The following is a 230,686-nucleotide window of genomic DNA, read 5'->3' on the forward strand; positions in this document are numbered from 1 at the left end:
AGCTTTGATCCTGCACTCAAAGGATTGAGGAAACCAAACGATGGCAACCGCCCGTAAAAGACAAATCAGTTTAACCGACACCAAATACTATAAAAAGAAACCAAAGACACCCACCACAAATTTGCGCCTTACTAAAATGCCGCCTAAGCTTTGATCCTGCACTCAAAGGATTGAGGAAACCAAACGATGGCAACCGCCCGTAAAAGACAAATCAGTTTAACCGACACCAAATACTATCACTGTATCTCCCGTTGTGTAAGGCGCGCGTTTCTGTGCGGTGAAGATAGATTTACGGGCAAATCATACGAGCACCGCCGGGATTGGGTTGAAAAAAAGCTCCTGATGTTGGGGTCTGTGTTTTGTATTGAGATCTGTGCTTATGCCGTGATGAGTAATCATACTCACATTGTTTTATATGTTGATGATAAAAAGGCTAAGCGTCTGTCGGATAAAGCAATTGTGATACGGTGGCACAAGTTATTCAAAGGCAATTGGATAACACATAAGCTCGTTGAGGGAGCGTCACTCAAAGAGTCGGAGCAGTTGATACTCGATGAGCATGTCGCCAAGTACAGGGAAAGACTCGCGGATATTAGCTGGTTTATGCGGGTACTTAACGAAGACATCGCCCGCAAAGCAAATAAAGAAGATAATTGTACAGGTCGATTCTGGGAAGGACGATTTAAATCTCAAGCATTACTGGATGAAGCCGCACTGGCTGCTTGTCTCGCTTACGTAGATTTAAACCCCATTAGAGCGAAAATCGCCGCAACACCTGAAACCTCAGACTATACAAGCATCAAAAAGCGCATCGACCACGCTAAGCAGGGAAAACAGCCAAAAAGCCTACTACGCTTTGCTGGCAGCCCTCGAAAACAGATGCCAAAAGGACTGCCTTTTGAGCTCAAATCCTATATTGAATTAGTTGAACTAACAGGCCAATGTATTCGCGCTGACAAGCGTGGTTATATCAACGAAGCGCAGCCCATTCTTACTCGAATAAATATAGAACCTGAGAACTGGATAAGACTCACTACTCAATTTTCTCGGGTATTCCGCGGCGCGGTTGGTCGAGAGCGGACAATAACCGCTTACTGCCAAACACTTCAAAAACGACGGCGCACCAATCTAACAAACTGCGAGCGCTTGTTGTCTTAGTCAGACAAACACTATCAACTAGAAATCTATAACTGTTTTAATTACAGCGCGTTGTCGTACGCGATAATCCGGTTTTGGTGTAAAGATACACTTGGGCGCTAAAAATGGACCTATCGAAAAACGTGTTTGTAACCTGTGATTGGAGTATCTTTATACGTTTTTATTTCACTTCCTCAGCTTGAATATGAATAGTGGTGGGTGTCATTTATTTTTGTTTCTTATTTGACCAAAAGGAACGTTTTGGGGTACATATACTCTTCCTAACGGCTATCGGTACACTATAAGCGGGACTTTAAAGAAAGAACCAAGCCCAATACTTGGCTCTATTACAATTCACCCAAAAATAGGGCTGGTAGTGATTAATTTGGAGTTAGATGAATAGAGCAGATAATAACTATGAAAATCAAGAAAATGGTACGCAATAGACGGCGCCCCTTCTTAAAGAGTTAGATCCTTTTTACGGAGTAATTATACATGGATATTTGTTTGATAAAGAACACTACAGAGATACAACGGCTAAGAGAACTTTACACAAGTACTTATTTTAATAGGCGGTATATTGGCTGGTGTGATGAGTTTGATAGACAGTTTGACAAAAACTCAGATTGGTTTTGTTTACCGGATAAGAAAGTATTTTGTCGTGTTACATACAAAGGAACTCAGGCTATACCAATCGATAAAGGCAACGAATCAATTATTCCAATATCTGCTGAAGTTTGTGAAATTAATAATTTTCTTTATCAAGAAGTGACTGAAGCAATCACGCTTATCGATTTGGTGTTTAAGGAACTAGAAAAAAGAGGGATAACGCAAATTTTTTGCATAGTCGACCCAAAGTTTAAAAAATCATATAACTTTACCACTAATATCTATGGATTTCAGAAATTTGGGAGTGAGCTTTCTTTTCCTGATGTGCTTCATAAGAAAACTGAAAGCAAGGTCATTTGGGATGTATTAGTAAAAAAGCGAACTGAAAGTGGTTTTTCACGAGCATAACAAGAGGCTTCGGCGCCAATAACTAATTTTAAATTTGTGGCGCTATGCACGAACGCACACACTCAAGCTGCAAGTAAAGATTATTGCCCATTTCGACATATTTCCGATAAAAATACATGTAGCCACATACATCAAATTAGGTCGTTCTCACCATACTTAGCCTGTGCTTTTAAGCGAAACTTTTAAGCACACAGGACTCCATCAAGGAGGTTTATTTACAGGTATAAGGAGAATAACGTTATGAAAAATATATTAACTTTTTGCTTAGCGGCATGTGCACTCTCCGCATCTGCTGTTCAAGCTCAAATATACAAACCGACTTTAACCCAAGAAGGTAACCAATGGCTGATCACCTTTCATGATGATCGCGCGTCTAACCATGCCCGATGGGCAACGCAAGGCCTATGTTTCTACTACGTTGGGATGAATGGCACCCACGAAGTCTATCGCTGGGTATCGAATACCTATCCAAATTGGAATGGGGTTGCAGAAAAAGAAGGCGACCAAGTCTTCATGTACGGCGACTTTTGGAATGAAAGAGGACACGATGGCATGGAGTGGGAAATGGTGACTCAAGTTAGGGATAGCCGCTCTGAAATGGGCGCAGGCCATTGGCATGAATGGGTAGAAAACACCAAGTTTGGCAGTTTTTGGTATTTTGGTAATGCCCATTTTGAACGCAAAGGCTATTGCAGTATCAGCCGTCAAAGTGCCAAGTCTACGATACAGACAAACGGTGAGTCATATGACGATGACATCGGTTTGCAATTATCAGAACAAGCACTTGAGAAATACAGTAACTTAGAGCAGCCAACTGATCCTGAGGGAAATTTACTTTCACCAATGGGTCAAGTTGAAAAGTAAAGCCACACTTATAATGAGTATTTAGAATAAAACGAGGCAGCTCGCGCTGCCTTTTTTGTGTTTAATAAGTTAACTTGATTGCTTTTCAAGGGTATTGATACTGATATGTGGCCACTTGATCAAGCCTTGGCCGTCAGGTCGCTCAAAAAACTCCAACATCACGGTTTGCGAGTATTGCAACAGCATTTTTGGCTCACCATTAGGTAGCTTTTCATTTAACTCGTAGATCCAAAAAGTTGAGCTTACTTCAGTTGCATTAGCTTGTTTAGTCACAAATGGAATGTTGTTTACACCGCCACTTGCCAAGGCTGAATCGACTTTAAGCTGGGTGACATTGGCGATTTTACCTTGTTGATAAAATGGCATGATCGCCTGCTTTAAAAGGTCATTTGGTTTGGTTGGGTCAAATACATTTTGAAATAGGTGCTCATGAAAATGTAAATACGGATGTAAATAAGGGTTAGCAAGATCCTGATTAACACCAATTGGTAAACCGCTGATATTAGGAATATCGAACCCTGTTTTACTTTTGGCACTTTGGCCCAATGCCATTACAGAATCACCATGCGGAATGCTCGATAAACGGGCAATATCTAAGTCCCCTGTAATGTGATCTTTCATATGCAGCCACAAACCGGGCTCGTGGTGTATTGCTAGCCCCGCATCGCCAGCTAAACCAGACTCTGGCGCATCGGCTGCGGCAATTTGGTCAATCGCTTGTACGTAGTCAACCGTAAATACTTCTTGGTCGCCGTTTAAGCCTCGGTTTGGTACATTTTTATCAACCAATTGGAATGTTAACACTTCATTGTATTGGTTGTTTAAAAGACGGTAGTCGTGAGCGCCTGTTGGAAATGGTAAAGCTATCATATTCCAACCATGGCCTTTAAACTGTCCAGTATTTTCCCAAACTCCTGGTAACTGTGCCAAAGGACCCAATACTGGCTCAGTGGTCGATGTGATCTCAAAAGCACGTTTTGAAACTTTTTGCTCTATTTTACCTGCGTTAGACATGTTCCCTCCTAATAAAAGTGCGTCTTGCTACATAGGCTCTTTAGGTTTAGTCGAAAACTGACGGGTTGTGAATTTATGTGAGGCTACAAGTTAGATACTTCATCGATATGTCATATTTCAGGGCACAAGTAATCAATGAGTTACCCCTAAAAGAGGAACAAATATCCACCGCTTGAGTTAGGCTTAATATCATAGGTGTTGTTCGCAACCTTTTTAGTCTTTTTCTGAACGCTCTAGTAACCAAGCTTTTGCTTCGTTTATTTCAGTAAAAGTTTTAACTTCAGCATCCATAAACCATCCCGCAACCTTCATTAACAGCTCTTGCCAGCCTTTTGATCCAACAACAGCGACACGCTCAATATTTGAACCATATTTTACGCCCAGCTTTAAATCGTCCCAAGCGGCTTGCAGCTCCCAACCTTCTAATTTGGTTACGTCGGCCAACACCTTAATACGAGGGTGTTCAACATGCGCAAAAGTGGCATCTATGATGGGCATCATGGTTAGGTAGTCTTCATGTGTCAACTTACCAAACGCTTTTACATGCATTAAAAAATCACCGTATATGCGCTCTATACCTAACGAAATTCCGTGCTGCTGAGACATATAATTTCTCCAAATTAAATAACTTCAGCCACATATCAGCGAAATTGACCAATAAAACTATTTCGCTCACTCTGTTCGTTATTATCACTTGTAATGGCGTGGTTGAAGTTAAATACCATTTAACGAGTCTGCATATTAAGGTAGACACCAGTGCATATTTACTCAAGTTATAATCAGTGCTGCTTTGATATGGCACAAGCTTTAGGCATATTTGACGTTAAAAAGGAAAGTGAGATGAAGTGAATAAATAGCTCAAAAAGCCTCACAGTCATGCAAGGCTTTGAATTACATGTTACATGTTACCAAGCTCAATCATCATTGCCGTATACATGTGTAAGTTAAGCTGAAGTTGCTCAGGCGTTATGAACTCATGCTCAGAGTGGCCTGTATACTTTTTACCCGGCATTGATGGACCAAAACTAACTGCATTATCAAACAGCTTTGCATTTGTACCACCACCAATTGAAACAAATCCCGCCGTGTCATCTTGTGTATAATGCTTAAAGATGTCTAAGAGTTTTTGCGCGTGTGGTGCACTGTCTAATAGCATCGGCTCACCAAGCGCCACTTGGACATCCACTAAATTGATTTGATTATCGGCCTGCCAAGTTTTGATCGCTTCGTCAATTTGCATCTCTAGTAGTTGAGCCTCTTTACCGACAGGTCTGCGTAAATTCACTGATAACGTGATTGAGTCGTTATCCCGAGCAAGTAAAGTGGGAGCCACAGTCATTGGGCCCATAAAATCATGGCTATAGGCAATATCGCCAAACTGCTCACCATAAAGACCGGTACCAATGAGTTGGTTTATAAACTGTAGCGCTTGTCCATCGGCATTGTTTTCAAGCTTTACCCCTCTAAATAGCTCTGCTAGGTAAGCAATAGCATTGACGCCTGACTCGGGCTCTGACGAGTGTGCAGAAACCCCTTTCACGCTCACCTTTACAGCCCCATGCACAGGTGTAAACTCAACCTTAACTTGGCTAAGTTGCTGTGCACTTGTTTTGATTTTCGCAAGTAAGTTTGGCGAGGCGTTGTGCAGCACGACGCTAGCATCTTCAGGTATTTGGCTTTTAAATGCACCGCCTTTTAAATCACTCACATACACATCTGTGCGCGCAGCCTTACCTATAAATGTTGGTTCGATTAAACTCCACCCTTTTTCTGCCACCACAACGGGGTAGCTAGCATCAATGGTGATTGCGTACTTAGGCTGCTCATAAGTTTTCATAAATTCTTTGAGCGGCTCCCAGTCCGATTCCTCCGCTAAATAGATCATCAGCTCTATGCGGTTGTTCAGTACAACGCCCTGATCTTTAATTGCTTTCATCGCATACAGTGCGGTGGCAATGGGGCCCTTATCATCTTCAGTACCACGAGCTATCAGCTTACCTGGCTCAGAGCTGGCGTCTAACATAAACGGGCTTTTTTGCCATTTACTGGCATCAGCGGGCTGAACATCACCATGCGTTACTACCGTGACTTTATCGCGTTGTTCACCTAGGCCGATCAGCACAGTATGGCCCTTGTCTTGATAATCTAAGCCAAGTTGCGCCGCCTTAATGCGCAGAAGTTGTTTAAAACCAATAAACGCCGGATTTTCTCGTGTATCTAACCCTTCTTTATTCACGGTTGGAAACGACACTAAGTTTGCCAAGGTATGAATTTGTGCCTGTTGATAATTATCTAATGCATACTGGGCAACACGAACACTGGTTTGATCAAGATTGGCATGACTGCCCATCGTCATAAAAAGCGCACCAAGCATAGAGAGTTGTTTCATATTTGTTCCTGTCAATTTGAACATCTAGCCAACGGCGAATTCATCGCCATAAACAACAAAGGGGCTATTGCCCCAATGTAAAAACCAAAAAAACTTTGGAGCTAGGCTTTTTTCTGCTCACTCACCCAGTTTTTTACGTCTTGTTCCACAATCGCTAACGGACGCGCGCCTTTAAGTAAGACTAGGTCGTGGAATGCCTTAATATCAAACTTATCGCCCAACTCTTTTTGCGCCATAGAACGTAATTCAACCAGTTTAAGCATGCCTAGCTTGTAGCCAAGCGCCTGTCCAGGCCATGCAATGTAACGATCTATTGCGGCTGTTACATCGCTCATTGCCGTTCCTGTCGCCTCAGCAAAATATTCAATTGCTTGCTGGCGAGTCCATTTCTTATAGTGCAGGCCTGTATCTACCACTAAACGCGCAGCACGATATACTTCCGCTTGTAAACGCCCTAAATCACCGAATGGGTCGTTTTCATACATCCCCATTTCATAGGCAACCAGCTCAGAGTACAGCGCCCATCCTTCAATATAACCATTGAAAGAGGCGTTTTGACGCATAAGGCCAATATCGGTTTGTAATAAGTTAAGTGCAATTTGGAAGTGATGCCCTGGTACAGCTTCATGATAAGTCAGTGTTTTTAATCCAAAGCTTGGTACAGCCTTCATATCTTTTAGGTTGATAGCAAAAATACCCGGGCGACTACCATCTAGCGATGGGCCATTGTAATAACCACCTGGTGCGCCGGCTTCAACGGCTTTAGGAATACGTTTAACTTCCACTTTTTGCGGTGGCAATGTAGAAAACAACGAAGTCGCTTTCTTATTAATCGTTTCAATTTCACCACGTAAGAATGCCAGTAACTTTTCACGTCCTTCATCACTGTCTTCATATAAAAAACGTTCTTCTTCATTGAGTTGCTTCATTCTATCGCCAACGCTGCCTTTGCTGTAACCGTTCGCTTTTAGAATTTCATCCATACGTTTAGTGATTCGTTCCACTTCTTGCAAGCCAATATTGTGGATTTGCTCCGCACTCATATCTGAGTCTGCTAAGTAGGTGATCGAATGTTGATAAAATGCCTCACCATTTGGTTGTGCCCAAATGCCTACATCCGTTGGCGCTTTATCTTCAAGCGCTTGCATATCCGCAGTCACTTTTGCAAAAGCAGGATAAATTTTATCTGCAACTAAACTCGCCGCTTCACTCACCATTGTCGATTTTTGCTCATCTGACATCGCATCAACAGAGGCAAGTTTGTCAGCAAATGAACTTACCAACGGGTGCTCTTTTGCACTTGGCGCTGTGAATTTATTCAAATATCCCAACGTATTTGCAAACAGCGGCTTCGGTAAAATAACCCCTTTGCTCGCGTCAGCCGCTACTTTAGAGCGAACTTGTTCAACCATAGTGCTAAACGCAGCTAAACGTTTTAGGTAATTTTCAGCATCGTATTTAGACTCAACACCATGCTGGTCTTTCAATACATTTGGGATATCGACCAGCGGACCTGATAACTGATTGACAATATAAGGTAAGTGACCACCCCAAGTATCGATGTAACCCGCAGAAAACTTACTATCACCCGCATAGTAACGTGCTAAAACTTCATTCACTTCAACATGCAATCGCTGCTCGTCTGTTAATTGCGATTGTTGTAACTGCTTGAGCTGCTCCGCCGCTTTGCTCATCTCTATTTGCAAGGCCTGCATACCAGCTAATGAGTAGTTAGGTAACTTGGCTGCGTACTCTCCATATTGTTCAACGGGTAATTTTAATGAAGTCGCAAGCGCAGGCTCATGAGCAATAAATGCTTTTGTATAGCTATCCACAACAGCATCGACTGACTGCAACTTTGCATCTGCCATCACTTCTAGTGCTTCAGATCTCGAAGCGTTAGTAACGGATGTTGTGCTCTCAGATGAGCAACCAGTTAATGCAACAATAACAGCAATACTTGCTAGGCTAGGCTTAAGAAAACCTGCATTTTTCATAATGTGACTCCATAAGTAACGTGAAAGGCAACCGTCTTATTTTAATTGGTATTATGCGGTTGTGATGCTTGTAGCAAAGCAATAGCATTTTTTGCGTAAAATATACAGTAGGATGCGCTTAACGGCCCATATTATTTGGCGCATGAATAAAAAAGATTAATTGTTAAACATCCCCGTGTGAAACAAGCGTGTTTATGGCGCTTTAATCAACAAAATGGAGTCTGATATAGCAAGCGTGATCAAAAGCGTATCAGGTTGTATACCAAGCGCTAGTGAGCTAACACTTTTGATTTGCTTATTGGCAGTATTGAGCGTTTGCTTAAAGCTTAATTGTCCATCCTTGGCAATGTTAAACAGAATAATCCCCTCACCTTGTTCTCCAGCTGCAAACAACACGGTGTTATCATGCGATAATAACAGGCTACTTGCCCCCTTTAATGCTGCTTTGGCCACAGTCTGGACATGCTTATAGCGACCCGCTTGCTGACTAAACACACTAATTGATGCATTGGCAGAATTTGCCACATATAGGGTTTTTGCATCGCCAGACAACGTCATTTTTTGTGGATTTTCGAACATGGGTGTCGCAGCATTACTGTTGTCGATTTGCTGTAAAAAGTCGAATTCACCGAGTGTGTTTCGACGATAAATCGTTAATCGATTACCTTCAAATCCAAGCACGAATAAGTAATTGTTATCTTGCGATATAACAACATCGATTGGGTTACCCAGTGGCTGTTTGTGTACCGGTAACTTTGATGCAAATACCAGTTTATTATCTTGTAACTTAAACCTAGCAACCACATCACTCTTATAACTGGCGACAAAAATATCTTTTTCGTCAACTGATTTTACGATTTGCCAAGCCCCTAATAACCCGTATGTATCAGCGTTTTTGAAATCATTGTTTGATTTAAATACTTGTTCAACAGGCATGAAATTGCTTATCACTTGAACTTGCTGCAATACTTTAGCGTTATCATTGGCAAAAACGCTCAGCGCACCATCGTAAAAGCTCACCACCGCCAAACGTCGTGCTTGACTTAGTTCAACGAGGCTAGCCGCACCTTCAAGATATAAGCCCTCATCCCTATTACTTTTTATGACCTGCCTAAGTGTTAGATAGCCCTCCGAGTTCACATCAAAAACTGCCAGTGAATTGTCATCTCCACTAGCAACGTACGCTTTGTGACTATCATGAGAGAGCACAACCGCTCTTGGGTTATCTAAGCCATCAACGTCATTTACCCCATCAGTTAAGCTTTGTAACACCTCCAATGTGGGCGCTTCTATGCCATAGGCACTCGTAATAAGCACTGAAAAAGAAAGTATTAAATATGATATTGAGCTTTTAATATACATACCGCAATGAATCCAACCTGTATGGAGCAATAAAAGTTAAGTAATAAGTTAATAATTGAAAGGTGAGTATATTATAAAACATAAAGAGATGGAGCGGTCGCACATCCATATACCAACCGCTGGTATCTGAAATTAACTGTTTTAAGCGAAAAGTGAGATGCAAAATTAGATATCGAGCGTGCCTAAAAACACCCACAATGAGAAGCGTTAAAATACTTTTTCTGGCTTCAAGACGACCCACTTACAACCTAAAACAGGAACTAACATAACACCAGCATCACATGGTGGCAACAAAATAACCACAAAAAACACACCTTATCGTACCTCTTGTAACACAAAACTCATTTGCTCATGCATTCAGCCAAGATGTCTATCGTTCAAGTTAGTGCTAACAGCGTTTTTCAGTGTTGTTCTAACTTGTACTGAGGTAAACTAGCGCCTCATTAATAATGAGCTGTGAAAATGAACCGCAAAAAGAAAATCTACGAAACCTTAAAGAAAAAAGACAAACGCGCTAACGCCAAACTCCACAAAAGCAACAAACCTCGCTATATTTCCAAAGCTGAACGCGAGAAAATGGCAGCTCAGCAACCACTTTGTGAGGAATCAACGAGTGAAAACACCTGTGATTAATTGCCTGCGTTTTGTGTCAATTCAGCCAGCACATCGTCGTTAAAGGTATTATTTTTCAACAAATCTTTTAGCTTTTGGTCTGCGTTATTATAAACCGATAAAATTTGCTGAGCTAACTGCCTGTGCAGATCTGACTTCGCAGATTTTGACTGATAATACTGCAACATAAGTCCATCTGCTGCCATGCTACGCACATACTCATTTTGTTCCTTCTCCATGATTGAAACAAAACTATCGGCTATACGAGCATCCGCCAGCGGTGTGTTTGTTATCACTTCCAGCGCCTGCACTTTGATTTTTTCGTCGGAACTGTGCTGTGCAATTTTTAGTATCGCATCTACTGTATCATAGTTGTAATGGCTCATTTGCGTTTTATTCAACACATACATGTTCATTTGCAATTGTCCCATTGCCGATAATCGTTCCACTGCCGGCAAACCACTATTTAAGACCTTTGCACTCAAAGACTTATTCACTTGCTCTGCATACTCAGGGTCCGTTTTTAATTTAATTTCATAGTCTTGTGGTAAGCTTTCATAAAATGCGTAAGCAGGATCTTGGTTGCGCATTTCCTCACGTTCTTGCGCCTCTTTTTGCTCAATCACATTCAGTACAAGCTGCTTAAGGTCAGGGTGATTGCCACTACTCACAGCTGGACTTTCTAATGCTTGCTGCTCTAGTTCAAAAATACGTTGTTCCAAGCGTGCAATATGCTCATTCAGCTCTATCACCGTCGCAGCATTGTCACTGATACTTTTCTCATTAGAAGTAGACTGAAACACCTCAGCCTCGATAGGAACTGGTTTTTTTGAAGGGGCTTGTACGAAGTTATACACAGACAAAGTCAAAGCACTAACAGAAAAAAGTATTGTCGAGTAATAAGTTCGATTGGACATGTTCATTCCTATGAAAAGCCTGTTTTTAAAGGCGCAAGTATACCTGATCTGAAAATCAGGGTACACATCATAGAAGTGAAACAGCCAATGTGAACAACAATTTCGTAATGCACTTGCATGTAGTATGCAACCCGTTGGCTGGGATGCACTTATTCAACAACTTTTCAGTACACCAATTATTCGTATGGAAACAGCCCATCAATACGTGGAAGCAGCGACGGTGATGCTACAAACAGGCATTTTAGAAGTGAAGCATGTTAGTAGCATGCGCAACATGCCAGTGCTTGAATGCCCGCTCGTATTTAAGCTTTGGCAGCAATGGGAAGATATTTTGCTAACCAGCGAGCCTGCGTAAGCACGCTCGCCCACATGTAACCACATGATCCATATAATCAATCATTGACTCAGCAAAAGTCGGTTCTTGTCTTGCAATGTGATAAGCCACAACACTTATCAGCTTGATTTATAGACATGACAAATATGCGACTCAAGTCATGTACCTGAAATAGTTCTGCAAGCATTCGATCACACCACCACTCTAAGATGTCGTCTTCAACACGGAAGACATGACTTATCAGGATGAATTTTTTTGCTTGAACTTGGCGTTAACTGGCACGCGTGTATTAGTAATTTAAACCAGTAAACACTCAGCAGCTCAATTATTTATAACAAATAAGCAAAGCGGCTGCTAATCAAACAAGTTCGGGATTGTTACTATTTGGGAATAAACATGAAAAATCTTAGCGGTATGCTTTTAGCTATATTGCCAACACTGGCAGTAGCGCAAGTCGATGTGCATTATGAGCAATGTAAAACGAGCTTTAATTACTTAGGTGCTGATTATCAAGGTACAACCAATAAAAACAATGATGGCAGTCAATGGTGTTACCTGAAAAATGCGCAAGCTGGTAACTACTGGGGCAATGTTAAAGTCGAAACCATCCCTGAATTTAAAACTAAAAGCGGCAAAACCTGTCGTGCACCTTCAAGCTATCAAGGTGAGCAGTTTTATGGCTGTAGCTCTCGAAATCACACCACACCTTGGTGTTATACAAGCGAGAGCGAGTGGGAAGAATGTGATGTTGCTGAACCTGCTGAAATGCTTAGTCACACTCATCCAAATCCTAATAAGCGTCTAGATAGAGTGGCGCTCGGCTCGTGCTTTAAAACCAAAGGCGATATGCCTGAAGCACTCGCCCGCTTAATTGGTCAGCAACCGGATTTATTCTTGTGGCTAGGCGACAATATCTATGCAGACACCACAGACATGGGCATCATGCGTAGAAAGTACAATGAGAAAAAGCAAAATGAAGATTATCATGCTTTTCTCGAAGCCAAGATCCCAGTAATGGCAACGTGGGACGATCATGACTATGGTCGCAACAACGATGGAAAACATTACCCTGAACGCGAAAACGCACAAAAAGAGTATTTGCGTCACTTTGACGTGCCACAAAGTGACCCGCGTTTAAATGGTCAAACCGGTATTTACGAAGCCAAAATGCTGGGCCAAACTGGTGAACAAACCCATGTGATCACATTGGATGCCCGTTATTTCCGCTCACCCACCTTTGATAACTACGGTAAATGTGAAGGCGACCAAAGCACCATATTAGGTGAGGCACAATGGCAGTGGCTCGAGCAAGAGCTTGCAAAACCCTCTGAAATCAAGCTAATTGCAAGTGGTATCCAAGTATTACCCCCTCTTTACCAAGGCCGCAGCAAGTCAAGTTACTGCGCATATGGCAACGGTAAAACATTCAATCAAGCCATTGAGTCATTGGGTGAAGCCGATATGTCAGGCACCAGCTATGAGTCATGGGCGGAGATCCCAAGCGAAAGAGAACGCCTGCTGCGCATGGTGCAAAAGTCAATCAATGATGGCAAAACCAAAGCGGTGATCTTTTTATCAGGCGATCAACATTGGGGTGAGTTATTGCAAAAAGACATCCCTGCAAGTAGTGAGTTCGGTAATCAGGCCACGGTTTATGAAATCACGGCATCTGGCTTTGGTCAAAATTGGCCTTATCACATTGAAAACCCACTGCGTCTGCCTGTTTACGCCGATACCAAAGGCGATGGCAAATTCACCAAGCAATGTAAATTACCGTTCAGCTATGCAGGGGTCACTTATCAAGGTTGTATCACACGTGATCACAACAAGCCATGGTGTTACACCGAGGGGGATGACAATGGCAAAGGCGTTGCTGGTCAATGGGGTAACTGCGCGGCAGATGGTGATAAGATCCCAACAGGCTATGTTGGCAAAGTCAGCGCAGATATGAGCAATCTAACAACCAGTAACCGTCACTTAATCAATAAGTCGGGTAGCAACTATGGCATGTTAGATATTGATTGGAAAAACCGTACCATAAAAATGTCGATTGAAACGGCTGATGAAGAAGCGGTTTCAACCATCATCACGTTCTAAGTACATTCACTTTTGCGGAGCCTTTGTTGAGGCTCCTACTTCTCCATTTAAAGTAAGGTGCAAGTCTGTCATGGCTTTTCTGGAGTCCTCGCTGAGTTGTTCAATAGTCAGCAAGCCTTTTTGATAATCAATTTCTAGCTCTAACACTCCTTTTAGCGTAGACAAAGTTGCAACATAACCTGCCAACCTATCTGATGTTTTTGATAGCTGCTTCGCCACAATGTTCAAGTTGACAATGGTACTCAAACTGTTCGATGAAATATTTTTACTAACAATAGGTAACACAAGAATAGCATCGAGGTACGCAAGCGTTGGTGGCGGGTTATTTATGTAGGCTTTTTGTATTTGCGCTTGTTCCTCTATCGTCGCAATATAATCTAGCAACCCTTGTGAGTAGTCAAAGCTCGCATCAACCGTCTCCTCTGCTGCACTGAGTAATTTGATCATATCAGCCTTTTCAGCTTGCTGTGCGTGATAGTTACTAATGCTAATCGCAACGAGCACCCCGACTAACGTCGCCAGTAAGGTCAACACATAATTAACCCCCACATTGTGACGCTCAATGACTTTTGAAAAACGAGGCAAAAAAGCAAAACCACCACTTATCACCAACACCAACGTCAAAATCACATACAACATTAATTTATCCCTTTAAATAAAACGATTGGAATACTATCAAAATCGTTCATAAAACCGAATTTTTTTAAAACATGTCGTTTTTTTTCAAGAATTTTCATGAGCTGACACCCTAGACTGATGTGGTTAACAAAAAAGGAGAAATACCATGACCACACGCTTAAATTACTTTGAACTCGTACCCGGTGCGATGGATATTTTAATGACTCAAGAAAGCTATTTAAAAACACAATTTGAGAACAGTGATACTTTATCAGTGGCGTTACTTGAATTGATTAAATTGCGTGTATCACAAATCAATCAATGTGCATTTTGTATCAACATGCATAGTAAAGATGCCATGGCACAAGGTGAAAGTGCTGAGCGCATAATAGGGTTAAGTGCATGGCGAGGTATGCCGTTATACAGCGAAGTTGAGCGCAGCGCACTATTATGGGCGGAATTATTGACTGTTGAGCAACATGTCTCTGAAACAGATTTCGAAAGTGCGAGAAAATGGCTGCCCGAGAAAGATTTAGTGAATTTGACAATCGCAGTGAATGCGATCAATAGTTGGAATCGAATGAGTAGAGCGTTTAGCCCGAGTATTTCAAAATAAACGACGCTCGATAACAAGGACGACGCCGTGAGCTCAGAGTTTAATTTTCGTATATTCAAGCCAAAGAGAATATTAGCTGATTACATTCAAGCTATCTGGGTGGTAAGCACTCACGAAACTGAACCTGAGCCTGTGCTTCGCTACCTAAATAGTGACGGCTGTACAGGCATACTCTTTAATCTTGGTGGGCCTATCCAACTCAGTGAAAATAGCCTACCTTGTGGGGTCATCGCACAGCCTATTAGTACTAAAACTGAGTCAATTCGTTTGCCTGCCAATAGCTGTGTTGTTGGCGTACGATTTCATCCGGCAATCGGACATGCTATTGTCGGGGATAACTACCAACAAGCAACCCCAATTGACCCCACGCTAGAACACAATCAAGCTTTTAGAGCGATATACAACACACTTAAGCAAGTGACCCAACCATACGCAAAGATAGTCACCACTTACCGGTGGCTATCAGATAATTTATCACTCTTCCGCTCACTCCCGCGTTCGCTAAAACAAGCGATTGATGCGATGCAAACATCAATTCATGATGAAATACTCAGTGTAAATACCTCAATTAGCCAGCGACAACTCGAAAGGCAGTTTAAAAAGTGGTTAGGGATCACACCCAAACACTTTCAACGTGTTATGCGCGTCCATCACACGCTCAATTCATTACGCAAATTTCCCTCGCTGCCGCTAGCCCATATTGCCAACTTACATGGTTTTACTGACCAAGCTCACATGACCCGAGAGTTAAAACAAATTGCTCAAATAACACCGAAGCAATACAGGCTGCTAAGCAGAAATACATAACTTGGGCGTCACGGTGTAATACAACAAAACCAAGAGTGCAATTTACCAGCTTAATCGTTCCCACTGCCATGCGCATGGGAGTGTTGCACACCCTCACCGGCGATTTCATCCCAAGGTGCTTTTGAATCAACAAACAAATGATGAGCCACTTTTAGATTTTCACCACCTTTAACTATGGAGCCAACAGGAATGTACATACGCTGCTCGTCATTGTCTCCGGGCATTGGCGTGCCACATATTTGGCAAAAATAGCAATGCCAATCGTGTTTAGGCTTTCGCCAATGGCGAAGCGAATCCAGTCCCTTTTCCCAATTAAACAGCTCTTTTGCTACGATAACCACAGCAACCCCCGCACCGCCGCTGGCAGTTTGGCAAATTGAGCAATGACATAGGTACACATCTGTGACCTCACATTGTACCGTAAACGCAACAGCCCCACAGTTACAACGTCCCAAAACCATTTCCATTCTCCTTACTCAGTAAAGTTTTAGAGATCCTGACATCCGTCAGGATAACGAAAGCGTATGTTGAGGTAATTTTGCTTTTCTAAATCTAGCTACATCGTTGAACCTATTTCGCCATTTTGAATTTGTTTCTGAATCTCATTACCTTAAACGAGCTCATTACTTATTCTACTTAGTTTATTTAGTCCCTATAAAAGCGCATTTAACCTCAAATTGCTATTCATCTTCGCCACAACTTGGTATTTATTGAATGTCTTATTTTTGCGAGAAGTTAACGTGAACGTCCATTTAGTTGTAGCTCACCCAAATCCACATTCATTCAACGTTGCTCTGCATAAAACCGCATGTACAACTTTGGCACAAAATGGTATCTCAGTCATTGAGTCAAACTTGTACGAAGATAACTTCAACCCGGTTATTAGCCATCACGATATACCTAATTTACCTAAAGAAAACTTCAACGTAGCAAAAGCACAACGTTGGGCACTTGCGCACAATGGTTTTGAATCTTCCATAAAACGTGAGCAAGCCAAACTGGTCGCTTGCGACGTTTTGATATTGCAGTTTCCATTATGGTGGTGGTCATTCCCCGCCATTTTAAAAGGCTGGATTGACAGAGTCCTCACCTCTGGCTTTGCATATGGACAAGACGCAACACTACTCCCTAAAAAAGTAATGTATTCACTGACTACAGGTGGAGCGAGTAATGATGAAGAACGCGCATATTATCAAACCAAAATAGATGGATTATACCAAGATGTGTTTGGTTTTATGGGTTGGGAAGTGCTTACTCCTTTTATTGCCCATGGAGTACAACAAGAGTCTGCCGAAGAACGAGCTGAATTACTGAAAGAATACCAACAGCACCTGCTTGATTTAGTGGTGAGGTAAGTGTTTTTGGGTGGTTAACTCACTGCTAAAACGCACGACAGTACCAACCCACATATGAGCAATTAAAAAAAGCAGCCCCTAGTTAACCTGTTAGCGGCACAACTTTATGGTGTTTATCACTTGATAACTCATGGTAAATATCGTCAAGATACTGTGCAAATTCACTCGGCTCGAGTGATTGCGCAAGCACAACGTCATAAACTCGAACACGCATACCGGTTGCTGATTCTTTAAGCAACTGCCATTCGCCTGCTATTTTTATAACCGACATTTGCGTGCCAAACAGTGGGCGTTATTAGATCAGAAAAGAGGCGGGGGTTAAAGCCTTTTTACAAAGTGCGATCCCGCCGTGGGTTGAAATATTACCAGATGCCATACACCGAGTTTAACCCTGTATGCCCTCTACCCAGCCTGACAATTTGTGCCACCCAAACTGGTGCAATGTATTGAGTTTTTGGAGCGATGGTTTGATGATGATTCAATTTAGGCGTCAAAAAAGCATAAATTTGAAGTGAAAGGTGGAGGCAACACTCTGTCACCACCGTAAATAAAACCGAATTAAAATTTAAGCCCTTTCGCGTCTGTCTTTGATGTATTCTTTCAGTTCTTTAATTGGATAGACGGCAACCGCCGAAACAATGACGAAATTACAAATCCAACCAACAATAACATATGCAACATTTAGTTCATGATAGTCATAATACCCTCTTGCTATCAATTGCGTCAGCTGGAACATCATAAATACGATTGTCGCGTAAGAGCATTTTCTTGCTGCAGGTGAAAACGAACAGCCTCGAATAAGGTGCAAGCAAAATACTGTCGCGATAAAAGAAAAGTGCATAATCATTTTGCTAAGATAGAACAATCTTATTTTTGCAACCTTCTCCATCTCCAAAGACAATATGTACAAATCAATTTCAGTATTTGCGAAGTGAAATACCACAACACAAAATGCAGTTAAAAAGCATGAATGCAATTCATGATGCTGAATTGATTTTAGATCTTTTCTGCCACCAAAAAATAAAGACCATCTTAACTTAGTAAACTTTTTTACAAGAAAGAGAACAATAAATAATTCAATGGCTTTTAGAAACCAACCCATCACATATAGAGTTTCATTCATGCTTATTCCTTATTGAAACTATCCTCTAACACCTTTTCGAAAAGTAGAATAGGGGCTTAAAATAATGCATAGCCTGGGGCTGAAGAGTATCGTCTCCTCCACCTCTTACCTGCTGACTTGTTGTATCAGAAAGTTCTTTTAACTTTTTAGATTTTACTTTTAGTGAGGTTTTCATAGTCCAATTCCTTAATATGAAGCTGGTATACATCCCTTACCTCGAATCGCGCCAAATATTAATAAACAAAACTCAAAGTATCAACAATTAGTTTACTTTGAATCATCAAGCACTTCATCAGTAAAGTAAGGTATACATTGTTAGTGTCTTATACTCGCCGCTAGTTTATTTTACAGCAAGTGAGGCTATATTACTGTGTTGCTTTACTTTCAACAAATTCGTATGAATTTATTTGTAACCAATCCGTTATGAATAATTAAGCCGTGAGTTTTTGCTTGTACCTATTTGAAATATAAATAAATTTATACTCCAAATAGGTACAGTGAAATTTACGCATGACAGGTTTGTTTAATGAACTCTACACTTTCGGCGCTTATATTGAGAAGGGCAATAACCCCGAATCACACTAGGGTTCCGCAACTTTACATGCTTAGTTGCTCGGCTATTCACCCGCCTGCGCCACAATTTAGAGCTACTTGCCTTTAACTCTTGGCGCATAAAGCGGATCACTTGTGATTCGTTTAAACCAAACTGTTGCTCTATGGCTTCAAAGGGGGTTCTATCTTCCCATGCCATTTCAATCATTCGGCTTTTCTCTTCATCTAACCACATTCCCTAACCTCCAATGATACCTTTGACATACTAATACGATGTATAGCCATTAAAGGCTTGCTCCGCACCTCAATTTAGGTTGGTTATAGGAAACACAAAATACGACATAAAAATATTTATATCTAAAAGTACCCAAATAAAGCCCATTGCAATTATAGTTATGCTATTCACAAAAAAGTTACAATAAATGCAAAGGAATAAAATGCGACCGTCTTTTGATGATCTGGCTTACTTTAGTGAGGTATCAAACACCCTCAACTTGTCACGTGCCGCTCAGCGGCTTGGGATCACGCAACCAAGTATGAGCGCGGCCATAAAACGGCTTGAGCACATGTTTGATACACAACTGCTTGTAAGAAGCCGAAATGGTGTAAAGCTCACACATGCCGGTAAAGCACTGGCGCAACATAGCCGTAAGTTTATGACCGAGTGGGAACAGCTTCATTCTTGCGTGACTCGATCAAGCGCCGACATGGTAGGTACATTTAGCATTGGCTGCCATCCGTCCGTAGCACTCTATACGCTGCCAATTTTATTGCCTGCATTAAAACAAAAATATCCCGCTTTAAGGCTTAACCTAGTGCATGACCTTTCTCGCAAAATTACCGAACAAGTCGTCAGTGGTGACATCGACTTTGGGCTAGTCATTAACCCAACTCAACACCCAGATTTAGTGATCCACAAGCTCTTTATGGATGAAGTGACTCTTTGGCAAAGCCAAGTGACACCTTGCTTCCAAACACAAAACCGCTGTAGAGTTTTATACTGCGACCCTAACCTAAAGCAAAGTCAAACATTGTTAAAAATGCTCGACTTAAGTCAATTTCAAATTGAATATTCCAATAATTTGGAAGTGATTGCCAGCTTGGTCGCTAAGGGTCTTGGTGCAGGCATTTTACCCGAACGAGTTGCTAAAAAATGCGTGACGCCATTGCGTCGTCTTGAAGAAAACAACGCAATAGTGGTCGATGAGCTGTGTTTAATTCATCGTTTTGATATTCAAAATAACATGATTGGCCAAAGCCTTAAGTTCGAAATAAAAAATGCCTTGGCCGAATGATGCTATTGGGCGTCGTTCAAATGCTGACAGCTAACCGCTGTCGTGATGGCGTGCACATCATAATACGTCGACATGCGATCAAACACATCGCCAAAAGTAACGCCATCTTTTGTGCTGATGGTGACATACGTCATGTAATATTGGGTGAAATAATTAAATGCGTAGAGTACCCCATTGCGAGTAACCGAAACCGGCACAAGCTCGTAAACGCCTTGATCGGTGCGATATTCCGATTTAACCTCAATATGCTCTAACAACTCCTTGTAATACCGCTCAGAGCTGTTAAAACCATTGAGCGCAATACCAATACCGCAGTTACCACCACGTAACTGTGGATATTGTACGCTAAACCTGACTTGTGATTTACTGGAGTCCAATGTTGCAAAGTTGCTACTGGCGTCAAACCAATCTCCAGGCCCCGCTAAGGCGGGTAGCGTCAATAGACTCGCAACGAGCGGTAACGTCACTTTCTTTAGTGTGTGGCCAACCCTATGTGCCATAAAAATACTCCTTACATGTTGTGATTTATCACCATCATAAAAAGAGTCAGGCTCAAGATAAAATAGGAATTTGCAATGCGTAGCATAGTGATTATCTATGGCAGTAAAAAAGTCAAAATGAAGGGTAAAGCTACTTGAAATTTAAAGTATGGGGTTACGACGAAACATGTTCAACCCCACCGTATTGCATGCATTAAATATCCGCCATTAACAGCCTAAACCCCCAGCGTACGTTTTGACGTATGGGAAGTCGTTTTTAATGATGTTTTTCCTCTTGCTTCAGAGATAAACAAATCACTATCACCGCCTACTACAAGCAACGCATTATTGCGCGATAGTTCTTTTAATTTTAATGATCTTACTGTTGGCTTTTTTTTCATTATTTTGGTCCTCGTAAATCAGAAGGCATTCATATGAGGCAAATTGCAACCGCATACTGAACATTTTTCATTCAACCATCTGCATATTACTGAGTAAGAAACTATTACACAATCATCAAATTTAAGGAATTTCTCCCTAAAATACCGCTCTTGTAGTAAATTGTTATTGGTAAAGAATATATGAACATTGCACTGTAATAATACGACTATTGCCAGCCCCTGTGAGCAAACAATTAGAATTTACACTGATGGACGCTTACAGCACGCTGTTGTGTGCGTATTTCTATTATTCGATCCTCCAGATATACCAATCCCATTTTTTTGATCACGGCTCTTGAGCGCTCATTTTCAACAAAATGTGTTGCTTCTAAGCCCTTTAAATTAAACTCTCTACGGTACAATTCAACCAGCCCCCGGACAGCTTCAGACATAATGCCCTTACCCCAATAATCATACCCCAACCAGTATCCCAAAGTGCCAATGCCATCCTCAATCGTGACAAAACTAACAGCGCCAATCACTTCATTTTTATCAACTTGAGTGATGGCATAAACAACGCTTTCACCACTTTCAAACTTCGCCTGATGAGTGCTGATCCACTTTACTGCCATTGACTCTGAGTACGGATGGGGAATATTTTTGGTCATGCCACTGACGCGTTTATCTCCAGCCAACAGGGCAACACGTGCCGCATCGGTAGGTTGAAATGGGCGAAGTAACAAACGATCAGTAGAAATGTGTAATTGCATTAAATTCAGCTCCCTTAACAATGACTTTTTGACTTCAAGTGTTGCTTATCGAGCATACACCTTTAAGCAAAATAACAAGTTACTCTTTAAAATCAATAAGTAAATCATTAAAAACCACAGCAAGAAAAGCTTGAAATGAAAAGTAGGTACAAGTATGTTGACCTACACATTTGTTATGTTATAACATTTTAAAAATGATACATTATAACATTACGGAAAGTTCAAGTTGAAAACTCGCTTTTTACTTAGTTTTGTCTCTTTGCTTGTCTTAGCCGGTTGTGGCTCAGATAAACATACACTCACGCCAATAGCACAAGATAATAGCCATGATGAGCATACAACGCCTATCAGCAAACAACCTGATATCACGTTGCCATATGGTAGATTGGCAATAGCGCACACTAATACAATTTCAATCTACAATTTGGATGACGGCAGCCTAGTTGATTCATTAACCACAACTCATGAAGAACTCGCATTGGCAACGAGTGCCCAAGGACGCTATGTGTTAGCCATTTCTCGTCAAAACGACCTTGTGCAATTCATTGATTCAGGGCTGCACCTAGAAACAACTGATAATCAGCAAAGCCTGCACCAAGATACACCAAGTTTGCTTGGCTTTGAGCTATACGACAGCAAGGCAACTCACTACATACCTAACTCACAAAATGCTTTGCTGTTTTTCGATGGCAACAAAGACAGTGGCACAGATGCAAGCTTCGCGTTACTTTCCGATACGAGTATCGCAAACAATTCCGTACTAGCAAGTCACCATTACACAACATATATGCACGGTACAGGGCAAGTACGTGGCGACTGGGTGATAGCGACATTACGCGAACCTGAAAGTGAAAGCTCATTGCCAAGCTCGCTAGGCCTATTTGAATTACATGGTGACCATTTTCATCAAGAACAAACTTTTGAGCATGCCTGCCCTGCGCTACATGGTAGTATCCAAACCACATCATACATCGCTTTTGCGTGTGGTGATGGCATCGTAAAAATTACGCAACAAGAAAACACTTTTACATCGGAGCATATTGCCAATACAGCGGCATTACCTGAGGGGCATAGAATTGGCAAGCTCATAGGCAGTCACAGCAATGCCAATGTACTGGGTATTGCGAGGGGTAACTTTTACCATGTTGATTTAGAAAACAATGAGTTGAGTGCTTTCAACTGGCAACCAGAAGGCATTGAAACCTACTTGACGTATGGGATCAGTGCTGTTTCGCAAGACTTATTGATCCTTGATGAAAAAGGCTACATCAACATATTTGACAGTGAAAATAATTGGCAAGCAGCTGGCAGATTTAAAGCCATTGAGGCCCTTTCAGCTGATGTGCCCTCGCTGCTGATCAACAACCAAGCATATGATGTCACTTATCTTATCCATGGCAAAGAAGTCATCAGTTTAGACCTCAAATCACAGCAAGCGACACCTCTTTTTACACTAATGGAAAACACTGAGACCGCCGCTTGGGCTGGTATTCCAGTGAACGAATAAAGACGAGGACCCTCCCTTAACCTTTTGCGCTACCATTTGGTAGCGCTTTTTTTAAAGAAGTTACTATTAAACCTTATTAAATTTTTCCAAAAGCAATGGCTTTATCATGAAAATACACCCATCCAACGAGTCTTCGTCCAATATAGTTTCTTTCACAAAGCCACATTTTTCATAAGCTTTAATAGCTGTTTGGTTATGTTCGTACACAAATAAAGAGCAATCCCTTACCTTCAGTGACTGTAAACCCCATTTACACAGAGCTTCGATCAATACTTTAGCGACCCCTCTACCTCTTTGGTTCGGATTGACGACTAAGCGTGCAAGGTGACAACGCTCGAAACGCAAATAATACTGCCCAAATGCCAACACTTCACCGTCAACCGACTGCAAAACAATCGTATTGTCATCTGTAATATTTAAGTCCGTCCTCATTTGCTGGGTATGCAATGGGTAACTAATATTTGGCCCTGCCCATTGAGTCACTTCTTGTTGGTTTGAAAACCACGTTAGCAGTTGCTGCAAATGTGTATCAGTGGCAGTTGTGGTAAGCATGTAGTGCAAATTCCCTATAAATTTCTAATTATCGTACAAAAGTTATCACTAGACTAACAAGCAAAGCACCTGAAAATATTAATCTCAACCACTTGGCTTGCGCAGGTTTTGCAAATAATGGGCGCAGTTTTACTCCCATTGCCATCCATAGTCCATCCACTAGTACGGCAACTAAAAAGCAGCTAATGACGGTCAACAACACATTTGCCATGGGCGTAAACTGGTTGAGCATATTGTTGGCAAATATCGCTAAAAACGCGGCATAGGCTTTTGGATTAATGAGGTTTAATATAAAGCCATCTTTAAAGCTTGGTGCACTGCCTTGCACACTACCTATGCCGCCTTTAGCTGTAGCAATTTTATAGGCTATGTAACATAGATAGGCCGTTCCGAGCACTTGGCACACCTTCTGCACGAAAGGGTAAGTATTAAACAAAGTACCTAGCCCTGTTGCAACTAAAGCTATCACAACCAACAAACCCGCTAGGATCCCCCCTAAAAAACCTGCGCCTTGGCGAAAACCAAAGCTTGCTCCTACACCTGCCAATGCTAAAGGGGCAGGCCCCGGTGAGCCAAGTAACAAAGCCGTCGTCATCACTAACGAAAATATCGCGTCCATGAGTTTCCTTAAAAATGAAGATAAAAAGGCCCTCTTTTGGGCCTTGATAACATTACAAGTAGAAAAGAGTGAATACTTAGTCTTGTGGCACCCGCACATGACCTTCCATCAAGACACGTGCACTGCGGCTCATAATGGCCTTTTCAGCTAGCCATTGGCCATTGACCAATTTAGCTGCAGCACCAACTCGAAGTGTGCCCGACGGATGTCCAAAGGTAACGCTTTTGCGCTCGCCGCCACCGGCTGCTAAATTAACCAACGTGCCAGGTATTGCAGCAGCAGTTGCTATGGCAACAGCGGCGGTGCCCATCATGGCATGGTGCAATTTGCCCATAGAAAGTGCGCGTACACACACATCAATATCATCACAGTTAATGGGTTTACCACTTGACGCCACATAGCTCTGCGGGTCACTAACAAACGCAATTTTTGGTGTGTGTTGACGGCTTGCAGCTTCCTCAATCGAGCTGATCAACCCCATTTTTAGCGCACCATGGGCGCGAATGGTTTCAAAACGCGCGAGTGCTTGTTCATCGTTATTAATGGCGTCTTGTAACTCAGTGCCGGTATAACCTAATTCATCAGCATTAAAGAACAAAGTTGGGATACCCGCGTTGATCATAGTGACATCAAACTCGCCTATGCCTGGCACTTCTAGTTTGTCGACTAAATTTCCAGTTGGGAACATTGCGCCTTCACCGTCAGCAGGGTCCATAAATTCCACCACCACTTCAGCCGCTGGGAAGGTTACGCCATCCAGCTCAAAGTCGCCGGTTTCTTGCACTTCGCCATCCGTGATTGGTACATGAGCGATAATGGTTTTTTTAATATTGGCCTGCCAAATACGCACTACCGCAATGCCGTTTTCTGGAATACGACTTGAGTCCACAAGACCATTACTGATCGCAAATGAGCCAACCGCTGCGGTTAAGTTGCCACAGTTGCCGCTCCAATCAATAAATGGCTTGTCGATAGCCACTTGGCCAAACAAATAATCAACGTCATGATCTGGCTGTGTGCTTTTTGATAAAATCACCGTTTTGCTGGTGCTGGATGTCGCACCGCCCATGCCGTCGGTATGCTTACCGTAGGGATCGGGGCTGCCGATCACGCGCAGCAATAGCGCATCACGCTCAACGCCTTGAGTTTGTGCTTGCACTGGCAAATCGGTGAGGTTAAAAAACACCCCTTTACTGGTTCCGCCACGCATGTAAGTAGCCGGTACCTTTATTTGCGGTTTAAAAGACATGAAAAGTTCCTTTAAAAAGCCTAAAAAAGGCCCTGTATAGAGGGCCTAGTCATTTATTATGAGTTATGCGTTTGCTTCTAAAAAGTCTTTAGCAAAACGCTGTAGTACACCACCAGCTGAGTAAATAGACACTTCTTCAGCTGTATCCAAACGACACGTCATGGGTACTTCAATACGTTCACCATTGTTGCGATTAATCACTAATGTAAGCGTTGCACCTGGGCTTGGTTCACCTTCAACATCAAAGGTTTCGGTGCCATCAATGCCAAGTGTTTTGCGCGTTGTGCCTGCTTTAAACTCGAGCGGTAACACACCCATACCAATCAAGTTAGTACGGTGAATGCGCTCAAAGCCTTCTGCAGCGATCACTTCCACACCCGCTAAACGCACGCCTTTTGCAGCCCAATCACGAGATGAGCCTTGGCCGTAGTCAGCGCCCGCAACAATAATCAACGGTTGCTTACGTTCCATGTAAGTTTCAATGGCTTCCCACATACGAATTTCTTGACCTTCTGGTTCAAGGCGCGCCAATGAGCCCTGCTTCACTTCGCCGTTGTCATCACGCACCATCTCATTGAATAACTTCGGGTTTGCGAACGTAGCTCGCTGTGCCGTTAAGTGGTCGCCTCGGTGCGTTGCATACGAGTTGAAGTCTTCTTCCGGTAAGCCCATTTTTGCTAAATATTCGCCCGCCGCGCTGCTCGCTAAAATCGCATTTGACGGTGATAAATGGTCGGTGGTGATGTTATCACCAAGCACTGCAAGTGGGCGCATGCCCTTCATGGTTCGCTCGGCTGCCAATGCGCCTTCCCAATATGGCGGACGACGAATGTAAGTGCTCATTTCACGCCAGTCATACAACGGGTTATTATCTTCCCCGTAATCCACGCTTAAATCAAACATCGGCTCGTAAACTTGGCGGAATTGCTCCGGTTTCACGCTTTGTGCAATTACTGCATCAATTTCTTCATCCGTTGGCCACAAATCTTTTAGTGTAACTGGGTTACCTTGTTGATCGTGTCCAAGTACATCTTTTTCGATATCAAAACGGATGGTACCTGCAATTGCGTAAGCGACTACCAGCGGCGGCGAAGCTAAGAATGCTTGTTTTGCATAAGGATGAATACGACCGTCAAAGTTACGGTTGCCCGAAAGCACAGCCGTTGCATACAGGTCTCGATCAATGATCTCTTGCTGAATTTGTGGGTCAAGTGCGCCACTCATACCGTTACAAGTTGTACAGGCAAATGCTACTACACCAAAACCAAGCTGCTCAAGCTCTGGCAGTAAGTTGGCTTCTTCCAGATACATTTTTACCGCTTTTGAACCCGGTGCTAGCGATGTTTTCACCCAAGGTTTGCGTATCAAGCCTTTGGCATTGGCATTGCGCGCCAATAACCCTGCCGCAATCACGTTACGCGGGTTACTGGTGTTGGTACAGCTGGTGATAGCCGCGATGATCACCGCGCCATCAGGCATTTTACCCTCTTCATTTTCAACCACACCGGCGATACCGGCTTTGGCTAGATCTGCAGTCGCTACGCGTTTATGCGGATTGGATGGGCCAGCGATATTGCGCCCCACTGAAGAGAGATCAAACTTCAGCACGCGCTCATACTGTGCACTTTCAAGGCTGTCCGCCCAAAGACCGGTGTGTTTTGCGTAGTTTTCCACTAAACGCACTTGCTCGTCATCACGACCTGTAAGCTTTAAGTAATCGATGGTTTGCTGATCGATGTAGAACATCGCCGCCGTTGCGCCGTATTCAGGGGTCATGTTTGAAATGGTTGCGCGGTCACCCAATGTTAGGCTTGAAGCACCTTCACCGTAAAACTCTAAATATGCGCCAACCACTTTTTCAGCACGTAGGAATTCGGTGATGGCTAACACAATATCAGTTGCGGTAATGCCCGGCTGCGCTTTGCCCGTTAGCTCTACGCCCACAATATCAGGTAAGCGCATGTACGACGCGCGGCCTAACATCACACTTTCCGCTTCAAGACCACCTACACCCACGGCTATCACGCCAAGCGCGTCAACGTGTGGCGTATGGCTGTCGGTACCCACTAAGGTATCGGGGAACGCCACACCATCACGGGCATGAATAACCGGCGACATCTTTTCCAAATTAATTTGGTGCATGATGCCGTTACCCGGCTGGATCACATCCACATTTTTAAACGCGGTTTTAGTCCAGTTAATAAAGTGAAAACGGTCTTCATTGCGTCTATCTTCAATGGCACGGTTTTTCTCAAACGCATCTTTTTCAAAACCCGCGTGTTCCACTGCAAGCGAATGATCAACAATCAACTGCGTTGGCACCACAGGATTCACCTTTGATGGATCGCCCCCTTTGGCAGCTATCGCATCACGCAAACCTGCCAAGTCAACCAATGCGGTTTGACCTAGAATATCGTGACAAACAACACGCGCAGGGAACCAAGGGAAATCTAAATCGCGACGACGTTCAATAATTTGTGTTAGGCAATCATCAAGCGTTTCTGGCTCACAGCGGCGTACTAAATTTTCGGCCAGTACGCGAGAAGTGTAAGGCAAGGTGTCGTAGGCACCTGGTTTAAGGGCATCGACTGCTTCGCGCGTGTCATAAAAGCTCAATTGTGAATTCGGTAGGAGCTTACGGTATTTGGTATTCATAACTACATCCAGTGGAAATTGATGACGGTGTTTGGACGATGCGGCCAAACTAAGTTGGCCGCTACGCAATGATTAGCGTTGTGAGATTGGTGTTACTGGGCGTAACTCTTCACCCGTGTATTCGGCTGACGGGCGAATAATGCGGTTATCTGCACGTTGCTCCATCACGTGTGCAGCCCAACCTGTTAAGCGTGACATCACAAAAATCGGGGTAAACAACTTGGTTGGAATACCCATAAAGTTGTATGCTGAAGCGTGGAAGAAATCCGCATTACAGAACAACTTTTTCTCACGCCACATCACTTCTTCACAACGCACAGACACAGGGTAAAGCACAGTGTCACCTACATCGTTTGCAAGCTTTTCTGACCATAGTTTGATGATCTCGTTACGTGGGTCGCTTTCTGAGTAAATCGCGTGACCAAAGCCCATGATTTTCTCTTTACGCGCCAACATGCCCATCATTTTCTCTTCTGCGTCATCCGCAGAGGTGAAGCTTTCAATCATTTCCATTGCCGCTTCGTTTGCACCACCATGTAGTGGACCGCGCAGTGAACCAATGGCACCAGTAACACATGAGTGCATATCAGATAATGTTGACGCACAAACACGTGCCGTGAAAGTAGACGCATTAAACTCATGCTCAGCATAAAGAATAAGTGATACATGCATTACACGCTCATGTAATTCATTTGGCTTTTTGCCATGTAACATATGTAAGAAGTGTGCTCCAATTGAATCATCATCGGTTTCAACTTCAATACGTACACCATCGTGGCTAAAACGATACCAATAACAAATAATGCTTGGGAAACACGCTAACATGCGGTCGGTTACCTTGCCTTGTAAATCAAAGCTTGATTCACCTTCTAAGTTACCTAGCATTGAACAACCAGTACGTAGTACATCCATTGGGTGCGCATCAGCTGGAATACGCTCTAACACCTCTTTAAGCGCTAGTGGCAAACCACGCATTGAGCGAAGCTCGCTCTTGTAGCTGTCTAATTCGGCTTGTGTCGGCAAGTGTCCTTTCAAAATAAGGTGTGCGACTTCTTCAAACTCACAGTGCTCTGCTAAATCTTTCACATCGTAACCGCGATAAGTCAGACCTGAGCCTGATTTACCTACTGTTGAAAGTGCTGTTTTCCCTGCTACTTGACCACGAAGGCCCGCACCGCTTAGTACTTTTGCCATTTTTTGTCTCCTGATTCTTTTACCTGCTGGATAATTATTTTTTTGCGACAACACCCGCGTTATCGCCAATTTGTTCTTTATAAATTACTTGTTTTTGCCTTGCGCAAACAATGAGTCAAGCTTTTGCTCGTACTCGTGGTAACCAAGATAATCGTATAAATCCATACGAGTTTGCATGGAATCTATGACAGCTTTTTGGTCACCGTCATTTAAAATGGTTTGATATACCAGCTCCGCTGCCTTGTTCATGGCACGGAATGCACTGAGTGGGTACAACACCATGTCTACACCCCACTGACCCAATTCCTCTTTATTCCAAAGTTCGGTTTTGCCAAATTCAGTGATGTTGGCAAGAATTGGTACATTGAGCGCTTCACTGAACGCTCTATAGTGCTCTTCTGTTTGAACTGCTTCTGCAAAAATGCCATCCGCACCCGCAGCAACGTAAGCCTTTGCACGCTCAATGGCCGCTTCCAAACCCTCTTGCGCAAATGAGTCAGTACGCGCCATGATGAAAAAGTCTGGATCGGTACGCGCATCCACTGCCGCTTTGATACGATCGACCATTTCTTCAGTCGATACTATTTCTTTATTAGGACGGTGACCGCAACGTTTTTGCGCTACTTGATCTTCCATGTGCACCGCTGCTGCACCTGCTTTTTCCATATCGCGAATGGTTTTAGCAATGTTAAAAGCACCGCCCCAACCAGTATCTATGTCCACCATCAAAGGCAGATCACACGCCGCAGTGATGCGCTGCACATCAGCTATCACATCATTTAACGACGTCATACCCAAATCTGGCAAACCATATGATGCGTTTGCTACACCACCACCTGAAAGGTAAATTGCTTGATGGCCGATCTTTTTCGCCATAATGGCCGAGTACGCATTTATGGTACCGACGATTTGTAATGGCTGATTGGCTTTCAGTGCCTCGCGGAACTTTTTACCTGCGCTTGTAAATCCTGTCATGATGATCTCTCTTATAAACTGTGTTGAAGTTTGGCTTCGATATTATTTTTAGAATAAGTGATATGTCGACGCATCAGCATTTCGGCAAGCTCTGGGTCACGATTGCTAATGGCTTGCACAATATGCTTATGTTCATCAAATGCAGTCGTAACACGCGGCCCAGCCATGCCAAGTTGAACGCGATACATGCGCACCAAGTGATATAAGCCATTCACTAACATGGAAATTAAGTGCGCGTTTTTACTGCCTTGAATAATGCGATAGTGGAAGTCTAAGTCTCCCGCTTCTTGATAATACAATTTGGCGCTTTTGACTTTGTCTGATTGGCTATTCAATAAGGCATTGAGTTCAATGATCTCTTGCTCGCTCATATGCTGTGCGGCAAGACGTGCTGCCATGCCTTCTAATGCCTCTCGAACTTGATACAGTTCAATCAAACCTTCTGGTGAGAGTGATACTACTCGAGCACCCACATTTGCTTTGCGTTCAACGATATTACACGCTTCTAAACGGTTAATCGCTTCACGCACAACGGCACGACTGACTTCATATTTTGTCGACAATTCAGTTTCACTGAGTTTAGTACCCGATGGGATAACACCTTCAACAATTTCCTTCCTAAGGCGAAAAAACGCTTTATCTGAGGAAGTTACTGCTTGCTCTTGAAAAAACTCCATCTTGAACCAAACTCTGTGAATACAAATAAGTTGTAGACAATATAGTGTTGCTTTACGTTAACGTCAACCTGTTCGAGTCAAGATTGTCGACAATTTAATTTATAATGCTTATAAGTTTGCTGAATAGGGAAAGTGTTCGTGAAGCGACGAAAGATTTAGCGAAAAAATATAAAAATAATCGCCATCATCATGGCGCTTATTCAGTAGTATGGATCACGCGAGGTAGCAACGCCACTTTTCGAACCGACTTAGGGAAAAAATAGCCAATAAAAGACCCGCGCCTACCGTAAGAGGCTTTATTTGCTGTGTATATCGAAACAAACTGTTCATCAATTCTTGATCATTTGAATTTTTTCTTAAGTTAGCGAACGAAACTTAAAAAAAACTTAAGAACTGATAATTGCTAAAAACGCTCAATATTTACTTGCATCACAATACAATTTGCTAAACTTTAAAAATAAGAAGCCAACAGATTGTGCCGTGAGAAGACTAACTGCATTATTGTTATATCGAGTAAAAGCCAGCTTATTTGCAAGTACAGCACTGTTAATTAGTTGTTTTGCTAACGCTGAAAAAGACCCTTATTTTGCAATAGTCACGGAGTTATCACCTCCTAACCAGACACTTGAAAATGGCATTGTGGCTGGAACCAGTACCGAATTGGTAAAGCAAATTATTGCACAGGCAAAACTACAAGGTGATTATCAACTCTATCCGTGGGCAAGAGCATATAAACTCGCCAGCAGCCACAAGAACACCTTAATTTACAGCATGGCTAAAACCCCTGATAGGGCAAACCTGTTCCACTGGATTGGGCCCGTTGCGATGTTTCACTTGGGCTTTGTCACGAATGCCTATCGCAACGACGTTACAGTTAATTCATTGGAAGACGCTAAAAAGTATCGCTTAGCGGTGCAAAGGGGAGATATTGCGGCAGACAAACTAAAAAGTTATGGTTTTGATTATGTGCTAACAGCCGACATAAAGCGCTCATATCAGCTACTGATTGCCAATAAAGTCGATTTAGTCTTAGACGATCCTAGATATTTAAGCACTATGGCCGAGTCGCTCAACTTACCCAAAGAACATTTCAAGTTCTTGTATGCTGTTGATGGCCTATCCGTCAGTGGCTACTTGGCAGCAAGTATTAGCACACCTGAACCGCTGGTAGCGAGATTAAAAGAAGCATTTGCAGAAATACAAAAGAAGGCAAACTACCAACAAGTATTACTTTCTGTTCCAACTCAATAAATCGCTTTTTTCATCATTTAAAAACACCAGACATAAAAAAAGCAAGCTTTGAGCTTGCTTTTTCTCTTAAGCATTGATTGCTTAGATAACTGTGATGTTCTCAGCTTGAGGACCTTTTTGGCCGTTAGCTAAAGTAAACTCAACACGTTGGCCTTCAGCTAGTGTACGGAAACCGTCACCTTTGATTGCGCTGAAATGAGCAAATACGTCTGGGCCATTCTCTTGTGCGATGAAACCAAAACCTTTTGACTCGTTGAACCACTTAACTGTGCCAGTTACTGTATTAGACATATCGATATATCCTGATTTAAAAATTAAACTATGCCCATCTGGGCGCATAGAGCAAAAATTAGACGGTACTTAAAAACTTCAGGACGGTACTACAAGTATGACTTATACAACAACGTAATGGAGATTTATAAACACTGACATATTTTTTGTCTAAGTTCAGTCTATATACATCAGACCCCAAGTCAATCAATTTTGCGACCAAACAAATTAATTTTCTGTTACAACATCTTGTATACACTTTAACCAACAAAATAATTAATAACATGGGCTTAATAACCACATACTTGATACGAAAAACGAATTAATTCGTACTTTTATACTCCACTCTCGTGTCCCTTGTATTCATTTGTAATTCACCCAAAACCTATCGCTTTAAAGCGACTTCGGATCATAGATCTATTTAATATTGATCTAAATTGACTATTGGCATGTACAGATAAGTGTGTAAATAAATGGAATTTAGACTACTTTTAACAGTACTCAACGTCCACCCACACAGAGCCTATACCATGACAAATATGATCACAAATATGGAAGAGTCACTGTTCTTCAGCAAATTAATTGATCAGTGCTCAGTTTTGGATTTACTCAAACAGCTATTGATGCACTCCCACCATGCCATTGTAATCACCAATGCCGACCAAAACAATGGTTACCCAATCGTATATGCGAATGCCGTTTTTTGTCGTCATACTGGGTATGAACTCGCTGAATTGGTAGGGCAGTCTCCCTCAATTTTACAAGGCCCAGAAAGTAATAAAAGAGTAATAGCGAAAATAACGCCATCGCTAAAGGAACATGGCTACTTTTATGGCGCATCCATCAACTACCGTAAAGATGGCAGCATCTATCCGGTTGAATGGAACATATCTGAGATCAAAAATGCTAATGGGGAAGTAACACACTATATCTCGATGCAAAAAGATCTCACCAATATGAAACGGGTTGCGGAGCAAGTTAAGGAATCTAACGAAATATTCAAGCGTTTTTATCAAACATGCACAAGCAGTTCTTCTGACATTCCAATAGAAAGTGAGGTTGTAGAAACACTCAAAAGTAATGAAAAGCTATATAATGGAAACCTACGTTCTGACGACAAACTAGAGCTATTTGAAGAAGCCTTTTTTGATTTTTCACCGGGAGAAATGGGCGCTTTAGGCAACAAAATCAAAAAGTCACCGGTAAGCGCGGAGCTGTTTTGGCTAGAAAGTCCAATTGGTGATGAAGACATTGAAACAGTGACTGAGTCTATCAAAGAGTTAGAAGCTGAAATCGGCTTAGGCGAGGCATTAAGCAGAGCTCCTAACCTACAGCTCATCGCCAAATATATGAAAGAAGTGGCAAATAACCTCTACTTCTGCGTCGAATTCAATGATGGCGCACTCATGATAGATGAAGTCGCCAACGAGCTATGCAAAATCGAGGATGCGGACTCAGTCCCAATGGAAATATTAGCGACATTTTGCAAAGACATCGCGCAGTGGGTTGAAGAAGTATTTGTTGATAAAAACGCCGAAAACATTTTTAACGGTGAAGACAACACCATCGCCGCAGGCAATCAGTTATTGGCGTTTTTGAAGTAGTTAATGCGTTGAAACTTTACTTGACGGTGACCAAGCTCTTAAGACATGTATAAGAGCGTGGGTCGCTTTATTTTTGCTACTTTTTGAAAGATTAAAGATCACGGTTGAAAACAACCGTCAATTTCTCTTGGCAATAAAAGTACGACAAAATCGCTTGGTGTTAACATTAAAGGGGGAATTAGTTTAAGCAAGATCTGACATTGTTATCAATATCTTCTCAGCCTTGGCGAATTCAAAATCATTAATCGTGTCTCTGACTTGTTCCAGAATTTCTTGGGGAAATGCATTTTGCTCAAACATTTCATCAATGACTTCTAATGATTGCACGTCAAAATTTTGCACCAGCTCTAACAGCTCATCGAATAACTGCTTACGCTTGGTTTGGGACATGGTGCTCTGCAATTCATCCTCTGCCTGCTTAGGCTTTAGCTCTCTGTTTGTCAGCTTTTCATCCGCGTCTTTGAGATAACTTATCACTTCATGCAGTTGTTCTATATCAACACTCGCTTGCTGCGCTATTTGATCTTCAAATGCTTCGCCTTTTTCCATCAAATAATGAGCTGATAGGTTTGCCGCAGACCCCTTCAACGAATGTGCGATCCTCGCGGCATGCTCGGTATCGCCAATAATGACCGCTTGCTCTAAATTAATAAGTTCTTCAACCTGCTTATGTACAAACTTACCTAAAATATTCCAGTAGGCTTTTTCGTTTCCGCCAATCCTGTCAATTCCGTCTTTAAAGTCGAATCCATCTATTTTAAAACTGTCTGTTGCTGGCTTGTTTGTATCCGTATTTTTGCCTTTAACGACCGACGCCTCATCTGCTAATTTGGGTAAAATAGTGCGACCTTTTTGCTTAAGTTGCTCATCGATTGTGGCCACCATTTTGTCAAAATTAATCGGCTTGGCGATGTGTGCATTCATCCCCACAGCAAGGCATTGGTCAACGTCTTCTTTCATTGCGTTAGCTGTCATAGCAATGATAGGAGTTGTATCAAACGCTTCGTTTTCTCTTATTTTTCGAGCCGCTGTTAGCCCGTCCATAACCGGCATTTGCATATCCATAAAAATCAAAGAAAACGTGTCATTTTGTTCTAATTTATCTAACGCTTCCGCACCATGATTAGCAATGGTGACGTCAATATTAATTGACTGCAACATTTCCGTGGCCACTTCTTGGTTTGTTTCATTATCTTCAACAAGTAACGCCTTCGTACCAGCAAACGAATACTGCTTAGGCTTCTTCGTTTTGGGCTTAGGTATAGACTCACTTTGCAAGTCAAAGCAATCCATGACACAGTCAAACACGATTGACGCATTGATAGGTTTGGTGATAATGCCGCCCAAAACATTAATCAAGTTGTCTTCTAGGTTTAATTCTCGACTATGTGCTGTAACCAGTATCACTTTGGGAGAATGGGTAAGCTTAAGTTCTGCGATGCGCTGGGCCAATTCACAGCCATCCATATTGGGCATGTTCCAATCAGAAAAGACCAATTGAAACGTTTCACGCTCCATTATTTCCAGCGCTTCTTCTCCACAACTAGCCACTGACACTTTAAAGCCCAAATGAGCGATCAAATCTGACATAATGGCTCTTGCAGCGTCATTATCATCAACCACCAACACGGAGGTGTTTTTGATGATCGATTCAGGGCAAAGGAGCGGTTTTACTGCCACTTCTTGCAACCCGACTTTGATGGTAAAAAAGAATTCCGAGCCGACGCCTTCCTCACTTGTAACACCAATTTGCCCTCCCATCAATTCAACGAGTCGCTTCGATATACTCAAGCCTAATCCGGTTCCACCATACTTTCTGGTAATTGAGGTATCTGCTTGAGAAAAAGCCTTAAATAGTTGTTCTTGTTGCGCTTGTGTGAGCCCAATCCCTGAATCTTTAACTGAAAACTTCAATACCGCGCTTTCATCATTTTGTTCCACTACTCTAACGGTGATGATCACCTCTCCTTGTTCGGTAAATTTGATGGCGTTACCACATAGGTTGATCAACACCTGACCTAAACGCAACGGATCACCAACTAAGTTGGAAGGCACATCCGGCGGTATATCCAGTAAAAGTTCCAACCCTTTGTCTTCAGCCTTAATGGAGTTCACAATCGATACATTAGTGGTCACTTTATCCAAATCAAATGGCTCATGCTCAATACTCATTTTTCCAGACTCAATTTTAGAAAAATCGAGTACATCATTGATAATGCCCAGAAGATTATTGGCCGCCAAATCAATCTTTTTCATATAGTTCATTTGTTGCTTAGACAGCTGAGTATTCAATATAAGATGACTCATGCCGATGATAGCATTCATTGGAGTGCGAATTTCATGGCTCATATTCGCTAAAAATTCGCCTTTTGCTTTGCTTGAACTATCTGCTTGCATCTTGGCGTCACGCAACTGTCTTTCCATTTCTTTGCTTTGCGTTACATCTAATATAAGCCCGACGATGCCGGCCACTTGATTGTCTGCATCACTAAATGTGGCTTCATACACAACCACTTCCCGCTCTTCACCATTCACATTTTTAATGCGCATCTCATAGTTATGATGACCCGGATTGGCGAGTAGCTTTTTCTCTGATTCATTAAAACGAGTGGCAATGTCAAAAGGAAAAATATTATCCGGTTTCGCACCTATCACATCCGCTTCAAAAGTGCCTCTAAACTCGTGAAAGCGGCTATTTACCCCTAAATACATCCCTTCTTGGTTTCTGTAATACATGGGGTTGGGGATCGCATCGATGATTTTTTTGTTCAGCTCTAGCTGCTCATAGGCCATACGCTCAGTTTTTCTCTGGATCTCTTGATTTCGGGTTAGTTGCAACCCGACGGCCAAATCGCGAATGATGTAGCTCAGCCAATGAAACTCTTTTTCACTAAGTGGATAGAAGCTACCAAGCTCTAAAAGGCCAATACAGCTCTCTCCTACGGTTAAAGGAAAATAATGGAGTTCTCGCAAAAAGACCGCTTTGCCATGATGGTCAAACTTGAATTGTTCTGATAAATCAATGGAATATCTATTTTTAGTTTTCAGCGCATGAAAATACACCGATTCCGAGTCTTGATAGGTACTTTTTGCCTCGTTTTCATAGCCAATGCCAGAGACACGCTCCAATTCATCCTCTTCATACACGTATAACCCAACCACCGGAATGGATAGTCTTTGGCAAACAAATTCAATGATCTCATCACCCAGCTCGTGGGCACTGTTTTTGCCTCGCAACGCTAAGTTAAAATCTTTAATGATGGTACTAAAGTTAAGTTGCTGTGTGATGTTTTCCAACAGGCGGTTCATTGCCCTAGCAAAAGTGCCAAGCTCTCCTTGGTACGTTTCATTTAACTTGAAGTTAAAATCGTTTTTTTCTACCTGAGCCACGAGTACTTTTTGAATATTTGAAATAGGTGTGATGTAGTAACGCCACAACAAATAAAATGACAAGGCAATGGACAGCAAGAGCGTTAAAATGATGATGCTGTGGATCTTTTGAGCCACCAGTGAGCTTTGCTCACATTCAGCAATGCGCTCTTTTAATTTCGATAAAAGCTTAAGCTCCACATCCGCCAAAGCTTGATATGCCTGCTCCTTACGCACTAAATAGGCCGAGCCTAGTAATAAATTCTCTTGATTTGTGATCGAACCAACAGCACTTTGTACTAGTTCGGAGCCACGATATTCTTGCCGCGATGAGATCGCCTGCAGCTCCATATCGACCAGCTCTTCGTCCATCGCAAATGCTCTTTGCAGTTGGTTAAATTCATAGTCATTTGGCGCAAACCGCTCAAACCTTTCAAAGAATGAAGCTGAGACTTTTTTGTCGTCAGTTTTAGGCACAACACTATTGGGCAATGAAAGCGTATCCCAATAGCCAAGCTGATATTCTGACTCTTTGGCAAACGTACCATTATCAATTGCTAACGCTAATTGAAACAAATCTAACCAACGCAGCTCCCCCGTCATCACAAACGATCTCGCAAATTTGCTCCGCTGATTAGCCACTTGCTTTACTTCTTGCACAAGCTGCTTCAACTGTGCCAACTGATGCTGAGTTGACTGTTTGGCAGACTCACTCGCGTCGATATATTTAGACACGAAAAGTAACGCAATACTGGTAATAAACATAAACCCAAACAACGCGACGAACAGAGATCTAAGTTTGAACATAAAGTGCTTTTGGTTGCTGGCAGTTATACAAAGATAGACCTAAAATCAGACTTAATGCTAATTTTGGATGGAACTGAATATGTTCGAAAAGTTCACTGTGTTGATTGTCGATGATACCACGGAAAATCTGGCGCTCATGTCAGAGATATTGAAAGCCGAGTACAGAGTGATTGCAGCCAAAAGTGGGGAGAGCGCGCTAGAAATACTCAAAAGCAAAGACGTCGACATCGTACTGCTGGATATCATTATGCCGCATATGGATGGTTATGAGGTTATTCGTCGCATAAAAACATCTCCGGAACTAAGTGATATTCCCGTTATTTTTCTCACCGCCAAAAACAGTGTGCAAGACGAAGAGATTGGCTTTGCACTTGGTGCTAGTGACTATATAAATAAGCCCATCAGCCCACCCATTATTCTCTCTAGAGTGCGTACTCACATCCAAATTAAGCGCCATAGTGACTTCTTAAAAGACCAAAATGCGTATTTAGAAGCCGAAGTACAAAAACGAACCAGAGAGTTATCAACAGCACAAGACGCCACCATTGCAGCCTTAGCCAGTTTAGCTGAAACGCGCGACCAAGAAACAGGCAACCACATTAAGCGCACGCAACTCTACGTTAAAACGCTTGCTTCAACACTGAGCAAATTACCTCAGTATAAAAACGAGTTACCCAATGACGTGATAGAACTGTTTTATAAGTCAGCACCATTACACGATATTGGTAAAGTGGGCATTCCTGATGCCATTTTACTCAAAGCAGGCAAGCTCACTGATGCCGAGTTTGAGGTGATGAAAACACATGCTGAACTTGGCTGCTTAGCACTTGAGAACGCAGAAAAGGAAGCCGCTGGAAGTGTCCGTTTTTTAAAAATAGCCAAAGAAATCGCCTATGGTCACCATGAGAAATGGGACGGCAGCGGATATCCTCAAGGACTATCCGGTGAAAACATCCCGCTCAGCGCACGCTTGATGGCCATTGCCGACGTATATGATGCGCTGATAAGCAAACGGGTATACAAGGATGCAATGACGCATGAACAAGCTTTGGAAATCATGAAAAATGGCAGAGGCAGTCATTTTGACCCGCACATTCTCGATGTCTTTTTATCTATCGAAGACGTGTTTTATTCTACTGCTCGAAAATATGCAGATTAATTGACTATGGCTCGTGCAAATTTCAATGCGAGTCATTGCGATGGTAGTCATAACCCGCATTCGTTATTCTATACACACTTTAGCTGCTTACGAATACAGAAAAAACTAGCGTTTATTAAGCTCTGACAGGCCTTTTTTATATAAATCAATCACTGGCTCTGCACTGTTATGCTTAACAAAGTTGTTAAATTGCGGCGATGCATTCAATTCAATCAAATACAACTCGTCATGCTCATCAAGAATAATATCGTAACCAACTAAGCCCATTGACAATTGGCCATGCACTGGCGCAACAAACTCTGCCAACCTCTTGAATAAAGCGTTGTCCGTTACTAGATCAGCATGCTCCCCCTTTTCCCAATATTTCGCATTGAAACTCGCGGACGTGTGCCCACGACGGTATGCAAAAATAGGTTCACCATACACGCATAATAGGCGATACTCAGCTTTGCTCACAATGAATTCTTGAGTGAGTGCAATATAATCGTACGTGCGTGATTGATGATCAAATATCTCATTAAATGCTTTTTCTGTTTGAATATCATCTTCACACATAAACACATTCACACCCAGCGCACCTTTATTGCACTTTACAACGAGTGGATAAGTTAAGTTATCTTCAATGCGATGTAAGGCTGAAGCAACACTGTTGTAATGCTTATACTGCAAGTATTTTTTATCCACTTTAAAGTCCAAAAAATCGAGCGTTTTTGGCATTTTGATAGTGTCTTTTAACAGCTGATAGGTGTGGCTTTTATCTTTACAGATACAATAAGCAACTTCCGAGTTGAATGGCGTTTTGTTTAGCTCAAAATATTGCCAACCCGAATCGAGTCTAACGCGCACAAAGTTTTGGTCAACATCAATAAACTCATATTCAAGATCCAAAGCGTCACATGCTTCTACTAGATACTTTATGTTATTTTCCATATTATCAGGCTTACTCTTACATGCATCGAGCCATACTAGGCATCATTCCCTGTATAGCAATCGTCGTTTATAAAAAAGCAACGCACTAAAGCAGACCTGCTTATTCATAACGAGATTTAATGGTTTAGCGAACGCAGACACTGCGCCAACGCTCGCAATGAAAGTACTCGCTATTTATTCAGCACGGCCCATAAATTTCTTTTCATCTGTGTTAATACGGATTTTATCACCCGTAGAGATGTGCTCTGGCACTTGAACAACCAACCCCGTCGTTAATGTCGCAGGTTTTGTACGTGCACTCGCTGAAGCGCCTTTGATTGAGGGTGACGTTTCTTCAATAACTAGCTCAACACTGGAGGGTAAATCAATAGACACAGGACTGCCTTCAACAATCACAGCGAGTAAGCCTTTCGTATCTTCATTAACAAACAAAACTTGCTCTTCAATACTGCTCTTATTCAAGTTATAAGGCGTATAATCTTCTTCATCCATGAAAACATACTCGTCGCCATCAATGTATGAAAACATCACTGGACGGCGGACTAAATCAGCTAAGTTAAGCATCTCATCTGCTTTAAATGTTTCATCCACTTTGCCGCCATTAACGACATCATACATACGCATACGATACAAACTACCACCAGCGCGACCTTGTGGTACTGAACGCTCAATATCTCTTACTATCATTACGCGGTTGTTATACTCAATCGCAGCATGCTTTTTAATTTCACTGGCCTTAGGCATGGTTATTTCTCTTAAAATTACTGTAGCAAAAAATTATCTCGATATTGCCACATAATCAAGCTCCAAAGCCAGTCAAATTAGGTATTTGAATGGCTAATTTAACGAAGAATGAGCCAGACTGCGTGAATAATTCCAGGCACAAGGAATAAAATACTCAAGAGTATATTTATCACCAAGTCCTTACCCATCCCATTGTTTAACGCAACTGCAATTGGCGGAAACAAGATTGCCAAAATCACCAAAATAATCTTACTCATAACCTGCTCCTGTTCATTTATTATCATTGTGAGCTTAATGCTTTCTCCTTGAGATATGCACTGCCCACTTAAAGGCTAATGCAAAAACCACAGTTTGCAATTGAGTATGTAAAATTTGCTAGGCAAGAAAAAACCACCGAGTATCAAGCGGTGGCTTTTTGTTCACATTATGACAATTGTTTAGTTCAAGTTCTGGCCATTTGATATCAGCCTAAATTGAGATATGATCTTCGCCTAAAGAGTGGAATGTAATGTTAAAGGTCACATCCATATTTTGTGTATCGGCCTATAAAGAAAAAATACCACTTTTTTAATTGTTGCATGCTTTTTAAATTCCTTTTGCATCTTGTTTTATGGCATGAACAGAAGATAAGATTCACAAGTACAATAGAGCCCCACTTGCCAAAAAGTAACCTGTCCTTGTTACCCAACCTAACGATAGTAACACGTTTCCATTATGGCAATACCTTTCATGATAAACAGTAGTCAACGCTACTAAATCAACATGGCGAATAGGTTAAACGGACACTCACCTCATGCTAAGATGCAGAGACGTAATAAGGTAGGTTAGAAAGCCAACTAGAACAGTATATGTCTTACCATACACTGGCAGATGACTTCCTTGTCCGGCACTGGCTACTCATCAGTGCAGCTATTCTAAAATTCAAACTCCAAAGCAAGCCGAAAGCTATGATCTTTGCCTGATTGAGAAATCTCACTGACAAAACCAGCTTCCCACTTTAACTGTCGCTGCCCCTCAAAACGATATAAGCCAATTACAGCAGGCCCAATGCCAACAAAATCTTCACCACTATACAATTCAATAGCAGGTTGAAATGCCGCTACATACCGGTAACGTAGTTGAGCGCGAAACTCGCTTTCCCACTCATTTTCAATTGCACTGCCCCACTCTCGTATGACAAACGCATTCAAAGTCAGGCTAGTTTTGCCAAATTCTTTTTCAAACAACAAACCAATCGCGGCCTCATAAGCAGACTCTTTATGCTGTTTTTCAAGTTCAAATAGCATGCCCCAATCAGCCCAATAACGACCTTGTTCCACCATTTGCCAACGCGCTTCAAGTTCATAAGCGGCTAAATCAAAGTTATCAAGGGCATCACGTTCACCAATCATATACCCCTCAACGGTGACTGTTTCAGCAATCGCCCAGCCTAACCCTGCTCGCTGCGCTAACACGTTTCCTTCGTCTGTTTGCCGAGACAGCATTCGCCACTCAACTTCACGTTCAAAAGGTAAAACATAAGGGTGATAGACTTTATCTACCACCATGCCATCAGCATAACTAGGCAATGCTGCTGCACCTAACATAACCGTAACGACAATTAAAAAGGAGCGTTTAATTAATACCATCATGCCATTACTCCCTCTCGTGTAGTCGATGTTCGTTTTAAGCGCCACACAATCGTTACTCCCAATAAAAGAACAGCGCAGCAGAATGCCCATAAATTTGCGTAACTCGGGGTTGCTTCATAGCCCAACAAGGCTTTAAAAATTCGTCCAATAATGCCGTACTCATCTAACAGAAAACGTAAATCAAAAACCGTTTCGCTACTTGGTAATAAGTCAATTTGTGCAGCAAGATCAACGGCATTAGAAATTTTACTTGCGGTATGACACGTTAATAATATGAGCACAACCGCCAGTGCACGCTGTGCCCGTAACCAAGCCAAACTGAAGTAAAATAATGTACTAAAGCTCAGGCAAATGCCCAAACCAAGTATGCTGCCTATCAGTAACCCCTGTAAGGTATCTAAGTGCCAATAGCTGTTGAGATACATAATGAAGTGGCTTAAATACAACATACTTGCCAACACTATCGCTGCTTGTTTATAGCGTTCGTTGGAAGACAAAATTGAGCCCATAACGCAGCCAAATATGCTAACGAGCATTAAGATTTTACAGATCTCCAAGCCTCGATAGTCAAACCATTGACTTATTGTGCCTGCTGCCGCCAGAAAAACAGCACAAGATGTTGCGCAAAGCACTAACGTTTGCCATGTCGATAACAATGAAACAGGACGCTCAATATCACTGTGCAATAACAGCACCCATAACAATGCCAGCGGTAGAAACTGGTTTAAACTGATGATCACCGTATTAAGGAGCATTGGCAACCTCCTTAACTATCACAACACCCTGCGCCGTATTGGGAGAGAACTCACCAAAAAAGCGATACTCACCGACAGGAAGTGGGCCGATATAAATCACACTTTTACGATGAGGAAACAACACTTTTTCACGGTTCAAGTCGAAGCTATCAAATTCTTCAGCGGTATCATCTTGATTTTCAATAATAAGCCTTACTTTTTTCCCTGCGGGAACTTCAACTTCTGCAGGAATAAATAAATGATTTTTTAATACCAAATTCACAGTATCACTGGCGGTCGCCCATGAACTAACTAGAGAAGCTAATGCACAGCAGTACATGCTACTTGTTTTTAGTCGCATACTTTCTCCAATGGAAAACTCACTAGCACGCGTAATCCACCTAAACTCGCTCTTTCAAGTCGTATGTCTGCATTATAGATCTCAACAATTTGCTGCACGATGGCCATGCCAAGCCCAGCCCCTTTTTCGCCAGATGGGTGCCTATCTCCACCAACTCGATAGAATCTATCAAAAATACGAGCGAGTTGCTTATCGTCCATCCCAGGCCCAGAATCTTCAATACTCCAAGTGATGGTATTTACATCATGTTCAATGTTGATGTGGATCTGCCCCTCTTTTGGTGTGTACTTTACCGCATTACTCAGTAAGTTAATGAACAAGGTTTTGAGCGTAAAATCACAACCTTGTAGTAAGCATGACTCACCATCAAGACTGATGTGTATATGCTTTTTATCGATACGTTTATAAAGTTGAGCAACCACGTTCTGCGTGATTAACAACACATCGATTGTGGTGAAATTTGCTCGCCAACGATCGGGTTCTGTTCTAGCAAGTGTGAGCATTTGCTCAACAATATGCCCTAACTGCTCAATACCTTGTTGCATAGCTTGAACACTTGGGTGTTGACACTCCTCGCTTAAATTATGGAGGTTGATTTTTAAGCTGCTTATGGGTGTTTTTAATTCATGGGCGGCGTCTGAGGCGAAGTAACGTTCTCGTAAATAGGCTTTTTCAACTTTGCCAAATAGGCTGTTGAGTCGTTCAATAACGGGGGCCACTTCTGCATCTTCACTTGTAACCTGTAGCACCTTGAAATCGTTTGCTTTGCGCTCTTTTAGCTCGTTGGATAAAGCCGTCAAAGGCATTAAGGCACGACGAATATACCAAGCAATAAACAAAGCCAGCAAAGGCATCGCAGCAACCAGTGGTGTCATCGCTGATAAAATCAGACTCTCAGAAAGCAAAAAACGTTTTTGGATAGGCTCTGCGAGCAGCAAACGCTTATTATCTTGGTGTACGATAAGCGTTCTCAAGCGTATCCCTGAAATATTTTGCGTTGTATACCCCTCTTTTTGTAGTGCACTGTAGGGGAGTGATTCAAGCAACTTGGCAGAATAGACACGTTGGCGATTTTGCCACAATAAGCCATACAACTCGGATTGCTCAACCCAATTGTGCGCGGGCGCTGCCATAAGTATTTGCGCCATACCGTTTAAGTGTTGATCAAGCTGTAATTGGGCCTCTTGCATGCTACGCTGATAACCGTTTAGCAAAGCCATAAAAGCCGTCAACACGACACCTGACAGCAGTATCATGGTTAGTCTGCGGTTGATTGATAAACGCGTGCTCAGTGGTTTTTTGCGCATACTACTTTGCAACCACATACCCTATGCCACGCAGCGTTTTGATAAAATCTTTCGGTAGCTTTTTACGAAGGTTATGAATGTGTACCTCAATGGCATTAGAGCCTAGCTCTTCCCCCCATTGATAGAGCTTATTTTCTAGCTGTGTTTTCGACAGCACCCGGTCCGCATTTTCCATCAGCGCCTTGAGTAACATAAACTCTTTCCTCGGTAAGCTCAGTGCGCTGCCATCAACACTTGCCAAATGCGCAGCCACATCAAGTTGCACATTTTTACACGATAAAGTGCTAGATGTTTGGCTTCCCAAACGTCGGCTAATCACACGTAAACGAGCAAATAATTCTTTTGCTTCAAAAGGTTTAGCTAAGTAATCATCTGCGCCAAGGTCAAGGCCTGTGATTTTATCTTCAATGCTATCTCGGGCCGTCAAAATTAAAACCGCCATATTCTGGGCGCACTTTTTTGCCGCCTTGAGCACCTCAAGGCCATCACCATCGGGCAAGCCTAAATCAAGTACCAATAGCTCTATCTCATCATTACTGAGCATGGCCTTGGCGGTTTTTACACTCGGCGCATGTTCAACGCTATAGCCTTCTTTTTGCAGAGAGTGAACTAAGCCCTGTGCGAGCAGGGCATCATCTTCTACTAATAATAATCTCATCGTCTTTTTTTCAATTTTTTCTCTACTTTCGCTAATAACGTGTCCACTTCTTGCTGACGATACTGGTCGGCTTTTTCTCTGCCCTCACGAGCTGGCGCCTTTTTAGCTAACTGTAAGTGGTTTAACGCTTTTTCGTATTCTCTTTCATCATAGAGAAATTCAGCATAAAAGTAATTAGCATCTAACCCTGATGGATTAATTTTAAGCGCTTGACTAAAGAGTTGCTGCGCTTTTTTGTCACTGCCAAAGCCAATTGGCCAACCAGGCACTTTACTGTATAGCGTACCAAGGCTAGTCAATGCAGATCCGCTTAATGCCTCTTCATTGATCTCAATGGCTGTTTCCAACTCGGCTTTCGCCGCTTTAGCTAACCCCAACGCGCCAAGTCCTCCCTTTGCACCGGCATAACTTGACTGCACAATACCATGCCAAATATGACTTTCGGCCCTATCAGAGTAATTACTAACTAATGCGCCACTATCTTTAATCAATGCTTCAAACGCCTTTTCCTGAGCTTTGCCTTGCAGCTCATAATTAACATTTGCCCAACTTTTCTGAATACCAGCTAAGTCTTGTGCAAAGTCAGCATGTGCCGTAACACTGACCCCTGTCATGATAGTTGCAAACAACAAATTTTTAATCGTTTTCATGAGGATGACTCCTTAGTTTTAAACTGACAACGGATATACGTTTGGATTGCTTTTAATTCTTTGATGATGGCGTTATCTACCAACTCGGGTAGTAAGCCATTCAATCGTGCAAAGAGTTTTTCAGGGAAGCCGACTACCGCTCTGCGCTTTTTGCTCATCAATAAAGACATGAATACTAAAGCGACCTGTTCAGGGCTATCCATTTTGTGACCAAGCGCTTCATTAAGCGCGCGAACCTGTTCGTTATTTATGCTGGTATCTGTGGCTCTTGGTGCCAAATATTTCACCGAAACTTGGCCATCTAACTCTCGAGATAAAGCTTCACTAAATCCTCGTAGGCCAAACTTACTTGCGCAATAAACGCTTTGATATGGGTAGCCTATGTAGCCAAAAGCAGAGCCTACATTGACAACCGTGCCACGAGTTTTTATCAGTTGCGAAAGTAAGCGGTGAGTTAATTGCATTGGTGCAATGAGGTTCACCTCAATTTGCTGTGCCATTTGCTCCGTACAGGTTTGCTCGAAGGAACGCATTTCATTTTGTCCGGCACAATTAACCAGTAACGATGCCCCGCCCAAAGATTGGGCGCGTGAGGCGACCTCTGCAAAGCTGCAAGTAGCGCTTAAATCTGCCAAGTGATATGCATGTTGTAAGCCTAGATCATCACAAAGTTGTCTGAGCTTTTCTTCATTGCGTCCAAGGAGTAAACATCGCCACCCAGCATGACTCAATTGTTTAGCAATTGCTGCGCCTATGCCACCAGATGCACCGGTGATAACCGCAAGAGGTTGGCTTTCCATTAGCTTGCCTCCTGCAGTTGTACAAAGGCTGGGTTGGCTTCAACACTTCGAAACACATCACCGTAAAGTCGATAGAAGCATTGAGCACTGTGGATAATTAAATCTTGCTCTTGCTGATCAGTGATCTTGTTCATCAAGCCTTTGAAAAAATCTATATGTTCAATGTCTAATGCACCATGTGAGGTTAAATAACTAAATGCTTTTTTGGGTAAACCTAACTTTTCACCTATGCTTTGCGCGGCTTTGTCAGCAAGAGCAATAGATGTGCCTTCTAGCACATTGACCATCCCGAAAAAGCACAACGGGTTAACTCGATTGATGCTATCGTAGGCGTAGCTCACCATGAGTTCTGTGGCCAAGCTTGGTTTAGAGTGGCGCGCCGCTTCTTTATCAAAACCACACGCCGCAATATCATTTAAGATCCACTCTTGGTGGCCCATCTCTTCTTCAATGTAATGACCTATCGCTTCTCGCAACCATTCTTTTGAATCATCTAATTTGCTGCCGCACGCCATTAACAAAGGCACAGTGTGCTTCACATGATGAAACGCTTGCTGTAAGAATGAAGCATATTGACCAAGTGTAACTTGTCCTTCAAATACTTCTTTGATGATGGGCGCTGCAAGTAAATAATCTCGCTCTGATTGAGTTTCTGATTGTAATCTGTCAAAAAAATGGGTCATATTCTGCTCCTGCTCTTGGCAATAAAGACTGGAAATTTGTGTAGTGTAATGACTTGCTATGGCGTCTCTTTTTGGCCTTAAATTTGCGCTTAGTAAGCCCGCTTCAACACTCAATGGCTGTGCCAAACGATGCCAATGCTGCACCTGTGCATAGTCTGGTAAAGATGAATTAACTTTTTGAAAATGTTTTGCTAGTTGTGTGTCTGATATTGTTTCATCGGCCCATATCAGAGCCCCCAGATAAGGCTTTGCTTCTCCAAATACAACCACTTGCATTGGCCAAGGTGTATTTTGTAATAATGACTCTGGCCACTCGGGGCTAATATTGCGTCCAAAACTGCTGATGATTTGGTTCTTTTTTCTACCCACAATCGTCATACCCTTTGGCTGTTCTTTGCAATTAACTGATATGAGATCTCCTGTGGCAAACCAAGCGTCTTGGTCATGCGCAGGCCCGCCTAAGTATCCTAAAAACAGTGGACCTTTGAGAAACAGCTCGCCGTGCTCTTCTTTAACCTGTAAATGAGACAAAGGTGCGCCAACACTACCATCTTGAGAAATATGGGTATTAAGGCAAACCACAGAGCTCGCTTCCGATAATCCATACCCTTGAAAAACGGGTAAGCCATTCAACCTGGCTTGCACAAGCATCTGAGGGGCGACATGGCCACCACCAACAGCAATAAATTGCAGGCTCTTTGGTGCCTGCCAGCCTTGTTGGCAGGCCATGACTAAAAACTTCAGCAGCTCTGGTACTAAAATAAGGGTGTTTGGCTGATGTTCACTAATTGCGCTCAGCAAAGCCCGACCGTCTCGCAGTTGACTGCCTTGAAACCCAAGCGTGTCAGTAGGCAGTACCGTCACTTGACCACCACTGAGAATGGGGGCGTATATACCCGCGATGTTTTCTAATAAAACACCCAAAGGTAAAACACACAGGTGTTTAGGTGAAGCAATCGCGATCCGCTCACACAGGCTGTGACTCACCGCCAACTGACTTTCAAGAGACAAACACACACCTTTAGGCTGACCCGTTGACCCCGAAGTAAAGGTAATTTTTTGTGTCCCTGGAAACAAACTCACCTTGTTGGCTCGTTGTTTGAAATAAACCCAAAGCGGCTCACCAAATACCGTGATCGTATCCAAAGCAACTTTGCCTTCTAACTGACGATCACAAATGAGCAGTTCAGCTCCGGCACTGTTAAGCACATGCTCAATTTGCTGCTCACTGAAAAATGTCGGTAATGGCAGTACCGCACTTTTTGTTTGCATCAATGCCAAATCTAAAGCAACCCAGGCTAAGCTGTTAGGCAGCTGAAATGCCACGCAATTGACCGTTTGTTCCGTGAAATAGCCGGCAAGCTGTGAAGCTTGTTCATACAACTGCAACGCACTAATGGTTTGCTCTGTATCTTTAAGTACCGTGGCTGAACCTAATTCAAGCAATTGCTGTAATAGACTATTCATAAGCTAAGGCCTTGTGTTAATTCACTTATTTCTTCGAGATAGAAGCTTGCTAACCTATCGAACAACTTGGTCTGCGTTATAACTTGCTTGGCTATGTTTAAGTCCACAACACATACTTTCGGATCTGCCTCATAGTAACTGCCGTAATCTTTTGCGCTTGCTACACAGTCCGGCTCAGCGGCGCTCAGCTCACAAATAGGAACTTGACATAAAGCCATAAGACGGCGGACTTGTGCCGTACCAGTAAAAGTTAAAAAACGAATATTGAGGGCCAAAAGTGCATAAGCCACGATAATGAAGTGACCTAAAGTGGCGCTTCGATGTGTTGAATAGAGGTTGCCTAACTCCGCGATCTCACCTCGAGCATGGCACTCAGGTAAAAATGACTCAATCGGATTTTGCAAGTATTGTTCAACAAAAAGTGAGGCAAGCTTTGCTTTTCTAAGTCCAAGAACACAAGACCCTTGTGGCGTATTTAAGCGACTTAATACTGGATAAAACTCGTGAAGGTCTGCAGAAAAAGCGTTGGCAAATCCAACCTTAACTGTCTGTTCTAACAATGCTCTACCAGCGTGCTCAGGACCCGCCCAGCATAAAGAAGACAGCGGTGTATGGTAATTATGAAAAGTTACAGCGTTCATATTTCGCCCCTCTAAGTTGATATCTTCAATTTAGAAAGCCAAAATTAAGTGAACCTTAAGACTTTATAATTTTTGCAACTTTTTTAATAAAGGTGTGCCCCGCTAAAGAGAGTGAGATTTATCAATGCTGATCCCAGCCTCAATAATAGAGTCGATATCAGTCGCACTCTTGGGTTTTGAAAAGTAGTAGCCTTGGAGCTGCGAGCAACCCGACGAAGATAAAATATGCGCTTGCTGCGCGGTCTCAACGCCTTCAGCAACACAATTTACTCTGAGGCTTTTAGCCATTTGCACAATGACCACGGCCAATGCGCCCGAGCTATCTTCATTATTTAGATCAGAGACAAATTTTTGGTCGACTTTAATGGTGTCAAAACTCAGATGCTTGAGATAACTTAAACTTGAATAACCCGTGCCAAAGTCATCGATGGCAACTCGGATCCCCGTTTTTTGAATCTCTTGCAGTGTTTTTTTCATCAATTTTAAGTTTGAAACCAGCGATGACTCAGTGATCTCTATTTCAATATTGTGGGGCGGGATCTTATACGACTCCAACGACGCCAACAGACTATCAATAAACTGAGGCTCCCCTAATTGCGTCACTGATACATTAATACTCAGTGTTAAATCAGGCTTTTTAGTTATCCACTGAGAAAAATCCTGAAATGCCTTCGCAAACAACTGTTCAGATACTTTGTCAATCAAGTTGGCATCTTCAGCGATAGAAATGAAGCTTTCAGGGCTTCTCAGTTCACTGTTCGTTTGCCAACGAGCAAGCATTTCTAGCTTTTCCAATAAATAGCTATGAGCATTAACCACAGGTTGGTAATAAGGGATAAATTCGTCGTTTTTTATGGCGTTAGCAATTTCATTTTCTCGCGCTACTTTCTGCTCTGCTTCTTGATCTAACTTCATGCTATAAAATTGATAGTCGCTTTTTACAACTTTTTTAGCTCGATACATGGCCGTATCAGCATGCTTCATTAATTCTTCCGCTGTTACACCATCCACTGGATAAATGGCTATCCCCGCACTGACCGAAAGATCAATTTGTACCGTCGTTAACTCATAACTACCTGATACAGCATCTATCAACTTCTTGGCAACCATGCCAACATGCTTTTTATTGCGGATTGTATCCAATATGACCACAAACTCATCACCGCCCATACGCGATACCGTGTCACACTCTCTAACACTCTGAGATAACCTAACAGCTACCTGCTTAAGCAATTGATCGCCCACATCATGGCCAAGAGAATCATTGATTTTTTTAAATTTATCCAAATCGATAAATACCAACGCAAACTTATGACCCTCTCTGCACGCTCGCTTGCAAGATTGAGACAAGCGATCTTGCAATAGTAAACGATTGGGCAAACCCGTCAGTACATCGTGATGAGCGAGGTGACTCATTTTTCTAGACATCATACGTGATTCAGTGACATCCTGAAAAACCATCACAGCTCCCGCAATCTCACCATTTTTTAAATAAATCGGTGAAATTGAATCTTGAATAGCAAACTCAAGATTCAAATGGTTTTTAACACAGGTCAGTTCAGGAAGCCCCATTAGCATGTTGTTTTTTATACTGTAGTCAGTTAGCCCCTTAATTGGTTCTTTGGTATCTTCGTTGTAAAGCGGCATCACTTCATCGAAGGGCAACCCTTTCACCTCTGAGGTTAACCTCGCCAATATGGCTTCCGCCACCGGGTTCATGTAGGTCACGTTGCTGTTAACATCCGTACAAATCACACCATCCCCTATCGAACTAAGCGTAACTTCTAACAACTCCTTGTCTTGCTCTAAATCCCGAGATAGCTTAGTAAGCTCGGAAATGTCTTGCATATAACATAACGCTCTTGGACCATCGCCCGATTTGAACACCTGCGCTTTGAGGTTAACAATTATATCTTGGCTCGCACCTAAGCGAACATGACACAAAGAAAACTTATCAGAAGTGGATAGCTGCGCCAGCAATTCGCGCCTTTTCACGTCGTCTAAAACAAAATCCGTGAACAGGCTACCTATTAACTCTTTTCTGCTCCTGTTAAGGGCAGCAACAAACCCGTCACTCACCTCAATAATGCTCGCTGCACTATTGAGAGTCACCAACATCGATGGGCTTAACTCAAATGTATGCCGATAACTTTCATGCAAAGAAGACAGCTGGCTATGAGAGCTCTGTGCTATTTTTTTATACCGCCAAATATACATGGCGCTAAGAAAGCTCACAACAGTGACAATGAACAGTGACACCTCAGGGTAAACCGGTAAGTTGGATTCATGAATTGAGCTTACCGCAGTGACCATAATCGCAGCCAATCCGCCCACTATAAGCCCAAAAGTACTCAATAATTGAAACCCTTTAAGCAAAGCGGACAGGAAAAATATGGCAATCAAAGTGCTTACAAACACCACCCATGAGTCTTGTATCGCTAATGCAAGAAACAACACAGCTAAACCACAACAGGCCATTTCTAAGGGCTTATAGAGAGATTCTGAATAGGCCGCCGTTCCCCGTGTTAAACAAGCCAAAATGAAAGGCATCCCGAGTATCATCCCTAGAATGTTGCCCACCAAATATTTTGAAAAAACGGCTGATAACGAGTAAGGCATGCTCTGAACTAATATAAAACAGCCAATCGCACAAAAGAGCAAAGACGGTAAGAAAATATAGCCAAACACTTTCCACAGCGTATAAGAGAGTTCTTTTGTGGTTATACCAAAATATAAAAAGCGCGCCACAATCTCACTCAGAAGCAGTACTTGCACCACGCTAATTAAAAGGAGTGATAAAGAAACTGAATTAAACAACGATAACTTGGCTAACGTCGCAACAACAACACTCGACACCAATGCACAGCTCAACAGTCTTGTTCGCAAGTTTTGTTGAACTATACCAGCTAACAGCCACACACTCATGCCACTGAGTGAAACCAGTGTCAACTCATTGGGTAAATGCAACAAATGCATAATGACAACGGCTAGGTACCCCAAACCCCAAAAAAACAGGTGTGTCATGTATAACCTTACCTTGGTATTTAACAGTACAGGTACTGTGGCTTCTAAAAATATGAGTGATGCATGCAAATTTATCAAGGTAAACAAAACATAAAACAGAATTGCTTGTATTTATTGGGCTAATTTTAAAAAGTTATCTATGCTCATAAAAATGCAATAACTGAGTGTCTATGATGAAAGGTAAAAATGATGCAGCTCAGGCTGTTAGAAACTTTGTTCGAGTAGCTAACATTATTGCTAACTTAGACACAATATTGCTCGAGGCTAAAAATCTATCTTTAACTGCAAAAAATGCTAGGGTCGTCGCACTGCGGGCAGGTGACTCAGCATTTGGCTTTAAGCCAATTACTAACTTTATTGATGAGTTTTCTGAACTCACCATAAAAACCACAAAGGAAATCTCGTTACTTTCTAGTGAGCTGTTTGCCATGGCACTGGCTGTAGTACGCCATAGTGAATACCAAGACCATATTAACCGTTGTTCACAGCTATCTGACTCAAAAGCAATTAATGAGCTACGTATTCAAGGTAATCGCTCTCTTGTAGCAACGATTTCAGAGTTAGAAACTGCTATTTTTAACCTTGAAGGGTACTTTGAGGATATACAAAAACAAATGCGTAGCGCCGAATATATTGCCGTCACTAGCCGTGTGGAAGCATCAAATGCTGGGGAGTTTAGTGGCAGTTTACAATCCGTTTCCGACTTTATCGCGGGAGCAGCCATGAAAATCAAAACAGCAATAAATAACAATCTAAGACAGATCAACGAACTAAGAGGAGCTTTACGTTGAAAACAACCGAAATATTCAGTTGCGCAACGCATTCTTGGTTAGTCATGGGCAGAGACCCAAACAAACAAGATAGCATCATTGATACTAACCAATACATGATCAAAAGTTTTGAAGAGGCTATCTTACTCGACCCTGGAGGCATCGAATTATTTTCGCCAATGTTGGCAAGCATTTTAAAACATGTGAAGCTTGAACATGTCACAACCTTGTTTGCATCTCACCAAGACCCTGACATCATCTCTTCTCTTGGTTTGTGGGACAAAACATTGCCAAACGCGACGTTACACGCTCCGTGGCTTTGGGAAGGCTTTATTCGTCACTTTGGCATGGAGAACATTAGCTACCAACCTATAAAAGACGAAGGCGGTGAAGTTAAAATTGGCAAAGCTGTTTTAAAATTCATACCGGCTCACTATTTGCACTCTTCTGGTAACTTCAACGTTTATGACGCTAAAGCCAAAATACTCATGAGCGGTGACATTGGCGCCGCACTAGAGAAAGGCGAACCGCCTATGTTTGTTGAAGATTTTACCAGTCATGTAAAGCATATGGAGTTTTTTCATCGTCGATGGATGCCATCCAACAGAGCAAAAGAAAACTGGATTGCACGTGTGAAAGAACTAGACATTCAAATGATGGCGCCACAACACGGGCGTATTTTCAAAGGCGAAGCCGTGCAAGAGTTTTTAGAATGGTTTGCAAAATTAAACGTAGGCAGTGCAACAACCTAGTTTGCACTGCTTTAAACCCAATTAAGATTTACTCCAAACCGCTAGTTCATTACCGCTTGGTTCAATAAAGTGAAAACGACGTCCGCCTGGGAAGCTAAAAACATCTTTGCAAATAATACCCCCTGCTTGCTGAACTTGCTGTAAAGATTCTTCTAAAGAATCACTGTAAATCACCACAAGTGCACCGCCAGTTTCAACCGTTGAAGTGGCCTGTGCGCGATAAAAACCACCATCAAGTCCAGAAGCATTAAAAGCAATATAATCAGGTCCATACCCCTCAAATTGCCAAGAAAAGGCCTGTTCAAAAAATAATTGAGTCGCTTCTAAATCTCTTGCTGCAAGCTCAACATAATTAATGTGATGATGCATGTTATTCCCTTCCTCTTCTTTCGTTGTGGGCTCAAATTAGCATATTGGAGATAAACATCAATAGACTCAATATAAGCCCACTATAGACCAAAGTATATTGGTTAAATTTAGCTGAGCTAATAAGTTAAAGGAGGTACAACATGTAATTAAAGGAGATCTCTATGATCAATCGAATATCTATATACAAAATATTGCTGTTTTTTGGTTTTTCTATCACTAGTTTTATGAGCTATGCCAATAACTGCGCTGGTATTAATGAATACCCAAACTGGACGCAAAGTAACTGGGCAGGGCAATACGACCATGCAACAACGGGTGATAAAATGCATTACCAGGGCGTTTTATATCAGGCTAAATGGTGGACCAATGCCGTACCTGGAACCACCTCAGCTTGGGAGAAATTAGGGAGCTGCGAGCAAGCACCTCCTTCTGAAGGGCCATTTACCCGATATGGTAAGCTTCACGTGTGTGGCACCCAGTTGTGCGACCAAAATAACACCCCAGTGCAATTACGAGGCATGAGTAGCCATGGCTTACAATGGTTCGGACTTGATAAATGCCTAACAGAAAAATCAATCTCTGTATTAGCCAAAGACTGGCAATCAGACATCATTCGCTTAAGTTTATACGTTCAAGAAAATGGGTATGTAGATGATCCTCAGGGCTTTACACAACAAGTAAATGAGCTCATCGACATCGCAAGTCAATTAGACATGTACGTGCTCGTTGACTGGCACCAACTGTCGCCTGGCAATCCAAACTATAACTTAGAGCATGCTAAACGATTTTTTTCAGATATTGTGCAGATGAACAGACACCGAGAAAACATCATTTACGACATAGCCAATGAGCCAAATGGTGTTAGTTGGAGCCAAATCAGAGAATACGCAGTCAAAGTCATTCCCATTATCCGAGATATAGATGAAGATGCCGTCGTATTGGTAGGCACCCATGGCTGGTCTACATTTGGTCTTTCAGATGGGCAAAGCGATGAGGATATACTTGGCTCACCAATTCCATTTGCGAATATCATGTATACATTTCACTTTTATGCCACCTCACACCGTGAGGCTTATTTAGAGTTACTCGATAAGGTATCTGATCTCTTGCCTGTGTTCGTCACTGAATGGGGCGCACAAAACTACAAAGGAGAAGGCCCCAATGATTATGAAATGGCACAAAAGTACATTGACTTAATGACTAGGAAAAAAATCAGTTGGACTAATTGGAACTATTCAGATGACTGGCGTTCAGGCGCAGCTTTTAAAGTGGGTGCATGTCAAACACAAGACTTTGGAGACAACCAATTAAAGCCTAAAGGCATTTGGATAAAACAACAGATCAAGGGCAACCGATAAACGGGCCTGGAGTTACTCAAAATAAAAGTGAGTAACTCCACACTAATGGATTAAAATTTACCTACGACTTTAACCGCCCCGGTTACTTTACTGCTATCAACATACCCTATTGCGTCTGCATTCGCTGCTACAAAGTCTATAACGGCTTGTTCACTATCGAGTGCTTCAGGTGGCGTGCCTTTACCTGTAAAAATCAATTTAGACCAATAAGCCTTGTATTGGCTGCTCGATTTACCAACCACACCACTGGTGAAAGCATCAACGGTCCCACCTGAACTCAGCCCGACAGCCTTAACCTTACTACCATCACTAAATGACTTACTTTTCCCTAAGTAGATTTTAGCTATTTCATCTTTATCTAAAGTCGCCCCATTAGCAGGGTTAACGATCACGGCTACTTCAGAATACGAAAAAGCACTGACTGACAGAAGGACACAACCCAAAATATAGTTTTTCATGTCAACCTCCTAAAATACCAAATCAATTGCCATGGCAATCACATCATTGTCCTGATTGCTAATGTCGTTATCTAAACGACTCCAATCAATTTTAAATGCAGCAGAAGGATGAAAGTCGTAACGGGCACCGATAGTAACCGTATTGGTATCATTGTGCGTGGCTCGAAGCGCATTATTCAGCAAATCCTTGATCAGTGGCGCGTTGGGGTTACTGGGATCTGTAGATACCCTTATTGGTAAGCCATTTGCAGCCGTTATCGTGTCAGGCACTTGGTTAAAACGACTTGCAGGATGTTCGTCGTCATTCCCTTCATAGGTTAGGTGCACGGTCCAATCATTAAAGCGATACCCCACAGAAATGTAATACTGAGACTGCTCTGCCAATAAGCTGTCGTCTACTTCAATTTCGGTATATTCACCGTCTAATAAGAAATTATTGTAGTCAATTGCAAATCCAACACCAATAAAGCTGCCATCGTCTTCATTAATGATCAATTTATTGTACTCATTTTGAATACCAAATTGCTGCAATGCATTCGCCAAGCCTGTTAACTGAGCTGAGTTACCAATGCTAATGGTTGTTTCAGCCATAACATATGAGGCACGTAATGTGAGCCAATCACGTGTCATGGTCCAATTAAAACCAAGAATATCGTTTAACTTGCCGGGATCCTTGCCAGTAACCGCAATAAAATCGCCCTCAAAGCGCCCATATACTGCTTGCACCGTAGAATCCCAATCTCCTAATTGTGAGGTATATAGCAAACTCAACCCTGTGGGGGTCGAAAATGCGAAGTTATATACCGATTGTGGTGGGCGTATCCATCTATACGCATAACCTACCTCAATAAAATCGGAATAACGAAAGAGCGGCAAACGCATTTTACCCGCGCTCAGCCGCAAGGAGTCATTAATATCGTAGGAAATATAGGCCCATTCGAACTTAGCATCATAATCTTCAACACCGCGAGAAACTATCTGAGCGGTTGCACTTAAGCCATCGCCAAGATCTGACGAAACTTGAACTGCAAACATACTTTCATTACTAAAAGATAATTCATCGTCATAGCCAAATACAGCCATATTGTTGTCGGATGCTGTGCCTGCCACGATTGATGCGAACCCATTGATCCGCAGATCGGCAGCATTCGCGGCGCTACATAACGCACCACACACAGCAATAGCGAGTAATCTTTTTTTCATAGTGTCATCCCAAGTGATTATCAATAAAACATCAATATCCTCTTGAGTATAGAAGTGAATTTTTCTTTTACCGTATTTATAAGAAAAGATTCATATGGAAAAAGATAATATAATCAACACGTTTCTTTAATAGGTAATTGAGAGATTCGCCACGGCGGGAACGCGATAAGCACTCCTTATAACGAGCGCTTATCGCATGTTTGCTAACCTAACTTACGCAGCAAACCTTGCGTATTTTGTCGCATCGTATTCGCCACCATAAAATAGCCAATTATCGAAACAAACGCAGCACCACTGGCAGGACCTAGCAACCAAACATAAGGGTGCATTTTGCCATCAACAGCGAACAGTTGTTGCTGAATGATGAGCAAAGTCACATCGCTTATCAGCGCAGCCACTAAACCTGCTACCGCACCAAGTAGCAAAAACTCATAAAGTGTCGCCAACTTAATGAGTCGCCCTCTTGCCCCGAGAGTTCGCAAAATAACCACTTCTTGCATACGCTCTGCAAGGCTCGCCTGAACTTGTGATACTAATACCAAAGCCCCACTAACCAGCACGATAGCAAGGACAAAACCAATCGCCAGTGACACCTGAGCAATGATAGATTGGGCTTGTTCTAAACGACTTTTAATGTCGATCATACTAACCGTTGGATACTGCTGTAAAAGCGCACTAATTGCCCGTGTATGTTGTTCTTCAAGCTTAGCCGCACTAAAGTAAGTGACAGGAACTTTGCCAGCCATATTAGGGCTTAATATCATCACAAAATTGGGCTTTAGCGTTCCCCAATTTACACTTCTAAAACTGGTGACCGTGGCATCAAATCGCTGCTCATTCACCAAAAAGCTCACGGTATCGCCAAGTTCCAAATCGAGTTGCTCTTTCCAACCATCAAAAACCGACACTTCTATTTGATCACTCCGTGGGTCATTACTAAACCATTGACCTTCTGTGATTTCATTACCTTCTGGTAACGTGTCTAGCCATGTTAGGTTCGGCTCTCGATTTACACCTGAGCGTGAGTTTTCTTCCTGCTCTTCGCCCTCTTGCTTAGATACTCTACGCGCTAATTCCTCACCATTAATGGCGTCAACTCGCGCATTGAAAATCGGATAGAAGGCTTCATGCGTAATTTGATTTTGCTCAAAAAAATCCGTGATAGGTTTAACTTCATCCTGTCCAATATTAATCAAAAACATATTGGGTGCATCTTCTGGCACTTGCATTTGCCAGTCGGAGATCATGTCGTTTTTTAACACCACCAAAAACAGCATCAACTTGATTGCTAGCGCAAAGCTGATCAATTGCACGGCATTGGCATTGGCTCTTTTTTGCAGCGTGGCAATCGCAAGTGACCAACTAGAGCCGGGACTTAGTCCTAACTTACGACCCGCACTAAAAATGACACGTGACAAGGTGAACAACACCACAATCACAAGTAGTGTCGAGCCAAACAAAATCGCTGTCGTTAAAAGCTGACCACTAAACAGCCACATCAATAAAAATATAGTCGTGAGAGACACCGCAATATGAATTCTGCTTAACGCTAATTTATCGCCTAAGTTTCGTCTAAGCACGCGTAAAGGCGGGATATCGAATAAGTCTAAAAGAGGCTTAAGAGAAAACATTAGCGCACATACCGTGCCCACTAAAATAGCGAGTAGCCAAGGTTTGGCGCCTGCAACGGGCAGCTCTGCCCCCATGAACTTGGCAAGGTAGTCAGCACCAATGTGTTGTAATACAAAACCAATACCTAAACCAACCAGTATTGAAAAGCCCGTGACTAGGCTCAGATGCAGTAAAAATATATTACGAATGACCGTACGGCTACCACCAAGTGTTTTCATCATCGCAACCGGATCATATTGACGTTCACAATAACGCTTTGCGGAGACCGCCATTGCCACTGCGGCGAGCATAATTCCAAACAAACCAGCCAATAATAAAAAACGTTCGGAGCGGGCTAAATTTTCACCCAAAGGTGATTGTCTATCTTTAATGCCTTGCCAAGATTGATTGGCTTTGAGTCTTGGCTTTAGCCACTCATAGTAGTCAGTTAGTTGCTGCTCACTGCCTGCAAAAAGCAGTCGGTGGAATACTCTACTACCTGGTTGTACAGCTTGTGTTGCGTCGATATCTTCGAAACTTATCAATACTCGGCGGTTCCCAGCCAAAGAGAAAAATGGTGCATCAGGTTCATTCACAAGTACTTTATCAACAATAAAATTACCCGCACCAAGCTCAACGTTATCGCCAACCGCCAGACCCAAACTATAAAACAGTCCTTCACTTAACCACACTTGACCAGGTTGAGGTCCACCACGTACCTCATAAGGCTGAGCATTTAAGCCATCTTTAATCGTCAGCTTGCCTCTGAGCGGGTAACTACTCGTAACAGCTTTGACAGACCCTAACACCAGTTCATCGTTAGCGAATAACATAGAATCAAAATACAACATTTTTGCTGTTTCCAAGCCATGCTCTTCCCCTTTTTGCAAAACAATAGGATCGAAGGCATGATTGCTCGATAATCGCCTGTCAGCCGCGATAAAGTCGCTGGTTTTTTGCTCTATATTCAAACCAATTCGTTCAGTCACTGACGATAAACTAAATACCGTTAACACCGCCAACGCTATGGCTGCGAAAATAATTGATAGTTCACCACGGCGAAACTCTCGAGCGAATAGTCTCAGTGCTAATTTAACCCACATTGGCAGTCACTCCATCACGGATGGTTTCCAGTTTGCCGCCTTCAATGTGAATAATACGATCACACTGCATAGCCAGTTGCTCATCGTGGGTTACAAGTACCAAAGTTGTTCCATTTTGTTTATTAAGATCAAATAATAGTCTTTCAATTAAATGTCCATTTTTTGTATCTAAGTTGGCGGATGGTTCATCAGCGAATAATATTTTTGGCGAGCCTATAAATGCACGAGCAATCGCAACACGTTGCTGCTCTCCACCAGAAAGCTGTGAAGGATAATGACCAAGACGATGTGATAATCCCACTTTTTCGAGTAGCTCAACAGCTTGTTGTTTAGCATTCCCTTCACCTGCAAGCTCGGCGGGTAACATCACATTCTCTAATGCGGTTAAGCTTTGGACCAACATAAAAGATTGAAAAACAAAGCCTACTTTTTTTGCACGTAACTGCGCACGCGCTTCTTCATCCAAGGTACTTAACTTATCACCATCCAATTGAATATCACCATCACTGGCCACATCCAAGCCAGCTAACAAACTCAATAGGGTCGATTTGCCTGAACCAGACGCACCGACAATGGCAACCGACTCTCCCGACTTGACAGAAAAATTGATATCACTAAGGATAGTGAGCTCACCTTCTAAGGTACTTACACGTTTTGTAAGCGCCGTAACATTAATGATGTTCAACTGAGAAAGTACTGACATGACACGTTTTTTCCTAAAAGTCTTAGTAATATTTATGCTTTCGCTACAACCAATCGCTGGTTTTGCGAAAGATAAAATAATGATTATTGGTGATAGCTTAAGCGCAGGCTATGGTTTGGAACAAGAACAAGCCTGGGTTAATTTGTTACAAAATACATACGCAATCCAGCAAAAACCGATCGAATTAATTAATACAGCCATTAGCGGTCAAACCACCGATAACGCATTGCTGAAGGTTGATGCTTGGTTAAAAGCACATCAGCCAACGCACGTTCTCATTGAGCTTGGTGGTAACGATGGCATAAGAGGATTTCCAGTAAAATTACTACGCAAACATCTCACTGAGCTTGTTTCTAAAAGCCAACAGGCCGGTGCACAAGTCGCTTTGATGGAAATCCAGATCCCACCCAACCTCGGCCCAAGGTATACGCAGATGTTTAGTGATAGCTACAGTAAAGTTGCAAATGAAACGGGTGCATACTTAATGCCCTATTTTATGGTGCCTGTTGCTGTGAAACCTGAATTGATGCAGCAAGATAATTTACATCCGAATGCCAAAGCACAGCCTATCATTAAAGATTTTATGTATAAAGAAATCGATAATTGGTTAGAGAGCGAAGAAAAAGTAGAAAAGTAAATGAAGGGAAAATATAGTTCCAGCTCATCCTGTAAACAAAACCTGTAAAAGGCCAAACAGTTGAGCTGGAATCACAGCATAGTCTTAAACACTCGGTGATGTCAGCCATTTAATAAAGCTTCGCGCTTCACTTGGCTTGTTAAATCGAGTGTTTTTTAATCCTGCTTTATCAGCAAAAATAACATTGCCTTTATTCACAGAAATGGACAGCACAGGCTGCGTTACTTGGATCGCAGATCCATTATATTGATAAATCATAGAAAACTCACAAAACAGTTGTCGATTTGGACCGACAAATTAAATATATAAGCTTCACTATAGTGTTGACGTCTATCTCACATGTGTAGAGATTTTTTACTGTGCAAGGCTTGGCTTGCTTTATGTCGCCGTACAATAATTCAGCTTTCGGTATTGTTAATGCTGGCTTACTGGATCAGGGTAAGAAAGGACATTAGAATATTGGATTATAAATCCAAGCAAAGAATAATACCCGACTTCCATCCCCAGCACAACCCTTAGATTACTTTTTATTGGTTTGGCCTTGCGCAACTCATCAACGCACTCACAATCCTGTCATTTTCGAAAGGTGTGTACTCAAAGTTAGATCTATTTGACTCATGGGCGCTTTCAGTTCAATAAGCGCATCGTTGAAATCGCCTTTGCTGAAGCTATCATAGATATTATTTGACAATGCATATGGTTCGCTAGGCATACCCATAAATGGGAATATCATACGATCGAGTTCACCGTCGCTGTCCTTATCATGGATAATATTGATTGCGTATTTACCCGCTGGCACATTATCAATGACAACCAATGTGTTGGGCATCAAGGGTTTGACGACTTTTTTCAAAAAGAAGTGCGCCTTTGGATCATTAATATTTAAATCTGCGTGATAATCTGCACTATTGTCATGGATCATCACTAATAACTGACCTTTTTCACTTTGCACATTACTTACATTCACCACCAGCCTCATAGGCGCGCCTTTTAACGCATTGACGCTTTGCTTACTGGTCGACTGGCAACCACCAACTAAAAGAGCAGCCACTATCATAATGAATACTTTTTTCACTACTACCTCCTTATTGTTTGTCAACAAACCTAGCAGGTGTAAAAGGTAATAAATATGACCATAACACCTTAAGTTTGTAAAAAAGTGTAAAATAACTATATTCATTCCATTTTGTTCTAAGAGTAAATAATGACCAAACCCACCATCACCATACATTACTGCGTTTTGTGTCAATGGTTACTACGCAGTGGGTGGCTTGCCCAAGAGTTGCTTTCTACATTCAGTGATGACTTACTACAAGTAGCGCTTGCGTCAGCATCAAAAGGGGTATTTAAGATCTACTATAACGATGAGCTTATTTGGTGTCGAGAACAGGATGGCGGCTTTCCTGAAGCCAAAATACTCAAACGACGAGTCAGAGACAAACTCGATCCAACTAGAACCCTTGGTCACATAGACCACTAAATTATGACTTACAGCTGATTACATAAGATTGATTATTGAACAACATTTAGTTAACTTGAGTAAATGCACGTCAGCCTTGCTCGTTATTTTGCAATAACGGCAATATGCTGATATAAAATATAAAAAGGGTACATCCATCTCACCATTGGATAATAATAAAAATGAAATTCAGTTTTAGCCATTTTGAATTTGATTGCGACACCTTGGTACTAACCAACCAAGGTAAAGTTTTTTCACTTAACGAAAAACCAGCAAAGCTGCTAGCGTTACTGCTGCTTGGCGCCGATCGCATTCATAGTAAAGATGAAATTTTAGAGGCCGTATGGCCAGGTCGTACAGTAACGAATCAAGTTGTGTTTCAAAGCATTGGCCATTTGCGCGCATTATTTGGCGACGATGCTATCAAAACGTTTTCTCGCAAAGGCTATCAGTGGCAGTTACCGCTGACAGAGGTTACGGAGCCGCTGCCAGCGGATGAAGTAAAGGCGCCTAGTCAAGCACCTAAACAAGATAGCGAAGTCACAGACTCGGCTCCGGTCAGCGTTGAAGTGGATGACAAAGCATCAAAACCTGTCTGGGTTGTGGCCGCGGCCGCAATCTTAGGGCTAGTAGCTGGCGCATACTTTTTAGTTTGATAACCTGACAGCACCTGGTTTACCTCTCAAATTAACTATTTGAGAGGAAACGGGTATGCTCTAAGCCTTGGATACAAACACAACCCATTGATATATTGATATAAAATGGAAAACCATCTCTATCGGAGAGCAAAAACAAAGCATTGAGCAGCAGAGCTCTCTCATTGTTCTCGGGTTATGACATATTTAACTTGCCGATGTATATCATCTGCAAGTTAAAGCCGTTTTGCGTCTAATAAAGTAAGTAAATTCAATGCCTAATACGTACTCAGTGCTCTATATTGAAGATGATCCAAGTAGCGCTGAAATTTTGAGCCTTTACCTGCAGCATCAAAGTCTAAACGTGGTTCACTGTGATAACGTTGATGATGCCGTCAGAGCATTAAACAACTTCACTTTTCACTTGGCTATTCTTGATATCATGCTGCCAGGTGGTGATGGTCGAGACATATTAAAAAAGACTGTTTCTCAAAACATCCCCACCATCATGGTCACAGCCAAGGTTGCAGAATCAGACAGATTAACTGGCTTTGATTTGGGCGCTGACGACTATATTTGTAAACCATATAGCCCCCGAGAAGTAATTTCGCGGGTGCAAGCACTGCTCAAAAGAAGCTATAAAGGTCATCAGAACAACGTTCTACACTATGCACACTTGTCTTTGGATGTCACATACAAAACCGTTCACCTAGGCGAAGAACCTGTGTCTTTAACGTCCGTCGAGTTCGCGCTACTTGAAACACTAGCAACGACACCGAACAAGGTATTTTCCCGTGAGCAACTAATAGAATCTATTTGGGGCAATGATTCCGAAGTAACTGACAGAGCGGTTGATACACATATGGCCAACTTAAGGAAAAAACTAACAGATAATAAAAAAGATCCACAATTCATAGCCACACGTTACGGGCAAGGTTATCAGTTTATCGCGAAAAAGAGCGTGCCATGAAACTCAGAACCAAATTCACGCTCTTAGTGACGTGTTGCACGTTAGCGTTATTAGGTGGTTATTATCAGCTAACCAAATATTCCGCAGAAAAAACATTTATCGCCTTTAATCAGCAAAGCGCTACCATTTTGAGTGACACCTTACTCGACGATGATGAGGTAGAAAACGCTATAACAAATCAGCCTAAAAGTCTTCCTCCAGCTCGGGTGGTAGAGCTACTGCATCACCAGTTTCCAGACAATCTGTTTTTAGTTTTGGATAGCAATAATATGCTACATACCTCAGCTATCAGTAACATAGTGCTTGAGGTGGAACATACCGCACTTAATAAAGGCTATCAGTTTACAATTCACTCTGCACAAATACCCACTATGGTGGTGCATTTAAACAGAGCACAATTAACGATTAGCACCTACAAGGGCCCGTTTCATGTGTTTTGGCTGCCAAAATCTATTTTCAAACGTCGTATACAGCAACATGCATTAAAAAATGAATTGCTAGATGACTTTATGCTCAACCTACTCTTTTTGTCTTTTATCGCGGCAATACTATCATGGGCAGGCGCTTGGTATTTTCTATCCCCACTGAAGCGTTTAAAGCAAAGTTTTAAACAAATCGAGCAAGGCCACTTAGATACGCGTTTAAAGGTCAATAGGGCCGATGAAGTGGGAGAGATCATAAAAAGTTTTAATAACTTAGCGGCATGGCTACAAGGGTTGCATCAACAGTACAAGCAGATGAACTCCGATTTATCTCACGAACTCAGAACACCGCTCAATGCTGTTCGCTCTCGTATTGAAGCCATGGAAGATGGTATTTTGCCACTGGATCAAAAACAGCTTTCGATTATCAACCAAGACCTTACAAATATAAACCGCATTATTGATGACTTATGTTTAATTTCACTAACCGAGTCAAATCAACTATCACTCAACATGGCATCGATAAACTTGAGTAAACTACTCACCGAGTTAGTCGAGCGCTTTGATGAGCGAGCAGTTAAACAGCAAGTAAAGCTAACTTGCAATATTGAGCCAAACTTATTCGCAAATGCAGACTCTGGACGCCTCAAGCAAATCATGATCAACTTGCTCGATAACGCGTTCAAATATGGCGCTGACAATGGTCATATTGATGTAAGCCTAAAACAACTCGAAAGCCATGCAATTATTACCGTCAAAGATAATGGCCAAGGTATGTTACCTGAGCAAACCGAACAAATATTCGAGCGCTTTTATCGGGTTGATCAAGCACGCAGCGATAAGCAAAGTTTGGGGCTTGGATTGTCAATTTGTAAGCAACTCACGGAGCTAATGCATGGCTCAATACGCGTAGAAAGCCATGTAAATCAAGGCACTCAGTTCGAAATAAAATTATCTTTGCAATCTTGATAATTCCCTGACAATTGCGCTGCATACTCACCTCAAACAAAACGATAACGAATAATCGAATGAGGTGTCACGATGAAAACACTAATTGTTAGTTCTTTAGCTTTACTTGTTTGCGCTTGCAGCTCTGCACCCAAAGAAGAAACTTCCGCAACTTTTCCACTTGCTTTCACTGAAAAGGGTCATGCATACGTCAACGCATCCGTCGGCAATATCAATGATTACCCAATGATTTTAGACACCGCAGCCAACATCGGTGTGATACCGAATACTTTATTAACGCAACTGGATATGCCAAAAGACGCAATGAAAAAAATGGATGTGCAAGGTGCTGGCGGTTCACATGTCTTAACGTCGGTCAAAGTGCCCAATACCCAAGTCGGACAATTTGCCAGCCGTGACTTAACCTACGTGGTACAAGATTTAAAAGGGTTAGAAGTCAAAGATGGGATAGTGCCTGGTATTCTTGGCCACGGGTTCTTATCTCAATTTTGTGCCATTATTGACTTCAAACAAGCCAAATTAACCTTGCAAAAAACCAGTTGTACCAATGCCCAAACTCAAGGTTTAAAGAGTGCTGATTTTAGAATAGAAGATCACTTCGTTAAAATTGATACCTACTTCAACGGCCAGCATGTAGATAGTGTACTCGATACAGGCTCGCCAACAAATTTTATTAATTCAACATTAGCCGATAGCTTAAACTTAACATTGCTAGAAAAAGACACTTCAAAAGGGCTACATGCATCAAAAACAAAAAAGCAAAAAATTTCCTCGCTTAACTTTGCTATTGGTGAACATATACAAACCAGTACCTCAAGTTTCGTGTCAGACATGCCCGTATTTAAAGCGCTTGGCTATGAAGGTAAACCGTTCATTCTCCTTGGTCTTAGCAATTTTACAAACAACAAATTGGTCTTAGATTATACACAAAATAAGCTTTACTTTTAGGGCGTGTTGTTCAGATACATCAACATCTCGCTGCCATTTTGTAGGAAGGAATATCGGAGCAAGCAACAAGCGAAAAACTCGCAATATGGCGCAATAAACAAACGATAGCTCAAGGTTAAAACACTGTTTATTTGTACATGTCATTATTGTATGCTCCTTACTCATTTTAATTGCGAAGGAGCATACATGATGACTTTTCATTTCGAAGAAAAGGCCCCAAGTCCAAATGAGTTTTGCGCTCTGCGTGTTAAAGCCGGCTTGTCAGCAAAGTCTTTACAAGCCGCAACGATTGGACTGCCAAACAGCCTATATGCCATTGCTATCCGAGACAAAGGTGCACTCATCGCCATGGGCCGAGTGGTGGGAGATGGCGCTTGTAACTTCGAAATCGTAGATGTCGCCGTCGATCCGCAATACCAAGGCCAAGGATTGGGCAGAAAAGTAATGGAGCACATAGACCGTTATTTGTCTGGTGCCGTTGTTGACGGTTCCTATGTTTCAATGATTGCAGACGAACCTAAGTTTTATGAAAAACTTGGCTATCGACTCGTTTCCCCTGCAAGCTATGGCATGACCAAAAAGTTTTCTTCGACTACTTAACCAGAATAAATGGAGCTTAGCCTGCTATTTATCAATGCCCATTTCAATCGCTTGATTTGCGAGTACAGTCTGTAACGCTTCGTCCATCTGTGCAACAAATTCATGTTTAAAGGGAAATTTATCCGTCGCATTTTTTAAGTAGCCAATGTGTGCAGTCCGCCTTAGTATAACTCTGTCTTCAACCAGTTCGCTCAAATCCACTTCTGGGTGCACTCGTTTAATGTTGCTCATGCCAAGTAAAGTCGACAGCTTGTCATTGATATAACAATCAATGCGCTTTTTAGCCAACTTCATCACATTCGAAAAGGTGTCTTTATTCTCCCACAGCTGAATTTTTTGCTGGCGCTGCGCTTGCTTCATCGCGTCGTCCAAAATTAAATAGCCCGCGTTAAGGCCCACATTAATAGGCACTGCAGTGGTATCTCTATTTTCAATATTCTTTAATGTTATGCCTTTATTACAAAATGCCACAACCTGCTCTTCCAGAAGTGGCACAGAATAAGGCCAGATAAATGGACGCTGCTTAATGTGCTTGTAAGGGGGCATAAGCGCAAAGGCCTCCCCGTGTTCTAATGCTGCCACACCTCTTTTCCACGGCACTGGGTGAAATTCCACTAAGTACTTTTTATCCATGAGCGCAATCGCTTGCTTTACTAAATCAACGTATATACCCACAGGCTCGCCATTACTCACATAGGTGTACGGCGGATAACTATCGTCAATCAAAATCGTCACACGGTAAAGCGGTTCAGCATAAGAAGAAGGCGTAAACAGTATTAATGAGCAACTCATCAACACCATGATCAGTGTATTGAACGCACTATTGAAGACACGCATCTGTGACCTTTTTTACAAAGCTCTTTAGCAACCTAGCACGATCGCACATAATCTAAAGGCATCCTATAGAGTAAACTTAGAGAGCAAGCTTTCTTGCTCGTGTGCGTGCTCAGCAAGTTTGTCGCTGGCACAATATTGCTTGTCTGCGAAACTCCCTACTTCCACGCTAATATCATTAATATAGTTGGTGTTTTTATTGATTTCTTCAATCACCACACTTTGCTCTTCAATCGCTGTCGCGATTTGAATATTTCTATCCATCAACTCTTTAACCGCTTCTGTAATCTCATTGAGCATCTCGGTTGCATGATCCGTTTGAGATACACATATTTCAGTTTTATCGCGACTGCTTCCCATAGATTGTTGTACTTGACTTGATGACACCTGAATTTGGTCGATCATAGCCTTAATCTCTGTGGTTGACTCTTGTGTTTTTGACGCCAGTGAACGCACTTCATCTGCCACGACTGCAAAGCCACGCCCTTGTTCACCAGCCCGTGCGGCCTCAATTGCAGCATTTAAAGCGAGTAAGTTAGTTTGCTCAGCAATACCATTAATCACAGACAGAATATTCTCAATGCTCTGGCTATACTCAGCTAGCTGAGTACTGAGTTTATGGGATTGTTGAATGTCTTCAGACAATGCCGTGATTTGACTTTTTGCTTGTGCAAATACGGTTTGTCCCTCAGCCGTTTTATCATTCACTGAAGTGATTGCGCTGGCTGCCTGTTGCGCATTACCAGCGATCTCCGTCGATGTGGTGCTCATTTCATGCATCGCAGTCGCTAAGTTTTCGATCAAGCTAACCTGCTCGTCTAGTTTTTTCATGGAATCAGACGCCAGCACTTTGGCAGAATCGCTGCTGGCCACAACGGTATCGGCTCGCGATTTAACATCACTGACCAATTTTTGCAGTGACGCTAAAAACAAGTTGAATTGGTGCGCAACCACCCCGCATTCATCTTCGTTAATGATTTTAAGTCTGCGCGTCAAATCACCCCCTCCGCTGGCCATTCCTGTGATGGCATGCTCTAGATCCTTAAGCGGTTTGAGCAGGTGAAGCGCCAAAGCCCGAATACACACAACACCAAAAAAGACAGCGAGCACTGAAATGATTAACGAGTTTAGAGTGATGTTAGATAGTGTTTTATAAGCCAATGATTTATCAATTAAAACAGCTAAATACCAGTTAGTACCAAACTGATTATCCAACGCGTGAAGATAAAATAGCTTGGTGCCATCTTTGGTTTTCACTTCAGTTAGCTGTTCAATATGCGTCATCGACAATGCAGTATAGATTTGCTGTAACTGTTTACCATTAAACTCATTATTTTGGTGCGTTACCACAGTGCCATTGTCGTCAACTAAGAACGCGTAACCTGTTTTGTCAAAATTCACTGCGTTCACGCTTTTAGCTATCACATCTAAGCTTAAATCCCCCCCTAAAACGCCTTTCAGGCGACCATTTACATTCACGGGCGACACCACAGACAGTAATAATTCACCAGTAGATGCATCACTGTAAGGACTGGTGAATGTGGTTCTTTGCTCATCTTTACCGAGCTGATACCAAGGTCGCTGCCTAAAATCGACGCCAGCAGGGTTTTTCCTATTAGGATCATTGGAGCGCAATTGCGTTTCGTTTTCTAACGTACCGAATACGAGTAAAAATTCATCTCGAAAAAAAGGAGCGTTTATTTTGGACTGAAACGAATCAACACTAAAGTCTTGCGCTATCAAACTACCCAGCAAAGTGATTTGATTGGCTTTGCTGGCAAGCCAATTATCAATACTGATCGCCAATAAAGCCGAGTTATCGCTAACATAAGCATGTGTTTTCGCTTTCATCGATTCACTGACAAACCAATAGGTCGACAAAGTAGTGATACTAATAATAATCAAGATAACGATTGCAGACGTAAGAGAGAACTTAGTGCGGATTTGCATGTTGCTGCCTGAACAAAAATCATACTATTCGACAAAGTGTTGACTATAATTTGGCTATTAGCAACTATCCGAAGTATCTACAATGCGAATTAATCATCAATTTTATAATCTGCTCTTTGCCTTTTTATTTATAACTGCATGCAACTCAAGTAGTGCTTCAGAGCGAAAGGTGACGATGGCTGACATTGAGGCCTTAGAAGCGCAACTGGCACAATTGAAAGCCCTCTTTTTGCAACAAAATAAACCTACGCCCTCTTCTGAAGAGCTAAAAAGTGCAACAACACCTTTGGCTAAAGGCAAAACGACTCAACCACAAAGCGACAAAACCTTGGTGGATGTTTACAGTACAATCAGGCCCACTTTTGGCGTGCTTAAGCAAAATGATGATAGTAATTGGGATGTAAGAGATGCGCTCTCTCATACCGGTTTCAAGGTCACGCACGAGTTTATGCCAGGCTGGAAAGCCGAGCTCCATGGCGAGTGGGGCATTGACCTATCGAACGAAGGTAATTTTGGCAAATCTCGCCGAGCTTATACCGCACTCTCAACACCTTATGGTCGCTTTGGCATTGGTAAACAAAGACCTGCTCAATATTTATTTATCGCCGAATACGTGGATATTTTCAATCACTCCAGTAGCCCCTTTGCCTACGATCCAGAGAGCATTTTCTTCATCGATAACTTGTTGAGTTACCGTTATGAAAGTGGACCGTTCACTTTTGTTGCTGTGGGTCAGTTTGATGGCGAAGATGGCAGCAATCAAAGCGATTTGTTTAATACCGGCCTAAGCTATGACCGAGATGGTCTTCACGCAGCCATTACCTTCCAGCAAAATGATGTTTATGATAATGCACTTCGTTTGGGAAAAAACCGTATTTGGGCAAGCTCGCTGGCATATCAGTTTACTAAGCGCTTTTATGGCGCGGTATCTTATCAAGACAAAGATTATCAACGAGAGGGGACTGCTTTATCTCGACAAGGCCACACTTTTGACTTGTCACTCGCCTATCAACTCGCCCGGCATTATAAACTCAAAACCGGTATTTTCGATTTTGAAGATGGTTACGCCAGTCATGATGGGAATAATCAGAGTTTTGATGGCTTCAATATCACTTTAGAGTGGCTACCGACGCCGCCACTGCGCATACATCTTGAGTACCTTAGTAAATCATTTGATAACCAAGACGAATTTGACTCAATTTCTATTGGCTTTCGGTACGACTTCAAACATCAGTGGCAATTTGAGTGATCATGCCTTGCATTTGAAAGGCAAAAAGCTGGCATGCTTATGGCACGTCTTTAACTGAGTAACACAATGAAATTCAACATAATATATTGGTACTACCCTTTATGCTTTGTGATTTTTATGAGTTACATGAATGATGCAAAAAGCAACCACACCAAGCTTCCTGTAAGCGAGCGACCCGCAACCACAGCGGTTGTTTATACGGTCATAAAACCAATGATGAATGTCGTGGTTCCGCACTCGTCCAGTACTTGGTATTTGCGCGACGAATTATCATTTAGTGGCACTAAATTTATTCATCAACATGCCAAAGATTGGAGGAGTGAGGTACATGGCGAATGGCGAACAGGGACCTCAGGTGACAATCAATTTGGTAAATCGAGACGGGCTTACGCTGCCATCGAAAGTCCCTTCGGGCGTCTAGCGTTTGGTAAACAACGCACCGTAAGCTTTGATTTTTTTGACAAATATTTAGACTTTTTTAATCACGCAAACAGCCCCGACAATCTGCCGCCAGAAATGCTGTTCTTTATTCGTAACATGTTGTCTTACAAATATAGTTATAAGAACTTCAATGTTGTTGTTGCGAAGCAGGTTAATGAATCGGTTGAAAGTAACTTGGCTGATATTTTTGAAACTGGCATTAGTTATGACTTCAATGGCGCTCATGCCTCATTAACCTACCAAGAAAATGGTGTTTATAATCAAGGTATACACCTTGGCGACAATATTATTCGTGGCGCACTGCTCGTTTACCCAATTAGTGAAAAATTTTATGGATCAATAGGGTATGTAGACCGTGATTACCAACGTCCAAAGGGGTTTACCGTACGAACAGGCCATGCGTTAGACATGTCACTTTCATACGCCGTGCTCAACGATGTAAGACTCAAAGTGCGTACGACCTATTACGACAATGGACGAGCCGCGACACACCCGTTAAATAAAAGCTTTAAAGCGGTGCATACAACGATAGAATGGCAGCCTACATCTCCTTTAAAAATTCACTTTGAATTCATCAATAAATCATTTGATAACCAAGCACATGAGAACATTTTTTCCTTAGGTATCAAATACAAACTTATAAAACGCTGGCAGTTTGACTAAACTTCCATTAAGTCCTTATCAACGCAAAAATTCAACATAAAAAGTGGCCCCACCATAGCGGTTCTTACACTCGACGTGTAACTTTGCATTATGAAACTCAGCAATTTCTTTAACGATAGCGAGACCTAGCCCACTGCCCGTTAGTGCCGATTGCTCTTGACGCCAAAATCGCTCGAATAACTTTTCAAGATATTGCTCATCGATGCCTGGACCATCATCTATCACCTCAACCGTATTATGGGTGGCTTTGACAAGCACACGCGCTATTCTGATTCTGCGAGTCCACCAAGGACGAAATAACGCGCGCACGACTGCAAGAGATTTAAACATTTTAGCTTCCTTCTTTAATTGCAAAGTAATGAGTGCAGATGTCACTCGATTGGGTTTATGGGATTACAATAAGCCCGCAAACTTTCTCGAAACTTACAAGTAAGATTTTTTAAATAGCAATAAACACCAATGCTTTTCAATCAGAAAAAAAACAAAAACTTAAAGTATTAGTCACGCAATTAATCTATGCAGTTGGATATATCGATAGCTCAGCTCAAGGCCCATTTGAAGAATTTGCTAGATAAGTTTTTTTTGACTACCTTTTAACTTCAAACACCTGAAAGCTTTAATGAAAAAGGACAGGCCGTGAAGATACTATCGGTTGACGATAACCCACAAAACAGAGCACTTATCGACCGTGCGCTACAAAAACAATTTCAAGTTGTATCGTCAGACGGTTCAGAACCCATTATTGAGCTAATGCATACTAATCAGCCTGATGTTGTGCTCATGGACATTATGTTGGGACAAAGCTATACGGGCTATGATCTAGTCAAAGAAATTAGAAAGAACCCGCTTTACGCCGAGTGCGAGATCATTTTTATATCAGCCCTAACATCAAGCGACGATAAACTCACCGCGTATGGCTGCGGTGGTGATGATTATATCTCAAAGCCCGTCGACTTTACTGAGCTACACCAAAAGTTAAAACGAGTTGAGCTGAGAATTGCAGAACGCGATTCTCTAAAAGAACAATATGAAATGGCGTCAAATACCGCGTTTACGTCAATGCAACAAGCCAACGAACTAGGCGCGCTCGTGACCTTTTTTACGGAAAACTTAGAAGTGTCCGACATGGCCGTATTATTTAAAAATATCAAAAGTTACTATGCCAATGCGGGGGTAAATTGCTGTATCGAATTTCGACTTGGCAACGAAGAGTATCAATTTCCAGAGCAAAGCATCACAGATCTTGAGCGTGAGATATTAGAACTCGGTCGCAAGGCCAAACGCATTGTACCATTTGGTGCCAACATACTTTTTAACTCACCTTTTTGCTCAATGTTGGTCAAAGGTATGCCCTCTCATGACGACGAACTTCTTGGTCGTACAAGAGACAATTTTGCCATTTTACTCACTATCGTAGATAGCAGAATAGAATTTATTGAACAACAGCTAGAACGGGAAAACATACGTAAAAAAGCGCTCAATGAGTTGAAAAATCAACTTGTAGATGATTTCGCCACGATTAAAAGCTTGTGTGAAAACCAAGATACTCAAATTACCAAACTTGTTCATGACTTAGCCCAAGCTATTCAATTGAAAATCAACACGCTTGGCTTAGATGAAGATCAAGAATCTGAGTTAATGAGCCTTGTTGATGAAACCAAAGATATAGTTGAAGAAACCCTTGGGCTGTCTTTTGTGATTGAAGACAAGCTATACAACATTACCCAGCAATTAAAAACGATTGAGTAACGTTCAGCGAGCAATTTTGACCGAGTGTTCTAATATGAAATTAAGCGTTATCTAAACACTAGAATGTGAGCATAAATAGGCATTGATATTGTGAAAAAAATGAGAGAAGCCTCAGTCATATTAGCAATTGATGATAACCCTACCAACCTTAAATTACTTAAGAGGCTGCTCAACGCTAAAGATTACGAAAACGTTCATCTATTATCTGACTCTCGTTTATCTGTAGAAACTTATCAAGCACTTAGCCCAGATCTCATTTTACTCGATATCAATATGCCACATATGAATGGCTTTGAGGTAATGGACGCGTTGTTTGCACTAAAAGGTTCCCTTATCGCGCCAATTATTGTGATTTCCGCTCAACATGGCAGCGAGAGTACTATCAAAGCGCTAGAAAAAGGTGCTAGAGACTACATCACAAAACCTTTTGAGAAAAATGAGCTATTGATGCGAGTGAGAAACCTGCTTGAAGCCCATTTGGCGCACAAAATGATTAATGATCAAGCATACGTGCTTGAGCAGATGGTGTTAACTCGGACCAAAGAACTTCATGATACCCGATTAAGTGTTGTACAAAGGCTCGGTATGGCCGCCGAATACAAAGACGAAGAAACGGGAAATCACATTTTAAGAATGAGCCACATTTGCAAATTACTCGCCCAGCAATTGGGGTGGGATGAACACGAGGTAGACCTTATTCTCAATGCTAGCCCCATGCATGATATTGGCAAAATAGGGATCCCAGATGCCGTATTGTTAAAGCCTGGCAAGCTGACTCCTGATGAATGGGTTGTCATGAAACAACATGCCACGATCGGTGGTCAGCTTTTAGAAGGTGATGAATCTGATCTCATGCTCATGGCTAAAAATATTGCGCTTGCCCATCATGAAAAGTGGGATGGCACTGGATATCCTTTAGGGCTAAAAGGCACTGACATTCCAATTGAAGGGCGAATTGCAGCGATCGCAGATGTGTTTGATGCACTCACGTCAGAACGACCCTATAAACATGCTTGGAGCGACACACAAGCTGTTGAATATATAAAAGCAAACAACGGTACGCATTTTGACCCTAAATTAGTTGCACTCTTTATTGAAAACCTTGAACAAATTATCGCAATAAAAAGCCATTATCAGGACTGATCTTGATGAACTCTGGTTACCCTATCTTTGTTTGTAAAGTCGCCAAAAGTCTATGACAAAGGAGTAAAATAAGTGTTCTCTGTAAGTAAACTAATACGTCAGTTAGAAAAGCTAGAACCACTGCTATACGTCGATACCGATGTAGATGTGGATAATTTGCCTCAAATTGCAGATGACATACTCAACCCTCTTTATGACAGTATACACGCATATTGCGATTCAGAGCATGATGCGATTTACCCAAGTTCATTGCTGCGAACGAACCTTGTTATGCGATTGCAAGATTTCCAACAAGCGCCCAATTTAGATAAAGCCAAAACGTTAATACGTAATATTCGAGCCATCACAAAAACGCTATCGCAACAAACAGTGATCCCCAAAAGTATGCGAGTAGATATTTTTCCTACGGAACACAAAGGCACACTCGGGCGAGCTATCATCATTGATGACATTGGTAATGAAAGGCAGCGTTTAACAAATCTATTAAAAAGTTCAGGATATGACGTCATCGCCTTGGAAAATACCCAGAGCCTGAAGCATATGATAAAGACGAATGAGCTTGTAAACGCCATACCTTTAGTTATTTTAAAATGGAATGACCAACTAGACAGCCCAGAACTGGCTGCGACCATAGATGACATAAAAACCCTTCAGCATAAACACGACGCGCTTGTATTAATGGCTGAGGCAATGGATGTTGAGAAAAGACTGGGGCTGTTAAAATCAGGTATTGATAGACATATCCAACTTCCCTGCCAAGAGCACTACATCACCTCTTTACTGAGCACACTGATTGAAAAAAATGATACTGAACCGTATCGTGTATTATTGGTCGACGACAGTGTCGCTTCACTGCAATTTCACAGTGTAATGTTACAGGATCAAGGCTTTGAAACATATGAGTTTTCCGATCCTATCAAAGTGTTAGAACAAATAGACATCCTATATCCCGATGTGATCATTCTCGATTTCCACATGCCTAAAATTATGGGACCAGAACTCGCTACCTTACTGCGTGAGCACCCTCGATTTGTAGACATTCCCATCGTATTCCTATCCAGTGACTCAACCTTAGCATCACAACTCTACGCATTAAAGACAGGGGCGGATGACTTTTTAATGAAACCTGCAGAACATGCTCGTTTTTGTGGTGCGATCAACGTGCGAGCGAGACGCTTTCGACTAAAGCGAGCTTTGGAAGACGATTTACAAAAAGAAATGCGCGAGCGTGACAAAGAACACCTAGCCATTAACTCACATGCTATCGTTAGCATCACAGACAAAAGAGGCGACATCATTTATGTGAATGACTATTTTTGCCAAATAAGTGGGTTCGCTCGAGAAGAGTTAATTGGTAAAAATCACAGACTTGTTAAGTCAGAAATGCACGATGAAGCCTTCTATAAAGATATTTGGCGCACGATTGCACATGGCAATATTTGGCGAGGCGATATTTGTAACCGACGCAAAGATGGCGGTATTTATTGGGTCAATTCCACCATAGTACCGCTAGCAGGTGAAAATGGCCATCCCACACAATACGTATCAATCCGAACCGAGATCACCGCCAACAAAATGCTACAAGAAGCATTAAAAGCGATGGTGATCAGTACATCAACAACTATTGGCACGGAATTTTTCGCTGAAACTACACAGGGCCTAACTTTTGCGACGGGCGCTTCCAGTAGTTTTATCGCAGTACCGAGTGAAAAAAGAGGCTATGCGAAAACACTATCATTCTTTCATGAAGGCGAGTTTTTAGAACAGCGAGAGTATCAACTAAAAGGCTCTCCATGTGAACAAATACAAAACGGTGGTGTATGTTTTTTTGAGGAAAACGTTGCCGAACGCTTTCCCGATGACCCTTGGCTCGCAGACAATAATATTGAAGCCTATATTGCCGTCCCTTTAGCCACCGTGGGAGGTGATTTACTCGGTTGTATCGGCCTCATGAGCGATACGAAACTTTACAACAGTGAGTATATCAAGTCATTGCTGGCTGTTTTCGCCGATAGAGTATCACTAGAGCTTATGCGCGTGCAAAATGAAGACCGTTTAGTACAAGCAAAAGAAGAAGCCGACAGAGCAAACCGTGCTAAATCCGAGTTTTTATCCAATATGAGCCATGAACTGCGCACACCTTTAAATGCAATTTTGGGATTTGGCCAGCTACTCGAATCATCCGAAAGCCTAACTGAAGAAGACACCGAGGATGTTGCAGAAATACTCAAAGCCAGCCGTCATTTGCTTAATTTAATTAATGAAATATTAGATTTATCTAAAGTAGAAGCAGGGAAGTTCAAAATCGACAACAAACTCAACAATGTGACTAAAATTATCGTAGAGTGTACTCGGTTAGTGGAGGCAGATTGCGCAAAACAGGGATTAACTTTAAAGGTTGAACAACTAGACTCTATTTCTGCTCATTGTGATCCTCTGCGCTTAAAACAAGTACTACTCAACATACTTTCCAATGCCATTAAATATAACAGTGAGAATGGCCGGATCATTGTGAAAGCCTGCGATGGGAAGCAATACTGTGATATTTCAGTGACCGACACAGGCGTAGGGATTGCGGAGGAGGATCTGGACAAACTTTACGAGCCATTTAATCGATTGGGCGCTGAGCAATCAGAAACGGAAGGGACAGGCATCGGTCTAACCTTAACCAAAAAGCTTGTGCACCTCATGCACGGAGAGCTATTTGTTGAAAGTGAACCAAGCGTTGGTAGCACTTTTACCATCAGGCTATCAGTAGATAAGCCATCGACGCTCAAATAACAGAGATTAAATAACAATATGATCAATCTAATGCGTGTATTCATTTATGAAATGGCTTAACTCTTTACCCTACCCTTATGTAATTGCGTTCATCTCATTGCTATTTTTTTCAGTGCTTTATTCGTTTGTTGATCAATATAACGCCAAATCAACGACTAATATCACAGAGCAAAAAAGACAGCTGCAAGGTGAACTCGACAAACTGAATACACTCATAGTTGATAGCAAAAATGCAAAAATGGTGTTCACAACTTGGTTATCTGCGCGCGAACACCAAGTTGATCTTCATGAGTATTTAACGACACCCAATGGCGAAAATATTGTTAACGCAAGTGAACATTTAAGTGACATAGATTCCGATGCTTTAATAAGCAAAGAGCTACTTTTAAACCTAAAGAACGCATCTACTCTGATCACTAAAACTGACGCGTGGCTTAGCGGCACAGTAAAAACATGTGACCAGTTAAAGCAGTGCTATTTTTACGTACAGCACCGAGCGCTGCCCGTATCAAAACAAGCTTATAGTGTCACTTTCTCAGCCTTGGCAGCCATTTACATCATTGTTTTAGTACTTTATTTAAAACTTCGCTTTAGCAAGCTCAAGCAAGCCATTGGCCGGTTTGCAGATCTGGAAGACAACGCTCAGTTGCCAAAAAAATTCAATGATGACTTAAGTGCACTAACCTCTGTTATTGACACAGCACAGCTGCAATATAGAGCAAACCAATCGCAACTGGCCAAAGAGCTCGCAAAATTTGATGAACTTTCTTCTCAACTACAATCTCAATATGCTCGGCTCTCGGCGGTCATTAACACAGTCATCGATGGCATCATTACCATAGACAAAGACGGTACTGTTGAAACTTTTAATCCCGCGGCTGAACGTATTTTTGGCTATCAGGCCAAACAAGTCATAGGTAAGAATGTCAAAATGCTCATGCCAACCCCATATCAAGAAGAACATGATGACTATCTACAAAATTACCTCACAACCGGTAAGAAAAGAGTGATTGGCTCAGGAAGAGAAGTCGTGGGTCAAAAAGCCGATGGTGAATTATTTCCGATGGAGCTATCCGTTAGTGAAATGAATGTAGATGGTGAGCGCATGTTTACTGGGATCGTTCGAGATATTTCCGATATAGCAGAACAAAAATCATTATTAAACGACCAAGTATCTCGGATAAAGGCGATCATTGAAACCGTTATTGACGGTATCATTACCATCGATGAGCAAGGGGTTGTCGATAGTTTAAACCCCGCAGCGGAAAAAATCTTTGGCTACAAAGAACGAGAAGTGGTTGGCAATAATATTAAGATGTTAATGCCTTCGCCTTACCAACAGGAACATGACCAATATTTACACAATTATCGCACCAGTGGTATTAAGAAGGTGATAGGCTCAGGCCGAGAGGTGTTAGGGCAAAGAAAAGACGGCTCTGTCTTTCCTATGTCACTTGCTATTAGCGAAATGAACATAGATAACAAACGAATGTTCACGGGTATTGTACGTGACATTACAGAACGTAAAAAATATGAAACCGCGCTCAATCAGTATAGAGATACCTTAGAAGAGCAAGTTGAACAGCGTACAGCGCAATTAGAGGCAGCCTCTCAACAAGCACAATCGGCCAATGAAGCGAAATCTAAGTTTTTATCTCGTATGAGCCATGAATTAAGAACTCCATTAAATGCGATCATTGGCTTTACACAAATACTTGAAGACGAAACACTCACCGAATCTCAACAAGATAGCCTTAAAGAAATTGCCATTGCAGGCAAAGATCTCATGTCGATGGTCAATGATATTTTGCAGATCACCGCCATTCAAAGTGGCGACTTAAACCTCAGTAAAGAAGAAGTCGCGCTCAATGATGTCATTTCTGAAGCCACTAAGTTACTTGCACTAGATGCCAAAGCCAAAAACATCACAGTGCAATTTAATTGCCAGTCTCAGTACTTTGTAACCGCTGACTATTCAAAACTTAAGCAAGTACTGACAAGCTTAATCGACAATGCCATTCAATATAACCAGCCAAATGGCTCTGTAGAAATTGATATAGCGGTAGAAGATGACAAAGTTAAAGTCAGCATTACTGATACCGGTAAAGGTATCAGTACTGAGCAGTTAAAAACTATCTTTGCACCTTTTGAGCGTGTATCGGATGAGCATTCTGGCGAAGAAGGCATTGGCATTGGCTTAACCATCGTCAAGGAGTTAGTAGAAGCGATGGATGGGGAAGTGGGTGCGTTAAGCACGTTAAAACAGGGCGCGACCTTCTTCTTTACCTTACCACTGCTACGCGAAGTTGAGTCCCACGTGGATACCTGTTTACACGTTTTATATATTGAAGATAATGCAACCAATCGCAAACTGATGAAACGCCTCATAAATAAAATCGATAATATCGATTACCATGAAGCCATTGATGGCACGTCTGGGATCGCCGCAACCAAACAGTATCTCCCCAATTTGGTGTTGCTGGATATCAACTTACCCGATATGTCTGGCTATGATGTTTTTAAAGCCCTTCGAGATGATGACAGCACCAAAAATATTCCTGTGGTAGGGGTATCTGCCAACGCCATGGAATCGGACAAAGAAAAGGCCAAAGAGCTGGGCTTTACAGACTACATAACTAAACCCATTGAGCTGGATGAATTAACCGCGAATATTGAAAAGCTGATCGTGAGATGATTTGTTTGGTTTGGTTAGATTTGATCGGTTGTTGTGGGCGAAGGACGGCCGGTGTCAGATACCTACCATACGATGTATGCCTGCTAGCAAGGTCTTACTATAAACAGCTTTTTACATAGGTGATTATGGAAGAAATTCGAAAATATCATGAATTAGCAAAAGATGCAGGAAATAGACTTAGAGCGTATATATTGTCAGTATCTTCTGGTGCGACAGGTGTATTTTTTCTTGCTCTAACAAAGACTGAAAAAGCACCATTGGCATATTCAGAAAAATGGCTTTTATCAATCGCATTGCTGTCTTTTGTTATTACCGTATTTTTATGTTTGTATGAGCTTAGAGTGGACGCGAAGAGATTTTTTTCATTAGCCAAAGAACTTGAGAAACCAAAATCTGAACAACGTTGGGAACAAAATAAGAGCTACAAGTCTAAGCGCTATTGGTTAATCCATATGTCTTACGTAACTCTGGGAATAGCGATAATTTCGACTTGTGTTTACCTAGTACTCAAAATCATCGGTACATAAAATAAATTACAGAAGCGAATAAATAACAGTCTATAAGTTGAGTTATTCCTAAGTAAATTCATCATTTTTTTGTCGGATGGCGTGACTTCGCCACTTATCCGACCTACTCCGATTAAATGTAGGTTGGATAAACCGAAGGTGCCATCCAACAATTTGGCATGTCACAACTAGCCTTAAATGGGCATAGCGGAGAATATTGGAACGAAAAGTCGGTTTCTGGTATGTATCCGTTTGTTAAATTTTTTGATGCCCGCGTTTCTGATTGAAGTTCTAACTATCGTACGAATCACTGTCGAATGGCGTAGCTTCAGCTCTATTCAACGTTTAAATCACATCTCACCTGCTATTTCACTGCGCAAATACCACTTCGACACGCGTGCCTTTGTCATCACTTGCTAGGGTGTAACCCAGTTCGAGTTGCTCACATAAGCGCTTAACAATATTCAAGCCCATCCCTAAGCCTTGACTTTGCTGCCCTTTAATTCCGGCATCAAACACTTGCTGCTGGATGTGTTGTGCTATGCCAACGCCGGTATCTTGAATACACAAGGTCTCCGCCTTATAGGTTATATGAATTTCCCCCTCAACCGTGTATTTAAAAGCATTACCTAGCAAATTATTGAGTAAAATCAGTAGTGATGTTTGACTGATAGACACTTCGGCGTCCTTGGCAACCTCAATTTTTAAATCAATTGACTTGCCAGCAAGGTGCTCGTATTGCTGCAACACACTTTGTTCAATTGCACTGAGTAGTTTGGCTTTACCGTGCCCTAAGTTATCTTCTCTCGCCAGTGCCAAAAGCAAGCTCAGGCTTTGCTCTATTTGTTGTTGTGCTGAGTCTATTCTCGTTACAAGGGATTGCTGCTGCTCATCCAAAGCTGTTTGTTTGAGTAGCGTCAATGCGCCTTGGCTGACGGTGACGGGCGTTCTGAGTTCATGTGACACATCTCGAGTGAAATTCTGCTCACGCGTAATAAAAGCGCGAATACGAGCAAGCGCCGCTTCTAGGGTAGTGGCGAACGTGCCAATTTCATCATTTTTAAAATGCTTCGCAAAGCCTTGAGGTAGTTTATCCACTGGCGCGTTATTTAGTATCACCATTAAATTATCGAGAGGCTTCAGTAAACGCTTGGCGATTTTATAAGACGCAAACCCCATGACCATAGCAAGGGTTGCTGCTACCGCAAACACAATCAACAGAAAGTAAAACATGCCCTCTTTGATTTTGCGCACCACTAAGTGATCGCTCACTTGTGCAATTAAAAAGCCATGTGATAATTTCATTAAATGAAAATGCTGTTCATCTTCACCAGAAAACTCGACCCGCTCAGGCTCTTCTTGCAAGCGCTGTTTTATTGAGGCTGGCAATGCTGACGGCTCGGCTGCATAGCTGATAAAGGTTAATTTGGGTTGAGGCGTTTGCCCATTTTTTAGTTGGACTTCGGCTAAGAGCGCCTCATCTTTCAATAAATCATAAAAAAACTGATCTTCAATATTGTAAGCAAATAAAAAGCTGGTGACGCCAAATAATAAGCTGGTGAGTAACGTACTGCCCACAAAATACAAAATGATGCGGTTGCGCAATTGAGCCGTTTTCATCGTTACCCCTTACTCTTCGAGTGAGCACAAGGAATATCTAATGCAAAGCCCACGCCATGAAGTGTTTTAATCACCGGATGCGCAAAAGGCTTATCAATAGCTTTGCGCAGCTGATAGAGGTGTGATCGCAACGCATCCGAATCGGTGGGCTCATCTCCCCAAATTTTATCACACAGCTCACTGCGACTAATCGCTCTAGGGTGTGCTTCCATAAGCGTTCGCAAAATTTTTAATGGTAGTGGTTGCAGTGTGATTTCAATACCCGCCCGAGTCACTTGATGTGTTTGCTTATTAAAACAAATATCACCGATTTCTAGCTCGTGCGTAGTATTGAGGGTATGTCGTTGCGTTAATACATTACAACGCACCCACAGCTCTTCGAGTGCAAAGGGTTTAGTTAGATAATCATCCGCGCCATGCTCAAAACCCACCAGCTTATCTGACAAGGTATCTCTGGCCGTTAACATGAGTACTGGAATATGCCTATCGGCTTGCGCTCTGAGTTGTTTGCATACAGCTAAGCCGTCCATTTTTGGCAGCATCAAATCAAGTACGATGCAATCATAGTAATGCGCAAGCGCCAGTGATAAACCTTGCTCACCATGACTCGCAAAATCGAGCACCGCCCCTTTTGCCTCAAAATAGTCGGCGATATTACGACTAATATCAGGCTGATCTTCTACCAGTAGTATTTTTAGCTGTTCTGTAGGCATAAGTACTTCCTAATGGTGCTCTTTGTGCTTTGCAAATCTTAATTTAAAGAATGTGAAGGCCGCGTGAAATTATCTTTTCACACTGTCTTCACATCCGAGTTGGCAATTTATTACTCACTTTTAGCCAACTGAGATAAATTGCATGCAGCCAAATCAAGGGATCAACATAACAGCTTCAAACCTTTCTCACCAGATCACACTGCAAAGTGGGGAAGCACTCACCTTATTGGATAACATCTCTTTGTCTGTAAAAAGTGGTGAGCAAGTTGCTATTACGGGCGCATCAGGCAGTGGCAAATCTTCTTTGCTGACTTTATTGGCAGGCCTTGAGAGAAAACAGCAAGGTCATATCAGTTACATACAAGATGGTTACAGCATCAATGTGCATACTTTGCGACAAAAGACGGGGTTTGTTTTTCAACAGTTTCATCTTTTACCTGAATTGGATGCTTTAAGTAATGTAGCTTTACCGCTGACACTACGTGCATGTAAAGATGCACAAACAAAAGCAAGATCTTGGCTCGAACGAGTCGGATTGGCCCACCGCCTTCATCAACCCATCAACAAACTAAGTGGTGGTGAACAACAAAGAGTGGCAATCGCAAGAGCGCTGGTGATAGAGCCGAGTTTAATCTTTGCCGATGAGCCCACAGGCAATCTTGACGAACAAACCGCTCATGATATTGCCAGTTTGATACGCGAGTGTGCTAAGCAGGCCAACGCCACTTTGCTACTCGTCACGCACAATCTCTCGCTTGCAGCACAGTTAGATAAGCAGTACCAGCTTGAGAAAGGGACGCTGTCGCTATGCTAAATTCAAATTTCAAACACTGCATTGCACTTGGTGCACTTACCTTGCGACACATGTGGCAACAAACTAAGCGGGGTAATACCTTACTCACTTGCGTTTGCTTGAGTGTCTTATTTTTTTATCTCATTTTTATCAGCTTGGTCAGCAAAGGGACTACGAGTTACTTGCAACACAATTTGAGCACATTACTTGGTGCCGACTCTATTGTGCAAGTAAATAGAGCACTCCCTAATACGCACTTGAAAACACTGCAAAGCTTAACCACTCAATTTAGCCAAAGCCGACTGTATAAACTCACACTCACACATCAAGGCAAATTTCAGTCGATTCAGTTAAAAAGCGTTGATGACCATTATCCTGTACAGGGCAAGCTCACATACAGTAACAACTATGACTTAGTTGGCAAAACCGCCCAAACGCCACCTAAAGCCAATGAAATATGGCTAGAACCTCGGCTTGCTGCTGCACTGAATGTAAAGCTTGGCGAGCAACTGCAAATTGGCGCCTCAACACTCACTTTTACCGCTCATTTGCTTGGTGAACCTGATAGGCTTATGGAGGGGCACAGCACCGATATGCGCGCATTGACACACAATGACAGCTTTAAAAGTATTCATCTAGAAGCGAAAAAGTATCGCTACCTACTTGCCCATAACGAAGAGCATGTCGGCGCAATACAAACTGCACTCAGTGCGGTCCCAGACACAGAGCTATTTAGCAAAGCGCTGGGTAATCATCCGCTATCAGCCATATACAACCGCGTAGAAAAGTTTCTTGGTTTATTGAGCATTTTACTGATTATTTTGGCCAGTATTACACTCTATCTTGCGAATAAAAAAACCTATCAACCTCTGACACGCTTTATCGCAATTTGTATGGCCAATGGTATGCACGACAGGCTTAAGGCGGTTGTTATCGTAATTGCCAGTTTATTCATCTTACTTTGTAGCTTATTGCCTGCATTTGCTTTAGCAGCGGCTTGCGCACTTATTTTTGAGCAATTTGCCCAGCAATTCTTCAATGAGTTTACTTTGCTCTGGAATACCACAGCACTTTTGCAGTCGGGCTTGTTATGTATCGTCATTTATCTGGGCGTCTCGCTGCCCAGTATCACCGATGTATGCTCAATTCAGCCAATACGGTTACTGCAGCCGCATCAACAAAAACCTAAAAACTTACTGTTTAAAAGTACTTGCTATGGTTCATTAATAATTGGACTAGTTTACTTCTACTCTGACAACTGGACACTCACCACCATGTTATTAGGTAGCTTTGTTATTTGCTCCGTTTTGCTTATAGCTTTGAGTACATGTGTACTTAGTGGGGGACATAAGCTTTGCCAACATAGAACAAGACTACTTGGCTTTACCCTGTATCTGATGCGCAAGCGAATTTACTTAAAAGCAGCACAAATGATGGCTTTAGGCATTAGCTTAACTGTCTTATTAATGAGCTTGAGGATCCATCAAGACATTACTAGCATGCTCGAACGATTTCAATATCATCAGCAGGGTAACTTACTGATCACGCAAGCAGACCCAACTCAAGCACATGCGTTAAAGCAGTTTTTATCTGAACAAAACGGTGAACTTAAAGAGCTATTCAACTATCAATACGCACAACTTACTCATATTAATAGTAAAACCCTGAACGAAGCCGATGTGCCTGTGAGTGACTCCTTACGTGTCGTGCAAAATGCAGTGCGCCTGCATTGGCATGCCCAATTGCCCGATAACAACACATTACTTGAAGGACAATGGCAAAGTGAGGATTCAAAAGAGGGTGTGATCAATATTTCTGTTGAAGACGAAGTGTTCAATGAGCTCAACTTAGAATTGGGCGACTATATCAATATGCAGCTCACCAGCAGCAATATAAAGTTTAGGGTAAACTCCGTACATCGCTTTACTCCAGGCAAAAGTAACATCACATTTTGGTTCGTTGCACAACACCCTCAACCAATTTCAAGCGCACCAATTTACGCCATGGGCAGCGCTGAAATCGATACTAAAACGTGGCAAGCGCTTGGCCAATTGTGGCAACAACATCCCACTATGCGACTGCATTCGATTGATACACTGCTCAATCAAACTCGTCACTATTTAAACTTGCTCAGTGGTGCAGTACTTAGCTATAGCTTGCTACTTGGCATACTCACTGCCTTGTTATTCTGGGCTGCAATTCAACGTCATCTCACGCAAGATAAAAAAAGAAATGGGCTGTTATTATGCTTCGGGTTAAGTGTCAAAGAGCAATATAAATTAGCTTGTTATGAATGGTGTATAACGACACTATTACCCAGTCTAACCGCCGTCGGATGTGTTTACATCACCATGGGTGCTTTTTATCAATACGAACTGGGTATGCGCTACCAGCCCCAATACATAGCGCTTTTAGCACAAGGCATTGGTATTGGTTGCTTCATTGCACTATTTGGATTACTCGCAACAAGAAAACAGTTTACGAGAAGTATTCGGGGACTATTAAGTGAATCTTAATGTTTAAAGGGCCTGTAAAGGCCCTTTACAACTTTTCCGCCTGCTATTTACTTGCTGTTAAGCTCCTTGCGCGAGTGCATAGCCGCCTTTTAAGTGACCAACATGCTCAAAACCCAATCGTGTCAGTGCTTGCGCTGCAACTTGTGAACGGCTGCCACTTCGACACACCAGGATCAGTTCTTGAGATTTGTCATGTTGCTGTTGGCAAATAAAGTCCGTCAAACGTGTTAAAGGCACATTCATATCAAACTCTTGGCTATGGTTTAAGGCATACTCATGCGGTTCACGAATATCTATCAGTTTTACGCTCGACTTTGATTGGAGCTTATATTTAAGCTCACTCGCGCTGTATTCCTTATGCTGGTTTTTATGACAACTGCCAACAAAAGCACCACACATGATCTCTTCACCCACTTCGTCGTTAATGTTGGTATCAAGTTGCGCTTTTTGTGCAACAAAATTAGCCACATCCACTGAGCCGGATAGTACGCCCGCCAGTAGAGTATTTCGATTTGCTTCCGCGTTAAACGTGGTCACAAACTCATTGTGATAATCATGGCTCGGACACAACAGACTTTGCTCTGACACCAGCTCATGCAGTTGATGTAGGCTCGTATACATTTTGTTTGCATCACTGCTTTCAAAGTTGGTTCTACCAAGACTCCCCATTAACACTAAGTCTCCGCAAAAAACATAGCTTACTTTTAGTTCTCCATTATCAGCCGCGTGCTTATCACATAAGATCAGTGAAATACTGTCTTGTGTATGACCTGGTGTAGCCATGCACAATAAGTACTTATCACCAATTGTAATGGCTTCATAATGTGTATTGTTCAACGTCACAGTCGCAGTATGGTTTGGCCAACCAAGGTGGTCAGCGGTTTGTTCTGCAAGGTGCTGTTCAGCCAATACCACGCGACCAGAAACATGATCCGCATGACCGTGTGTATCAATCGCGCCGACAAGTTGTAATTGCTGACACTCTAAAATAGTTAACAGACGATTAGATAGCTCAGGTAACGGATCAATAATAATCGCTTGCTTGGTTATTGGATCAGCATATAACCAAGTGCAACTTCCACCCACTTTTAACTGCACTAAACCTTTTAATTGCGATTTAACATCAATATTGCCAGTTGCATTCAATAAGCAGCTATGGCCTAGCGCTTGTGCACAATGATGAATGCGATCACAAGCCTCATCAATTTGTTGCTGTGTAACTGCCGGCCCAAACGACATACGAATAGCCGACTCACTTTGCCAAGCTGGCAAACCCATCGCATCCAACACAAAGCTGCGAGTCACTTTCGAGCTACATGCAGAACCTGAACTAACACGAATATTGGCCGCATCAAACAAATCCATGATCTCTTTTGAACTAAAGCCCGGTATCGCGAAATTCAATGTAGTTGGTACACTATTTGAAAAATCATGGTTAAATACAACCGTTGGAAAGGCATTTTTCAGCGCCAAAGCTAACTGAGAGCGGAACATATGTAGCTGCTCAAGCGGCGCAAATAATCCATCACCCTGCTCAAGTAGCTCATCTAATACAACATTTAAAGCGGCCATACCTGGCAGGTTTTCCGTCCCAGAGCGAAGCCCACCCTCTTGGCCACCACCGGCAATAAATGGCGTAAACGGCGCACCTTCACGAATATAGACAAAACCAATCCCTTTTGGTGCATATAACTTGTGACCACTAAAAGGCGCATAGTCGATGCTTGTATCCGCTAGATGCAAACAACGTTTACCCAGGGCTTGCACACAATCGACCATCCAAAACACGTGCTCGTTATTCGTGCGAATAACTTGCTCAAGTTGTTTAAGATCTTGATATACGCCCGTCTCGTTATTCACTGCCATAGTGCAAATCATCAAGGTGTTGGGCACTTCACGAGCAATAAAGTCTAGGTCCAGTTCACCTTTTCCATTAACAGGAATGGGCTTAACCTGCGCGTTGACCTCTAGCACTTTGTTCCAGTGCTTCAGAGATTCTGGTACCGCTTTATGCTCCGTTGCACCATACAAAATACTGTATTGCTTACCTTGTTCCATGCCCTGCTTTGCATTATACAAAGCGGAAATAATGCCGGTTTGGATCCCCTCAGTTGCACCGCTGGTAAAAATAACCTGTCCTTTGCCTGCCCCCAGTACTTTAACTGCTTTATTGCGTGTTTCGTCCATAATCTGCTTCGCTTGCAAGCCACATATATGGCTGCTGCTTGGGTTGCCAAACATGATTTCCATGGTAGATAAAGCCGCCTTGGCAGCCTTAGGTAAAACGGGTGTAGTAGCGTTAGCATCTAGATATATTTGACTTAACACTGGTTGCTCAGACATGACAGGACCTTTCTTTATATGGAACCTATTACATATAACCAAAAAGAATATGTAATTACTTATTGCTATATTAGCAAGTTGTACTGCTTATTCAACCATTAATTTTGTGTGGATTTTGTGCAATGCCTTGCCATAACACACCTTCCCCCCCGTTAGAGTCATCACTTTCCTGTTAACACTTATAACTTTTATTGTGCCGTTTTAGTTAATTTCAAGTTAAAAAATTATATCCAGATAGTTTATTTTTTGTTCTTTTTGCGTCATGGTAAAAGCGAATCCACTTAAAACAACATGTAAAGGAAATAATATGAACAAGCTAAACACTCTCACTTTAGCCGTTAGCTTAGGGCTTACTTCTCAGGCATTTGCAGCGAAAATGATGCCCGTGAACCCTGAGAAAGCAATCGAAGACAAATACATCGTTGTATTTGACACGCCTAGTGTTATTAACAGCAAAGATGCGGAAATCGTCGCCGATTACCTAAGCACTCAAGGGAATAATCTAGAAACGAAGTACAACGTAAAAGTTGAACGTAATTTTGGTACAGCTCTGAACGGTGTACTTGTAAAAGCATCTAAAAGACAAGCAGCAGAAATGTTAAAAGATGGCAACATCAAATACATTGAACAAGACCAAATCGTACAACTAGACCCTGCTGTTGACGTTAAAGCACAACAGCTTGTTGAAACCAATGGCGATCAAAGCAATGCAGTATGGGGCCTAGATCGTATCGACCAAGCTGATCTACCACTAAATGGTGTTTATCACTATGACTATGATGGCTCAGGTGTAACAGCTTACGTTATCGATACTGGTGTACTAGTTAGCCATAACGAATTTGGTAACCGTGCTAGCCATGGTTATGACTTTGTCGATAACGATTCGGATGCAACCGACTGTAATGGCCACGGTACTCACGTTGCGGGTACTATTGGTGGTTCAACCTACGGCGTAGCCAAAAATGTGAATGTCGTAGGTGTGAGAGTATTGAGCTGTAGTGGTTCTGGTACTAACTCTGGTGTTATCTCAGGGATCAACTGGGTTAAAAATAATGCAAGTGGCCCTTCAGTTGCAAACATGAGCTTAGGCGGTGGCGCATCACAATCGCTTGATGATGCGGTAAATAGTGCGGTTGCTTCGGGTGTTTCTTTCGTCGTTGCTGCAGGTAATGATAACAGCAGCGCATGTAACTACTCACCAGCTCGCGCAGCAAGTGCGGTTACTGTTGGCTCTACTACAAGCAGTGATAGTCGCTCTAGCTTCTCAAACTATGGCTCTTGTTTAGATATCTATGCGCCTGGTTCAAGCATCAAATCAGCTTGGTATAACTCTAACACGGCAACAAATACTATCAGCGGTACGTCTATGGCCGCACCACATGTTGCGGGTACGGTTGCGCTTTACTTAGACGAAAATCCAAGCTTAAGCCCTGCACAAATTGACCAAATGCTGAGCAGTAAGAGCGCGAAGGACAAAATCTCAGATGCTAAATCAGGTTCACCAAACGCACTACTACAAGCTGCAAGTGGCCCAGTTGTAGAACCAGAAGTGATTGAGCTTACCAGTGGCGAAGGTAAACAAGCAAGCGGTGCAACCGGCTCAGCAACCTACTATAAAATTGCCGTACCAAATGGTAGTAGCGCACTTTCATTTGTATTAACTGGTGGCTCTGGTGATGCTGACCTGTATGTTAAACAAGGTCAAAAGCCAACAACTAGTGACTACGCTTGTCGCCCATACAAAAATGGTAACGAAGAGCAATGTGACTTCAGCAACCCAGCAGGCGGAGAGTGGTTCGCAATGCTACACGGTTACGCTTCATATAGCGGCGCGACTATCACAGCAACTGTAGGTGGTGACACAGGATGCGGTAGCAACTGCTTACAAAACGGTGTGCCTGTTACAGGCTTATCAGGTAGCCGCAATGATCAGTTGAACTACTCGATTGAAGTGCCTGCAAACGTGACTTTAAACGTCACTATGTCAGGAGGCTCTGGTGATGCTGATTTATACGTCAAAAAAGGCGCAGCACCAACAACATCAAACTGGGACTGTCGTCCATATCAAAATGGTAATAACGAAACATGTAGCTTGAACTCTGGTACCGGTGGTACTTACTACATCATGCTAAACGGCTACAGCAGCTTCTCAGGCGTGAGCTTGGTTGGCGAATACTAATCTATAACTCCCCGGTGACTAAGCCCTAACTTTGTCGTTAGGGCTTTTTCATCACTATTTTTCTAACTTAAATTCTATTTCAAATTCATCTATCATTGCACCTCGTAACCAGCCTTGAGTGGCATAAAACCGCTCCGCACGCGTGTTCACTTCCGTGCTCAATGTCACTTGTTTATGACCCAGTGAAAAAAGATACTCAGTTGCTAAGTTCAACAACTGTTTCGCATATCCACGACCCTCAAAGCCGGGCTTCACGAACAAAGCCCAAATACTACTCGCGTTTTTGTCAGCATAGCTAAAGGCTACAATTTGCGATTGATATTCACATACCCAGCCTCGGCCTAGTTCTTCTAAGTAATCTTGATACATTTGCCATGTGATCCGCCCAGGGTTAAGTAACACGTTTTCTTTTACTGCTAAACGGATCTGGGACATCATTTCAATGTCAGTTGTTCTTGCCTGCCGAAACACAATATCGGTCATGCCTACTTTCCTTCTTCCTCTTGATTTATACGTTTATACAAACCGTCAAACGTGGTGTGCCACTGAGCTTGATCTGATCTTAAACGCGTTTCCCACAGCTGGCGCACAGTGCCATCCTTATTAGGTGTCCAAGTGATCCGCTCTTGGATAATTTGGCTATTTTTATCATACCGAGTACCAGAAAGCACCATTCTTCCTTGCTCCATACCGCCATTGAGACGCAGTAACGTGCCCGTATTATCGCCCCATGTTTGGTGCCATTGCTGGGCACCTGCATCAAACATATTAATACTTTCTCCACTAAAGCCCGATTGACTCTTATAGTTTTCTTTTACCATACAAGTGCCATGCTCAAGAGTGATGGTATTTTTACCCACCAGCTTATTATCGGGCGTAAAGACCTGCCACTCTCCTAACCAAAAATCGAATTGACGATAGATAGGTTCATCACAAGTTGCGTTCACTGCTGAGCTGAATAAGCATAAATACATGCATATCGCTTTTTTCATACCAGAATCTCCTATCTCAAAAAACATCGAATTTAATTTTTGCTTCTGTGGGGCTTATCGCTTTCTTTATATGTGCCAATTATTTGCTGCAGTTCACCTGACTTTCTTAGTTGATATAAAGCAATATCAAATTGTTTTCTAAACCTACCTGCAAATTGATATCGCCCTTTCTTAATAGCGGGTTCAGAATATCCAATATAAACAGGGTCTTCACCAACAGTCGGACCTTTTTGCCATTTAACATGATAGTGTTTGCTAAACGAGTCCAGTTTTTGCAACTTTGCGATTTCGATGTTAAAAAGTAGTTCTTCGGTCATAATACAATCTAGCCGCCCTTTTAAAAGCATCTGCACAAGCACAGCTGCACTTCTCGTTTGAGTAAGCGTAATCCGCTTGTTTCGTACTGCACTATGAAATGCATCTCCTCCCCAGCCATCGTATCCGGCAACACTGCCAATATGAAGCGAGTAGAAATCTTTCGGCCAGTTTGACAAGCGCATTTCCAAGATTTTCTGCGAGCATACCGTAATTATTTTTTCAGTAAAAAAAGGCAATGAGTAGGGATATAAATAAGGCCAATCATGGCCGTGAAAAAATACGGGTGCAATCGCAAACCCTTCGCCACGTTCCATCATCAGTTTACCTCTGTCCCAAGGCACAGCTTTGATTGTGATCTCAAAGTTAGGCATATTGCGAAAAGCCGCTGTTAGTATATCAACATATAGCCCTTTGGCGGTGCCTTGTTCAATATAACTAAACGGTTTGTAAGCATCATCAACATAAACGGTTACTTGCGTTCTATCAGCAACAGCCCTCGTACTATTGCACAGTAAACACAGCAATAACAAGGTTCGCCAATTCATATCGGTACTCGCCTAAAACCTTTTAGTACCAAGCTGAAAGTGAGTTAGTTTATACATCCGTCTGTTTACTCATAAAATCAGCCATTCGTTCAAGTAACTGCGCCTGAGTTAAATCTTCGATATGTGTGGCAATTGTCCAAATGTGTCCAAAAGGATCCTCTAACGTACCTGCTCTGTCCCCATAAAACTGATTATGCACGGGCCTTAGTTCACGAGCGCCATGCTCAATGGCCGTGGAGAACACAGCATCTACATTTTCAACATATAACATAATACTCACAGGTGTACCACCTATCCCTTTGGGATCCTGAAAATGCACCTCAGAACACATGTCTGATAACATAATGTGAGAGTCACCAATTTTTAGCTCCGCATGCGCAATACCGTCATCAGGCATAGGTAGCTGGATCACCAATTGCGCATCAAACACAGTTCGGTAGTACTCAATTGCTTTAAGCGCACCGTCGATGATCAAATAAGGGGTAAGACTGTGGTATCCTTTGGGTATGGGTGACACTGCCATCAATGTATCCTCTTAGTATATTGAATACTGATCGTAGACGAAAATAGGAGCAAGTGCATACTCCAAGTCCCAGCTAAAAGGTATTGCACAGCCGTTAACAAAATTGTTTAAAGAATAACAAGGGCTTCAACGCTAACTCCGTTTATTGTCGATATGCATAACCACTTTTTTAAGCTCATTAATGGCAATTTTTCGACCTTTATATGCGACTAAAGCCTTATCAAAATACACCTTTGATTGCTCTAGGTTTTCAAGCTTTTCGTGCAGTAGGCCTATTCGTAAGTATGTATAGGCCAAACGATTCGCTCCAACTTCCATTTCAGCCACATTGAGTTCAGACTCAAGTAAACGCGCCAACGATTTTAGGGCATATAGCGCACTTTCAGGTGTCCCAGTAAGGTATTGAACATTGGCTATGGCTATTTCTCTTTTTAGAAAGTTTTCAGATAAGTCATGCGCAAATGTACAGGCACTCATAGTAATTGAGAGTGATAAACTTAATGTCGTCAAGCGCCTCATTTTAGCCATCCCTATTTACTTGTATATAAATTGTGAACGTAGTCTATATAAGCATTATTTCAGAAATAACACAATCTGGAGCGAGTCCATTTAGAAGCCCTCCTTTGATTTGAAATAAACTGGATCTTTAATAAAAGTTTAAACACTTAAGCATACCTATTACAAAAAGCGTCACTAACATCCCCTTTAAAAGCTAGCAAATGGAAATAAAAGGAAATTTATGAAACTCAAGTTAAAGAAAAAAAGTTAAAAAATCTACGTGATTCCGCCAGCGTTCAATTAACAGTGACCCCAAAAATTGCTGGTGGTAACATCACCCCTAGTCCACAATGGTCAAGAGGTGGCATTTGTGGTCCAGGCCCCTATCCCGGCGATCCTAGATATACAATCACACTGCCTTATACTGTATCACCCAAATACACTGGGTGCGGATGTGATTGGGCGTAATAGTTTGTCCAATGTTATTATTCTTTATCATTTTAAATGTTGAAGACGAACCAAAGAATTCGGCTGAACTTTCGAAAGTTAGTTGACCTACAGCGAATGCTGTAGGTCTTTATTGAGTCACCTTTTCATATCTTTGTATCGACAATTCAAGGAAAACAAAAAGCACTTTGTAAATCATGTAGCTACATTGCTGAAGCTTCTTTCAAGCCGTCACGGCAAACAGTGAACGATCAGCCATTCTAATCAGGTATACTCTTTCGCGAAACAGCACCCAAAAAATGATAAATGAGGAATTAACAGGGGCTTTGTTTATATATCATGCCATACATAATCATGCTCCTAGGGCTTCTAACGGCTAAATTCAACTAACGTTAGTAACGAATAAGCACAACTCAAACCCACCAAATTGATATAAATGCCATTGCCTAAACTATTTCCCTTAAGAACATGCACGATAAGCCGATAGCCACCGCCCCGTGAACACAAATTTGGGAAAGGTATAGAGTTGTTCTAGTAGTATTCGAATAACCGCATTATAAGTGCTGGTAAATGGCTCTGGCGGACTAGATTCTTTCTTATGTCCAACACCTTGAAGGGCAATTGAAAGTGTCATCGCAAGTACTGCTGCTAATATTCCTTGCCAACTGAGGTTTATCAAACAAACAAGTAAAGCCAAAAAGCCCACAATAAAAAATAGGCACAAATAGTATATGGATAATCAAGTTGTTACGCGATTGATGAAATTGACAATAGCCCTGCCACTGCCATTGAAGAAGTTGCTTAAGCGTCATTTTTACTCCCTAGTTCCTTTGAGTACCATTTTTAATAAAAACAGTGAGTTAACATACCTTCTTATAGGTAATGCTAGAGCATGTGGATCTTTTTACTCATTGGCACAAATCGGATGAACAGGGTCTCAGATAATGGATAATCAACACTTTCTCCCGCTACAAAACCGTGTCGCTCATACAGTTTTTGACCAGGCAAAGTCGACATTAGTTCTAAGCACTCAAATCCTTTAACACGGGCAGCATGTTCACACGTTTTCATCAACAAGGAGCCTATGCCTTTACGTGCATAAGTTGGCTTGACGAAAAACGCTCTTATTTTAGCCGCATCAGTCTTTGGGTTTAGCATTTGAGGGTCTCTAGCGGCTTCTTGATCATTGCCAAAGAGGGTTTTGCGAAAGCTCCAACCTCCACAACCAATTAACTCGTCACCGTTTTCCACCACAAAATAAGTGCTATCGGCGACAAGCTGTGAGTCAACGCCCAATGCATTTTGTAACGCCAGCTCTATTTGTTCAGCTGAATAGTCATCTTGAGATAGCCCCCATACGGAGTCTTGGATCAATTGCTCAATATTTGCGATATCACTTGGCTGTGCAGTCCTAACCACGTACTCCATACCTTTTAATCCCTTTGTTGTATTAGCTATGTTTTATTGTTGTAATTTTTATATTATGTTTTACACAACGCATCAACTTTTTGCTGTTATTTTAACCACACAGAGCGTATCAACTACTCACAGTCTAAATACATGGGAATATCTATCATCCCATTACGATTTCGTATGCCATCAATACGCTGAAAACCAAAGCGAAGGTAAACTGGCTCTGCGTTAAGAGCTGAATTAACCGTAAAGTGCCCTGAGTTCCCTTGCTCTAGTGCTCTTCGTTTTACGATATCCCATAAAGCTCGAGACAGACCAAGGCCTTGATAATCATCATCGACAAACAAGTGATACAAATGGCGAGTATCTATTATGCTGGCAACACCTACGATGTCATTATGCTCAGTAACTGCCACCACATAATCAAAGCCACTTTGTATATATTCGACTATTTTCTGTTCTGACATCGCTGCTAGTAAAAACTCTGTGCAATGCGCTTCAATCGTCGGGCAAACATATTTTTCAGCCAGCGGCATAATTAAATCGCTGATACTTTTGCTATCCTTGATAGATGCTTGTCTGATAATAATATTCATCGCCATTCCTTGATTGGTCGATTTCATTGATATTTTAGTACAACGTTATGCTTAACGTTCGTTGGATTGGCGAACAGATTTTGCGATAGCCTCTAACTCTTCCCTTGACAGGCCTGAGGTTACTTCAAGTGCGTCTAAATTAGCATCTAAAGTTTGTTGTTTGGCATATTCTTTTTGTTTCTTAATACCAGCTTGCAATGCCGCTACTCGGATCTGTTCTAAGATTTGTTCTTCCCGCTGTACATCACTTAGGCTAATTTGTTTTGGTGTAAATAGATGCCAGTCTTTCGACAATTGCGCTCCACGAAACAACTTCATACTTAGAAAAACAACGGCGAGACTTGGTAGGAACAACACGAAAATAGCAACGATGAGTGAAAATGTATCTATTTCATTTTGCAATATAATTAAGGCCAGAATGATCAGTAAAGCACTACTTGTAAAACCAAAAACGGCCAGTGAATTTTTTAATCCTTTTACGACAGAAGCCGAAATCTTCATCGTTTACTTATCCCTAAATACAAAACAAAGAAAATATATCGCTTTTTAGTATGAGGGTAAAGGCTCTATGTGTTCAATAAAGAGCCAAAAACATTTATAACACCGTGGGCTTATTGACTACACTGAGTCCCTGCCAGTCTTCTAAGTCTTGCTCTGGTTTTTCCACTCTAAATTTGGCATACAATTCTATACCTTTTTGATCTTCATACACTTCTACGTCAATGCCCTTGTCACGCAGCAATTGTTCATTACCCGACGCGTTGGTAATGTCTCCCACAACCACTTTGCTAAAACCACGCATATATAACAAAGTAGCACACACATCACATGGGCTTAGACTGGTAAACAAAGTCGTTTTACTGAAATCAATTCTTCCTGCATCACGTATCGCCGACGTTTCGCCATGATTGTAAGGGTGATCTTCCTGTACCAGTGTGTTATGTCCTTTGCCTACAATTTGCCTAGTTTGATTATCGATAATCACAGCCCCAATTGGACATCCTCCTTCTTGATAACTCTTTTGTGCAAGCAATACTGCGATGCGCATAAAGTCGTGATCCGTCAGCTTGGCGCTAAACTCACCATTCATCAAAACTGGTAAGCTACGCGTAGGCATGTGCGCAATGACGTTTAATGCCTCGTCATTCACATGAGTGTGTTTTGTCAGTATAGTCATACGTTACCTCCTTGAAGTTAAGCTTTTTGGCCTGCATTTGGCTGTACTATGGCGTCAAAATCAACTAAATTCCACGGCAGCTCTTTTTGACGATAAATACGTTTTTGCAAGTTCGGATAATCAGCAACATCTTGGTCCAAACGCTGACCTACAACAATGCACTTAAAAATTGTGATCCCTGTATTAATGATAGTATGTGCAAGACCTCCTGCACGATAACCAATAAAATCTCCTGCTTTTATCACGTACGCTTGTTCGCCAATTTTAGCTGTTGCCTCACCTTCAAGTACGTAAACACATTCGTCCTCATGGTAATGTTTATGAAATTCAGTCGACTCATGGCCAGGTTTCACTTCAATAATATGAAAGCCAAAACCTGTCAGTCCCGTCAAATCGCCAAGAGATTTGTTGGTACGCTTAGCATTATCATTTAAAAAGTGTGTTTTTGAGATACCGGAGAGTGCGTCAATTTCTTCACGCGTTACAAGATACTTATCCATGAGATGTCCCTCGAATTTAATCAATAAACCGAGACTAACACAGTTCAACTGAGGGAAATATCTATGAGTGGACTTAAAACTAAAAAAGCAAAAGTGGGCATGGTGCCCACTTCTATATGCTGCTTACTTGATGGAACCTATCACGAAATCGAGAACAGGGTTACCTGAAGAGCGATAAGTTAAATCAAACAAAGACTGTGGTTTTGGCAGCATACCTCGCTCCACAATTTCCGAGATTACCCCTAAGTCTAATAAGCCAGCTTTACCCATTAATAAGTTATCTAACGGGTTGTGTTTTGCAAAGTGCAGCACATCCCTAAAGCCTTTTAAGTACAAATGATCTTTTGTAAAACCACCACCGCGATATACGCGAGCAGTTAAGGTAAATGCCGACTCTCTACTCATGGCATACTCCTCAATCAACATGTGGAATGTCTTCTTAAAGTTGCCATGGTCAAGCATATGCTGCACAGCAATTACACGCAGTGCCAAAGTTTTAAGCCGACCAATCGTTAAGCTTCTAGAACAATACTCACTGTAAATAGCCAAACCTTCCTGCGAATGGGTGTTACCAGCCAAGCCTAACGTAAACACTTTCAAAGGCAGCTTTTTAGCAATTAAAGTAGTCAACATGTGAATACCCAACTCATGGTATGCGTAGGCATGTAACTCGGGCTGAGTGAATTTTGCCTCTTTGTTGACCACCAATAGCGACTTTTCACTATTAACCATCGCCTTAGCAACCACCTTGTTGGACTTCTCAATACGGCATACTAAGCCCCATTGCTCAGCCATTTCCTTGAAATATGCCACGGCATCATCAGCATTAAGATCAGCCTTATGTTGCTCAATTTCATTGTTGTTCAAGTGCAAAATAAATTTGGCGTTTTCGACATCCGACGTTTGCGGCGCACCATAATATTTCAGTGAGTTATATAAAAAATTCTCACCACCTATGGTGCTTAACAAGTCAATTTTATTGGCCAAGTTATCAATAACATGACGATAAAGCTGTTGAATATCCGCATCCATGATCTCATCTACAGGCAACTGATACAGGTGCTCTCTAAACTTATATGGATTTATATTAAGCTGCTTATAAGTGAAATTAGGATTCACATTGGGGTTTTTCAAAAACCGGCTGCGCTCAGACGCGATATTCACTGGGTTAATATAGTTCAAGGTCTCTACATTTTTACATAATGCAAAAAGCGCTTTGTCTATTTTCAACACATCAGGGCTAATCGACGACGACAAAACATCAGCAGCTTGTGCGCTTTTACGTTTTCCGTAACGACGCACAAAATACGCAGCGGTCTCACTCACCGCATTTTTAAAACCCGCTTTGAGCTCTTCTAACACCAATGGGTAAACCTCTCCCGAGGTTTCATCCATAAATACTTTTTTCACCTCAGTTGGCAGTACCAAGGTGTTATCAAAATGCGCATTCACGTGCGAGATCAAATAGCCTCGACCTTGAAAAACTTCATCGGTTGCTGCGCGTACATCAATGTTGGGTAAGGTTATTTTGTTCAGTTGCTTTTCAAACTGCTCAGCAACTTTACCCCAGCGCTCAACATCAATTTGCCCCGACCCAATATTGAATGTCGGTGTATCACGCTCAATACGTTTGTAGTTGTATGAGTGAATATCAAAGATAATAGCGTTTTTAAAACGATGCTCAACTTCAGTCACTATTGCTTCTAGCACATTGTAAAATGCTTGATGCTTTTTATGGCTTTTCGCACGTTGTGCAGGGCTCAATGGTTTTTTCCAAACCTGCTTATCCCACGCCGTCTTAAAATAGGTTGAAAGCGTTTTAGCTCGGTTTAAGTCGTACTCAAATCGCGAGTCATTGCCAATTAGCTGAATTGGAAATGACGAGATCAACTCATTGTATACGGATCTTCTTCAAAAAATCGCTCTTCTTTTGACAGTAAAAACGACTTTTCAAGCTCGCTACGCAAGTTATGACCATTGTGGATGGCCGCGCAGATGATGGGCGAGTATTCATCAATTTTGATGATAAACGCACCTGACTCAACTTGCGCGTGAAAACATTCACCTTTTTTGATCAGCGCAATACACTGACTCTCAGACAGCGTTAGCATCTTCAATCACCTGTCTGAACTCGGACTTACGACTACGAACAAGCTCTTTTGCATGTACAACACTTTCAACAAAATCAATCACCTGAGATTGTAAACGCACACGGTTTAGCTTGTTAATGCGCACAATACCACCTGAGCTTAGGACGTTTACTTCAATCAGCTTGCCACCGATCACATCGATACCAGTGAAGTACAAACCATCACGCACCAGCTTAGGACCAATGTATTTACATAGCTTTTTCTCTTGTGCTGTTAATTTGTGTTTTACAACCCGGCCACCAGCGTGAACATTCGCACGCACATCGTTGGCATCAGGGATACGTTTCATCGCACCAATTGGCTCGCCATTGAGCATCAGAATACGTACGTCACCCTCTTCGGCACCTTCAACGTAGTCTTGTAAGATAACGTAGTTGCTGCCCTTGCCGTGCTCATCGCCACCGATATAAAAATCAAGCAATGAGCGGAAACTTTGGCGCGCGTTTTTCTCAAGAACGATCACACCGCGACCACCATAGCCGTCAAGTGGCTTGAGGATCATACGGTTGCTTGGCGACTCTTCAAAGATGCGCTCTAGGTATTCACGGTTTTTCGATACATGTGTTGCTGGGATAAACTCACTGGCAGTATCTTGAAATGACGCGGTATAGATTTTGTTGTTTGCGATACGCAAACCGTCTAAGTCGTTCATGATGAAGGTATCACCACGTACCGAGTCTAGGAAATTTAATGCTAGTGTATCAAGAGGCGGGTTAGCACGCATAATGATAGCGTCAAACCCAGCCATAGGCAGTTGAACACGCTTAAACTGCGCACTTTTGTAAAAACTAGGAATGTTGTCTGGGCATTTATTTGCTTTAGTGAACACATCGCAAAATGCGCTCGCCACACTATCACGAATGGTTAGGTTATTTACCGTTGCAAGTGCCACAGTATGGCCACGTTTTACGCACTCATGGATCAAACGTAAAGTTGAATCATTTTCAGGTTCAACTTTATTCCAAGGGTACATAATAAAACAAATTTTCACAGGCTTTAGTCTCTAAGTAGCTACAGTCATTACCAAGTATTTTGGCAGTGGAGTAAAGAAGCGTAGAGTACAAAATAGTACCGACCTGTGCTGAGAAATATTTTTATCGTGACGATAAAAAATAGTTAGCTTTCAACCATTTTAACCTCAAGTTTGAATAAGAGTTTTTAAACAGCAATGTTTTGTAATTTAGCCTTAACTCTAATCCAATGATGGTATTCTGTTCCGTATCAAGGCGTTTCTAAATGGTAATGACTGGCGATTATGAATGAACACAGCGCAGAGCGTGGACTAAATCGCTTTGTTGTTCAAATTCACTTATCCAAAGTTGAAGACTATTTAACTGACACTTTGTAATTCACCTTACTTTTGACTCCAATAGCATAGTAAAGCCAAGACTCGCTAAGAGCACAGCACAACAACGATTAAAAGTGTTCTGCACATTGCTTTGATTAAACCAGCTTTGCAAAAATGCGCCTATCCCAGCGTACACACTAATCGCGATTAACTCGAGTAACAAAAACAGGCTACCCAATTGAACAAACTGACTGCCAACCGCTTGGCTTGGTTCTACAAACTGCGGCAAGAAGGCTGTAAATATGAGTATTGCCTTTGGATTACCCAACGCCAATAAGCACTCTTGCTTTGCTAATGTCTTTATCGCAGTATGTTGCCGCTTTGTACTTTGCTTTATGCTAGATACTGGCGCTTGCCATAGCTTGTAAGCCAACCAAAATAAGTAAACTGCACCCAACAGCTTTATAGTGAAAAACAACGTTTCAGATGCTAACAACACAACCGCTAAGCCACTAGCCGCTAAAACTATCATCAAGACAAATGCAAATAGACGCCCCACCCCCGCCAATACTGAAGCTCTGAAACCTTGTTGCTGAGCGTTGTGTAGCGCCATTAAATTATTAGGACCGGGTGCCATATTCAGAGCAAAACAGGCGGGGACAAACAACAACAACGTAGCAAAACTCATAGCACTCCCTTTAATATAAATAGTAGGCTGTTCTCAAAAATATTTTTAAAAATCAACCGCTAACTTAAAAACTTACTTTACTTGGCTTGTTCACTTAAAGTCCAGCTATTAATAAACACATCAGGTGCTTCGAAGTTTTCTAGTTTTGCTTTGTTGGGCAGATAGCCTTGGTTTATAAACCCAGCAAACGTTGATGAAGCCTCACAAAACAAAATATCTAATGCCAAACGATCTTTCCCGTATAGGCCTCTATGGATCATATTTGCCGAGAAGATGAGCACATCCCCCGCAGCCAAAGGGACGATTTTACTACCACTTAAATCATCACTACTCGCGCAGCCCTCCTGCTCTAACCTAACGGCTAATTCCTCTTTGGTATCCCAGCGTTGGTGTGTGCCGGGGATTAACTCAATACCGTTTTCATCTGCTAAAGCAATGCGTACATGAATAACATCAGGCCCACTCAAAGCCAAGCGTTGTTGTTCAATATTTAGGTGGTATTGTGGATCGCGATGCCAGTAATTCTTTTGCTCTGCGTTGACTGGGTTAAAAAACAGCTGGCTATTCATAAACGCCAATTTAGATAGCCCTGTGTGGCTTAACCAGTCACGCATGCCATACGATGCAATCAAGCGAAAAATTTGCATAATCTCTTGCTCATTGAGCAGGCTGCTAGAGGTAAGTCCTGCACTATTGACTGCCCGCGTTTGGTAAAAGTGATAGTTCTCTTGGCACCACTTTTGATGAAATCCATTACAAGTCGTTTTTAATTCATTCAGTTGTATTTCTTCTAACGCCTTTGGAATAGTATAAAACCCATATTTTTGGTACAAAGTATCCGTACACATCATCAAAAAACTCACAACAATCATTCATTAAGGAAGAAAAATGCGTTACACCTTGAGCGCACTCGCGCTATTTAGCGCTATCACTGTACAAGCACAATCATCAACCATACACGATAAGCAACGAGACCGTCATATTCCCGTTGAAATAAATACACCTAACAATGCCACAGCGTGCACTCAAACGCAGCCATGTAAAGTGGCATTTATTGGCGCAGGCTACCGTGTTGAGCATAGCAAATATCAATTTATTTCTAAGCAGCTGAATAAATTAGGATACCTCACTGTCGCCATTGGTCATGAGCTACCCAACGATCCACCGCTATCATTAGTTCAACCATTTAGTAAAACCCGCATGGAAAACTGGCAACGTGGTGCCAAGACGGTCACTGTCGTCAGGGAGCATCTTGCTCCACAATACGTCAATTATGACTTTAACAATCTCACCTTAGTTGGCCATTCGAATGGTGGAGATATTTCTGCGCTGTTGGCGAACTCTGAGGCGGACTATATTAACTCTGTGATCACCTTAGATCACCGTCGAGTGCCGCTGCCAAGAACAAGCACAATTAATATTTTATCTATACGTGCGAGTGACTACCCCGCAGATCCAGGGGTGCTGCCTACACCTGAGGAACAAAAGCAGTTTGACAGTTGCGTTGTTAAGATAAATAACGCTCGCCATAATGATATGAGTGACTACGGACCAAACTGGCTCAAAACACATATCAACAAAATTATTGATATGCACTTGGCAAACGTCGGTTGTGATGAATTAAAAAAAGATTTAGTAACTAAGCGCAGCTGAAGTTAACTAAAAAGGGCCTGTCGGCCCTTATTGTTTTTGGGAGGGGGATATTACTAATCCAAAATAGTCAGCTTACTCACACTGCGAACACCAGCATGACTCATATAGTCGTTTTTGATGCCTTCTACACGCAGACGTTTGCCAAGTAAACTTGGGTTAAGCTGTGGGCTAAATGCATCACGCTGAGATGATTCAAGTTTAATATAAAGTGTATTTGCAGCATTGTTGTCATCGCTTAGCTCAAGTGCATACTTGCCGTTAATCGCAGAAGTGATAACACCCGCCACAACCACAGCTTGACCATTATTCATTGCCAGTACATCGCTCACTGACAAATCACCACTTGGATCCGGTTGGCTAACACCACCGTTGCCAACCACTTCAATTGAACTCACTTGACGCACACCTGGTGCACTCATGTAGCTGTCACGTACGCCTTTAATGAGCAGTTGTGCGTCTAAAATCGAAGGATTTAGTTGCGGGCTGAAATCATTACGCTGGCTGCTTTCAAGCTTGATGTTAATCGTAAAGCTTGGGTCATTGATATCTTCTAGTACTAATGCATAAATGCTATTTAGTGCCGATTTAACACGACCAGTCAGCTCGATTGCTTCGCCCTGTGCTGTCGCTAGCGCTTGCTCAACAGACAACGCAGTAGGCGCAATTTGAATGTCGGTTACATAACGAATTCCCGGCTCACCCATGTAGCTATTGCGCGTACCTGACACGATGATGTTTTGATTTAAAATGCTCGGATTAAGCTGTGGGTTAAAATCTGCACGTTGACTGCTTTCCAACTTCACATAAATACTACTCGCTGGATTATTTAAGTCTGTCAGATTAAGACCATAAATACCGTTAACCGCATCAGTGACTTGACCTATAACAACTAATTCAGTGCCTTGTGACGCCGCCAGTGCTTGCTCTACAGATACTGTATTGCCCGGTGTTGGTGTGGGATCTGGATCAGGGTCTGGATTTGTTTGGCCATTACCATATGGTGCGTTGAATGAGTTGTTTTTATAAGTGTCCGTATTCCATGCATCAAAGCCACTTGCAGGTGTTCCCCAAGGTTGGCCATTATTTGGATCGGTATACTCTTGGCTTGCCATAGGCGTAGGTGTAGCAACCCCAGCATAACGACCATTCGTGCCATCAAAGTACTGATAACTTTCTGGCGTCGCAAGCCAGTTTACAATGTTGACAGCCAATACAGCGGCATTACCAGAATCTGTCCAGCCTGGATAAGTTTTTTTAGTATTGCCGTTGTCTTGGCGTTTGTATTTAGGTGTTGCATCTTCAATTGGCGATGAATCGCCAATAAATGCCGCTTTACCTGCACCTGACTTAGCAATCGCAGCATACGGACCTTCTGCAGCGCCACCAAAGTATAAGCCTTGGTCTTTAGCATGACGCCATTTTACAGGCGTGTCTGACTGTGAAAAGTACACCAAGCCTTTTGCTTGCTGTGGGTTAACAATTGCAAGTGTTGCGCCCGCTGCCATTAAAATTGGTTGAACACCTTGCGTGATCCCTTCCGTTTTTGAGCTCTCAACGACCCCACTTACACCTTGCTTATAGTCAACTGCATTGAAACGAAAACGAATACCAAAGTTTTCAACTAACCAACCCGCATTGGCGCTTTTTGGGTTACGCCAATCGCCATAAGCACCGCCCATATTGTACTTGCTTAGGTCTGAGCGGTTGTAACCGTTAAACACTTCGGTTGCATCCCAGGTGTTTAAGTTACGGTCTGCGTCATAGTGATCAGCAACAAAGAAAATGCCTTTTCCAGCAGCAACAAACTGTTCAAGCGCGGCTTGTTCACTTAGCGTAAATGGACGGTTAGTTTCGGCCAAAACAAGCACGTCAGCTTCTCTAATTGCATCATAAGTAATGATTGCTTCGTTTTGGTTTGTATTGATAATACGGTCGTCAAAAAAGCGAATTTTGCCATCATTGTTTAAATCAACGCCGCGATACTCTTTAACGGTATAACCTTCTTGAACAAGCGCGTCAGCAAAGTCAGAAAACGCCCCATCAATTACCCAGTCAGCATTACCTTCAACACCGCCGTGCGACACGTCAAAGTAAACCACCTTGCCATTATCTTTGCTGGCTGTAGGTGTTTTGACTGGCGCGACATTATTCCAGCTATACGCATCAGCAGCCATGGCTGAAGTACTCGCAATACCAGCCCCTAACAACATAGCTAAAGCGCTATATCTATACATTGATTTCATTTCTCAGTTCCCGTTGTAAATATCCTAAGCGCTGCTTATAAATGAAATTTGACAACAACTTAGGTGTTAATTTCCCTGTCACTTTGCATAGCAAGACATCATCTAGGGTCGAAAAAAAAGCCCCGAGCAAGGGGCTAGATTAAAACCGCTCGTTACTGCGGTTGGGTCAAATCAAGTTGATAAATTGCAAAACCTTTTTCATCGGTTTTGTCTGTAGGCAAGATGTGGCCAAATTGTTCACTGTAAGCTTTGGCTGCATCACTATTCGCACTGGTAAATTGGATTTCCACGTTGGCTACTGGCGCAAATGACCAGTTCATATCCGCTGAAGGATCTAAACCTTTACCGCCGTTCTTTTCACTTTGCTCTGCGATATAATCAGCAACTACTTGACGGTTTTCATTAGGTGAATCAACCACAATTTTATCCGCAGCAATACCAGGGAAATTACCACCGCCAGAAGCTCGGTAATTATTTGTAGCAACTAAGAACTGTTGCTCAGCAGTGATCGGTTGGCCTTGATACTTTAGCGCAACAATACGCTGACCATCAGACACCTTTTCGCCTTTAGCGCTATAACGAGCAGGTTGAGTCACATCAATTTGATATGTCACACCATCAATCACATCATAGTTATAGGATGGGAAGTCAGGATTAATCAGCATTTGAACTTCAGTGCTATTCGGGTCTATTTGCTTAAATTGTCCGGCAGACATTTCAAGCCACTCTTTGACTTGAGCGCCATTGAGTTTCAGTACTTTTAGGATATTTGGATAAATGTACAAATCAGCGACATTTCGGTATGCAATGTCACCCGCTACAATTGAAGTGTAATCATCAGCTCCACCACGACCCGCTCTAAACGGTGCACCAGCGGACAAAATTGGCAATCCGTCCAGCTCTGTGCCTTGTACAATTTTTTGCGTATACCAAGTTTGTGCATCGGTAACAATTTGAATAGATGGGTCGTCATTAACGAGTGCAAAGAAGCTATTCACAGGCGCCGTGATTTTCGCAAAAGGTGCATTCACCCATTCACGCGTTTCACGGTGTGCATCGGTCACAGCGGCTTCTACTTGCGCATCACTATCAACCAAGGATTTCACTTCACGCTTATCATTTGTCTCATAAATTGGACGTAAAACAGATTGAGAATCTGCAACATGCCATTCGTTACCTTTATACTCTAACGTTAAGTCAATCATACCTAGGTTATTACCCCAAAATCCCGGCATCACAGCGGCTACCCCGTTAATCGTGCCTTTTTCGATATCGACACCATGCTCGGTTAACCCGTCATAGCTTGAACTTGGGAAGTTCGCATGAGAATGACCAAACATAATCGCGTCAATACCGTCGACCTTTGATAAGTAATAACTTGCGTTTTCTGCAAGTGGCTTTTGCGCACTAACATCAAGCCCCGAGTGTGGAATCGCGACGATCAAATCAGCACCAAGCTCTTTCATTTCAGGTACGTACTTATTTGCCATTGCAACAATATCTTTAGCAATGACTTTACCTTCAAGATTTGCCTTATCCCATTGCATAATTTGTGGAGGTACAAAACCAATAAAGCCGACTTTAACTCTGTATACTTTCCCGTCAGTGCCTCTGAATGATTTTTCTTGGATCACATAAGGTGAAAATAACGGTTCGTCATTACTGGCATCATCGTCGCCATCATCTTTAAAAACGTTTGCTGAGATGTAAGGGAAGTTTGCATCGTCAATCGCTTCATGCAAAAACTCAAGGCCAAAGTTGAATTCATGATTACCAATGTTGGCAACGTCATAGTCTAAAGTATTCATTGCCGCGTACACTGGGTGTGTATCGCCTTCCTCTAGATTCTTAATTTTTGCCATATAGTCGCCAAGCGGACTACCTTGGATCAAATCGCCATTATCAACAAGTAGCGAGTTATACACTTCGTCTCTTGCGTTACGAATAAGTGCAGCTGTTTTTACTAGACCGACCTTGTCGTCTTGCTTGTCTGAGAAATAGTTAAAGTTTAATACATTAGCATGTAAATCAGTCGTTTCTAATAAACGTAACTTAATTTTAGTTCCCTCGCCGATAGCAACAGGCTTAGGTTGAGAAACACCTGTGTTGGTTGTTGTATTGTTGTCCGAGTCTGAACAACCAGCGAATAGTGCGCTTGAGCCACACAATATTGCTAACGGTAATAACTTTGTTTTCATGGTCCTTGCTCTTTGTTTTATCTAAAATTAGAGCGAGTACTATAGAGGTGAAAAAAGACAATTAAGCGAATTATTCGTGGCAAATTCGTGCCAGATTTATGACTTTTAGGTACATTGCATTGTGATTTACTGTACAAATATAAGGTATAGAAAATGCCTTATTTCATTTTTCTCATCACCCATGTAGACTCAAACAGAAATCACCCCCAATGAAGTATTAGGATAAGGAAATGAAGCACCTATCAACAAACCCTTGGTTATTTTTCCCCAAGCAAACGCCTTACGCAAAATTAAAACTCGTTTGCTTTCCCTATGCAGGGGGAAGCGCTCGTTCATTCAATGATTGGCAAGCCATGCTCCCTGCCAATGTCGAGCAAATCATCATTCAAATGCCAGGGCGCGGCAGCCGTTTTTCGGAGCCAGCTATAGATTGCATGGACACGTTGACCGATACCATTATCGAACAGCTAACGCCCCACTTAAATTGCCCATTTGTTTTTTACGGACATAGTTTGGGGGCACGAGTCGCTTTTGAAATACAAAGAAAAATGAGCCTTACAAGCACGAAACAACCTGAGCATTTCATTGCCTCAGGCAGTGCACATCCAGGAAAAGACAGAAGTGATGATATAACCCATACACTTGATGACGACGCATTCAAGGCCAAGTTAGCAAGCTTAAACGGTACGCCCCCTGCGGTGTTAGAACATGAAGAATTAATGATGCTGTTTATGCCAGTTTTACGCGCAGATTTTAAACTTGCTGACACTTATCAATACACAGGTAATGAGCGATTTAGCGCAGATTTAAGCGTGTTTATTGGTGAAGCAGATGAAATTACTAAAGAAGATCAGCACGCTTGGAAGAATTACTTCACGGGCGAACATAACGCCAAAGTATTCGATGGCGATCACTTTTTCATTGATAGTAATAATCAGCTAGTAGGTAATGCTGTGCGCGAAATCTGTGAAAAAGTCCTCAGCAATAGCGCTGTCAATGAACCAAATTGATAACATTTAAATTCAAGTAGCAGAGCACTAAAAACGTACTTACGCGTGCGGTTATAACCTGAGGGCATAACATGATAACGCAAATGCAATGGCAAGAAGCCAAGCGGCTATGCAAAGCCGCTTTTAGCTCATCGCTACATTTTTCAATCGCTTCTGTTTGTGCTGATGGTACACCTCATGTTACGCCTATTGGGTCCTTGATACTCGGTCAGTTTTCAGATAGTCAAGGACATGCTTATTACTTTGAAAAGTTTACAAAACAGCTTGCTGTTAATAGCCAAAGTAATGACAAAGTTTGCATACTCGCGGTCAACAGTAGTAAATGGTTTTGGCTCAAATCGCTCATAAAAGGTCAGTTTTACCAGCAGCCAGCCGTTCGCTTAGTGGGTGAATTAGGGCCGCTCCGCCTCGCTTCCGAGGTAGAAATTGCACGTTGGCAAAAACGGGTAAGTAAAGTGCGTTTAACACTAGGCCACAGGTTACTTTGGCAGGACATGACACACGTCAGAGATATCACTGTCAAAGAAATAAAGCAGGTAAATATAGGTAAAATGACACAAACCGGTGGCTCTAAATCTTAGAGCCACACTCATCTTTATTAGATTTCGGCTAAAGAGTCTAACAAGGCTTTAGCTTGGCTATTGTCTGGATGTGCTTTGCGAACCGCTTGGGCGATCTGTTTAGCTTCTTTATGTTTACCTTGCTGAACGTAACCATTTGCAAGGCTTAAATCAACCATCGGATGATTTATCTGTTCTTTTATTAATTCAAGCAATGCGACAGCACCGTTCACTGTTTTCTCGTTCGGAGCGGTTTTGAGTTGATATACACCTGACATGGCGACCAACATACCGTCATACTGTGCCGGATTTTGCTTATAAGCTTTAACAGCGCTTAAGCTTCCCTCCATAACCTGAGCGACAAAAGCCATTGTTTTATCGTCTTTATTTGGTTCAAGTTCTACAGGTTCAATACCCAACGCACGCACAACAGCCATGGCAGTATCTGCTGTAGAGAATGGATTTTGCCCAGTAATTAAATTGCCATCTACCGCAACATGGCCCAGCATAAGTCCAGCACTTTCAAATTTTCCGCCTCGCTCTTTCAACTTATCTTCTAGCAGAAAATCGAATTTTGGTCTCCATTTTTTACCAAACGCCATTTCTTCAAGATTGGTAAAGCCATTCACTTGCTTTCCTGCAACTAAATAACGGCCATTACTGAGTTTGACATCCACAAATGCGGCAGGTCCATGACAAACAGCTGATACGACCCCTTGCTGTTCATATGTATTTGCGATTAATCGCTGTAATGGCGCGTGCTTGTATAAGTCAAACATCGGCCCTTTTCCGCCCACCACAAAAACAGCGTCGAACTGTTTGTTCTCTAATGCACTTACTTTGTAAGTCGTTTCAAGGGATTGAACTGCTTGTGTATCACTTAAAAACTGTTGGTTGTATGGCTTATTAGCGTCATATTGGTCAGCAACCGGCTTTCCACCATGTGGCGATGCCAAAGTGATATTAAGACCATTGGCTTTAAATACACGATACGCTTTACTTAGCTCATCAAATTCAAAACCTGGTTTAACAAGCTCATTATTATTATCAAGCTCCCCATAGCTGCTCATGACCATAACAACACTAGGTGACTCTTGAGCAAACAACGAAAAACTCGCTAACGCAAATATTGTAGATAGGGTTAATTTGTACATGATTAGATCTCATTCTCAATTAATTTGACCTAACTGTAACGAGCAAAATGTGAAATGGGTGTGAAGTAAAGCCACCTAAAAAGCAGTTAAATGTCACCCCGAAGGGCACACACTCAACTGCCTTTTTACATTAAAACAAGCCTAACGATTTTGCGATCAGTCTCATACCTAATATCGCGGTAAACAGCAAAACCGCTACGCCTAAAAAATTCGACAGCTTAGTGTTTGCATGTTCCCCGAGCATGCTTTTGTTATTCATCGCGTATAACAAGAACCCCGCAATAATTGGCAACAATAAGCCATTGGCAAATTGCGCCAATAATATGATCTCTATCGGCTTAATATTTGCCATCGACAGGAGTGCCCCAATCACTATCACCGTGACGCTGATCACACGAAACGATTTAGAGTTTACATTGGTGTCTAATTGCAAGATCTCTGAAATCACATAACTCGTTGCAAGCGGTGCAGTGATCACACTACTTAAGCCTGCAGCAAACAAGCCTATTCCTAACAAATACTTGGATAAACTACCAAATAAGGGTTCAAACACTATCGCCATATCCACAGCATTGTTCACGCTTAGTCCCAAAGTAAAAATACTCGCAGCCGCTGTAGCCGTGACTAAAATAGCAATGAGCCCACCAAGACCAATTGATACGATAGTATCAGAACGTGCTTGGGGAATATCTTCTGGTTTTGACCAATGAGATTTTGCCGTTGAGGCGTGTAAAAACAAGTTGTAGGGCACGACCGTCGTGCCAATTAAAGCGATGACGGTGAGTAAACTACCTTCTGGGATAGAGGGAGAAATCGCACCTTTAAACAGTTGCGAAAAATCAGGTTTTACTAAAAAAAAGGTGATCACAAACGCCAACGCCATCACGGACACCAAAGTGATCAAGATGCGCTCTATTTGCTTGTAGGTCCCTTGCATTAATATCACCGCACCTATCGCCGTTAAGGCGATAATAGAGCCTCTAAACACCCATTCCCCTGGCGTTGTGATAGCTTCTATACCTAATGCGGCACCGACCAAATTGCCCGCCTCATAGGCCGCATTCCCCACACAAATGGCGACAATTATCAGAGCAAATAAGGGCCACTTCCAAAAAGAGTGGTGCAACGAATGATTAATCACTTCTCCGAGCCCTTTTTGGGTCACAATACCAACACGTGCTGACATTTCTTGTAAAATGACGGTCGCTATCGTTGCAAACACCAAAGCCCACAACAATGCATAACCAAATTTAGCACCAGCCAACGTACACGCCGTTATCGTACCTGGGCCAATGAAGGCCGCTGTTACAATGACTCCTGGCCCGAAATTCTTTAATTTGTTGAGCATGTTTACCATCCTGTTGTTAAGAGAGTATTAGGCCACCAAACCGTGTTACTTCAACGGCCTGCGCTCATTTTTAAATTTTAAATCGATTCACTATCGCAGCGAGTTCGCCCGCTTTTTCACTCAAATTAGAGCTGATCTCTAAATTGCGCTCACCTATCGCCGCCGACTCCTTACTTTGTTCAGAAATCGACTCTGTCCGCTGTGAAATTTCTTTATCTACAATATCTTGCTCTTTAGTAGCGCCAGCAATATGCTCGTTTACATTTAAGATTTCATGAATAAACTGCACGATATGCTGTAGTGATTCCGACGCAGAAGCCGCTTTTTCAACAGTCAAAGAGCTAAAACTCTTACTAGATTCCATCGCATGAACCGCATCTTTAGAACCTTCTGTTAAGGTATTAATGACACACAGTATTTGTGCTGCGCTCTTTTGCGTACGTGTAGCTAACTCCCTTACTTCATCAGCCACAACCGCAAACCCTCTACCCTGCTCACCAGCTCTTGCCGCTTCGATTGCCGCATTTAAAGCCAATAAGTTAGTTTGTTCCGCAATTTCTTGAATAATAGATAGCGAACCGGAGATATTGCGTACATCGCCCTCTAACTTGGAGATCACATCACTTGCCTCGTCTAACTTTTGCGCCAGTGTATTAACAGAGCTAGTCGCCTCACCCACTGAACCTTGCGTTTCTTGCGCGCTGTTATTGGCGTTTTGCGCCGAGTTTGCAGCTTCATTCGCATTTCGTGATATTTCTTCTGCCGATGCTGTCAACTGCGTCATTGCTGTTGCTATCAACTCTGTTTCAGATTGTTGGCGCAATAAGATGGCGTTGATCTCCCCTGATGCAGAAGCAATTTGCTTGGTTTCAGCTACCACTTCATTCGTCAACTTGGCAACCCTAATGATCAACTCATGTAGTTGACCCAAAAAGATATTGAAATTACGACTTAAACTGTCAAATTCCGGCAAAGTAAAATCGGGAATACGTGCAGTTAAATCGGCATCTCTCGCCGCAAATATGTGAATGGTGTCTTCAAATTTAGACAATGGCACTGTGATACTTTTGCTGATTATCAAACCAAATACAGCCACAATCACGGATATAACAAGGGTAAATAATAGAATACCTTGAATACTTTCTATGACTTGTACATTATTCTTCTCACGCATGGATTTAAGCAAGGCATCAACATCTTCTGTATAAAAACCCGTACCAACAATTAAATCCCAATTAGGTAAGTAAATGCTATAAGCCAATTTAGGAATAGGTTCAGTTTGATCTGGCTTTGGAAAGTAATAAACCGAGTAACCCTTACCACTCTTTGCAGAGTCGATTATATCTCTGACCAGATAATTTCCTCTTTTATCTTTTAGATCGATATAGTTCTTACCTATGCCCTGACTACTATCCCCTTGCATAACTCGGGTACCATCAGGTTTGAAAGCAAATAAATAGCCAGATTCACTAAACTTGATATTGCGCAGGAGCGCTATAACTTCAGCTTCAGAGTGGTCACCTTCTTTTAATGGTGAAATGACACTTTCGGCAATTTCAAGATACGCCTTTAACTCTTCACGTTTCATGCGCATCATTTCTTTACGGCTCAATTCTTCTTGAACCTCACTCAGCTTTTTTGCCTCCACATAAGTTAGTGTGATCACGACAGAAGAGATAATGATAACGGGAATTAAAGATAGCAGTATCAATCGTGACTTAATCTTGAGCTTCATTTATCTATTCCTCTTGTTACTGTCTACCACCAAACTACGACCGCTCTTCCACTTCTTTTCCCGACTGGGGCGAGGTATCGTAAATCGAGTCTTCATTTTTATAGTGCTTCAGGTATTCCGATAGAATTCTTTGATACGTACCATCTTCTTTCATAGAGCGTAATGCTTGGTCGACCTGCGCTTTAAGTGTTTGCAGCGGCTTATTTTTAGAAAAGGCGATATAACTTGGAATTTCATACGAATACGAGGGTAATTCATAAACTTGATTTGCTATGCCAAGTTGTTTGACAATTTCCATACCTCCGAGCTTGTTGCTGATCACGACATCGACTTTTTGCGCAAGTAACAACTCAAAATTCTTCTTACCACTACTATTAACTACAAGATTGTCAAAAAGATCATTTTCCAACGCTTGATCTATTTGAGCGCCATAACTTACTTTGTGCATCACACCGACGCGATACGACGCCAAAGAATTGAGACGACCACTAAAATGTACTTTGTTTTCTTTGAGCGCAAATAATGAGATTGATTGCTCAATGAGGACTTCGTCTGAATAATTGAGGTATTCTGAACGTTGTGGTGTTTTGTAGATTGTAAAAATACCATCGACTCGACCAGTACGCACTTCTCTAATGGCCCTTCCCCATGGCATAAACTGTATTTCAAAAGGCCGATCAATACGTTTAAAAACTTCCCTGATAAGCTCTACGGCGATGCCACTGGCATCTTGAGCGCCTTGAAATTCATATGGGGGATATTCCAATGTCACCAACCTAACCGTTCGCGCATGTATTTGCCATGCACAAATAACACTGACAAAAATCAATATGCGGCTGATTACCTTAAAAATCATGCTTATACGCACGATACCCCCATTAAAAATCAGAAACTCATTTGCAATTTCACATAGGCACGACGACCGCGTGGATCACCCGTTCTAGGGTCATAGCTCCCTGCTATCGCCACATAAGGAGGATCTTCATCCGTTGCGTTCACAACCCCCATGATCAACCGTGTTTCAGAATCTTCTTTGATCACTTGCCCAATATTGACGCTATATTGCAGGTCTATGGTATTAAATGAGCTAATCGAATCATCGTTCACATCATTGGTATAGCTTGCTACATGTCTGAAATACACATTGGCACTGTGCATTCCATTAGACCAATTCATGCCAATACTGCCCCTTAATCTCGGTGACGGATTGCCCACTGTATTACGATTTAATTGACCTAAGCCATCTGTCGTTTTGCCACTGGCATCCATCAAGTCATAGCTGAGCAAGTAAGTCGCTTTAAGTTGTGGTGAGAAATCACCATAATCAGTTCGGTAAATAGTTGAAGCGCTTATATCCAAGCCCGATGTATCTATTGCCTCGGCATTCACAAACTTTGTATTAACGATAGAAATGGTGCCCGCTGAAGTTCTGATAACCCGAGCTGGATCATTTGGATTGGCATTGACCACAGCTTGGTGACTTTCTCGGGTTAATACGTCTTCAAATGAAAAATCCCAGTAATCTAAATCAAAAGTGTACTCATCAACCGCATAAGATAAGCCCAGATTCAGTGCTTCTGATGTTTCTGGTACCAAATTTGGATCACCAATTGTACGGTTACCACCAAAGGTTGTAGAACCATCTTCAGGGTCGGTAATATTTGCAAAGTTAGTTTGCACCCCTTGCAGTTGGTGAACTGAGGGTGCTCGAAATGATGTGCTGAAAGTCCCTCTAAACGACAGCTCTTCGGTTGCGAGCCACAAAAAAGAAAACTTTGGATTCGTCGTATCACCACCGTATTCGCCATAATCTTCATACCTTAATGCGGCACCGAGCTCGAGGTCTTCGGTCAAAGGCACGAGCACTTCCGCAAATACCGCTTTTACGTCCCGCTCTCCAGTAAAGTTTTGGTTACCAATCAAAAAAGCAAAGCTATCTTGTTGCGTAAATGAGTCATACACATTATTAATTGATTCATCGCGATATTGAATACCAATCGCATAACCAACATCGCCCCCACCCACTTCAAATAACGATTCACCGGTAATTACCGCTTCAAACACACGCATTTCCGATTCTGCATCACCCATATAGTCACCAACAATATAATCTCGTAAGCGTTCGTTATCAGGGTCATTGGGAGCAAATGGATTGAAATAGTAGCACTCGCCTACACCTGCCTCAGCTTGAGTTGTGCCACTACACTTGTTGCCACCTAAGCCGTGTAGCGCAGCTTGAAAGTTGTCGGTAATAATATCTCTTGGATTTAAAATAGCGTCGTTGGCAGCGGCTACGAAGGATGCCTGCCAGTATATGCCCTCGGTTAACTCACCATCCGCACCAATTGCAAAACGTGATGTAGTATGATCGTAGTAATTGATTTCGGTTGGTTTACCCACACCGTATGGACGACCTCTAAAGAAAATATCTTCACCGTAAGGGTTATCTGGATGAGAAGCCAATACGCTTGGTGCATTTAACACAGGAAAGCTTGGCGAAACCTCTCGGGTAATTTTGTTTCTTGCATACCCAAACTCAGCCCACATTTTAGTGGTGTTGCTCCAATCCCAATTCGCACGGGCATACGCTTGTAAGCGGTCTTCGTTAGGTACTGCGGTTATCTGCGGACCAAAGTCAAACAAACAAAAGCTGTTGCCATTAGAGCCATTAGACACCGTACCGCCATTTGCTACACAGTTTGGATCAGCGACGGTTAAACCATTTGGATTATTTTCATCGGCCAAAGATGGGATCACAAAACTACCGGGATTACCAAAACTACTGTTTGCAGGTTTTAGCCAATCCACTTCATCCAGCAGCAGGCTTGAACGCTCAAGAAAGCTCACCGCAAAGAGCATATGACCACTATCGCCAACGTAACCACCATACGCAAAATCTATCTTGGTATCGTCTTGGTCACCATCACTCCAGCGAGTACGATACTCATATTGAATCTCAGCGCCTTCTAAATCATCTCGTGTAATAAAGTTCACCACACCTGCTACGGCATCAGACCCATAAATTGCAGAGGCACCATCTTTTAAAATTTCAACGCGCTTTATAGCCAAAGTCGGCACCAGTGATGCCGTATCCACAAAACTTGCTCCCTGATCAGTGACCACCGCAGAAGTCACTTGACGAATACCATTGAGTAAAACTAAGGTTGAGGAAACTCCCAAACCGCGCAAATTTACGTTAGAAGTACCGACCGTAAAGTTTTGCGACAAGTTATCCGAGTTATTTTGAGAACCCGCATTAAAGGGTAAAACTTCAATCAAGTCACGAATATTGTTGGCACCTATATCCGTCAGGTCACTTAACTCCGTGCTCGAAATCGGAGAAGAGCTTTCCGATTGTATCGATCGCTTGATCCGCGATCCCGTCACGATAATCGTTTCAATGGCACTTTGCGCTTGAGTTTCATTTTCGGCTTCAGCGTACGCTGTGCTTGTCATTGTTAGCAGGCACACGCAGGGTAGCAATCGTGGTTTATAAACAAATGACTTGCTCATAATTTCCCCTTGTTTAGTTTCACAGTGAGCAATAAGGCGGATAGCAAACTGACCTTATCGTGCAAAGAGTAAGCGGGTGTAAACCTAACTAGTTCAAGCATAGCTTGAAATTGATGAAATACCTCTTTTACCAATAAGAATGTGAATGAGGCGTGTCAAAGGAGATTTTTGATGAGACATTTGCAATTAAGGCTGAGCAACAGCCCAGCCTAGTGCCGTTCACTTAAATATTATTTACTTTTTTCTAGCAATGGCGTTGACGGGTTATTGTTGCTTAACACACTGTGTAAAAACCGCCTAAATAGAGCAAAAAGTAAGCCCGCAAACAGCATTGGTAACAAAACAAACGCAATAAATTTGTGTGCCAAATTATGTGTGACCACGCTGTTACCCTTAAGCACTTTATCTGATAAGTTTGAAGCTATTGCTTTATGCAACACTTTGATTCCATGCTTTGCGTGCGTTTTTAAATCGGTGCTTGAAAGTGTCGTTTGCATTTCATTGCTGACATCTGAAAAATAACTTAAATCCGCTTTATGCCCCAACTCTGCGGCCACAAGCTGAGAAGTTTGCGCGCTCACATGAATACTGTAAGGGATCACTAAATGACACAGTACAAACAAAGAGGCAAATAGCTTAGCTAACCACTGTAAACTTGCACGATGGCGTAAATGCGGATTGATCACGCAAATTAAAGCCCATACGCCCACATACAATAACAGTAACTGCAATAACCAAGGAGACAACTGCTCAGCTAAAAAAGTAAACGCCTGAATACCGCCAATTAAAGCCAATGCCCAAAACAAATAGTGACTGCATTTCTCAAGTAAAACTGACAGGTCCGTCAACAAACTACCAATTTTAACGTCAAAGTCCACAATAAATGAGATCCCAAATTGACTGCTTTTAGCTACATTCAATGCAGCATTTAGCGCGTTAACATCCGCTAAATCAGTGAGTACCTGACGCTCAACTTCTTGTAAATATTGTAAGTTGGATTCATATAAATGCTTATTTTCTTTTACCAAAGTGCTGCCAGTAAAGTGACCTTGCATAATCGCCCATAGCAACCAAAAGCAAGCAACGAAAAAAGCCAAAGCGGCAATTCGATATTTCTGTTGAGCTAAAAAGTGCTCAGATGAGGTTAATAATTGCATTTTAATGCCTCCAATCCTTGCTCAGTGTCCAGTACTTTGTCTAAATCAACCATGGTATCAATGCCACTCACTGAACCATTTTGGGAGTACTGCCAAATTTGAATATTACTCAACTGTGATGGTGCATGCATAGTGTCAGCATACTCAGCAAACCAAAATGGATAGTCGTTAAACTGTTTACCAATATTTTGCTGCCAAAAACTACCATAGCTATACAGTAAAGGCTTACACCCGATCTGTTTTTCAAGTTCACTTAAAAAGGTATGTAGGCGCTTATGGATCTCTTCAACACTTTGTGCTCGGGTTAACTCTACGTCGACCATAGGCACTAAACTCAATCCTTGATTTTTAATACGAGACAAAAAGTTGTCTAGCTGTTTGTAAGGATCATCTTCGGCTTCAAAAAAGTGATAAGCGCCGACCTGCAAATGAGTATTTTTAATGGCTGCTAAGTTTTGTGCATAAAGCGGATCGGTATAAGTGATACCATCAGTGGCTTTTAAATAAGCAAACTGAAGGCCACTACTAGCCACTTTTTGCCAATCGATAGTACCTTGATCGTGCGATACATCAATACCATATACGCCATTACTAAATTCATTATTGTTTGCCGCCGTCTGTTGATGAAATAACATAGGCCGTTTGATACACACCATGATAATGACAAACAAGGCGAGCGCTCTAACCAAGTATTTATAATTCATCTCTTTTCCTTGATTTTTTTATTTGTTTTTATTGAATTAAATTGGATATTACGAGTGTACCGTACAACACTTTGATGATACAAACTATTAACATACAAGCCAGCGAGACAGTACTTCTCTAAGTTGCGCTTGATCGACAGGCTTACTAACAAAGTCATCCATACCGGCACCGTAGCACGCACCTATATCTTCTTTAAAAATATTGGCAGTAAAAGCGATGATGGGTAAATTTTGATAAACAGGATTTGTTCTGATCTGTTTGGTTGCCTCAAGCCCATCCATAATTGGCATATGCACATCCATCAAAACCGCATCAAACGACTGAGTTTCCAATGCATCTATCGCCTGTTGACCATCTTTTGCTATCGTGACACGCAGTGCCATTTTTTCTAACATGGCTCTCACTACGATCAAATTCATTTCATTATCCTCAACGAGCAAAATATTTCCCGAGAGCGTTTTATTGATCGGGCGTTCACCTTGCACAACTTCACTCGGTGGTTGCACTATCGACACAGGTAAATAGAAAGTAATTTTCGTGCCCACACCTAACTCTGAAGTTAATTCAATTTTGCCACCCATTAATGTAAGTAACTGCTTACATAGGCTTAACCCTAAACCCGTTCCATCATATCGACGGGTCGTGCTGCCGTCGGCCTGCTTAAACGCTTCAAAAACATGTGCATGATCATGCTTCGCTATGCCAATACCAGTATCCAATACAGATACTTGTAACTCGGCAGTCGATACCGCCTGATTGCATTGCACTTGTAATTTAACCTCCCCTTTTTGCGTAAACTTGATCGCATTTCCAAGTAGGTTTATAAGCACTTGTTCGAATCGTGCTTTGTCTGTATTGATATAAGAAGGTGCACCACTATCCACTTCCATCAACAAAGCGAGCCCTTTATCATCAGCCAGTGGTTTAAGCATGTTAACCACGCCATCGAGCGACTCATGTAGTGAAAAGTCGCTATCCACAAGCGTAACATGCCCCTCCTCTAGTTTTGATAAATCTAAAATATCATTGATCACAGTCAGCAGGTGTTTGCCAGAGTAGGAACAAATCCTCAATAACTTTTCTTGCTCTTCATTCATTCCTTGGCTATTTTTTAGCAGCTCTATCGCGCCCAAAATACCATTCATTGGCGTGCGAATTTCATGACTCATATTCGCCAAAAAACGGCTTTTTTCTTGCAGTGCTTGTTGTGCTTGTACTTTGGCTTCTTCCAATTCTTGTGTGCGTTCGTTCACTCTCTGTTCAAGCTTCACTTCACGCTGTTTTAGCTCATCACGCATTTGTTTAAACACGCGCGTAAGCTCTCTTAATTCATTACTACCCTTGCTTGGCAACGGAGAGTCATACTTGCCATCAGCCATCTGTTTTGCTGCATGTGTGAGTGATTTGATTGGCATGTAGAATTTAGTCGCAACGCGCAAGGCCACAATACAGATAAGGACAAATACGCCCACGAACACCATCCATAGCTTGGTGTTGTGTTCATTCACTTGCTTTAATATTTCGTCGTCAGGTAACACAATCGCAAGGCTATATCCGGCCGCATTGATTGGTGCAAAGAATACGTATTGCAATTGTCCACTGCTTAAATTACTCACCGTTTCATAACCTTCATGGCCTGCCGCCATACGCAAGCCTAAGGCTTTCATTTCAGGGTTGCCATCATTACTAATATATTGTGTGACGGACTTGCGCTCTCCCAAGGTATTCTTTACCCACTCACCATTTCGGGCGACTAAGCGAACCACTTTATTTTTATTCCAGTGATAAATATAAGCGCCACTGCCAGATAAAATCATAAACTGAGCTTTACCTTTAAATGCCTTATCCACCTGTTCATTTACTTGTGCAATCAGCCTTTCTATTTCCCGCCAAGCGATGCTTCCCCCAAGCAAACCTACGAGCTTATTGTTTTTATTGAGTACACTCGCACTCACAACAACCTGGCGCACACCAGTGGTGTATGAAATCATTGGCTCAGAGACATATATCAAGGGTTTTTGTTCTTTATTTTGTCCTACCGTGATCTGCCAATAATCCCTTTGTAAAAGACTTTTTAGTTCTGCATTGGCATCATTATCATCGAACGTTCTGCGCAGTCCTTGCTGTTCATTGCCCCCTTCGGTGTTATAAAAACTGCCGTTTAGCTCACCAACAATAAACTTTTCATACACGCCTTCGCTACGCACTTTCGCCGCGACTAGGTAATCTCGCATTTTGGCAAAGTCCATTGCTTGCACCCGAGGATCGTACACCATAGTCGCAACTTCCGCTTTTCGTTCACTAAAATACTGATTGAATATCATTGCGGCATTACTAACTTCGGCCTGTGCGGCATCTATAGTCAACTCGGTTGCTTGTCTTGAGCCATGTTCCATCGTTATCACAAATACGAGTAATAAAGGCAAAATTGAACACAACAACATCACACTGATAAAACGGTTTTTTAAACTCATACAACTGCGGATAAATACTGGAGTTAATAATGGAGATAAGTTTAGTCGAGGAAACAACATTTCTCTCAAAATACACTCAATAATTCAGCAATTTAATTGTTCCAACAACGAACCCATTATAGGTAACTACCTGTCACGCACTAAATGCAGTAGAATGACGTAAAACAATAAACAATAAACAATAAACAATAAACAACAAAAATAAATGAGTCCCAGCATGCTTAAAAAAACACTTTTGGCCATGTGTGTTATGGCCAACACACAAATAGCACTTGCCGCTGATAGTAATTCAGTGAGTGATTACCAACTTGCAAAACTCGCAAAACCAATTTCTCAGCATGTTTTACTTAACCTAGACCCAAGTAAAGATAATTTTAATGGCACCACACACATCGAGTTAAATGTCTTAAAACCAACCAACTACATTGAGATTAACGGTGAAGACTACACATTAAACAAGGCCTTGCTAAGTGGTAAAGACAACTGCGCGCTTAACGAAAAAAAACGCCAATTTGGCAAAGTGACCTTGCTGTGTGATCGCCAACTCCCAGTTGGCAAATACACACTAACCATGCAATTCGATGCGCCTTACAACCGTTCTAGTGTAGGTCTGTACAAGACGATAGAAAAAGACATCCCGTATCTATTCACACAATTTGAAATGAGTGATGCGCGAAGAGCATTTCCCTCATTCGATGAACCCAGTTATAAAATCCCTTTTCAGCTCACTATCACAGCACCGAATGGACAAAAGGTTTACGCCAATACACCTTTGATCAAAACTGAAAGTAAAGAGACGTTTACTACGCATCACTTTGCACAAACACCGCCTATTGCTAGTTATTTAGTCGCGCTGGCAGTCGGCCCATTTGAAGAAAAAGACATTCCAAACATGTCAGTGCCAGGCAAAGTGATCACCACCCAAGGCAAACAACACTTAACAGACTCTGCCGTACACAATATGCCACGCGTACTCGCTGCCCTAGAAGACTACTTCGGTATTCCTTACGTATTCAAAAAACTAGATTCAGTAGGCTTGCCAGAGTTCCCTTTCGGCGCAATGGAAAACGCGGGATTAGTGACTTATCGTGACGACATCTTGCTGCTCGACCCTAATACTGCAACACAGAATCAAAAAAAGTATCATGTTTCTGTCATTGCACATGAGTTGGCCCACCAATGGTATGGCAACCTAGTCACCATGAAATGGTGGGACGATCTGTGGCTAAACGAAGCATTTGCTAGTTGGATGGCTTCAAAGATAACACACCAACTTAATCCCGAGTTAGAAAGTGACCTTGACCTGCCACAAAACGTGGTGATGGATATTGATGCCAGACTCACGACCAAGCCTATTCGCAAACCAACACGAAACGAAGCCGATATAATGGATGGTTTAGGTCTTGCCTATAGCAAAGGCAATGCGGTGCTGTCGATGATTGAAAACTGGATAGGTAAAGACGCGTTCCAAAAAGGGATGCGTGCCTACATGAAAGAGTTCGCGTTTAAAAATGCCGAAGCGGCTGATTTATGGCAAGCATTAGGTAAGGCTTCAGGCAAAGACGTTGCCAGCGTACTAAGCTCTTTTGTAACGCAATCCTCTTATCCACTCATTGCGGTACAAAATAACGGCAAAATACTAACGCTTAGTCAGCAGCGCTTTGCCCACGCAGGTGTTGATGCCCCTGAACAACTTTGGAACGTACCGGTATCTATTAAGTATGGTAATGGCAAGCAAACTAAAACAGCTCAGGTATTACTCACTCAAGCAAATCAAACGCTAGAACTTGAGTTTGAGCCAACCTGGATATACCCAGATCACAACGCATTAGGCTACTATCGTTGGACACAAAGTTCACAGCTACTCGATAGCCTATTAATGCATGCTAATGAGGCGCTCACCACCCGTGAACGACTGGCATTACTAGAAGCACAAAATGCCTTACTCGATGCAGGGGTGATCGGTGCGCCAGCATTATTGAACACGCTCAGTAAGTTTGTTAGTGACGAACATCCACGTGTCGCAACCAAAGCATTAAGCCTTCTGCGCATGCAAAAGAAATTGTTTGCCAATGACAGTAATGAACCTGCTTGGCAAACATTTATCGCCAAAGCGATTAAACCTGCGTTTGAGCAATATGGCTTGTCAGCCAAAGAGGGGGAAAGCCCATCTGTCGCCAACTTACGCGCAAGCATCGCTTCTGCGCAGGGCTTTGATGTAAAAGATGAGTCACTAAAAACCATCGCTTTCAATCAAGCGCAAAAGTACTTAAAAGGCCCAGCAAGTGTCGATGCTAATTTAGCCTCTGTTTATCTCAGACTTGCGGCCTATCACGGTGACAAGCATCTGCTTGCACAATACACCAAAGAGTTTGAAGTAACACAAGACCCACTTGTTCGTAGCAACCTATTGTTGGCGTTAGGTTATTTTGGTCAGCCTACGCTACAGCAGCTGACGCTAGATTACACACTTACAGACAAAGTAACGGCTTCAGATATGCGTATCGCGCTGGCGGGACAGGATTATACCGACAGCAGAAATGAACGCTTTATTGAATGGATCTTTAAAAATTATGATGCGCTGGCTGCAAAATTGCCACCCTTTGCAGTGCCTATGCTGGCTTCAAGCACAGCAGATAATTGCGACAACAGCAAACTGACACAGGCCAACAACTTCTTTGCCGACAAGTTAGCCAAACAGCCAAGCTTAAAACGCGCTTTAGCCAAAGCACAGGAAAGCGTTAAAAACTGCTTGTCGTTACAGCAACGAGAACAAAAAGCCGTTGATGCGTATTTGAGTTCACTAAAATAAAGAGTTTAAAACCAGCGAGAGTGATTGCTTTTAAAGCAATCATTCTCCTAACAAAAAAAGGCTGTGCCGTTGATTAAAATAAACTCACTTCTACTTTGTTTGTTGATAACCTATCAACCAAAGTTTGCAAATCGACCGAAGCTCGATTGACTGCAACCGATACATCGTCACTTTGCGCCATTTTTTCTAACGTTTCAGAGATGACCAGCATTTTCGCTACATCATTGACGATATTCTGCGATATTTCCTGTTGTTGAACTGCATTGCTATCAACTGAATCTATCACTGAAATTAAGCGCTCAAATGAGTTTGATGTTTGGCTCAATATACTACTCACATCCGCCACCGATTGTGCCGTTTGCGTCGTTTTGGTTAGGCCCGACTGTATAGCGCTCACTGCCTGCTTAGAGCTTAACAATGTGCTATCTATAATCTCTTTTATTTCTAAAGTTGAGTTTTGAGTTCGCGTAGCTAGGCTTCTTACTTCATCGGCAACTACCGCAAACCCTCGCCCTTGTTCACCCGCTCTGGCAGCTTCTATGGCCGCATTAAGCGCCAGCAAATTAGTTTGTTCTGCAATATTTTGAATAACTTGAAGAACATTAACGATCTCCGATGACTGGCTCTCCAGTTGTTCAATGTTACCTGCAATTGCTTGCATTTCGCTCACCAACTCCGCCATTCCTTTATCCGCTAAATTCAAAGAACTAGCGCACTGCGCCGTTGCCTCACTGGTTGATTTGAACGAGTCGAATGCTTGCTGTGAGTCCATTTTATTTTGTTCAGCCATGGAAGATAATCGAGACGTTGCTTGGTTTAAACTATCAACAATCTGGCTTTGCGACACCGAGCTATGGCCTATTTCATCAGAGATTTCAGTTAATTTGGCAAATGCCGTGCTCACTTCGTGACTCACTAAATTAATTTGCCCCACACTATCAGATAGCTTTTCCTGCATATAACGTGCGCTCTCGATCAACTCACCAATTTCATCATTAGATTGATGAGATATACTTTTTGAGTAATCACCTTCAGCAATCGCTTTTAATAACTCATTGAGATTGCCTATTGGTGCAACAAGGACTTTTTGAATATAAAGTAAAACAAGCGTGATCCCAACAATGGCAATCAACATACTGACCAAGCTCACAATATAGCTGGTGCGTGATGAAAACTTTTGTAGCTTAGCAAAATTCTCTTCTACGCTGTGATCAATTTCTTCGACAAGCTTCGTTAACGAATGACTTAAAGAGCGATCGATGCTTTTCACATGTTGATCAGCCTTCTGAATATCCATCTTAGAAGCAATAAAAATGTCATAGCCTGCACGGTATTTTTGGACCGCTTGCTCATATTCTTCAATTATCTGCGCAGTAATTGCTTTTACAGCCTGTGAGTGATGATCTGTTTTCTCGATTTGTGCAAGTGCATTTCGCACGTCATTTTCTGAGTCTAAAAAACGCTGCCAATATTTATTTCGCTCTTCAACAGATTGCGAACGTATTAATACATTTTTCCATTCTTGTACTTGTGTTTTAAAAAGTGACAGGGCTTGTCGACCTTGATTGGCCGCATGTATATTCTTATCTTTCAGCTGCACGAATTGAGATTCAAACACATTCAAAGTAAACAGCATTGCAAACACCATCATGATAAACATCGCAAGCATGGCTAACATCGGCAATAATAACTTAGCTTTTATAGAACGTTTCATGAACCACCCTTCAACACTTTGATATTCAATTAACAAGGATAGAACAATTTAAAACAATTGATGTTAGCCAAAGTAAGAGGCGTTGGAAGAGTTAGGGCGTGTTGCTCGTTACTGTGTGCTTTTGCAGCAGCTATTCGGTTATTTTGGATACCTTTCAGTGCGGCTATACAAGGTGTTCACGCTTAGTGAATGCTATTTTATCCGTTTACTTTGCAAGCGCCGCGTTGCGCACAGGTAAACCTGAAAATAAAAATCGGGTCCTCGCGTAGTAATGAACGAGTTGGCGTTTTCGAGTGCCACAACTATCAACTAACCAAAGTCTTAGTGCGCTGTCGATATAATAAAAAGCCAGTTGCTGATATCTATTTGCGTAGAACATGGCTTGTGCACAAGTACAGGGTAACAGCACACTGAGCTCTTTATAAGCCATTTTCCTATCACCCCCCCATAGCAAGGCGTAAGCTTTACCTTGGCTTTTTAGCCTCTCCATCGCCAGTCGCGACAATTGCCGATTTTTTTTGCCTGTAAATTTTGCGCCACGCGGATTCCAAAGGCTGATGATCGCACTGTTACGTAGTTTTTCATCGCGAATAAAAGTGGATTTTGAGTCATTGTTAAAAGCACAAGGCTGAAAGTAGGCTTGGCAATAAATTTGCCAAAGGTGCTCGTCTATCAAATTAACACCCTCCTCACATTAAACGCTTTACATCAGAATTAAAGACCAATATATCACTCAACAGGCACAATCATTGAGAAAACTTCAGCAAGCCAATTTATCATTCAAGTTCACCAGCTAAAAGTAGCACTTTTTAACTGCTTATATTTGAGCAACAATCAGAGCAAAAATAATACAAAAATAGTTTTTTAGTCAGAATAAAAAACCAGTAAGAATAGTTCTCATATTTAAAAACAGCAATGCCTACATGCATAATTTTTACTTCGACAAAATTACCAAAAATTTACAGCTGTATGGATTAAACGACACACAAAAATAACACGTTAGCCATTGATTTAAATCAATTTTATTTAAACAAATTCGTAGCTAAAATGTCACCGAAGTTTAACTTGTACTATTAATTTTTACGGCTAGGATACACCTGCCATTAAGGCAAACTTAAATTTTTAGAAGGAATCTCTCTGTGAAAAAATTACTTTTATCCACGCTTTTTGGTCTAATTTCATCTACAAGCTTTTCATCTTTCGCGACCAATATCGACTTATCGTCTGGTTACTATAATACGCAAGAAGTATTAGAATTTGGCCGAAAGTATCAAGTGGTAAAAGCACAATTAGCATATTCAGGTTATGAACTACAAGGATGTGAAGAGCAACCTGTTTACTACTTTGTTCAGCCAAGTGAAGAAGTATTCTTGTATGGTAAAGCAGAGTGTTTCTACTCAATACCAAAAGATCCTGATTCGCGCTGGTTCCGTACCGATTATGCAACGGTTGTGATAGATATTCATTACAACCAAACCAGTTATCTTTATCACGAAGGTGATGTCAATGTAGGCTACTTTACCGCCTACTAAACAAGTTATAAAGGTGGCATTCGCCACCTTTTAAGCGCCACTGCTCATATACGATACAAATCTAGTCAAATTGACCAATTCATTGCAATACTCACAAAAACGCTGAATAATACACTCAGCAGAAAAACAAAAAAACCTTTAAAAACAAGAACTAAATTATTGGCATTGCAATTGCTTACGATTAGCATAACAGAGTCAATTAACATAAAATAAGAAGGACACTCATGTTTAAAGCGTTCACCCCTTTGCTTAGTGCATTGATACTAAGCGGCTGCATTGTTCATGTGAATGGTGCATCAGCCAATGCAAAAGAACACGTTCAAAAACAACTACAACTAGATAGCAGCGAATTACAGTCGTTAATTGCACACACAGACAGTGGAGAGTTAGAGATCGTTGGTAAAGCTGGTATTAAACAAATAACCGCCCAAGCTGATATTTATACCAATGAACCCGGTGAATTCGAATTTACCTTAGAGCGCAATGGTGATAACGCCAAACTTGTTGCATTGGTTGATCGCGCTTCAGGTTTTGCATTTAACTTCGGCAAAGAAAGCCCTCGTATTGATATGACACTGACCATGCCGGCAGAATTGGCGCTTTCACTTAGAGATTCATCTGGGGGATTAAAAATTTCAGGTTTAACTAATGACCTTCGTATTCAAGATGGTTCTGGTGACCTATATATTGATGGCGGGAACAATCTCGAGCTTGACGACAACTCAGGTAATATCACTGTAAAAAATATTCGCGGAACACTCGAAATTACAGATGGTTCAGGCGGCATAGACATCAACGGCGGTAAAACACTCTCACTGCGCGATGACTCAGGCGATATTAATATTATGGGTATCGAAGGCGACATCAACATCGTTGACGGCTCTGGCGGTATCGAAATTAAAGGCGGACAAAATATCACAATTCGCGATGACTCAGGTGACTTATTCGTCAGTGATAGCAAAGGTGACATAACGATCACCGATGGCTCAGGTAATTTGTCGGTGAATGGCGGCAACAACATCACAATTCGTGACGATTCAGGTACATTACGAGTCAACAATGCTAGAGGTAACGTCAGCATTGATGATGGCAGTGGCGACCTTTGGATTAACAATAGTGCTGCGCACGTTGAGATCAAAGACAACTCAGGCGACATTAACGTAGATGGTGCACTCAGTCTTGAAATTGTAAGTGATAGCTCTGGTCACGTTCGCACCAACAACGTCAAAAACAGTGTAAAACAGAACCCATAAGCAAGCGCCCTTGAGCGCCCTAAGCACTCAAGGGCTTTACTTTGCATCTCTGATCTCTTAGTCTAAGCGCATTCCCTTTTTCGGAGTCAAAGCCATCATGAACAACTAATACCTGTTATCCATTCTTCACTTATTTTTTTTGGATCTACAGGGTTAGCGAGCGTGGCTTTGCGTTTAAACCTCAAATCAATTTTGTATGCAAACTCGTTTTTGCATCATACCAAGTAGCAATTGTACCTTTGCCCACGGCTTCGCCCCTGTTTTTTTAATAGGAGGCCTCCATGCCCATATTACGCGCCCATAATTTAGGGTTTACTTTCGACAATGGCGACACACTATTCAGCCAATTAAACTGCGCATTAACTCACAAACGCACCGGCCTTGTTGGTAAAAACGGCGCCGGCAAGTCCATCTTAGCGCAGCTATTGGCTAAAAGGCGCCCCCCCAGCGCGGGCCATGTTGACTTAACCGTATCCGTTTGTGTGTATACACAACACCATGACATAGCAAACGACACAACCATTGCCGAATATCTTGGTTACAGCAAAGTGTTCAAGGCAATTCAAGCCATTGAGCAAGGACATTGTGAACTTGAGCTATTTGACACCGTGGCAGAGCAATGGCACTTGCCAGCGCAACTTAGCGCCCAACTAGAAACGCTTGGCTTAAAAGGAGACTCTGGCCAAGCATGCCAACAACTCAGTGGCGGGCAACTTGCGCGGCTTAGGCTTTGGCACGCCTTCAACAGCCAAGCTAAATTATTAATTTTAGATGAACCGAGTAACCACTTAGACGCCGCAGGCCGCACTTGGCTGAGTCAACAAATCGAACAGTTTCATGGCAATATACTAGTGATCAGCCACGACCACTCTCTACTTAAAAACGTAGAGCAAATTTGGCAACTCAGTGACCTTGGTCTTAAACAATATGGCGGTAACATAGACCATTACTTGGTACAAAGTCAGCTTGAACAGCAGGCCGTTAGTAAGCACCTCAACGAAGTAAAACGCCAACAAGCGCAACTAAAAAAACAAGCGCAAGAAAACAAAGAAAAAGCCCAACAAAGAGCCAAACAAGGCGAAAAGCTACAAAAAACAGGCAGCCAGCCGAAAATTCTACTCAACAAATTAAAAGACAATGCCAGTGCCAATATGGCAAGCAAAAATAAAAGCCAGCAGCTCAGAGAAGCGCAACTCAGTCAAAAGCACTTAGCACTGAAGAAAAAACAACAAGCGCATTCAAATCAAGCATTACACATCAATCAATACCCAACCGATGTATCCAAAAAAACGCTACTGAATGTACAACAACTCATACTTGCTTATGGCACTCACAGCGCACTCAGCTTTAAAGTAGAGCATAGGCAAAAGTGGCTTATTCAGGGATTAAACGGCAGCGGTAAATCTACCTTGTTAAATACCCTATTAGGCACCCAAAAAGCACTCTCGGGTTCATTTGCTATCAACACGCCATTGAGCTACCTAAATCAACACTTTAATCAAATAATTGATACACAAAGCAGCGCTGAGCACTTACAAAGATACTGCCCACACTTAAGTCAAAGCGACATATTTACCTTGTTAGCCGGTATTGGCATCAAACATAGCAATGCAACGCACCCCGCTCAAAACCTCAGTGGTGGCGAAAAAATAAAGCTCACTTTGCTTTGTGCCGCCCACCAGCAACCAACGCCACTATTGCTGCTCGACGAACCCGATAATCATTTAGACTTTGAGTCAAAAATTTTACTGGCATCCACACTAAGCCACTACAAAGGCAGCTTTTTGCTCGTCAGCCACGATGACTATTTTGTAAAACAATGCGGTGTAACTCACCACTTAAACTTAGAGGGTAGTAAAAGTGTAAAGGGGGTTGACGGTTAGGTGAGTGCTTATCACCGCCTTTTAGACGGTGACTTTGGATATCATAGTGTGCCAGTCCGCCTGCGTGTACACAAAACATCGCTATCTGAACTCCACTCCGTCACCTAAACCCCACTCCGTCACCCTGAACTTGTTTCAGGGTCTATGCAAGCCTGCACAAGATCCTGAGCTTCGTCAGGATGGCGGGTTTATTTCTGAGCCGCCTGTGTGGCGGTGAACTTTCCTTCATTTAAGGAATTTGACCGTTCGATTTTCTGAGCCGCCTGTGCGGCGGTGAACGCGATACTAACCGCGATGACTCAAAGGCGTACTTTCTGAGCCGCCTGTGCGGCGGTGAACAAAAATATATCATTCAGGCTAAATTACTGGCTTTTCTGAGCCGCCTGTGCGGCGGTGAACGAGAAGCTAACACAAGCTATCAATCCCGTTAATTTCTGAGCCGCCTGTGCGGCGGTGAACAAAACCGCAACACAAGCCTTGTCACCGAATCGTTTCTGAGCCGCCTGTGCGGCGGTGAACGTCGCGAAATTGACATGACGCCCTATCGTAATTTTCTGAGCCGCCTGTGCGGCGGTGAACGCGTATTGTATTTCTGTCTCAACTTTTTAAACTTTCTGAGCCGCCTGTGCGGCGGTGAACCGTACTTGCCTTGGTTACTAGTATTGGGTGGCTTTCTGAGCCGCCTGTGCGGCGGTGAACTTGGTTATATTGAAGATGGGCTTTCATGGTTATTTCTGAGCCGCCTGTGCGGCGGTGAACCAAATGACTTAGGAGAGGCGCGAGGTCGACCATTTCTGAGCCGCCTGTGCGGCGGTGAACTCTGAGGTATATCAAACAAGCCCCCCTTCATTTTTCTGAGCCGCCTGTGCGGCGGTGAACAAAAGCTTGATGATCCCAAGAACCATTATAGATTTCTGAGCCGCCTGTGCGGCGGTGAACATCACAAAAGCATCGTGGTTGATTCAATGTGCTTTCTGAGCCGCCTGTGCGGCGGTGAACTTTGTGAGACTGGGGAGCTAATCATGATTCATTTTCTGAGCCGCCTGTGCGGCGGTGAACTTGTGATAGGCCCGTAACATAAACCGAATTATTTTCTGAGCCGCCTGTGCGGCGGTGAACATCTCCCTGTTTTCAGGTTTCGAGCCATCGCTTTTCTGAGCCGCCTGTGCGGCGGTGAACTTGATAGCACTGTTTCGCGACGGTCCGCGTCATTTCTGAGCCGCCTGTGCGGCGGTGAACGGCTGGCAGTGGAGGGCGGCGCGATTGATGGATTTCTGAGCCGCCTGTGCGGCGGTGAACGAAGCAGCCATGCTCAAGTACGGCACTGAAATTTTCTGAGCCGCCTGTGCGGCGGTGAACGGGCAAAAAGAAACGCTGGTTTGCAGCAGTATTTTCTGAGCCGCCTGTGCGGCGGTGAACTAGGTATGGCCCCACCGCTCGGCATAGTTACTTTTCTGAGCCGCCTGTGCGGCGGTGAACTATACACTAGCAAACAACTCTCTTTCTCTATCGTTTCTGAGCCGCCTGTGCGGCGGTGAACTACTAAACGCGGCGATGGCCGCAAACCCTATATTTCTGAGCCGCCTGTGCGGCGGTGAACCCGAAGGCGTCACATTAGGGGAATTGGCCAGATTTCTGAGCCGCCTGTGCGGCGGTGAACGGAAGAAAGTCGAAAACGTCGCTTCTTTGAAATTTCTGAGCCGCCTGTGCGGCGGTGAACACACTTAGGAAAGCACCAAAAAAGCGTTGATATTTCTGAGCCGCCTGTGCGGCGGTGAACAGCGCAAAGTATGATCAATGCGCTTGCAGCGATTTCTGAGCCGCCTGTGCGGCGGTGAACTTTTTGCTAACAGGAACTCTGCGAACACCATGTTTCTGAGCCGCCTGTGCGGCGGTGAACGAAATGATGTTTGAGCAAGCAAAACAGCTAGATTTCTGAGCCGCCTGTGCGGCGGTGAACAGCTTCGTTGCATACCCGAGTGTTCCAATGTATTTCTGAGCCGCCTGTGCGGCGGTGAACTTGGGATATAACCCAATGCAGTCAACTGTTGTTTTTCTGAGCCGCCTGTGCGGCGGTGAACCTGGGCTTTTACAAAAGCTCGACAAAGCAGCATTTCTGAGCCGCCTGTGCGGCGGTGAACAAAGCGCTTTGCAAAGTTACGTGCTGCGATACTTTCTGAGCCGCCTGTGCGGCGGTGAACTTTAGAATGATGAAACACGAGGGTTGGGAAGATTTCTGAGCCGCCTGTGCGGCGGTGAACTTGATAGCACTGTTTCGCGACGGTCCGCGTCATTTCTGAGCCGCCTGTGCGGCGGTGAACCCGATGGTGCTGATGGTTCCGATGGGGCTGATTTTCTGAGCCGCCTGTGCGGCGGTGAACCTTTCTCAACATAATGCCGTGATTCAATTATGTTTCTGAGCCGCCTGTGCGGCGGTGAACATAAGATTCAACTATTCCACGGTCCTCAGATATTTCTGAGCCGCCTGTGCGGCGGTGAACACCTTAGCCATACCGTCCAAGCCAGGGTCATTTTTCTGAGCCGCCTGTGCGGCGGTGAACCCAGTTGGTGCGGAACTGGGTAACTGCAAAGTTTTCTGAGCCGCCTGTGCGGCGGTGAACACACGATTACCCTGTTCGTTTTGCCAGTCTTGTTTCTGAGCCGCCTGTGCGGCGGTGAACCATTGGTGATGGTGAAACCCTCGGCGGCATTCTTTCTGAGCCGCCTGTGCGGCGGTGAACTTTGTCTAAACGAACAATTTGGGTTCCTGATATTTCTGAGCCGCCTGTGCGGCGGTGAACCATAATCAGGGCGCATCACGCGGCTACCCAATTTTCTGAGCCGCCTGTGCGGCGGTGAACCAGAACAGCTTGAATCACTCGCCGAACTCCTTTTTCTGAGCCGCCTGTGCGGCGGTGAACTCCTGCTTTTAGAACAGTGTATTTTTTCAAAATTTCTGAGCCGCCTGTGCGGCGGTGAACCCTCAATATCAAGCCCCATTTCACTTACTTCTTTTCTGAGCCGCCTGTGCGGCGGTGAACGCATTGCATCAGCATGTTATGAGTATATTGATTTTCTGAGCCGCCTGTGCGGCGGTGAACTGAATCATAATTAACTCCCCAACCTAACAAATTTTCTGAGCCGCCTGTGCGGCGGTGAACCTAACGAGCAAGGCGAAACTTTTTTGATTAAATTTCTGAGCCGCCTGTGCGGCGGTGAACACTCTAGCGTGCGTTTATCCGTGCCACCCGTCTTTCTGAGCCGCCTGTGCGGCGGTGAACGAATATGATGGCTTATCAATAATCTATAAACTTTTCTGAGCCGCCTGTGCGGCGGTGAACATAATGATTAGAAACCAAATCGCGTATATCGCTTTCTGAGCCGCCTGTGCGGCGGTGAACTCAATCCACCACAATTCCTTTCCTTTCGGAACTTTCTGAGCCGCCTGTGCGGCGGTGAACATGCGCAAAACGATTTCGACTCATCTGCAAGATTTCTGAGCCGCCTGTGCGGCGGTGAACAATAAAATTCTAATACAAAAATAAGTTACAACAAGCTGTTGAATAAAAAAGACCCTTTTTACCTTGTTAAAAACAGCTTATTGCAACCCATTGATTTAATTTCCATTTTTTAAAGAGCAAAAATATAAGGTTTTTTTGGTTTAAGATCATCCTTCAAACCATGGTACCGCCACTTGCTGTTCCGCAGCTCGGCGACTCAGTCCATAACAAGTAAACACCGTTTTGTTATCACTGGGCTTTGTCACTTTTTGGCATTCGATAAATAACAAAAACTTCCTTCGCTCGGCGGGGCTCAATCGGCTATCGGTTGATAAACTGCGCAAGTTAATAAATGGCAATTTAGATTGATTTTCATAACCCTCTATCGATTGCAGTAGGCGCCTTTTCACTTCGTTTTGATCAAAGTCATTTTTGTCTGCAATCACCTGTGCGCGGCTTTCCACTTCTGCACGCATTTTACCCGGTGACTTAAACCGCCAGCGCTTAAAGTAGACGTATTCGCTCACGCCACTTGGTACTGGCTTTATCGCTTTGATATGCACGTAATCAGACAAACGCGATAGCCATTGTGTAACTTTTAAGTTGACCAATTGTTCTTCGCTTTTGGCCAGCAATCTCAGTTTATTGCCCAGTGGAAACTGCTTGTCACCATACTTTGGAAACGACACCGCAATAGCCGAGTCTTGCTCACTAACTTTATGCTCTACCAACAATAAATGAATTTGCTGATATACCTTGTGCCATAAAAAGCCCAAATTAGCCTCCGCGTCGGGTAGCAAAGTAATGTCTAGGTAGTAGTTCATATACGCACCTTACTTGTCGCTTTCACCAAAAACACCTCCTCGTACCAAGGTTGCCATCACATAATGTTCATGCTCTATTGCCGCTAATTGCTCGCCTCGCGCCCAAACATCAAAGAAGGTGTAAAAGTCTTGTTTTTCCGAAGGCGTCCTAAATGCTTTACCTCGATTGGTCACTGCACCATACGGTTCAATGGCAATTGGGCCCGCACTGGCTTGTGGATCGGCATATTCTGGATACCAAGTGTCAATCGTACGAATCGCATTCCCTAGCTTTTGTGAATGCATCGCTGCCACATCTTGAACATGGTAAAGCACTTTACTTTTATTGCCTTTACCTTTGTCTAGCACCAACTCTTCACTTGGGTAAACTTCCTGCGCTCTGCCTACTTGTGCATAACAGTTAATGTCGAGTAACACAAAGTCATCATCACTGGCTAAAGCACTGGCTATGCACTTTGCCAGTGCTTCAATGTTGTCGTCGTTGTGATCAAAGTGTTTAGTGCTGTACTGAGTGGCATCAAATGTCCATGTTTGTTCAAACTGACTGTTTTTAGCTTTTACGACAACTTCTATTTGCTCAGCGCCTACCCGGTTTCGCCATAAAAAACGCGCATTGGCGATGTTAATTGCGTAACGACGCGCCAACTCTGTAAAACGGTGAGTTTCAATGTAGGTTTTAGCTGCGTTTCGATAGCTTTGTTCAAACAAAGTGTTGTTACACGCGGAAGGGGCTGTGATCCCACCGAGTACTTTGATGGTAAATTGCAGATTAAGCGTGTCTTGTTCAGGGGTGAGTGCACATGCATCTACACTCTGTAAGTTGGCTTTTTCAACCTCGGCGTTGAGCTTTGCCGGATCTCCCTTTATTGCTGCTTTTAAACGATTGGAGATAGTACCTCTCACTGATTTTGAAATTAATTTTAAAGGTTGCGCTTGGGTTTTTCGCATATCCCAAGTAGTGCCATACATGTGGCCGTCACTGGTTACTAACTTTTTCTCAAACGCCAATACTGACGCGGTATTTTCTTTTTTAGCCATGGTAATTGTCCTTTTCTTTAATGATTAAAATACACAAAATTAGTCGAATTCATTTGTTGAGTCGTAGGGCTCAGGCATAGCAAACTTGCTTTGCTGACAAAGGTAATAATCATCTTGGGTGTGATAACGCCACAGCATATCCTCAACGTCACTAATGCGGTGGGGCATTTTAAATTCCCCTAGAGTCACTAAACTTTCAGCAAAACGATGTGGAGTGTCGGGGTCTCGTTGGTTCTTCGCTTGGGCCAATTCGCTGATACCATAAAACCCAGTTGCAATGGGCACTATCCAGCCTGCCGATCTACCATTAATTTTTTTACGATGCGTTGACCAGCTCACATGCCCTTTCTCGTTAACCTCACAACTATGGTGAATAGCGACATGTTCAATTAACGCTTGTAGTGCGTCTTGCTCTTGTTCCATGGCACTAATCATTAAGTCGCGGCGCTCAAGTAACGCATAACCAGGCATCAATAGTCGCTGAACTTGTTTCAGCTCTTCGTCATTACCTTGCGTTGCATTAATACACAATGGTGGCTTGAAGCATTGAATGTCTCCACCAGCCATTTTCATTTTTCCATAAAGTAGATGGCTTACTTGTTCAAGTAACGGCTCGCGATCCTCTACCGTGACGTTGTCAAACTCTATGACTAGGCTCACATCAAGGTGACAGCGCGCTTCTTCAATAAAAGCAGAACGTGCGCCTGTTTTATCCAATGGGTTAGCTGTGCCAATAATAGAGTGCACATAATCACCATCGCCCTTATAGGTTTGCAGCTCAATATTGTGGCTTATGACGCCAACTGCGTTAAATAACACAGGGATATTCTGGTCATTAAGCTTGCGTTGCAAAGCATGCACTGCGCCGAGCCATGCCGTCATCGCCGGAAAGCCGATGGTAAATGGACTAGATAACGCATTGGCGTTATGTACCTGAATGTGCGGAATGACCAGTAACTTTTTAACTTCACCTATCATCGTAAAAACTCCTTGTTATCCAACACCACTTTTTTCATATGCTGGTGCTCCGCATGACTAAATAAAATGGCTTTTTGTTTACCAATAACCTTTTCATAGCCATGAAAAAGAAAACTCACGACTGAGTCACACACTTCATCTAGCCAACTATCGGTAGCAAAGCGCTCAGCTTCATATTGCGGATGCAGCCAAACGAGTTGAGCTTTTGGCAAACGATTACTCGTGGCGACATATTGCTGCCCAGCCACCTCACGTACGAGGTACATTTTCTCAATAACGTAATCAATTACATCTTGATAATGTGCATCACGCTGCGCACGCGTATGCATGTTGTTGTAATGCTCATTAGGTAAACGATACAAAGTATCGAGCGCCTCAAACTCTGCACGGCAATCGTTATAACGCACCGATTGGGCAAAAAAGTCGCTGGTCGGAAAATGAATATCTCTGCGCTGTAATTTGGGCGGCATACTTAAAAGCAAATGCGCCTTGCCGCCATTTTGGTTGTTCAGCACACTGATATTTTGCGGTTTAGTGCCACCATAGCCAATGGTGGTTAAGTTGCTGATTTCTTGATGACTTGAGTGTTCTAAATTTGCTTTACGTTGCTCTCTGGCGAGCTTAATTTCATCACCAAAGCGCATCGTATCTAGGCGTTTTCTCATCTCAAATACTAAACCAGAACCTGTTAGTAGTGATAGTTGGTGATAACTTACATTTTCACCACCAACAGATGAGAGTGGAAAGTAAACCTGCTTTATTTTTGAGCTGGTCACCACCTCCTTGCTTGGCGCGGTCATGGCAAGAAACCCCTCTTTTAGCACTGCATAATCTGATTCAACACCAGCAGGGGTCGTCTTAATTAGCCGTTTCGCTAGGTCGGTATCCTGTTCAAGGTGCTGTAGCAAGGTTTGCCCATCGTCCATCAGCAGCGTTAAAAACTTATATACATCTAGCGCTGCGGCATTGCCCAGCGCATCTGCCACCACATCGACATTGCCTGAGCGCAAAAAACCATCATTGCTTTGTGGGCTTTTGGCAATGATTGAACTGACATAACCATTTTTATTTTTGCGCGCACTGGGGTGGCTAAAGGTACAAGGGTGGGTTGAAATTGAGATCTGCCCCGCTCTTTTGGCGGCATTAGGTAGCCAGTTTTGCAAGCTGAATACCGCCTCACATTCCATATGTGTTTGTTGTATTTCGTCATCTGACATTGACGCCTTGATATTTTTTTTCAACCACGCCGCTTTTCTTTCTTCAAAAAAAGCGTCAACTGCTTTATCTATCATCGTTCCCTCCTAAAGTTTTTGATTTAACATAGTCCAAAAATATATCGAGCGGCTTTTTTAGTAAGTTAAGAAGCCTCTATCTTGGGTTACTTGTAGTTCACGGCTTTTAGGCCAGAGCAGCGGCTCTGGCCTTCCCATCACACTTCCACCAACCCTAGCTGGTCGTTATATTCATAGTGCTTGTTCTCATAAAAGCGAAAGCTAATACCACCATATTTAAGCGAAATAACACGCTGGCTTAACGATGCTTGCTCATACATTGACTGCTCGGCTAGTGCTGCGCAGCTTTGGTCAAAATCTCTAACTAACCACAGTCGCTTCTGTGCGTGTCTACTTAGTGCTACACGCTTAATATTGAGAATGTTTTCTCTATCTATGGCATAACCTTGTTCGTCTTTTTCACAAAAGCGGCTTTGCTGTTCATAGTTATCAAAGGTTAAAAACACCTCTAAAGTAGGCTCACGTTTTCTAAATGGCGCCAAGGTTTGTGGCAAAGCAGTTAAAAACCAATGATGATTTAACCAGCCTTGCATAGTATTTGGCGCTGTTTGCGCACCTTTATTTTTATCCGCAGTGTAATAAGCCAAAGTGTGCAAAATAGCGGCATGTTCTAATTCAGCAAGCGTCTGTGCTTGCCTAAGCTGCTGCACATATCCTGCATTAATATGTTCAGGTAAACGTATTCGCGGCGTGGAATCTAAACGCTGGTAGGCTTGGTCAATATCTATCAACTGCGTTAAATCGGCGCTTTTTAGTGGGCGGTAATTTTCAAAACCTGGGTTTTTGAAAGGTTTGTAACCTTCAATGTGGGCATTTTTAATTGCTTTAAAATTATATTGCAATAACGCAATATTAGGCGTTTCTGCTGGTGTTGTACGGTGTCTACGCACACGCCCAGCAAGCTGAATGATTGAGCGATAAGAAGATGGCTCTACCACAGCCCAGTCAAAGTCATGATCACGGCCAACTTCTTCTACAGGTGTGGCTACAAGCACAAACAGTACGTGTTCAGTTTGCGAGTACTCACTTGATATATTAGCCAAGTGTTCTCTTATCTCTTTCTGCTGTAGTGCTTTTGGCTGCTCTGAGGGCTTTTCCTTGCGCTTTAACACTTCGTCTAAATGCCGCTCTTGCTCTGATCTAAGCAACAAGGTTTGCTGACTATGATAGGCCATCACCCGCACTTGGGTGTTCTGTGGCCATTCAAACTCTAGCAAGCATTTAGTCAAGGCCACGCAAGGCTTGATGTTTGCAACACGCACCACGCCAAACGACACCGCCATTTTTGTTTGTGGATCAACAAAATGATGCTGTTGATGCTTAGCCAATATGCTCTGGGCGATAACATCAAAATAAGCCGCTTGTTTACTTTCAATTACCTCCTGACTCCCCTGGCTATCATTTTGGTATTTTTCAATAATATCGCCACAATCACTGATCTGTGCTTTTCTAAGCACGGGTTGCTGCTGTAACTTGGCGATGCGCTTTTGAATAAAAGCAGTGTGTGCCTCTCTATATTGTGGGATTGCGGTTTTAAGCAACTCCCCAGTATTGGTCACAACCTGCGTACTAAACTCATCGATCCAAGCACAGCCTATTTGCTCGTTTGCATCACGGGTTGCACAAAACAGCCGCCAACCGTCTCGATAAGCTTTAAAATATCCTTCAGCCAATGACGGAGGAATAGTTGCCGAGGAGATCATTACTTTGCGACCTAACATACCCGCTAGGTGAATCAATCTACCAATGGCGATTAAGGCATCATCTGTGAAATCATCCACTTCATCTATCACTAAGTCAGATGACATCAAGCGCAACGTAGGCAAAATATAGCGGCCACCTCGTTTGGTTTCGATGGCGGCGATAATATGGTCTATGGTACAAGCCAACACAGGGGCGTATAAAAACTTTTTGTCACGTTCACTGTTTAATATGGTGGACAGATTGTCTTGTGGAATTGCGCAGTCAAAGTCAATGTCATCATCAAACAAAGGTTTTGACGATTCTGACCCCGTGCTTTCATGTTGGTCTATCTGTTGTGCAGCAATACTTTTTTGATGTAATTCCATCACTGCTTTAGAGCCAATCACCACGGCTAACTGGGAGCTATCTAGCCCAACTCGCTGTGTATACTCATCGCCTGTTTGTAATGTTAATGTTCGCAAACCCAACCCCAAAACGTAGCGTAAACTTTTGCTATCTTCCGACAGGGCTCTCATTACTTTGGCATTGGCAAAGGTTTTACCACACCCAGTACTTGCCATATTCACTGCAAAAAAGCCAAATTGTTTCTCGTTCGGCTCAGATAAGCCTGCCCGCCATTGGGTAATTTTATTCACCGCATTGTCTTGCCACTTGAACGCATTTGGACTGGGTTTACGTAAACTTTCTAAATCGCTTGCAACGGGTAGCTGTGTTTCAAAGGCTGGCAGTAGGTGAGCAGCTAGCGTAGCGTAGCGAGTAACTCCCACCAAATGCTCATCTAGCTTCTGTTTGAGTTGTTGTGTCGCCCTATCGGTGTTGGCGAATAAACCTGTCGTGTTTTGCCATTTTGAGTCAGCTTGCAAAGAGGAATAATGATGATCCCCCAACATTAAACACAATCGCGCGTAATTAAGTACCAAGCGATAGCTATTGTTTTCAATTGTTTTTATCCCAAGCTCTTGCACTTCAAGCAAGCGTGAAGCCCAGCGTTTAATTTGGCTTAGCCAAGGTTTTGAGTTACTGAGCAAACCATTTTTAAATTCAAAACATTGATGTAGCCGCTGTTCAAAAGCTTTTTTATCTCGTCGATTTTCATAACCCCACGTAGCGGTTATTTTGGCGAGCATGTCATCCAGTGAATGAGCACTTTCAGCAGAGTACGCGTTGCAAGCATCGCCATCAGGCAATGGTAAACGATGGTGAGATACCACTAACCAAGCAACTAATTTAGCAATTGGTGGCAGCGCCGCCATCGGTTTAGTTGTGCCGCATTTTATATGCTCTTTGAGCTTTTCTTCATCAATATCACCTTTACTCAAAGCCTGTAACCAAGCCTGATCAGAGGTTGTGCTACTTAAGTCAACAACAGCATGTAATAACAGCAACGAGACCCACTCATGGCGTATTGGATCACCTTTAAACTGCATTGAGCTATTGGGCTGTAATTTACTCTGAAACAGTTCCGTGGCTTTGCCCCAATCATGAAGTAACGCAGCAACCCCAGCTAACGCTTTTATTAATGGTAAATAATGCCAATCGCTTTCAATTTCACTTTTGAGTAGGTCGCGCTTGGTTCTATTAACAGGCACTACGCCCTCAAGATTAAACTTACTGCGATTGCCCACTACCCACAATAACTGGCTTCTAGAGCGTGAGCGTATCCAATGGCAACTCACCGCAGTGCTGCGGCTAGCTGTTTTACGCAGCATTTTTTTAACTGTAAGCAAGCCGTCTTCTGTGATCAGTGTTTGCCATGTGTTATCGCCAATACGATTGGCAAAGGCGTCCAATACTCGACGCGTTTTTTTAAGGGCGTTTTTTTCACATTGAGAGACAAACGTCACCATCATAGGTTGTTTGCCCCAATCTGCTCACTTGAGTATGTTTGCAGTGCAATTTGTTTTACCGTATCGAACATGTAATCGAGTGCTTTGTGATCGGTAAATGCTTGTAGTACTTGTTGTCGGAATTCCTGTTCGGTGGCATTTTCTTTGGCACATACAAATGCCCAAGGCAGCACCAGCGCATCTTTAATTAAGTCAGCCACGTCGAAAACCAAAGCACCGCGTCGAGTTTTACCATGCATCACAGCAAAACCGTGTGGAATGCCCAATACCCACAAACAACTAGCAGCTAGGCCATAAGCTAGATAATTACCATGATTTAAAAAGTCGTTGGCAACGTCAGTGCTTTGATGCTGGCGTGTGAAATCTTTAATGCCAGTATTATTTGCCGCATATTTGTATAGCACCTTAGTTAACTGCGCTTCGGTGAGCAGTATGTCGGCAGGCTTGCTCGCTTCTTCCGTGCGTTTATGAAAAGTCGTTAGAGCACTTTGTATGGTGTCATTATAAAAATCGAACCCTTCCGTTTTTAGCTCGCGATCTTTTTTCCAAACTTGTTCAAGGTATGTAATGCGCGCATTTTGAAATGCTTTGGCAGCGTTTAACCGCTTTTTGTCATCAAACCAAAACTTTAGCCAGCCGTGTAAATACTCAGTGGGGCGATATTCACTTTGCGGCGTAAACCACTCTACTTCGCAAGCCATATGCAAGGGTGTACCACCACCGCCACAAAAGCCAACCAATACGCCCGCATGTGCCAACATGCGCATAGCTGCCTGCGTAATAGACGTGCCATTGCCGAGCAGTAAAACCGTGGTATTTGCGATTGGAATATTAAAGTACTGGTTTTCGCTTTTTGCTTCAGTGAGATACAGCACGCGGCCATCTTTTTGCATCACTCGGCAATATTCCAAGTAATACATATTGGCGCGTTTAGAGTGCAAAATGGTCTTTAAATCGGTGGGGCTTAAGTCATCCATGCTCGCCTCTGTACCTTTTATTTACATATAGTTAACCATCAGACTAAAACGCGAAGCGACCAAATACAAGCCAAACTAGATGAGTTATTCTGCTTTTATTGCGCTAACGCAATAAGTTGTGAGTTTGAGTGCATGCCATTAGCTTTTGACAGCCCTCACTGCAAATAAGATTTAGCTGTCTCATTCGAGTAACGATTAAAACGGTTCTACACTCTTGATAGTAAATAAACCTCTCACTCCACTTTAAGGTATTACGATGATTACTAGAATGCTTCACACAATTCAAACTAGGCCACTTGAAACTTGGCTAAGTTGTGTTGAGCAACTGTTGAATTTTGACAACCTGTATACTTTCTTTCTTGCAGGTATATTTGTCTATTTGCTACTAACCCATGATTGGCTTGTTGCATTGCTGGGCGCCCCGGTTTTAGCAACTTGTATGTCACTGCTATTTGCAGTCATAACCTTTGTCTTCGGATTGATAGTTCTACCATTTATCAGCATTTTAAGACTCGTGATTTGTATTCGAACCGATACCAACCTTTGAACCTCCTGAATAGCGAGCAGCATCTTGCTTGCCACTTCGTTGCTCAGGCCTGACCTCCGTCACCCTGAACTTGTTTCAGGGTCTCTGAAAACCAACACAGGATCCTGACCTTCGTCAGGATGACGGGTGTATTTCTGAGCCGCCTGTGTGGCGGTGAACATAAACTCAATAATCACCCCAAACACCGTCACCCTGAACTTGTTTCAGGGCCTCTGCAAACCGACACAAGATCCTGACCTTCGTCAGGATGACGGGTGTATTTCTGAGCCGCCTGTGTGCCGGTGAACGATTTCCTAGCGCTCTAATTGTAATCCGTCCATGGAGCTTGGTTACATCGGTCATCCATGACCTCACTTCTTCGTGCTGCGAAGCTGCGCTTCGGTCACTCATCACCTAAGCCGCCTGTGTGGCGGTGAACGATTTCCTAGTGCCGTAATTGTAATCCGTCCATGGAGCATGGTTACATCGGTCATCCATGACCCCACTTCTTCGTGCTGCGAAGCTACGCTTCGGTCACTCATCACCTAAGCCGCCTGTGTGGCGGTGAACAAACTAAGACGCTACGAACGCCATTATGGTTATTTCTGAGCCGCCGGTGTGGCGGTGAACTAATCGTAACTGCCTTGCGCCCACTCATTGCATTTCTGAGCCGCCTGTGTGGCGGTGAACAATATCTACTAGCATGGTTTTACTCTTATGATTTTCTGAGCCGCCTGTGTGGCGGTGAACATGTCTAAATTTTTAACTGTATCTACACCAACTTTCTGAGCCGCCTGTGTGGCGGTGAACATGTCTAAATTTTTAACTGTATCTACACCAACTTTCTGAGCCGCCTGTGTGGCGGTGAACATTTATCATCTCACAACATTGTACACGCTATTTTTCTGAGCCGCCTGTGTGGCGGTGAACGATGAGGCGGCTATGGATTATGCTAAACTATATTTCTGAGCCGCCTGTGTGGCGGTGAACAAAATTTAGACATAGTAACCGGAATGCCGCCGATTTCTGAGCCGCCTGTGTGGCGGTGAACCTATAACCGAGTTTGACCCTTACCATTTCATATTTCTGAGCCGCCTGTGTGGCGGTGAACACGCAATCGGTCTAACTTGCGCAACCACCACTTTTTCTGAGCCGCCTGTGTGGCGGTGAACTTCAGCCAGCTTAGTTGTTATGCATATTATAATTTCTGAGCCGCCTGTGTGGCGGTGAACTCAGGGAGGGTGTGGCCACACATGCATATAGTTTTCTGAGCCGCCTGTGTGGCGGTGAACGTTGCAGCGCCTTGGTATACCTACCAATCTATTTTCTGAGCCGCCTGTGTGGCGGTGAACATGACGGACTTATTACCTTGGGTCAAATTAGTTTTCTGAGCCGCCTGTGTGGCGGTGAACGAGCTAGTTGATACTGATAGCGGTGTAGAGCATTTCTGAGCCGCCTGTGTGGCGGTGAACACAACACGTTGATGGTGGTGTTGTTATGCACAATTTCTGAGCCGCCTGTGTGGCGGTGAACGCGGTGGTGATTCTGGCGGCGGTGATTCTGGCTTTCTGAGCCGCCTGTGTGGCGGTGAACATAATGTTGCCGTTACAGACATCCCTTCGGCTTTTCTGAGCCGCCTGTGTGGCGGTGAACAGCGATGACGCACACCGTCAAAACGTATTGCATTTCTGAGCCGCCTGTGTGGCGGTGAACGCGCTTTTGTAAATACTCGCCGCCTTATTCTTTTTCTGAGCCGCCTGTGTGGCGGTGAACCCCAACAAGATCAATTCAAGCTCCTGGGGAACTTTCTGAGCCGCCTGTGTGGCGGTGAACGTGTTTGTATTAATCGTCCAGCCCTCACCGATTTTCTGAGCCGCCTGTGTGGCGGTGAACATTGGCTGAACCAAGCGCGGTAAACTCAATCGTTTCTGAGCCGCCTGTGTGGCGGTGAACCACATGCTCTACGGCCTCAAAATATAGCTGAGTTTCTGAGCCGCCTGTGTGGCGGTGAACAAACGCCAACTGATAACGTACTGTCTGTAAACTTTCTGAGCCGCCTGTGTGGCGGTGAACAACAGCCATTGATAGGTATGGCCCCACCGCTCTTTCTGAGCCGCCTGTGTGGCGGTGAACCGTCACGGCGACTTTGCAGTTGGTCTTTGTATTTTCTGAGCCGCCTGTGTGGCGGTGAACTGCGTGGTGCTGCATTTGATGCTACGGGTAACTTTCTGAGCCGCCTGTGTGGCGGTGAACAGCGGGCAGTTTCGAAGGCGTAATTTATGGGCTTTCTGAGCCGCCTGTGTGGCGGTGAACATTTTTGATATTAGTTTACGGGATTTGTTTTTTTCTGAGCCGCCTGTGTGGCGGTGAACGGAGAAAAGGGATCCTCCATGCCCTTTTTGTATTTTCTGAGCCGCCTGTGTGGCGGTGAACATGCGCAAAACGATTTCGACTCATCTGCAAGATTTCTGAGCCGCCTGTGTGGCGGTGAACAGCAATATCGCGCGGCCATGAATGCGTATTATCTTTCTGAGCCGCCTGTGTGGCGGTGAACAATAACAAAAGTAACTCTTTTGCTTTGCAATACATAACTTAGCGTATTTTTTGCAAAATAACCTTATTTTAAACGGCTTTTATAGTTGCTTGTTTTTAAAGAGCTTTTAATCCCACTTCAAAAATAAGGTAAAAATAGGGTGAAGGCAAGAAAGTGTTCGGACAAAAGTTAGCCTGTATTTTGATAAAAAATCAGACATCGGCGATAAATATATTTTCGTTATAGAAATGAATGTGTAACCCCCCTTTACAATCACTTCTGGCTATCAGACACGATCAAACAGCTTGGGTGTTTCAACCACTTTTGCCAACGTGACTGATGTTGCTCAAGCCACATTTCGCTGGTTTTTTCATTGGTTTTGGCGTTTATATTCACTTGCAAAGCAAACTGTGCGAGATCGCTGGCATTAAAAGTCATGCTTTGTAAGATTGCAAATGCGCAGGGTTGTGAGCGAACTAATGTACTTGAGGCTATTTTTTTTATCCAACCATCACGAGGATTTCCGCAATCATGTAAAAAGTCCTTATTAATTCCCCATTGTGGCTGTGTTCCACATTCAGTTGAATAAGGTGGAAACTCTACAAAATAACCAGAATAACGTGCTTCAACCCAGTTTGGAGTCCAGTTAAATATTAAAATGGGCTTTTTGTTTTTGTATGCATCTTTTATGACACGTACCAGTGCAAAGTCGTCTGGTAGATTTTCGACTCTATAATTAAGGTTTAATGCCCTAATTCTCGCTGAATCGTTCTTTTCCCATGGCCCGTTATAATACACACCTCTTGGGTCATCACCTTCGCTAAACAAATGTGCACAGTCGTTTAAGGCTCGCCAATCGGGGAGCTTGGGGCATAATTTTGCGACATAATCTGGATACCACCACTCTTCTCGAGTAGAAATAGGATATGTACCCGCCTGCTGAATATCACCCGAAAGCAGCAATTGCTCTAGTTTATCTTCCATGGTGCCTTGCCATACTTCAACCTGCACATCAGCATGGTTATATTTCAAATAATACCACTGCCCTACCGTTGGCAAAGAAATGAACTGTGACTGTATGCCTACACGCTTGAGTAACCCCGCATAAATCTGAGAAACCACCAACTGGCTCGCCCAATCATTAACAATGATGCGTACAGGTTGGGCATGAGCAAAAAAGCTGCCGCATAAATACAGCAGCCCTCCCAAAGCCGCACTCCTACATCGTGAACAATTCATATTAAATCAAGAAAAAAAATGCACATTCCTTAAGTTATAGTTGCTCGGCTACAGATTGTGAACTCAAACCAACGGCAAATACACATCGGTGCGTAAATCACATTCATCCACTTCATGGATCAGGTTTAAGTATTCAAAAAAAATAGGATGGTCGGCTGGTTGTTCGCCGCTTTGCGGAAGCCATTTTTCATACAACGCGTAAATCGTGTTGTCGAGTGCATCGTGAGAGCCCAAATGCGTGACTTTGGCACAGCGCATGGTAGGAATTATGCCCTGCTCTACGCCAAATTCATTTGCAACAACTTGAACATGCTTGTCACTCAATGAGCCACATATTTTAAATCTAAAGTCATCATCGGGCATGCCGTTTGGATCGCCGTTGGGCATACCAAATGTGCGACTGTGTTTAACGCTCGACAAACCGCTTGTTTTTCGCCATTGCACAAATTTGCCAGCACTTTGATAAACGTTTTTCTGGTCGCCTTGATGCTCCAAATAGGCGATCGGTGTTTGTTCAAAAGTGACGATTTCTACCGTCTGCAACATCTCTGTCTGCGTAGGTTTAACAAAATCCAGTACCGCATGCCAGTTTTGCCAATCGGGTGATTGCCTAAATTGTGTGGGCGTTTGTGAAAAGGTGCGTTTAAAGGCGCGAGAAAATGCTTCCGCACTGTCAAATTGTGCTTCTAAGGCAATATCAATCACTTTCATGTCGTGTTCAAATGCTAAGCGAAATGAGGCGTACTTTAAACGCGCTAGTTGCACATATTTAGTGACGCTAACGCCCGTATACGCTAAAAATACACGATGAAAATGAAAGCGAGACAAAGCCGCCACATCACTGAGTAAGGCAAGATCAAGCGGTTTATTTAAGTTGTGATCGATAAAGTCGCATACCCGCGCCATTCGGGCTTCTATTCTGGTTTTATTTTGCATAAGCCATTTTGCTTTAAACATTTAATGAGGTCATTGTGCCCGATAGCTCAGTGCAACGTCTTGATTGAAATTGCGAAAACCCATTCATTCTATTTTAAAGAATAATTAGATCGCATATTACTAATTTTAATCCTGAAAAAAGAATATAAGATTAACTCATCACTCAGCACATGCTGGGCACTTAATCACTGTATGAGGAACTTATTATGAACTTGCTTAACCCTTTTGAACAAAATGCGCTTTTTAATAATCTGGCAGCTTTGCTTGCTCGTGTCGGTCTGTCAGCCATATTTATACTGGCAGGCCTCAACAAAATTCAATTTTATGAGGGCAATGCCCAATATATGGCCTCTGCTGGTTTGCCGTCTGAATTACTGCCCTTGGTGATTGTTTTTGAAGTTTTAGGCGGACTCATGATTTTAACTGGTGCCTTTACACGTATTACTGCATTAGCGTTTGCAGGATTTAGTGTGGTGAGTGCCTTACTGTTTCACGCTGACTTGAATGACCAAATGCAATTTATTATGTTCTTCAAAAATATCGCAATGGCGGGTGGCTTTTTGATTTTGGTGGCACATGGCGCAGGTACCATGAGCATTGACCAAATACTCACTCGTAAAATCAAAGCATTCAGCGCCGCCTAGCATTCTACAGGCTCAACCCTAAGTTAGGGTTGAGCTGTCGCTTTAGTCCTTATTGATTGCTCACCACAGCGGCGCGCATCACAATCTCATTATTCATCCCAAAAATGAGACTGGTCTCAAATACGATCCCAAATATGGGATTAACCATTCTCAGAAAGGAAAGATACCCTATAAATTCAACAGCTTAAATTTTGGCATGCTGTCTGCAATTCACTGCTTAACTTTAATATTTTTATTGTTTAGGAGCATGAATGGACATTGCAGTGACCAACAAGCAAACCAAGCATACCCACAAATATTTAATGGTACTTGTGTGCCTAGTCGTTGCGCTAGCAGCGGGTTACAAAGCTTGGCAATTTAGTCGTGCAGAACTCACCCTAGATGCACATTCTTTAATTATCAGCGAAGTAAAACGCGGCAACTTTACCATCGCAGTACGCGGTAACGGCATATTGGTACCAAAAAAGGTTCAGTGGCTCTCAGCAAGCGGTGATGCCAAAGTTGAGTCTCTGCTTTATAAACCTGGCCAACAAGTTAAAAAAGGCGACCTTATCGCACGCCTGACCAACCCTCTGCTTGAGCAAGAATTAGCAGAAGCAACTTGGGAGTTATCCGCCTTAGAAGCGCAACACAAAGCCACACAATTAAGTGAGCAGGCCGCCATTGCAAAACAGCAATCAGATGCCCTCAACGCGAAAATGAATGTCACAGGCGCACAACACGAATATCAAGCTCACCTAGAACTCATTGAAACTGGCGCCGTGTCAAAACTAGATTTTCAACGGGCCAAAATTGCCCTTGAACAAGCACAGCAAACTTTGCTCTCTGCACAGCTGCAATTAAACGAGTCTAAAAAAAGCGCAGCGGCTGCACAGCAGGCGCGCTTTGCACGCCTTAACCAATTACAAAACCGCGTATCTCGTATTCAAACTCAAGTGAATGAACTGGCAGTACGCGCTTCCATGGATAGCATTATCTTGGCACTGCCGATTGAAATTGGTCAGCATGTGAGTATGGGCAGTAATATCGCCAAGCTTGCTGATCAGCATGAATTAATCGGTGAACTGCAAGTACCTGAAATTCAAATTCAACAAATCGCCGTAGGCCAAAAGGTATTGGTTGATACGCAAAACAATCAAATTCAAGGAGAAGTGATCCGCATCGACCCTGAAGTGGTGCAAGGCAATGTGCAAGTGGATGTGGCATTTGTTGAGCCACTCCCCAGCGATGCACGCCCAGCGCTCAGCATAGATGGAGAAATTACGGTCACAGAGCTACAAAATACACTGTATGTATCTCGTCCACTTTTTTCACAAAGTCAAACTCAATCAAGCATTTACAAATTGACAGCAGATGGTTTAATGGCTGAGCGCACAGCGGTGCAAACAGGCATGGGCTCTGTCAGTCATATTCAAATCATCCAAGGGCTCAAAGAAGGCGATCAGGTGATTACCTCCGATCCAAGCCGCTTTGAAAGCTACACTAAATTTAGAATTAACTAGGAACCACTATGACTAACTGTGTACTGAAACTCAACAAAGTAAGCAAAGTATTTTATTCCGACGATTTAGAAACCCATGCACTCAATGAGGTGTCATTAGAAGTATTTGAGCAAGAGTATATTGCCATCTCAGGGCCTTCTGGCTCAGGTAAATCCACCTTGCTTTCGTTACTTGGACTGCTGGATACCGCAACATCAGGCAGCTATCAATTGGCGGGGCATGAGGTCAGTAATATCAGCAAGGCACAGCGTGCGCAGATCAGAAATAAAGAAATAGGGTTTATATTCCAATCATTTAATTTGATAAGCGACCTAGATGTCATTGAAAACGTTGAGCTACCACTCACCTATCGCGGCGATTTAAATAAGTCACAAATAAAACAAATGGCGGCCGAGGCACTGCAGAAAGTGAATATGGCACACCGTGCAAACCACTACCCGTCACAGCTGTCAGGTGGTCAACAACAACGTGTGGCCATTGCCCGTGCCATTGCCGGCAGCCCGAGTTTGATTCTGGCTGACGAACCCACTGGTAACCTTGACTCCAAAAACGCCAATGATGTGCTGGCGTTGCTCGATCAGCTACATCATGAAGGGGCCACCATTTGTATGGTAACCCACGACCCACGTTCAGCGCAGCGCGCTCAGCGCAAAATCAAAGTGCTCGATGGACGCATTGTCGCCGATCACAAAGTACGACCAACTAGCAGTATTACGCAATCGGAGGCGGTATGAATATTCAAGACGACATAAAGTACGCCATTCGCTTGCTGGCCAAAAAACCCGGCTTCACAGCGTTGACCACCCTAGTTATGGCTGCGGGTATTGGCTTAAGTGTGTATTTGTTTTCGTTTATGAACACCATGCTCTTTAAGCCCTTACCCTTTGAAGACGGTGAACGGCTCATCGAAGTCACCCGCTCTGAAAACAGCAACCGTAATTTTGGTCAATTAAACATTCACGATTGGGCACAGATAAAAAACGACTTAAACCTCGCCGACGAATTTAGCGCATACCGTAACAACGTGGTGAGTATTTCTGGCCGCGATGGCGCTCGCCGCTATATCACCGCCGATGCCCGTGCAAATTTATTTTCACTTTCGCGCACCGCACCGCTGCTAGGACGAACTTTTACACCCGAAGAAGACAAAGTAGGCGCCGAGCCCGTGGTCGTGATCGGCTACGATTTATGGCAAAACCAGTTTGCTGGTAATCCTGACGTCATTTCACAAAACATCAAAATTGATGGGCAAATGCATCAAATCATCGGCGTGATGCCAGAGGGTTATTACTTTCCACGTCGTGCACAATTATGGCGACCACTGCAAGACAATGTGCAACAAGTCAGTCGCGCGCAAAATGCTCAGGTAGAGGGCTTAGCCCTTCGCAAGGAAGGCACCAGCATCGAAGAGATTGACCAGCAATTGACGCTGATCATGCAACGCCTAGCTGAACGTTACCCAAAAACCAACTCTGGCATGGGTGCCTATGCGCTCACCTTGCACATGTCAACCGCGGATGGCGGTATGGCCGTAGTGTACGTAATGCACACAGCAGCCATTTTGATCTTGGTGTTAGCGTCGGTCAATGTTGGCAACTTACTCCTTTCCAGAGCTGTTGAACGCAGCCAAGAAACGGCGATCCGCGTCGCCCTAGGTGCGCCAACGGGCCGCTTACTCAGCCAATTGTTGTGGGAAAGCATCATAATTTGCGGCTTAGGGGCACTCATTGGCTTACTCATGGTGGGTTGGGGTCTTGAGATCACACAAACAGTGACTAATCAGTTTTTTACAGATAGACCGCCGTTTTGGTGGCAGTTTGGAATTGACACTTACACTTTAAAAATCTTTTTTAGCTTTTTAGTGATGACCGTGTTGGTCACAGGCTTACTGCCAGCATGGAAAAACATTCATGGCGACTTTAATGCGGTATTGCGCGATGGTACACGCGGCGCACTGGGAAAAAATGCAGGGCGTTTAAATAAAGCATTGGTGGTCGGTGAGGTTTTTCTATCTATTACTATTTTGGTGGTCGCAGCGGTGATGATCACATCAAGCTTTAAAGCCACCTACGCCAACTATGGCGTAGCCACCAGCAATACCATTACGGGGCAAATCGTTTTGCCAGAAAATAAATACAAAACAGGTGAACAGCAACGTCAATTCGTTACTGCGCTTAATGCGCAACTTCATGAACAAAGCGTCATTCGTGACGTCATGATTTCCTCCGCGTTGCCGGGGTTTGCGGATAAGCGCCGAGCACTCGCCATCGAAGGTCATGAATATGCCAGACAAAATTTGTCGAGTTACCCACGGGCCAACCATATCGCCCTCACACCCGACACGTTGCAAAACTTAAAGGTTGAGTTAGTAAAGGGTCGCTTATTCAATAACGCAGATAACAAAAGTGATGGCCTAAATGTGATTGTCACCGATAGCTTTGTTGAGCAATTCGTTAACAGCGACAAGCCATTGGGTCGCCGCGTACAACTAATCAATGACGACGGCAGCAAAGGACTTTGGTTGACGATTGTGGGGGTCATCAAGCATACAATACAAACCATGCCCAACCGTGATAGAGAACGTATTCCGTCTATTTTTAGCACCTTTGCACAATCACCTCGCAGCGCCTTTTATGTCGCAGCAAGAATGAATGGCAATGACTCAACCTCTACGGCGGCTTTACAAGCAGCGCTATATAAAGTAGACCCAGAACTGCCGATGTTTAACATCAATAATTACGATGCGCGATTGGTACAACGCGTAGCACCACTGCGTTTTGTCGGATCCGTGCTGCTGTTATTTGGTATCGCTTCGTTTGTTTTAGCGGCCAGTGGCATTTATGGCGTGATGGCCAATACCATCACCCAGCGCACCCAAGAGATCGGCGTTAAGCGTGCCCTCGGAGCGACCGAGCAGCGTATCTGCAAAGAGTTTTTGCTCTCGGGTACAAAGCAGCTATTAATTGGGGCCATTCCCGGGCTAGTTATCGCCTTAGCATTGGGTTACATGATGTCTGTACCTCTGGGCGTCAATTTCTCTGATATTGCTCTGGCGGGTGTGGTACTCACCGTGTTGCTCAGTGCTGTGGTGCTGTTGGCCGTCTATATTCCAACCAAACAAGCCATTGCGCAAGAACCTGCGCACGCGCTACATAGCCAATAAGTTCTCCCAACCTGTATGACAAGGCATTGTTTTTATTTACGATGCTTTGTCATACACTTGCTCTAACTAGATGTGATTTTAATACCCTATGACCGATCCAATTTTGATCATTGATGACGATGAAGGCATCACTCGTGCCCTCAGCTTATTATTGCTCGAAGAAGGCATACCAAGCCTCTGCGTTGCAAGCCCTACTCAGGCTATGGAGACGATAAAACAACAAGCCGTTAGCTTGGTGCTAAGTGATCTCAATTTTACGCAAGATACAACTTCTGGCGAAGAAGGTTTATCCCTTATCAAAACACTCCGTGAGGACGACGAGCATTTACCCATTATTGCGATGACAGGTTGGGGCAGTATTGAAATAGCGGTTCAAGCCATGCAGCTAGGTGCCAGCGATTTTGTACAAAAGCCATGGGATAACGAGCGACTGCTGCACAGTATTCAAACACAATTAAAGTTGGCAAAAGCCAATAAACGCACACAAAAACTCGCTACTCAAAATCAATTGTTGCAAAGTCAGCTCTCTCAAAACAGCAGTTTTGTGGCACAGTCAGTACAAATTAAACAAGTGCTCGCAACCTTGGCACAAGTGGCTAACAGCGACGTCAATATACTGATCACGGGTGAAAATGGTACAGGCAAAAGTCTATTTGCTAAATATTTACACGACTTATCGCCTCGTCGTGAAGAATCGTTAGTCAGTGTTAATATGGGTGCTGTCAGTGAGTCTCTGTTTGAAAGCGAAATGTTTGGTCATGTAAAAGGGGCATTTACCGATGCCAAATCGCAGCGCATTGGTCGTTTCGAGCTGGCCGACGAGGGCACACTATTCTTAGATGAAATAGCCAACACTCCCTACTCCCAGCAAGCAAAATTGCTGCGAGTGCTCGAAGAGCGACAATTTGAAAAGGTCGGCTCAAGTAAAACTCAATCAGTCAATGTGCGTATTGTCAGTGCAACCAATGCTGATTTAACACAGGCCGTACAAGAAGGCCTATTTCGTAAAGACTTACTGTATCGGCTTAATACTGTGCAAGTGCACATTCCACCACTGCGTGAGCGAATACAAGATATCATCCCCCTCGCGACATACTTTTTGCGCCGTGCAGTAGACAAATATCAAGGCATTGGCACTACACTTAGCCAATCAGCACAGCAAGCACTCAAGGCATATGCTTGGCCAGGTAACGTCAGAGAGCTTGGCCATTTAATGGAGCGCGTGCATATTTTGTCAACCACAGCAACAATTGATGCCGAACATTTGGGACTAAACCCTCAAGCTGAACAGGGTGTTATCATGCATAACCAACAAACAGATTTGCGCACACTAGAGGAAATTGAGCACGATACCCTAGCCCAACGTTTGGCACATTTTGATGGCGATGCCGTTGCGGCAGCTCAATCACTTGGCCTTAGCCGTAGCACCTTTTATCGCCGACTGGGTAAAACACAAAAATGACGCCATTTGAAAAGCCAATGCAAAAGCAACGCGCTTACGAATCACAATTAGTGCTGATATATCTTGCCACCACCCTCCCCTTATTCTTTTTGCTGCTGGCAAGCATGTTGTTTGCTGCTATTTCATATTGGCTTATCGCACTTGTGCTCTTAGTTGGTAGTTTGGTGATCTGTTGGGGGGCTGCAAGGATAAAACAAAAAGTCGTTTATCAATTACGCACGCAAACAAATTTAATCGAAGCGCTGGCCAGTGGTGACTACACCTTACGTGCTCGGGCCACTGAGCACGAGCAAGAGTTGGCTCCTTTATTTAATGCCATTAATCGCTTAGGTGTGCGTCTCAGTCAGCAACGCTGGCAATCGGTTGAGAGTCAGCAACTTGTACAGACCATCCTTGAAAATATCGACATCGCTATTTTGGCTGTGGATAGTGAGCAACATATTAAATTATTTAACCGTGCCGCCAGCAAGTTGTTTTCGCTAAATGAATCGCAAATTGCGAAGCCATTACCGAGTACGTTAGCACTGATTGAAAGTTTGCCTGAAGGCCAAAGCCAGCTAATTGAATTACCTGTGCAAGGCGTAACTCGCCGTTTCAACTTACACACCCAGCAATATATGAGCGATGGGCAATCTTATACGTTAATCTTTTTAAATGATGTACATGCATTGTTGCGCAGTGAAGAGCGTTTAGCGTGGCAACGCTTAGTCAGAGTCATGAGTCATGAGATCAATAACTCGTTATCACCTATTGCGTCTATTTCGCAGACCTTAGCCAAGCTCGTGGCTAAACAAACGGATCTGGCTATTCAAGCTAACTTAGTCGATAACCTTACTTTTATTCATGAACGCGCCAATAACCTCGGCCAGTTTATCGAGGGTTATAACCAATTGGCGCGATTGCCTGGACCTAAATTACAACCTTGTGCACTTAAAAAGTTACTCAGTGAATGTCAACGGCCATTTGAACATTGCCAATTTACCATAATACCCAAAACCGACATCACACTGGATATTGATCCTGTGCAAATTGAGCAGCTTATGATTAACCTGTTTAAAAATGCCTACGAGTCAGCTCAGTCCGCCGAACGCGAATGTGAGATCACCCTCGATTGGCACATAGAGCAAACTCAGCTAAGAGTGAGTATTTGTGATAACGGTGCAGGTGTGGGCAATAGTGACAATTTATTTGTGCCCTTCTATAGCACCAAAAAACATGGCTCGGGCATTGGCTTGGTATTGTGCCAACAGATTGCCGAAGCGCATTCTGGGCGACTGACTTTACAGAATCGAGCCGATAGCGAGGGGTGTTGCGCACAATTAACTTTGCCCGTTAGACAATAAAAACAATCGCAGAAATTATCAATCACCTGAGGTTAATGCTAAATTAGCCATCATAATAACAATCACTTTGTATTTGCTTTATGACGCTTTATAAGCACTTAAAACCACTGGGTATTATTTTCACCATGACTCTAAGTAACGCATCACTCGCTAGCACAAACCTCCCTCTTGACGTGCAGTTGGGACAAAAGCTCATGCTCGACTTTCGCTATTTTTGCCAACAAGGAAGCAGCGATACATGTCGAACACCGATGACCAAACTGCCAAAAGAACTGAGTAAGGTGATCAGCAAGTATCACATTGGTGGCGTGATTTTATTTTCTGAAAATACTCAGGATGTGGAGCAAATTGTAAGCTTAAATAACCAATTGCAAGATGCGGCGCGCAACGCTCAACATCCTCAACCTTTGTTTATTGCCATTGACCAAGAAGGCGGACGAGTAGCGCGTATCAACCGAGAGCAAGCCACAGCCTTTACTGGCAACATGAGTATTGGTGCAAGCTACCCAACCCATGGCAGTCGTTATGCCAGTGCTGTTGCCGATGCCATAGGCAAGGAGCTCAATAGCTTAGGAGTTAACGTGAACTTTGCGCCCACCGTTGATGTGAACATGAATGCCGACAATCCAGTGATCAACGTACGTGCTTTCTCGGAAGATCCAAAGGTGGTCGCCACGCTCGGCAGTGCTCAAGTTAAAGCATTTGAGGCACAAAACGTGATCTCTGCGCTTAAACATTTCCCAGGCCATGGTGATACCCATGTTGACAGCCACACGGGGTTGCCTCGCGTTGAGCACAACGAGCAAACCATTTGGCAAAATGATTTAGCGCCATTTCAGTCAATCATTCAATCTGGCGCACCAGGCATGATCATGACTGCCCATATTCAATACCCAGCCTTAGATAACAGCACCATTGAAAACAAGCACGGCAAAACAATGCTCAAACCAGCAACCATGTCGCGCACTATTATGCATGAGCTGCTTAGAAATAAACTCAATTATCAAGGTGTGGTGATCACGGACGCACTCGACATGGCAGGAATCAGTGATTTTTTTGATCCTATATCAGCGGTAATCGAAACCTTTAAAGCGGGCGTTGATGTTGCCCTCATGCCCATTGCTATTCGCACTCCGAAGGATATTACCCGTCTTGAAGCACTGTTGCAGTCACTTGCAAAATCAGTAGAAAGTGGCGAGCTTAGTGCGCAAGAAGTCAATCAGTCAGCACAACGAATTATTAAATTAAAGCAGCGTTTTATTGACCCACAATTTAAAGCATCTGCCAACATTGCCCGCGCCACATTGGGCAATCCGAGCCATAGACAACTAGAAGCAGCACTGGCCCTTGCAGCCATCACCCAAGTGAAAAATTCGAATTTGTTGCCGGTAGATACTAGCAAACTCAACAAAGTGCATATTGTTATGCCCGATCAACGCAAATGCGAAGCCATGCGCCAAGCGCTTGAGAAGTATAGTAAAGCCCCTTTACAGATCACCTGTAGTAGCCTGCAGGGCTTTGATCCCAAAATAGCGAATGAGGCAATAAAGCAAGCAGACTGGGTGCTTGGAGCACATGCCAGCCCGCAACAAAGTGCGGTGGAAATTGGCGGTATGGAAGATGTTCTTCAGTTAAAAGAATTTTCACTCTCACGCCAAGAGCAACCACAGGCACTTAAAGCATTGCTTAAGTACGCCAAGGAACAAGGTAAACCGACGCTGTTTGTTAGTTTGCGTGCACCGTATGAAATAACCCAATTTGCGCCGCTGAGCGACGCTGTTTTAGCAAGCTATGCTTATAATATTGACGTAGATAACGACACGCTGGTTGCTGGGCCAGCTTTTACCGCACTGGCTAAGGTCATTTTAGGCCACGCCAGCGCGCAAGGCACATTACCCGTGACGATTGAATAGGAAGCCAAATAATGTTGTTAAATTGTGATTTAGGGGAAAGTTTTGGCGCTTGGAGCATGGGACTGGATGAGCAAGCCATGGCCGTGATTGATCACGCAAATATTGCCTGTGGTTTTCATGCTGGCGATCCCGATGTAATGGCTAAAACCCTACAGCTTGCCAAACAGCATGGCGTCACCATTGGAGCTCACCCGAGTTACCCAGATCTACAAGGTTTCGGGCGTCGTTCAATGAAGCTGGCACCACAAACACTCATTAATACACTGCATTACCAAATTGCTGCTATGGACGGTATGGCACAATGCCAATGTTTATCAGTAAGTTACGTTAAGCCTCATGGCGCGTTATACAACGATATGATGGCTGACGAAGCGATATTAGAGACTGTTATTCAGGCCATTTCAGAATATGCTAAACCACTCAAACTGATGATTTTAGCTACCGCTAAGCAAAAGAAGCATCAGCAGTTAGCTGATAAATATGGTGTTCCTTTATTATTTGAAGCATTCGCTGACCGACTTTACACTGATGAGGGCTTACTAACACCGCGTAGCGAAGTGAACGCCGTGCATAATAAAACCGCATTGATGGCGCAAGTGAAGCAGCTAGTTGAGCATGGAACTGTCACCACGAATACGGGTAAGCAGCTTGAATTGAAAGCTGACACTTTATGCGTTCACGGCGACAATGAAGCCAGTATTACGCAAATCAAAGAGATCAGTATTTTACTAACGAAAGTGTGTTGATCTTTGCTTTAAACAAAATCATGCTTCAAAAAGTCCGCCCTAAATGTTCACTCTAAAATAGTACGGTCTCCGTGGCTTGGTGGCGTTGAAATTACTAACATTGTCAGTATTTGCTCAGAGACATTTTTTAACTGGTGTGGCTTGCTAGCACTGACATGTATCCCCTGTCCCGCTGCTAGGTGGTGTATCTGACCGTCTACCTCTAGCTGTGCTTGCCCTTCCAGAATATAGAAAAATTGCTCTGCAAAATGATGAAAGTGTTTTACTTCCTCAGCACCCGGCGGCACGCGCTCTTGGATCACACTCAAATCCTCTGTCGCGGCGAGATGCCAACCATCACATACTCCACCCCATTGATAATGTTCGGTGTTCTCAATGCTCACCACTTTACTCATCAGCTTTCCTACCCCCTTCCTACTCCACTTAGCGTATTGCAACAAACAAAAAGCCGAGCATTAAGCTCGGCCCTTGTTCACACATAGCGTGAATTAGTTTTTCACAATTGCATTGTGGTAGATGTTTTGCACATCATCGCAATCTTCTAACATACCCATGAATTTTTCAAAGTTAGCAATGTCATCTTCATTGGTGATCTCAATATGTGTTTGAGGCACAAACGTAATTTCATCTACTTCGAAGTTAATACCTTCAAACGCTTCTGTCAGAGCTGTTTTCGCTTTGAAATACTCAGTGTGCGGTGCGAATACTGATACTTTACCGTCTTCTACTTCAACGTCTGTAACGTCTACATCGGCCATCATCAAAGCTTCTAGCACAGCCTCATCGTCGTCGCCTTCAAAACCAAGAATCGCAAAATGGTCGAACATGTGCGCTACGCAGCCTGGGCTACCAATTTTCGAGTCTGTTTTAGTAAATGGTAAGCGTACATCTTTAATTGTACGATTAGGGTTATCAGTTAAACAGTCAACAATCACCATGCAGTTACCAGGACCATAACCTTCATAACGTGCTGCTGAGTAATCTTCACCTGCACCACCTGCTGCTTTTTCTACCGCTTTATCAATAACGTGCGCAGGTACTTGGTCTTTTTTGGCTTTGTCGATTAGGCGGCGTAAAGATAGGTTCGTTTCAGGGTCAGGGCCGCCATTTTTAGCTACAACGTAGATTTCTTTACCATATTTTGAGTTAACTTTGGTTTTTGCCGCTGCCGTTTTTGCCATGGCGTTCTTGCGGACTTCAAATGCTCTGCCCATCTTAAATTCTCGTTTTATAGATTAAATTGACGAGATTTTAACAAGACTCACGCCATTGGGCTAGCGTTTGATAGGCTTTGCACAACCCAAAGCTAATTAAATGCTTTAATCAGCTCTGGGAGCTCATCAAAATTGCGCAAAATATAATGTGCTTGACTGGCATAGTGAGGAATATCACCAGGCGCATATAGACATGCACGCATGCTGGCATTATGAGCGGCTTGAATGTCGTATAAGTAATCGCCCACATACATACAATGTTCAGATTTAAAATGCCAGAGCTTGGCAATATGGAGTAGAGCGCTTGGGTCAGGCTTTGCAGGCGCATCGTCGCGAGTGAGCATCATTTCAATGGGAAGCTTACACTGAAGAAGTTTCATTTCGGCTGCACGGGTAAAGTTGCGGGTAACAATCGCCATCGGAATATTCATTTTCTGCAATTGTTGCAAGCAACGCACCACTCCAGGCATAGGTTGAGCGCTCTGCGCATCCAGCATTTCATGCTGATGCACAATGTGCATTGCTTCTTGGCGCATGTAAGGGGAAGGAAGTTGCTCAATGTAGCTGAGTAAGTCGCAATCATGAGGACAACCTACTTGGGCTTTTATCAGCTGAAAATCTAATTCAGAGCTTACTAGGGTCCCATCTAGATCGAAAATGAGCCCTTTGATTTGCTGTTGAAGCATTATCTCTCTTTGTGAGCACTCTTGTGCTTTAAGCTGTAACATCATTATCCTTGCCAAAATAGGCCAATGTAAGTAATACAATAGGCCAGTTCACTATGACTTGCAAAACTAATGTTGCATCTTGCAAATAGGCCCCTTTTTGTGCACTAGGAAGATTTATACGTACAAAGCTTCAGTTAGATCTCTACCGTATTCCCACCTGTTCCTTATAAAGAAAAGCCATGCTGTAATTGACAATAAAATGTCATGCCAAGTTGGTATTCTTCAGGGTTATTGTCTCTATTATGTAAATAAATAAAAAAAGCAAAAAAAGTTATTGAAATTTGATCGAAATTATCTTTAAAATCCCGCACTTTTTTATTTCGTGCAAAAGTGCCTCATAAAGTTGGCCCTAGTTTTGCTGGTATAAATAAACCCGTTTAGCAATAGAAATGTGGTGAGCAGTATGGATTTTTACATCCTGAAAAAACAAGAAAAGCTCGTTGCGATCCCTGCTGATGAGCAGAATTGCAAAGAGTATTTAGATGATGGCTACTTTTACATCGATAAAGTAGCGGCATGTAATGAAAAGTCGGCACTCAAAACGCTTCAAACGAAGCAAGTGAAGCAACTCAAAATGCCGGCCCTTTTGTTATTACTTGTTTTACCAATAATTATTTTTGCGTGGATGCAAATAAGCCGTTAAACATCTTGCGGTGACAATGTTATATTAGCGTTTCAACCGTCAAGGAAACGCTGAATGAAGATATTGCACACGTCAGACTGGCATTTAGGGCAACAGTTTTACGAACACAACCGCGCACAAGAACAGCAAGTATTTCTACAATGGCTAACAGATGTATTGTTGGCAGAAAGAATTGATATTTTGCTCGTCAGTGGTGATATATATCATACCGCCACCCCGCCTGCGAGTGCAGAAAAGCAGCTATATACCTTTGTAAAACAAGCTAAGCAACAGTGCCCAAACTTACATATCGTTATCATTGCCGGTAATCACGATTCAGCGAACAGAATTGAAGCCGCAAAACCACTGTTGCATCTTTTTGATACCCATGTTGTGGGCAAATTTAATAAACATGCTCCCGAAGAGGTCGTTAAACTCATCAATACGCAAAACGGCCCTGCGCATATCATCGCCATGCCATTTTTACGCGTCGCTGATATGACAATCTCCAGCGAAGGTCATTACCAAGATGCGGTACAACAAGCCTACGAAATGGCGCTGGCTCAGCTACCTAAAGAAAACTCCGACATACCTACTATTTTGATGGGCCATTTACATGCCAAAGGTGGAGATATATCGAGCGACTCAGAACGAAATATCACAATAGGGGGTTTTGAAGCGGTTAATGCCAGTATTTTTCCCGAACAAGCCAATTACGTTGCACTGGGTCATCTGCACAAGGCTCAAAGCATTGCCAAGAGTGAACATATCCGCTATAGCGGCACGCCTCTTCCAATGTCATTTTCAGAAAGAAACTACAAGCATCAAGTATTGGTTATTGAATTTTGCGGTAAGACTGTATCCTCTGTAAAGCCCCTTTACGTTCCGCGTTATCAACAATTAATCGTTCTACCAGAGCAAGGCAGTGCCGATTTAGAAACACTTTGTGAGCAAATTAACAACCTCACACTTGATCCTGATGCACCACCTAGCTACCTGCGCTTGCGCCTAATTAGCAGTGAAACGAATAGCCAGTTTCGCACCATAATTGATGAAGCCCTTGCATCAAAACCAGTTTTGTTTTGCGGCATTGAACGTGTAAATGAGCAAAATAGTCAATCTGAGGTCGGTTTTTCTGATATAGGTCATGTAGAGCAACTTGACCCACTTACTTTGCTGTCTCTTGCCTATCAACAACAAGTTGACGCCCAAGCAGAAGTACCCGAAGAAATACAACAATGTCTCAACGATGTAATTAGCTCAATGGACGAAGACATCAGCTCATGAAATTACTAAACTTAGCCATCAAAAATCTCGCTTCCCTGACGCAAGTGAACATTGATTTTGAGCAAGCACCACTAGAACAAAGTGGCTTATTTGCCATTACGGGAGACACCGGTTCTGGAAAAAGCACCTTGTTAGATGCTATTTGCTTGGCACTTTATGGCAAAACCGCAAGACTAAAAAACGATTTAAAAAATACCGTTGCTTTTAATGGCGACGATATAAAATTGAACGACCCACGAAATTTACTGCGCAGAGGCTGTGCTCAAGGACGAGCTGAAGTAACCTTTGTTGGTCAAGATGGCGAGCAATACCTCGCACGCTGGACCATTGAACGCGCCTATAAAAAAGCCAATGGCAAGCTAAAAAAAGCGGACCATCAACTTTTTTGTGTTAAAGGTGAGCAACTAATAACCCAATCAAGTAGTACAACGATTAAAAAAGTTGAACAGTTAGTTGGTCTTAATTTCGAACAGTTTACGCGCGCAGTACTACTCGCCCAACATGAATTTGCGGCATTTCTAAAAGCCAGTAGCGATGAAAGAGCTCAACTGTTGGAATGCCTAACTGGCACAGATAAGTTTAGTAAACTAGGCCAAGCAATTTTTGAAAGACACAAACAAAAAAAAGCAGAACTAGAACAACTGCAAGCATCCATGGCGCACTTTAATGTGCTTAGTGACGAGGCGCTCAATGAGTTACAAGCTCAAATAACCCTTAAAACTGAGCAAATTGAACAACTAAAGCAGCAAGTGACAAGCTACCAGCAAGACATTCAATGGCTACAACAAGGACAGCAGCAACAAAATAAACTCGCTGACTATCAGCAACAGCTCACCACCTTAGAGTTGCAGTTAAACGAGCAAGCGCCACAAGTAAAAGAAGCACAATTGGGGATGTTGACGGCACAAGTTGCGGATAACAGAGCGCATCATACAAGGTTACTTAGCCAATATGATGAGCTAAAAGTGCAGTATGAACGACTTGCAGCACAAAGTTTTGAGTCACAATTACAAGCAAAAGCACACGAGTTAGGCCAAGCAGAACAGGCATTTCAAGAAGCAACAAGCCAATTAGAAAACACAGGGCCTATCATCAAGCAAGTACGTGTACTCGATAACGAACGCACCTTAGCGACAGAGCAAGTCAAACAAGCCGGTGAACGAGTAACACATACAAAACAGCAGGCTGTAGAACTTGCAACACAACTATCACAGCAACAAAATGCCTTGGCAGACAATAAAGCACAACAAGCACAGCTGAACACAAAAATATCTAACGCATATTCATTTGCACAAGCTGCGCAACACTGGCCCAACTTAGAAAATTTGTTTGCTAATATGAGTGAGCAAAGCACGCGACTAGAAGCATACAGACAAGAAAAACAGCAACTGAAAAAAACACATGCGCAATTATCCGAGCAATTATCACCTTTAAACGAGCAACTGATTAGCGCTCAAGCGGCTCACAAACAGCTTGAACAACAGCTACATACTGTGCAACAACAGCTCGAACCATTAGACTATGAAACACTGCAAAAACGGCACTATGCATTAAAATCTGCACTGCAACTAAGTCAACAAATCGCACAATGTGAGCATGAACAATTACAGCTCAAAACCAGCATTGATAAACTACGCCATGAACAAAATGCACTAAAACAGCAACTCAGAGACACTGAGCAACAAACTGAATTACACAAGCAACGTGTCGTACTTACACAAGATAATTTAACGCAAGTTCAGCTACGAGCCAGCAATAAAGTCAGCGAATTGAGAGCGCAATTAAAAGCAGGGCAAGAGTGCATGGTTTGTGGTGCAAAAGAGCATCCATACGGTGTTGAGCATATCGATAGCCACTGGCAAAATCTCATAAACGATTTCACAGAACAAAAAAATAAAGCCGAGCAAGCGCAGCAGCAGTCACAACAACGCTACAACGAACAACTGGTCGCCCACGAGCAAGTACATGCCCAATTGCAAACATCATTACAACGCCAGGCACAGATAAAAGAGCAGTGCGTATCACATACACACCAGCTCCATGAACTTGGCTTCGCACAACAGTTAGATCTTGAGCAAGGGCAAGCACAGTTACTCGAAATAGAACATAATCTGACACAATACAGTGCGCTTAGCAGACAACAGCAACAATATTGGCAAGCCCTTAATGACGAGCAACAGGGTATCGCAAATATCCAAGCTCAACAAACAAGCATGCAACAAGAGCAGCACGCCGTCGATGCACAATTACAATCGCTGACCTTGCAGGCTCAAGAGTTAACTGATGCTTATGCTACACAGCAAACTAAAGCGCAGCAGTATTATCAAGAACATGATTGGTGGCAAAGTTACACAGCCCAACCTAATCTAGCTTTTGAGCTGCTATCCACGCGTGTAAACGAGTTTTTAAGCTGGCAAAAATCATTATCTGATTTGCTGCAAAATGAGAAGCAACTTGCATCTGAACTCAGTTTTAGCGAACAAGCCCACGAAAAACTAAATGCCACTGTAGAAGAGCTACAGAAAAAGTTAAGTGATTATCAGCATTCTCTCACTACACTCAGCACGACTCGTGAAAGTTTGCTGACACTTGCCAAAAGCGCAGACGATTGGCTAATGCAATTACAAACGCAACGAGACAAGGCGCAATCGCATGTTGCAACGGCACAAAATGCCGTTGCTCAATTAGAGCAAGACATAAAGGAACAAACGCTTAAACTGACGCATATACAGCAGCAATTAAGCGATAATCAAAAAGACCAAGTAACCACCGAAGAGCGTTTTGCACAATGGCTAAATACGCAGCAAAAAACATATCCTGAGCTTAATGAAAGCAAAGTGAGGCAATTACTCGCTTTGCCTATAAGTGAGTTTGAGCAATGTCTCAAAGTCTACCAACAGCAGCAAGAAGCCTATGCCCAGGCGCTCGCAAAACTAAACCATTTACATGACGAGATAGAACAACACCAAACGCAAGCACGTACTAATGAATCACAACAAACGGTGCAAGAACAACTGAATTTAGCTGAGCAGTCCTTAGCAAATACACAATCTCAATGGCTTGAATACAATACCACGTTCAAGCAACACCAACAGAATGTCGCTCAGCGTGCTGAGCAGCAAGTGAAACTTTCTGAGCTACAAACACGATACGAACATTGGCATCTACTTGATAAGCTGCTTGGCGATGCAACAGGTAAAAAATTACGTAATATCGCACAAACGCAAACTCTAAAAATACTATTACAATATGCAAACCAACATCTTGCTAGTTTATCAAAACGTTACCGCCTCACAGTTATCGGTCATTCGCTCAATATCGCCATCATTGATAAAGATATGGCAGACGAGCAACGCTCTGTGAACACTTTGTCCGGCGGTGAATCATTTTTAGTTTCGTTGGCACTCGCTTTAGGCCTCGCTTCTCTATCAGCTAACCAAGTGAGGATTAATTCACTATTTATTGACGAAGGATTCGGTACCTTAGACCCAGAAACCTTGAGTGTTGCGTTGGATGCACTAGACTCACTACAAGCCCAAGGCCGAAAAGTAGGGGTTATTTCACACGTCAGTGAAATGACTGAACGTGTCGCTACGCAAATTCATGTTAAAAAACAGCCGGGCGGTTACTCTAGTATTCAAATCAAAGGATAGGGCAATGCCAACATTTCAAGCCGACGAAGCGCAGCACTATGAGCAACGTATTACCCGACTTGTTCCTGGCTATGAGCTTTTACACGAACTGACGGCCGCACAGTTAAAAGTTATTTTACCTGATGAAGCGACTATCTTGGTTGTCGGTGCAGGTACTGGCAAAGACATTCTTGCCCTTGCTCAGATGAACTCGAACTGGCGTTTCATCGCGCAAGACATCTCAGAAGATATGTTAGCGATCGCAGATCAAAATTTTACTAACTTAGGGCTAAGCCAAAGGGTCACTGTCCATTGTGGTCCGCTTGAAAGTCTCACTGAGCATATTGACGCAGCTTTGTGCTTGCTCGTTATGCATTTTTTGCAAGATAACGGCGATAAACAAGCGCTTTTAAAAAGTATTCGTAAGCAATTACCCATCAAGGCACCACTGTTTGTTGCTGATTTAATGGCTGAAGAGACCAGCTTCGAACGAGAAGCCCAACTGGCTGCATGCAGGGCATTAGGTCTGACGGAAGTTGGCGAGCAGCGAATGCGATTCAATTTACATCATGAGTTTTTTCCGCTCGACAGAATGCGCCTTGCTGAATTGCTAGCGCAAACCGCTTTTGACACACCCCACTACTATTTTAAAGCACTGGGGTTTACTGGGTTTGTTTGTCGTGCCGAGTAGCAATATAGTGCAATTGCTTTTGTAATGTATGTAAATTGAATGGTTTTACCATCATACCGTCAATTTTGGCAGAGATGAGCGTTAACACGGTCGCTTTTTGATCATCACAACTCACCACTAAAATACTCAACTGTGGTTGATCTTGTTCTTGTCTTACTCTTTCAATCAATTGCTTGCCATTCATTTTTGGCATATTGAGGTCGGTGATCAGTAAGTCAAATCGATGGCGCTTCAACAACTCTAATGCCTGCTGGCCATCAGTGGCTTCCATAATGTCATCATATTCTAACCTTCTAAGCATATTGATCATCACATGTCGCATCAAAGGCATATCGTCTACTACGAGTATTTTCATTCCTTGCTGAACATCCCAAAACATGCAAAAAAAGTTAGTGTAAATTTTAGTCTAATTCTCTAAGTATGTCGCATAATTTATTGATTTTAATGTTACTTAATTGGCGATAATCTAAAAATGGCGACACCACGAGCCGATGTGTTTTATCAACAGCAAATTCTTCATCTAGCCATACCAATGAGTTAGTAAAAATATGATCTTTTAACAACTGCTTGGCATAGGTTCGACCTGCAATTACATGATACTGATACTTCGAATCACGTAAATCAGGGGGATTAAACAATAAAGCTTCTTGGCAGTGTGCCTGCAACAAGCAATTATCCCGATATGATTGCCATGAAGTATGGTTAGTAAAATTGTGATCTGGATACTTGAGTTGTGCTAATATTTTTGCGTAAACATTAAATATTTTACGCCATCCATTACCACAAGCCTGATTAACCGCCTCAATTTCACCTCGTCTAAAAGGTTGAATACAATCTAAATTTTTGTATTCCATCATAGGAGGCTTGTGTTCAATATAAATAGCCAGTAAACCTGTGGATTTGCCAAAGCCTTGAGTTAGTATTTTCACGGTTTGGCCTGACGTAGAATTCGGTCTAACGCGTTGCCGAACGCTTGTTTATCAGCACTAGAAAGCTTCGCAGGACCACCGCTCATTTCTACACCGCTACTGCGCATGGTATCCATGAAATCACGCATATTTAAAATTGATTTAATATTGTGCTGTGTATACTCCTCACCCCTTGGATTAATTGCCAAAGCGCCTAGTTCAATGACTTCAGCCGCCAGAGGGATATCAGCAGTGATCACAAGATCACCGGCTTGCACTCGTTTTACTATCTCGTTATCGGCGATATCAAAGCCTTTACTCACTTGTAATAAATTGACATATTTCGTTGCTGGTACTCTCATCGCATGGTTTGCAACTAACGTTGCCATGATCTGAGTACGCTCAGCAGCTCTAAAAATAATCTCTTTCATTACGGCGGGGCAAGCATCTGCATCAACCCAAATTTTCATCATGCTTTTTATATCCTTAGTTACTTAGTAAAGAAGTGATCTTACCCTGTCATGACATCGTAACCTACTAATTATTTACTTTAAACTTTTGGACTACACATGAAGAACTCTCTGCTCATTATACTGTGTTTTGTGCTTGTAAATGCTTGCACAGGGTTACCCGATGGCATAACGCCAGTAAAAAACTTCAACTTAAACCAATATCAAGGTAAGTGGTATGAAATCGCCCGGCTAGATCATAGTTTTGAACGGGACATGAGCGATGTCACCGCAACCTATGAAATCAACCCAGATGGCACAGTAAGCGTAACTAACAAAGGCTTCCACACACTTGATAAGGAATGGCAACAAGCCAATGGCACAGCTAAGTTTGTGGGTAAGCCGGACGTAGGGCATCTAAAAGTCTCTTTCTTTGGGCCATTTTATGGAGCCTATGTCATTTTCAAGCTCGATCAAACCAACTATCAGTATGCTTATGTTACTAGCTACAACAAAGAGTATTTATGGCTATTATCAAGAACACCTACAGTCAGCCCACAGGTACTGAAAGATTTCAAGCAAACAGCGCAACAATATGGGTTTTCAGTAGAGCAAATTATCTATGTTCAACATAGTGTTATATAAGAAAATTTTGATGTAAACCCCCTTTACAGTTTAATGACAGAGCAATTTTGACATTTGCATTACCGACTTATAACTGTATGAAAATTTTAACATTACTGTCAGTACCTTGTAATACAACAAAGACATGCTGTTGCCTCCCCAACAATAATTAGCAATGTATAGTGGAGTAACAGTATGAAGCGTTTAGCTTATTCTTTGGTAGCGTGTGCCGTCACACTAGCGCTTACCGCGTGCGATGGCGACGATGGTGCCAAAGGTGAACAAGGTCCTCAAGGTGTACAAGGCGAAGCGGGCCAAAATGGCACTGATGGTGTTAACGGTCAGGATGGCACCAATGGCCAAAACGGTAGCGATGGCCAGAACGGTGCAGATGGCCAAAATGGTGCTGACGGCAAAGATGGCAAGAGCGGCGGCAATAGTCTAAATGGTCTTGTACGCATTGCGACAGTACCTCAAGGTGCTGAGGTAACAGGCCTTTTCTTAACTAAGCAAGGCGACTTATTCTTCAATGTACAACACCCATCTGACGAAAATAGCCAAGCTGACAGCTATAACGGTAAAGTATTCAACAAAGGGACTGTTGGGGTATTAACGGGCATTAACTTCAACGAGCTACCAAGCAATATCGTAAGCTCACCTGTACCCGATGCTAGCTCAGAACTAGAAAGACAAACTGTTATCTCTGCCATCGGTCAATATCAAGTATTAGGCCAAACTGGTGATCAATTTTCTGACCTTGGTGCTAAAGGCCTAACGGGTGGTTTAGGTGTACATTACGGCATTGTATCTAAGCAAGAAATCATCAAAAACGATAACCCTGATTTCAACGGTTTTATCTCAACATCAGACACTGAAGGTTTCTTATTTACAAACTGGGAATCTTACCCTGGTGGTATGAGCCGCTTGAAAATGAGCAAAGATACTAAAGGAAAGTGGTCTGTCACTGAAGCCATGATGGTTAACTTCGATGGCGTAAAGGGAACGGCTGCCAACTGCTTTGGTTCCGTATCACCTTGGGGCACTCCTTTAACTTCTGAAGAATGGATTGTTAACTCAAAGGTCGATACGACTACAGATCCTAGCTGGAATGACCCAGCTGATACGCGTACAGATGGCATTGAAGCGTTAGTTGCGCCAGATTTCCCTAACCCTTACCGCTATGGTTATATTGCAGAGGTAAAGAACCCAACCACAGACACACCAGATGTTGTCAAACACTTCACGATTGGTCGTTATGAGCATGAAAACTCAGTCGTTATGCCAGATCGTCGTACTGTTTACTCATCTCAAGATGATACGGGTGGTGTGTTATTTAAGTTTATTGCGGACCAACCGGAAGATTTAAGCTCTGGTACTCTATACGGTGCCAAATTGACTCAAGATGCAGGCTTAAACGATCCTGCCGTAACCGGCTTCGACATTGAGTGGGTTGAATTGGCCAGTGGTACTAATGCAAACATCGAAGCGTGGATTGCCGAGTACGACAACATCACAACAGCTGATTATGTAGAAGGGAAAACAAGCTACATCTCTATGGCTGATGTGCAAGCTTGGGCTGATGGTAAAGCGACTTACCCAACTATTGCTGAAGGTGGTAGCCCTGTAACAGCAGGCGAGCCAATGGACGACCGCGTTGCGTTTCTTGAATCTCGTCAAGCTGCACGACTAAAAGGTGCAACTGCAGAGTGGCGTAAACTTGAAGGTATTAGTATCAACCATGATCGTGTGCTTGAAGCGGTTACTGGCCAAGATGTAATAGCTGGCGAAGTCGTTGATAAAGCGTACATGTACATCGGCATCGCTGATCTCGACAATACGATGATCGATGGTGAAGGTGATATACAACTCTCCAGCCGAGTTAAAGATTGCGGTGGTGTATATCGCGCAGCAATCGACAACAACTATAACCTTACTCGCATTGAGCCAGTAGTAATGGGTGCAACTTATCGCTCTAGCTTAGATGGCGCAGCACGTTGTGATGTAAACCAACTTTCTCAACCTGATAATGTCATTGTTATGCGCGATGGCCGCATCATTATCGGGGAAGATGGTTTCCAAGAAAACAATACCCTTTGGTTATACGACCCTAAAGCTAAGTAATAAACTAGCTAAAGAACGGCGCTCATTTAGAGCCGCCGTTTTTTTTGCCTAAAAATCGGAAGTCATAAAAATGAAATACCCAATCCTTCTCTCCTTACTAACCGCCGCCTTGCTTGCTGGATGCGATGATTCAAGCCAATATACTATTCAAGCTAAGGCCAGCACAGCTTCAGCTCCATACAGCAATGCTGAGCATATTCCCGCACAGGCCTATTTACAGCATGACGAAGTCTATAATGCGGAGTCTGTCATCCCGCCACAGTGTTACACCAAAACGGATGGTGTGAATAATCCCTGTTATGCCTGCCACCAAACGGATAAAAGCGATAAAAATAAGCCAAACCAGATGTTTGATGGACATTTACAAGGTAGCTATGACTTTTCTGACTTAGGCACAAAGAATCATTGGAAAAACTTATTTATTGATAGAACCAAGCTAATAAAGGGTATCAGTGACGAGCAAATTTTAGCGTGGATCAATCACGATAATTACAGCGAATTTATCGCTGATCAAAAGAGCAATGCGGATTGGAAAGGGGAGATAACCCCCATCGAAAACCTAGCCTACCCAGACAAAGCATTCGATAAGTTAGGTATTGCTAGAGATGGCAGTGGTTGGGTAGCCTTTAACTATAAACCATTTCCAAGTACTTTTTGGCCAACCAATGGCTCAACCGGAGATGTAATGATCCGCTTACCTGAGGCATTTAGAACGCAGCAAGGCGTTTACAGTCAAGATGTATACCTTGCTAACCTAAGTCTTGTTGAAATCACGCTCAAAGGCTTAGAAGGGATATCAACGCCACTTATTGATGAGGCTAGGGTAGGGGTTGATCTGAATGAAGACGGCCAATTTAGTAAAATTGATTACTTAATTAAACAAGACCGCTATGTGGGCGACGCGCGCGAAGCGCTTGCATACCAGCTCTACCCTGAGGGTACCGAGTTTTTACACACCGTCCGTTATATTGGGGTAGATAACGAAGGCAATATCTTTAACGCACCGCGCATGAAAGAAGTACGTTATATGAAAAAACATAAGTTTAAGTCTAAAGCGGCACTTGCAGGCTCCTATTACAGAGAGGCAAAAGAAAAATCATTTGAGCAGCTACCGCAAACCTTATACTTAGGCGATCGCGGGGTAAATAACACCTTTGGCTGGACCATTAATGGTTATATTGAAGATGAGCAAGGTGCACTAAGGCCTCAACATAAACAAGAACTCGCTTTTTGTAACGGCTGCCATAAAACCATTGGCTCAACTTATGACCAAACATTCTCATTCGCTCGTAAAGTTGAGGGACAAAAAGGCTGGGGCTACATCAACCTAAAAGCAATGAAGGATGTGCCTAATAAGGACGAGCAACAAGGTGAGTTTTTGACTTATATGCAGCGTGTTGGCGGCGGAGATGAGTTTAGACAAAACCAAGAAATGCTTATGCGTTGGTTCAATAAAGATGGTACGGTCAATGCGAGCAAAGTGGCAGCCACTCAAAATTTATATGAACTGATCACCCCCTCCGCTGAGCGTGCTTTAGCACTCAACAAAGCCTACTTAACCATAGTGAAAGAACAAAGCTATATTTTCGGACGCGATGCGACTTTAACCCACGCAAGCAATGTTCTTGAACAGGTTGATGAGTCTCAACAGCCGCTCAAAGAAGCGCACCGATACGTTTGGGACATGCAACTCAACTGGTCTGAAAAGTAACCTTGATAAAAAGTTGATCTGTTTCTCAGATCAACTTTTTACTAACTAACTTTCCTGCTCACAGCCTGATAAGTAAGATGTTTTAGAAATTACTTGGTATTTAGCTGGAGCTAGTTTCAGCTTAAAAATTGACACTTTTATCAGCCAATATGCGCCATTTTCGTATGCCTACAACCATGTAAACGCTTATCTTCCCGCCTGAGATCATTATTTTACTAACCATGGTTCAGACACACTGACACGTTTTCGCTCAGATCATATTTTTATTAACTGATTAAGCAGCTCAGCTCTTTGCGATTACATAACCTTATATTAAACAGTCTGTTCGAATAATCTCAGATCAAAATTTTACTAACTTGAGATGCATAGAAATCTCTATAAAATGACCTCATATTGCAAAAATTTCTCAAAATTCCCCCAATATAGTCCAAAATAATATCCAAGATCAGAATTATACTAAGTAAGGTAAGGAAATCCCTCCAGATCAATTTATTACTAACTTCAGAACGAAAAGCTCGGCCTTAGATCACTAATTTACTAACTTAAAGCCATTGAGATCATAATATTACTAACTGTAGCGCTCACTTAATTGTTTAGATCAAGTTTATACCTACTCAATCTTGGTAAAAATCTGATCTGCCCCTACAAAATCGTGAAAAGGTTCACTTTTATGGTGAAATACGAAGTATAAGTACATAAAATACTGATCTGAAATAACAACATCTTGATGTACAATTTGCGGAGTTAGTAAATATTGATGCCCAAGCATCACCAACTAACACTGAACTCAAATAAACGGCAGTACAGAATGGCAAGCAGCATAACACCTTTGATTCAACAGATCCGAGCTTGTAAAGCATGCGAACCGAGCCTACCACTGGGCGCATCTCCGGTGATCCAAGCATCATCGAATTCAAAAATACTCATTGCCGGTCAAGCACCTAGCCTAACAGTACATAGAACTGGAAAACCGTTTGATGACGCTAGTGGAAAGCGCCTTCGTACTTGGCTAAATGTAGATGAAGCCACTTTTTATGATGCAGAGCAGTTTGCCATTATACCTATGGCTTTTTGTTACCCTGGAAAGGGCAAGTCAGGCGATCTCCCCCCGCCGCCATTGTGCGCCACAACTTGGCATGACACGTTACTCAAAGCACTTGATAGCGTGGAACTCACCGTGATCATAGGCCAACACGCTCAAAAGTATCATTTAGAGAAGGACAAACCGCTCACTAAACAAGTAGCCAACTGGCAGCAACACTTACCTAAACGCATCGTTCTTCCTCATCCGAGCCCTCGCAATCAATTCTGGATAAAAAACAATCCATGGTTTGAAGAAGTTGTGCTGCCACAACTTAAAAGTAGGGTACAACAGATATTAACACCTTAACCACACAGCAGCGCAGATTTGCGTGTCAAACAATGCATCAAAAAAGGTTATCGACCTTTTTCAGCAAAAGCTTTGAGTTCATCGCCTGATAAACGATAAATGACCCACTCATCTTGCGCCTTTGCACCAATACTTTGATAGAAGTCGATGGCTGGCTTGTTCCAATCCAAAACCACCCATTCAAAACGTCCACAATCCTTTTCAATGGCAAGCTGAGCCAAATGTTGCATTATGGCCTTACCCGCACCATGACCCCTTTTGTCTTGCGCTACATACAAGTCTTCAAGATATAATCCGTGCTTACCTAACCAAGTCGAATAGTTAAAGAAGTACACCGCAAACCCAATCGCCTCGCCATCTTGTTCACAGATTAGCGCATGGGCTCGAGCATGTTCAGTAAATAACTTACTTTCTATTTCTTCTACCGTATTTAGTACTGCATCGGGTTCTTTTTCGTAAATAGCAAGATCAGTAATAAACCCTAAAATAGTCGCCGCATCTTGTTTTTTTGCCGCTCTAACGTGAATGCTCATATGAATACCTGATAACTGGGAAAAGTTTAGTGTATGATAAAAAATAAAATGAAAACAATGCATAGTGTGCAGACACTTTATGAATAGAGCTCATAAATGTTACCTAACATAGATTTGAATTTACTGAAGTTATTTGCCTCTTTATATAAAAATGGTTCTGTCAGCCTAACGGCACTAGAATTAAACCTAAGCCAATCTGCCTGTAGCCATGCACTCAATCGACTCAGGCAAAGGTTAGGTGACGAGTTATTCGTACGCATTGAAAACCAGATGGTGCCCACCGTATTTGCCAAACAAATTGCACAAAATGTCATACCAGCCTTACAACTTCTTTCGCAAGGCTTAGCACCAATGAATATATTTAACCACAATGAGGCAACTACATTTACAATTGCGACCACCGATTACACTGCTTGGTGTCTCAAACCTCTAGCTGATTACTTTAACGAGTACCACCCATTGATAAACTTACGTTTTGTTTCTTTGGAACAGCGTATCCCACAAGAAGCCCTGCAAGATGGTAGGTTAGACTTTGCATGTGGTTTCTCTCACCAGTCTCATCTTGAACGATTAGAAAGTGTCGATGAGCTCTTTTGGTTTTCTGATAAATATGTGACCGCAATATCACAGCAACACCCTCTTGCATCTCAAGCATCGTTATCGTTACACGACTTTTTACACTATCAACATGTTTTAATTGCCCCTTGGAACGAAACCAAGGGTATTGTTGATGTAGCCTTGGGCAGGCTCAAAAAAACCAGAAAAATAGCCATCACTGTGCCTCATGTCTTAATTTCTCCTTACTACTTAAATAACTCGCAGCGATTACTTACTCTTCCGCAAGCGTATGCAAGGCAAATAGAGGAGCCTTTAAACTTAATGATTTTTCAACCACCTATATCTGTGCCCAATTATGAAGTGAAAATGTACTTTCACAAGACGCGAAAAAATGACGCCAAAATACAATGGTTCTTAGAGAAGTTTAAAGCGATCTTTAATTTGTAACGGCCCTTTACAGGTTAAATAAAAAGGTTATTAGATCCACAATAGACCAACACTCGTACCACTATTTATCAAATAAAATTATGGTGACAAAGTGATGCGTCTGTTAATTGCTATTCTTATATACTTGTATACAACCAACGCAACGGCCTCTATGGCACAACATCTCCTTCCCAACGCACAAGCTGTAGGGGGAAGCCCAACACTCACCTATCTATTTTGGGATGTGTACACCGCCACATTGTACGCACCAAAAGGGCAATTCGAGATGAATAAGCCATTTGTTCTAAAGCTACGTTACCTGAGAGAGCTTAATGGTGAGGACATAGCCAAGCGCTCTATAGAAGAGATTAAAAAGCAAGGCTTTAAAGACTCACCACAGTTACAAGCTTGGTTGAACAGCATGATTGAAATTTTCCCAGATGTATCGAATGGCACGGAGCTCTATGGGGTTAAAACAAGCACTGGCACTAGCCGATTTTATAATAACGGGGAATTTATCGGTGAGATAAACGATGCAAACTTTTCTCGATACTTTTTTGCTATCTGGTTAGGAGAAAAAACCTCGGAGCCAGAAATGAGAAGTAAATTGCTTAACTTACATTAAGGACACAACAATGAAGTTTTTGATGACATTACTCTTAATATTCACACTAACAGGCTGCGGAGTCAGTATTAGTCCCGATAAATACACATCAAACGAACCGAGATTCGACCCGTTTAACTTTTTCAAAGGCGATGTTAAAGCATGGGGTATTGTTCAAAACCGTTCGGGTGACGTTGTACAACAATTTACCGTTGATATAAAAGGCTCGCTCAACGCTTCGGGAAAGTTAGTGCTAGATGAGGAGTTTACTTATCAGATGGGCGAAGGCGTTAAACACCGGGTATGGGTTCTGACTAAGCTCAATGACAACACATTAGAGGGAAGAGCAGGGGATATACATAATCCGGCTAGCGGCAAAGTATACGGTAATGCCATGCACTGGCAATATACTATGAATTTACCAGTAGACGACACTTCATACCACGTTGCATTTGATGACTGGATGTGGGTATTTGATAAACAAGCTCTTATAAATCGTTCGTATATCAAGAAGTTTGGAATCACTATGGCTGAAGTAACCATCTTTATGCAAAGAGCCAACTAGAAGGACAGAATAGATGGTAAAACACCAGCAGCGATAACTTAAACGAGGTTATCGCTGCATGATTTAATTTAAAGATAACTCCATAAAAACACTCAACGGGTTATCGCGATAAAAACCAAAACAATCACAGCGTTCAAAGCCCAAGTTTTCGTATAGATGAATCGCTTCAGTTTGCTTGCTACCAGTCTCTAAGCGGATCAAAGGAATTTGCGCTTCACCAGCGTAATGTAGCAAAATCTGCATAATCCGCCTTGATAAACCTTTACCACGATAACTTGGGCGTACATACAGACGTTTTATTTCACCATAAAGCGTCTTATCAAATTGCTTTACTATTGCCCCACAAGCGACGATACCATCGTCATTTCTTAGTCCAACGGCATGTACATTAGGCTGACGTAATTCTTCTAATGATAAAGACTGCGCACTTGCAATTGGATATAAGGTATTCATGAGTCGGTCGATTTCGGAAAAAACTTCAATAACACTCGGGTCTTCAGGATTCAATTCGACTAACTGCATAAGCGTTTCTCTGTAATTATCGTATTTTTGCAAATAAAAAACGTAAACAGACTATACAGAGTTGAAAATAATGAACAAGTAAAATTAGCTCACACCAATGTTAATTAAACTAAAAACTCTGTACCGAGTAATGAATTGGCATTTTGAAAAAGGCAGGTTGACGCTGGATTTGTAGAATAAAATGCAAAGAATTTAAAGATGCATATTACTCATTATTAGATTCTTCGTTACACACATTATGCATACAATTCGTTTGCTCGCCTTCTAAACCTGTATGCTCTGCCTGAGTTGGGAAAGTGAATAGAGTTAACGCTAAAAGCAATAGTGTAATAACAACAGTCACAGGCAAAGTGAGTTGCTGTTCAGAATCTGTATTGTATGTACGAAACAAAGCCATGATGCGCTCCAAAAAATACCTAGCTAACTAAAGCACAACATCCTTGAATGAAACCTATTTAGTACTAGCGAATAAAAATACGTAATTGACTAAAGTATGAATATTTATAACAAACGAACAAAAAAAACTCAACCTAAGTGACTAGCAAAAAATAAAAAAGCAATACAAAAAAACTAAAAAAATCACTTTAGTTTTTCAAAATCAAAACCTTACCAAACTCATCTGACCAGAATAAAAATAACTCAAAAATATGATAAATTTGTTGATAGGTCTTAATTCTATTGAAGAGTTAGCAAGAAAAACTATCAAAAGAAGCATGAAGAGAATTCGTAAAGGACCTTTACAAAAAGATATAAAAAGAAATGAAAAGGCACTTTAAGGACGACTGAAAGTTCAGCAGCAATCATTGTCTAAGAATAAGAAAGGGAGCAAAAAGCCCCCTTAAATATTATTTGTTAAAGCTTAACAGGGAATCCTCTGTCACGCATCAATGCACTTACATCGGCATCACGTCCACGGAACTTGCGATAAGCTTCTGCAGGATCCATAGCATTTCGAACTGAGAATAAATACTTCACAAGGCGACCTGATACTTCAGGGTCATAAAAACCACCTGGTGCACTAGCAAACGCTTCAGCGGCATCAGAAGTTAGCACTTCAGCCCATAGGTAACCATAATAACCGGCGGCGTAGCCTTCTCCAGAGAATACATGACCAAAATGCGTGCTGCGGTGACGCATAACGAGCTCTTTAGGCATGCCTAGTTTATCTAGCTGCTCTTTTTCAAACTTAGCAGGGTCAATTTTTGCAGGATCTGTGCTGTGATATAGCAGGTCCATGATTGCAGACGCCATATACTCAGTCGTTGCGAAGCCCTGATTAAATGTTGCTGACTTTTTGATCTTCTCTACCAACTCTTTTGGCATCGGTTTACCAGTTTCTTGGTGAACTAAGTACTTATCGATCACTTCGTCGGTTGTTAACCAACGTTCAAGCAACTGAGACTGAAACTCAGTATAATCTCGTACACCGCTGTGCGAGCTAGGGTAGACCACATTGGCTGATAAGAAATGTAAAGCATGACCAAACTCATGGAAATAAGTCTCAGCATCAGACCAAGAAATCAGGGTCGGCTTACCTTCAACACCTTTAACAAAGTTTGAGTTGTTAGAGCTAAGTACGTTTGTTTCACCCTCAATGGTGGTGAACTCGCGATAAGTCGTCGCCCATGCACCAGAACGTTTACCTTTGCGAGCAAATGGGTCTAGATACCATAGACCGATGTGTTTGCCAGACGTTTTATCTTTTACTTCCCATACTTTTACATCTGGGTGGAATACTGGCACTTTACCAGCTGGCACTTCAGAAAATTCAAAGTTAAACAAGCGACCAGCAACATAGAACATTGCTTCTCTTAGTTTGTCTAACTGTAAGTACTGTTTGACTTCGTTTGAATCCAAATCATATCTATCTTTGCGCACTTTCTCTGCGTAAAAACGATAATCCCAAGGCGCTATCTTAATACCCGCACCTTCTTTGTCTGCAATCGCTTGCATATCAGCAACTTCTTCATCAACACGCGCTATCGCTGCTGGCCATACTTTGTTCATTAGCGCCATCGCATTTTCAGGATTCTTCGCCATGCGATCTTCTAAACGCCACTGAGCATAGTTCTCGTAGCCAAGTAAATTAACGCGCTCATGGCGTAACGTTAAGATCTCTTTAATAATTGCATTATTATCGTACTGATCCCCATTGCCACCACGGTTATAGTAGTTGTTCCATACTTGTTCACGTAAGTCACGCTCGGTTGAGTAAGTCAAAAACGGATCCATTGAAGAACGTGAATTCGTGATCGCATACATGTCTTCTTTTCCACGCTCTTTTGCAGCTGCCGCAGCCGCTTCAATGAATGAAGCAGGTAAACCTGATAACTGCTTATCATTCAAGTAAACAACGTAATTTTCTTCATCAGCTAGCACATTGTTTGAAAATTTTGTGTATAGAGAGGCAAGTTGTTGGTTTATTTCTGCATAGCGCTCTTTTGCTTCGCCAGTTAAAGTAGCACCATTGCGCGCATACCCGTTATACGTAAGCCACGTAATGCGTTGTGCTTCAGCAGGTAACTGCTTTAACTCATCACTTTCATAAACCGCTTTAATACGCGCAAACAATTTACTGTTTTGCGTTATTTTCGAGTAGAAAGCAGACAATTTTGGTGCCATTTCCCCTTGAATTGCACGTAATTCAGGGCTTGACATATTAGAGTTCCAAATACCGTAGTAAGTATAAACGCGGTCTAGTGTTTTACCTGCTTTTTCAAGCGCAACAATGGTATTTTCAAAAGTTGGTGATTGCGGGTTATTCGCAATTTTTTCTATTTCAGCTAAGTTTTCAGCCATTGCAAACTCAAGAGCAGGCTTAAGATCAGCAATATCCATTTTGTCGAATTGAGGAACGCCTTGGTAAGGTCCCTTAAACTGCTGAAGCAATATATTTTGCTGTTCCACTTGCTCAACAGCGACCTTCTTTTCATCTACTGATGTCGAACTACAGCCAGACAGTGCAAGTACAACTGCTGCACTTAGAGCCGTGATTGTTGGTTTTATCATAATATGCTCTTTTGATATTTTATTTGATTTAAATATTAATTTTAATTAAACGCATGTAGTCTATGGCAGGTACAAAAAACTGCAACCAATAAGCGGTAAAAAGACGATTATTGCGGCAAAACAAGATTGTACTAATGATAACAGTGACCAATAATACAAGGGTGGTCAACGCTAAAAGCTCTAGACGTTGCATGTTTGGGAGGAGAAATGGAGATTGGTATATTTATCTATGATGGTGTAGAAGTGCTTGACTTTTCAGGGCCTTATGAAGTTTTTTCTACAGCAAATCGTTTTACTTCCGAACATTTAGGTGTCAGTTTGGTGGCCCCATCGCAAGCCCCCATCAGAACGAGAGGGGGTATGAGTGTCAACCCCCATTACAGCATCTACGCCAACCCACACTTTGACCTTTTGCTAGTCGCAGGCGGAAAGCACAGTGGCATAATGAAAAACCCAGTTATACTGCATTGGCTTGCAGAAACAGCACAACATACTAGAGCATGTGCTTCTGTGTGTACTGGCGTTTTTCTTTTTGCTGAAGCTGGACTTATTGACGGTAAAAAAGTCACCACTCACTGGGAAGATCTCGAAACGCTTAGGGCCGATTACCCACAGTTACAAGTCGTTGAAAACACACGTTGGGTTGAGGATCAAAATTTTACTAGCTCTGCAGGGATCTCTGCTGGTATTGACATGAGTTTATCTATCCTCAAAAAGCGCTTTGGCGAAAAGCTCGCGCAAAAAACGGCACATCAAATGGATTATCCTTGGTCGGGAAACTCTGAATACGCTATTGATAATCCATAGTAACTGGGTATCAACTCGCCGCATTCAATATATCCGCATTTATCTGTGCATACACAGAGTGCAGCTCCTGCTCAAGTTGTTGGTGTAATTGTTGATACTCACTAACATGTTTTGTATCCGCGGCTAACTGCTCTAATTGTCCAGCAAGATGATGCAACTGCTTAGCGCCAACATCTCCCGCTTGGCCTTTTAAGGCATGTGCAGATTGCTTTATTTTTTCAACGGATTGATGGTCTATCGCTTCTTGCAGCTCGGCAAAGCGCGCTTTTGAACTTTCTTTGAAAAGCTCACAAATTTTAATATACAAAGATGCATCTTGCATCAGCCTATCAAGTGCAGCTTCTTTGTCTAATGTAGGCAACTGTTGGTCCCCTGTAGGCTCTTCATTACTTAGCTCTGGGCATGTATCAACAACCTGAGCATCCGACAACGGCAAGCTTACATCAGGGCAATACTGCGCGAGCTTATCAAAAAGAATTGCCGCGTTAATCGGTTTGGTAATGTATTCATCCATACCACATGCCAAGCACTTTTCCTGCTCACCAAGCATTGCGCTGGCCGTCAAAGCAATGATTGGCACGGATTTATATTTCGCATTGCCTCTTCCCTCTCTAACCGCCTGGGTCGCTTCATAACCATTCATGACGGGCATATTGCAATCCATTAAAATAGCTAATACATCCACATTTTGAGCTGCTAACTGGTTCAATTTATCTAAAAGCTCATGACCAGAATGAACAAGAATAGAAGTAATGCTATGCGTATTCAATATACCTCTGGCGACTTCGAGGTTTATTTGATTATCGTCGACAACAACCACTGTTTTACCTACCAGAGATAAAAAACGTCCTCCTAAGTTTGTTTGTTTTGTTTGTGAACTTGTATATTCAAACAAATTCAAAGCTGTTTCTTTATCAAATGTAGCTAGCACATCAATATAACGAGTAGGCTTAGTAAATGCCGCTAAGCAATTTTTTGGCGGTAAAGGGTCATTGACAGGATCGTAGATAAAACATGCCTTGGAATCGACATACGGCGAAGTTGAGAGATTTTGTCCAAGCTCAGTGCCGAGATCAATTAACCAAAAGTCGGCCTTATTCAAATCACATAGCTTCGCGCCATACAACGAAAACACCTTTTTCCAATAATCTTCTTCCGCTTGCGTTTTTGTCGCCAAAAACACGTATTTATCGGCTAAAAAAGGGACGACCTCTAAACGTTTTGCATCAGCACGATGAAACGGCAAAGCAAATGTAAAGATACTCCCTTTTCCCTTGTCAGAGCTAAACTTGATTTCACCTCCCATCAGCTCGCAAAGTTGCTTACAAATAGACAAGCCAAGCCCGGTTCCGCCAAATTCATTGGATATTTCTTTAGACTCTTGTTGAAATACTTGAAACATCTGCGCTTGCTTGTCTTTGGCTATGCCAACGCCTGTGTCTTTTACAGACACTTCAAGCCACACTTTATCGTCGTCTTGTTTAGTGGCTGCATAAATGTAAACACCGCCCTTACTTGTAAACTTAACTGCATTATTGAGCAGGTTATACAGTATTTGTTTAACACGAGCCGCGTCACCAGTGAGGCTCAAATAACGCACATCAACGACATCTAACAAATATTCAATATTTTTTTGTAGTGCAGCAATGCTCACTGAACTTGCTACATGTTCAAGCACTTGAATTGGATAAAAAGGTCTAGCATCTATTTCCAGTTTACCTGCTTCGATTTTAGACAGATCCAATACATCATTAATTAAGTTCGTTAATGTTTTAGCGCTGGTATTCATCATATCCAAATAATTTTTCTGCTGCTGGCTCAATGGCTCTCTTCTAACCAAATCCAACGAGCCCAATATACCGTTTAAGGGTGTACGCATTTCGTGACTAATGCTTGAAATGAAAGCACTTTTAACTTTTGATGATTCTTCTGCTCGTTGCTTCTGGTAATTTAACTCCAAAGTCCTTTGTTCAACCTGTAATTCCAACGACGTATTGATCCTTTCAATTTCCGCCTTAGCCTCATTTCTTTCAGTTACATCGCTGATAAACAAAGCAAAACCTAGTAGTTCACCTTCTGTCGAATGAATTGCTGAAACGGTTAAATACAAGTCAACTGCAGTACTTTGCCTTTCGATACATATTTCCAATGAATCTAGCGGTTTATCACACGTCACTTTAGTTAGCGTGTTTTGCAAAAACTCCAGCAGAATGTCAGGTTCAAGTACCTTATAGGTAGGCTCGTTTAGTTTTTTTAACTCAGGGAAGAGAAGCTCAGCGGCATCATTATAGCTGGTAATTATAAGCTCTTTATTGAACCCAATAATCCCATCAGATGCGCCATTGATGATGTCAGCCAGTTGCGAGCGCGCCTCAAGCAATTGATGGCTATTTCTAAAATAAAGCCAAAGTATAAACAAACCAACGCTAGAAATAATGGCTATAACAGCCAATAAAGCGTAGGAATCAACCCTGTGTTGCATCAAAAGTTGTTCATAACGCTCATAAGGCATTGTACTCACAACCCAAACTTTCCCCGCAGGAGATACAGAAGAAGTATATAACTCTTGTTTCTGAACAAGGTGTACATCTTGAGCATTTTTCTTAGCAGTAACCTTAACTATGGGGTCAACTTGCCAACGCTCCTCAGTATAATAAGATTGCCAAGTCACCTCTGGCTGCAAGTCTTGCGAAAACCGTAGAGATTGCTCAGGGTGATACACAAAGTGTCCATTACTTGTGAGCAGCTGTAATTGCGAATGTTCAGGCGTACTTTTCATTACTTTATTGATAAGCGGTTGACCATCAATATTGGCAACAAGTACAGCAAACAGATCATTTTTTTCATTAAAAACAGGCGTCGCGATACGTAATGTTGGTTCAAGGGGAAAAGCGAGCTTACCGCGCTCTTTATTTAAATCTATTTGCGATGCATATATTCTTCTTTCAGGTAGCTTAATGGTTTCTGTAAAATAATCTCTATGAGCTTTATTTTGAAGCTTGCTGTCAGGCTGAGCAATCACCAAGCCACCATACCTATCATTTCTCACAAGTTCATCGCCTGTTGATGCATCAATTAAACGTAGCTGCTTAATATCTCCATAAGTGTGCATCATCGATGTAAAAATGGTTCCTAATCGATTTTTCCACTGTTGTGTTGTTGTCCCGTCTTTTGGGTCAATGTCACCATTGTTTGTCGCCCTTGAAATACCTTGAATCGGAGGCGTATCGACTAAAAAATTGATATAATCTTTGTATTCATGTATTTCATCATCAAAAATACGTTTTTTTAGGGCCAGTAATTCTGATAATTCAGTAGACACTTGGCGCTCTGTTTGCTTTATTATCTTGCCATCAAAAAGCCACAGCACAGCAACAACAACACATATAAGAGTGAACATGTAAAGCGCAAACGAAGAAGGCTTTAACCAGTTTTTTGTAGTTCCAATACGCACTTATAGCTCCTTGATTGACGCTTGATTTTTGCCACTGTTTTTTGCCCGATATAATTGCTTATCCGCTGACTTTAACCACAATTGGCCATCGGTTTGTGTCACCACAGGGCTAAATACTCCACCAATACTTAATGTTACTCGCCCTAAAGGGGAAGATTCATGCTGCAAATCAGCATCATATACACATCGATTAAGCGTTGAACAAAGCGTTTCTAAGCCATGCATATCGACTTGAGGCACGATACAAACAAACTCCTCACCACCATAGCGAACTACAGAATCTTCACCACGAAGTAGGTTGTCTTTGATGATATTAGCAACGCGTTTTAAACACTCATCGCCTTTTAAGTGTCCATAAAAATCATTGTATTTTTTAAACCAGTCAATATCTGACATAATCACCGAAAACGCATCGTGATTACGTTTAGCAAAAGACAGTTTTTTATCCAATTCTGAAGTCAAATAATGACGGTTATAAATCCCAGTTAAGCCGTCAATAAATGTCATTGATTTGAGCAACTCATGTTGACGCCTCAACTTGACTTTTGCCTCTACACGATGCTTTAAAGTGAGCGCGTTGACTGGTTTTACAACAAAGTCACTGCCACCCGCTTCCCAGCACAAGGTTTGTTCCTGATCTTTATTATGGGAGGTTACAAAAATGACTGGAATATCCAAGGTAACGGTATTTTTTTTCAGCCGTTTACACGTATCCAAACCGTTCAGCCCAGGCATTTCAACATCCATTAGAATCACATCAGGAAGGTGTGATTGACAGTAGATAGCATTCTTCACCGCTGGCACAACATGCAACATCGTATGATTCAGACAATACCGTTTTTAAAACAAGAGCATTGATCTCGTCATCTTCAACTAACAACAATTGTGCGCGCGCAGTCACTTCTCCATAAGCCTCAATGATTAGCAGAGCTACAGCTAACTGTAGTTTAAGTAAAAGTAATTGCAAAACCTCGAGGTAAAGCCATAGAGCGAGGTACGCTGATGCTCGCCCCTGACAATAATTATTTTGAAAAGTTAAAGCGATTGTGTGCCGAACCATAATGAATGTTCGGTCCCTTAGGCACTACTTGTGTCGGGTTGATTTGGGTATGACTATAATAGTAATGGCGTTTTATGTGCTCAAAGTTAACTGTGTCCATCACTTCTGGCCACTGATATAACTCACGGATATAATTTGCAATGTTAGGGTAATCTTCTAAACGCTGCTTATTGCATTTAAAATGACCGTGATAAACCGCATCAAAACGAATAAGCGTTGTAAATAATCGCCAGTCTGCTTCCGTTATCTTATCTCCGATAAGGTAACGAGATTTGGTAAGGATCTCTTCCACCTTATCCAAAGCCTGAAACAGTGCCTCGTAGGCTTGCTCATAAGCATCCTGCGTTGTAGCAAAACCACAACGATACACACCATTGTTAATCGTGGCGTACACAAAGTTATTCATTTCATCAATTTTGTAACGCAACGCCTCAGGGAAATAATCATCGTTATTGCCTGTAATTTCATTAAAAGCCGAGTTAAACATACGAATGATTTCGCTCGATTCATTACTTACAATACGGTTAGTCTGCTTATCCCAAAGAACTGGCACAGTGACACGGCCACTGTATTGCGGGTTGTGACGCGTATAAAGTTGATGCATATATTGCGAATCAAACAACACATCGCCCGTACTACCGTGTGCTTTATCAAAACTCCAGCCATGATCAAGCATATCAGTGCTCACCACAGAAACTGAAATATGTGCCTCGAGACTTTTTAATTTTCTGAAGATTAGCGTTCGATGTGCCCACGGACAAGCCAATGACACATACAAATGATAACGTCCAGACTCTGCTTCAAAGCCGCCTTCGCCAGTTGGGCCTGCGCTACCATCCTTTGTGACCCAATTACGTAATTGCGCAGCTTCACGTTCAAACTTACCATTGTGCTTTTCGGTGTCATACCACTTATCATGCCATTTACCATCAATGAGTAGTCCCATTTCACTCTCCTTAACTATACTATTTCACCAAATCGACCCTGTTGATAATCCAACATGGCTTGTTCAAGCTCTTCAGGAGTGTTCATAACGAACGGTCCCATATGTGCAATTTGCTCTCGAATTGGTTTACCAACCAAAACGAGCATACCCAAGCCAGCCTGATTTGACTCTATCAATAGCTTGTCTTGTGGTTGCACCTCTAATAAGTGGCCATGTGAATGCTGCCCGCCTTTTAACTGACCACTGTAGATATAAAGCAGTACTTTTTCGTGTGCAGACACATCCAGTGATGCTTTCGAATTTGCTGGCAGAATTAAATCTGCAATCGCGCCTTTACCAGCTAGGCCTTGCACGGCACCTAAGATACTTTGCCCATCCATTTTCCAGTTGCCAGCCAGTGCCCTTAGTACCGCTTCATATTCATTTTTCAATATCGGTACACTACCTGATGATGAATCTTGATAACGCGGTGCATTCATTTTTTGTGCCGCAGGCATATTCAACCAAATTTGAAAACCGTGCAGTCCATCAACGGCATCTTTTAATGGCATTTCACTGTGCAAGACACCTCGGCCTGTGCTCATCCATTGTGCATCCCCAGCGCGAATGGCTTTCTTGTTGCCCATATGGTCTTGATGCTCAAATCCCCCTCTGAGAATATAGGTAAAGGTTTCTATTCCTCTGTGTGGGTGTGGCGGAAAACCACCGATATAGTCACTTTCGTTTTCCGATTTAAGCTCATCAATCATTAAGTAGGGGTCAAGGTATTGATTTTTAAACCCTGCTATACGGTTGATACTGACCCCTTCGCCATCTTTTGTTGGATATGACTTTTGCGCTCGAATGATGTTCATACGTGCTCCTAATTCACTCGCTGTTTGCTATTAAAATCACTCTATCACGCCTTTTTACGATTAAAAATTAGTGAAATAAGCACCAAGCATTCTATTTATTAGAATGTTGTCGTCATTATAAAAACACAGTAGGATGTACAAAAAATCATAAAGGGACGCTATGTTTAAGTTAAAAGTTGCAGCACTGTTATGCTGCATGATGAGTTCAGCCAGTATGGCATGCGATACACAACCCAAAAAATGGAAGGAGCTCACTTTCATCAATTCGCCAGAAGTGAATTTGCACAGCTTCTTAACCTACTCGGCAAGAAAATCGAGCGACTTAAGCAAGTTGCCTTTGTCACTAGTAGATAGAGCAAAATTTGAAGATGCCATCAAAGTATATGCACAATACACCTCTCAAAAAGGCTTTCATCATGTATTTACCGACTCACCACTTGCTGAACTAACGAATCTACTGAGCGTAGATTCATCTATTGTAGAAGCCAGCAGCAACGAGCTTAGTCGAGCCTATTTTGCGTTGATTGGCGCATACAAGGAAAAGCTGTGGCCTATACACTGCCAGCAAAACCAAATTTGGCGCAAAGCACTTTTTGCAAAACTAAATCAGTATGGAAACGACATTGAAAAAAGGTTAAATACACTTTATCAATCGCAAAATATGACTGTGCCATCCCATGTGATATATCCACACGCGTTTCCATTCTCGCGCCAAGGCGCGACAACGTCTGGTAGAACAGCAACAACCTATATAAACACAATGCAAAGAAGCTTCCATGATTGGTACGCGCTAGAATTGTCGTTTCATGAACTAAGCCATATGCAGTTTTTGCGAAGTGGTAAATTACGCCAACAAATTAATGACATATTTGCACAACATGAGCTTGAGCATCATGCAGGTATTTGGCACCCCATCTTATTCTACACCGTGGGAGAGGTTACTCGCCAAGCTATTGCTAAAGAAAAGTCTGACTATGTACCTTATGCGCATTTGATGGGGTTGTACGATAGAGTGTGGCAATATCAAGCTGAGCTAGAGCAACATTGGCAGCCTTATATAAACGGCCAAACAACGCTAGAAGAGGCATTGCAAAACTTGGCAAAAGCCATTAAAAACCGAGCTTAGTCAGCTCGGTATTTAAATAACAAACTTTTTAAGCTCGCCTCGGGATCCGCATCTTCAAATTCAGGCGGGTTTTCCAAACGCCTAACAAAGTGGATATTAGGTGCTTGCTCTGCCATTTCATCGATCAAAAATTGTGAGGTGAGGCTCGGATCATTCACACATGCTAACACTTCGCCACCATCGCTTAATAGTTCAGGCAAGCGACGTAAGATTTTTTTATAATCTTTGGTAAGCGCAAAACTGCCTTTTTGAAAAGAAGGGGGATCGATAATAATCAAATCATATGGCCCGAACTTGCGTACTTTTCCCCATGATTTGAACAATTCGTGGCCTAAAAATTTTACTTTCTCAAGCGCGTGTCCATTCGCCCTATGGTTATCTCGACCACGACTTAACGCGGCTTTGGCCATGTCTAAATTCACCACCTGAGTTGCGCCACCAGCAATCGCCGCCACAGAAAAGCCACAAGTATAAGCAAACAAATTCAGTACGTTTTTACTTTGCGCATGCGCTTTAACCCATTGGCGCCCCATACGCATATCCAAAAACAAGCCATTGTTTTGCTTGTTACTTAGATCCAGTAAAAAAGATAGTTCATTTTCTATCACAGGCTGTTCTTGCTGCAATTCGCCAAACAAGATTTCCAGCTCCGTTGTGGTGCGATGGTGCAGCAAGATGCTTTTTACATGCAGTTGAAATAGCGGTAGTTGCAGCCAACCCTCAACCATCAATTTAAGTGCATCAATAAATTCCGTTTGGGGCTGTTTGAACAATGAAATCAGTAGCTGGCCACCTAACCAATCAACAGCAATATGCTCCAAGCCCTCGAAGCGTCGGCCTCTACCGTGAAACAAGCGTCTTACTTCATGTGGAAAACTATCTAGTTGACGAATATGGTGATCGAGTTGAGTTAATGCTGCTGGGATCATAGTTGCTGGTGATTAATCAAAAAAGAGCGCTATTGTACGCCTATTTTTAATACGCCACCACTGATGCAACATGCGATCTCAAAAAATCGCTTGCTGCGTCAGGGCGCTTTTCACTATTGCTGATAAACAATTTCACCATCAAGTAAAGTCATCAACACTTGGGTGTTTTTAATTTGTTTTGCCGTTGATTCAAATAAGTTGTTATCTAGCACCACCAGATCGGCACGTTTACCCACTTCAATACTGCCCACTAATTTATCTTGTTTCATCGCGTACGCACCATTGATGGTATAAGCCTCAACCGCTTGCGCCAGAGTAATATTTTGCGGAGCACGAGACACTGCATGACTAATACCTACAAATGGGTTAAAGGTGCTGACATTCCAATCACTACTTAATGTCAGCGTTGCGCCGGCACCCGCTAGACTTTTAATGGGGATCAAATCTTGCGAGCGCTCATAACCAATGAGTGGAATATTCTCAGCCCAATGGCTTGGTTCGCTAAACTCTCCCGCTACCTGCGCATCGGCTATCACACCCAATTTACTAAAACGAGATAAATCTTGTGGATCAACGACTTCTAAATGCGTGATACGATGCCTTGCCTTACCATCAGAGGCATTTTCAATGGCATTAAGCGCTTCATGTATGCCTCTATCTCCAATACCATGAATATTAAAATTAAAGCCGATTGGTTCTAGCGCTTTGATGTACTTTTCTAATCTAGCTTGAGTAAAGTAGTTAAGCCCTTTGTTTTCAAATAAATTAAGCCAGTTAACATCATAGGGTTCATGCATGGCTGCTGTACTATTGACCAAAATACCATCCATATAAAACTTCACTTGGTTGACTTTTAGCAAACTATTTTCATCATGCTTATACATGGATGCCAAACTCTTCAGTTGACGTTCGTCATTCATTTCAGGGTAAGCCCACAGGCCCAAGCTAACACGCAATGTGAGTTTGTCTTCATCCGCAACACGCTGCCATGTTTCAAGATGGCCACGCTGCCAGTATGTGCGCGCATCACTGATTGAGGTGATCCCCACTTTATTCAATTCAGGCATAGTGTATTCAAGCAAGCCTAAGTAGTCTTGCAAACTAGCATCAGGGCGCGAGCGCATGGCCAGCTCCATCACTTGATTACCAGCGTTATCATACAAAATGCCATTTAGGTTACCTTGCTCATCTCTACCAATAACGCCACCGACCGGATCGGCGCTTTGCGTGGTGATACCCGCAAGTGATAATGCTTTACTGTTTAGCCACATTGAATGGGATGTCTGCTCCATGATGATCACAGGGCGATCAGCGACTGCCTCATCAATCACTGCCAACGGAGAGTTTTCCATCTCTAATAGCGTTGCAATCTCATGACCATAACCAATCAACCAACTGGCATCTGAGTGTTGTTGCGATGCCTGATAAATCATATCGATAAACTCATCCTCAGTTGCATAAGCAGGGATGGTAAACTGTGTCGCCTCTGATGCAGATTCCAAAGGATGAATATGCACATCATGAAAGCCTGGCAACATCATTTTACCTTTTAAATCGATAACTTGCGTGCTGCTATCTACATATTCATCAGCGCTTGCACTGTCACCCACATAAATGATTTTTCCATCTTTAAGCGCCACAGCTTGCGCCCATGGCTGATTGCTATTGACGGTGTACACCTGACCATTGGTAAAAACCTTCGTTGCTTTTGCGTTTTGATCGACAGGCGCAGGCTGAGCGACAGACATTGGTTGCTTTGCGCTTTCACCACATCCAGACAAAGTGCAGCTTATCGCTAATAATGAAGTATAAATAAACATAGAACGACTCATAGTTGACTCCTTAAGATTAGCGATACACTATCAAAGCAGAGGTAACGTTAAGGTAACAGTATAGGTGGAACATGTTAGTTTTACTCGTGGAAGATGACACGACACTCGCCACACACACCATCGACTTCTTGGCACGCGAGGGGATTGAGGTCGACTATGCCAGTACGGTAAATCAGGCTTTATCCATTAGTGCCAATCAAATTTATGACGCCATTATTCTCGATATTAATTTACCCGATGGCAATGGACTCGCTTTAGCCACGCAATGGCAAGCCACACGTAAAGAGCCCATATTATTTCTCAGTGCGCGAGATGGTTTAGAAGACAAGCTCAGTGCATTTTCTGCAGGCGCGTTAGATTACATCACCAAACCCTTTGCGTTAGCCGAATTAGCGGTGCGCATAAAGTTACTGGCACGTAAAACAGCTGATGAGCCACAAACCTGTTTTGAACTCGATACTTTGAGCGTTAATCTCAACGCCAAAATTATTACTCGGGGCGAACGAGCCATTGTACTTTCACCACAACAATGGCAATTACTCGAAATCCTCATTCAACATTATCCAAACCCAGTGAGCAAAGAAACCATACTTAATCACATATGGTCAGATCAGGACTGCAACAACAACATGTACAAGTCTTTATTGACTAGGCTGCGCGGTAATCTGAGTCGAGACATGGAGCCACAAGTGTTGCAAACCTTAAAAAAGCAGGGTTTAGTGCTTAGAATTAAAGAATAGGGCTAACCCATGCACAACAAAGTTACATCACTGACTCGCTATATCAACTTACGCATTACCACGCTCATGCTTATCGTAACGTTATGCTGGATTGGCATAGCCAAATACAGTTATGAATTTGCACAAGATGATAGTGCCACACATTACTTATTTTACGACGCTGAGCGAGCTGTAAAGCACCTTTACAACTTGCCGTATACGGATGACTTCAAACTAATTACTCAAAACCCCAGCGACCTATCGGAAGACATTTTTCAAACATGGCAAAGCGGCCAACTGACTTTAAACGAAGTCACCTTAGTACAGCAAAAGGAGAGCGATGTTTACGTATTACCATGGCAACAGCAAAACTCAGTCAATCCACCTATTTTTGTACTGCACTATTTTGACAAACAAGACGATGTGCCCATATTACCTTGGTTATTACTAATGATGAGTGCATTGAGCATACCCGCACTTATCGTTGTGATCCGCAGTACCTTGCGTATTAAAAAACAAATCAACAACTTGTCGAAGTTAACAAGCAACAATAAACAGTTTAGCGAAAAACGTTCTTTTCAAGAATTTATAGAGTTTGCCCAAGCCTTAAAGGTAGCGCGCCAAGCAGAGCACTACGCACAGCAAAAAGAGCGCCTCCTGAGCACTTATCTTAGCCATGAAGTAAGAACGCCTTTGACACAAATTCAGCACGGAATTTCTCGCTTGCAACAGGTTGATGATATTCCGCTGGAAGCTGTGGATGTATTAGCTACCTTAGAGCAAGCACAAGCAAGGTTAAATTCAACTAGCCAAGCTGTACTGGCACTCTGGCAACAAGCTGAGGTCGAAAAACAGCCTGTTGATATTACTCAGCTCATAAAAAGCATCACTATGAAGCTTGACCCTAAGCGCATGCTCACTCATTTAGAATGTACACCGCAGCCTGTTTTCATCGCGCTACATAACCCCTTGACCGAGCTATTAGTGACACAAGCTATTGAAAATGCCAAGCGACATGGCAAAGCCCCTTTAACAATCAAACTCAGTGAAACTCAGTTAATATTTGCAAATGACTATAATGAGCAAGACAAAACCTCAGGGACAGGGCTTGGTCATATGCTAATAAAACAAGTCTGCCAGCGCTTAGGCTGGCACATGGAAATTGCAAAAACAAAAAGCAAATTTACGCTTATAATCAGCTTTATCCCTGAGGGTTGATCTGCGCTGATTGCGCATAGCGCACAAACTCAGAATAAATAGAGTCCTTGATTAACCTATCTGGCGTAAAGGCATAGTAATGCTGATATACATTGTCGATAGGGCCGATAAAACACACATCTTTGTTGCGTTCAATTTCTTCTTTAACCGACAGTGGGGCAGGGAATAAACCAAACCCTTGCTGCCCTAAAGCAATCATCAAGGCACTGTCATCAACATGCCCTGCAATGCTGATCTCTATACCTAATTCGTCTAACCAATAGTGAATCGAGCTGGTCACTGGGCTGCTTTTGGCGGGCAACACAACGGGTACCTCAGCAAGAGAGTTTGGAAAACTTGCCTGCAAGTTTGATTGCCAAGACTGACGACCAAAAAACCCGAGTTGGCTTTTACCAATTTCATGGCAAAACACTTTGAATGGCAAGCTACTATCCAGTGGTTTATCTGCCAATACCAAATCCAACTTATGCGTCGCCATTTGCGCCAACAATTCCGCTTGCTGACCATCAATACAGTGAAGATTCGCAATCCGCTCGCTCTCAATCAGAGGGGCAAGCCATTTAGACACCAAGGACTTTGGCAAAGAGTCTGAAATACCCACTTTTAAAGTACGAGAAAGTGAACCTATATCTCCTTGGGTGGTTTCCAGCCATTCGTGAGCAATTGCAAACATGTCGTCGGCATATTGCTGCGTAATGCGGCCAAATTCAGTAAGCCGTAGTCCTCGCCCTTCTCTTAAAAACAACGACTTGCCTAACCTTTGCTCTAAGCTCGTTATCTGTGCGCTTACTGTTTGTGGTGTGAGGTGTAATACCTTGCTGGCACCGGCAATACTGCCATGGCGGCTTACTTGCCAAAAGTAATATAAGTGGTTGTAGTTAATGTTGGTAATCATTCGTTAATACCTACCAATAAGTAAGAAATAATCAGCTTTTTTCTTTTCATCTACCTTAGTAGATTTACAGTGTACCTGCAATATTGGTGCGACAAATTGGATTAATTAACGGATAGAACCAAGCTATGAAACTAAAGTTATCGATCAAAGACAAAACGGTGACCTCGGCGATGAAAGTCAAACTGTCTAAGCTGATAACCGAGCAATTGAGCAAGTATGTAATGAACATTCGTACTGTTGAGTTACATATCGACGATATCGTGTCTCGTCAGCATGGCGTAATGAAACAATGTCGTATCAATGTACAGCTACCTGGGTTGCCCAGCATTATGCTCAAAGCAAGAGGCAACAATATGCTACAGGCAATTAAACGTGCACTTCAAAATAGCCAAACTGTATTGGCTCAGAAGTATGCAATTGCTAACTAACTTTACCTTCCTTATTTTTGCAAATACGGTTTATGTAGAGATTGAAGCATAACAGACCATAGTTCCAAAGAAATCCCAAGCACTTGCAGCGGCACGGAGGCCGCTCTATTTCAAAAATCTAATAAAGTTTGCCTCGTTGGGGCCGATATAAAAAGTAACTGAATACGGATATTATCGAGACCCTTGTGAAAATTGCTCTAACACTCCATCAACCACTGACGCCTAGCTCGCCACAAAAATCATCTGCCGATGACGAAACAGCATCAAGTGACGTCCCTACACTTCGCATGACCACTGAGGCCATGAAAAAACTCAATTCACTCATCGAAACCGAAGAAGAAAAAGAAGACAAAGATAAGCCTGCACTTCCTCCCCATATTGAAGCTCTACTAGAGCAAAGAGAAAAAATAAAAGACCAAATTAAAGAACAAAAAGAACAGCTTGAAAAAATCAAAGCCCGCGATGACTTAGACGACGAGACGAAAATGACGTTACTACAACAACAAGCAGATTACCTCGTACAACTCAATGTGCAGCTTATGGGCATTACTCAGTCTCTACAAGAAGCGCTTAAGGAAGCGGGGATCAGTGATATGAGCTTATTAGCCGATATTTTGGCTTAGCGTCTAAAAATGCATACTCGCTAATCTAAGTATGCGTTAAATACATCTTTTCTGACGGGTGTATCTCTAGCTAGGTTAAAAATAGGCGTTTTAAGCGCCTATTTTGGGATTGATATAGGCCCAATAAACAGCTCGTTAGTTTGCTTGTTAACCACAGAGAAGTTAATAAGCATGTTGCTGTGTTCACCTAATTTAAGTTGATATTGCGCCGTATTATCAAAAGCAAGGTCAAATGAAACCTCTGCACTATTTAAACCTTCTCGATAACAAATACTGATCTTCCTTTTTCCTAGCGCTACTCTTGTCGCTTTATTAAACGAGTAACTATTTTGAAATGCCCCATCAACCCGGCATAAATAGATCTTCTCATGACCTTTGACCAGAAATTTCTCCGGACTATCTTCTCCCCAAAAAGTCACACTCGGGACCTCTTTTTCGGGTTGAACATAGACATTTGCATTTTTACCCATAGACTTACAGCCAATTAATAAGCAGCTGCTAAAAATTAATACTAAGAAAAATCTCATAATACTCTCGATACAATTATGTTTACAAAACGTGTTCAACAGCCTACAACTCATGATGGAAATGCGGGAATAACACCTAATACTAAAAGCTATGTTCACTTGACTACACATTTGCAGTTATCAATATCAATCAAGTGCCACAAGAGAACAAGCGGCGGCTCGAAATTATCATTTACCCTCATAAGGAACAAGTCTATTTATGAGATTCTTTGCACTTGAACTTTCTGACAGTGACCCTCTCGAGTACTTCAAGCGTTCCAACTCATGTGGACCGCAACATGGAGCAAAAATTTGTTATGAGACCCTATTTATCATCCTATTATCATTTTTACTCGGTGTTTTTTTACGGGGTATATTGGTTTTAATATCGCGGTACTGCCAAGCTATGCGGGTCAATACAATATGGCATTGGACTACTATTCTAATTTAGAGCAGGATAATCAAGAAGAAGCTCTAACAAATCTTAAAAAGGTTTATTTTCCTTATCAAAGTTGTTTTATATATCAAATTGTTGACTCGCCTTGGGTGATCGACAAAACATATTATCAAGCATCTTTACAATCGGGTTTTGCACACATAGGCCTTGAGAAGGGCCAAATTGAATCTTTCTGTGATGATTTAAATCTAACTGAGCTGAATTAGTGCTGTAGGCCAGATTTAATTAAATCTGGCCGTTACAGTGCTTATCCTAAACTAGCGTTGCTCTGTAACTAGAAAACCTAATTTCGGATAAGCTACTTGCTGGCGTGAACACGCTAGGATCACTGACGTGTTAAATTATTCTGATACAACCCATGCAAAGCGCCTTCGTACAAAGAGGAGCGCATTAAATTTGCTTGGCTAATGGAGAAAAACTTCATTTGCGCATCTTTCACTCGCGTACGCATAAAATTTTCTTGCAGTTCGCTGTTGATGCAGTTCGATACAATAAACTGATCTGCACAAGGTAAAAAACGATGGCCTCCTTCAGCGCCTTCATTAATGTGGCCGATTAACCCAAAGAAATGCCCTAATTCATGTGATAGGGTTTTACCTTGAGTATAACCCTCAGCAAGTTCGCCTAGTGTGCCAAAAGCGCCATATTCAACCGCAACGCCAATTTCATCATCTGGCGCATCGCCTGGTATAACCGCTTGGCCAAGCATAGCTATTTTGCCATGGCGATCTCTTTCTTCTCCGACCCAAATATTGATATAGCGTGACGTGTCCCAAGCATCTATTCCACCTTTGTTCGAGTGTGCAAGCCCCTCCGAAGCAGGCCCCATACCGTCACCAACCACCACACGATTAATACCTGTGGTTTGACTACCATCTGGTGCTATAGTAGCTAAATAAAACTGAATGCCCGAGTCTGCAGCAACACGTTGATGTTCTTGAGATAAAGTACTAAGTTCCTGGCGGTTCATGGCTCTGAAATGTTCGTTTGTCGCCACTATCTGTGAACGGATCTGCTCGTCAGACAAAGTAAACTCTCCATTTTCCATCACATGTACCACAACGGGTAAGCGAATACGCTCTGGTAACAAAGTAGGTTGAGCATATAATGACTCAAACTTTGCATTGATCTCACAGTTGCCAGATAAACTGTTAATCGTTAGTGTGTTCCCTGAGCGCTCACCTAGACAGCCTGTAAGGTCAGTCAACTTTTGGTCTGTCTCAGACTCGGCGGTTACTGTTAAACTTTGTCCAACTTTAACCGTTTCAGGAATACCAACTAAGCGACCGTAACCTGTCACCAAGCTCGTCACAGTCGCATTGCCTACCTGAGTAATGTTTTCCTGAGTGTGAATTTTAATATGACAACTTTGCTGGATATTAGAGGCAAAAACCTTCCCCTCAGCGTTCAACTGAGCATTACACCCATTGATCTGAGCTACTTGATACCCTTGCTGAATTGATAAAGTAAAACTAACCGAGTGACCTTGCGCTACTTGTTGTTCATGCGCGGACAGCGATACTCCCGCGCCAATAACTTCTGCCGTTACTTTTAGCTTATTCTCTGCCAATGTCACTTTATCCGTGTTTGCATCTCCACCAGAACCTGAACACGCCGATATCAACATAACGCCTGCAACAAGCAAACTTTGCTTTATGAAAGACATACTCCCTTACTCCTTTTAAAGCCTATTACAGCTAATGAATTCAAAGACCGGGCAAAATATGTTCACGACCTTATATTGTCAATATGATTGGGACCAATACACATTTTATGCAGATTAATTGACCTAATAAGCACAACAATAGTAAGAAAAAAGGCGCTTCTAAATACCCAATAATAGGTACTAATTGATTAGTTAGACTGATGTAGCGCCCAAGCTATTAAGATGATACAGCTCTTTGTGCAAGCATATAATGCAATGGATTTTGCCATCGTTGGTATTCACATAAGCAGCTATAAACTAGTTTTATGGTATGCGAATCGTCAGTCTCAAGCGCTATTGAACACAAACCTATTGTTAAGCCCCTTTACAAAATCACCGCAGCTAAATCTGCTGCAAACTTCACCGAGGTTTGCTGATCAATTTTTTGTACACTGACTCGAATCGCTTTTGATGCATTATCAATATCAAATGCGCTGCCCGCTCTTACTAACCAACCTCGGCGAGAGAGCTCAAGCACCGCTTGTTTACAATCTCCCCCCACAGGTACCCACACGTTAAGGCCATCGGTCGTGAGGCAATTTTGGATACCTTGTTTTTGTAGTGCAGTAAGTAAAAAATCTCTGCGTGATGCGCAGTCTTTTGTTGCTTGTTGCAGTTGTAGTTGAAAAACCTCATGACTCAAGCAGGTATATACCAAAGACTGTAATACCCGGCTAACCCATGACATACCAGGCGCAAGACGAGTATTTATGCGTGCCACTGTTTGCGAATCAGCGGCCACAAATGCCATCCGTAAATCAGGCCCTAACCCTTTCGACACCGAGCGGAAGATAGCAAAGTGATGAGTACTTTTTGGGATCACAGAATAATGTTTCGTTTTTGCCATCAGCGCAAAATGGTCATCCTCCATCACTAATACGTTAGGGTAATTTGCGAGCACATCGCGCAACTGCTTGGCCCGCTTTTCAGTTAAACTAACGCCTGTTGGGTTATGCGCTCTTGGCGTAATAAGTACGGCTCTGGCCCCCTTTTTTAGCGCCTCTGCAAGCGCATCTGGCCGCATACCATATTGGTCTACCTGAGCGCCAATCACTTGCATTCCTGCTAGACGAATCGCATTTGCAGAGCTGATATAACAGGGATCTTCCACCACGACTATGTCGCCAGGCAACATATGCGCATTCATCACCCGCTCTAGGGTATCAATAGCACCGTTACACAAAGTAATTTCAAACTTGCTCGTAAAGGACCTTGCGAACCAATCACGACCAAACTCAAGTACCTGCGCAAGTATGGTTTGCTCACCATACAAAAACTGATGTAATTGAGTGTGACTGGCGACTTGGTTGAGATCGGGCAACCACTCTCGTTTAGGGCTACCATCAGCCAAATCAAATAAAACAGTATCTGTTGCACCTTCTTGTTCACCAGCATCTGTTTGCTGGCAGATCCGTGTTCCAAGCCGACCTTGAGTGACCGCTAATCCCGCTTTAGTTAACTTTTGATAAGCCGCAGACACCGTATTGCGATTAACCCCTAAATCTTCAGCTAGTTCACGCACAGAAGGCAATATATCTCCACCAGTAAGCGTTTTCTCGTTGATGAGTTCACGGATCGACTCAAAAATATCCTGTGCTGTTTTGCCTGAAATATTGACTTTCATTTTTGTCCTATGACAATATAATCTTTGTCATGGGTCAAAGTTATTTTCTTTTACCCACGCTATTAAATTTGATCTGCTTATTTTAAGCAAAAAGGAGCGCTAATGTTTACTGGTTTATCTGCTTTTCCAATTACACCATTTAAAAATGAGCAAGTTGACTTCGATGCATTCGAAAAGTTGCTCCTAAATTTAGTCGAAGCCAAAGTGGACTCTATTTGTGCAATGGGCTCTACAGGGCTATATCCTTACTTATCAAGGCAAGAATTACAAAGTGTTGCGAAACAAGCAGTCGAACTTGCCGATGGTATTCCTGTTATGGCTGGGATCGGTTCACTTAGAACTATTGACGTCATTAAAAATGCCCACGCAGTGCAACAAGCTGGAGTAAATGCAGTACTACTGGCACCTATGTCATACCATCACCTAAAAGAAAGCGAAGTACTGAGTCTTTACAAAGCAGTGACGGCTGAGCTATCGGTGCCTTTATGTGTCTATGAAAACCCAGGCGCCACCAACTTTACCTTTTCGGATGCGCTGTATTATGAAGTCACCAGGTTGCCCAATGTCGCTGCCATTAAAATCCCAGGAATGCCGTTTGCAACAGAGCAAGGAGAACAACGTTTAGCAACACTACGACAGCTAGTGCCAAGCTCGGTAGCTATCGGTGTCAGTGGCGATAAGTTTGGCACTGCGGGTATGAGCGCGGGCTGTGATCTATGGCTGACAGTATTAGGAGGGCTTTTCCCTCGCACAGTGCAAAAACTGATTGAACTTGCTAAAACAGACGCAAACACGGCAAAGCTACGTTCTGAACGATTAGAACCATTATGGAGCTTATTCTCCAACCATAAAGGGGGTCTACGTATTATGGCAACAGCTTCAGAAATTATGGGATACAGTGAAAGTAATTGCTTACCAGCGCCACTATCACCGCTGATAGGAGAAGACAGAGCAACACTGGAGCAACTCATCAAACAACTTGCGTTGGCTTAACCGTTATGATGAACCCAATAAGTCGAGCTTGGCCGCTGGTTAAGATCTCAAACCTATCTCTGTATGTGCTAGCCGCAGTTATCGCACGCATGGCTACTGGAGGTAGTGCCATTGCGATTATCTTGCTCGCAACCAACCAAGGAGCGAGCCCAACTCAAGCCGGAGTTTTTGCAGCTTGTATGACAGCACCACATATTTTTGGCCCAATTTATGGTCGCTGGCTGGACAAATCAATATCGCCACAGCGCTTAATTGCCTATTGCTGTTTTGTGTTTGTTGGCGCATTTCAACTGGCCATTTTGGGTTTTAATTCACAAAACTCATGGCTATGTATTAGCGCTTTGCTCTTATGTGGCACATGCAGCTCTTTTCTAATGGGGGGACTAAGTACGCAACTCAATTCTCTCGTTAAAAATAAACAGGCAAGGCGTCGTGCGCAAAGTTACGATACCTTCACCTACAGCGTCGGATTAACACTCGGTCCAATGATGGTCGCGTTATTGGCTGACGCTTACTCAACCAATTTCGCCGCCGCTATGCTGATGAGTTTGCCACTTGCGGCAGGCCTGATCATCATAAACTTTCCCGCCAAACAAACTGCTGCGCAAAACCCCAAGAACAAAGTAATGGGTTTCATGCAAGTATTTAAGAACATTAAGCAATCACCACATTTAGCACGTACCCTAGCTATGACATCCGGTGCCTCCTTCAGCGTTGCGGCATTGCCTATCTTAGCCGTTTACCTTGCAAGCACTTGGCAAAAGAGCGCACAAGATGGCGCATATTTAAGCACTGCTTATGGCGTAGGCTGCTTATGTGGTTCTGCGCTTATAATGATAAAACCACTCAAAGCGAATGCGATTGCCCTGTTAAGGAATTTGGGTATCTTGCTACTAGGCTCTCTATTGTTGATTTTAATGTCTGCTTCGTTTGCAACAGGGCTAGCTGCATACTGGTTTTGTGGCGTCATTAACTCGCTATTTTTCGCAGCAACTTTAGCTGCAAGAAGTGAATACGCACCAGAAAATGGCGCAGCGCAAATCTATATGTGGGTTGCCGCAGCAAAAATCGCAGCTGCTTCTTTGGGCGCGTTTGTTACAGGGGTGATGATTGCCTATTCCAATAGCAGCGCGTTAATTGCGTCTATGGGCGTGCTTTTAGTTTCCCTCATAGGTTGCTTTTGGCGTTGGCACTATTCTCAAGAGCAACCTTAAAAGAGCCGTTAGGCTCTTTTCGCTGCGCTTAATTAAAAACCGACCAACAACACTTTACCCAATGCCATCCCTTCTCTTTGGCAACTAAAATCAATTCGGCTATCAAGTGGTGTCTGATACAAAGATTCCAACTTATTAAATGGAGTACCAATAAACTTCACCGCTTTTACTCTCAAACTCATTCGCGTGCGCTTATCTAGAAACGCATAAGCGGTTGCATTTAACGTATTTTTACACGCATCCAAAATCTCAACTGAAAGTATACTTTGATGAATCGCTTTATGAATTTCTTGCTGATCTATTTGTTGGTGACTACTTGCCATAATACAAGTGGCATATATATCCAACAGACCCACCGCCTTGACCTTTTGAGTATTACGATCCTCATAAATAGCCATGACGCACGGCACTTTGGACTCGTTATACTCTTGCGGTTGTATTGACTGAATGGCAAGCTTTGAATCCACATGCTTATGGATCAGGCGCTCCAACTGGCCAAGTTTTGGCAAAGCTAATTCACCATTAACTTCAACCTCTTCAAGCATGGTCTCACTTTCTTCTGCACCTTGTACAAGAGGCAGAATGTTTTCATGTAGCTGCTCATCGGTAAACGGCTTTGATAACACGAACCGTGCTCCAGCTTGTAATGCTTCATCAATCTTTTCTTTGTCATCAACTGTCGTGATCATCGCTACAATGATATTAAGCTGACGCTTTTTGATAGCACGTAGCAGAGTAAGGCCAGACATATCAGGCATATGCCAGTCAGTAAGGACAATATTTGGATGCCACTGACCTATTTCCTGAAGCGCAACTTTTACGCTACTGGCCTTTTTAATCAATAGCTTACGATAGCCAAAGCTTTCTAAAGCCCGTTTTACTATTTCTAGTGTTGCTTGACTATCATCAACTATAAGTATCTTCACATTGAACCACTTTTCAAAAAACTTGTTTCTAATTATAGGCATATTTTTTATGCATCACTAAACTCAAAGATATTTTCTTAGCAAAATGGGTGATCACCTCATGCCCAATATCCAACTGCCAATAGAAGTGTATCAATACGTGGCTATCAATTTTGGCCTGATCATTTTGGCCGCCTGGTTTTACATCTTGCTGCTAATTCTCAGAGAGTTTCGCCACTTTGCCAGCAGCATGATAAAACAAGCTCCTCAGGCAGACGAAAATCTACTCGGAATGTGCAGGGAGTCGGTTGATGATGCGCTAAATTATGTCAATGACAACAGTGAAACCATCGCACAATTAGCACAAATTCAACAAGCCTTAGAGCAACAGCTCGCAGAGATCAGAACATCAACTCAAGATCACATTACACCTAAAGAAGATGCGTCTATTAAAGAGCTGAATCAGAAACTCATGCAATCACACACTTTGATCAGAAAACTCAAGGGCGACTTAGATCAAAGCAAAGTTCAGCTTAAAGAAACCAGAAAAAAACTGTACAACCAGTATGATGAGATAGAAGCACTGCAAAAAGAAAAGCAACAGTTGCAGGAGAAATACGACCAAATGCAGGCACAAACCAACGCCCCACCACAAAGTGTCCAGCAAATGACAATTAACTTTGAACGCGAAAAAGCAGAAATGGCTGACACAATAAACAGTTATAAACGACAAATAGCCGAACAAAGCCAAGCTCTAGAGCAATTATCATTACAAGCTGGTAATACCGAAGATGGTGCTAAGCTCACAGAGTTACAGCAGGAACTGAAACAAACAAAAGAGGCATTAAAGCACTTAACAAAAGAGAAAAAGTTTATTGAAAGTAGGTATTTAGAAATCACTAAACAAAAGGGGCAGTAACTCTTTCGATAAGAATGAAAGCAACTAAATGCGCTAGCCCAAGATATATTAGGTACAAAAAATAAAAACAGGCCATTAACATTGGTGACATTTTTTAAAAAAACATGTATTTTTGCTCTACAGTCTTAATCATGGTGACTGCAGTAATTTGAAATTGAATTTAGATTAGTCAGCCACAACACATTAAACATCGTCAACGACTACAAAGGATTAGGGATGACGTACATATCAGATACCAGTGCACAAGACACGCAAGTAAAAACTAAGCGTTCAAAAAAGCGCTTTATATTGCCTGTAGGTGGACTTTTGGTCGCTACATTATTTACTTTCTTTGTGCTAGTGCCAGCATTTGTCAGCTGGAGTAGTGGAAGCACAGCCATTGCAGCCGAAAAAATACGCATTGCACCAGTAGAACAAGGGCTCTTTATTCGCGATTTGTCTGTTCAAGGTAAAGTCATTGCAGCTAGAAGACCTGTATTGTACAGCCCGGCACAAGGCACAGTAACCTATTTAGTTGAGGCAGGTGACAGTGTTAAGCAAGATCAAGCAATCGCGGTGATCGACAGCCCTGAGCTCAAAAGTTTATATGATCAAGAAGTAGCAAACTTAACCAAGCTCAAAACTTACTTAGCTCGCGAAAAAATTGAAGTTAAGAAATCAAATCTTGTCCAAGACAACTTAATCGGCAAAGCAGAAGTTGCCTTGAATGCCGCACAACGTGAAATGCGTCGCTCGGAAGAGGCGATGAAAAACAGAGTGATTAGCGATATTGATTACCAGAAAGCCAAAGATGACCTACAAAATGCCAAACGTGAACACCAGCATGTACTTAAAGAAGTCGCCTTGCTCAAAGAAAGTCAAAAGTTTGAAATTCAAACTCGGGAACTTGAATTAGAGTATCAACAGGTAAAAGTAACCGAATTAAAACGCCAAGTTGATGGTTTAAAAATCACCTCTCCGGTTACAGGTTTAGTTGGCAACCTCAGCGTTGAGCAAAAAAACTCAGTCGCAAAGAATCAGCCGCTGTTAAGTGTGGTTGATTTATCTCAATACGAATTAGAAGTGCAGATCCCTGAAAGCTACGCAGATGACTTAGCACTCGGTATGGAAGCCCAGATCACTTTAAATCAAACAATGTACGACGGTGAATTAGTTGCTATTTCACCTGAAATTTCAAACGGTGCAGTTGAAGGAAAAATTCGATTTAAAGACAGTAGTTTAACTGGACTTAGACAAAATCAACGATTAACTACACGCATTATTCTTGAGCAAAAAAATAACATTACTTACCTGCCTAGAGGGCAGTTTATCAATGCTTACAATGGTCAGTACGCATACGTCATAAAAAATAACGAAGCCATTAAAACGCCCGTCAAGCTCGGTTCGAGAAGCCTAGCTCAAGTTGAAGTTATTGCAGGGTTAGAACAGGGGGACCAAGTGGTTATTTCTGACACTAAAGTATTCAAAGACGCACCAAGCGTACGCATATTACAATAAAAGGGAATATATAATGTTAAAAATGCAGAATCTCGCCAAAGCGTTTTATACCGACACCATAAAAACGCAAGCGTTGCACCCATTTGACTTAACCATAGAGCAGGGTGAATTCGTCGCAGTAATTGGTCCGTCTGGCTCAGGCAAAACCACCTTTTTGAACATCGCGGGGTTATTGGAAGAACATAGCGATGGTCTTTATCTACTCGATGGTCAAGATGTATCTACCATGAAAGACAAGCAGAAGTCGGCTTATAGAAATGAAAAGATTGGCTTTGTTTTTCAGAGTTTTAACCTAATCCCTGAGTTAAACTTATACGACAATGTCGACATGCCGTTACGCTACCGTGACTTTAGCGCCGCTGAGCGAGATAAACGCATTATGCAAGCACTGGAACAAGTCGGCTTAGCGAGTCGTAAAAACCACTACCCAACACAGTTATCGGGTGGTCAACAACAAAGGGTGGCTATTGCACGCGCTATAGCGGGTTCACCCTCTGTGATCCTCGCCGATGAACCGACTGGTAACCTTGATTCAAAAATGGCCGATGGCATTATGTCATTACTCAAAGACATTAACGCGAAGGGAACAAGTATTATCATGGTCACCCATGACAACGAACAAGCAGCTCAGGCAAATAGAGTGATCCAAATCAAAGATGGCCACTTACAAGATAGCTTAGAGCTAGAAAGAGCGATTGCCTAACTCGATGATATAAAGATATTGGGAGCTATGGTAAGCAAAGCCATAGCAACCCAAATGCGCCGTGCCGAGTTACGTGCGCGAATTTAATAACTCAGATAACCAATTAATAGAACGAACACCTGTCAAAGGAAAGGCCGTTTGATGGCTCCCTTCCACAACTTCATGGGTCAACTCAATGTGCTTTCCTGAATGGGTTTTAAGTAAATTAATAAACTGGTCGGCTTGTTTAGCGAGTTTTTTCTCCAAAGTACCATACGATACAAACACATGTACTTTTTCACCATTTTTCTTAAGTGAAGCTTGCACTCTATCAGTATTCAAAATGGGTACAGCTGAACCTAAAGATGGACTACCCAAAATATAGTTCTGAAAGGTATCAGGCTGTGTCAGTAACGTGTAAGCACCGAATGCTCCGCCGAGAGAATAACCAAAATAGGTGCGGTTGTTTGGCAAGGTTCGGTAGTTATTCTGAATATATTTGATCACATGATCACGCATAAACGACAAGTGCTGTTGTGCCTGGCCAAATTGATATTTTGCTTGCTCTTTCGGGTTTGGAGATGGACTTATAGAATAATCACGAAATCGACTGACATATTCACCAACCTCCTTTAACACCGATGCGCTGATATTCTTTTGCCAAGAAATACCAACCAAGATCACATCTTCCATCTGGTATTCACTTATTGCCGACAATGCCTCTATATGCCAAACCGCATCAGTAAAGTAGAGCACCGGATAGGCCTTATCGGTTGCTTCAAAATACTTTGGAGGGAGTTTCACATACAAGTCATATTGCCTACCATCCACGCTCGGAAGTGAGATTGTCTCAACTCTTGGCATATTATATGGCATGCTATCACTGGCCTTACTAGGACAGCTTAATAAAGTGAGCAGCGTAGTAAAAATTGAGAGCCATTTCATAATCATCATTATTTGCCTTTGTTATTTATCAACACAACTGAGTTTTAACAAATGAAGACAAAAATACTTGACGCTTTACTGAATTTTGCTTGAATTTTAAATGATTAATAAAAAAGTTTAACTTTCAATAAATTAAAGATTCAATTAGCAGCATTTTACACTTATGCTAGTTTGCAAATAGTTGCACTGATGCTTTCTTCAGCAAATTGAGCAGGGGATATATGACAACACAGTATTGGCTTGGTGGCTTTTTTGTCGACTTGTCTAGAAACCAAATCACGCACAATGGGCAAACCCTCACTCTGGCACCAAAAGCTCTAGCAGTACTCACTTATCTTGCCAAGCGCCGAGGTGAAGTAGTCAGCCACGACGAATTACTCGACGCTGTGTGGCAAAATACGGTGGTATCACCTAATACACTGCAAAAAAGTATTGCCCAACTTCGAAAAGCGCTGGGTGATGATGGCAAAGTACAAATTTATATAAAAACACACGCTAAAAAAGGCTATAGCTTAGAGTGTGAGGTGAGATGGCAAAGCAATGAAAGTTTAGCGCCTGCGAAGCACATTGATACTGCACGCGACCAAGCCTCAGACGCGCAACAAGTGCCTTCGACAGCAAAGGTTACTCGCAAGTCAAAACTGCTCACAGCAATGTGCGTTATCATCGCCGCAGGCATCCTAACCTATACCATCATGCCACAGCAAACCAACACAAAAATCACGTTTAGTGAGATCCACCCTTTAACCGCGACAGATGACAAAGAGTTTTCTCCTTCTTATTCTCCGGATGGCAAATACGTTGTTTTTCATCGTTACTTAGATAAGCAATGTAAAAACCAACTCTGGGCCAAAGACAGTGTCACTCAACAAGAAACGTTGTTGACCCAAGATTGGGCAGCTTATGGCGATCATAATTTTTCACATGACGGAAAAAAACTCGTGTTTATTGAAACAAATGCATGCGGCGAAGCGGTCACACAAAATGAGTGTTATAACCTAGTGACACTCGACTTTGAAAAAGCACTTGAAAGTGCGCAACAACCTGTCGTGGTACAGCAGTGTGTCAATTCGACTTTAAAAATGCCTATTTGGTTAAACAATAAAGAAGTCGCGCTCATGCAAAGCACTTCAGGGCCAATGAAACTCATCAAGTACTCCATTGATGAACATACCAGTCAAGAGCTATTTTCAATCAACAATGGTAACTTAATTTATTTTTCCTATTCGAAAAAATATGACTTATTGGCCGTGATCACGGTTCACGAGGATGATGCCTATTATCTTGAAATGCTCAGACCGAATGGTCATATTATTTCGAGCAATAAGCTTCTCTACCCGCCTGAAATCCCAAAATATCATAGAATATATCCGCGCTTTCATCCCCAACAAAAGCAGCTCATTTTTAGTACGGGTAAACAACTGTTCACGCTGTCTTTTGACGGACAAATAGAAAAACTCAGCGTGCCGTTAATGGACAGAATGATGTTACCTGTTTTTCACCCTAGCGGAGAAAAGTTATTAATGATCAAAGGTCCTTACGACAGCGACATCATTAAGCTAAGCATGGATGAACTTCGCACAAGCGCCGATGAAAAAAGCAATTATAAAAGCTTTACTCGCTCGAACCATGATGACGATAAAGCTAAATTCCAGCCGGGTGGTGAGCTGATTGCATTTTTATCAAACCGCTCCGGCGACACCCAAATCTGGTTAAGTGATACAAAACGTACTTATCAGCTCACCCAGTTCCCGATAGATAACTATATTTATGGCTTCGACTGGGCACAGGATGGTAAACGTATTATGGCCAGCGTGAACCGAGAGCTGGTCGAAATCTCGCTGGATGGAACTGTCCAAAAACACCCTCTCAATACCCCGGCCATGAGACTTTTCCAGTGGAATAGCGATGCAAAAACAGCGCTGATGCTTACTCGCATTAAGGGAATCACGCAGCTAGTAGAATATAACTTTGCAACAAACAAACTCACCCAGTTATCAGATAAACAGGTCGTATGGGCACAAAAAAGTGCGCAAAACCAATTAATATACCAAGATCAACTGGGACAGTTTTGGCGTTCAGGAGCACTGGAAGACAGGCGCATACGCCAAATTGATGGCTATGGGTTAGGTGCTGACATGTTTGTATTAAAAAACAACACCATTTATTCCGTTAATAGCCAAAAGCAAGTTTGGTCCTATAATTTAAACAATGACAAATTAGAAATATTGGGCACAACCACAAAGGAAGCAGACCGCATCACCGATATAAACCAAAATGAATTACTGCTATCAGTCACCGTTGCAGCGAAAAAAGAAGTGGTGGAGCTCGTTTTGGATAATTAGCCTTAGGCATTTTTTAGAGTGACAACAGGCTGTCACTCTAAAAAACAAATTAAATCGTTGGCAACGTCGCATTATTGGCCAAGCTCATGTATCCAGAGCAAAGCTAAAATAGGTCTAAATCAATAAAAATACGGATTTTGATGCTTTTTTAACTAATCTTGACTGTGGTAAACTAAGCGCTTTGTCATCGCCTTGGAAATGTTGTGCTACGTATCTCAAATACTGTTGAAATTGCTGCTTGGGAAATAGAACTCACAGCCATTCGAGCTCAAGGTGCTGGTGGACAAAACGTCAATAAAGTTTCAAGCGCAATCCACCTTAAATTTGATATTAAGCACTCTGCATTGCCAGAGTTCTATAAACAACGGTTACTTGCACTTAACGATAACCGGATCACCAAAGATGGAGTGATTGTGATCAAAGCACAAACACACCGCACTCAAGAGATGAACAAAGAAGAAGCGTTACAACGTTTGAAAGCGCTTATTTTAGATGCAATCAAAGTCGAAAAGGCACGTAGAGCAACTAAGCCAACACGAAGTTCACAACGCAAACGTGTCGATAGCAAAGTAAAACGCGGGCAAACTAAAAACTTGCGTTCAAAGATAAAATTTTAAATATCGTAAAACACAAACAATAGCGGTATTTTCTTTAAACACGTGTATCAACAGAAGGTAAAAGTATGGTAGTACAAAAGTATAAGTCACGTTTCTTGGCGGTCCCTCAGATGCGTAAACTACTGTTATTACTTTTGGGTTTATCAGCACCAACGATGGCCTATCAAGTACAGCCTATGATTGTTGATCTTGCATCGCAGGGTAAAAAGTCACTCGTTACTTACCGCCTACAAAACCCAAGTGACAGTGCTTTACCCATTGAAATTGAAGTGTTTAAGCGCACATTCGACGAAAATCAAAAAGAAGTACTGGTCAGTGCAGAAGAAGATTTTCTGGTACTGCCACCTCAAATAGAAGTGCCAGCCAAAGGCTATCAGGTTTTTCGAGCCAAATATTTAGGCGCGGCAGATTTGAAACAAACAGATTCTTACCGCATCGTATTTAAACAGCTGCCATTACCAAATGACGATGAAAAGTCTGGGGTAAAAATGGTATTTAACTTTGCTACGCTCGTGTTTGTAAGTCCTGATGGTATCAAAGCCAAGCAAACAAGTAGCGTGCAATGTGACAAAATTGAAGATTGTCACATGACCATTCGCAATGAAGGCGACCGAGTGCTTGATTTGTCGGCATTTGAATATCACTTTCACGAAGGCAGTACGGTGATCAATTGGCCTCAATTTCAATCAATCACGGCGGGACGTTTTATTATGCCCGGACATGCAATAGAACTTGATCTCAAGCCGCTGCTCGTCGACAAGCCAACCAAAAGCGCAGCACTTATCAACCTAAATGATAAGAAGTAATAAATAAACGATGCTGAAAAGGGGCTTTACAAAAAGGCCTGCACAAATGAAGTGTGTTTTATTCTCACTCATTTGTGCGTGGGCACCTCAGTCTGTCGCCGCGGTTTACTCTATGGAGTTTCCTGTGCGATTAAATGTTGCCGAGGTGGGGCAAATCACTGCCGCCGTGGAAGGGTTTGAACTCAAGTCTGTCTCTGCTGCCGACTTTAAAAAAAATCTCGAGTCGGTATTAAGTGACAGCGTGCTTACATGGCTGGCGGATAAAGGGGAACAACCAGTCACCATTGCGCAGTTAAGCGCGCAAGGCATCACCTTGACACTACAAAGCCAAGACTTGACCATCAACATGTCATTGACCGAACAAGCAATGGCCACCGATAGCCTTTCCTACGGCAGAGAAAAACACTTTGAGCTGCCAAAAGGTGAAGCAAAGTGGGCAATATTAAACAACTTTAATTTGAACCATGAGCGCAATGATAACAACCGCGCATATCAATCACAGTTTGAGTGGCTAATGAATGCCAATGTGGGTGGTGGTGATGGTTTAAATATGCGCAGCTCTGTATTTTGGGAAAGTGGTGACACGCAGGATGCGCATTTTTATCGCGGTGATATCGCGCTATTTTATGATAGGCCAGATAAACCAATGCGCATTACCCTTGGTGACACCCAACTTAATAGTGTGGGCCATTTAACAGGTGCACAGTTGGCAGGTGTTGGCATCTCCAAAGCATATTCCAAATTACAACCACAAAGGCGCATCACTCCCAGTAACAGTCAACAATTCGTACTTCCTCGAGCTGCAACATTGGAGATCTTCGTTAATGAATATTTGATCTCAAGGATCAAGCTCCGAGCGGGTCGCTATGATCTAAGCGACTTACCTCTAAGCTCGGGTGTCAACAATATTCATGTCGTGGCAACTTATAGCAATGGTGAAACGCAGGCGTTTGACTTTACTACACATTACAATGCACGCTTATTGGCCAGTGGTTTAAGCGATTACGCGTTCGCAATTGGCCGTTTATCAACTGTTGATAATGGTCATTATCACTATGATGACGACTTGTTCGCCTCAGGCTATTACGATCGCGGTATCACTGATAGACTGACGATTGGGCTAAATGGTGCTGCACACTCACTCGGTCACGTACTTGGCACCGTGGTTAGTTTAAATAGCCCCATTGGTAATCTCTCGCTGCGCTATTCTCAAAGTAAAAGCCAAGATGTTTTAGGTAGCGCCTATTCGATTGAAACTGAACACAGCGTTTTTGGCCATGGAAATTATGGCTCACCAAACTTACGCTTAGGTTATGAAGTCAAAAATGACTTTACCAGTACACCATGGCAACAATTTGATACTGTCGCCGACAATAAACGCGCATATTTAGATTACAGCTATTTTATTAACGAGTATTTAGACTTTAACCTCAATGCCTCTCGTACAACCAACATTGATTCGTTGACGAGCAAAAGTGCTTCCGCTGAGTTCAACCTTCGCTATGACGGTTTTAGAGTCAGAGTTGGGTATAATCATAATACCAGCGATGATCCTAACGTTGTGTCTGAAAATCAATTTGTACTTAATTTCTCATGGAATGGCCATAACCGCCAAAACGGCATTCGCACCCGAGCACAGTACAATAACCGTTCTAAAGTGGCCAGCGCAAGCTATGCCAAAACCAATAGCAATTTTGTCAACGATTATGGCTATGAAATTAGAACTGAAAAAGGCAGTAATTATCGTCAAGAACAGCTCAAAGCAAGTTATACCGGTGCATTTTTTAGAACCGACATAAGCGCAAATAACTATACTCGCTCTAACATGACAGATGACAGTGGCGCAAGTATCAACCTGTCTACTAGCCTAGGGCTTGCCGATGGCTACTTTGGTATGGGCGCCACAACCACCGCCCCATTTGCTGTAGTAACAAAGCACAAAACCCTAAAAGACACGGATGTACTGGTCAACATCGACCGTTTTGGACGCGCTCAAACCAAACCAAGCCAACATATTGGCGCGCTCGTTTCTTTAGGCTCAGGCTATACTCAATCACAATTCAATATCGATGTACCTGATGCACCACTGGGTTATGACTGGGGGCCAGGCATGTATCGTTTAGTGGGTGGCGCGAACACAGGACACCGACTGCAGATTGGTTCAGAACTTTCCTATACCGTCATTGGCACCTTGTTAGATACTCAAGGCATGCCTATTGCAATGCAAAGAGGGCAGGTTATACAGCAACTAAAGAATGACACTCAACCCCTTGTTCGAGCATTTTTTACCAATAGAGCAGGGCGGTTCGTTGTCGAAGGTATAAGTACCGGTGAATACCGTGTTGAAATCGAAGGTCTGAGTGGACGCTTTATTGTGCAAGACACAGAGAAACGGTTTATACGCATTGGCACCATTGAGCTTGAACAAAACCGCCCGAAAGGAGACTCAAACGAATGAAACTCAAGATATTTTTAATACTTTTTTTGGGTTATCTATTATCTAGCTCACCTGCACTTGCTAAACGCAAAGGCAAAAAGTGCGCTGGTAACTTACTTGCTACGTCACCTTCATCGGATATCATTGAAGAGCACGGTAATCGAGTTTCAGTGTATTTGCCGTTAAAAGTGCAAGTTTCTGACCCCCTATTAAATTGTGCCGATGAAATATGGGTCGAAGATGTTTATTACTACTCTTTAGTCTTTACCGGCCCAACAGAATATAAATACGCTCGCTTGCTCGATGAACAATTTAACAACAAGTGGCCCAGCAACGGCATATGGCGGTTTCCGTTAAACAACTACACAACGAATATGTGGGTACGTTTACAACATTACAGTCTATTTCCTTCAGGGAACTACAGTGGCATTGTAAAAGTATCTGTTGTGCGCAGAAATAGAATCATCGAAGAGCAATACTTGAGCATGAACTATTACTCACAGCCTCAAGTCGCTATCTCAATCGATACCACTAGCCAAGGCAAAGTGTCAGGTAGTAATGGCTTCTACCAAATCGATTTAGGTGAACTAAAAAGCGACATGCGCTTTTATTGGGGTATCAAAATACTCAGTAATAGTTCGTACGATATTGTTTTGGACTCAGAGTTCAATGGCTTACGTCATGAAACCGACACACGCTCATTGATCGATTACAGCATTAGTTTTGATAACGTCAAAATATCGTCGTCTGAACGGCTTATGCGCGGCTATAACTTCTATCCCGGTGTCAGAAATCGGTGGTATGGGTTTGAATTTGTACTGGGAAACACAGATCTAATGCCAGCCGGTGTTTACCGAGACAATTTATCTCTCACAGTCTACCCCAGGTAAGCGTTTGATATTGAATGAGTTTAATTTAACACTTCAGAAAAACCAAAAAAACAATTTAACTTTTTAAATTGTTGGCCCCCCTTTTGCTTAATGTTTGGCATATAGGTAACAACGCCTAAACATTAAATTAGATAGCAATATTAAGCTGTATCTTATCAAGGGGATAAAACATGAACACATTACTTAAATCATTATTCGTAGCATCTGCACTTACTTCTATGACAGCAGCGGCAGGTGTTTTAGACACTACAGGTTCAGAAGCTAAGTTCACATTCGAAGGCACGATTGCACCTATGTGTAAAACCAACAGCGGCCTTAGCAACAGTGTTACAGGGTTAAACCTTGATTCATCTCAGCAAACACAAGAAATCGGTACTCTTGATGTGTGGTGTAACACAGGCAAAAATGCAACGACTGAATATACTTCTTTAAACGGTGGTTTCCTAGTTGCTAATAACGCTCAAAAAAGCAAAATCGCTTACCAATTAAGCGTAGGTACTACGAGCGGTATCGAGTTAACAAGTGCATACAAGCATGTAGATACTTCAGCAGGTACAGGTAGTGATGGCTCTACACTTGCAACGTCACTTAAAATCACACCACAATCAACCGGTTTAAATGACGCTGGTACTTACTCAGATACAATCACAGTAACAGTAAGTCCTAACTAATATAAATTTTGGCAATGAGATATTAGGCCAATCTCTCATTGCCTTCCCCCGAAAAAAGCTAGTCGTGTGTTTAGGCTAGCTTTTCTTCACAATTGGCTTGGGCTAATTCTAGTACTCATTCACACAATAATAGTGACTATAACACCTGATCATATCTGGCAAGCCGGTGCCAAAAAACTACCACTTATCGTAAAGACCATCTACCTCAAAAGCGCAACAAACGGCATCCTCAACAAACGAACAAGATAAAAGCATCGTTACTTTTGAAAAATCAATTCAAATACAACTCGATGCGTATGATGGAATACACCCAGACTGAACACCTGTGCTATTGTGTGATTAGATTTTTATAAAGTCACCATAAGCGAACGTTAATATCAAACAACTTCATGGCAACGAAATGATGAATAAAAACTATTTAGAAATTAACAGACAAACCTGGGATCAAAGGACGAGCCTGCATCTAGATTCCAAGTTTTATGATCTGGATGCCTTTTTAAAAGGCAAATGTTCACTAAATAGAATCGAATTAGAGCAAGTAGGTGAAGTAAAAGGTAAATCGCTTTTACACCTTCAATGTCACTTTGGTCAAGATACCTTATCATGGGCCCGCTTAGGCGCTGAAGTAACAGGTGTTGATCTGTCACCGCGCGCAATTGAGCAAGCAAAGTCACTCAATCAATCGCTCGGACTTAGCGCAACATTTATTGAAAGCGATGTTTATCAGTTTGGTTTAACCAATACTAAAAAGTTTGATTTAGTGTTCACTTCATACGGCGTATTGTGTTGGTTACCTGATTTACACTTATGGGCACAAACTATTGCACAAGCACTTAAAGTGGGTGGTGAGTTCCACCTCGTGGAGTTTCATCCCGTGAGTGATCTGCTTGGTGGATATTCGTACTTCCCGAGTAAAACGCCTGACATAGAAGAAGAGGGCACTTACACTGAAAACTGTGCTGGCGACAAATCTACAGTTGTCACTTGGCCTCATTCTTTAAGCGAAGTAATTAATGCTTTAATTGCAGCTGGGCTGGTCATTGAATATTTTAATGAGTTTCCCTATAGCCCGTACGACTGTTTACCTAATTTAGAGTTTGTTGAAAACTTTGGCTACATGAAGTTGCATGAAAATACTAAAGTGCCCTTAATTTACGCCATTAAAGCCAGAAAAACATAACTAACTCAAACGCTGATACCCACTTATCAGAGCTTCGGCAAACGGACCACAAATTGAGCGCCACCAATGTCAGCATCTTCTACAATGCATTCCCCACCGTGCCATGTCACGATTTTATCGACTATGGCCAAGCCTAAGCCAAACCCACCAGAACTCTTATTGCGGCTTTGCTCAAGTCTCATAAAAGGCTCAAAGACTTTATCTTGATCAGCTTTGGCAATGCCTTTACCATCATCTGACACATTCAAATAAACCGCTTCAGATGCCAGATGGATTTTTACTTCAATCAAGCTTGTTCCATATTTATCGGCATTTTGTAATAGGTTTTGCACTGCTCGTTCAAGATGGTGCCGCTCAGCTCTGATATAACACGGCTGGCTTGGCGCAAGGAGCTCAACCTGCTTTTGCGTGATACGTTGTAGTTTGTGGATCTGCTGCTGTACGATTTCGCATAAATTAACGCGTTCAAATTTGAGTTGCGTTTGCGCCATCTCCAAACGTGCATAACTGAGCATTTCGTCGATCAATAGCTCCATTTCTTGCACATCTTGAGACATTTGCTCCACAGGCTTAGGAGCCTCATTGGCAAGCATGGCTAAAGCGAATTTAAGGCGAGCCAAAGGCGTTCTCAACTCATGCGAAACCGCATTCACTAAGTGCTTTTGATTGCTCATTAAATTGGCGACTTTGACAGCCATAGAATGAAATTGACTGGTCAGTGTTGCAATAGCAGAGAAGCGTGAGGGCGCAATAGAAATATCTAATTCTCCCTTTGCAAGTTGCCCTGTCACATACTTTAGCTGCATAAGGTCTTGCCACAGCGGCCTTAACCACAACATCAGCAATAGGCCCAACGCGACGAATGAAAACAACTTTATCAGATATTTTGACAACATAGCCTGTTTTGGCGGCGCGAAAGGACCAAGTTGAACGAGACTTTGTTTATCTTGCATTAAAAATGACAGTACAGCCTGATTGTGCTCTGTGTAGGTGGTGATCACTTGCCCTTGCAACAATAATGCGCGCTGCTCTGGCAACCATGCAATTTCATCCAATTGATGCCTTACAATACGGCTATCTAGTTGCTCAGGCTCAACAACACTGGATTGTAATAGTTGAGCAACTTGCTTCGCGTGCCTTAACTCATCGGGCGCCTGATATAGATAGTGTTGCCAAATAAACTCACTGCCTTGGTTGATCAAAATAATACTAACAAACACAACTAAATATAAACTGATCAGCAAACGGATCATTATTTTACTAACCCCATGCAGATTTGGAGCATAAATAGCCTTTTCCCCAAACAGTGATCAAACGTTCTGGCTGATCTAAATTATCGTTGAGCTTTTTGCGTAATCGTGAGATCCGCACATCGACACTGCGATCTAGACCATCATATTCACGACCAACTACGTGCTTGTATATATACTCTCGACTTTGCGTCTCGCCTGCATGGCTTGCTAGCGCCCACAGTAAATCAAACTCATAGCTAGTTAGCTCAACTTCTTGCTGAGCTAAACACACTTTGCGATTTGCTTTATCAATCGTCAATTGCCCTAGAGTCAATTGATCACTCGCTTTTAAACTTGTGCCATTACGTCTTAGTAAAGCATTGATCCGGGCTAATAAAACATGAGGCTCAACAGGCTTTATCACATAGTCATCAGCACCTATTTCAAGCCCTCTGACTTGATCAAAATCACTGTCTTTTGCAGTTAAAAATAAAATAGGTCCACAGTAGCTAGGACGTACATGGCGACAAACACTAAAACCGTCTTGGTTTGGCAACATAATGTCTAGGATCACCACATCCGGTTGTTTTGCGATAATTTCTCTCACCGCTTCATCGCCATCGTGCACTTGTGTTACCTGTAAACCATGACTTTGCAGAAATTGAGCTGTTAAATCAGCAAGGCGTATATCATCTTCAACGAGCATAATGTGAGCCATTAGAAAATACTCCAATCCGTTTTTAATCTTCTTCGATATTGGCGACTACTGGCCGCATTTACTTTAATTGTTTGTTGTGCGAGCAAATTATTTTGTCCGTCAATAAGCGTAAATGTCATGCTTTTTTGCAGCGCTACATCAAGCTTTTGCGATATATTCTGCCTTGCTTGCCAACACTTCAGTTTCGTTTTTTCTTGGTATAAACAGGCATTAACGGGAGTCTGAGTTTGCCAACTCACCTTAACTGTCATCTGACAAAGTTCACCTAACTGACGTACCACGCAGGTCATTGGCTTTAATTCTAAGTGATTCTCTGCAGGTGCTTGAACATTCGCTATCAAATTATTACCGTACAAAACCATCATAAGCGCTCCTAGGTACTTCGCGCTAGAATTCATAGAGCCCCCCAATAAAGAAAGAGCTACTGCCATTTTGTTCTACGATGGGGCTATTACGAATACCACTATCTAAAAACTTATGCTTGGCACTGATTTTTAACTGCCAATCTTCATTGATCCGGTAGTTAAATGCTGCAGAAATGAAAGGTGAGAAAGTGCTATCACCTTGATAATAGGTTTTTTCACCCAATTTATCTTTCGCACTTAAGCCATAGTAATAATTAACTAACTCTTTACTTTGCCAATGTATACCGATGTTGAACTGAAGCTTTGCGGGTATCGATTCTGGAAGCGCAAATTGATGAGTGTACTTTAAAGTAGCGTGTTGGCCTTTATAAACACTAGCTACGTCAGCAAGCCACGATGCGCTCAACTTATGTCGCTCACCGATATACCAGTGCGCTAAAAGCCCGCCATCAATAGTCCAATCCCGTTCCCCAATATCATCAATTGTGATCCTTTTAGTACTCTCATTATTGTCAAAGGGAGGCGGATTATCTTCGCCGCTCACTTCATTGCTAGCATCGAGCGCTTTATCTGGGGCAATAATATTTCGAATATGAAAACGCTCAAAATAGGCTTGCTCTGCGTTGGGTTCGATGATCACGCTTATATCAAACTCAGGTACATCCACAAATGTATAGCCTAATGTGGTGTTTTCAATAAAAAGTCGTTCGTTATAGTAGCTGACATAAGGCAGTACAATAAGTGGAAAGTTATCACCACCATTAAGTGGATTGGTCATGACCCCAGCACCCAGCGCAACAGAGAAGTTCCATTGTCCTACTTTGGCGCACTCATCCGACGGAGAGTCACATGTTTGTGCGTGTGTAGTCGCACATCCAAATAAACCAAGTGCCCATACTATTTGTTTCAAACTCACCTCCCACTGTTCTAATAGCTAATTTACCACCGTATTTGCAATTTGCTATATCAGGTAACACTTAATAACAAATAGGTATTTAAAGGTAACAGTTAAACTTGGCCAATTTCGTACAGTATGTTTAGAGCAAACAATAAAAGGAGAGATGTTATGTTTTACCCACGTTTATTAGCTTTAAGCGTTACTGTATTGCTAAGTGCTTGCTCAGACGGCGATACAAAAACGTTACCAGATGACCAAACGGCTACCTTGCCACAATTAAATGATATTAAGGTCTCCACCAGCCCGCTGGCCAAAGCAAGTTCAGACCAATTTGCCACTAATTTGAAAAATGGTTTATTTGTTCGCCGGTATTCTTCATCAACACTTCCTCCGACAGCAGGAGATCAAAGTAACGAGATGTCGGCCACTATCACCGCTAACTTTTCAACAACCAATCAGCAAGAGCTTGGTGTGGATGAAGCCGACAGAGTCAAATACGACGGACAATATATGTATATTGCCGCCAACGGTATGCAAAACATAACGGATACGCAAACAAGCACGCAATATGTGCGTATTATGAAGCGAGATGACAGCGGGTCTTTAACACCGGTAAAGCAGCTCACCACGTCAGATATTGCTTATCAAAAACAACAACTTTACTTACATGACAATACACTTGCAGTATTAAACCATGACTATGGTTGGTTTGGCATTTTAGAGCCGATGGCCATGGCCAGTACTTCAGTGATGGAAGGCGATATTTTACCCGCCCCCATGTCGCAAAAATTTGAGTTGAGTGTGATGGATGTTAGCCAGCCAGAACAAGCTGCAAACAAAGCACATTTTGTGATTGATGGACAGCTAATTGATAGCCGGGTTATTGGTGAGCACCTATACCTCGTGAGTAACTATTATCCTCATTTTGATAATTTCAGTGCCACTGATGGTGATGAGCAAAGTAAACTTCGCGACTATCAAGCATTGCAAAATGAGCAAATTAGCAACTTTATTCCCAAAATAACGAACACAATCACTGAGCAAACAAACCCATTATTTAAAGCTGATGACTGTTACATCAGCGCAGACGCAACAAACGCAGATGGCTTTGACGCTATCATGACAGTCACAAAAATTGCACTTGATGATCCATCACAACGCAGCTCTATTTGCGTCAACAGTCAAATAGATGGCTTGTATGCGTCAACAAAATCTCTTTATACCTACAGTACTTTGTACCTTGAAGACAAAACCCAATCTGTGATCCACAAGTTTGATTTAGAGAAGAGCGAACCGAACTACAGTGCAACAGGGTTAGTTTCCGGTCATTTAGGTTGGAGCAATGCAAATTTACGCTTTAGCGAAATGTCGCAGCACCTTCGTTTAGTTACCTCAAATGGCAATAGCCTCGAAGGCTTTGAACACACCTTATACGTGCTTGAACAACAAGGCGATAAATTAAACGCCGTCAGCCAGCTACCTAATGAACAGTTTCCAACTCCTATTGGTAAGGTCAATGCAAAAGGTATCGTAGATGAGAATGTCTATGCGGTGAGATTTACCGAGCAACAGGCTTATGTCGTCACTTTCAAACAAACAGACCCACTGTATGTGATTGATTTGTCAGATGCCCTCAACCCAAAAATTGCAGGCACACTAGAGATCCCGGGTTATTCTGCCTATTTACACCCCGTCGCAAATGGTTTACTGCTAGGTGTTGGCCAACATGTTGAAGATATGGCGGCTGATACCCCCGTAGTCAGTCAGGGCGCAAAAGTCAGTTTATTTGATATAAGCGATATGAGTGCCCCAAAAGAACTGAGCACGCATACCTTCGAAGGCGCTTATACAGCAGCGGAGAACGACTATCACGCATTTAGCTTTTTGTCGATGAATGACAGTCAATATCGCTTTACTTTACCCATTGAAACTTGGCAAAGCACCAGCACAGAACCCAGTTTTTCAACTTGGACACGCAGCAACGAGTTAGCACTCTTTGCTTTGGATATCGATAGCAAACAATTGAGCTATAGCGGCAGTAGCCCAATCAATTACTCAGATGAAAAAGACAACCTCCCTTACATTTGGTCAGGAGATGACCGCTCTATTATTCACCAAGACTATGTGTATTACATTCATGGCAACTATGTATGGCAAAGTACTTGGCAAGCGCCCGCTAAAAATACCGGCCCGCACTAGAAAATTACCGTAAGCCATAGCAAAGCCATGTGCCATGCACATGGCTTTTTTATGTGCATCAGTTAGCCCGGCTGACTGTCAAGCAGCTCCGTCAGCTTTTTAATAACCACCGGATTCGACGTCGTGTTTTTCAATTGCTTTAACTTAGCAACATTGCCGACACTCAACGGTTGCTTTGTTTCCAGCATGGTTCGCGTAAATGCAGCCACAAAACGAGGTTCAGGTGACGACAGTAACGCGCTAACCACCGCGTCTTGATAACCTGACTGTTTACTTAACACTTTAATACTGTTGAGTTTTACCCCTTTATCTTGACTGTGAAGTAGAGGAGGTAACTGCGCCAACAACTGATCATTTTTACTATTCGCAATAGCCAAAACCGTTGTTGATAGGTTGCGTTGCTGTTGCAAATTATCTTGCAAATAACTTTTAACCGTAAGCGGCTGATCCGGCGTAAAATAGCCCATTGTACCAATGCTTAGTAGCGCGGTATTTGCTACTTGATTATCTTGCTGCTGAGCTATCGATTGTAGGGCTTGTAAAGACAATTCACTAGACGCTCCAAAGCGACCAAGGGCAATCGCCACTTTGTGTTTGTCTAAGTCCCGTGTCTGCTCAAATTGGAGCAGATCCACCAGCATTGCCTCGGCTTCTGGTGTTTGTAATTTCTGTAGCGCATAGATCAGTGCAGAGCTCGACTGTGGCATCGCGTTCAACAACTCCAAAATGTCATAAGCACTGTAGTGCTCAACCATATATGCGCCAACCGTTTTAGCCAGTTGGGGAGATAAAGACTGCTTTATCGTAACCGTTTGCTCCACGGTATAACTTTGCTGCTGTTGTGACCAAAGACGCATATTGCGATAAGTTAAACTAGTGATTTGTTGGCGCGAATTAAGCGCTACCAGCCAATTTTCTTGTTCTTTCGCAGGTTGATAGCTGGGATCTAAATAGTTTTGCGTCACAATTTGACGTGTAATGGTATTGCCATCGCGATCATATTGATAGCTGACCTGTCTTTGCGGTTCTTTAAAACTTAAGGTGCCATTGAGATTGTAACTCATTAAATTAAACACTTGCTGCGTAACCTGCAACGTGTGTTCAGCCGGTAATCCAAGTAAATCAAGCTGCTCATAGCGGGTATCATTACGCTTTACGGTAAAAGGTAATTCACTTACTAAAGAAGTAACACGATTATCTTGGCTGTAGCTAATATCACTGAGTTTTCCAAGCCAGCCTCGCTCATCGGCACCTTTGTGTAACTGTAACTGTAGCTGCATATGCCAGCTCAGTTTTGAATGAGATAAAACAACCTGATTGTCGCCTTGAATAGACGACTCAATTAATACGTGATAACTGTGTTGATGCGTTTCACTTTTTTGCTCCTTTGGTAAAGTTTGTGCTTGTACCGCCGAGCGATTGTTGTGTTCACTAGATGATTGAAAAAAGACCAAATAACCCACAGCAGTAACGACTGCAAGTGCAAACGAAAGTACTTTAATTTTCATAAAAACTCCTGATAGGGTGGCGCTAAGCCACCCTTAAAAATTAAAGCTGCTGCCAACTTGGGCTTGCGTACTCATAAAAAGTTGTTTCACGCTCGTAGAGCGGATCCCACTTACAGATATCAACATTAAACTTCAACAAACCCCAAAGTTTCTTCCAGTAAGCTTCTATTTTGCCGTCGCCACCCGATAGCTTGCCAGAAACCTTAAGCTCCAAGAAACCTTCTTCAAGCACTTGTTCATCTACCACAACACGACGAATACCTGCTTCTACATACCCTTTCGCTTTTACTTTGAGTAGCGACAATTTACCTTTCACACCAGCTTCCGCAATACCGTAGCCAAATGTACCGTATGCCGAGCTTGATACTAAACCACCAATAAATGGCTCTACGGATGCATAAACATAATCAGGGCGGCGTACACCACCCGCTTCAAATGGCTCATCATTGTCGTAGCCACCGATCACGCCACCGACTTCAAATTCTGCACCCGCTTCAATACCCGCACCAAATTTAACACCCAACCTCATCAGGCCCAGTGGATCAAGTGGTAGCTCTAGTTTTGGCTTAATAGGCTCTGGGATCAAATCGAAGTAGTATTCAACTGGATAGGTAACTGATGCATCTAATCAATCATCACAGTTTGGCTTGAATTCAGCGACCGTGTCTTCACCAATTTCAAGGTTAAAGCTCATACCTTGTGTGCAATCAAGCTTTGATGGGTTGAAAGAAAACTCAACAAAGCCTACCGCTAACTTGAAATTTCTGTTGTGTAACTTCAACCAGTTACTACCCTGATAAAAACCGCTGGTGGCGCCATTTGCAACACTGTCAACAAACATCCAGCCTTGCTGACCACGGTACTGATGAGTACGACCAATCGCCTTATTTTTAGTCACGACTCTCGCGGCCTGCTCTACATAGCCAGGATCTTTATAGATAGATGCTTGTGCTGGTGCCATCACTAAGGCACCAAGTAACGCAGATAAGCACATAGAAGTAAAAGTTTTCATTATTTTTCCTGTTTATATGGTTTTGAAAGATCATTAGGCTGCGCAGCCGGGCGCTAATACAGACACAAAAACTTACACCTTAGTTACAAATGTGTTTATTTTGGGCCCTTAGTTTAAAATCCAGACTTTTGGCTTGAGTTTAGAGTTTTTGGTCAACCCAGCGATGTGAGCCACTAGAAAAGGCTGTGAAAATTGTTTATTTATGTTAATGAGTTTTTCTGAATAATGTATCAAGGTAAGTGCGCGTCTTTTCTTGTGCGGTTTGTGGTAACCAACGTAAGTGGGCCTGATAAAATGAGTCTTGCTGATGCAAGGCTTTAAGCAATGTATCTAGGCGCTTTATGAAAGCTGCGCTTTGCTCGTTGTTATTACACATCCAATGACCCAGCACATACTTAGGCGCCCCCTCAATATCGTAAACACGGAATTTTGTGGGTTCTCGCTCATTTTGGTTGTGACGAAAAATTTCCGCGGGATAACCAAGCAAGAAATCCGCTCTTTTACGCTTGAACATAAAATAAGTCATGTCGTAATGATTCGTGCCATCACGGAGCACTTTATTCTGCTGTGGCACATTTAATAGTTGCTTATCTAAAAATGGTCCATATGACATGCTAGGCGCGAGCACAACTAATGCGTCTCTATTGTAGTTGAATAACAGAGGTAATGACTTCACCTCACCTTGCTCATTTAACAGTTTGCTTTGTAATGGTGGTGCAGAAGCATGCAAATACAACCTGCGACTGAGATATATATTAACGGGTAAGCTGAACAAAAACTCGTTGAGTCGTTCAGGTGTTTTAATGCGATTCGATACACAGACAGCATCTTTACTTGAACGCATTGCGCGTAATGCACGTTTATAACTTGCAGGAACAAAGGTTAGCCCATCAGTCTTAAGCTTGTCGAGCAACAATAAGTTGGTATTATTGGCGATATTCGTAGCGGGCATTCTATGTAGATAAACGTTTAAATCCTTCTCATCATCTATGTATAACTGCACTGCGTTAACGCCAGTAACTACAAACATCATAAATAAAAGAAACAACGGCATTAAAATAACGACAACCTCAAGAGTCACTTATCTTCAGCATAGGTTAAACTACACATAATGCGCAGTAACTTGTGTTACAAACGCAATAAATCACCTTACAAATTGTCAATTAACGTTTTTAAGTACAATGTCGTTTTCGATTTATCAACCTCAGGCAACCACTTGGTATGAGCCTGATAAAACTCCGCTCTTTGATACATAAGCTTGATGTGTGTATTGAGCTCACCGATGAAAAGTTGACTAGACGGTGTGTCATTGCACATCCAATAGCCAATAGAAAATTTAGGGCTCCCGGAAATATAGTAAGCTCTAAGGTTAGCTTTTTTCTGTTGCATATTTCGGTAAATATCAGCAGGGTATCCCAGAAAAAAGTCCGCTCGTTGTTTTTCGAACATATCGTAAATTGTGTCGTAGTAATCTTGAGAGTTTCGTATCAGTTTATTTTTTTTGCTGATTTTAGCTAACTGAGAGTCTAAAAATGCGCCATAGGAAATTGATGCACCTAACACAATAATAGACTGTGGGTAGGTTCTGAATAAAAGGGCTAGAGACTGTAAATCGCCATTATCATCAAGCAGTTCATCTTCAAGCGGTTTTGCGGATCCTCTTTGATATAAGCGACGACTCAAGTAAATATTGAGTGGTAAGCTATATATAAATTCTTTCAAACGCTCCGGTGTTTTTAACTTATTTGTCATGCAAACTGCACTTTGACTTTCCCGCATAGCTTTCACTGCTCGATTGAAACTCCCCGGTAAAATTTCTAAAGAACTGGCCTCAAGCGCTTCGATCACCATGAGATTTGTTTCATTCGCGATACTGGTTGGAGGGATATCTTTTAAATACACGCGCAAATCGTTTTCATCATTCACGTACAGTTTCACTGCATGGACTGAACCCACAAATAAAAATAAGCTCAGGATGAAACAATTAAAAAGCATACATCTGTCCTATAAAGCACAAAGTATACCTAACTGAGGAAGTAGAAAAACGAAATACCGAAAACAAAGCACCATCGTTCATGTTGACTGAAGACCACATTAATTAACTATCAAATTATCTTTAATTTATTAAGAATAGTTCAATAATCAAACAAAATGCCAGCATAAAGCTGGCATTTTCCGACTTAACAACGTGCAGTCATTTACTACTTGCTGTGCTTATCAAACCACCATTGGATGTAGGCGACTTTATTCATTAAGTTAGAAGGACGCGCGGTAATACCATGTGAGGCATCAGGAATACGCACCATCGCAGTTTCGACACCTTGCAGTTTCAACGCTTGATAATATTGTTCTGTTTCAGATATCGGTGTACGGTAATCCGCTTCTCCCGTTAACAGCATCGTAGGCGTTTTAACATTGCCCACATAACTAATAGGCGAGCGCTTCATGTAATGTTCCATATGCTCCCATGGCTTACCTGGGAACCAATAGTCTGCAAAAAATGGATAATAATCAGCCGTTAAAACAAAGCTAAACCAGTTAATTACGGGTTTAGCTACAACGGCAGCGGCAAACCTATCTGTGTGGCCAACAGTCCAAGCTGTTAGCACACCACCGCCAGAACCACCAGTCACAAACAAACGCTTCTCGTCAATAAAGCCTTTTTCAATCAATGCATCAACGCCGGTCATAAGGTCATCGAAGTCATGGCTTGGATAATTGTGGTGAATAGTTTGCGCAAAAGCTTTGCCATATGAGTCACTCCCGCGTGGGTTCATGTATAACACCACACTCCCGTTCGCTGCATAAAGTTGTGCTTCAGTACTAAAGTGGGGCCCATAGTTAGCCACAGGTCCACCATGAATTTCTAATACGAGCGGATACTTTTTAGTGCTATCAAAACCTGGAGGGTAAACAACCCAACCTTGAATATCTAATTCATCGTGTTTAGATTTAACCCATAACTCTTCAACTTTGCCCAACGTTTTGTTGCCCAGGGCATCGTCATTAAGTCGGGTTAAACGCTCAACTTTTCCCCGTTTAAGTAGTGCCACATCTGCGGGTCTTTGCGTATCGGCAAGTGTAAAAGCAATATCACCCCGTTTGCTTACATCAAAATCCCCACCAGAATAAGGGCGACCAAAAGACACACTGCCCACCTGTTTGGTCAGTACTTTTGTCTTCCCCTTGAGTGTTTGATGTGCGACCACCGTTTGCCCTTCAGTATCATAGCTATAATAAAGGCCTCGGCTCTTATCGTCCCAATGAATTGTTTCAATGTTCCTATCTAACTTCTCAGTCAAAATTTCGGTTTCGCCACTATCGAGATTCAATACATAAATATCCCGATTCTCATAATTTGTGCCCTTATCATCGTAGCCAAGATAGGCGAGCAGGCGACCATTTGGCGACACTTTAGGGGAAGCATCTGGACCGAACCGCTCAGTGAGCTGTTTGATTTTAAGCGTATTCATATCCAACGAATACACTTCAGAATTCATCGGCTTTAAAGCATATTCAGGATGACGATTAGCAGAAAAGTACAATGTTTTACCATCGTCACTAAAGCTGACTTCACCACGATGATCAAAATCACCTGACGTTAATTGTTGCGCATTGCCGCCATTGGCATCGATTTTAAATAAATGCGTGAACCCCGCTTTGCGATAACCCGCACCATCAAACCGATAAAACACATCATCGATAAAAACAGGTGGTTTAGCCCACTTAGCCCCTTGAGGTTTACCTTTTAAACTTACAGGCGCTTTAGCACTTTTGGGCACAAACTGGCTAAATACAATATGTTTACCATCGGGACTCCAACTAATACTACTTGGCGATTGCGACAGGTTGCTAATTTTCGCCACCGCACCAGAGTCCAACCACTTAACATAAATTTGGCTGCTGCCATCACGGGTTGACACAAAAGCTAAGCGATCGCCCGAAGGCGATAAAGTAGGAGAATAGTCAGCATGCACGCCACTTGTTACTGGCAATAGTTGATTGTTGTCAACGTTCACCGTCCAAATATTACCGACCTTTCTATCGGATTTAATATCCATTCTATTGCGAACAAAGTAAATTAACTTTCCATCATCGCTAAACTCGATTTGATTGGCATATTCAAGATTAAATACGTCCTGTAACTCAAGCGTTTTTTCAGCCGCCACAGCGCCGCCCATAATAAGGCTCGCGCCAAGCGCAAGTATGCTACGTTTCACTATTGACTCCATTTATGTCGTTTGACCGAGGGTCTCAAACCTAATATTAAAACACCTTGATGGTCAATTATTTGAGAACAATGCGAGCTTCTGATCATTGATCCATCGCCCTGCAATTTTATAGTTATGTTTCAGTGTGCCTTCGAGCTCAAAGCCCATGGCTTTTAGTAACCCAAAGGATGCTTCATTCCCTTCTGATACGGTTGCTATCAGCTTATGATAACCACACTCCAAAAATGCAAAATTAATGACTGCTTTGGTAGACTTTTTTGCAAATCCTTTTCCGTGAAATTCTGGCAAAAGCATAAAACCAAGCTCTGCTTGCAGGTAAGGCTGCCACATGCTTAAAAAACCATGAAGTCCCACGGCTTCGCCAGAGCATTTATCTATAATCACCAGCGTGAGCCAATCGTTGTTAGTTTTATGCCAATTATTGCTACTCTCTACCCTTTCCCAAAACTTTTCTCGTTGTGCTTGTTCATCAATATCTGACACCCACCTCATGACTCGCTCATCTTGATGCAAACGCTCAAACAGCGGTAAATCGCGTGATGTTATTTTTCTTAAAAGGAGGTCTGAGGTTTCTATCATGGCAGTTCCTTGTCTGTGTTTTTGCAAAGTGGTTTTACACTTACTTAATTGTCTATGCTTGCAAGAAAGTTTGGCGGCGTTCTTACTTGTGTAGCCTGTTCAAATGCATATGCAAGTTCCAACAATTTGTGCTCTTGGTAGGCGCCACCAAAAAATGAAATCCCTAACGGTAAATGTTTATGGTATGCCATCGGCACCGTTATAATCGGGTAACCCGCAATTGCTGATGGACTTGAACTCGCACCTGTATAGTGGTCGCCATTAATTGTATCAATCACCCATGCAGGTCCATTTGTAGGGGCTACAATAGCATCTAATTTGTGCTGATGTATCAGCGCATCAATCCCTTTTTCACGCGCTTTTTCGCTAACAAGCTTCTTGGCCGTTATATAACGCTCACTCTTCACGCCCGAGGTTTGCTGCG

Annotated in this window: 199 protein-coding genes, 1 pseudogene and 2 CRISPR repeat arrays (1 of these 202 cut by a window edge); of the genes and pseudogenes, 80 read left to right on the forward strand and 120 right to left on the reverse strand. The window is 42.5% G+C overall.

Going from position 1 to position 230,686, the window contains the following annotated elements; all coding sequences use genetic code 11:
- The first annotated feature begins 186 nt into the window (after positions 1 to 186).
- From ACW689_RS06315 to ACW689_RS06325, 3 genes are all read left to right on the forward strand, one after another.
- Positions 187 to 1,158, forward strand: coding sequence for a transposase (locus ACW689_RS06315; protein WP_476289458.1), 972 nt, complete (start codon positions 187 to 189; stop codon positions 1,156 to 1,158).
- Between the two features lie 474 nt (positions 1,159 to 1,632).
- A complete protein-coding gene (locus ACW689_RS06320) occupies positions 1,633 to 2,154 on the forward strand; it encodes a hypothetical protein (RefSeq protein WP_476289460.1) in 522 nt (173 codons plus the stop codon).
- A gap of 240 nt (positions 2,155 to 2,394) precedes the next feature.
- Entirely contained in the window at positions 2,395 to 3,018 is a 624-nt protein-coding gene (locus tag ACW689_RS06325; RefSeq protein WP_476289462.1) for a hypothetical protein, read from the forward strand.
- A 69-nt stretch (positions 3,019 to 3,087) separates the two neighbouring features.
- Here the strand turns inward: ACW689_RS06325 and ACW689_RS06330 are convergent, their stop codons facing one another.
- The 5 genes from ACW689_RS06330 to ACW689_RS06350 all read right to left on the reverse strand — a co-directional run bounded on the left by ACW689_RS06330 (position 3,088) and on the right by ACW689_RS06350 (position 9,780).
- Positions 3,088 to 4,032 carry a heme-binding protein gene (locus tag ACW689_RS06330; RefSeq protein WP_476289464.1) on the reverse strand — a complete coding sequence of 315 codons (945 nt, stop codon included), beginning with the start codon at positions 4,030 to 4,032 and terminating at the stop codon, positions 3,088 to 3,090.
- 213 nt (positions 4,033 to 4,245) lie between these two features.
- Positions 4,246 to 4,638, reverse strand: coding sequence for a SpoIIAA family protein (locus tag ACW689_RS06335; protein ID WP_476289466.1), 393 nt, complete (start codon positions 4,636 to 4,638; stop codon positions 4,246 to 4,248).
- Between the two features lie 292 nt (positions 4,639 to 4,930).
- The gene (locus ACW689_RS06340; RefSeq protein ID WP_476289468.1) at positions 4,931 to 6,421 is read right to left on the reverse strand and encodes a dipeptidase; all 1,491 of its coding nucleotides are present in this window, start codon (positions 6,419 to 6,421) and stop codon (positions 4,931 to 4,933) included.
- A 101-nt stretch (positions 6,422 to 6,522) separates the two neighbouring features.
- Entirely contained in the window at positions 6,523 to 8,292 is a 1,770-nt protein-coding gene (locus tag ACW689_RS06345) for a DUF885 domain-containing protein (protein ID WP_476289864.1), read from the reverse strand.
- A 318-nt stretch (positions 8,293 to 8,610) separates the two neighbouring features.
- Complete coding sequence (locus tag ACW689_RS06350; RefSeq protein WP_476289470.1) at positions 8,611 to 9,780, reverse strand: lactonase family protein; 1,170 nt, start codon at positions 9,778 to 9,780, stop codon at positions 8,611 to 8,613.
- Positions 9,781 to 10,242: 462 nt separating this feature from the next.
- Here ACW689_RS06350 and ACW689_RS06355 point away from each other — a divergent pair, with 462 nt between their 5' ends.
- Complete coding sequence (locus ACW689_RS06355; protein ID WP_476289472.1) at positions 10,243 to 10,413, forward strand: DUF2986 domain-containing protein; 171 nt, start codon at positions 10,243 to 10,245, stop codon at positions 10,411 to 10,413.
- On the opposite strand, the gene ACW689_RS06360 is transcribed toward ACW689_RS06355, so the two are convergent.
- On the reverse strand, positions 10,410 to 11,309 hold the full coding sequence (locus ACW689_RS06360) for a hypothetical protein (protein WP_476289474.1): 900 nt from the start codon (positions 11,307 to 11,309) through the stop codon (positions 10,410 to 10,412). The two genes, ACW689_RS06355 and ACW689_RS06360, sit on opposite strands and share 4 nt — an antisense overlap.
- Before the next feature lie 124 nt (positions 11,310 to 11,433).
- Between ACW689_RS06360 and ACW689_RS06365 the strand changes: the two genes are divergently transcribed.
- Both ACW689_RS06365 and ACW689_RS06370 read left to right on the forward strand, forming a co-directional pair.
- Entirely contained in the window at positions 11,434 to 11,664 is a 231-nt protein-coding gene (locus ACW689_RS06365; protein WP_476289476.1) for a hypothetical protein, read from the forward strand.
- Positions 11,665 to 12,039: 375 nt separating this feature from the next.
- On the forward strand, positions 12,040 to 13,740 hold the full coding sequence (locus ACW689_RS06370; protein ID WP_476289478.1) for an alkaline phosphatase D family protein: 1,701 nt from the start codon (positions 12,040 to 12,042) through the stop codon (positions 13,738 to 13,740).
- A gap of 6 nt (positions 13,741 to 13,746) precedes the next feature.
- Here ACW689_RS06370 and ACW689_RS06375 read toward each other — a convergent pair whose 3' ends face one another.
- Positions 13,747 to 14,379, reverse strand: coding sequence for a hypothetical protein (locus ACW689_RS06375; RefSeq protein ID WP_476289480.1), 633 nt, complete (start codon positions 14,377 to 14,379; stop codon positions 13,747 to 13,749).
- 145 nt (positions 14,380 to 14,524) lie between these two features.
- Between ACW689_RS06375 and ACW689_RS06380 the strand changes: the two genes are divergently transcribed.
- Together ACW689_RS06380 and ACW689_RS06385 are read left to right on the forward strand one after the other, a co-directional pair.
- Positions 14,525 to 14,974 carry a carboxymuconolactone decarboxylase family protein gene (locus tag ACW689_RS06380; RefSeq protein ID WP_476289482.1) on the forward strand — a complete coding sequence of 150 codons (450 nt, stop codon included), beginning with the start codon at positions 14,525 to 14,527 and terminating at the stop codon, positions 14,972 to 14,974.
- Between the two features lie 27 nt (positions 14,975 to 15,001).
- On the forward strand, positions 15,002 to 15,781 hold the full coding sequence (locus tag ACW689_RS06385) for a helix-turn-helix domain-containing protein (protein WP_476289484.1): 780 nt from the start codon (positions 15,002 to 15,004) through the stop codon (positions 15,779 to 15,781).
- 50 nt (positions 15,782 to 15,831) lie between these two features.
- On the opposite strand, the gene ACW689_RS06390 is transcribed toward ACW689_RS06385, so the two are convergent.
- The gene (locus ACW689_RS06390; protein ID WP_476289486.1) at positions 15,832 to 16,242 is read right to left on the reverse strand and encodes a GFA family protein; all 411 of its coding nucleotides are present in this window, start codon (positions 16,240 to 16,242) and stop codon (positions 15,832 to 15,834) included.
- A gap of 279 nt (positions 16,243 to 16,521) precedes the next feature.
- Between ACW689_RS06390 and ACW689_RS06395 the strand changes: the two genes are divergently transcribed.
- Positions 16,522 to 17,136, forward strand: a complete 615-nt coding sequence (locus ACW689_RS06395; protein WP_476289488.1) for an NAD(P)H-dependent oxidoreductase — start codon at positions 16,522 to 16,524, stop codon at positions 17,134 to 17,136.
- An 82-nt stretch (positions 17,137 to 17,218) separates the two neighbouring features.
- Here ACW689_RS06395 and ACW689_RS06400 read toward each other — a convergent pair whose 3' ends face one another.
- From ACW689_RS06400 to ACW689_RS06410, 3 genes are all read right to left on the reverse strand, one after another.
- The gene (locus tag ACW689_RS06400) at positions 17,219 to 17,422 is read right to left on the reverse strand and encodes a DUF7661 family protein (RefSeq protein WP_476289866.1); all 204 of its coding nucleotides are present in this window, start codon (positions 17,420 to 17,422) and stop codon (positions 17,219 to 17,221) included.
- Between the two features lie 279 nt (positions 17,423 to 17,701).
- Positions 17,702 to 18,259 carry a hypothetical protein gene (locus ACW689_RS06405; protein ID WP_476289490.1) on the reverse strand — a complete coding sequence of 186 codons (558 nt, stop codon included), beginning with the start codon at positions 18,257 to 18,259 and terminating at the stop codon, positions 17,702 to 17,704.
- Between the two features lie 523 nt (positions 18,260 to 18,782).
- Positions 18,783 to 19,046: a TIGR03643 family protein gene (locus tag ACW689_RS06410; protein ID WP_476289492.1), complete on the reverse strand. Its 264-nt coding sequence runs from the start codon at positions 19,044 to 19,046 to the stop codon at positions 18,783 to 18,785.
- A gap of 202 nt (positions 19,047 to 19,248) precedes the next feature.
- Between ACW689_RS06410 and ACW689_RS06415 the strand changes: the two genes are divergently transcribed.
- Complete coding sequence (locus ACW689_RS06415; RefSeq protein ID WP_476289494.1) at positions 19,249 to 20,106, forward strand: LysR family transcriptional regulator; 858 nt, start codon at positions 19,249 to 19,251, stop codon at positions 20,104 to 20,106.
- A 2-nt stretch (positions 20,107 to 20,108) separates the two neighbouring features.
- Here the strand turns inward: ACW689_RS06415 and ACW689_RS06420 are convergent, their stop codons facing one another.
- From ACW689_RS06420 to ACW689_RS06430, 3 genes are all read right to left on the reverse strand, one after another.
- Complete coding sequence (locus ACW689_RS06420) at positions 20,109 to 20,606, reverse strand: hypothetical protein (protein WP_476289496.1); 498 nt, start codon at positions 20,604 to 20,606, stop codon at positions 20,109 to 20,111.
- A 215-nt stretch (positions 20,607 to 20,821) separates the two neighbouring features.
- Positions 20,822 to 20,986, reverse strand: a complete 165-nt coding sequence (locus ACW689_RS06425; RefSeq protein WP_476289498.1) for a hypothetical protein — start codon at positions 20,984 to 20,986, stop codon at positions 20,822 to 20,824.
- Positions 20,987 to 21,219: 233 nt separating this feature from the next.
- Positions 21,220 to 21,735, reverse strand: coding sequence for a GNAT family N-acetyltransferase (locus tag ACW689_RS06430; protein WP_476289500.1), 516 nt, complete (start codon positions 21,733 to 21,735; stop codon positions 21,220 to 21,222).
- Between the two features lie 226 nt (positions 21,736 to 21,961).
- On the opposite strand from ACW689_RS06430, the gene ACW689_RS06435 reads away from it, so the two are divergent.
- Positions 21,962 to 23,242, forward strand: coding sequence for a hypothetical protein (locus ACW689_RS06435; RefSeq protein WP_476289502.1), 1,281 nt, complete (start codon positions 21,962 to 21,964; stop codon positions 23,240 to 23,242).
- A gap of 66 nt (positions 23,243 to 23,308) precedes the next feature.
- Here ACW689_RS06435 and ACW689_RS06440 read toward each other — a convergent pair whose 3' ends face one another.
- The 7 genes from ACW689_RS06440 to ACW689_RS06470 all read right to left on the reverse strand — a co-directional run bounded on the left by ACW689_RS06440 (position 23,309) and on the right by ACW689_RS06470 (position 31,163).
- Positions 23,309 to 23,794 carry a GNAT family N-acetyltransferase gene (locus ACW689_RS06440; protein WP_476289504.1) on the reverse strand — a complete coding sequence of 162 codons (486 nt, stop codon included), beginning with the start codon at positions 23,792 to 23,794 and terminating at the stop codon, positions 23,309 to 23,311.
- A gap of 28 nt (positions 23,795 to 23,822) precedes the next feature.
- The gene (locus ACW689_RS06445) at positions 23,823 to 24,413 is read right to left on the reverse strand and encodes a LysE family translocator (RefSeq protein ID WP_476289506.1); all 591 of its coding nucleotides are present in this window, start codon (positions 24,411 to 24,413) and stop codon (positions 23,823 to 23,825) included.
- Positions 24,414 to 24,489: 76 nt separating this feature from the next.
- Positions 24,490 to 25,662, reverse strand: coding sequence for a 2-methylaconitate cis-trans isomerase PrpF (gene prpF, locus ACW689_RS06450; protein WP_476289508.1), 1,173 nt, complete (start codon positions 25,660 to 25,662; stop codon positions 24,490 to 24,492).
- A gap of 63 nt (positions 25,663 to 25,725) precedes the next feature.
- Positions 25,726 to 28,317 carry a Fe/S-dependent 2-methylisocitrate dehydratase AcnD gene (acnD, locus tag ACW689_RS06455; RefSeq protein WP_476289510.1) on the reverse strand — a complete coding sequence of 864 codons (2,592 nt, stop codon included), beginning with the start codon at positions 28,315 to 28,317 and terminating at the stop codon, positions 25,726 to 25,728.
- A 72-nt stretch (positions 28,318 to 28,389) separates the two neighbouring features.
- Positions 28,390 to 29,511: a bifunctional 2-methylcitrate synthase/citrate synthase gene (gene prpC / locus ACW689_RS06460; protein ID WP_476289512.1), complete on the reverse strand. Its 1,122-nt coding sequence runs from the start codon at positions 29,509 to 29,511 to the stop codon at positions 28,390 to 28,392.
- A gap of 84 nt (positions 29,512 to 29,595) precedes the next feature.
- Positions 29,596 to 30,486, reverse strand: a complete 891-nt coding sequence (gene prpB, locus ACW689_RS06465) for a methylisocitrate lyase (protein ID WP_476289514.1) — start codon at positions 30,484 to 30,486, stop codon at positions 29,596 to 29,598.
- Between the two features lie 11 nt (positions 30,487 to 30,497).
- Entirely contained in the window at positions 30,498 to 31,163 is a 666-nt protein-coding gene (locus ACW689_RS06470) for a GntR family transcriptional regulator (protein ID WP_476289516.1), read from the reverse strand.
- Between the two features lie 480 nt (positions 31,164 to 31,643).
- Here ACW689_RS06470 and ACW689_RS06475 point away from each other — a divergent pair, with 480 nt between their 5' ends.
- Complete coding sequence (locus ACW689_RS06475; protein ID WP_476289518.1) at positions 31,644 to 32,414, forward strand: substrate-binding periplasmic protein; 771 nt, start codon at positions 31,644 to 31,646, stop codon at positions 32,412 to 32,414.
- Positions 32,415 to 32,495: 81 nt separating this feature from the next.
- Here ACW689_RS06475 and ACW689_RS06480 read toward each other — a convergent pair whose 3' ends face one another.
- The gene (locus ACW689_RS06480) at positions 32,496 to 32,705 is read right to left on the reverse strand and encodes a cold-shock protein (RefSeq protein ID WP_476289520.1); all 210 of its coding nucleotides are present in this window, start codon (positions 32,703 to 32,705) and stop codon (positions 32,496 to 32,498) included.
- Positions 32,706 to 33,157: 452 nt separating this feature from the next.
- On the opposite strand from ACW689_RS06480, the gene ACW689_RS06485 reads away from it, so the two are divergent.
- Positions 33,158 to 34,288 carry a PAS domain-containing protein gene (locus ACW689_RS06485; RefSeq protein ID WP_476289522.1) on the forward strand — a complete coding sequence of 377 codons (1,131 nt, stop codon included), beginning with the start codon at positions 33,158 to 33,160 and terminating at the stop codon, positions 34,286 to 34,288.
- A 183-nt stretch (positions 34,289 to 34,471) separates the two neighbouring features.
- On the opposite strand, the gene ACW689_RS06490 is transcribed toward ACW689_RS06485, so the two are convergent.
- Complete coding sequence (locus ACW689_RS06490; RefSeq protein WP_476289524.1) at positions 34,472 to 38,464, reverse strand: response regulator; 3,993 nt, start codon at positions 38,462 to 38,464, stop codon at positions 34,472 to 34,474.
- Positions 38,465 to 38,543: 79 nt separating this feature from the next.
- Here ACW689_RS06490 and ACW689_RS06495 point away from each other — a divergent pair, with 79 nt between their 5' ends.
- Complete coding sequence (locus ACW689_RS06495; RefSeq protein WP_476289526.1) at positions 38,544 to 39,623, forward strand: response regulator; 1,080 nt, start codon at positions 38,544 to 38,546, stop codon at positions 39,621 to 39,623.
- A 105-nt stretch (positions 39,624 to 39,728) separates the two neighbouring features.
- Here ACW689_RS06495 and ACW689_RS06500 read toward each other — a convergent pair whose 3' ends face one another.
- The 14 genes and pseudogenes from ACW689_RS06500 to ACW689_RS06565 form a co-directional block, all read right to left on the reverse strand.
- A complete protein-coding gene (locus ACW689_RS06500) occupies positions 39,729 to 40,553 on the reverse strand; it encodes an ATP-grasp domain-containing protein (RefSeq protein ID WP_476289528.1) in 825 nt (274 codons plus the stop codon).
- A 174-nt stretch (positions 40,554 to 40,727) separates the two neighbouring features.
- Entirely contained in the window at positions 40,728 to 41,297 is a 570-nt protein-coding gene (efpL, locus tag ACW689_RS06505) for an elongation factor P-like protein EfpL (protein ID WP_476289530.1), read from the reverse strand.
- A 98-nt stretch (positions 41,298 to 41,395) separates the two neighbouring features.
- Positions 41,396 to 41,581 (reverse strand): YqaE/Pmp3 family membrane protein, encoded by a 186-nt coding sequence (locus ACW689_RS06510; RefSeq protein ID WP_476289532.1) that lies wholly within the window; start codon positions 41,579 to 41,581, stop codon positions 41,396 to 41,398.
- A gap of 630 nt (positions 41,582 to 42,211) precedes the next feature.
- Positions 42,212 to 42,883 carry a hypothetical protein gene (locus ACW689_RS06515; protein ID WP_476289868.1) on the reverse strand — a complete coding sequence of 224 codons (672 nt, stop codon included), beginning with the start codon at positions 42,881 to 42,883 and terminating at the stop codon, positions 42,212 to 42,214.
- A gap of 41 nt (positions 42,884 to 42,924) precedes the next feature.
- Positions 42,925 to 43,683 carry a hypothetical protein gene (locus ACW689_RS06520; protein WP_476289534.1) on the reverse strand — a complete coding sequence of 253 codons (759 nt, stop codon included), beginning with the start codon at positions 43,681 to 43,683 and terminating at the stop codon, positions 42,925 to 42,927.
- Positions 43,673 to 44,023, reverse strand: coding sequence for a cupredoxin domain-containing protein (locus ACW689_RS06525; RefSeq protein ID WP_476289536.1), 351 nt, complete (start codon positions 44,021 to 44,023; stop codon positions 43,673 to 43,675). Before ACW689_RS06525 ends, ACW689_RS06520 begins: the two co-directional genes overlap by 11 nt.
- Positions 44,014 to 45,348 (reverse strand): sensor histidine kinase, encoded by a 1,335-nt coding sequence (locus tag ACW689_RS06530; RefSeq protein ID WP_476289538.1) that lies wholly within the window; start codon positions 45,346 to 45,348, stop codon positions 44,014 to 44,016. The genes ACW689_RS06525 and ACW689_RS06530 overlap by 10 nt, the downstream gene beginning before the upstream one ends.
- The gene (locus ACW689_RS06535; RefSeq protein WP_476289540.1) at positions 45,332 to 45,988 is read right to left on the reverse strand and encodes a response regulator; all 657 of its coding nucleotides are present in this window, start codon (positions 45,986 to 45,988) and stop codon (positions 45,332 to 45,334) included. The genes ACW689_RS06530 and ACW689_RS06535 overlap by 17 nt, the downstream gene beginning before the upstream one ends.
- Positions 45,985 to 46,638, reverse strand: coding sequence for a tetratricopeptide repeat protein (locus ACW689_RS06540; RefSeq protein WP_476289542.1), 654 nt, complete (start codon positions 46,636 to 46,638; stop codon positions 45,985 to 45,987). Before ACW689_RS06540 ends, ACW689_RS06535 begins: the two co-directional genes overlap by 4 nt.
- Positions 46,635 to 47,438: an SDR family oxidoreductase gene (locus ACW689_RS06545; protein ID WP_476289544.1), complete on the reverse strand. Its 804-nt coding sequence runs from the start codon at positions 47,436 to 47,438 to the stop codon at positions 46,635 to 46,637. Before ACW689_RS06545 ends, ACW689_RS06540 begins: the two co-directional genes overlap by 4 nt.
- Entirely contained in the window at positions 47,438 to 48,121 is a 684-nt protein-coding gene (locus ACW689_RS06550) for a TenA family transcriptional regulator (RefSeq protein WP_476289870.1), read from the reverse strand. The genes ACW689_RS06545 and ACW689_RS06550 overlap by 1 nt, the downstream gene beginning before the upstream one ends.
- A gap of 24 nt (positions 48,122 to 48,145) precedes the next feature.
- Positions 48,146 to 49,588 (reverse strand): annotated as a pseudogene (locus tag ACW689_RS06555) (AMP-binding protein); the annotation flags it as partial.
- Entirely contained in the window at positions 49,585 to 50,229 is a 645-nt protein-coding gene (locus ACW689_RS06560; protein WP_476289546.1) for a thermostable hemolysin, read from the reverse strand. The pseudogene ACW689_RS06555 and the gene ACW689_RS06560, both read right to left, overlap by 4 nt.
- Before the next feature lie 102 nt (positions 50,230 to 50,331).
- Entirely contained in the window at positions 50,332 to 53,253 is a 2,922-nt protein-coding gene (locus tag ACW689_RS06565; RefSeq protein WP_476289548.1) for an EAL domain-containing protein, read from the reverse strand.
- A 173-nt stretch (positions 53,254 to 53,426) separates the two neighbouring features.
- Here ACW689_RS06565 and ACW689_RS06570 point away from each other — a divergent pair, with 173 nt between their 5' ends.
- Both ACW689_RS06570 and ACW689_RS06575 read left to right on the forward strand, forming a co-directional pair.
- Positions 53,427 to 54,044, forward strand: a complete 618-nt coding sequence (locus ACW689_RS06570) for a chemotaxis protein (RefSeq protein WP_476289872.1) — start codon at positions 53,427 to 53,429, stop codon at positions 54,042 to 54,044.
- Positions 54,041 to 54,775, forward strand: coding sequence for an oxygen-binding di-iron domain-containing protein (locus ACW689_RS06575; protein WP_476289550.1), 735 nt, complete (start codon positions 54,041 to 54,043; stop codon positions 54,773 to 54,775). The genes ACW689_RS06570 and ACW689_RS06575 overlap by 4 nt, the downstream gene beginning before the upstream one ends.
- Before the next feature lie 21 nt (positions 54,776 to 54,796).
- Here ACW689_RS06575 and ACW689_RS06580 read toward each other — a convergent pair whose 3' ends face one another.
- Positions 54,797 to 55,144, reverse strand: a complete 348-nt coding sequence (locus ACW689_RS06580; RefSeq protein WP_476289552.1) for a VOC family protein — start codon at positions 55,142 to 55,144, stop codon at positions 54,797 to 54,799.
- A 161-nt stretch (positions 55,145 to 55,305) separates the two neighbouring features.
- Between ACW689_RS06580 and ACW689_RS06585 the strand changes: the two genes are divergently transcribed.
- Positions 55,306 to 56,502, forward strand: a complete 1,197-nt coding sequence (locus tag ACW689_RS06585; protein ID WP_476289554.1) for a cellulase family glycosylhydrolase — start codon at positions 55,306 to 55,308, stop codon at positions 56,500 to 56,502.
- Between the two features lie 50 nt (positions 56,503 to 56,552).
- Here the strand turns inward: ACW689_RS06585 and ACW689_RS06590 are convergent, their stop codons facing one another.
- The 4 genes from ACW689_RS06590 to ACW689_RS06605 all read right to left on the reverse strand — a co-directional run bounded on the left by ACW689_RS06590 (position 56,553) and on the right by ACW689_RS06605 (position 61,580).
- Entirely contained in the window at positions 56,553 to 56,960 is a 408-nt protein-coding gene (locus ACW689_RS06590; RefSeq protein ID WP_476289556.1) for a phosphate ABC transporter substrate-binding protein, read from the reverse strand.
- Positions 56,961 to 56,969: 9 nt separating this feature from the next.
- Positions 56,970 to 58,163, reverse strand: a complete 1,194-nt coding sequence (locus ACW689_RS06595; RefSeq protein WP_476289558.1) for a porin — start codon at positions 58,161 to 58,163, stop codon at positions 56,970 to 56,972.
- Positions 58,164 to 58,366: 203 nt separating this feature from the next.
- Positions 58,367 to 60,877, reverse strand: coding sequence for an ABC transporter permease (locus ACW689_RS06600; RefSeq protein ID WP_476289560.1), 2,511 nt, complete (start codon positions 60,875 to 60,877; stop codon positions 58,367 to 58,369).
- The gene (locus ACW689_RS06605) at positions 60,867 to 61,580 is read right to left on the reverse strand and encodes an ABC transporter ATP-binding protein (protein ID WP_476289562.1); all 714 of its coding nucleotides are present in this window, start codon (positions 61,578 to 61,580) and stop codon (positions 60,867 to 60,869) included. The genes ACW689_RS06600 and ACW689_RS06605 overlap by 11 nt, the downstream gene beginning before the upstream one ends.
- Here ACW689_RS06605 and ACW689_RS06610 point away from each other — a divergent pair.
- Positions 61,579 to 62,217: an arylesterase gene (locus tag ACW689_RS06610; RefSeq protein ID WP_476289564.1), complete on the forward strand. Its 639-nt coding sequence runs from the start codon at positions 61,579 to 61,581 to the stop codon at positions 62,215 to 62,217. The genes ACW689_RS06605 and ACW689_RS06610 overlap by 2 nt on opposite strands.
- 84 nt (positions 62,218 to 62,301) lie before the next feature.
- Here ACW689_RS06610 and ACW689_RS06615 read toward each other — a convergent pair whose 3' ends face one another.
- Together ACW689_RS06615 and ACW689_RS06620 are read right to left on the reverse strand one after the other, a co-directional pair.
- Positions 62,302 to 62,475, reverse strand: coding sequence for a hypothetical protein (locus tag ACW689_RS06615; protein ID WP_476289566.1), 174 nt, complete (start codon positions 62,473 to 62,475; stop codon positions 62,302 to 62,304).
- Between the two features lie 304 nt (positions 62,476 to 62,779).
- Positions 62,780 to 63,292 carry a DUF2141 domain-containing protein gene (locus ACW689_RS06620; protein ID WP_476289568.1) on the reverse strand — a complete coding sequence of 171 codons (513 nt, stop codon included), beginning with the start codon at positions 63,290 to 63,292 and terminating at the stop codon, positions 62,780 to 62,782.
- A gap of 129 nt (positions 63,293 to 63,421) precedes the next feature.
- Between ACW689_RS06620 and ACW689_RS06625 the strand changes: the two genes are divergently transcribed.
- From ACW689_RS06625 to ACW689_RS06650, 6 genes are all read left to right on the forward strand, one after another.
- Positions 63,422 to 63,697 (forward strand): Rdx family protein, encoded by a 276-nt coding sequence (locus ACW689_RS06625; protein ID WP_476289570.1) that lies wholly within the window; start codon positions 63,422 to 63,424, stop codon positions 63,695 to 63,697.
- A gap of 161 nt (positions 63,698 to 63,858) precedes the next feature.
- Complete coding sequence (locus tag ACW689_RS06630) at positions 63,859 to 64,332, forward strand: winged helix-turn-helix domain-containing protein (RefSeq protein ID WP_476289572.1); 474 nt, start codon at positions 63,859 to 63,861, stop codon at positions 64,330 to 64,332.
- Between the two features lie 253 nt (positions 64,333 to 64,585).
- Positions 64,586 to 65,281 carry a response regulator transcription factor gene (locus tag ACW689_RS06635; protein ID WP_476289574.1) on the forward strand — a complete coding sequence of 232 codons (696 nt, stop codon included), beginning with the start codon at positions 64,586 to 64,588 and terminating at the stop codon, positions 65,279 to 65,281.
- Complete coding sequence (locus ACW689_RS06640) at positions 65,278 to 66,672, forward strand: sensor histidine kinase (RefSeq protein ID WP_476289576.1); 1,395 nt, start codon at positions 65,278 to 65,280, stop codon at positions 66,670 to 66,672. Before ACW689_RS06635 ends, ACW689_RS06640 begins: the two co-directional genes overlap by 4 nt.
- Positions 66,673 to 66,744: 72 nt before the next feature.
- On the forward strand, positions 66,745 to 67,620 hold the full coding sequence (locus tag ACW689_RS06645; RefSeq protein WP_476289578.1) for an aspartyl protease family protein: 876 nt from the start codon (positions 66,745 to 66,747) through the stop codon (positions 67,618 to 67,620).
- 189 nt (positions 67,621 to 67,809) lie between these two features.
- The gene (locus ACW689_RS06650) at positions 67,810 to 68,220 is read left to right on the forward strand and encodes a GNAT family N-acetyltransferase (RefSeq protein WP_476289874.1); all 411 of its coding nucleotides are present in this window, start codon (positions 67,810 to 67,812) and stop codon (positions 68,218 to 68,220) included.
- Positions 68,221 to 68,244: 24 nt separating this feature from the next.
- Here the strand turns inward: ACW689_RS06650 and ACW689_RS06655 are convergent, their stop codons facing one another.
- Together ACW689_RS06655 and ACW689_RS06660 are read right to left on the reverse strand one after the other, a co-directional pair.
- On the reverse strand, positions 68,245 to 69,057 hold the full coding sequence (locus ACW689_RS06655) for a substrate-binding periplasmic protein (RefSeq protein ID WP_476289580.1): 813 nt from the start codon (positions 69,055 to 69,057) through the stop codon (positions 68,245 to 68,247).
- A gap of 63 nt (positions 69,058 to 69,120) precedes the next feature.
- A complete protein-coding gene (locus ACW689_RS06660; RefSeq protein WP_476289582.1) occupies positions 69,121 to 71,004 on the reverse strand; it encodes a methyl-accepting chemotaxis protein in 1,884 nt (627 codons plus the stop codon).
- Between the two features lie 175 nt (positions 71,005 to 71,179).
- On the opposite strand from ACW689_RS06660, the gene ACW689_RS06665 reads away from it, so the two are divergent.
- Both ACW689_RS06665 and ACW689_RS06670 read left to right on the forward strand, forming a co-directional pair.
- A complete protein-coding gene (locus ACW689_RS06665) occupies positions 71,180 to 72,253 on the forward strand; it encodes a porin (RefSeq protein ID WP_476289584.1) in 1,074 nt (357 codons plus the stop codon).
- 126 nt (positions 72,254 to 72,379) lie between these two features.
- A complete protein-coding gene (locus tag ACW689_RS06670) occupies positions 72,380 to 73,357 on the forward strand; it encodes a porin (protein ID WP_476289586.1) in 978 nt (325 codons plus the stop codon).
- Between the two features lie 18 nt (positions 73,358 to 73,375).
- On the opposite strand, the gene ACW689_RS06675 is transcribed toward ACW689_RS06670, so the two are convergent.
- On the reverse strand, positions 73,376 to 73,687 hold the full coding sequence (locus ACW689_RS06675; RefSeq protein WP_476289588.1) for an ATP-binding protein: 312 nt from the start codon (positions 73,685 to 73,687) through the stop codon (positions 73,376 to 73,378).
- Between the two features lie 306 nt (positions 73,688 to 73,993).
- Here ACW689_RS06675 and ACW689_RS06680 point away from each other — a divergent pair, with 306 nt between their 5' ends.
- From ACW689_RS06680 to ACW689_RS06700, 5 genes are all read left to right on the forward strand, one after another.
- On the forward strand, positions 73,994 to 75,106 hold the full coding sequence (locus ACW689_RS06680; RefSeq protein WP_476289590.1) for a response regulator: 1,113 nt from the start codon (positions 73,994 to 73,996) through the stop codon (positions 75,104 to 75,106).
- A 99-nt stretch (positions 75,107 to 75,205) separates the two neighbouring features.
- Positions 75,206 to 76,249, forward strand: a complete 1,044-nt coding sequence (locus ACW689_RS06685; RefSeq protein WP_476289876.1) for an HD domain-containing phosphohydrolase — start codon at positions 75,206 to 75,208, stop codon at positions 76,247 to 76,249.
- A gap of 72 nt (positions 76,250 to 76,321) precedes the next feature.
- Entirely contained in the window at positions 76,322 to 79,030 is a 2,709-nt protein-coding gene (locus tag ACW689_RS06690) for an ATP-binding protein (protein ID WP_476289592.1), read from the forward strand.
- A gap of 46 nt (positions 79,031 to 79,076) precedes the next feature.
- On the forward strand, positions 79,077 to 81,725 hold the full coding sequence (locus ACW689_RS06695; RefSeq protein WP_476289594.1) for a hybrid sensor histidine kinase/response regulator: 2,649 nt from the start codon (positions 79,077 to 79,079) through the stop codon (positions 81,723 to 81,725).
- A gap of 125 nt (positions 81,726 to 81,850) precedes the next feature.
- Positions 81,851 to 82,252, forward strand: coding sequence for a hypothetical protein (locus ACW689_RS06700; RefSeq protein WP_476289596.1), 402 nt, complete (start codon positions 81,851 to 81,853; stop codon positions 82,250 to 82,252).
- A 348-nt stretch (positions 82,253 to 82,600) separates the two neighbouring features.
- Here ACW689_RS06700 and ACW689_RS06705 read toward each other — a convergent pair whose 3' ends face one another.
- Together ACW689_RS06705 and ACW689_RS06710 are read right to left on the reverse strand one after the other, a co-directional pair.
- The gene (locus tag ACW689_RS06705; protein WP_476289598.1) at positions 82,601 to 83,851 is read right to left on the reverse strand and encodes a sensor histidine kinase; all 1,251 of its coding nucleotides are present in this window, start codon (positions 83,849 to 83,851) and stop codon (positions 82,601 to 82,603) included.
- 2 nt (positions 83,852 to 83,853) lie between these two features.
- Positions 83,854 to 84,564 carry a response regulator transcription factor gene (locus tag ACW689_RS06710; RefSeq protein ID WP_476289600.1) on the reverse strand — a complete coding sequence of 237 codons (711 nt, stop codon included), beginning with the start codon at positions 84,562 to 84,564 and terminating at the stop codon, positions 83,854 to 83,856.
- A gap of 142 nt (positions 84,565 to 84,706) precedes the next feature.
- Between ACW689_RS06710 and ACW689_RS06715 the strand changes: the two genes are divergently transcribed.
- Together ACW689_RS06715 and ACW689_RS06720 are read left to right on the forward strand one after the other, a co-directional pair.
- Positions 84,707 to 85,378, forward strand: coding sequence for an ABC transporter ATP-binding protein (locus ACW689_RS06715; RefSeq protein WP_476289602.1), 672 nt, complete (start codon positions 84,707 to 84,709; stop codon positions 85,376 to 85,378).
- Entirely contained in the window at positions 85,372 to 87,873 is a 2,502-nt protein-coding gene (locus tag ACW689_RS06720) for an ABC transporter permease (RefSeq protein ID WP_476289604.1), read from the forward strand. The genes ACW689_RS06715 and ACW689_RS06720 overlap by 7 nt, the downstream gene beginning before the upstream one ends.
- Positions 87,874 to 87,930: 57 nt before the next feature.
- On the opposite strand, the gene ACW689_RS06725 is transcribed toward ACW689_RS06720, so the two are convergent.
- Positions 87,931 to 90,216, reverse strand: coding sequence for an aminotransferase class V-fold PLP-dependent enzyme (locus tag ACW689_RS06725; protein ID WP_476289606.1), 2,286 nt, complete (start codon positions 90,214 to 90,216; stop codon positions 87,931 to 87,933).
- 307 nt (positions 90,217 to 90,523) lie between these two features.
- On the opposite strand from ACW689_RS06725, the gene ACW689_RS06730 reads away from it, so the two are divergent.
- The gene (locus tag ACW689_RS06730; RefSeq protein WP_476289608.1) at positions 90,524 to 92,395 is read left to right on the forward strand and encodes a S8 family peptidase; all 1,872 of its coding nucleotides are present in this window, start codon (positions 90,524 to 90,526) and stop codon (positions 92,393 to 92,395) included.
- 54 nt (positions 92,396 to 92,449) lie between these two features.
- On the opposite strand, the gene ACW689_RS06735 is transcribed toward ACW689_RS06730, so the two are convergent.
- From ACW689_RS06735 to ACW689_RS06805, 15 genes are all read right to left on the reverse strand, one after another.
- Positions 92,450 to 92,878, reverse strand: coding sequence for a GNAT family N-acetyltransferase (locus tag ACW689_RS06735; protein WP_476289610.1), 429 nt, complete (start codon positions 92,876 to 92,878; stop codon positions 92,450 to 92,452).
- A 2-nt stretch (positions 92,879 to 92,880) separates the two neighbouring features.
- Positions 92,881 to 93,387, reverse strand: coding sequence for a hypothetical protein (locus tag ACW689_RS06740; RefSeq protein ID WP_476289612.1), 507 nt, complete (start codon positions 93,385 to 93,387; stop codon positions 92,881 to 92,883).
- Between the two features lie 32 nt (positions 93,388 to 93,419).
- Complete coding sequence (locus ACW689_RS06745) at positions 93,420 to 94,250, reverse strand: substrate-binding periplasmic protein (protein WP_476289614.1); 831 nt, start codon at positions 94,248 to 94,250, stop codon at positions 93,420 to 93,422.
- Positions 94,251 to 94,299: 49 nt separating this feature from the next.
- The gene (locus ACW689_RS06750) at positions 94,300 to 94,773 is read right to left on the reverse strand and encodes a VOC family protein (protein WP_476289616.1); all 474 of its coding nucleotides are present in this window, start codon (positions 94,771 to 94,773) and stop codon (positions 94,300 to 94,302) included.
- A 132-nt stretch (positions 94,774 to 94,905) separates the two neighbouring features.
- Positions 94,906 to 95,301, reverse strand: a complete 396-nt coding sequence (locus ACW689_RS06755) for a hypothetical protein (protein WP_476289618.1) — start codon at positions 95,299 to 95,301, stop codon at positions 94,906 to 94,908.
- A 1,302-nt stretch (positions 95,302 to 96,603) separates the two neighbouring features.
- Positions 96,604 to 97,146, reverse strand: a complete 543-nt coding sequence (locus tag ACW689_RS06760; RefSeq protein WP_476289620.1) for a GNAT family N-acetyltransferase — start codon at positions 97,144 to 97,146, stop codon at positions 96,604 to 96,606.
- 113 nt (positions 97,147 to 97,259) lie between these two features.
- Positions 97,260 to 97,727 carry a GNAT family N-acetyltransferase gene (locus ACW689_RS06765; protein WP_476289622.1) on the reverse strand — a complete coding sequence of 156 codons (468 nt, stop codon included), beginning with the start codon at positions 97,725 to 97,727 and terminating at the stop codon, positions 97,260 to 97,262.
- 51 nt (positions 97,728 to 97,778) lie between these two features.
- A complete protein-coding gene (locus tag ACW689_RS06770) occupies positions 97,779 to 98,228 on the reverse strand; it encodes a hypothetical protein (RefSeq protein WP_476289624.1) in 450 nt (149 codons plus the stop codon).
- Between the two features lie 94 nt (positions 98,229 to 98,322).
- Entirely contained in the window at positions 98,323 to 98,904 is a 582-nt protein-coding gene (locus ACW689_RS06775) for a nucleoside deaminase (RefSeq protein ID WP_476289625.1), read from the reverse strand.
- 17 nt (positions 98,905 to 98,921) lie between these two features.
- On the reverse strand, positions 98,922 to 99,404 hold the full coding sequence (locus ACW689_RS06780; protein WP_476289627.1) for a cupin domain-containing protein: 483 nt from the start codon (positions 99,402 to 99,404) through the stop codon (positions 98,922 to 98,924).
- 123 nt (positions 99,405 to 99,527) lie between these two features.
- Positions 99,528 to 101,294, reverse strand: a complete 1,767-nt coding sequence (locus ACW689_RS06785; RefSeq protein WP_476289629.1) for a flavohemoglobin expression-modulating QEGLA motif protein — start codon at positions 101,292 to 101,294, stop codon at positions 99,528 to 99,530.
- The gene (locus tag ACW689_RS06790) at positions 101,291 to 101,515 is read right to left on the reverse strand and encodes a hypothetical protein (protein ID WP_476289631.1); all 225 of its coding nucleotides are present in this window, start codon (positions 101,513 to 101,515) and stop codon (positions 101,291 to 101,293) included. The genes ACW689_RS06785 and ACW689_RS06790 overlap by 4 nt, the downstream gene beginning before the upstream one ends.
- A complete protein-coding gene (locus ACW689_RS06795) occupies positions 101,499 to 102,545 on the reverse strand; it encodes a glutathione synthetase (protein WP_476289633.1) in 1,047 nt (348 codons plus the stop codon). Before ACW689_RS06795 ends, ACW689_RS06790 begins: the two co-directional genes overlap by 17 nt.
- A 358-nt stretch (positions 102,546 to 102,903) precedes the next feature.
- The gene (locus ACW689_RS06800; RefSeq protein WP_476289635.1) at positions 102,904 to 103,530 is read right to left on the reverse strand and encodes a LysE family translocator; all 627 of its coding nucleotides are present in this window, start codon (positions 103,528 to 103,530) and stop codon (positions 102,904 to 102,906) included.
- Between the two features lie 77 nt (positions 103,531 to 103,607).
- Positions 103,608 to 104,393 carry a phytanoyl-CoA dioxygenase family protein gene (locus ACW689_RS06805; protein ID WP_476289637.1) on the reverse strand — a complete coding sequence of 262 codons (786 nt, stop codon included), beginning with the start codon at positions 104,391 to 104,393 and terminating at the stop codon, positions 103,608 to 103,610.
- A 25-nt stretch (positions 104,394 to 104,418) separates the two neighbouring features.
- Between ACW689_RS06805 and ACW689_RS06810 the strand changes: the two genes are divergently transcribed.
- Positions 104,419 to 105,183 carry an alpha/beta hydrolase gene (locus ACW689_RS06810; protein WP_476289639.1) on the forward strand — a complete coding sequence of 255 codons (765 nt, stop codon included), beginning with the start codon at positions 104,419 to 104,421 and terminating at the stop codon, positions 105,181 to 105,183.
- Positions 105,184 to 105,236: 53 nt separating this feature from the next.
- On the opposite strand, the gene ACW689_RS06815 is transcribed toward ACW689_RS06810, so the two are convergent.
- Both ACW689_RS06815 and ACW689_RS06820 read right to left on the reverse strand, forming a co-directional pair.
- On the reverse strand, positions 105,237 to 107,426 hold the full coding sequence (locus ACW689_RS06815; protein ID WP_476289641.1) for a DUF6359 domain-containing protein: 2,190 nt from the start codon (positions 107,424 to 107,426) through the stop codon (positions 105,237 to 105,239).
- Between the two features lie 152 nt (positions 107,427 to 107,578).
- Positions 107,579 to 109,624 (reverse strand): bifunctional 2',3'-cyclic-nucleotide 2'-phosphodiesterase/3'-nucleotidase, encoded by a 2,046-nt coding sequence (locus tag ACW689_RS06820; protein WP_476289643.1) that lies wholly within the window; start codon positions 109,622 to 109,624, stop codon positions 107,579 to 107,581.
- A 230-nt stretch (positions 109,625 to 109,854) separates the two neighbouring features.
- Between ACW689_RS06820 and ACW689_RS06825 the strand changes: the two genes are divergently transcribed.
- Positions 109,855 to 110,634, forward strand: coding sequence for a thioesterase II family protein (locus ACW689_RS06825; RefSeq protein WP_476289645.1), 780 nt, complete (start codon positions 109,855 to 109,857; stop codon positions 110,632 to 110,634).
- Between the two features lie 71 nt (positions 110,635 to 110,705).
- Complete coding sequence (locus ACW689_RS06830; RefSeq protein ID WP_476289647.1) at positions 110,706 to 111,215, forward strand: pyridoxamine 5'-phosphate oxidase family protein; 510 nt, start codon at positions 110,706 to 110,708, stop codon at positions 111,213 to 111,215.
- Positions 111,216 to 111,232: 17 nt separating this feature from the next.
- On the opposite strand, the gene ACW689_RS06835 is transcribed toward ACW689_RS06830, so the two are convergent.
- From ACW689_RS06835 to ACW689_RS06870, 8 genes are all read right to left on the reverse strand, one after another.
- Positions 111,233 to 112,348 (reverse strand): DJ-1/PfpI family protein, encoded by a 1,116-nt coding sequence (locus ACW689_RS06835; protein ID WP_476289649.1) that lies wholly within the window; start codon positions 112,346 to 112,348, stop codon positions 111,233 to 111,235.
- A 130-nt stretch (positions 112,349 to 112,478) separates the two neighbouring features.
- Entirely contained in the window at positions 112,479 to 113,696 is a 1,218-nt protein-coding gene (locus ACW689_RS06840; protein WP_476289651.1) for an Nramp family divalent metal transporter, read from the reverse strand.
- A gap of 70 nt (positions 113,697 to 113,766) precedes the next feature.
- Positions 113,767 to 115,431: a methyl-accepting chemotaxis protein gene (locus tag ACW689_RS06845; protein WP_476289653.1), complete on the reverse strand. Its 1,665-nt coding sequence runs from the start codon at positions 115,429 to 115,431 to the stop codon at positions 113,767 to 113,769.
- Positions 115,432 to 115,465: 34 nt separating this feature from the next.
- Positions 115,466 to 116,287, reverse strand: a complete 822-nt coding sequence (locus tag ACW689_RS06850; RefSeq protein WP_476289655.1) for a substrate-binding periplasmic protein — start codon at positions 116,285 to 116,287, stop codon at positions 115,466 to 115,468.
- Positions 116,288 to 116,316: 29 nt separating this feature from the next.
- Positions 116,317 to 118,944, reverse strand: coding sequence for a TonB-dependent receptor domain-containing protein (locus ACW689_RS06855; RefSeq protein ID WP_476289657.1), 2,628 nt, complete (start codon positions 118,942 to 118,944; stop codon positions 116,317 to 116,319).
- A gap of 230 nt (positions 118,945 to 119,174) precedes the next feature.
- A complete protein-coding gene (locus ACW689_RS06860; protein ID WP_476289659.1) occupies positions 119,175 to 120,101 on the reverse strand; it encodes a hypothetical protein in 927 nt (308 codons plus the stop codon).
- Positions 120,089 to 120,805, reverse strand: coding sequence for a glycoside hydrolase family 25 protein (locus ACW689_RS06865; protein WP_476289661.1), 717 nt, complete (start codon positions 120,803 to 120,805; stop codon positions 120,089 to 120,091). Before ACW689_RS06865 ends, ACW689_RS06860 begins: the two co-directional genes overlap by 13 nt.
- Before the next feature lie 87 nt (positions 120,806 to 120,892).
- On the reverse strand, positions 120,893 to 123,280 hold the full coding sequence (locus ACW689_RS06870; RefSeq protein WP_476289663.1) for an ATP-binding protein: 2,388 nt from the start codon (positions 123,278 to 123,280) through the stop codon (positions 120,893 to 120,895).
- A 217-nt stretch (positions 123,281 to 123,497) separates the two neighbouring features.
- Here ACW689_RS06870 and ACW689_RS06875 point away from each other — a divergent pair, with 217 nt between their 5' ends.
- Positions 123,498 to 126,092 (forward strand): M1 family metallopeptidase, encoded by a 2,595-nt coding sequence (locus ACW689_RS06875; RefSeq protein ID WP_476289665.1) that lies wholly within the window; start codon positions 123,498 to 123,500, stop codon positions 126,090 to 126,092.
- A gap of 73 nt (positions 126,093 to 126,165) precedes the next feature.
- Here ACW689_RS06875 and ACW689_RS06880 read toward each other — a convergent pair whose 3' ends face one another.
- Both ACW689_RS06880 and ACW689_RS06885 read right to left on the reverse strand, forming a co-directional pair.
- On the reverse strand, positions 126,166 to 127,806 hold the full coding sequence (locus tag ACW689_RS06880; RefSeq protein ID WP_476289667.1) for a methyl-accepting chemotaxis protein: 1,641 nt from the start codon (positions 127,804 to 127,806) through the stop codon (positions 126,166 to 126,168).
- A gap of 205 nt (positions 127,807 to 128,011) precedes the next feature.
- Positions 128,012 to 128,482, reverse strand: a complete 471-nt coding sequence (locus tag ACW689_RS06885; protein ID WP_476289669.1) for a DUF3293 domain-containing protein — start codon at positions 128,480 to 128,482, stop codon at positions 128,012 to 128,014.
- Positions 128,483 to 128,945: 463 nt separating this feature from the next.
- Between ACW689_RS06885 and ACW689_RS06890 the strand changes: the two genes are divergently transcribed.
- The 3 genes from ACW689_RS06890 (at position 128,946) to ACW689_RS06900 (ending at position 132,474) form a co-directional block, all read left to right on the forward strand.
- Positions 128,946 to 129,338 carry a hypothetical protein gene (locus ACW689_RS06890; RefSeq protein ID WP_476289671.1) on the forward strand — a complete coding sequence of 131 codons (393 nt, stop codon included), beginning with the start codon at positions 128,946 to 128,948 and terminating at the stop codon, positions 129,336 to 129,338.
- Between the two features lie 224 nt (positions 129,339 to 129,562).
- Positions 129,563 to 130,591, forward strand: coding sequence for a DUF4097 family beta strand repeat-containing protein (locus tag ACW689_RS06895; protein ID WP_476289673.1), 1,029 nt, complete (start codon positions 129,563 to 129,565; stop codon positions 130,589 to 130,591).
- Positions 130,592 to 130,872: 281 nt separating this feature from the next.
- Positions 130,873 to 132,474, forward strand: coding sequence for an ATP-binding cassette domain-containing protein (locus tag ACW689_RS06900; protein WP_476289675.1), 1,602 nt, complete (start codon positions 130,873 to 130,875; stop codon positions 132,472 to 132,474).
- A 191-nt stretch (positions 132,475 to 132,665) separates the two neighbouring features.
- Positions 132,666 to 135,995: direct repeats of the CRISPR family, unit length 28 nt; unit sequence TTTCTGAGCCGCCTGTGCGGCGGTGAAC.
- A gap of 146 nt (positions 135,996 to 136,141) precedes the next feature.
- On the opposite strand, the gene cas6f is transcribed toward ACW689_RS06900, so the two are convergent.
- The 8 genes from cas6f to ACW689_RS06940 all read right to left on the reverse strand — a co-directional run bounded on the left by cas6f (position 136,142) and on the right by ACW689_RS06940 (position 149,868).
- Positions 136,142 to 136,798: a type I-F CRISPR-associated endoribonuclease Cas6/Csy4 gene (gene cas6f, locus ACW689_RS06905; protein ID WP_476289677.1), complete on the reverse strand. Its 657-nt coding sequence runs from the start codon at positions 136,796 to 136,798 to the stop codon at positions 136,142 to 136,144.
- Between the two features lie 9 nt (positions 136,799 to 136,807).
- Positions 136,808 to 137,836, reverse strand: a complete 1,029-nt coding sequence (gene csy3, locus ACW689_RS06910; RefSeq protein ID WP_476289679.1) for a type I-F CRISPR-associated protein Csy3 — start codon at positions 137,834 to 137,836, stop codon at positions 136,808 to 136,810.
- Positions 137,837 to 137,875: 39 nt separating this feature from the next.
- On the reverse strand, positions 137,876 to 138,814 hold the full coding sequence (csy2, locus tag ACW689_RS06915; protein WP_476289681.1) for a type I-F CRISPR-associated protein Csy2: 939 nt from the start codon (positions 138,812 to 138,814) through the stop codon (positions 137,876 to 137,878).
- Entirely contained in the window at positions 138,811 to 140,106 is a 1,296-nt protein-coding gene (gene csy1, locus ACW689_RS06920) for a type I-F CRISPR-associated protein Csy1 (RefSeq protein ID WP_476289683.1), read from the reverse strand. The genes csy2 and csy1 overlap by 4 nt, the downstream gene beginning before the upstream one ends.
- A gap of 137 nt (positions 140,107 to 140,243) precedes the next feature.
- Complete coding sequence (gene cas3f / locus ACW689_RS06925) at positions 140,244 to 143,660, reverse strand: type I-F CRISPR-associated helicase Cas3f (protein WP_476289685.1); 3,417 nt, start codon at positions 143,658 to 143,660, stop codon at positions 140,244 to 140,246.
- Positions 143,657 to 144,634: a type I-F CRISPR-associated endonuclease Cas1f gene (cas1f, locus tag ACW689_RS06930; protein WP_476289687.1), complete on the reverse strand. Its 978-nt coding sequence runs from the start codon at positions 144,632 to 144,634 to the stop codon at positions 143,657 to 143,659. The genes cas3f and cas1f overlap by 4 nt, the downstream gene beginning before the upstream one ends.
- Positions 144,635 to 145,702: 1,068 nt before the next feature.
- Positions 145,703 to 147,714: a CRISPR direct-repeat array (repeat unit 28 nt; unit sequence TTTCTGAGCCGCCTGTGTGGCGGTGAAC).
- Positions 147,715 to 147,966: 252 nt separating this feature from the next.
- Positions 147,967 to 148,902 (reverse strand): ABC transporter substrate-binding protein, encoded by a 936-nt coding sequence (locus ACW689_RS06935; protein ID WP_476289689.1) that lies wholly within the window; start codon positions 148,900 to 148,902, stop codon positions 147,967 to 147,969.
- A gap of 93 nt (positions 148,903 to 148,995) precedes the next feature.
- The gene (locus tag ACW689_RS06940; protein ID WP_476289691.1) at positions 148,996 to 149,868 is read right to left on the reverse strand and encodes an AraC family transcriptional regulator; all 873 of its coding nucleotides are present in this window, start codon (positions 149,866 to 149,868) and stop codon (positions 148,996 to 148,998) included.
- 206 nt (positions 149,869 to 150,074) lie between these two features.
- Here ACW689_RS06940 and ACW689_RS06945 point away from each other — a divergent pair, with 206 nt between their 5' ends.
- The 8 genes from ACW689_RS06945 to ACW689_RS06980 all read left to right on the forward strand — a co-directional run bounded on the left by ACW689_RS06945 (position 150,075) and on the right by ACW689_RS06980 (position 160,641).
- Complete coding sequence (locus tag ACW689_RS06945; protein WP_476289693.1) at positions 150,075 to 150,512, forward strand: DoxX family protein; 438 nt, start codon at positions 150,075 to 150,077, stop codon at positions 150,510 to 150,512.
- Between the two features lie 251 nt (positions 150,513 to 150,763).
- Complete coding sequence (locus ACW689_RS06950; RefSeq protein ID WP_476289695.1) at positions 150,764 to 152,014, forward strand: efflux RND transporter periplasmic adaptor subunit; 1,251 nt, start codon at positions 150,764 to 150,766, stop codon at positions 152,012 to 152,014.
- Between the two features lie 8 nt (positions 152,015 to 152,022).
- Positions 152,023 to 152,748 (forward strand): ABC transporter ATP-binding protein, encoded by a 726-nt coding sequence (locus ACW689_RS06955; RefSeq protein ID WP_476289697.1) that lies wholly within the window; start codon positions 152,023 to 152,025, stop codon positions 152,746 to 152,748.
- The gene (locus ACW689_RS06960; protein ID WP_476289699.1) at positions 152,745 to 155,177 is read left to right on the forward strand and encodes an ABC transporter permease; all 2,433 of its coding nucleotides are present in this window, start codon (positions 152,745 to 152,747) and stop codon (positions 155,175 to 155,177) included. Before ACW689_RS06955 ends, ACW689_RS06960 begins: the two co-directional genes overlap by 4 nt.
- An 88-nt stretch (positions 155,178 to 155,265) precedes the next feature.
- Positions 155,266 to 156,639, forward strand: a complete 1,374-nt coding sequence (locus ACW689_RS06965; RefSeq protein ID WP_476289701.1) for a sigma-54-dependent transcriptional regulator — start codon at positions 155,266 to 155,268, stop codon at positions 156,637 to 156,639.
- On the forward strand, positions 156,636 to 157,982 hold the full coding sequence (locus tag ACW689_RS06970; protein ID WP_476289703.1) for a sensor histidine kinase: 1,347 nt from the start codon (positions 156,636 to 156,638) through the stop codon (positions 157,980 to 157,982). The genes ACW689_RS06965 and ACW689_RS06970 overlap by 4 nt, the downstream gene beginning before the upstream one ends.
- A gap of 80 nt (positions 157,983 to 158,062) precedes the next feature.
- Positions 158,063 to 159,895, forward strand: a complete 1,833-nt coding sequence (locus ACW689_RS06975) for a glycoside hydrolase family 3 protein (protein ID WP_476289705.1) — start codon at positions 158,063 to 158,065, stop codon at positions 159,893 to 159,895.
- Between the two features lie 11 nt (positions 159,896 to 159,906).
- Entirely contained in the window at positions 159,907 to 160,641 is a 735-nt protein-coding gene (locus tag ACW689_RS06980) for a 5-oxoprolinase subunit PxpA (protein ID WP_476289707.1), read from the forward strand.
- Positions 160,642 to 160,688: 47 nt separating this feature from the next.
- On the opposite strand, the gene ACW689_RS06985 is transcribed toward ACW689_RS06980, so the two are convergent.
- The 3 genes from ACW689_RS06985 to ACW689_RS06995 all read right to left on the reverse strand — a co-directional run bounded on the left by ACW689_RS06985 (position 160,689) and on the right by ACW689_RS06995 (position 162,586).
- Entirely contained in the window at positions 160,689 to 161,036 is a 348-nt protein-coding gene (locus ACW689_RS06985; RefSeq protein ID WP_476289709.1) for a cupin domain-containing protein, read from the reverse strand.
- A gap of 93 nt (positions 161,037 to 161,129) precedes the next feature.
- Positions 161,130 to 161,855: a YebC/PmpR family DNA-binding transcriptional regulator gene (locus ACW689_RS06990; protein WP_476289711.1), complete on the reverse strand. Its 726-nt coding sequence runs from the start codon at positions 161,853 to 161,855 to the stop codon at positions 161,130 to 161,132.
- Between the two features lie 92 nt (positions 161,856 to 161,947).
- The gene (locus ACW689_RS06995; RefSeq protein WP_476289713.1) at positions 161,948 to 162,586 is read right to left on the reverse strand and encodes an HAD family hydrolase; all 639 of its coding nucleotides are present in this window, start codon (positions 162,584 to 162,586) and stop codon (positions 161,948 to 161,950) included.
- Between the two features lie 400 nt (positions 162,587 to 162,986).
- Between ACW689_RS06995 and ACW689_RS07000 the strand changes: the two genes are divergently transcribed.
- The 4 genes from ACW689_RS07000 to ACW689_RS07015 are packed head-to-tail and all read left to right on the forward strand — an operon-like array spanning position 162,987 to position 168,815.
- A complete protein-coding gene (locus ACW689_RS07000; protein ID WP_476289715.1) occupies positions 162,987 to 163,226 on the forward strand; it encodes a hypothetical protein in 240 nt (79 codons plus the stop codon).
- A 54-nt stretch (positions 163,227 to 163,280) separates the two neighbouring features.
- The gene (locus ACW689_RS07005; protein ID WP_476289717.1) at positions 163,281 to 164,492 is read left to right on the forward strand and encodes an exonuclease SbcCD subunit D C-terminal domain-containing protein; all 1,212 of its coding nucleotides are present in this window, start codon (positions 163,281 to 163,283) and stop codon (positions 164,490 to 164,492) included.
- Entirely contained in the window at positions 164,489 to 168,145 is a 3,657-nt protein-coding gene (locus tag ACW689_RS07010) for an AAA family ATPase (protein WP_476289719.1), read from the forward strand. Before ACW689_RS07005 ends, ACW689_RS07010 begins: the two co-directional genes overlap by 4 nt.
- A gap of 4 nt (positions 168,146 to 168,149) precedes the next feature.
- Positions 168,150 to 168,815, forward strand: coding sequence for a class I SAM-dependent methyltransferase (locus ACW689_RS07015; protein WP_476289721.1), 666 nt, complete (start codon positions 168,150 to 168,152; stop codon positions 168,813 to 168,815).
- Here ACW689_RS07015 and ACW689_RS07020 read toward each other — a convergent pair.
- Genes ACW689_RS07020 through ACW689_RS07030 form a run of 3 tightly spaced genes read right to left on the reverse strand, consistent with a single transcriptional unit; the run spans position 168,787 to position 170,193 of the window.
- Positions 168,787 to 169,170, reverse strand: coding sequence for a response regulator (locus ACW689_RS07020; protein ID WP_476289723.1), 384 nt, complete (start codon positions 169,168 to 169,170; stop codon positions 168,787 to 168,789). The two genes, ACW689_RS07015 and ACW689_RS07020, sit on opposite strands and share 29 nt — an antisense overlap.
- 46 nt (positions 169,171 to 169,216) lie before the next feature.
- Positions 169,217 to 169,744: a DUF6942 family protein gene (locus ACW689_RS07025; RefSeq protein ID WP_476289725.1), complete on the reverse strand. Its 528-nt coding sequence runs from the start codon at positions 169,742 to 169,744 to the stop codon at positions 169,217 to 169,219.
- On the reverse strand, positions 169,741 to 170,193 hold the full coding sequence (locus ACW689_RS07030; protein WP_476289878.1) for a YaiI/YqxD family protein: 453 nt from the start codon (positions 170,191 to 170,193) through the stop codon (positions 169,741 to 169,743). The genes ACW689_RS07025 and ACW689_RS07030 overlap by 4 nt, the downstream gene beginning before the upstream one ends.
- A 99-nt stretch (positions 170,194 to 170,292) precedes the next feature.
- Between ACW689_RS07030 and ACW689_RS07035 the strand changes: the two genes are divergently transcribed.
- From ACW689_RS07035 to ACW689_RS07050, 4 genes are all read left to right on the forward strand, one after another.
- Positions 170,293 to 170,817 carry a lipocalin family protein gene (locus tag ACW689_RS07035; RefSeq protein ID WP_476289727.1) on the forward strand — a complete coding sequence of 175 codons (525 nt, stop codon included), beginning with the start codon at positions 170,293 to 170,295 and terminating at the stop codon, positions 170,815 to 170,817.
- A 174-nt stretch (positions 170,818 to 170,991) separates the two neighbouring features.
- Positions 170,992 to 172,917, forward strand: a complete 1,926-nt coding sequence (locus ACW689_RS07040; protein ID WP_476289729.1) for an alkaline phosphatase PhoX — start codon at positions 170,992 to 170,994, stop codon at positions 172,915 to 172,917.
- Between the two features lie 70 nt (positions 172,918 to 172,987).
- Positions 172,988 to 174,628 (forward strand): hypothetical protein, encoded by a 1,641-nt coding sequence (locus tag ACW689_RS07045; protein ID WP_476289731.1) that lies wholly within the window; start codon positions 172,988 to 172,990, stop codon positions 174,626 to 174,628.
- Between the two features lie 808 nt (positions 174,629 to 175,436).
- Positions 175,437 to 176,018: a uracil-DNA glycosylase family protein gene (locus tag ACW689_RS07050; RefSeq protein WP_476289880.1), complete on the forward strand. Its 582-nt coding sequence runs from the start codon at positions 175,437 to 175,439 to the stop codon at positions 176,016 to 176,018.
- Positions 176,019 to 176,065: 47 nt separating this feature from the next.
- On the opposite strand, the gene ACW689_RS07055 is transcribed toward ACW689_RS07050, so the two are convergent.
- Positions 176,066 to 176,551 carry an N-acetyltransferase family protein gene (locus ACW689_RS07055; protein WP_476289733.1) on the reverse strand — a complete coding sequence of 162 codons (486 nt, stop codon included), beginning with the start codon at positions 176,549 to 176,551 and terminating at the stop codon, positions 176,066 to 176,068.
- A gap of 96 nt (positions 176,552 to 176,647) precedes the next feature.
- Between ACW689_RS07055 and ACW689_RS07060 the strand changes: the two genes are divergently transcribed.
- The 3 genes from ACW689_RS07060 (at position 176,648) to ACW689_RS07070 (ending at position 178,704) form a co-directional block, all read left to right on the forward strand.
- The gene (locus tag ACW689_RS07060; RefSeq protein WP_476289735.1) at positions 176,648 to 177,556 is read left to right on the forward strand and encodes a LysR family transcriptional regulator; all 909 of its coding nucleotides are present in this window, start codon (positions 176,648 to 176,650) and stop codon (positions 177,554 to 177,556) included.
- A 94-nt stretch (positions 177,557 to 177,650) separates the two neighbouring features.
- On the forward strand, positions 177,651 to 178,160 hold the full coding sequence (locus ACW689_RS07065; RefSeq protein ID WP_476289882.1) for a chalcone isomerase family protein: 510 nt from the start codon (positions 177,651 to 177,653) through the stop codon (positions 178,158 to 178,160).
- Positions 178,161 to 178,170: 10 nt separating this feature from the next.
- Positions 178,171 to 178,704, forward strand: a complete 534-nt coding sequence (locus tag ACW689_RS07070) for a DUF3833 domain-containing protein (RefSeq protein ID WP_476289737.1) — start codon at positions 178,171 to 178,173, stop codon at positions 178,702 to 178,704.
- A 63-nt stretch (positions 178,705 to 178,767) separates the two neighbouring features.
- Here the strand turns inward: ACW689_RS07070 and ACW689_RS07075 are convergent, their stop codons facing one another.
- The 3 genes from ACW689_RS07075 to ACW689_RS07085 form a co-directional block, all read right to left on the reverse strand.
- Positions 178,768 to 179,226 carry a GNAT family N-acetyltransferase gene (locus tag ACW689_RS07075; RefSeq protein ID WP_476289739.1) on the reverse strand — a complete coding sequence of 153 codons (459 nt, stop codon included), beginning with the start codon at positions 179,224 to 179,226 and terminating at the stop codon, positions 178,768 to 178,770.
- Between the two features lie 205 nt (positions 179,227 to 179,431).
- Positions 179,432 to 179,623: a hypothetical protein gene (locus tag ACW689_RS07080; protein ID WP_476289741.1), complete on the reverse strand. Its 192-nt coding sequence runs from the start codon at positions 179,621 to 179,623 to the stop codon at positions 179,432 to 179,434.
- 455 nt (positions 179,624 to 180,078) lie between these two features.
- A complete protein-coding gene (locus ACW689_RS07085; RefSeq protein WP_476289743.1) occupies positions 180,079 to 182,235 on the reverse strand; it encodes a M3 family metallopeptidase in 2,157 nt (718 codons plus the stop codon).
- 207 nt (positions 182,236 to 182,442) lie between these two features.
- Here ACW689_RS07085 and ACW689_RS07090 point away from each other — a divergent pair, with 207 nt between their 5' ends.
- The gene (locus ACW689_RS07090; RefSeq protein WP_476289745.1) at positions 182,443 to 183,042 is read left to right on the forward strand and encodes a DJ-1/PfpI family protein; all 600 of its coding nucleotides are present in this window, start codon (positions 182,443 to 182,445) and stop codon (positions 183,040 to 183,042) included.
- Positions 183,043 to 183,052: 10 nt separating this feature from the next.
- Here the strand turns inward: ACW689_RS07090 and ACW689_RS07095 are convergent, their stop codons facing one another.
- The 5 genes from ACW689_RS07095 to ACW689_RS07115 are packed head-to-tail and all read right to left on the reverse strand — an operon-like array spanning position 183,053 to position 189,356.
- Entirely contained in the window at positions 183,053 to 186,496 is a 3,444-nt protein-coding gene (locus ACW689_RS07095; protein ID WP_476289747.1) for an ATP-binding protein, read from the reverse strand.
- Entirely contained in the window at positions 186,497 to 187,243 is a 747-nt protein-coding gene (locus ACW689_RS07100) for a GGDEF domain-containing response regulator (protein WP_476289749.1), read from the reverse strand.
- A 10-nt stretch (positions 187,244 to 187,253) separates the two neighbouring features.
- The gene (locus ACW689_RS07105) at positions 187,254 to 187,463 is read right to left on the reverse strand and encodes a hypothetical protein (RefSeq protein WP_476289751.1); all 210 of its coding nucleotides are present in this window, start codon (positions 187,461 to 187,463) and stop codon (positions 187,254 to 187,256) included.
- Positions 187,464 to 187,518: 55 nt separating this feature from the next.
- On the reverse strand, positions 187,519 to 188,502 hold the full coding sequence (locus tag ACW689_RS07110; protein WP_476289753.1) for a glutathione S-transferase family protein: 984 nt from the start codon (positions 188,500 to 188,502) through the stop codon (positions 187,519 to 187,521).
- 14 nt (positions 188,503 to 188,516) lie between these two features.
- A complete protein-coding gene (locus tag ACW689_RS07115; protein WP_476289755.1) occupies positions 188,517 to 189,356 on the reverse strand; it encodes a pirin family protein in 840 nt (279 codons plus the stop codon).
- Positions 189,357 to 189,516: 160 nt separating this feature from the next.
- Here ACW689_RS07115 and ACW689_RS07120 point away from each other — a divergent pair, with 160 nt between their 5' ends.
- Positions 189,517 to 190,482 carry a hypothetical protein gene (locus ACW689_RS07120; protein WP_476289757.1) on the forward strand — a complete coding sequence of 322 codons (966 nt, stop codon included), beginning with the start codon at positions 189,517 to 189,519 and terminating at the stop codon, positions 190,480 to 190,482.
- Here the strand turns inward: ACW689_RS07120 and ACW689_RS07125 are convergent.
- Positions 190,479 to 191,411 (reverse strand): class I SAM-dependent methyltransferase, encoded by a 933-nt coding sequence (locus tag ACW689_RS07125; RefSeq protein WP_476289759.1) that lies wholly within the window; start codon positions 191,409 to 191,411, stop codon positions 190,479 to 190,481. The two genes, ACW689_RS07120 and ACW689_RS07125, sit on opposite strands and share 4 nt — an antisense overlap.
- A 113-nt stretch (positions 191,412 to 191,524) precedes the next feature.
- On the reverse strand, positions 191,525 to 193,243 hold the full coding sequence (locus ACW689_RS07130; RefSeq protein ID WP_476289761.1) for an amidohydrolase: 1,719 nt from the start codon (positions 193,241 to 193,243) through the stop codon (positions 191,525 to 191,527).
- A 71-nt stretch (positions 193,244 to 193,314) separates the two neighbouring features.
- Between ACW689_RS07130 and ACW689_RS07135 the strand changes: the two genes are divergently transcribed.
- Positions 193,315 to 193,983 (forward strand): response regulator transcription factor, encoded by a 669-nt coding sequence (locus ACW689_RS07135; protein WP_476289763.1) that lies wholly within the window; start codon positions 193,315 to 193,317, stop codon positions 193,981 to 193,983.
- 9 nt (positions 193,984 to 193,992) lie between these two features.
- Complete coding sequence (locus tag ACW689_RS07140) at positions 193,993 to 195,180, forward strand: sensor histidine kinase (protein WP_476289765.1); 1,188 nt, start codon at positions 193,993 to 193,995, stop codon at positions 195,178 to 195,180.
- On the opposite strand, the gene nhaR is transcribed toward ACW689_RS07140, so the two are convergent.
- On the reverse strand, positions 195,164 to 196,075 hold the full coding sequence (gene nhaR / locus ACW689_RS07145; RefSeq protein ID WP_476289767.1) for a transcriptional activator NhaR: 912 nt from the start codon (positions 196,073 to 196,075) through the stop codon (positions 195,164 to 195,166). The genes ACW689_RS07140 and nhaR overlap by 17 nt on opposite strands.
- A 125-nt stretch (positions 196,076 to 196,200) precedes the next feature.
- Between nhaR and ACW689_RS07150 the strand changes: the two genes are divergently transcribed.
- Both ACW689_RS07150 and ACW689_RS07155 read left to right on the forward strand, forming a co-directional pair.
- Complete coding sequence (locus tag ACW689_RS07150; protein ID WP_476289769.1) at positions 196,201 to 196,503, forward strand: hypothetical protein; 303 nt, start codon at positions 196,201 to 196,203, stop codon at positions 196,501 to 196,503.
- A gap of 185 nt (positions 196,504 to 196,688) precedes the next feature.
- Positions 196,689 to 197,126, forward strand: a complete 438-nt coding sequence (locus ACW689_RS07155; RefSeq protein WP_476289771.1) for a hypothetical protein — start codon at positions 196,689 to 196,691, stop codon at positions 197,124 to 197,126.
- 98 nt (positions 197,127 to 197,224) lie between these two features.
- Here ACW689_RS07155 and ACW689_RS07160 read toward each other — a convergent pair whose 3' ends face one another.
- A complete protein-coding gene (locus ACW689_RS07160) occupies positions 197,225 to 197,653 on the reverse strand; it encodes a hypothetical protein (protein WP_476289773.1) in 429 nt (142 codons plus the stop codon).
- A gap of 402 nt (positions 197,654 to 198,055) precedes the next feature.
- Here ACW689_RS07160 and ACW689_RS07165 point away from each other — a divergent pair, with 402 nt between their 5' ends.
- Positions 198,056 to 198,295, forward strand: coding sequence for a hypothetical protein (locus ACW689_RS07165; RefSeq protein ID WP_476289774.1), 240 nt, complete (start codon positions 198,056 to 198,058; stop codon positions 198,293 to 198,295).
- 119 nt (positions 198,296 to 198,414) lie between these two features.
- On the opposite strand, the gene ACW689_RS07170 is transcribed toward ACW689_RS07165, so the two are convergent.
- Together ACW689_RS07170 and ACW689_RS07175 are read right to left on the reverse strand one after the other, a co-directional pair.
- Complete coding sequence (locus ACW689_RS07170) at positions 198,415 to 199,755, reverse strand: M43 family zinc metalloprotease (protein ID WP_476289776.1); 1,341 nt, start codon at positions 199,753 to 199,755, stop codon at positions 198,415 to 198,417.
- 364 nt (positions 199,756 to 200,119) lie between these two features.
- A complete protein-coding gene (locus tag ACW689_RS07175) occupies positions 200,120 to 201,418 on the reverse strand; it encodes an aminotransferase class I/II-fold pyridoxal phosphate-dependent enzyme (RefSeq protein ID WP_476289778.1) in 1,299 nt (432 codons plus the stop codon).
- Between the two features lie 102 nt (positions 201,419 to 201,520).
- Here ACW689_RS07175 and ACW689_RS07180 point away from each other — a divergent pair, with 102 nt between their 5' ends.
- Both ACW689_RS07180 and ACW689_RS07185 read left to right on the forward strand, forming a co-directional pair.
- A complete protein-coding gene (locus ACW689_RS07180; protein ID WP_476289780.1) occupies positions 201,521 to 202,411 on the forward strand; it encodes a dihydrodipicolinate synthase family protein in 891 nt (296 codons plus the stop codon).
- A gap of 5 nt (positions 202,412 to 202,416) precedes the next feature.
- A complete protein-coding gene (locus ACW689_RS07185; protein WP_476289782.1) occupies positions 202,417 to 203,625 on the forward strand; it encodes an MFS transporter in 1,209 nt (402 codons plus the stop codon).
- Between the two features lie 32 nt (positions 203,626 to 203,657).
- Here ACW689_RS07185 and ACW689_RS07190 read toward each other — a convergent pair whose 3' ends face one another.
- Entirely contained in the window at positions 203,658 to 204,551 is an 894-nt protein-coding gene (locus tag ACW689_RS07190; protein WP_476289784.1) for a response regulator, read from the reverse strand.
- 100 nt (positions 204,552 to 204,651) lie between these two features.
- Here ACW689_RS07190 and ACW689_RS07195 point away from each other — a divergent pair, with 100 nt between their 5' ends.
- From ACW689_RS07195 to ACW689_RS07205, 3 genes are all read left to right on the forward strand, one after another.
- On the forward strand, positions 204,652 to 205,449 hold the full coding sequence (locus ACW689_RS07195; protein WP_476289786.1) for a chromosome partitioning protein ParA: 798 nt from the start codon (positions 204,652 to 204,654) through the stop codon (positions 205,447 to 205,449).
- Positions 205,450 to 205,665: 216 nt separating this feature from the next.
- Positions 205,666 to 206,946, forward strand: coding sequence for an efflux RND transporter periplasmic adaptor subunit (locus tag ACW689_RS07200; protein WP_476289788.1), 1,281 nt, complete (start codon positions 205,666 to 205,668; stop codon positions 206,944 to 206,946).
- 13 nt (positions 206,947 to 206,959) lie between these two features.
- A complete protein-coding gene (locus tag ACW689_RS07205) occupies positions 206,960 to 207,649 on the forward strand; it encodes an ABC transporter ATP-binding protein (RefSeq protein ID WP_476289790.1) in 690 nt (229 codons plus the stop codon).
- A 69-nt stretch (positions 207,650 to 207,718) separates the two neighbouring features.
- On the opposite strand, the gene ACW689_RS07210 is transcribed toward ACW689_RS07205, so the two are convergent.
- Complete coding sequence (locus ACW689_RS07210; RefSeq protein ID WP_476289792.1) at positions 207,719 to 208,582, reverse strand: alpha/beta hydrolase; 864 nt, start codon at positions 208,580 to 208,582, stop codon at positions 207,719 to 207,721.
- Positions 208,583 to 208,794: 212 nt separating this feature from the next.
- Between ACW689_RS07210 and ACW689_RS07215 the strand changes: the two genes are divergently transcribed.
- The 7 genes from ACW689_RS07215 (at position 208,795) to ACW689_RS07245 (ending at position 217,519) form a co-directional block, all read left to right on the forward strand.
- The gene (locus ACW689_RS07215; protein WP_476289794.1) at positions 208,795 to 210,918 is read left to right on the forward strand and encodes a winged helix-turn-helix domain-containing protein; all 2,124 of its coding nucleotides are present in this window, start codon (positions 208,795 to 208,797) and stop codon (positions 210,916 to 210,918) included.
- A 203-nt stretch (positions 210,919 to 211,121) separates the two neighbouring features.
- A complete protein-coding gene (arfB, locus tag ACW689_RS07220; protein ID WP_476289796.1) occupies positions 211,122 to 211,535 on the forward strand; it encodes an alternative ribosome rescue aminoacyl-tRNA hydrolase ArfB in 414 nt (137 codons plus the stop codon).
- A gap of 65 nt (positions 211,536 to 211,600) precedes the next feature.
- Positions 211,601 to 212,341 (forward strand): fimbria/pilus periplasmic chaperone, encoded by a 741-nt coding sequence (locus ACW689_RS07225; protein ID WP_476289798.1) that lies wholly within the window; start codon positions 211,601 to 211,603, stop codon positions 212,339 to 212,341.
- Between the two features lie 46 nt (positions 212,342 to 212,387).
- Positions 212,388 to 214,799 carry a fimbria/pilus outer membrane usher protein gene (locus ACW689_RS07230; protein ID WP_476289800.1) on the forward strand — a complete coding sequence of 804 codons (2,412 nt, stop codon included), beginning with the start codon at positions 212,388 to 212,390 and terminating at the stop codon, positions 214,797 to 214,799.
- On the forward strand, positions 214,796 to 215,668 hold the full coding sequence (locus ACW689_RS07235) for a hypothetical protein (protein ID WP_476289802.1): 873 nt from the start codon (positions 214,796 to 214,798) through the stop codon (positions 215,666 to 215,668). The genes ACW689_RS07230 and ACW689_RS07235 overlap by 4 nt, the downstream gene beginning before the upstream one ends.
- Positions 215,669 to 215,838: 170 nt before the next feature.
- Entirely contained in the window at positions 215,839 to 216,339 is a 501-nt protein-coding gene (locus ACW689_RS07240; RefSeq protein WP_476289804.1) for a hypothetical protein, read from the forward strand.
- Positions 216,340 to 216,739: 400 nt separating this feature from the next.
- Complete coding sequence (locus ACW689_RS07245; RefSeq protein ID WP_476289806.1) at positions 216,740 to 217,519, forward strand: class I SAM-dependent methyltransferase; 780 nt, start codon at positions 216,740 to 216,742, stop codon at positions 217,517 to 217,519.
- Positions 217,520 to 217,545: 26 nt separating this feature from the next.
- Here the strand turns inward: ACW689_RS07245 and ACW689_RS07250 are convergent, their stop codons facing one another.
- The 4 genes from ACW689_RS07250 to ACW689_RS07265 are packed head-to-tail and all read right to left on the reverse strand — an operon-like array spanning position 217,546 to position 220,744.
- Positions 217,546 to 218,772: an ATP-binding protein gene (locus tag ACW689_RS07250; protein WP_476289808.1), complete on the reverse strand. Its 1,227-nt coding sequence runs from the start codon at positions 218,770 to 218,772 to the stop codon at positions 217,546 to 217,548.
- 7 nt (positions 218,773 to 218,779) lie between these two features.
- Positions 218,780 to 219,469: a response regulator gene (locus ACW689_RS07255; protein ID WP_476289810.1), complete on the reverse strand. Its 690-nt coding sequence runs from the start codon at positions 219,467 to 219,469 to the stop codon at positions 218,780 to 218,782.
- Entirely contained in the window at positions 219,469 to 219,834 is a 366-nt protein-coding gene (locus tag ACW689_RS07260) for a DUF3019 domain-containing protein (protein ID WP_476289812.1), read from the reverse strand. Before ACW689_RS07260 ends, ACW689_RS07255 begins: the two co-directional genes overlap by 1 nt.
- Before the next feature lie 22 nt (positions 219,835 to 219,856).
- Positions 219,857 to 220,744 carry a MipA/OmpV family protein gene (locus ACW689_RS07265; protein ID WP_476289814.1) on the reverse strand — a complete coding sequence of 296 codons (888 nt, stop codon included), beginning with the start codon at positions 220,742 to 220,744 and terminating at the stop codon, positions 219,857 to 219,859.
- 156 nt (positions 220,745 to 220,900) lie between these two features.
- Here ACW689_RS07265 and ACW689_RS07270 point away from each other — a divergent pair, with 156 nt between their 5' ends.
- Entirely contained in the window at positions 220,901 to 222,931 is a 2,031-nt protein-coding gene (locus ACW689_RS07270; RefSeq protein WP_476289816.1) for a beta-propeller domain-containing protein, read from the forward strand.
- A gap of 62 nt (positions 222,932 to 222,993) precedes the next feature.
- Here the strand turns inward: ACW689_RS07270 and ACW689_RS07275 are convergent, their stop codons facing one another.
- The 8 genes from ACW689_RS07275 to ACW689_RS07310 all read right to left on the reverse strand — a co-directional run.
- Positions 222,994 to 224,439 (reverse strand): HEAT repeat domain-containing protein, encoded by a 1,446-nt coding sequence (locus ACW689_RS07275; RefSeq protein ID WP_476289818.1) that lies wholly within the window; start codon positions 224,437 to 224,439, stop codon positions 222,994 to 222,996.
- A gap of 40 nt (positions 224,440 to 224,479) precedes the next feature.
- A complete protein-coding gene (locus tag ACW689_RS07280) occupies positions 224,480 to 225,025 on the reverse strand; it encodes a hypothetical protein (RefSeq protein ID WP_476289820.1) in 546 nt (181 codons plus the stop codon).
- Between the two features lie 42 nt (positions 225,026 to 225,067).
- Positions 225,068 to 225,451, reverse strand: a complete 384-nt coding sequence (locus ACW689_RS07285; protein WP_476289822.1) for a hypothetical protein — start codon at positions 225,449 to 225,451, stop codon at positions 225,068 to 225,070.
- A 205-nt stretch (positions 225,452 to 225,656) separates the two neighbouring features.
- Complete coding sequence (locus ACW689_RS07290) at positions 225,657 to 226,454, reverse strand: hypothetical protein (protein WP_476289824.1); 798 nt, start codon at positions 226,452 to 226,454, stop codon at positions 225,657 to 225,659.
- 146 nt (positions 226,455 to 226,600) lie between these two features.
- On the reverse strand, positions 226,601 to 227,446 hold the full coding sequence (locus tag ACW689_RS07295; RefSeq protein WP_476289826.1) for a hypothetical protein: 846 nt from the start codon (positions 227,444 to 227,446) through the stop codon (positions 226,601 to 226,603).
- A gap of 206 nt (positions 227,447 to 227,652) precedes the next feature.
- Positions 227,653 to 229,683: a S9 family peptidase gene (locus tag ACW689_RS07300; RefSeq protein ID WP_476289828.1), complete on the reverse strand. Its 2,031-nt coding sequence runs from the start codon at positions 229,681 to 229,683 to the stop codon at positions 227,653 to 227,655.
- A 51-nt stretch (positions 229,684 to 229,734) separates the two neighbouring features.
- Entirely contained in the window at positions 229,735 to 230,262 is a 528-nt protein-coding gene (locus ACW689_RS07305) for a GNAT family N-acetyltransferase (RefSeq protein WP_476289830.1), read from the reverse strand.
- A gap of 44 nt (positions 230,263 to 230,306) precedes the next feature.
- Positions 230,307 to 230,686 carry the final stretch of an amidase gene (locus tag ACW689_RS07310; protein WP_476289832.1) on the reverse strand. 1,168 nt of this gene lie beyond the right edge of the window, so the window shows 380 of its 1,548 coding nt (coding positions 1,169-1,548); the start codon falls outside the window, past its right edge; it ends in the stop codon at positions 230,307 to 230,309.

This window comes from Pseudoalteromonas sp. ABE4_541, assembly GCF_056312285.1.

Excerpts from the sequence above, each read along its gene's own strand:
- ACW689_RS07020 (WP_476289723.1), bottom strand. The coding sequence starts at position 169,170 with ATGAAAATACTCGTAGTAGACGATATGCCTTTGATGCGACATGTGATG.
- ACW689_RS07300 (WP_476289828.1), bottom strand. The coding sequence starts at position 229,683 with ATGGAGTCAATAGTGAAACGTAGCATACTTGCGCTTGGCGCGAGCCTT.
- acnD (WP_476289510.1), bottom strand. The coding sequence starts at position 28,317 with ATGAATACCAAATACCGTAAGCTCCTACCGAATTCACAATTGAGCTTT.
- ACW689_RS06780 (WP_476289627.1), bottom strand. The coding sequence starts at position 99,404 with ATGGATAAGTATCTTGTAACGCGTGAAGAAATTGACGCACTCTCCGGT.
- ACW689_RS06990 (WP_476289711.1), bottom strand. The coding sequence starts at position 161,855 with ATGGGCAGAGCATTTGAAGTCCGCAAGAACGCCATGGCAAAAACGGCA.
- nhaR (WP_476289767.1), bottom strand. The coding sequence starts at position 196,075 with ATGATTACCAACATTAACTACAACCACTTATATTACTTTTGGCAAGTA.
- ACW689_RS06530 (WP_476289538.1), bottom strand. The coding sequence starts at position 45,348 with ATGTGGTTGCAAAGTAGTATGCGCAAAAAACCACTGAGCACGCGTTTA.
- ACW689_RS06775 (WP_476289625.1), bottom strand. The coding sequence starts at position 98,904 with ATGACTATACTGACAAAACACACTCATGTGAATGACGAGGCATTAAAC.
- ACW689_RS07055 (WP_476289733.1), bottom strand. The coding sequence starts at position 176,551 with ATGAGCATTCACGTTAGAGCGGCAAAAAAACAAGATGCGGCGACTATT.
- ACW689_RS07275 (WP_476289818.1), bottom strand. The coding sequence starts at position 224,439 with ATGAAAATTAAAGTACTTTCGTTTGCACTTGCAGTCGTTACTGCTGTG.
- ACW689_RS07150 (WP_476289769.1), top strand. The coding sequence starts at position 196,201 with ATGAAACTAAAGTTATCGATCAAAGACAAAACGGTGACCTCGGCGATG.
- ACW689_RS06390 (WP_476289486.1), bottom strand. The coding sequence starts at position 16,242 with ATGGTTTTGGGACGTTGTAACTGTGGGGCTGTTGCGTTTACGGTACAA.
- ACW689_RS06880 (WP_476289667.1), bottom strand. The coding sequence starts at position 127,806 with ATGAAACGTTCTATAAAAGCTAAGTTATTATTGCCGATGTTAGCCATG.
- ACW689_RS07010 (WP_476289719.1), top strand. The coding sequence starts at position 164,489 with ATGAAATTACTAAACTTAGCCATCAAAAATCTCGCTTCCCTGACGCAA.
- ACW689_RS06765 (WP_476289622.1), bottom strand. The coding sequence starts at position 97,727 with ATGAATATTATTATCAGACAAGCATCTATCAAGGATAGCAAAAGTATC.
- ACW689_RS06445 (WP_476289506.1), bottom strand. The coding sequence starts at position 24,413 with ATGGACGCGATATTTTCGTTAGTGATGACGACGGCTTTGTTACTTGGC.
- ACW689_RS06340 (WP_476289468.1), bottom strand. The coding sequence starts at position 6,421 with ATGAAACAACTCTCTATGCTTGGTGCGCTTTTTATGACGATGGGCAGT.
- prpC (WP_476289512.1), bottom strand. The coding sequence starts at position 29,511 with ATGGCAAAAGTACTAAGCGGTGCGGGCCTTCGTGGTCAAGTAGCAGGG.
- ACW689_RS07060 (WP_476289735.1), top strand. The coding sequence starts at position 176,648 with ATGTTACCTAACATAGATTTGAATTTACTGAAGTTATTTGCCTCTTTA.
- ACW689_RS07210 (WP_476289792.1), bottom strand. The coding sequence starts at position 208,582 with ATGATGATTATGAAATGGCTCTCAATTTTTACTACGCTGCTCACTTTA.
- ACW689_RS07305 (WP_476289830.1), bottom strand. The coding sequence starts at position 230,262 with ATGATAGAAACCTCAGACCTCCTTTTAAGAAAAATAACATCACGCGAT.
- ACW689_RS07270 (WP_476289816.1), top strand. The coding sequence starts at position 220,901 with ATGTTTTACCCACGTTTATTAGCTTTAAGCGTTACTGTATTGCTAAGT.
- ACW689_RS06520 (WP_476289534.1), bottom strand. The coding sequence starts at position 43,683 with ATGCTCCTTAATACGGTGATCATCAGTTTAAACCAGTTTCTACCGCTG.
- ACW689_RS06635 (WP_476289574.1), top strand. The coding sequence starts at position 64,586 with ATGCCTAATACGTACTCAGTGCTCTATATTGAAGATGATCCAAGTAGC.
- ACW689_RS07285 (WP_476289822.1), bottom strand. The coding sequence starts at position 225,451 with ATGAAAACTTTTACTTCTATGTGCTTATCTGCGTTACTTGGTGCCTTA.
- ACW689_RS06970 (WP_476289703.1), top strand. The coding sequence starts at position 156,636 with ATGACGCCATTTGAAAAGCCAATGCAAAAGCAACGCGCTTACGAATCA.
- ACW689_RS06675 (WP_476289588.1), bottom strand. The coding sequence starts at position 73,687 with ATGTTTAAATCTCTTGCAGTCGTGCGCGCGTTATTTCGTCCTTGGTGG.
- ACW689_RS06725 (WP_476289606.1), bottom strand. The coding sequence starts at position 90,216 with ATGTCTGAGCAACCAGTGTTAAGTCAAATATATCTAGATGCTAACGCT.
- ACW689_RS07180 (WP_476289780.1), top strand. The coding sequence starts at position 201,521 with ATGTTTACTGGTTTATCTGCTTTTCCAATTACACCATTTAAAAATGAG.
- cas6f (WP_476289677.1), bottom strand. The coding sequence starts at position 136,798 with ATGAACTACTACCTAGACATTACTTTGCTACCCGACGCGGAGGCTAAT.
- ACW689_RS06560 (WP_476289546.1), bottom strand. The coding sequence starts at position 50,229 with ATGAACGCTGTAACTTTTCATAATTACCATACACCGCTGTCTTCTTTA.
- ACW689_RS06365 (WP_476289476.1), top strand. The coding sequence starts at position 11,434 with ATGCAACCCGTTGGCTGGGATGCACTTATTCAACAACTTTTCAGTACA.
- ACW689_RS06580 (WP_476289552.1), bottom strand. The coding sequence starts at position 55,144 with ATGCATCATCACATTAATTATGTTGAGCTTGCAGCAAGAGATTTAGAA.
- ACW689_RS06670 (WP_476289586.1), top strand. The coding sequence starts at position 72,380 with ATGAATGATGCAAAAAGCAACCACACCAAGCTTCCTGTAAGCGAGCGA.
- ACW689_RS06425 (WP_476289498.1), bottom strand. The coding sequence starts at position 20,986 with ATGAAAAAAAAGCCAACAGTAAGATCATTAAAATTAAAAGAACTATCG.
- ACW689_RS06800 (WP_476289635.1), bottom strand. The coding sequence starts at position 103,530 with ATGAGTTTTGCTACGTTGTTGTTGTTTGTCCCCGCCTGTTTTGCTCTG.
- ACW689_RS06830 (WP_476289647.1), top strand. The coding sequence starts at position 110,706 with ATGATAACGCAAATGCAATGGCAAGAAGCCAAGCGGCTATGCAAAGCC.
- prpF (WP_476289508.1), bottom strand. The coding sequence starts at position 25,662 with ATGTCTTTTAAACCGCAAATAAAGGTACCGGCTACTTACATGCGTGGC.
- ACW689_RS06845 (WP_476289653.1), bottom strand. The coding sequence starts at position 115,431 with ATGAAGCTCAAGATTAAGTCACGATTGATACTGCTATCTTTAATTCCC.
- ACW689_RS06770 (WP_476289624.1), bottom strand. The coding sequence starts at position 98,228 with ATGAAGATTTCGGCTTCTGTCGTAAAAGGATTAAAAAATTCACTGGCC.
- ACW689_RS06980 (WP_476289707.1), top strand. The coding sequence starts at position 159,907 with ATGTTGTTAAATTGTGATTTAGGGGAAAGTTTTGGCGCTTGGAGCATG.
- ACW689_RS06940 (WP_476289691.1), bottom strand. The coding sequence starts at position 149,868 with ATGCAAAATAAAACCAGAATAGAAGCCCGAATGGCGCGGGTATGCGAC.
- ACW689_RS07185 (WP_476289782.1), top strand. The coding sequence starts at position 202,417 with ATGATGAACCCAATAAGTCGAGCTTGGCCGCTGGTTAAGATCTCAAAC.
- ACW689_RS06960 (WP_476289699.1), top strand. The coding sequence starts at position 152,745 with ATGAATATTCAAGACGACATAAAGTACGCCATTCGCTTGCTGGCCAAA.
- ACW689_RS06585 (WP_476289554.1), top strand. The coding sequence starts at position 55,306 with ATGATCAATCGAATATCTATATACAAAATATTGCTGTTTTTTGGTTTT.
- ACW689_RS07090 (WP_476289745.1), top strand. The coding sequence starts at position 182,443 with ATGGAGATTGGTATATTTATCTATGATGGTGTAGAAGTGCTTGACTTT.
- ACW689_RS06440 (WP_476289504.1), bottom strand. The coding sequence starts at position 23,794 with ATGCTTACCACAACTGCCACTGATACACATTTGCAGCAACTGCTAACG.
- ACW689_RS06650 (WP_476289874.1), top strand. The coding sequence starts at position 67,810 with ATGACTTTTCATTTCGAAGAAAAGGCCCCAAGTCCAAATGAGTTTTGC.
- csy2 (WP_476289681.1), bottom strand. The coding sequence starts at position 138,814 with ATGATAGGTGAAGTTAAAAAGTTACTGGTCATTCCGCACATTCAGGTA.
- ACW689_RS07015 (WP_476289721.1), top strand. The coding sequence starts at position 168,150 with ATGCCAACATTTCAAGCCGACGAAGCGCAGCACTATGAGCAACGTATT.
- ACW689_RS06950 (WP_476289695.1), top strand. The coding sequence starts at position 150,764 with ATGGACATTGCAGTGACCAACAAGCAAACCAAGCATACCCACAAATAT.
- ACW689_RS06685 (WP_476289876.1), top strand. The coding sequence starts at position 75,206 with ATGAGAGAAGCCTCAGTCATATTAGCAATTGATGATAACCCTACCAAC.
- ACW689_RS07085 (WP_476289743.1), bottom strand. The coding sequence starts at position 182,235 with ATGATAAAACCAACAATCACGGCTCTAAGTGCAGCAGTTGTACTTGCA.
- ACW689_RS06995 (WP_476289713.1), bottom strand. The coding sequence starts at position 162,586 with ATGATGTTACAGCTTAAAGCACAAGAGTGCTCACAAAGAGAGATAATG.
- ACW689_RS07240 (WP_476289804.1), top strand. The coding sequence starts at position 215,839 with ATGAACACATTACTTAAATCATTATTCGTAGCATCTGCACTTACTTCT.
- csy1 (WP_476289683.1), bottom strand. The coding sequence starts at position 140,106 with ATGATAGATAAAGCAGTTGACGCTTTTTTTGAAGAAAGAAAAGCGGCG.
- ACW689_RS07115 (WP_476289755.1), bottom strand. The coding sequence starts at position 189,356 with ATGAACATCATTCGAGCGCAAAAGTCATATCCAACAAAAGATGGCGAA.
- ACW689_RS07170 (WP_476289776.1), bottom strand. The coding sequence starts at position 199,755 with ATGTCTTTCATAAAGCAAAGTTTGCTTGTTGCAGGCGTTATGTTGATA.
- ACW689_RS06515 (WP_476289868.1), bottom strand. The coding sequence starts at position 42,883 with ATGTTAGGTGCAGCAGCATTGCCTAGTTATGCTGATGGCATGGTGGTA.
- ACW689_RS06665 (WP_476289584.1), top strand. The coding sequence starts at position 71,180 with ATGGCTGACATTGAGGCCTTAGAAGCGCAACTGGCACAATTGAAAGCC.
- ACW689_RS06600 (WP_476289560.1), bottom strand. The coding sequence starts at position 60,877 with ATGTGGGTTAAATTAGCACTGAGACTATTCGCTCGAGAGTTTCGCCGT.
- ACW689_RS07295 (WP_476289826.1), bottom strand. The coding sequence starts at position 227,446 with ATGCTTTTTAATTGTTTCATCCTGAGCTTATTTTTATTTGTGGGTTCA.
- ACW689_RS06745 (WP_476289614.1), bottom strand. The coding sequence starts at position 94,250 with ATGAATTGGCGAACCTTGTTATTGCTGTGTTTACTGTGCAATAGTACG.
- ACW689_RS06380 (WP_476289482.1), top strand. The coding sequence starts at position 14,525 with ATGACCACACGCTTAAATTACTTTGAACTCGTACCCGGTGCGATGGAT.
- ACW689_RS06370 (WP_476289478.1), top strand. The coding sequence starts at position 12,040 with ATGAAAAATCTTAGCGGTATGCTTTTAGCTATATTGCCAACACTGGCA.
- ACW689_RS07255 (WP_476289810.1), bottom strand. The coding sequence starts at position 219,469 with ATGGCTCACATTATGCTCGTTGAAGATGATATACGCCTTGCTGATTTA.
- ACW689_RS06825 (WP_476289645.1), top strand. The coding sequence starts at position 109,855 with ATGAAGCACCTATCAACAAACCCTTGGTTATTTTTCCCCAAGCAAACG.
- ACW689_RS06815 (WP_476289641.1), bottom strand. The coding sequence starts at position 107,426 with ATGAAATCAATGTATAGATATAGCGCTTTAGCTATGTTGTTAGGGGCT.
- prpB (WP_476289514.1), bottom strand. The coding sequence starts at position 30,486 with ATGACAGGATTTACAAGCGCAGGTAAAAAGTTCCGCGAGGCACTGAAA.
- ACW689_RS07065 (WP_476289882.1), top strand. The coding sequence starts at position 177,651 with ATGCGTCTGTTAATTGCTATTCTTATATACTTGTATACAACCAACGCA.
- ACW689_RS07100 (WP_476289749.1), bottom strand. The coding sequence starts at position 187,243 with ATGGATGTTGAAATGCCTGGGCTGAACGGTTTGGATACGTGTAAACGG.
- ACW689_RS06540 (WP_476289542.1), bottom strand. The coding sequence starts at position 46,638 with ATGAAAACGATTAAAAATTTGTTGTTTGCAACTATCATGACAGGGGTC.
- ACW689_RS06430 (WP_476289500.1), bottom strand. The coding sequence starts at position 21,735 with ATGCAATTACACATTTCTACTGATCGTTTGTTACTTCGCCCATTTCAA.
- ACW689_RS06595 (WP_476289558.1), bottom strand. The coding sequence starts at position 58,163 with ATGAAAAAAAGATTACTCGCTATTGCTGTGTGTGGTGCGTTATGTAGC.
- ACW689_RS07135 (WP_476289763.1), top strand. The coding sequence starts at position 193,315 with ATGTTAGTTTTACTCGTGGAAGATGACACGACACTCGCCACACACACC.
- ACW689_RS06730 (WP_476289608.1), top strand. The coding sequence starts at position 90,524 with ATGAACAAGCTAAACACTCTCACTTTAGCCGTTAGCTTAGGGCTTACT.
- ACW689_RS06630 (WP_476289572.1), top strand. The coding sequence starts at position 63,859 with ATGAAATTCAGTTTTAGCCATTTTGAATTTGATTGCGACACCTTGGTA.
- ACW689_RS06985 (WP_476289709.1), bottom strand. The coding sequence starts at position 161,036 with ATGAGTAAAGTGGTGAGCATTGAGAACACCGAACATTATCAATGGGGT.
- ACW689_RS06550 (WP_476289870.1), bottom strand. The coding sequence starts at position 48,121 with ATGACCCATTTTTTTGACAGATTACAATCAGAAACTCAATCAGAGCGA.
- ACW689_RS07070 (WP_476289737.1), top strand. The coding sequence starts at position 178,171 with ATGAAGTTTTTGATGACATTACTCTTAATATTCACACTAACAGGCTGC.
- ACW689_RS06840 (WP_476289651.1), bottom strand. The coding sequence starts at position 113,696 with ATGCTCAACAAATTAAAGAATTTCGGGCCAGGAGTCATTGTAACAGCG.
- ACW689_RS06850 (WP_476289655.1), bottom strand. The coding sequence starts at position 116,287 with ATGATTTTTAAGGTAATCAGCCGCATATTGATTTTTGTCAGTGTTATT.
- ACW689_RS06860 (WP_476289659.1), bottom strand. The coding sequence starts at position 120,101 with ATGCAATTATTAACCTCATCTGAGCACTTTTTAGCTCAACAGAAATAT.
- efpL (WP_476289530.1), bottom strand. The coding sequence starts at position 41,297 with ATGCCTAAGGCCAGTGAAATTAAAAAGCATGCTGCGATTGAGTATAAC.
- ACW689_RS06410 (WP_476289492.1), bottom strand. The coding sequence starts at position 19,046 with ATGTGGTTAGATGAAGAGAAAAGCCGAATGATTGAAATGGCATGGGAA.
- ACW689_RS06330 (WP_476289464.1), bottom strand. The coding sequence starts at position 4,032 with ATGTCTAACGCAGGTAAAATAGAGCAAAAAGTTTCAAAACGTGCTTTT.
- ACW689_RS06360 (WP_476289474.1), bottom strand. The coding sequence starts at position 11,309 with ATGTCCAATCGAACTTATTACTCGACAATACTTTTTTCTGTTAGTGCT.
- csy3 (WP_476289679.1), bottom strand. The coding sequence starts at position 137,836 with ATGGCTAAAAAAGAAAATACCGCGTCAGTATTGGCGTTTGAGAAAAAG.
- ACW689_RS06405 (WP_476289490.1), bottom strand. The coding sequence starts at position 18,259 with ATGAATGAAACTCTATATGTGATGGGTTGGTTTCTAAAAGCCATTGAA.
- ACW689_RS06870 (WP_476289663.1), bottom strand. The coding sequence starts at position 123,280 with ATGAGTTTAAAAAACCGTTTTATCAGTGTGATGTTGTTGTGTTCAATT.
- ACW689_RS06895 (WP_476289673.1), top strand. The coding sequence starts at position 129,563 with ATGTTTAAAGCGTTCACCCCTTTGCTTAGTGCATTGATACTAAGCGGC.
- ACW689_RS06835 (WP_476289649.1), bottom strand. The coding sequence starts at position 112,348 with ATGTACAAATTAACCCTATCTACAATATTTGCGTTAGCGAGTTTTTCG.
- ACW689_RS07040 (WP_476289729.1), top strand. The coding sequence starts at position 170,992 with ATGAAGCGTTTAGCTTATTCTTTGGTAGCGTGTGCCGTCACACTAGCG.
- ACW689_RS06490 (WP_476289524.1), bottom strand. The coding sequence starts at position 38,464 with ATGTTCAAACTTAGATCTCTGTTCGTCGCGTTGTTTGGGTTTATGTTT.
- ACW689_RS06715 (WP_476289602.1), top strand. The coding sequence starts at position 84,707 with ATGCAGCCAAATCAAGGGATCAACATAACAGCTTCAAACCTTTCTCAC.
- ACW689_RS06760 (WP_476289620.1), bottom strand. The coding sequence starts at position 97,146 with ATGGAGTACGTGGTTAGGACTGCACAGCCAAGTGATATCGCAAATATT.
- ACW689_RS06325 (WP_476289462.1), top strand. The coding sequence starts at position 2,395 with ATGAAAAATATATTAACTTTTTGCTTAGCGGCATGTGCACTCTCCGCA.
- ACW689_RS06640 (WP_476289576.1), top strand. The coding sequence starts at position 65,278 with ATGAAACTCAGAACCAAATTCACGCTCTTAGTGACGTGTTGCACGTTA.
- ACW689_RS06700 (WP_476289596.1), top strand. The coding sequence starts at position 81,851 with ATGGAAGAAATTCGAAAATATCATGAATTAGCAAAAGATGCAGGAAAT.
- ACW689_RS07215 (WP_476289794.1), top strand. The coding sequence starts at position 208,795 with ATGACAACACAGTATTGGCTTGGTGGCTTTTTTGTCGACTTGTCTAGA.
- ACW689_RS06720 (WP_476289604.1), top strand. The coding sequence starts at position 85,372 with ATGCTAAATTCAAATTTCAAACACTGCATTGCACTTGGTGCACTTACC.
- ACW689_RS06855 (WP_476289657.1), bottom strand. The coding sequence starts at position 118,944 with ATGAGCAAGTCATTTGTTTATAAACCACGATTGCTACCCTGCGTGTGC.
- ACW689_RS06945 (WP_476289693.1), top strand. The coding sequence starts at position 150,075 with ATGAACTTGCTTAACCCTTTTGAACAAAATGCGCTTTTTAATAATCTG.
- ACW689_RS06525 (WP_476289536.1), bottom strand. The coding sequence starts at position 44,023 with ATGCGACTAAAAACAAGTAGCATGTACTGCTGTGCATTAGCTTCTCTA.
- ACW689_RS06710 (WP_476289600.1), bottom strand. The coding sequence starts at position 84,564 with ATGCCTACAGAACAGCTAAAAATACTACTGGTAGAAGATCAGCCTGAT.
- ACW689_RS07125 (WP_476289759.1), bottom strand. The coding sequence starts at position 191,411 with ATGATCCCAGCAGCATTAACTCAACTCGATCACCATATTCGTCAACTA.
- ACW689_RS06705 (WP_476289598.1), bottom strand. The coding sequence starts at position 83,851 with ATGAAAACGGCTCAATTGCGCAACCGCATCATTTTGTATTTTGTGGGC.
- ACW689_RS07005 (WP_476289717.1), top strand. The coding sequence starts at position 163,281 with ATGAAGATATTGCACACGTCAGACTGGCATTTAGGGCAACAGTTTTAC.
- ACW689_RS06420 (WP_476289496.1), bottom strand. The coding sequence starts at position 20,606 with ATGGCACATAGGGTTGGCCACACACTAAAGAAAGTGACGTTACCGCTC.
- ACW689_RS06955 (WP_476289697.1), top strand. The coding sequence starts at position 152,023 with ATGACTAACTGTGTACTGAAACTCAACAAAGTAAGCAAAGTATTTTAT.
- ACW689_RS06470 (WP_476289516.1), bottom strand. The coding sequence starts at position 31,163 with ATGGAGTTTTTTCAAGAGCAAGCAGTAACTTCCTCAGATAAAGCGTTT.
- ACW689_RS07195 (WP_476289786.1), top strand. The coding sequence starts at position 204,652 with ATGCCCAATATCCAACTGCCAATAGAAGTGTATCAATACGTGGCTATC.
- ACW689_RS06590 (WP_476289556.1), bottom strand. The coding sequence starts at position 56,960 with ATGAAAAACTATATTTTGGGTTGTGTCCTTCTGTCAGTCAGTGCTTTT.
- ACW689_RS06415 (WP_476289494.1), top strand. The coding sequence starts at position 19,249 with ATGCGACCGTCTTTTGATGATCTGGCTTACTTTAGTGAGGTATCAAAC.
- ACW689_RS06865 (WP_476289661.1), bottom strand. The coding sequence starts at position 120,805 with ATGAATTATAAATACTTGGTTAGAGCGCTCGCCTTGTTTGTCATTATC.
- ACW689_RS06615 (WP_476289566.1), bottom strand. The coding sequence starts at position 62,475 with ATGATTTATCAATATAATGGATCTGCGATCCAAGTAACGCAGCCTGTG.
- ACW689_RS06345 (WP_476289864.1), bottom strand. The coding sequence starts at position 8,292 with ATGGCAGATGCAAAGTTGCAGTCAGTCGATGCTGTTGTGGATAGCTAT.
- ACW689_RS06605 (WP_476289562.1), bottom strand. The coding sequence starts at position 61,580 with ATGTCAGTACTTTCTCAGTTGAACATCATTAATGTTACGGCGCTTACA.
- ACW689_RS06610 (WP_476289564.1), top strand. The coding sequence starts at position 61,579 with ATGACACGTTTTTTCCTAAAAGTCTTAGTAATATTTATGCTTTCGCTA.
- ACW689_RS07200 (WP_476289788.1), top strand. The coding sequence starts at position 205,666 with ATGACGTACATATCAGATACCAGTGCACAAGACACGCAAGTAAAAACT.
- ACW689_RS07165 (WP_476289774.1), top strand. The coding sequence starts at position 198,056 with ATGGCATTGGACTACTATTCTAATTTAGAGCAGGATAATCAAGAAGAA.
- cas3f (WP_476289685.1), bottom strand. The coding sequence starts at position 143,660 with ATGATGGTGACGTTTGTCTCTCAATGTGAAAAAAACGCCCTTAAAAAA.
- ACW689_RS07000 (WP_476289715.1), top strand. The coding sequence starts at position 162,987 with ATGGATTTTTACATCCTGAAAAAACAAGAAAAGCTCGTTGCGATCCCT.
- ACW689_RS06495 (WP_476289526.1), top strand. The coding sequence starts at position 38,544 with ATGTTCGAAAAGTTCACTGTGTTGATTGTCGATGATACCACGGAAAAT.
- ACW689_RS06350 (WP_476289470.1), bottom strand. The coding sequence starts at position 9,780 with ATGTATATTAAAAGCTCAATATCATATTTAATACTTTCTTTTTCAGTG.
- ACW689_RS07140 (WP_476289765.1), top strand. The coding sequence starts at position 193,993 with ATGCACAACAAAGTTACATCACTGACTCGCTATATCAACTTACGCATT.
- ACW689_RS07250 (WP_476289808.1), bottom strand. The coding sequence starts at position 218,772 with ATGATCCGTTTGCTGATCAGTTTATATTTAGTTGTGTTTGTTAGTATT.
- ACW689_RS06480 (WP_476289520.1), bottom strand. The coding sequence starts at position 32,705 with ATGTCTAATACAGTAACTGGCACAGTTAAGTGGTTCAACGAGTCAAAA.
- ACW689_RS07160 (WP_476289773.1), bottom strand. The coding sequence starts at position 197,653 with ATGAGATTTTTCTTAGTATTAATTTTTAGCAGCTGCTTATTAATTGGC.
- ACW689_RS07260 (WP_476289812.1), bottom strand. The coding sequence starts at position 219,834 with ATGATGGTTTTGTACGGTAATAATTTGATAGCGAATGTTCAAGCACCT.
- ACW689_RS07050 (WP_476289880.1), top strand. The coding sequence starts at position 175,437 with ATGGCAAGCAGCATAACACCTTTGATTCAACAGATCCGAGCTTGTAAA.
- ACW689_RS06810 (WP_476289639.1), top strand. The coding sequence starts at position 104,419 with ATGCGTTACACCTTGAGCGCACTCGCGCTATTTAGCGCTATCACTGTA.
- ACW689_RS07130 (WP_476289761.1), bottom strand. The coding sequence starts at position 193,243 with ATGAGTCGTTCTATGTTTATTTATACTTCATTATTAGCGATAAGCTGC.
- ACW689_RS06335 (WP_476289466.1), bottom strand. The coding sequence starts at position 4,638 with ATGTCTCAGCAGCACGGAATTTCGTTAGGTATAGAGCGCATATACGGT.
- ACW689_RS06485 (WP_476289522.1), top strand. The coding sequence starts at position 33,158 with ATGGAATTTAGACTACTTTTAACAGTACTCAACGTCCACCCACACAGA.
- ACW689_RS06875 (WP_476289665.1), top strand. The coding sequence starts at position 123,498 with ATGCTTAAAAAAACACTTTTGGCCATGTGTGTTATGGCCAACACACAA.
- ACW689_RS07230 (WP_476289800.1), top strand. The coding sequence starts at position 212,388 with ATGAAGTGTGTTTTATTCTCACTCATTTGTGCGTGGGCACCTCAGTCT.
- ACW689_RS06660 (WP_476289582.1), bottom strand. The coding sequence starts at position 71,004 with ATGCAAATCCGCACTAAGTTCTCTCTTACGTCTGCAATCGTTATCTTG.
- ACW689_RS07080 (WP_476289741.1), bottom strand. The coding sequence starts at position 179,623 with ATGGCTTTGTTTCGTACATACAATACAGATTCTGAACAGCAACTCACT.
- ACW689_RS06900 (WP_476289675.1), top strand. The coding sequence starts at position 130,873 with ATGCCCATATTACGCGCCCATAATTTAGGGTTTACTTTCGACAATGGC.
- ACW689_RS07075 (WP_476289739.1), bottom strand. The coding sequence starts at position 179,226 with ATGCAGTTAGTCGAATTGAATCCTGAAGACCCGAGTGTTATTGAAGTT.
- ACW689_RS06975 (WP_476289705.1), top strand. The coding sequence starts at position 158,063 with ATGACGCTTTATAAGCACTTAAAACCACTGGGTATTATTTTCACCATG.
- ACW689_RS06645 (WP_476289578.1), top strand. The coding sequence starts at position 66,745 with ATGAAAACACTAATTGTTAGTTCTTTAGCTTTACTTGTTTGCGCTTGC.
- ACW689_RS06655 (WP_476289580.1), bottom strand. The coding sequence starts at position 69,057 with ATGCGTGTCTTCAATAGTGCGTTCAATACACTGATCATGGTGTTGATG.
- ACW689_RS06510 (WP_476289532.1), bottom strand. The coding sequence starts at position 41,581 with ATGATAATAAATGAACAGGAGCAGGTTATGAGTAAGATTATTTTGGTG.
- ACW689_RS06565 (WP_476289548.1), bottom strand. The coding sequence starts at position 53,253 with ATGACACACCTGTTTTTTTGGGGTTTGGGGTACCTAGCCGTTGTCATT.
- ACW689_RS06735 (WP_476289610.1), bottom strand. The coding sequence starts at position 92,878 with ATGACCGATATTGTGTTTCGGCAGGCAAGAACAACTGACATTGAAATG.
- ACW689_RS06625 (WP_476289570.1), top strand. The coding sequence starts at position 63,422 with ATGACCAAACCCACCATCACCATACATTACTGCGTTTTGTGTCAATGG.
- ACW689_RS06755 (WP_476289618.1), bottom strand. The coding sequence starts at position 95,301 with ATGGCTAAAATGAGGCGCTTGACGACATTAAGTTTATCACTCTCAATT.
- ACW689_RS06375 (WP_476289480.1), bottom strand. The coding sequence starts at position 14,379 with ATGTTGTATGTGATTTTGACGTTGGTGTTGGTGATAAGTGGTGGTTTT.
- ACW689_RS07035 (WP_476289727.1), top strand. The coding sequence starts at position 170,293 with ATGAAGAACTCTCTGCTCATTATACTGTGTTTTGTGCTTGTAAATGCT.
- ACW689_RS07030 (WP_476289878.1), bottom strand. The coding sequence starts at position 170,193 with ATGAAAATTTGGGTTGATGCAGATGCTTGCCCCGCCGTAATGAAAGAG.
- ACW689_RS06545 (WP_476289544.1), bottom strand. The coding sequence starts at position 47,438 with ATGGAAAGCCAACCTCTTGCGGTTATCACCGGTGCATCTGGTGGCATA.
- ACW689_RS06965 (WP_476289701.1), top strand. The coding sequence starts at position 155,266 with ATGACCGATCCAATTTTGATCATTGATGACGATGAAGGCATCACTCGT.
- ACW689_RS06535 (WP_476289540.1), bottom strand. The coding sequence starts at position 45,988 with ATGAGATTATTATTAGTAGAAGATGATGCCCTGCTCGCACAGGGCTTA.
- ACW689_RS06570 (WP_476289872.1), top strand. The coding sequence starts at position 53,427 with ATGAAAGGTAAAAATGATGCAGCTCAGGCTGTTAGAAACTTTGTTCGA.
- ACW689_RS06750 (WP_476289616.1), bottom strand. The coding sequence starts at position 94,773 with ATGGCAGTGTCACCCATACCCAAAGGATACCACAGTCTTACCCCTTAT.
- ACW689_RS07235 (WP_476289802.1), top strand. The coding sequence starts at position 214,796 with ATGAAACTCAAGATATTTTTAATACTTTTTTTGGGTTATCTATTATCT.
- cas1f (WP_476289687.1), bottom strand. The coding sequence starts at position 144,634 with ATGGATGACTTAAGCCCCACCGATTTAAAGACCATTTTGCACTCTAAA.
- ACW689_RS07225 (WP_476289798.1), top strand. The coding sequence starts at position 211,601 with ATGGTAGTACAAAAGTATAAGTCACGTTTCTTGGCGGTCCCTCAGATG.
- ACW689_RS06320 (WP_476289460.1), top strand. The coding sequence starts at position 1,633 with ATGGATATTTGTTTGATAAAGAACACTACAGAGATACAACGGCTAAGA.
- ACW689_RS07175 (WP_476289778.1), bottom strand. The coding sequence starts at position 201,418 with ATGAAAGTCAATATTTCAGGCAAAACAGCACAGGATATTTTTGAGTCG.
- ACW689_RS07120 (WP_476289757.1), top strand. The coding sequence starts at position 189,517 with ATGTTTAAGTTAAAAGTTGCAGCACTGTTATGCTGCATGATGAGTTCA.
- ACW689_RS07245 (WP_476289806.1), top strand. The coding sequence starts at position 216,740 with ATGATGAATAAAAACTATTTAGAAATTAACAGACAAACCTGGGATCAA.
- ACW689_RS06695 (WP_476289594.1), top strand. The coding sequence starts at position 79,077 with ATGAAATGGCTTAACTCTTTACCCTACCCTTATGTAATTGCGTTCATC.
- ACW689_RS07110 (WP_476289753.1), bottom strand. The coding sequence starts at position 188,502 with ATGGGACTACTCATTGATGGTAAATGGCATGATAAGTGGTATGACACC.
- ACW689_RS06790 (WP_476289631.1), bottom strand. The coding sequence starts at position 101,515 with ATGCTAACGCTGTCTGAGAGTCAGTGTATTGCGCTGATCAAAAAAGGT.
- ACW689_RS06315 (WP_476289458.1), top strand. The coding sequence starts at position 187 with ATGGCAACCGCCCGTAAAAGACAAATCAGTTTAACCGACACCAAATAC.
- ACW689_RS06820 (WP_476289643.1), bottom strand. The coding sequence starts at position 109,624 with ATGAAAACAAAGTTATTACCGTTAGCAATATTGTGTGGCTCAAGCGCA.
- ACW689_RS06355 (WP_476289472.1), top strand. The coding sequence starts at position 10,243 with ATGAACCGCAAAAAGAAAATCTACGAAACCTTAAAGAAAAAAGACAAA.
- ACW689_RS07045 (WP_476289731.1), top strand. The coding sequence starts at position 172,988 with ATGAAATACCCAATCCTTCTCTCCTTACTAACCGCCGCCTTGCTTGCT.
- ACW689_RS06500 (WP_476289528.1), bottom strand. The coding sequence starts at position 40,553 with ATGGAAAATAACATAAAGTATCTAGTAGAAGCATGTGACGCTTTGGAT.
- ACW689_RS07205 (WP_476289790.1), top strand. The coding sequence starts at position 206,960 with ATGTTAAAAATGCAGAATCTCGCCAAAGCGTTTTATACCGACACCATA.
- ACW689_RS06740 (WP_476289612.1), bottom strand. The coding sequence starts at position 93,387 with ATGAAAAAAGCGATATGCATGTATTTATGCTTATTCAGCTCAGCAGTG.